The sequence below is a fragment of the Caballeronia sp. HLA56 genome (assembly GCF_054655155.1).
Genome location: NZ_BAAHOB010000001.1, coordinates 453,202 through 682,762, shown reverse-complemented (window position 1 = coordinate 682,762; position 229,561 = coordinate 453,202). Strand labels below are relative to the sequence as shown.

Below are 229,561 nucleotides of genomic sequence, written 5' to 3'. Positions count from 1 at the left end.
TTGGCGTCTAGCGTGCTGCCATCGGCGAGATGCGCGCGCACGCCGCCTGCATGATCGTCCAGCGATACGAGCGATGCATTCAAACGCACGTCGACACCGTTATCGCGATGCAGACGCAACAGAAACGCCGATACCGCTTCGGGCACCGAGCGCGCGCATAGACGCGACGCACCTTCGATCACCGTCACATCGACGCCGAGCTTGCGCGCGGTCGCCGCCACTTCGAGACCGATCCAGCCGCCGCCGATCACGAGCAGGCGCTTGCCATGCGACTCGCGCATACGCGTGCCGAGCGCGACGGCGTCGTCGAGTGTGCGCAAGTAGGCAAGATGCGAGGTCTTCACCAGCGCGTCCGGCAGACGGCGTGCCGCGCCGCCGGTCGCGATCACCAGGCGGTCGTAATGCACTTCGCGGCCGCTCGCCGTCCGCACGACGCGCGCTTCGCGATCGATCGATGCCGCGCATTCCGGCTGCCACGCTTCGACATCGAGCGAAGCGAAGGCATCGTGATCGACGAGACGCACGGTGCTTATGTCCGCATCGCCCGAGAGCACGGCCTTCGAAAGCGGCGGACGCTCGTACGGCAGATGGATTTCATCGGCGATCATCACGAGCCGGCCATCGAAGCCTTCCTTGCGCAAGGTCCTGACGATCCAGCCGGCCGCCTGTCCGCCACCGATGACGACCACGGTGCGTGGCGCGTCGAGCACGTTCGAATCAGCCATTTTTACGCTCCGTCATGAACTTGCCTTCCGGCGCCTTCGCGTCCTTCTGACGGCGCGTGTGGCCGTCCAGCCCGCCATCCACGGCCCATTCGGCGAAGACCGTCGGACCTGGCTCGAAATCGCGCGGCTGCCATTCGGGCGTGAGCATGTCTTCATCGGCGTAATACTCGATGAGACCGCCCGCCGGATTTTTGAAGTACCAAAAGTACGCCGATGAAACCGGATGCCGCCCCGGTCCAAGCTGCGTGGCCCAGCCGCAGCGGCTGATATGCAGGCCGCCGCCGAAGACTTCGTGGATGTCGCGAACGGTGAAGGCGACGTGATTCAGGCCGCGTTTGCCATCGGGCAATTGCAGAAGAAAGATGTCGTGGTGCCCGCCGTGCGGCGCGCAACGCATGAACGCGCCGCGACCCGGGTAACGATCGGAGGTCTCGAAGCCGAGCAGCTCGTGATAGAACTTCTCCTGCTCGGCCACGCAGTTCGTGAAGAACACGACGTGTCCCACTTCCACGGGTTCGGCGCGATCGTAGACGGGGCTCGGTGTATCGACACGCAGCGTCTGTCCCCACACGTTCGAAGGCGAACCCTTCACGTCGAGCGCGCGTTTGGTCGTGACGACCACGCGTATCGACATGCCGTTCGGGTCGATACAGCCGACCGCGTCATCGGTCTCGAAGTGACCCGGCTGACCCGCGAAGCGTGTGCGCAATGCGTCGAACTCCTCGCGCGTGGCGACGCCCCAGGTCACTTCGCGCAGCGTTGGACCGGCTTCGAAGGCGGGCGGCAACGCGGGGTCGTCGGCGAGCGCGAGTTGCACGGCGCAACCGTTGAGCGTTTCGAAGCGCGCGCGCGTCTCGTCGTGGGCGACTTCGCGCAGACCCCAATCCGCGAAAAAGCGCCGGCAGGTGTCGAGATCGTTCACGCCGTAAGTGATGCTTTCAATGCCAAGGATGGTCATAGCCGCCTCTTCAGTTCTCTTCAGTTCGCCCACGGCAGCGGGGCGTCGTTCAAGCCCCAGTAAAGGCTCTTTTGCTGCATGTATTCGCGCAGGCCCAAATGGCCTTTTTCGCGTCCCATGCCGCTGTCCTTCCAGCCGCCGAATGGCGTCGAAATCGAGAATTGCTTGTAGGTGTTGATCCACACGGTGCCGGTTGCAAGCGTGCGGGCCGTGCGCCACGCGCGCTTGTAGTCGCGCGTCCAGATGCCTGCGGCAAGACCGAATACGCTGTCATTCGCAGCGCAGATGAGCGCGTCTTCGTCGTCGAAGGGCAGGGCGGCGAGCACCGGGCCGAAGATCTCTTCCTGGCACATGCGCGCGTCGTTGCTCAAACCCTCGATGATCGTCGGTAGATAGAAGAAGCCTTTTTCGCGGCCTTCGCCCGTGGGACGTTCGCCGCCGCACAACACACGGCCGCCTTCGGACTGACCGAGCGCGACGAAGCGTTCCACGGTCTCGCGATGCTGCGCCGTGATGAGCGGACCCATCTGCGTGTTCTCGCGCGTCGGGTCGCCGACACGCAGCTTGCGCGCGCCTTCCACGAGCCGCGCCATGAATTCGCCATATACCTTGCGTTCGACGAACAAGCGCGAACCCGCGATGCACGATTCACCCGACGAACTGAAAATGCCGTATAGCACGCCGTTGACCGCGTGATCGAGGTCCGCATCGGCATAGACAATGGTCGGAGACTTGCCGCCGAGTTCGAGCGATACCGGCATCAACTTCTCCGCCGCGAGTCGCGCGATGCCACGGCCCACTTCGGTGCCGCCCGTGAACGCGACTTTTCTGACGAGCGGATGGCGCACCAGCGCGTCGCCGATCACCGATCCCTTGCCCGGCAACACGCTCACCACGCCTCGCGGCACGCCCGCCTCCTCGCAGATGCGCGCCAGCGCCAGCGAAGCAAGCGGCGTCACTTCGGCGGGTTTGAGCACGACCGCGTTGCCGGCGGCGAGCGCGGGTGCGAGCTTCTGCGCATCGGAGGCGATGGGCGAATTCCACGGCGTGATCGCGGCGATAACGCCGAGCGGTTCGTGCACGCTCATCGTCAGATAGTCGCCGCGTGGGGGCGTCAGCGCTTCTTCGAGTGTTTCGAGACACGATGCGAAATAGCGGAACGTGCTGGCGGCGCTCGCGACGAGCGCGCGCGTTTCGCTGATCGGCTTGCCGTTGTCGCGGCGCTGCAATTGCGCGAGCGCTTCGTGGCGCGCTTCGATCAGGGCAGCGATGCGATGCAGCACCGCCGCGCGCTGATGCGGCTTGAGGCCGGCCCAGTCGTCGCGGCGCCACGCGCGATCTGCAATCTCCACGGCTTCGAGCGCATCGTCGGCGCTCGCCGTGGTGATCTCCGCGTTGACGGATTGATCGGCCGGATAGATGCTCGCGTAACCGTTGCCGCGGCCTTTGCGCCACTCGCCGCCGAGAAAAATCTCGCCAGACGAAACGAGCGAAGTGTCGGGATGATTCATGGTTCTACATGCTCCTCAAATGACGCAGCGTGCAGCGCGATTGCGCAACGCACGAATCGCGCTGAACGCGGTGAGCGCGGACGTCTTGGGATTCGACGGCAGCGGTTTGCCGCACATTTCGAGCGACATCTCGCCGAACGCGCCGCGCGCCACGATGCGATGCACGTTGCGTTCGACTGTCGGATCGGCGATCAGCGTGACGCGCGTGCCATCCAGCCCGAGGCCCGCGAGCGCGATGGTTGCCGCGACGTTCGCGTTCTTCGGATAGAGCCGCGCCGCATCGCGCGCCGTGCCTTCGAAGATCACGGTCTCGACCGTCAGCGCGTGCAGGTCGCAGACGCCTTCGGCGGGCGTGCCGAGCCAGCCGAGCGGCGGCTTGCGGCCGGTGTATTGCACTTCGTCGAGGCCGCCTTCTTTCGCCGATGCCAGCGCGTCCACACCGCCTATCGCGCCGGAAAGCAGCGTGAGCGTGGCCGCGCCTTCGTCGGCGGCGTGCGAGAGCGCGGCGAGCAGGTTCACGTCGGACAGCGCACCGATGGACGCCACCGCGCAGTCCGTACCCGACCTGAGCAGCGGCACCACGTGATCGACGAGCGCCGCATGGCCCGCGCATTCGAGTGCGAACTCGGGATGATGCGAAAGCGCATCGACATGCGATACGACATCGACGCCGTCGCCGAGCAAGGCGCGCACATCGTGGCGATCGCGCTCCGGCACGATCACATGCGAGATGCGCACATGCGGATCGTGATCGAGCGCGCGATACACCGCGCGGCCGATCGCGCCGAAGCCGATCATCGCGACATCGATCGCTTGATGGACATGTCGGGGATCACGCATATTCCGGCTCCTTCGGCTCTTCCTTTTTCACGGGCGGCCCGGCAAACGCGGTCGCGAACGAGCCGACCGAAAGCATGTCCACTTCCACGAGCACGGGACCGTCGATGGCAAGCCCTTCGCGCACGATCTCATCGGCCTGATCGAGCGACGTGATGCGGCGATGCGCGAGGCCGAGACTCGCGCAAAACTGCGCGAAATCCGGTTGATGCAGATCGACGAACATGCGCCTACCGCCGTACTGCGCGTCCTGAATGTTGCGGATGACGCCGTAGCACTGGTCGTTCATCAGTACGATCATGACGTTGGCTTTTTCCTGCACGGCGGTGGCGAGTTCGCCTACGTTCACCATCAAACCGCCATCGCCGACGAGCGCGACGGTTTTCTTCGCCGCGCACGAAAGCGCCGCGCCGATGGCCATCTGCATGCCCTGACCGATGCCGCCGCCTAGCGCATGCACGCCCGCGCGCGGGTTGAAAATCTTCAGCAGCCGATTGCCCCACGTGCTGTTCGAGATGGTGACGTCGCGCACCCAGTTGTAGTCGCGGCCTACCGCGCGTTGCAGTGAATCGACCAGACGCTTGTACGGCCCGAGTCCCTTCGATACTTCCGCCACCGCGACTTCCCGCGCGGCGGCAAGATCGCCCGCGAACGTCTGATCGACGCGCAAGCGGCCCTCGAGCAACGTGGCGAGTTCGTCGAGCACGGTGGCGGCATCGCCATGCACGAAGAGTTCGTTGCGGTAACCCCGGTTGTCGGCGAGTGCGTCGGCATCAATACGATAGAGCGGCCATGGCAGCGCGAGCTTGTACTTGAGCGTTTCGTTGCCGCGCAGACGCGAGCCGACGACCACGAGCGCGTCGCACGTCTTGTAAAACGCTTCGACGGAAGGATGCACGTTGAACGCGCCGAGCGTGGCCGGATGATCCTCGGGCAACACGCCACGCCCCTGCACGCTCGTGACCACGCCGAAGCCCAGCTTCACCAGACGCTCGACCGCCGCGCGCGCGTGACGCGTGCCGCCGCCAAGCCACAGGAGCGGGCGTTTCGCTTGCGTCAACGCTTCGGCGAGTTGCTGCACGCGCAGAGTGTCGTGCGTGAGCATGCCGACGTGCGGTGCGGCGAGGTCCGCCGGCCATTCGATCTGCGCCGCCTGAATGTCGATGGGAATCTCGACGCTCACCGGACCCGCAGGCGCGGTCAGCGCGACGCGCACGGCTTCGCGGATGGTCGGCAGCGCGGTCTCAACGGTGCGTACACGAAACGCCGCCTTGGAGATGGAATGCAGCATCGCCAATTGGTCCGGCGCTTCGTGGATATACGCGAGGTCCTGGTCGAGATACTCGGTTTCGATCTGACCGGTGATATGCAGCAGCGCGGTGCCCGCCGTCAGCGCTTCGACCATCGCGCCTGCTGCATTGCCCGCCGCCGTGCCGGTCGAGGTGAACGCCACGCCCAGTTCGCCCGACACGCGCGCAAGACCGTCGGCCATGTTGAGCGCGCCGGCTTCCCCGCGTGCGCCGACGTAGCGGATGTTGCCGCGCCGGCCGATGGCGTCGAGGATCGGCATGTTGTGGATCGAGATGACGCCGAACGCCGTGCGCACGCCGCATTGTTCGAGAAACGCGGCGATCAGTTCGCCGACCGTGGTGGTTTTAGACATGTCGGGCAAAGCCTCCGGAAACATCGATATGACTGCCGGTCGTGTAGGACGACAACGGCGAAGCAAGATAAAAGAGCGCTTGCGCGGCTTCTTCGGGAAGACCGAAGCGGCCGAGCGGAATGTTTTTCTTCCGCGCGAGCTCGGCGGTCCATTGCTCCCAGCTCTGACGCGGTTCGGGCTGCGCATCGAGATAGTGTCGATAGCGGCGCTTCCACTGTCCCGATTCCACGATGCCGATGAGGATCGAATTCACGCGGATGCGCTCGGGCGCAAGCTCGGTCGCTAGCGACTTGACGAGACTCAACACGCCCGCACGCGCCGATGACGTCGCGACCATGTGCGCCTCGGGCTGCAGCGCGAGCAGCGAATTCACGCAGACGATCGCGGGCGAGGGCGCATCCTTCAACATCGGCAGGAAAGCGCGCGTCGGACGGATGATGCTGAAGTACTTGAGGTCGAGCTCGTCGCGCCAGGCGTCGTCGGTGGTATCGGCGAAGGTGGACACGCGGCCCTGTCCCGCGTTGTTCACCAGCATGTCGACGCGGCCGAAGCGCTCCATGACGCGCGCCGCGAAAGCGTTCACCTGTTCGGCATCAAGCACGTCGCAGCGGGCCGCGAGCAACGGCGTATCGGGGAACTGGCGCTCGAGTTCGGCCTGCGCGGCGTCGAGGCGTTCGCCGTTGCGGCCGCAGATGGCGACTGCCGCGCCCGCGCGCAGGAAGAGTTGCGCCGTCGCGAAGCCGATACCAGACGATCCGCCCGTGATTACCGCAACCTTATCCGTGAGATCGATCTGAATCATTGCAACCCCAGAGACTTCATATAGCGGCTCGACGCGGCGGTCCGCGCGGCCGGACGATAATTCAGACGCATGGAGAGCGCATCGGCGGCTTCGCGGACCCGGTCGATGAGACCGCTTTCGAGCAGCGCGGCATCGATCTCCGGACGCGGGATCGTCGTCGTGATGACGGCAACGATGCGCCCCGTGTCGTTACGCACCGGCGCGGTCACCACCGAAATGCCGCGCTCGAACGATGACTGGCTGGTGGCGAAACCGCGTTCGGCGTCTTCCTTCACGCGTTCGAAGAGTTCCTCGACCGTTTCTGGCGTCGCCTTCGTAAAGCGTTCCAGATGCGGCTCGGGATAAAGCGCGCGTAGCTCGTCGAGCGAAAGATCACCCATCAGCACATGACCGTGCGTGGTCGCATGAGCGGGCAGACGCGTGCCGACATTCACCTTCACCGAGCTGAAGATCGGCGCGTGACTTTGCGCTTTCGCCACGAACACGACATCGCGCCCATCGCGAATCAGGATGTGGCTCGTGAGGCCGGTTGCATCGCGCAAGGCTTCGATCACGGGCAAGCCGAGATCGGTCAATTCGAGCGAGCTGAGGTATTCGAAGCCGAGGCGTAATACGGCCACGCCCAGCCGGTAATTGCGATCCTTGTCCGCGCGCTCCAGAAAACCCAGCGATTCGAGCGTCTGCAAGAGGCGAAACACCGTCGTGCGCGGAATGCCTAGACGCCGCGACAGCTCGGGCGCGCCGAGCACCGGCTCGCGCGGCGAAAACTCCGCGAGAATCTTGAGGCCGCGTTCGAGTCCCGGCACGATGTAAGTCGGTTCGGCCTTGTCGGCGTCGTCTGCGCCGAACGTCTCCGGTTTCATTGTTTGTCCTTCCTCTTTCATGGTCGATCCGCGCTAGTGCAAAACGATTCGATCAGCGCCGTATAAGCGCCGGGCGTTTCGACATAACCTGCGTGGCCCGCGTGCGGCATCACCTGCAAGCTCACGCGTGCCGCTTGCGCGATGCGCTCGCACGCAACGGGCGGCGTGATCGCGTCATGCGCGCCGACGGCCACGGCCACGCGTCCTTCATAACGTGCAACGTCCGCTGCAAGATCCGCGTTGGCGAGCAGATGCGTCGCTTGCGCATAGCCGGCAGGAACGATGCGCGCCATGTTCCAGCGCACCCAGTCGCGCGCGGCATCGTCCGCATCGGGCGACAGCATGTTGGCGCTGCGTTCGCGTGCAAGGCCTTGCGCACCCAGTTCGGCGAGCATCGCCAGACGCGCGTCGCGTTTCTTTTCACGCTCTTCCTTCGATGCCGCGCCATATCCCGCCGCCGGCGATATCAGCAGCAAGCCCGCGACGCGCCCTTGCATGCGCGCTGCAAACGAACCCGCGATGATCGCGCCGAGCGAATGACCGACAAGCACGCAACGCGGGATATCGAGCGCATCGAGCCATGCCGCAAGCGCTTGCGCATAATCCGCCGCATGCGGCTGCGCGCTTGCCACGGGCGTCGATACGCCATAACCCGGCGTGTCCCATGCGAACACACGGCGATGCGCGCCGAGTGCGTCGAGTTGCCTGAGCCACGACGCCGCGCCCGAACCGATACCATGCAGAAGCACCACGGGCAGGGTGCGCAGGTGCGCGGCACCTGCCTTGCGATAACCCGTGACACCATGTGCGGTATGGATACGCGCTTCGGGAAACTGCGCGAGCGCGTCGAGGTGGGTGAGCGTGCGAGCGGTCATGGCGGGTCTCAACGCTTGAGCTTGGCGAGCGGCGAGTCCGGCGGATACGTCGGCGTAATGGGCTTGGCCGCGCCGAGCATCACGCACATGAGCGCGTCTTCCTCGCCGATATTGATCTCCGTGCGATAAACGCCCGGCGGCACCGAAATGAGATCGCGCTCGCCGATCACCGTTTCCCAGGTTTCGCCGTCCTTCTCGCAAACCACTTTCATCTTGCCGCGCAATACGAAGAAGATTTCCTCGACGTCCATGTGGATATGGCTCGGTCCGATGTTGCCGGCGGGAATGACCATCGTCGAGAAGGTGAAGCCGCCTGCGGGAACCGTGTTCATGTCCTTGGCGACACCGGTGCCGCCCGTGCCGACATAGCGCATCTGCGCACGGCGATACTTCGGGTCGTAGTCAGCCTGAAACTTAAGCGCGTCCCAGTCGTAGCGCCGCGTGTCGAGGCGCGCGACGCGCGTGGTCATCCATTGATCGAAGCTCGCGCCAGCGGGCTGCTCCCACGATTTGCGTTCGATATCTGCATCGGCCATCGTCAATCTCCAGGTGTTCGAATGAGGTAGAAGTCAATTCATCGCGAAGCCGCCGTTGACCGGCAGCAACTGGCCCGTCACGAAACGCGCGGCGTCCGAGAGCAGGAACAGCACAGGGCCGTTCACGTCGTCGGGTACTTGCGCACGCATGAGCGCGCGGCCCTTCAGGTAATACTCGTGACGCTCGGCGGGAACGTAGGCGGTCGCCTCGACTTCGGTGAGGCCGGGCGCAATGGCGTTGACCGTCACGTTGCGGCCGCCGAATTCGCGGGCGAGGGAACGCGTCATCGCAATCACCGCGCCCTTGCTCGCAACGTAGGCAAGAAGCTTCGGTGCGCCCCACAACGCTGTATCCGAAGCGATATTGACGATGCTTCCGCGCCCCGACTTCGCGAGATGCGGCAGGCATGCCACGCTCATCAGCCATGCGCCGCGCACGTTGACGTTCATGACGGCATCCCAGGTCGCGGGCGTCAGCTCTTCCGCGGACTTGCCGCCCGAGTTGGTGATCGCGGCGTTGTTGATGAGGCCGTCGATACCGCCGAGCGTCTGCACGCTCGCCGCCACGCACGCTTCGATGCTTGACGGGTCTGCCAGATCGAGCGCGATGAAATGCGCGTCGTGGCCCGCTTCTCTGAGCGATCGCGCGAGCGCTTCGCCTTCGGCATGCAGGACATCGCCGAAAGCGACCCGCGCGCCTTGTTTGGCGAGCGCCGTGACGAACGCTGCGCCGAGTCCGCGAGCGCCGCCGGTCACGAGTACGCGGCGGCCTTTGAGCGCGTCACGCATGAACGTGCTCCGCGTCCTTTGCACTTGTTTCCAGCGCGGCCAAATGCTGCTGCGCGCGTTGCTTCAGAAGACGCCGAACGCGCGTCATGCCGACATCGTGCTGATAGAGAAATTCGTGATCGCGCGCGTTGGGCGCAAGGCTTTCGAGCACGTAGCGGTCTTGTTCCAGCACGGCCCAGTGCAGCCCTTCCAGACGATTGCGATACAGGAAACGCCATGCGTCGCGCTGCCAGCCGGACACCTTGCGTGTGCGCCAGAAGTAGACCTGGCAGTTGTCTTCGTCCACGGGCGTCGCAAAACCGATGATGCCGAAGTTGCCGCCCGGGCCGAACTTCTTCTTGTAGGGAATAGCCAGGCGCATCCACAGACAGCCGGTTTCGCCGAGTTCCACCCAGTCGAAATTCACGTCGCGCTGATTCACCTTTTCGAACATGAGACCGGTGTCGGTCTTGCGCACGCGCATGTCGGCCTGCTTGTCGCCTTCGGCCATCGAATGCGAGGTCGCGTGAAGATATGCGCCGTGCATCGGGTCCATGACGTTATCGATGGCGTACTGGTAATTGCACTTCCAGTGCGACATGCAAAGAAAGCTCGCGTATTCCTCGCCGACGAGTTCTTCCGGCAGCGCGAGCGGCGCGGGTTCCTGATTGGCGTCGTCGCCGAACCAGAGGAAGATCGCGCCGGCGCGCTCTTCCACCGGATACGACTTCACGCACTTCTGTCCTTCGAGCGGGCACGCGGAAACGGCCGGCACTTTCTGCACGGTGCCGCTGCCATCCACTTCGATACCGTGATACCAGCACGCCACGCTGCCGCCGAGATTCCACCCGAGCGACAGCCGCGCGCCGCGATGCGGGCAGCGATCTTCGAGCGCATGTACATGGCCTTCGTTATCGCGCCACAGGACGATCTGATCGCCGAGACGCGTGAGCCCGATAGGCGCATTCGCCACTTGCCAGCTCGGCGCCACGGGATACCAGTAATTACGCAGACCGCGATCCAGATAGCGCTGGACGGGATCGGCGGTCGAGATTTGCTTGAGGGACGTCATGGGGATCTGCTCCGGATTCGATGTCGTTTTGTCAGTGCCGCCGCGTCATTCCGCGAGCGTGCGCAACTCGGCGGCGAGACGCTCGGTGGTCCAGGCCACGCCTTCCGGCGTGCGAAAGCCATCCTTGTTCAAGCCTGCGGCCACCTGATCGAGTTCCAGCGCACCGGCTTCGAACACGCGTTCGAGGGCATCGCCGAAATCGTTCTCGTACTGGGTCGGTTCCGCCTTGCGCGTCTGCCAGACGAAGTTTTCGGTTTGTCCGGGCTGCTCGATCACGCCCTTGCCCGCGACGTTATTCGGTTGCGGCGCGAGCCACGGCTTGAGATGCGGATTGAAGCTCACGATTTTTTCCATGTCACGCCACCTTGATCTGGATTTCTTCACCGGCCAGACGCACCGAATACATCTTCAGGTCGCGTCCGCCGGGCTCTTTCATGCATTTGCCCGTGGGGATGTGAAACACCGCTTCGTGCAGCGGACATTCGACGGTGTCGCCATCGATAAAACCCTGCGTCAGCAGCGCATACGCGTGCGGGCAGACGTTTTCGAGCGCATACACCTCATCGCCGACTTTGTAGATGCCGATTTCCGCGCCGTCGTCGAGCTTGAACTCGATCGGCGCGTCTTCCGACAGGTCGCCGGCATGACCGGCGCAACGCCACTGTTCTGCCATCTCTCACCTTCCTTGGGATCGTATTGCGTTCCACATAAGGAACATCAGTTTATGTATGGGCATTATAGGAGTGCTTTTGCCGTGACAAAATAAAAATCCGCCGCTCTAGGTGAAAACACTGAAGCTGCGTCTTAAAAATGTGCATCCCCTCTCACTAGCAACGCGCCTAGAGTGCGCTTTGACCTTGATTCAGAAGCATTTTTCCTGCCGGAGTTACGGTTCTTCAGTCCCGTTTGACGTTGCCGACCGCGTCGCAAAATTATTATTTCCGCGCTAAAAACCTCACTATACTTTCCATAGGCAGGACGTTGATCCATATATGGAACATAACCATTGATCAGCGCGATGCCTTCCGAAGCACGGTCATCGAAGGCCGTCCGGGTTGCGGTCAAGCGCTATGAAACGGCAAAGGAAAGAAGCGGAACGGGTCCGCTCTTGAACCACACGGTTAGGAGGACGAAGGGTGAAGCACATCATCGCAGCGGGGCTGCTCGGAGCCGGGATCGCAACCGGCGCGGCGGCGCAAAGTACAGTGACGCTTTACGGCAGCCTCGATGCCGGCATCGCGTACGTGAACAACGTGGGCGGACATCCAAAGTGGATGGAAGAGCAGGGCAACATGCAGCCGGATCGTTGGGGCTTTCGGATCGTCGAGGATCTGGGCGGCGGGCTTAAGGCGGTGGCGCAACTCGAAAACGGCTTTTATACGAATACCGGAACCTTCGCGAAGGCCAACACGCTGTGGAATCGGCAAGCCTACCTCGGTCTCGATCAGAACAACGTGGGCACGCTGACGTTCGGGCATCAGACGCCATTCAGCTTCGACATGCTCGGACCGCTTTCGACGGCCTATCTCGCGGCAAGCTGGTACGCGTTCCATCCGGGCAATCTCGACGAACTCGCCGATACGGGCGTGGTGCCGTACGACAACTCGGTCAAATTCCGCTCGGCGAACTTCTATGGCTTTTCCGCCGGCGCGATGATGGGCCTAGGCAACACGACGAACTTTTCCACGGGCAGGAACCTCGGTTTTGGCGTCTCGTATGCAAACGGTCCGTTCAAGGCGGCCGCGACTTACGCGAACGAGCATAACCGCACCCCGTCCATCGTCACGACGGGCATCAACACCTTCCAGGGCGTTGCATCCGCGAGTTACGTGGCGGACAAGCAGGAAGTGATGGGCGCGGGCGCGTCATACGAGATCGGCAAGTTTCTCGTGCATGGGCTTTATACGCGTGTGAAGCTGGAATCGAATGGCTTCTCGAACACCTTCCAGTCCTACGATGCCGGTCTCACCTACAAGATCATGCCCGACAACTGGATCGCGGGCGGCGCGGCCACCACGACTTTCGCGGGCGGACGCTGGACGCAACTCGAAATCGGCGAGATATATTTGCTGTCGAAGTCCACGCAGCTATACGTCAATGCGCTCTACGAGCACGCCACGTCGGGCGCCAAGGCGGCGTTCTTCACGGCGGGCGTGTCGAGCACGGCCAATCAGGTGATCGTGCTCGCGGGCATTCATCACTCGTTCTAGCGGGAGAGGAGCCGCGCGGTCGGATCGTCGGGCGATGGGCGGTAGTTCAGCCGCGCGGACAGATCGATGGCCGCGCCGCACACCGCTTCGATAAGCGGGCGCTTCTCCTCGTCCCGCCCGATGTCTGAGCGCGGCACGGTCGCCGTGACGGCCGCAACGATGGCGCCCGCGCGGTCGCGCACCGGCGCCGTGACCACCGAAATGCCGCGCTCGAACGACGCCTCGCTCAGACCATAGCCAAGCGTCGCGCACTCGCGGACGCGCTCGTACAGTTCATCGACGGTAACGGGCGTGCGGTCCGTGTACTGCTCGAGCCGCTCTTCCGGATAAAGCGTGCGAAGCGCCTCGCGCGTCAGGTCGCCCATGAGTACGTGACCGTGCACGGTCGCATGGGCGGGCAGGCGCGTGCCGACCTGCACCTTCACCGAACTGAACATGCGCTCGTGACTCTGTGCCTTGGCGATAAAGACCACGTCACGCTGATCGCGGATCAGCAGATGCGTGGAAAGGCCGGTGGCATCGCGCAGGCGTTCAAGCAACGGTGTGCCAAAGTCGGTCAGTTCGAGCGAGTTCACATATTCGAAGCCGAGTCGCAAGACCGCGACGCCCAGCCGGAAATTGCGGTCGCCATTCACGCGTTCGAGAAAGCCGAGCGATTCGAGCGTCTGCAAGAGGCGAAACGTGGTCGTGCGTGGAATGCCGATGCGGCGCGACAATTCCGGCGCGCCGAGCACCGGCTCACGCGCCGAAAATTCAGCAAGAATGCGCAGGCCTCGTTCGAGCCCTGGCACGAGATAGTTGGCGCCTGCCGTGGACGCGTCCGCTTCTCCGTCGGGGCGGAAGTCCGCGTCGGTTTCATCTTGTCTGCCTGAAGCCATGATCGGCGGTCGTCTTCATTGTTATTCGAGAGATGGCAATGATAACGCGCGGGCCGACTAGGCAGGCCGATCGTCGAAAGTGCGCGTTTGCGATTCGACCTGCGCGCCCCCCCCCCGATATCGAGAGCACCGAAAAGGTGCTTTCCACGCTTTTCACAAGCGAATGTCGGTACTTCTTTCATAGAAAAATCATTTTCAAACCGAAACCGCTCTTTCCCAGGAAACGTTTGCTCAGGATTTCTTGCGACCTGCCGTTAAGTGAATCAGGCGCCTTGTTCTCCTTGGTTCTTCTCCGTGTGGGCGGAACGCGCCGATGCCAATGGGGCAACGCACGGTCTTAAGGACCCGTGCCTTGAATCGAATCAACGCGGGCGAGATTAATGAGTGTAACGACCAGGTTGAATTTCACGCCGCGTGCATTGCGGCCGCCCGCGCGCGAGATGCCGAGCGTCGGTGTCGAACACGCGCCGCCGCCTCGACGGCCCGGCGGCTTGCCGACCTGGGTCATCGTCGTGGCATGCGTCGCGGCGTTCGCGGTCGTCGCCGTGCTGGCGATGGTTCGCATCGACCTCGAAGCGCAGTTTTGCCTGGCGTTCGCCACGCTCGCCGTGATGGTCGTGCTGCGCCGCTCGCGTTTCATCGAACATACGCGGCTCTTCTTCCTCTTGTGTTCCGCTTTCCTTTCGATGCGCTACGTCTGCTGGCGCACCACCTCGACACTTGGCTATAACGGTTTCGCCGACTTCATCCTGATGATGATGATGTACGGCGCGGAGCTCTACGGCATCGTGCTGACGTTGGGCGGTCTGTTCGTCAATAGCCGGGCGCTGGAGCGCCCGGGCGTGCCGTTGAACCGCTCAGCCGGCCCGCTGCCGACCGTCGACGTCTACGTGCCTTCGTACAACGAGCCGCCGGAGATGCTCGAGATAACACTGCGCGCCGCACTCGACATGCGCTATGACCGCGAGCGCGTGAACGTCTACTTACTCGACGATGGGGGCACCGAACAAAAGCGCACGCAGACCGATCCGGTCAAGGCTGCAGCCGCGCAGGAACGCGCCTTGACGCTCTCCCTGCTCGCCGCGCGGCATGGCGCACAGTACTTGAGCCGCGAGCGCAACGAGCACGCTAAGGCGGGCAACATCAACGCGGCGCTCGCCAAAACCAGCGGCGAACTCATCGTGATCTTCGACGCCGATCACGTGCCGACCGCCGATTTCCTCGAAAAGACCGTCGGTCATTTTCAGCGCGACAGTGAGCTGTTCCTGTTGCAGACGCCGCACTTTTTCAGCAATCCCGATCCGCTCGAAAAGAACCTCGGCATGTTCGGCAAGATGCCGCCCGAGAACGAGATGTTCTACTCGGTGATTCAACGCGGTCTCGACTTCTGGAACGCATCGTTCTTCTGCGGTTCGGCGGCGGTGCTGCGCCGCAAGTGTCTGATGGAGATTGGCGGCATTACGGGCACGTCGATTACCGAGGATGCGGAAACGGCGCTGGTGCTGCACGCGCGCGGCTATCGGAGCGCCTATCTGAACGAACCGCTGATCGCCGGATTGCAGCCGGAAACCTTCGCGAGCTTCGTCGTGCAGCGCGTGCGCTGGGCGCAGGGCATGATCCAGCTTCTTCTCTTTCGCAATCCGTTGCGCATGAAAGGGCTCAAGCTCGCGCAGCGCATCTGCTACTTTTCGAACGCGTTCTTCTGGTTCTTCTGCTATGCGCGCGTCGTGTTTCTGCTCGCGCCCGCACTGTATCTGCTGTTCGGTTTGCAGTTCTACAACGCGACGCTGCCCGAGTTCTTTGCATACGGTCTGCCACAGATGGCAGGCGTGATCCTCACGACGGATTATCTCTTCGGCAAGTATCGCTGGACGCTCATCTCCGAAGTCTACGAGATGCTGCTGTCGTTGTTCTCGCTGCGCGGCGTGATCGCCGTGCTGCTCAATCCGCGCGCGCCCACCTTCAACGTGACGCCCAAGGGCGAGCAAAGCGACGCGGATCAGATCTCCGAACTCGCCGGGCCGTTCTACGCGATGTATCTCGGCGTGCTGATCTCCGCCATCGTCGGCGTATGGCGTCTGATCGACGGCGACACGCAGCGCGGCGTGATCGCTTCGTCGGTTGCGTGGAGCGTGCTGAATCTCGTGCTGCTCAATGCGTGTATCGGCGTGCTGTACGAACGCCGTCAGCGCCGCGTCGCGCCGCGCGTCCCTGCCGACATTGCCGGCACGCTTCTGCTGCCGAAGTCCGCCAACGCGGATGCGGCAACACCCGTCCGCTCGTTTTCTCCGGCGTTCGGCTGCCATATCGTCGATCTGTCGGCAGGCGGCGCGAAGCTCATCGTGCCATTCGACGCCGAGTCTTCCATTCCGCGCGGTTCGCCCGCGACGCTCGATGCCTTCGATGCCGCGCGTGGTTGCCACAGCCAGTTGCCGGTAATCGTGCGCGGCGTGTTCGAGCGCGGCGACGGCACGTGCGCGGTCGGCGTCGAGTTCGCCGATCGCAGCGTCGAAGGCTTGAGCGACCGCGTGTCGCTCGTCTATGGCGACAGCGGCCGCTGGCGCAGCTTCCGCGACGGCCGCAACAAACGCATCGGCATCCGGCGAGGTCTCGGCCTCGTCGTGCGGCTCGGCACCGTGCACGCGCTCGCGCACTACCGGACCTTTTTCACCGCGCTCCTGCGCTATGTCGCGAAACGGTTGTCGCAGCGACGGCGTGATCTGCGTGGCGTCGTCACGCAAGCGAAGTCTTGACTGGATCTTCACCATGTTTGCCATTCGAAAAACCATGATTGCCGGCTGGGCGGCGTGCGCGATTTTCGGCGCGACGGCAGAGGCGGCATCGCATGCGCCGAAAGCCGCATCCGCGCCGCTCGCGGCCAATGCCGACGCCACCGCCAACGCAAACGCGACGGCGGCATCGTCGCCCGTGTCGCTTGCGACCTACGCGAATCTGTCGGGCCCGATGCGTATCGTTGGCGCGTCCGCTTCACGTTCGGTCAGCGTGCCCGTGTCTGCGCGTGAAGCGGTGCGCGGCGCGACGCTGCATCTGGTCGCGTCCAACTCGGTGTCCTTGCTCGGGGAACGCTCGCAGCTCGTCGTGCGCGTCAACGATCGCGCAATCGCACAGTTTCCTCTTTCGCCGCGTCAGCCGGAACTGACTGCCGACATCCGCGTGCCCGCCGAACTGCTCCGCGCCGGTTATAACAATTTGACCTTCCAGGTCGCGCAGCATTCGACCGAGAACTGCGAAGAACCGAATGCGCCGGAACTATGGACCGAAGTCGATACCAGCGCGTCGACCTTTGCCGTCGATACGGAATTGCGCCCGCTCACAAGCACGCCGCCGCAGCTTGCCACGCTCGACGATCTGATCGATCCGAAGCAGAACGCGCAGCGCTCCATCGCGATCGTCAACGCGGCCCATCCGGTGACGGACTCGCAGCTTTCGAGCGGCGGTCTGCTTGCTCAGGGCGTCGCGTTGCGGCTGCGTTACAGGAATGCCGATCTGCGCGTGCTCGATGCGCAAGCGGGCGAGGGCGCGGGCATGTTGCGTGGCCTCGATCTCGCGTCGCTCGCCAACGCCGACGTACTCCTGATCGGCAAGCGCGACACGCTTGCGCCGTATCTCGATGCAGCCATGCTGGAGCGTATCGGCGGCGCGTTTCTCGGCGTCTATCCGAAGCCCGACGATCCGCGACATTTCGTGCTGCTCGTCGCGGGACGTACCGATGAAGAAGTGAATCTGGCCGCGCTCGTGTTCTCGCACGCGGAACTGCCGCTGCCGCGCCGCGCCGAAATGACGGCCGACGGTTTGACGGAAGCGCGCATGGACGGCGCGAAGGGTGGTGACGCGCTGTCCGGCACGAAGCCGTACTCGCTGCGCGATCTGGGCTTCCGCAGCACGACGCTCGGTGTGGGCTCGAGCGCCGATGTGACACTGACCTTACCCGCCGATGCCTACGCGCCGGAGAACGCGCAGGCCGTGCTGACGCTCAACTTTGCCGAAGGCGCGCGCATGCGTTCGGACTCGGTGCTGAACCTGTACCTGAACGACCGCTTCGTGCAGGCCGTCGCGCTGGATCAGCAGCAGGGCGCGGTGGTCAACCGCTATCGCGTGTCCGTGCCGTTGCAGCGCTTCCAGCCGGGTGCCAACGTGCTCTCGCTGCGCCCGGTGCTCGTGCCGCTCGTAACCGATCGCTGCACGCTGCGTCAGTCGGCCAATCTGCAACTGTCCTTGTTCGACGATTCCACCATCGAGCTGCCGCCCATGCTGCACTTCACGAATCTGCCGGACCTTCGGCGTTTCGCGGAAAGCGGCTTTCCATACACGCGCCGCGCCAATGGCGCCGATCTCGCGATTCAGCTCAACGCGCGCGACGACGACACGCTGAACGCCGCGTGGTCGCTCCTCGGCAAGCTCGCGCAGAAACAGGGCAGGCCGCTGACCGCCGCGCAGATCACGGCGGGCGTGCCGGGCGTGGGCCGGCAGACCATCGTCGTCGGCGCGGGCGCCGAGTTGCCGCGCGCGGCGCTCAACGGCGCGCCGTGGGCGCCGGGCAAGTCCATGCGCTTTGCGAGCAACGAGCCCGCACCGGCCGAGCCCACGCTCGCCGACAGCATCTGGGCACGCGTGGCGGGCGTGTTCGGCAAGCCGGCCTACGCGGCGGACGTCGCGCCCGACATGGTGCTCGACGGCGATATGAAGTTGTCGCGTCAATTGCTCGTGATGCAGTATCGCAGCGCCGCGAGCAAAACCACCGCGACGACCACGCTTTTAACGGCCGCGACGCCTGCCGAGTTGCTGCATGGCGTGCAGCAGCTGATCGCGCCGCAGCACTGGGGATCGCTCGATGGCGACGTGAGCGTCGTCAGCTTCGACAGCGACGCGCTCTGGACGACGCGCGTGAGCCGTCGCTACGAAGTCGGCGAGATCGGCGCGTTCGATCATATCGGCTACGAAGTGTCGGCGCATCCGTGGATGGCTTACGGCGTGCTGGCCGGGGCGCTTGCGATGCTCGCGGCGCTCACGGCGTTGCTGTTGCGTCGTTATCACCGCAAGCATCATGTCGATTCGAGAAGCTGATCGGCGCAATGCGCTCGCCGAATTGCTCGTGCGGGAAACGGCCATGTCGATGAGCGTCATCGGTCCGCGCAATCCATACAGGATGGGTCGCGACATGCCGCGCCACCGTGCGCGCTTTACACCGGCCGTAGGTGCGCGACTCGCGACGGCATTGCTTTGCGTTGCCGCGTTGCCGTCCGCCGCGGTCGCGGCAGGCGGGCAGGGGAACGTGGTTTCGGCGGAGCGTGGCGTCATGCCGGGAGTGGCCGCGAGTGCGGCTAACGCGGCCAGTTCAACGCGTGCGCCAGGCGTGAAGGGCGCAGCGAGTGCGGCAAACGCGAGGAACAGCGCGAACTCGACGAGCACCATCGAGGAAGTCCAGCAACAAGCTCAAACGAACGTTCTCGTGCACGCAATGCCGCGCACGCCGTCCGGCGATCCGACGGCGGCTCACGCTTCAAGCATGCGCACGCCCGCCACCAAAGCGCCCGGCGCGCCCGACGAGCGTCCGCTCTGGAACCTCTTGCACGCAAGGCGCCTCGCCGATTTCGACGCGATGCTCACACGCGTCGAGCGGCGTTTTCCTGCGTGGTCACCGCCCGCGAGCCTCGTCGCAGAACGCACCCGTCAGCAGCGTGACGCGCAAATCCAGCGCTCGCTCGCGGGCGATGTCGCCTTGCTGCGCGCGCAGATTGCCAGCGACCCCGATGCGTTCGGCTGCGCGCACATCGACCGTGCATGGCGAGCGGGCGAACTGCTTGCCGCCGCGGGCGATGACGGAGCGGTCTACGCTCTCTATCGGCCGATAGTCGCCGCTTGCACGTCCGATGTGAATCGCGTGGTCACGCTGCAGCGCGCGACGCAGCAGTTGCCCGCCGCACAGGCCGACGCATTGATCGACATCGAATGGAAGCAAGGGACTCGCGGCGAGCCCGCCGCACGCGATTTCGCGCGCCTGCGCAATGCGCGCGTGCTCGATGCATCATCGACATGGGCGACGGACGCGGCAAGCACGAAGCGCACGCTCGCCGAACTCGCGCCGTCGATCCGCGACTCGCGCGATGGGCCGTCCGCCATGCGCGCGGGTTGGCTCGAACTCGCACAGAACGACTACGTCGCAGCCGCGCAATGGTTCGAATTCGCGAGCGACTGCGACAAAGCGACCTTGAACGACGCGATGCTGGGCCTCGTGCAAGTACGCATGGCGCAAGGCGATCTCGATGATGCCGAGCGCCTGATCGAGTCACCCTCGCTCGCAACCGATTCGCGTACGCGTGCGCTGCGCGCGGAAGTTGCCATGGCGCGTGCGAGCGATGCGTACCGGCAAGCGCGCTATCGCGATAGTCTGACGGCGCTCGACGCCGCGCAAGACGCGGGCGCGGCCGATGAACGCGTCGAGCCGTTGCGCGGCTGGAATTTCTTTGCGCTGGGCGACTATGCGCAAGCGGAGCGCGTGTTCGAGGCGAACTATCAGCAACATCATGACGACGACAGCGCCGAGGGCATTGCGCTGAGTGCGAAAGCGCAAGGGCGTGGTCATCGCGCGACGCGTACCGAAAGCGCCGATACGGGGCCGTTGCCCGCTTACACCGCGGCGCTCGACGCGCAGCATCTCTATTACCAGAAGCAGTTCGTCGAAGCAGAGCGCATGTGGCGCAATGCGATTGCGGGCAACGCCGACGCGCAGCGCATCGCGCACTATCTGCCCGCCGATCTCACCGGCATCGACGCGCCGTCGATCACCGCCGGTTTGGGCTGGGCGAATCACGCGGGCACGCGCGGCGAGAACCGCTTGACGGTGTTTTCGCCGACGCTCGATGCCGAATGGTCCGACGCATCGCGCTCATACGAACTGCGCTATCGCCAGTTGTTCCTGAACAGCGGCACGGGCAACGTCAACGCCGAAGAATTGCAGGGTAAGCTCACACAGACCGTGCGTCTGGGCGATGATCGCCTCGACGTCCATGCGATGGCGGGCGCCACGCAGGGCGGACCGTTCGGCGCATCGTTGCAGGGCGAGGCGGGCGTCGGCCAGACGACGTCGTGGGGCGCGTGGTCGGCCTATGCCGCGGCGCTGCCGGTGCGCGATTCGCTGCTTTCCTGGCGCGGCGAGACCGTGCGTCTTGATGGCACGAATCCCAACGCGAACGTCTTCGAATGGGGCCGCGTCACGCGTGCGACGACGGGCGGCAGCGCTCGCTGGCAGATCGGCGAGCGCTGGAACGTCAGCGCGGGCGGTCATCTGGACTGGCTGACGGGCCATGAGGTCCAAGGTAACGAAGGCTTAGGCGTCGATGTCGCGGCGAGCTACGATTTGCGTGCGCCGGGCTTCGACTATTTGAGCATCGGGCCTGCGCTGCATTACCTGGGCTATCGGCGTAACGAGAACTTCTTCGTGCCGACGCAGGGCGGCTATTACAGTCCGCAGAGATCGACCAGCGTGGGCGCGGCGCTTCAGTTTCTATCGAAGGAAGGCCGGTCTTGGCAGGTCTCGGGAAACATCGAAAGCGGCTGGAATTATTCGAAGCAATCGATGGGGTCGTGCTCGACGACCGAGGCCGCGAAACTGGGCGTGGTGATCGATTGCAGCGGCAGCAACGATCGCGGGCCTTACGCGCACGTTCAACTTGCGGGCGCGCTGCAGGTGACTTCGCGCTGGCAAGTGGGTGCGCTTGCCGATGTCAACGTAACGCCTGGACGGGACCGGCAAATTGCCGCCATTGCATACGTGCGGTACTTTTTGTCGCCGCGCAGTGCGGTGTTCAGTCGTGATTTGCCGCAAAGTGCGCGGGATTTGAGGCTGGCGTTTGATGAATCGCGGTGATGCGGTTGGGGCTTCGGCACGTCGGTCACGGTTTGTGGGCGATCGGCGTGTCGATGACGTTTCGCGCGATCGCTTTGATGATGGATTTGTCCGCTTCGGCGCGACGAGGTTGATTTGCGCTGGCGGTTGTCGTGGTGCTTTGGCTGAAGACAGACGAGCTGGATACGGCGGGCAACTCGTTACTTTACATAACACAAATTAGCAAACTTTTTGTTTGTAGCGGCAATATCCTGATGTCGTGCTCCGGGGCTGCGGCGATCATTTGAATCTGGTCTCGACATTGGTTGCTGGCCACACGCTCAGATGTCGCGCCGCGGCCAGGCTAGCATCAAGTCCACGCCACATGCACCCGGTCCAGATCCCGATCCAACTGATAAGCCGCGCTGATCAAAGCCAGATGCGTCAGCGCTTGTGGAAAATTACCCAGCGCCTCGCCATTGGTCGCTACTTCCTCAGAAAATAACCCCACATGGTTTGCATATGCGAGCATCTTCTCGAACACGAGCCGGCCTTCATCCACACGGCCGGAGCGCGCCAACGCTTCCGCATACCAGAACGAACATGCGCTGAAGCCGCCTTCCAGGCCCGGTAATCCATCGAGCGTCGAGCCGCGTGTATAGCGAAAAATCAGCGGATCGACACGTAATTCGCGGCCGATTGCATCGAGCGTACCGACCCAGCGCGGATCTTTCGGACCGATGAAACGCACGAGCGGCATCATCAACGTGGAGGCATCGAGCGTCGCTGAACCCGGCGTCTGCACGAACGATTTCAACTCCTCGTTCCAGAACTCCTCGTGAATGTCGCGATGAATCTCATCGCGCGTCTTGAACCACTTTGCAAGCGGCGCAGGCAGCGAACGCTTCTCCGCGAGCCGCAACGCGCGATCCACCGCGACCCAGCACATGAGCCGCGAATGCAGCAACGGACGCGTGCCGTTGCGAAACTCCCAGATACCGTGATCGGCTTCGCGCCAGTGCTCGACCACATAGTCGACGGTACGCGTCACATGCTTCCAGCCTTCATACGAGATAGCCGCACCGTACTTGTTGTAGAGATATAACGAATCGAGCAACGCACCGTAGACATCGAGCTGCATCTGCTCGCGCGCCTCGTTGCCGACCACGACCTTCGCCTGCGTGGCCTCGGCGAAGTTCCTGAGCTCCGCCTCTTCGAGCGCGGTTTCACCATCGACGGCATACATCACGCGCAAGGAGCCGTCCGAACTGCAATCGCGATTGCGCTCGCCAATCCATTTCATGAAGCGTTCCGCTTCGCCCGTGTAGCCGAGTCTGAGCAGCGCATAGACCGAGAACGCGGCATCGCGAATCCATGTAAAACGATAGTCCCAGCGACGCGATCCATCTTGCGACTCCGGCAAGCCGAAGGTCGGTGCGGCAACGATAGCGCCGAACTCGTCCGAGCTGAGCAGCTTCAACGTGAGGGCCGAACGCAACACGACTTCACGGTAACGTCCGCGATACGTCGATCGCGACGACCACTCCTTCCAATAATCGATGGTCTCGGCAAGGATGCTCTCGAAGTTCGATTCGAGCTTTTGCAAGTCGTCGCCTGCGCCGAGCGCGAAGCATGCGGAGTCGCCAGCCTTCAATTCGAGCGTGGCGTAAGCGTCGTTATTCTGGATGTCCAGCGGGACACTTGCCAGCAACTGGACGGACGCGGTCTTGTCGTCCGGAATGAATTCGATGCCCTTCTTCACTGCGCGCGCGCCATGGCGAATGCGCGCGTAATCGAAGCGCGGCGCGCAACGCACATCGAGCGTCATGGTTCCATGAATGAGCCGCACGATACGCATGACGCAGTTGGGCACGGCATCGACCCTCGCCTCGCCCGATGGCACCGGCATGAGATCGAGCAATTCGCATACGCCATCGTGCGTCATGAAACGCGTGAGCAGCACGTTCGTTTCGGGCAGATACATCTGCTTGACGTTCGCCTGCTCCTCTCTTGGCGTGATCGCGAATGCGCCGCCGTGCTCGCCATCGAGAAGCTCGGCAAAGAGCGTCGGCGAATCGATGCGCGGAAAGCACATGAAGTCGATGGCGCCGCGCAACGACACGAGAGCGGACGTCTTCATGTTGCCGATCATGCCGCGTGCATCGATGGGAATCTTTTTAGGCGGAACTTCTTGGGATGGATGGCCCATGAGAATGCCTTTGGCCTGACTTCAGCCTGTGTGTAATGCGAGTCGGTCGGTCTGCCTGATCACGCCGAACACGCAAGACACGTTCCCGTTTTTGTCGTCCTTCTGTCGTATGTCGGTCGACATCTAACGCGCCGCAGTGCGCGCGTCGGCCTCCGACGCACCGCTGGCCATCGGCGCGGACGCTTCGATGGCGAGAGCTTGCGCCGGCTCGGCATTTAGTTCGGCATGCCGCGACGACTTGCCGAAGCTCGCGATATAAACCGTTGCCGCCACGACGACGGCCACGAGCACCGCCACCACTGCCACTCCAGACGTGTTTCGCTTCATCCAGGCTCCCAATCGGATACGATGTTGCCGGCACGCGAAAACGCCCGGTCGCCAAGACTCGAAGATAGCCGATTAACGGATTTCCGTCCGTGCAAGGCACAACATAGCCACCATCCGCCAGGAATCTACTCATGCATGCTGTGTCGGCATTCAATCTGGTGCTTGTCTCGCTCATCGCCATCATCGCGCTGGAAGTGCTGGCGCGGCGCCTGAATCTGCCGCCCGCAGCCGCGCTGTTGGTGGGCGGCGCGGCCATGGCATTCATTCCCGGCACGCCGCATTTCGAGCTCGACCCGGAACTCGTGCTCGTCGTGTTTCTGCCGCCGCTCTTGATGTATGGCGCGTATTTCTTCGTATGGGACGACTTCAAGCGTAATCTCAGCGGCATCATGCTGCTCGCCATAGGCGCGGTCGCCTTTACGACCTTCGCGGTCGGCTATGCCGTGCATCTGGTCGTGCCCGCCCTGCCCTGGGCCGCGTGCTTCGCGCTCGGTGCCGTGGTATCCCCGCCGGATGCCGTCGCCGCGAAGGCCGTGCTGGAACGCGTCGCGTTGCCTCGACGGCTCATGGTGCTGCTCGAAGGCGAAAGTCTGCTCAACGACGCCGCGGGTCTCGTGCTGTTTCGCTTTGCGGTGGCCGCCGCATTGAGCGGCATGTTCAGCGCGCCGCGTGCGCTCGGCAGCTTTGCCGTGCTCGCGGTCGGCGGCGTGATCGTGGGCGTGGTGGCGGGATTCATCGCGGTGCGGCTGTTGCGCGCGCTCGAGGACGATTACCTCGTCATCACGACATCGATGCTCACCGCGTGGGTCAGCTACATCGCGGCGGAAGAGCTGGGCGTTTCGAGCGTGATCGCGACCGTCACGTGCGGGATGGTGGTCGGCTGGCATCAGCATGACGTCTTCTCGGCGGCGCAGCGCATGCGCGGCACGGCGTTCTGGCAAGTGGTCGTGTTCGTGCTGGAATCGCTCGTGTTCGTGCTGATCGGACTGTCGCTGCGCGGTATCGTGACGCGTCTGGGCGGCGCAGGCAACGCCTTCGAATTGCTCGCGCCAGCGACGGGCGCGGTGATCGCCGTCGTGGTCCTGTCGCGTTTCGTGTGGGTCTATGCCGTGGAAGCTGTCAAAAGCGCGATATGGCACGCCACCGGGCGAAAGGACCGCAACGAGGACGGTGAGCCGAACGCTATCGTTCCGAACTGGCGCGCGGCCACGGTCATCGGCTGGGCAGGCATGCGCGGGGTGGTAACGCTGGCTGTCTCGTTGTCCTTGCCCGATTCGATGCCCGGACGCGACCTCATTCTCTTCGCGGGCTTTGCCGTCATTCTGGTCACGGTGCTGCTGCAGGGCACGACTATCGGCCCGTTGATCGCCCTCCTCGCCATTCAAGGCGGCCCCGAGCGCTCGAAGCGTCATCTGAGCGAGCCGCAAGCGTGGTCGCGCCTGGAAGCGGCGCAACTCGAAGCAATCCGCCCGCTTGTTCACGATGCGCAGGGCAACGTCATCCATCCGCGTCTCTTCGAGCAATACTCGTATCGGGCGAGCCTCTCGCAACGCTTCCAGTCGCTGGATGATTTTCCGGTCGATGCCCGCCGTGCTCATTACGATGTCGTGCTCGCGGGCCTGGCGGCCGGTCGCGCGGAGCTACTCAAGATGCATCGCAGCGGCCTGATCCACGATTCGCTGCTGCATTCGCTCGAACGCGAATTCGATCTGCAGGAAGTCTCGGCGTTGCTCGCAAGAGGATAAACCGCCGCGAAGCCTCGTACCGTGTTGCTTAGCCCGACACGCCATCGAGCCGCGCCGCGTCTTCGCGCGGCTTCTTCTTGCCGCGCCTCGACAGCAGATTCAAGCCTTCGACGAAGCCCGCAAAACCCATCGCCGCATAGATATAACCCTTCGGTACGTGCGTGCCGAAGCCTTCGGCGATCAACGTCATCGCAATCACGAGCAGGAAGCTCAAGGCCAGCGTGACCACGGTCGGATTGCGCTCGATGAAGCGTGACAGCGGTTGTGCGGCAAACAGCATGGTGGCGACCGCGAAAATCACTGCGATAAACATGATCGGCAGATGCTCCGTCATGCCGACCGCCGTGATGATGCTGTCGACTGAGAACACGAGATCGAGCAACAGAATCTGACCGATGGCCGCCCATGCCGTCAGGCTTGCTACGCCCGATACCGCGCCCGGCGCATGCGCGTCCTTGTTCACGTGATGACGCATCTCGGTGGTGGCCTTCCATACCAGGAACAGACCGCCCGCGAGTAAGATCAGATCGCGCCATGAAAACGCGTGCTCGAACACGGTGAACACCGGTTGAGTCAGTTGCGCAATCCACGCCACCGTGCCGAGCAAGACGAGCCGCATGACGAGCGCAAGCATGATGCCGAGACGCTGCGTGCGTGCGCGTTGCGCTTCGGGCAGCTTGTTGCTGAGTATCGAAATGAAGACCAGATTGTCGATGCCGAGCACCACTTCCATCACGATGAGCGTGACGAGTGCAGCCCAGACGGCGGGGTCGGTAGCGAGCGCGAGAAGGTATTCCATGAGCAGTGGGATATTGTTGTCGATAGGTGACCGAGCCCTGATGATGGCGAAATTACGTGATCGGAAAAATCAGTGATAATCGAATCCATACTTCGGTTTTTTCGAATACATGGATGGAGGCATCAATCGCATGCTCAACTATCGACATCTGCATTACTTCTGGGTCGTGGTCAAGGAAGGCGGTTTTGCACGCGCGGCGGAACGGCTCGACATGGCCGTGCAGACCATCAGCGCACAGGTGCGCGAACTCGAGAAATCGCTCGGTCATCAATTACTGAAGCCATCGGGACGCGGCGTGACGATGACCGAAGCCGGCAACGCGGCCTATGCCCGCGCCGAGGAAATTTTTCAGATTGGTCAGCATATTGCGGACGAAGTGCGCGAGGCCGCAAGCGGAAAGCTTGCGCGGCTTGCCGTGGGTTTGTCGGATGGCATATCCAAGCTGGCGGCGCATGCGCTACTCGAACCCGTACTCGGCAATCCGGCGCTGCGTCTCTTGTGTCACGAAGGCGAGACCGACGAACTGCTCGGCGAGCTTGCGCTGCATCGGCTGGATCTCGTGCTTGCAAGCCAGCCTGCACCGCACAATCACAATCTGCGTTTGACGAGCGAGCGGTTGATCGCCTCGCCCGTTGACTGGTATGGGCCGGCGTCTGTCGTGCGCAAGAGCGCGGTCGATCAATTTCCCGACAGCCTCGCCGCATTGCCCATGCTTTTGCCAACCGGACACTCGTCGTTGCGCGCGCGTCTGGACAGATGGCTGGAGACGGAGCGTATCGTGCCGCGCATTGTCGGCGAATTCGAGGATAGCGCCTTGATGGCCGTGTTCGGTGCGCGTGGGCTCGGCGTGTTTCCGCTGGCCGAATTCGGTGCGGGCGAGACGCCGTTGTTACGCGGTCTTCGCTGGCTAGGCCGTTCCGAGGAAGTGAAAGAAGAGATTTACGCGATCGTGTCGCGACGTGGAAGGCATCATCCTTTGACTCAGGAAGTGCTGGCTCGGGCAGCTTCCTAGACTAATGCAACTTCGGTTTTTCCGAAGTTCGAGTTCTGCTCACCCTGCTTTTTCTTACGCTTGCCAAACCTTACGCTGGTTCACATCCAACGAGGAGGCATACATGAAGGTCCTTTTCAAATCGCGTGAACCTGAAGCTATCGCCATGCACGAACTCGCCAAGACGCGCAGTGAGTTCGTGTTTCGCCGGCTTGCATGGCTGATTTCGAAGGCCACCGTCAGTCTCTCCGATATCAACGGCCCGCGTGGCGGCGTCGACAAGCGCTGTCAGGTGGAAGTGCAGATAGACCGGAGCAATACGGTGGTGGCAACATCGATAGCGCGTGACTGGCGAGGCGCAATCGATCTTGCCTTGGCACGCGCGGCGCGCACGCTGGTGCGTAAGCGCCAAAGCGCGAAGCTCGCGCGGCGGGTGCGTGCGCGAAGTGTTGCCTACAAGCTTGCGCCGGACGAAACAGCGGATCAAGCACTCACGCCTGCTGGCGCATGATCAGCGCGTCGAGTCGGGCGGCACAGGATTTTTGTCCTGTGACGAGGGCAGTGCGTTCTCGCTGTCCTCGTGCTTTTGCTTCTCTGCTGTGTCGACGTCCGTCTGTGTGGTGTTGGGAGTCGCGGGCTTACCCTGCGGTTCGTCCATGTCGTCGGCAGTTGCGCGGGGAACGGATGTCATGTCGAGCTCCTTTGAAAAAGGTCGGCACGAAAATGCAGCAAACGCCAGGCCCGCGATACCAGTAGGCGCTTGGGCGGCCGTCTTCAGCACGACCTCCGTCATTGGCCGTTCCCGTGAGATCGAATGGCTTCTTGAGGTACTTCAGTTCACGAAGGGCAGCTTTCGGTCACGCGCCTCGGATAGCATCGACACAGTGATCTTGCGCACTTCGAGCTTGCTCTGCGTGATGTGCGCGCGCAGCAGCATAGCGGCTTCGCCATGTCTGCCGCGATCGATGTAATTCAGCATGGTCGAGTGTTCTTCGTAAGTCGCGCTGGTGCGGTGTGCCTTCAGAAAGTCCAGCCGCCGCATGATCCTGATCCGCTCCGTCACTTCGTCGTGCACGCGCAGGATTTCCGCGTTGCCCGTCGCGCTTACAATGCCGCGATGAAAATTCTCGTCCATGTTGAACATGGCGACGGGATCGCTTTCGCGCGCTTCGGGCGAGACGCACCACACTTCCTTCAGTGCATCGATATGAGGATAAGGCGGCGGCGTATTACCGAGCTTGTCGAGCGAGGCGACTTCGAGAACGATACGCAAGTCATACAACTGGTCTAGCTGGTCGAAGTTGATGTCCGACACTTTCCAGCCGCGCCGGAAACCAACTTCGAGATAACCTTCGCGCAGCAGGCGGAACAGCGCGTCGCGCATGGGTGTGCGCGACACGCCGTAATGTTGCGCGATGTCGGTCTCCGAAAAGCGATCGCCCGGGAATAGCCGGAAATTGAAGATGTCCTGCTTGAGAAGCTGGTACACCTGTTCCGCTAGCGGGTTGGCGCTCTGGACAGTCCGCGTGAGCGTCGCGTCCGGTGCCTCGAATGCGAGCGCTGCGGTTCCGCGAGATTTAAGCGAGCCGATGCCGTGTCTCCATCATGATGCAACGATTATCGCCCTTTTACGGCGCGTCGATGAGGCTGACATGCGCCGCCACGATGATCCATCCGTTGAACGCGGACGATGCGTCGCCCAGCCGCGCCCACGTTTGCATCTGGCGACCGAGCAAGGGCGTGACGTCGCTCGTGAATTCGGTGCTCACGGTCGCGAGATCGTCCCCGAAAGCCGTCACCACCGTGCCATGCAGCCGTCGCGATGGCGGCACCGGCGCGGCCGCTTCACGCCACGCGCGAATCGCTTCGCCGCCGTGCTGAACTTCGGCTATACCGTAACGCACCGTCTCGGGCGCATTCCAGAAGAGCATGTTCATGGTCTCGACATCGTTATCGACGAGCGCACGTTCGTATGCGACGAACGCGGCGCTTACTTCCGCAACCACCTCGGCGCGATTCACCGCAAGCGTCATGCTCGGTTCTCCGTTAAGTCGGCGAGCGTCGCGGTCCAGCCCACGATGCCGCCTTGCGAACGAATCATGTCGATGGTCGCGTCCTTGAACGCGGGAATGTAGCTCGCGGTCGCGTCTTCGATAAGAAGACATTCATAGCCGCGGTCATTGGCCTCGCGCATGCTGGTCTGTACGCAGACTTCGGTCGTCACGCCCGCGAACACGAGATGCGTGACCGAACGCTCTGCGAGTTCTTCGGCGAGGCGCGTCGCGTAGAAGGCGCCCTTGCCCGGCTTGTCGATGACGAGCTCGCCTTCGACGGGCGCGAGTGCATCGATGATCGCGTTGCCCGGCTCGCCGCGCACGAGGATGCGTCCCATCGGTCCTTCATCGCCGATACGTGCCTGCGGCGCTCCGCGCAAGCGCTTCGCGGGCGGGCAATCCGACAGATCGGCGGCATGCGATTCGCGCGTATGCACCACAGACCAGCCTTGTTCGCGCGCATGTTCAATAAGACGCTGCACCGTCGGCACGATGGACGACAGCAGCGACACGTCGTTGCCCAACGCTTCCCCGAAGCCACCGGGCTCGATGAAATCGCGTTGCATGTCGATGACGACGAGCGCGGTCGTGTTCGCTTCGAACGTGTAAGGGGACGGCTTTGCGCCGTTCAAGGTCGGCATGTGGTCAGCCCTTGTAATGGCGTGCGGGTGCGGGAAAACCGCACGATTGACCGTCCGTGATCTTCACTTCGTCTTCCCACGGCAGATGATATTCGCCGCGCACCATGTCCTGCATGAACGTGTAGGGACAATCGCGCGCACCGCCTTTCACGGCGACATAACCGCGATGCCCGAACTGGTAGATGTTGTTTTCCACGCCCCAATGCACGCGCGCTTCGCGAACGAGGTCCGGGCGCATTTCGCAAGTGATGATCTCATCCGGCCGATGACTGCCCTCGACCATGATGGTGCCGTCGAAGTCGCAGAACATGCCTTCGCCCATGGAATCGAACGAACCATCCGTACCGCAGAGACAAACGCTTGCCGTTTGCGCGAGGTTCTGAAATGCGTTCGATTGATTCGTGATGCGCCATGCGTGGCGAATGGGCGCGGTGTAGCCCGCCGTGCGCAGAATGATTTCAGCGCCCTTATACGCGGCCTCGCGCGCCATCTCTGGAAACATGCCGTCATGGCAGATGATCAGGGAAAGTTTCGCACCGTTCGGTCCGATGCAAACCGGCACGCCTACATTGCCCGGTTCCCACGGTTCGACCGGAACCCACGGATGCAGCTTGCGGTAATAGAGCTTGATCTCGCCTTGTTCGTCGATAACGATACCGCTGTTATAAGGATTGCCTCCGCGATTGCGCTCCATGATCGAAAAGCAGCCCCAAATTCGATGTTCGATGCACGCGTCCTTGAAAGCCCGCACTTCTGGACCATCGAGATCGCACATGATGTCGTCGTCGATACGCATCGAGAGGCCGTGCAGCGCGTATTCGGGGAACACGACGAGGTCCATCGCCGGATTGTTGCGCCGCGCCTTGCCAACCATCTCGACGATACGCCGCGTCTGCGCCGCGAGATCCGCGGGCGTCGCAACGTCGGGATTCTGCAATTGCACGAGACCTATCACCATTCCTTGAGGCGATTTGTTGAGACCGCCCAGTCCGCTCGAACTCATTCGTTACGCTCCTTGTTGTTCACGCATGCGCGGTGACGGGTTCGGCCGCACCGCTATCCATGCTGTCACCGTGACCGGCCATGTGCCGCCCCAGCGTGACGCGATCCGCGGTACTCGCGGCGCTTTCATGCACGAGCCGCCCTTCGGCGATCACCGCGATGCGATCCGCGAGTTCCAGCAGTTCATCGAGGTCTTCGCTCACGAGCAGCACGGCGGCGCCCGTGTCGCGTGCGGCGAGAATGCGCGCATGGATATCCGCGACCGATGCGAAGTCCAGCCCGAACACAGGATTCGCGACGATCAGCACATCCACCGCTTGCCCCAGTTCACGCGCCAGCACCGCGCGTTGCACATTGCCGCCCGACAACGTGCCGATGGCGCGCGCAGGCACGGGCGGGCGCACGTTGAAGTCGGCAATCAAGCGTTCCGCGCGTTCACGCATAGCACGGCGGTCCAGACGCCAGCCGCCTTGCTTCATCGGCGCGCGATCGAAATCGCGCAGCGCAAGATTCTCCGCGATACTCATGCCCGCCACGCATGCATTGCGCAGCGGCTCTTCGGGTAACGCAAAAACCCGCAGACGGGTCATCTCGTCGCGTGTCGCCGTGTAGGGTTCGCCATGCATGCGCATCTCGCCTGCATGCACACGGCGCTGGCCGACGAGCGCTTCGATCAGTTCCTTCTGTCCATTGCCCGACACGCCTGCAATGCCGAGTATCTCGCCCGACTTCACCGCAAGCGACACTTCACGCACGGCCATATGTCCGCGATCATCCACGACGCATAGGCCGGACAACGCGAGACGCACGGGTGCATCGACAGCGAGCGGCTTGCGCGGCGGACGCTCGACATCCGTTGCGGCATGAGGCGCGTCGCCGCCCATCATCATCGCGGCAAGGCTGTCGCGATTCGTGTCCGCCACTCGGCTCGTTCCGACGAGTTTGCCTTTGCGCAGCACGGTGACGTCATCGGCATAAGACATCACCTCGCGGAACTTGTGCGTGATCATGAGGACCGTCAACGCGCCACTCGAAGCAAGATCGCGCATCAACCCCAGCACTTCGTCGGCTTCTTGCGGCGTGAGCACTGAAGTGGGTTCGTCGAGAATCAGGAAGCGTTGCTGCAAATAGAGTTGCTTGAGTATCTCCAGCTTCTGCTTTTCACCAGCGGCAAGACTCGCGACGGGCGTATCGAGCGCAAGACGAAACGGCATGCCGCGCATGAAGGCATCGAGCGCGGCGCGTTCCTTCGGCCAGTCGATCTTCCACGACAACCGGCCCCGCGCGAGCAGTAGATTCTCTTCAACGGAAAGCCCCGCTGCCAGCGTGAAATGCTGATACACCATGCCGATGCCAAGCGCCTGTGCATCGCGGGGCGAAGCGATCTTCACTTGACGGCTATCCGCGACGATCTCGCCTCGATCGAGCACGCCGTATCCCACGAGTCCCTTCACGAGCGTGCTCTTGCCTGCGCCGTTCTCGCCGAGCAGCGCATGTACGGTGCCGGGGCGCACTTTTAGCGTGACATCGTCGAGCGCGGTAAACGCGCCGAAAAGCTTGGTCGCGCCGACCACTTCGACTCCCAGAGCTTGGCGAGCGGGCGTCATGGCGTTAGCGTCCGAGCGTGGCGAGCATCGACGCCGAGTCCGATACCGTGCCGAACACGCCGCCCTGCATGAGCACCATGCTCAGCGCCGCGTCGTGATTGCTTTTGTCGGTGGCGCCGCAGCAATCGGCGAGCAGCGTGCATTCGAAGCCGCGGTCGTTGGCCTCGCGCATCGTCGTATGAACGCATACATCGGTGGTGATGCCCGTGAGCACGAGATTCACGATGCCGCGCGTGCGCAGGATGAGTTCGAGATCGGTGGCGCAGAACGAGCCCTTGCCCGGCTTGTCGATAACGATTTCGCCCGCCACTGGCGCGAGTTCATCGATGATCTCCCAGCCCGGTTCGCCGCGCACGAGGATCTTGCCGCAAGGACCGTCGTCGCCGATACCCACGCCACCCGTGCCTACTTGCCGGCTGCGCCAGCGCTTGTTGGCAGGCAGATCCGACAAATCCGGCCGATGCCCCTCTCGCGTATGAATGATCGTGAAGCCCTGTTCGCGCATGAGCTTGAGCACGTTCCTGATCGGCTCGATAGGCGCGCGCGTGAGCGACAGGTCGTAGCCCATCTTGTCGACATAGCCGCCGATGCCGCAGAAGTCCGTCTGCATGTCGATGATGATGAGCGCGGTGTTATCGGCGCGCAGGTTGCCGTCGTAGGGCCACGGATAGGGACGAGCCTCGATGAAGCGGGTCATGAGCGTTTCTCCGGAAGATGACATCAGCGTGTGAGGCTCAGTTCACCGGGCGCGCCGGCAAGGGTTCGGTCGGGACGGCAGTTGATGACCATGATTGCGAGCGTGAGGACATAGGGCGCTGCGTTGTAGAGGTAATAGCCGCTCGTCACGCCTATGGCCTGCAACGCGGGACCGAGCGCGCCTGCCGCGCCGAAGATGAGCGCGGCCCACAGGCAGCGCAGCGGCTGCCAGCGCGCGAAGATCACGAGCGCGACGGCCATGAGACCCTGGCCGCTCGACAGGCCTTCGTTCCAGCTGCCGGGATAGACGAGCGACAGATACGCGCCGCCCACGCCCGCCAGCAAGCCGCCAACGGCCGTGGCAACGATACGCACACGCGTGATCGGATAGCCCATGGCGCGCGCACTTTCCGCGTTCTCGCCGACGAGCCGCAGGGCCATGCCCCAGCGCGTATGACGCAAGCCCCATTGCAACGCGAACGCGAGCACCACACCGATCACGAAGAGCGGATTGATATGCAGCGCGTTATGCAATTGCGCGGATGCGCTCCAGCCGCCGAGATCGATGGAAGGCAGCATCGGCGCTTGCGGTTCGATGAAGGGCTTGCCGAGATAGAACGCGAGGCCGGTGCCCGCAAGCATCAACGCAATGCCGAACGCGATATCCGACACGCGCGGCAACGAGCAGACGAGACCATGCAGGCAACCGAGCACGAAGCCCGTGGCCGCTGCCGCAAGCACGCCGATCCACGGTGAGCCCGACAGATAAGCCGCCGCGTAGCCCGTCATCGCGCCGGAGACGAGAATGCCTTCGAGCCCGAGATTGACGCGCCCGCCCTTCTCGGTCAGGCATTCACCGATACTCACGAAAAGATAAGGCGTGCTCACGCGAATGGCGCCCGCGAACAGCGAGAGCAACAGCACGACAGCGGGCGATTGAGCATCAGGCATGAGTCCCCTCCAGTCGAACCGTGGAACGCGCGAGCGCCGCTGCCTGCAACTTCACGCGCCACGCGGTAATCCTGCCGCCGAGCGCTTCCCACGCGAGCAGGTTGGCGAACAACAGACCTTGTAGAACGAGCGTGGTGGCATCGGGCAGGCCGAGGCGCCGTTGCAGCAAACTACCGCTTGCTTCGATCCCGCCGACGAGCACCGCGCACAGGATGATCGCGAGCGGATTCTGACGCGCGGCGAAGGCCACGAGAATGCCCGCATAGCCATAACCCGCGAGCAGCGACGCATTCGCGCTGCCCTGCACGGCCGCGACTTCGAACATGCCCGCGAGTCCCGCCGCCGCGCCGCCGAGCATGCAAGCCGTGAGCGCGAGCCTCGTCACCGGCAAGCCGACCAGACGCGCCGCGTGATGATTGCCGCCTGCCACACGCATCGCGAAGCCCTTGGTGCTCTGGCGCACGAAGACCCACGCGGCCACACATGCCAGCGCGCCCCATAGCAAGCCCCAGTGGACGTCGAGGCCGGGCAGCGAGCCGATCATCAAGGCATCGGGAACGGGAGGCGTGGAGGGCTTGTTGAGGCTTGCCGGATCGCGCAACGGGCCTTCGACGAGATGCTTGAAGAGCGCGATGGCGATATACGACATCAAAAGGCTGCTGATGGTCTCGTTGACGCCGCGCCATTGCCGCATCGCGCCGATGGCACCGATCCAAAGCGCGCCCGCGAGCATTCCGGCGACCGCCATCAGCGGCGTGGCGACGAACCACGGCAACGATGCAGGAACGATGGACGGCACGATGGCCGCGCCGAGGCCGCCGAGCGCCAGCGCGCCTTCGCCACCAATCACGATCAAACCGACTTGAGCCGGCAACGCGACACACAACGCGGTCAGCATGAGCGGCGCCGCGCGCAGCAATGTGCTCTGCCATGCAAACGACGAACCGAATGCGCCTTGCACGATGAGCCCGAGCGCATCCAGCGCAGGCTGTCCCTGCACCAGCAGAAAGAGCGAGAACAGCACCAGCGTGCCGACGAGCGCGCACAACGTGGGCAGCGCGGGCAAGACGCCGAGCAGGAGCCGTGGACCGAGCGCGCCTGAATTCGAACCGATCACAGTGGACATCCGCGGCTCCTATCGATTGCAGATAATCAGATTTGCCCCACCACACCCGCCACGAGATAGTTCATGCTCTCGAGCGCGATGTCCGTCTGCGGATGACTCGTGCCCGCCGCGATTGCCGTGCCGCCCTTGTTGTCCTTCATCGGCCCCTTGAAGATGGCGTAGTCGCCCGCGACCATCTTCGTCTTGATGGCGTCTGCGTTGGTCTTCGCATCGGCCGTGACCTTCGCGCCGTATGGCGACATCTTCACGAAGCCTTCCTTGAGGCCGCCGCGCAGAATGTTGGGCTGCGGCTTGCCGCTTTGCGCATCCGTGACGAGTTCCTTGTAGGGCGTCGCCCAGTCCCATTCCGCGCCCGTGAGATAACCCTTCGGCGCGAGCGCGGCCTGGCTCGCGTGATAACCGCAACTCATCGCACCGCGCTTCTCCGCTGTTTCGATGACGACCTTGGGACCATCGACGTGACACGTAAGCACATCGCAGCCTTGATCGATGAGACTGTTGGTCGCTTCGGCTTCCTTGACGGGCATCGACCAGTCGCCGGTGAAGATCACGTTCGTCGTGATGGCCGGATCGACCGATTGCGCGCCCAGCGTGAACGCGTTGATGTTGCGCAGCACCTGCGGAATGGGCTTGGCCGCGACGAAGCCGAGCTTCTTGCTCTTGCTCATATGACCCGCGACGACGCCGTTCAGATACTGACATTCGTCGATATAACCGAAGTAGCTCGCGATATTCGAAGGGTTGCCTTGCTTCCACAATCCGCCGCAATGCGCGAAGCGCACCTTCGGATACTTCGCGGCCATCTTCAGGACGTGAGGATCGAAATAACCGAACGAGGTCGCGAAGATGAGCGTGGCGCCGTCCTGCTCGATCATCGCTTCCATGGTCTTTTGCACGGCCACGGTTTCGGGCACGTTCTCTTCCTCGACCACTTTCACGTTGGGTAGCTTCTTGATGACTGCAGCGGCTTGCGCCTGCGCCTGGTTGTAGCCGTAGTCGCCGCGCGCGCCGACGTAGATCACGCCGACCGTGAGATTGCTCGCGCCGAACGCCAGATCGAACGGCAATGCACTGCCGAGCGCGAGCGCGCCCGCGCCCTTGATGAACTCACGGCGGTTGGTCATGGTCTCAATTCCTGTGTGGTTGGGTCGTTGGAGGTTTGACTGTCGAGCCAGGCGCGCCAGCCGCAAAAACGCGTGATGTCGCGCGCGCCGCTTTCGGCAGTGACGGCAAGCGGTTCGCAGATGAAGCCTTTGACGATGCGGCCATCCGCCGTCTCGATGCTGCCAATGCCAAGCGGCGCCGGAATCGCTTCGACGAACGCGCCAAAGGTGCGCACGGGCATGTCCCATATTTCGATGGCAATGGCTTGCCCGGCTTGCCCCGCAGAATTCGCGCGCACGAGGCCCGGCTTCGGCGGCTGCGTGTTCGCAAGCGCGAATAGCTGATAGTTAGCCGAGGTCGTCGTCGCTTCGACGAAGCGCGCGCCGGCCTTGCGCATCTGCCATTCGAGCGGCATGCCGCGTAGATGCGCGCCAACCACCGCAAGCTGCACGGTCGGCTCGTTGAACGGCAATGGCTTCGCTGCAACGGCATCTTGCTTCTGCATGCCTTCGAACTGCGCACCGAGCATGGCGAGCCGCTGATCGGCGCCAGCGGGCGCGATCAACGTGATGCCGGCGGGCAAGCCATCGGCGCGCGGGATGCCCGGCACCGCGAGCGCGCACAGATCGAGCAGGTTGACGAAGTTCGTGTAAAGCCCGAGACGGCTATTCACTTCGATAGGGTTCGCGCGCACTTCATCGATGGTCGGATGCGTCGGCGTCGTCGGCACGATCAACACGTCCACGCTTTCGAAGAGCGCGTCGGCGTGGCGCTTCAAGCGTGCGAGTTCATACTGGCCGTTGAAGGCATCGGCGGCGCTGAAGTTGTCGGCCTTGCCGATCACCTTTGCAACCACCGGGTCGATATCGTCGTGATTCGTCTTGAAGAAGTCGCCTAACGCGGCGCGCCGTTCGGCGACCCACGGACCGTCGTAAAGCAGCGCAGCGACTTGCTGCATTGGCGCAAAGGCGAACGTCGACGGCTTGAGCGCGAGCTTTTCGAGTGTCGCGGCGAAGGCATCGGCGGCGGCGGCATCGCCGAAGAATTCCAGCGTGTCGGGAATGGCGACGCGCAAGGCTTGCGGCGCAAGCGGCAAAACCGGCAAGGAAGGAATGCGGCGCGAATAGCCATCGGCTGCGTCGAACGCGGCCATCGTCGAGAGGACGTGCCAGGCGTCGGCTACGTCATGCGCGAAGATCGAGATCGTATCGAGGCTCTTGCATGCGGGCACCACGCCGCGCTTGCTGACGAGACCCAGCGTCGGCTTAAGTCCAACGAGACCGTTAAAGCCTGCTGGCACACGGCCGGAGCCCGCTGTATCGGTTCCAAGCGAGAACGCGACGATGCCCGCCGCGACCGCTATCGCCGAACCCGAGCTCGATCCGCCCGAGATGTATGCGTCGTGATCGACCTGACGTACCGCGCCGAAAGGCGAGCGCGTACCGACGAGGCCCGTTGCAAACTGATCGAGATTGGTCTTGCCGATAAGCACCGCGCCCGCATCGAGCAAACGCTGCACGGCGAACGCCGTCTCTTGCGGCGTATAGGCAAATGCGGGGCACGCGGCGGTGGTGGTCAAGCCTGCCACGTCGATGTTGTCCTTCACCGCGAAGGGCACGCCGAGAAGCGGCTTGCGCGCGAAGATCGCGCCGCCCTCTTCGGCGAGTTCATGCGCAAGGCTCGCGGCACGCGCACGAAGGTCGGCATGAGGCACGCGCAGCAGCCAGGCTTCGGGCCGATTGCTTGCATCGAGCCTGCGCAGCACTTCTTCGATCATGCCGATCGGATCAGTGCTGCCTTGCCTATACGATTCGATAAGCTCGTGTACGCCTGAAAGCGGGTCGTGGGACATGAGTTCAATCTTGAATACAAGTTGAACGTCACTTTGCAGCATCTGTGCCAGTCAAGGCCAACACGCTGAAAAGCCTTTATCCGTGGGGCTTCGTGCGTGGTCTGGTGTCTCATGCAAGAGGACTGATCACGTCCCAACATGGTTCGCGCAGCGTTCAAGTTGGTGCGCGGCTCCCGCTTGAAGTGCGCGAAAGACTTCAGTCGAACCCGCCTTCGGGCACGCCCTTCATGGACATGAACAGCATCCGCAACTCGCTGCCGATGCCATGAAAATGGCAGAGAAACGTGTTCTGGTCTGCGTAATACCAAGGCGTATTCAGTTCACGGAAACTGACCAATTCGGTCGATTCCCGCGCTGGCAAGACACCATTCGCTTCAAATTCGAACATGAAGTGCGCCTGATCGCCATGATTGGAAAAGGTCCAGCTTAGATCGTCCAGCCCGCGAATACGGTCGAGCGTGCCCTGCAGCACGCGCGCGTTGACGTCGGTATTGCGAAAGCCCATGACGCCGGAGTTGAAAGGCCAGCCGGCGATATCCGCGCTCAGCACGCGCTCGCGTCCCTCCATGAAGTCTTCGAGCTTGACGGTGCGATTGGTCGCGAGAATATCGGCATCGATCCAGAAGACCCAGTCGTGATGCGGCAAGTACTTGCTGAGCAGAAATGGCTTGGCCCAGTTGCCACACGCTTCGCGAGCAAAGTCGGCCGGCACCTCGCGATGCATGTACAAGGTGTAGCCGTGCTTTTCGCAGTAATCACGCAGGCTCGCTTCGCCAAAACATGCGTAATTCGCTATGTTCGGTGTGTACAGCATGACCACGGCGATACGCTGGCCTGGCTGATAGATCGACAGCGCTTCAGACGACACGCCTTCGGGCGGCGCTATTTCGAAGAACCGCTGTGCGCTAGCGTGACACGCGTTCACATGCCGAGCGAGCGTCGTTCCCCAGCGCGGCCCGTACTTGCTATAAAGGCGCGGGGTGAAGACAAGCGACAACGCCACGATCGGGGAAGCGTTCAGTTCGGGAAACTGAGTCGAACACGCCGAGACGATCGGGAATCTTTCGTTGACGCTATCGGCTTCGCTTTGCACGGGCAGCGCTTCGAGCAATTGATCTTCCGTGACGAACTGGCCATAGTCGTAATACGCCCGAGCCTTCGCGGCCATGCTCCTTGCAATGACGCGATTGCCTTCGGTATTTCTCAGCACCACTATCTCGCTGTTGATGCCGAAATGGCCTGTCGTCACGAGGGCATCGCGTCCGGCCATCATTGATTCGAAATCGTCGAAGCGCAGGAAGAGCGCGTTCTCGGTAGCGAAGATCAAGAGCTCGTTATCGGCTGTGCGGACCATGAGATCGCACAGCAACTGATATTTATAAACGATCCTCAGTTCAAGCGATGCAGCTCCCGCCGCGACCGGCTCGAAGCGGTGACGAGCACCCGCGCGACGGCAATATTCCGCGTGATTGACGAGCGATTCGTGAGCGTTGCGATCGAAGAAACAACTGACCAGCGTGACCATGATTGCTAAACCAGCGTAAATGGAAATGAAGGCATGAGCATAGCCAACCGTCGGGTCGAAATTGCAAATTATTGAGCGAGCCGCGTGCTTCAAATAAAGTGTAGGACGCGTGCGAATACATGCCCTTCTTTCATGCGCCATAAATCCACTAGCCGCGGCGACGCATGCACGGTTATCCTCGCAAAACGACCTCGGCTGAACGCTCAGGAGAACGCTCGCCATGCCCGATACCATCGACGTTCTTATCGCCGGCGCGGGACCTGTCGGTCTCCTCCTTGCAACCGAACTGCGCCGCGACGGCATCGACGCACGAGTGATAGACGCGCGCGCCAACCGCGCGTTTTTCGTGAAGGCGTTGGGCGTGACTGCGCGCACGCTCGAAGTCTTCGACGATCTGGGCATCGCGCGTGAAGCCATCGATGCGGGTGTCTGGCTCACTGGCGCCGATACTTATAAAGACGGCACGCTGGCTTTCAGCGTCGAAGTACCGCGCGAGGGCCTGCCTTATGGCGCACTCTCACTCGCGCAATATGAAACCGAGCGCATTCTGGAAGCGGCATTCGCGCGTATGGGCGAGCACGTCCACTACGGGACAACCCTCATCGATTTCGACGATACCGGCGACAGCGTCCTCGCTCGCATGCAAGACGCCGACGGCACCATGCGTGAAATCCGCTGCCGGTGGCTGGTCGGTTGCGACGGCGCACGCAGCACCGTGCGGCATCATCTGAACGTACCGTTCGAAGGCGGGCAGTATCCGCAGACGTTCATGCTCGCCGATCTCGATGTCGACTGGCACGTTCAGCGCGGACCGATGCTGCGTTTCAACCTGTCCGCAGTGGAAGGCGTTCGTGGTGCGACGACGATTGCCGCGCTGCCGGTGCGCGGTTCGGCCCGCCGTTATCGCCTCTCCATGATCCTTGGCGACGACGATGCCGCGCGCCTCGTCAATGAAACCGCGCCCGCGTTCGCCGACGTAGAACGCATCATGCTGCCGTTACTTCCGCCGGGAACGAGGCTTTCGTCGATGCGGTGGTCGTCCGTGTACCGCGTGAGTCATCGCATTGTGCAAAAGTACACGAGCGGACGCGTGTTCCTTGCGGGCGATGCCGCGCACATTCATCCGCCCGTCGGTGGCCAGGGCATGAATACAGGCTTGCAGGATGCGCACAATCTCGCGTGGAAACTCGCGCTCGTGGCGCGCGGTATCGCGAGCGAAGCACTGTTGTCGAGCTACGAAGCCGAACGTCGGCCGGTCGGACTGGATGTGGTCGAAGCAACGAGCCGCGCCTTGAACACCGTGCTCGTGCATGGCGAAGTGCGGCCCGTGATGCGCGAAACACAGTTGCTCGTCGGATATCGCGGCAGTGCAATCGTGGCGGATGCAAACGACGAGATCAACACGCAGATTGCGCCCGGGCTACCCGCGCCTGGGGATCGCGTACCGGAATGCGGCGGGCTCGCTGAAGCGTTCGTCGGGCATGCCGTGCGACTGCGCGACCATATCGGTCGCGGGCGGCATACGCTCATCGGGTATCTGGATCGCGACATGAACGGCGACTCACGCGAATCGTTCGACGCAGCGTTTCAAGCGTGGCGCGATATGCTGGGTGACGCAGGCAATGCGGTGCTGATTACGGCGGGAAAATCGCCTGAATGCAGCGAGACGTACGCCGTTCTCGCAGATGCGGCGGGTGAATTTGCGGCTTTTTTCGGCGCGCGCAGCGGCATGATCTGGGCCCTGCGTCCGGATGGTCATATCGGTTTCAGAGGCGCTAGCGCGACGACGCTTGAATCATGGCTCATCACAACGCTCGGAAGCCCGCAGCGCGCGTGAATTCGCCTCCGCAAACGTTTTACAGTGCCGAGGACAGCTCCCAAAGGCACCGCGTCGAGCCATCGACTCCATGCATGAACATTCGATAAAGCGTCATCTGGGCAAAAGCCGCTTATAGCCGCTATGCTGCCAATGCAAACAATGCGCATTCAACTCCACCTGATGACTACTACTTCGATCAAAAGACGATCTCGCAAGTTAGCTGCCTGGACGATTGCTGGCGCTGCCCTTGCGGGCACGGTCACAAGCGCACAAGCTCAGGAATTCTCGGTGCTCGCTGGGCCGCTCAAGAGCAGCAGCCAGAACAGCTATTCATGGGAAGCGAACTATCGGGAAGGCCTTGGACGCTATGCGGCCTGGAGTTTTTCGTGGCTCAACGAAGGCCACATTCCCGATCATCATCGCGATGGTCAGGCCGTGCAATTGTGGGGCCGCTTGCCGCTTTGGAATAACCGGCTCGAACTTTCCGCGGGCGCCGGTCCCTACCGTTACTTCGATACGAGCCAAGCGGAAGCCGGCAGCGGCTATTCGAATTCGCACGGTTGGGGCGGCATGTTCACGTTGCGCGCCGCGTACTACTTCGATAACCGGTGGATCGCGGAGATGAAGCTCAACCGCGTGCAGGCGTTCGGCGGTCCGGACACGACCGCGCTTCTGTTCGGTATCGGCTACCAGCTCGACGCACCAGATGGTCGCGGTCCGCGCGCCTACGCGCCGTCGCGCAGCACGAACGTCACCAGCAACGAAGTTACGGTCATGCTCGGGCGCACGATCCTCAACAGTCTAGACTCAGAATCGAATCTCTCGGAGAGCGTCGAGTACAGGCGCGGACTGTGGCATTACGTCGACTTCACCGCGTCGTATCTGCACGAAGGCGGTCACGTGCAGTCGCGTCGCGATGGCATTGCGGCACAGCTTTGGGCCACGCGCGCATTCTTCAACGACAGGCTCACGCTCGGCGTGGGCGCGGGTCCTTATTTGTCGATCACGCAGAACGACGATTTGCCGCAAAACCGCACGGGCGACGGTCGTTTCGCGGGAGTGGTATCGGCATCGGCGAGTTATCGGTTTACCGACCGATGGCTTGCGCGTCTGACATGGAATCGCATGGTCACGCGTTATGACCGCGATTCGGACATCATCGAAGCGGGTATCGGCGTGCGCTTCTGACATGGCGCAAACGCAAGGCGGGCGGGTCCGGCGATTGCGACGCAGCTGCCGTCATTCGCAAGTGGACCTGTCCCCATGCCTGAAATGCGCTCCCGTGTTCTCCTGGTCTCGCCACATCTCGACGACGCCGTCTTCGGTTGCGGCGCCCTGCTCGCTGCATCCGACGAGACTATCGTCTGCAATGTCTTCACCGGTAGCCCGGAAGAAGATTTGACAACGGAATGGGACAAGCATTGCGGTTTCAGTAGCGCTCACGAAGCGATGCGCTCACGCATCGACGAGGACGAGCGGGCGCTCGGATTGCTAAGCGCGCGTTCAGTCAATCTCGGCTTTCTCGATTCGCAATATGTGCCGCATGCGCCGGAGTCGGCAAAACCGACGCGCGCGGCGATTCGCGATGCACTGCTGCATGTGGTGCGCGAATATCGCCCTGATCTTCTGCTGATTCCACTCGGCCTGTTTCATTCGGACCATGCGCTCACGCACTTTGCCGCTTGCGATGCATGGCTCGAATATCCCGCGCTCGCCTGCATCGGCTATGAGGAAGGGTTATATCGGCGAATGCGCGGTCTGGTGCAGCGGCGTCTCGTCGATCTGCACGGCATCGGCATCGATGCAACGCCTTATGAAGCCGCCGCGACGAATCCCGCGGATGCCGAACGCGCGCATGCAGCCAAGAGAAACGCCGTGCAGGCTTATACGAGCCAACTGAAGGCCTTCGGCCCCGGCGGCTATGACGACGTTTTTCTTCCTGAGCGCTACTGGACGCTCGAACGTAGCGAGGATGGCCGATGAGCGCGCACGACGTCTCGTCCGTACGCCTTAGCGTTGTCGTCCTTACCTATAATCGTGCCGATGTCGTACTGCGCACGATCGCAAAACTTGCCGCCCTGCCCGATCCCGTTCGTATCGTGGTGGTCGACAATGCCTCCTCCGATAATACGGCCCGCCGTATTGCAGAAAAATTTCCCTCGGTCGATCTCGTGATTGCGTCCAAAAACATGGGCGCGGCTGGACGCAATCTCGGCGTGGCGCGTGTACAGACCGAATACGTTGCCTTTTGCGATGACGACACCTGGTGGCAAGCTGGCTCGCTCTCACGCGCAGTACAGTTACTAGACGCGTCGCCTCGCGTGGCTGTTTTAAGCGCTCGCGTGGTCGTCGGGGATGCCGAATCGACGGACGAAACCTGCGAGCGCATGCGCGTGAGTCCGCTCGGGTCGCATGGGCTGCCGGGGCCCGCGCTGATCGGCTTCATGGCGGGTGCGAGCGTATTCCGCACAAGCGTCTACCGCGAAATGGGCGGATATGAGCCGAAGCTTTTCATTGGCGGCGAAGAGTCGCTTCTAGCACTCGATATTCTGAGCAGCGGCCATGCGCTCGTCTATGCCGATGAGCTCGTGCTACATCACCATCCATCGGAAATACGCGATAGTGCGCTGCGTAGGCGTCTCCTTGCGCGGAATGAGGCATGGGTCGCATGGTTGCGCCTGCCGCTTGCCGAAGCGCTGCGTTCAAGTCTGAATGCCTTCTTCATCATGCGGCGTGAACGCACGCTCTTACGCGACTCGCTCGCAATGTTGCGCGGTTTGCCGTGGGCGTTGTCGAAACGGCGCGTGGTTGCACGCAGCGTCCTACTGATGCGCGCCGTCGTCCGCGATGACGACCGGCGCCGCTCATCCACTGCCAGCGCGATATAGAAGCGCACCAGCACGGATTCGGCCGTGTGCGAACCCAAAACGAAATTGCTTTCGTCCGACAACGAACAAACGATTCTGCGTATTTCCATTTCAGTGGCACAACGAATGCTCTAACTCCAAGACTCCGAAGGACTCGCACGATCAAGCGCGACGAGCCTACTTTGGACCTTCGTGATGGGGACGGGCACAGTGAAGATCGCACTAATCAGTGAACACGCTTCTCCACTCGCAGTGGCGGGCGGCGTCGATAGCGGCGGACAAAACATCTATGTCGCGCACGTAGCGCGGCAACTTGCACGCAGCGGTCATGAAGTCGATGTGTTCACGCGTCGCGATCGTTCTTTACTTCCGCTTGTCTCGCGCTTCGAAGGAATTCGCGTAATCAATGTTCCGGCAGGGCCGCCCGTGCAATTGCCCAAGGAGCAATTACTTCCGTTCATGAACGAATTCGCGCGCTTCATGATCGGGTTCTTCGAGAAAGAGGAAACGCCCTATCACGTGGTCCATGCAAACTTCTTCATGTCGGGACTCGTCGGCATGCGAATCAAGGCTGCGCTCGGCACGCCGCTCGTCACCACGTTCCACGCGCTCGGTCGCGTGCGACGCATTCATCAAGGCGCAGGCGATGGCTTTCCCGACGAGCGCTTCGACATAGAAGATGCGCTCGTTCGCGAGTCGGATTCCGTTATCGCCGAATGTCCGCAAGATGCTGCCGATCTCATCGCGCTATATCAGGCGGAGCGTCAGCGGATCGACCTCGTGCCATGCGGCTTCGACAGCGCGGAGTTTCATCCGATCAACAAGCATGAAGCGCGCGAGCGGCTCGGCTGGCCGCAGGACAAGTTCATTGCATTGCAACTCGGGCGCATGGTGCCGCGCAAGGGGATCGATAATGTCGTGCGCGGGATTGGCGTGTGCAATCGCGAGTTGAACGAAGACGCGCATCTCTACGTGATCGGCGGCAACTCGGATGAGGCCAACGAAATCGCGACACCGGAAATCGGCAGACTGCGCGGAATAGCCCGCGAATGCGGCGTGGAAGACCGCGTCAATTTTCTCGGACGTCATGGACGCCAGCGTTTGAAGGAGTTTTATAACGCGGCGGATGTCTTCGTCACGACGCCTTGGTACGAGCCCTTCGGCATTACCCCGCTCGAGGCCATGGCCTGTGGCACGCCTGTAATCGGCGCGGATGTGGGCGGCATTCGCTACTCGGTCGCTCATCAAGAGACTGGCCTGCTCGTTCCGCCGAAAGACCCGCATGCACTGGCGGTCGCGCTTGCCATGCTCAAGCGCGATCCCGCGCTCGCCGAAAGCATGGGCGCGGCGGGGTTGGAACGTGCGCGCTCGATGTTCACATGGACCGGCGTCGCGCAAGCGCTCGAACGCGTCTATGCGCGCGTGGCGGAAGTGGAATTTTCGAACACCGTGCTCGATGAGCGCAGTGCTTACGGTGGCGCTTCCGCATGAAGCCGACACTCCTTCGCCCTGCCGTGTTTCTGGATAAGGACGGCACCTTGCTCGACGACGTGCCTTACAACGTCGACCCGCTGAAGATGCGTCTTGCACCTGGCGCCGTTGATGCGCTCGCGCTCTTCGCACGCATGGACATACCGGTCGTCGTTATCAGCAATCAAAGCGGCGTGGCGCTTGGCAAGTTCGATGAAGCGGCGCTCGTCGATGTCGAACGCACGCTGCATGAATTTGCGGCGCGCGCAGGCGCGCGACTCGCTGGCGTGTACTTCTGCCCGCATCATCCACGAGGAACGGTGGCGAAATACCGGAAAATATGTGAATGCCGCAAGCCAGCGCCCGGCATGATCGAACGCGCGGCGCGTGACCTCGGTCTTGATCTTGCACGAAGCTGGTTCGTCGGAGACATACTCGACGATGTCGAAGCGGGTCATCGTGCAGGTTGCCGCGCCGTGCTTATAGACAATGGCAACGAAACGTTATGGCAGCGTGGCCCACTGCGCGAGCCCGACGCCATTGCGAAAGACATGCACGAAGCAGCGCGCATGATCGAAGCGGCATGGCATGGGGAGCTTGCAGCGTGAAGCGCGAGCGAATCCCTGTCGTCGCCATCGCGCCTCACGCGCGCGCACCGGAGTCGCGTCCGCAAGGCGTCTGGGGCGAAAACGTCAAGCGCATCCTCTGCGTACGTACCGACAATCTTGGCGACGTGCTGATGACGACGCCTGCTCTGCACGCTCTCAAACATGCGTATCCCGGACGGCATCTGAGCTTGCTTGCTTCGCGTTCGGGTGCGATGGCCGCGCGCTTCGTCGAAGATATCGATGACGTGATCGAGTATGACGCGCCGTGGGTCAAGCATGACACGCCCATCGACGCGAGTCGCGATCTTGCAATGCTCGAACGCATTCGAACGCTCGGCTTCGATGCCGCCGTGATCTTCACGGTCTATAGCCAGAATCCTTTGCCTGCTGCAATGTTTTGTCATCTTGCGGGTATCCCTCGAAGGTTGGCGCATTGCCGCGAGAATCCCTACGGTTTGCTCACCGACTGGGTCGCCGAAACTGAACCGCAGAACGGCACACGTCACGAGGTCGAGCGTCAGCTTGCGTTGGTCGCTCAGGTAGGCGCACGCGCCGATGACAGACGCATGCGCTTCACGGTTCGCGACGGCGATGAGGCATCGCTTGCGCAGAAGCTCGATGCGCGCGGTATCGATCTTCATGGGCCTTTTTTCATGATGCATCCAGGTGCAACGGCAGCATCGCGTCGTTATCCGCCGGACCGCTTCGCGGAGGTCGCGCAAGCGCTCAACGCGCGCACGGGCTGGCCAGTCGTCGTCACGGGCTCGGCAAGCGAAGCGGAATTGTGTCGCGAGGTAAGCGGCGGTCACGGCGGCATCAGCGACCTGTCGGGCGCACTCGACCTCGGCGAACTGGCCGCTCTCGTGAAGCACGCACGCGTCCTTGTTTCAAACAATAGCGGTCCCGTTCATATTGCCTCTGCGCTCGGCACGCCTGTAGTGGATCTCTATGCACTCACCAATCCGCAACATACGCCATGGCAGACGCCGCATAACGTGCTCAATCACGATGTGCCGTGCCGGTGGTGCTATCGCAGCATCTGTCCCGAAGGACATCATTTGTGCCTCCTCGGCGTGAGCGTCGATGAAGTAATCGACGCTGTCATGTCGCTTTGCGATGCCCGCGCAGACGCTGCCGCCCCTCTCTCGATCCATCCATAAGGTTCGCTTTCCATGTACACCCTCGGAATCAATGCGGTCTATCACGACAGCGCGGCTGCGCTGATCAAGGACGGTGTCGTCGTTGCGGCAGCGGAAGACGAACGCTTCACGCACGTCAAGCATGCGAAGCGTCCGGTGCCGTTTTCGACATGGCAATTGCCCTTCGACGCTATCGACTATTGCCTCAAAGAGGCTGGTATCGAACTGGCGGATGTCGATCATGTCGCCTATTCATACGACCCGCATTTGCTTTCCGCCATGCCACGGCAGCCTAAAGCGAGCATTGCGTTGCCGTTCATGCCGTCCGAGCATTCGAGCGGCAACCCATCCGAATCGCCTTGGGACCCGCTTTTTTTAAGCTATATCGTCAATGCGCGCGGTCAATTGGTGGATGGAGCGCCGCATCATCTGAAGAAGCATTTCACAAGCGGCGGCCGCGCGCCGCGGTTCGACTGGCATTACGTCGATCATCATCTGTCGCATGAAGCGAGCGCGTTTCTCGCTGCGCCCTTCGAAGATACCGCCGTGCTTACCATGGACGGACGCGGTGAAGGCGTAACAACGAGTCTCGGGCAATTCGTCAACGGACAGTACGAGCGCGTCAAACAGGTGGAACTGCCGCATTCGCTCGGGCTGCTGTATGAGACCGTCACCGACTATCTGGGCTTTCTGCATTCCTCGGACGAGTACAAGGTCATGGCGCTGGCTTCGTTCGGCAAGCCGGCTTACGTGGACCAGTTTCGCGAGATCGTGAAATATCGCCATGACGGCACTTATACCGTCGATGCCCCGCGCCTGGAAGAACGCTTCGGTCGGCGTCGTGAGCGCGGCGGTCCGCTCGATCAGCATCATTACGATATCGCGCACTCGTTGCAAATCGTGCTCGAAGACACGGCGCTCGAATTGGCAAAGTGGTTGCGCGAGCGAACTGGTTTATCGAAGCTCGCGATGGCAGGCGGCGTGGCACTCAATTGCGTGATGAACGCGCGTCTGCGCGACCGTGGCCCGTTCGAAGAGATCTGGGTGCAACCTGCGGCCGGCGATGCCGGTACCGCGCTGGGCGCGGCGCTTTGGACGGACTATCGCGAACGAGAGAAGCAAGGCGACCGCAGCCGCAAATGGCGCATGGATCACGCATATCTCGGCCCGCGTTATGACGACAATGAAGTCGAACAGTTTCTCAAGTGGGCCAAGGCGCCGTATCGGAAGCTCGATAACGTCGCGGGCGAAACAGCCGATCTGCTCGCGCGGAATCGCGTGATCGGTTGGTATCAGGGCCGCACGGAATTCGGACCGCGCGCACTCGGCGCACGTTCGATACTTGCATCGCCGATCGATCCGTCCATGCAAGCGAAGCTCAACGAGATCAAGGATCGTGAAGACTTCCGTCCTGTTGCGCCGGTGGTCATGGAAGAACATGCGGTCGACTGGTTCGTCGATGCATGCGTGGCGCCTTTCATGCTCTTCGTCTTCGACGTGCGCGAAGAGATGAAGCCGAAGATTCCGGCCGTGACGCATATCGATGGCACTGCGCGCGTACAGACCGTGAACCGCTCGCAACATCCGCTCTATTACGACCTGCTCGCCGCATTCAAGGCACGCACGGGCGTACCGGTGCTCGTCAACACGTCGTTCAACACGCGTGGCGAACCGATGGTCAACTCGCCGCGCGATGCGCTCGAATCTTTCTGGACGTCGCCGCTGGATGCGCTCGTCATCGGTTCTTTCTTGATCGAAAAACCCGGAGCACATGCATGAGCACGGTTTCCGGCGGCTTTACCTTCGATGGCGCCGACGCTTTCGAGAGGAGCGAGAGCGCGGTAACGCCATCATCATTTGCGTACGACGTGAGCGTGGTCGTGCCGACTTATCGTCGTCCCGACATGCTCGAACGATGCTTGCGCGCGGTGATGGCGCAGGACATGCGCGCATCGCGTTACGAGATCATCGTCTGCGACGACGGTCCCGATGATGCCACGCGCGCCAAGGTCATGGCGCTTGCGCGCGAATGCGAGACAACCGAGCCGCGCGGTCCGCGTATTCGCTATGTTCCCGTCACCGCGACGCAAGGGCCTGCGGGTGCTCGCAACGCGGGATGGCATGCGGCGCAGTCACGTTTCATCGCATTCACCGATGACGACACTATCCCCGATGCGCAGTGGCTAAGTGCGGGCGTCGCCGCGCTCGATGCCGGCGCGGATGCGGTGTCGGGACGCATCGTCGTGCCGCTTCCCGCGCGGCCGACCGACTACGAGCAGGACGCGGCAGGTCTTTCAAGCGCGGAGTTCGCAACGGCCAATACCTTCGTCAAGCGCTCCGCGATGGACCGTATAGGCGGATTCGATGCGCGTTTTACATATGCGTGGCGCGAAGATTCGGATCTGCAATTCCAGCTCCTGCGCAGCGGCGCGCATATCGTCCGTTCGCACGATGCGATGGTGTTGCACCCCGTGCGCCCCGCACGTTGGGGCGTGAGCTTGTCGCAACAGAAGAAGAGTCAGTTCGATGCGTTGCTTTACAAGAAGCATCCTGCGTTGTTCAGATCGCGCATACGCAGCACGCCGCCCGTGTTGTATTACATGATGCTCGCGGTGGTCGTGGCGGCCATCGTCGCTTACGCACTGCGTTTCAACTCGCTCGCCATTGCCTGCGTGATTGCGTGGCTCGCCATGAGCGGTTGGTTCTGTGTAAAGCGCCTGATGAAGACAGCGCTTACGCCATCGCACGTGCTCGAAATGGCGTGGACGTCGCTGTGGATTCCGTTTCTCTCGATCTACTGGCGGCTATACGGCGCCTTCAAATTTCGCGTGGTGTTCGTATGATCGAACGCATCGCTATTTTCAGGGCTTTGCAGCTTGGCGACATGCTCTGCTGCGTCCCCGCGTTGCGCGCGTTACGAGCTGCTCATCCGCGTGCGCATATCGTGCTGATAGGGCTACCGTGGGCAAGCAGTTTCGTGACGCGCTATCGTTCGCTGATCGATGAACTCGTTCCCTTTCCCGGCGCTGTCGGTTTTCCCGAGCAGGAAGAAACCGATGCGGGTTTGCCGTCATTCTGGAGCGCGATGCAGGAGCGCCGCTTCGATCTTGCGATTCAGCTGCATGGCAGCGGCGGTGTGGCGAACGATATCGTCGAACAAATGGGCGCGCGTTTGAACGCCGGCTATCTGAAGCCTGATGAAGCGATGCGCGAAGGCGTCTTCATTCCCTGGCCCGATACGCTACCCGAGATAGCACGCTATAACGCGCTGATGGATGCGCTCGGTATCGATGCAAGCCATACCGATCTCGACATCCCGTTGAGCGACGAAGACATCCAAGAGTGCGCCGGGTTGCTCGATGCTTATGAACTCGATTCCACGCGACTCGTGCTCGTGCATGCGGGTTCGCAACTGCCTTCACGCCGCTGGCCCGCCGAACGCTTTGCGCAAGTGGCTTTATCGCTTGCCCATGCGGGTTGGCAGATCGCATTGACTGGCAGCGCGGGAGAAGCGCCGATCACGTCGCATATAGCGCAGGCATTGGAAGGCTGCGATGCAATCGACCTGACCGGAAAGACATCGCTAGGCGGCCTCGCCGCGCTCGTAGCGAAGGCGCAACTCGTTGTCTGCAACGACACCGGCATATCGCATATCGCGGCGGCAATGCGCACGAAAAGCGCGGTCATCGCGTCAGGTAGCGACACGCGCCGCTGGGCGCCGCTCGACCATGAACGTCATCGCGTGCTGGCGGATTATCCGTCCTGTCGTCCCTGCTCGTTTCGCGACTGCCCGTATGGGCATCCATGCGCGCTGAATATCAGTGTTGCACAGGTACTGGATGTCGCACATGCGCAGCTGCTCGAACCTCGATTCCATATGGCCCCGATCCATGCTCACTGCTGACAACCGACGCCTGCGTGTTCTGACATGGCACGTGCACGGCAACTACATGTACTACTTGAGTCAAGCGAAGCACGACTTCTATCTCGTCACGAAGCCCGGCCATCCTCCGGGCTACGCGGGCAAGGTCGGCGTCTTGCCGTGGGGCGACAATGTCCACGAAGTGCCTTATGACGAAGTGGCTTCGCAAGATTTCGATGTCGTGCTCTTTCAGCATCGCACGCATTGGGACGACGACCGCTTGAACCTCTTGAGCAATGCACAACGCCGCTTGCCGCGCGTCTATATCGAGCATGATCCGCCGCAGGAAAATGCCTTCGAACAACGGCATTGGGTGCAAGATCGCGACACGCTGCTCGTGCATGTGACCCACTTCAACCGCCTCATGTGGGACAGCGGCGAGACGCCGACGCAGGTGATCGAACATGGTGTCGTGGTGCCCGACAGCGTGCGCTATAGCGGCGAGAAAGAACGCGGCATTGTCATCATCAATCATCTGAAGCAGCGTGGACGCAGGCTCGGTCACGATGTATTCACCGAAGCCGCGCGGCGTGTGCCGCTCGACCTAGTCGGCATGGATGCTCACGCAGCGGGAGGACTCGGCGAGATCGGCAATCTCGATCTCGCGTCTTTCAGCGCGCAATACCGCTTCTTTTTCAATCCGATTCGCTGGACGAGCCTCGGTCTCGCAATCGTCGAGGCGATGACGATAGGCATGCCTATTGTCGGCCTCGCGACGACCGAGCTTGCAACCGTCATTCGCAACGGCGAGAGCGGCTTCATCCATACCGATACGGACCAGTTGATCGATGCCATGCAACATCTTCTACGCGATCCCGCCGAGGCGCGCCGGCTCGGTGAAGGTGCACGCAAGGTGGCGTTGGAACGCTTTCATATCGATCGCTTCGCAGCCGAGTGGGAAGCCACGCTGCGTCACGTCTGCAGCTAAACATCATTTTAGAGAACAGCCATGAAGGAAGCCTTTCGCAAGCGCATTCTGGTCACGGGAGGTGCGGGCTTTCTCGGCTCGCATCTATGTGAACGCCTGCTCGCTCAAGGACACGATGTCTTGTGCGTCGACAATTTTTATACCGGCACGAAGGACAACATCGCGCATCTGCTGGACAGCGCGAATTTCGAACTGATGCGCCACGACGTGACGTTTCCGCTCTATGTGGAAGTGGACCAGATCTATAACCTCGCATGCCCCGCTTCACCCATTCATTACCAGTACGATCCCGTTCAAACCACGAAGACGAGCGTGCATGGCGCGATCAACATGTTGGGTCTCGCCAAACGTGTGAAGGCGCGCATCTTTCAAGCATCGACGAGTGAAGTGTACGGTGACGCACGCGTGCATCCGCAACAAGAAGCTTATTGGGGCAATGTAAATCCTATCGGTCCGCGTTCTTGCTATGACGAAGGCAAGCGTTGCGCCGAAACACTCTTCATGGATTATCGGCGGCAGCATGGCCTCAACATCAAGATCGCGAGAATCTTCAATACGTATGGGCCGCGCATGCATCCCGCCGATGGCCGCGTGGTATCCAACTTCATGATGCAGGCGCTCGCCAACGAGCCTATCACCGTTTATGGCGAAGGCACGCAGACGCGCTCCTTCTGTTATGTCGACGATATGGTTGACGCCTTCATCCGCCTCATGAACACGCCCGATGACGTCACGGGTCCAGTCAATCTGGGCAACCCGCACGAACTTTCGATGCTGGACATTGCCAAACGCATCATCGCGTTGACGGGTTCGAGTTCCGAGATCGTGTTTCATCCATTGCCGATGGATGATCCGTGGCATCGTCAACCGGATATCACGCAGGCGCGCACGCTGCTCGACTGGCAACCCGTGACGGAACTCGATGAAGGCTTGCAGCGTACGGCGCGGTACTTCCGCCAAATCACCGAGGCGCAACGCACGATGGCGACGTTGGCCAGTTGAATGCGAGGTAGGACGAAGGCCGCTTTCAGAGAATTGAAGGCGGCCTTCGCTTTGAAGACAAGCGAAACGCAGGTCTTGCCTGCTTTACGGATGGGCTAATGCATCATCCCTTCTGGTTGCCATGTGGAACCGGTGCACTGATTACGATGCTCACGTTCGTCGACGCAGACGAACTACTCGACGCCTTCGCGCTGCCACCGGCCACCGACGCGTAAGCCAAGGCATCACGCTTGATAGATTCCATTTTGAAACTCCTTCGATTAAACGAGTAAATAAACGTGGCCCGCAAGTGAGCCGATCTACCCCTTCCGCGAGGTCGGGGAGCGCACATCTTCACGTCGATCGCATTACTACTGGTAGTACATGGTCATTGTCATTGTCGTGTTGGCCGGACCGGGGGATAACGGACCTGTCCGGTAATAACGTGCGGTCATTGCGACGGTGTAACTCGAAGCGACTGCTCCGTTGAAACCATTCAAGGTAAGGTTCGTTCCAAACGGAATTGCCGCGCCCGCACTGTCGAATAGCTGAATGCCGACGCCTCCTGCCGAAGGCGTGCCGCTTAGTGCCGCAACATTGCTGAAGCCCGACACCGTCCCATTCGCCGGATCGATCCGGTATTGAACACTATGGATCATGCCCGCCGTAGTGCCCTCCACGGGCGTGCCTGCGGGACAGTTGTCAAAGCTCAGATTGAAAGATGCCGACTTGCGCGGTGCGGGTCCCAATGCCGGCAGGTCCGTCAGCGCTAGTGTGCCCATTGGCACCGTTACATCGGGTGTGCGGCATGTCAGAACGGTGATGATCACCGGCGTCATGTTGAAGTCGATCGAACCCGAAGCCGCGTTGTACCCAGGAGGACTTTTCCCGGCGGTCTCCCACGAGAACGCCCTCGCGATCAATCCGGAAACTGTACCCGGGGTAACGTCACCGATCTTCACGAGGGCCGCTATGAGCTGTCCGCCATTGTCCATCGGGCTACCGACATTGTTTCTCTCGTATCCTAGAACCGGAAAGTCCCACGGGCCGTATTGCGTTTTAGCGGCATAGACTGTTCCTCCAAGTGCGATCCCGATGCCAGGCACATTAGTCGCATAGACCGAAAATTCGACGCCATTGTAGGAGGCTTTGTAGCGGGTTGGCGCACCGGCGACGATACCTGCCAGCTCGAAATCGGTTCCGGTGTACCAGCCATCGGACACAGTGCAGGTCCAATAGTTTGGAGTGGCGGCAGACACGGACCATGCACTCAGAAGCGATCCGTCGGGCAGGTCGCGCGCCACGGCTATCGTAGACGGAAAAGAAAGCGTGAACGCGCTGTAGTTGGAATGGCAAGACGCACTGGCCCATGCGGCGGAAGGAATCATTCCGGCCAGCATAAGCCAGGCCGCTGCATGCCGTGCAACGGCACGGACGATTGTGTTGAAGCGGTTCATCGAAGTTATGATCTCACGTGATTTGTCGAGGATCATCGGCAGACTCCATCAGCTATGCTAAGTGAATTAGGCGTGCTGGCCAGCGGCATTTTTGGCAACGCGTAGCGAACCACGCAACGCTGCTCTGGAGCGTCTCCCCATTTGACATTGAGCGTTCCCTCATCGCTCTTGAGTCCGGTGGCAATGATGCGGCTGCCCTGCGCCACGGTGCCCACGGTGTCGTCCTTGCCATCCGAAACTTGCGCGCCGAACGGAAGCGGCTTGCCGCTTGCCTGAAGAACATGCATCAGGGCGGGCTTGCCCATGTTCTCAGTGTCGAACTCGAGTTTCACCACGGCGCCCGCAGTCGGCGTAGCGCGTTGTACGGTCGACTTGAGTTGCACGTTGAGCGGTAGCCCTTTAGGATCGATCTCGACCTCGTTGTCGGAATAAGGCTGCACGCCGGAGACGATGGCGTGTCCCCATGGATCGACACGAAGACCTGCGCCATTCGCGAGCCGTGCACCCGCCGCGTCTTTCGCTTCGATGACGGCGACGGTGTCGCTCATGTTTGGCGCGAATGCCGCGCCGCCTTGCCAGGCCACCACGCCACCGGAAATGCCCGCGCCGTATTGCGAGTAGTCGCGTCCCTTGCTTGCATTGACCGACAGCGAGGAAAATGGCGATACATAGCCTAGATTTCCACCCACGCTGGCTGTATTGCCGCTCGTTCGATCGCCATTGCTGAACGACGCATTCATGCCATATGAAAGCGCGCTGTCCGAGCCAAGCGTGCCCGTCACCGATTCCTGAAGGCTGGAGTTGCCGTTGCCGGTGTCGTGCTGAAAGCTGGTCGACGACTGAGGAGCGTGCGAGCCCCAACCGAGCGGCACCATCGCCGTCAACATGAAGCGGTTATCCCATCGCTTGTTGTCCACCTGGTATTGACGGATGACCGACGCGCCGTAGTTCAGGCGCTTCCAGCTATTGTTGTAGCCGAGCTGAAACTGCGTATCGCGCGATGTCCGGTTCCAGTATGTCGTGAGCGAGCCCACCGCGTAGATGGCGCCAAAGCGTCCGCTATCGCCTAGTCCTTGATTCAGCGTGAATTGCAAGCGCGACTTTTGAGGAGCGGACATCGAACCGAGCTGATGATCGCTGATCAGTTGACGCGTCGTGGCCGCATCTGGCAGGCTCAGAAAACCGCCAGTCGAATATCGATAGGCCGCGATTGCAATGTTGGTGTTGGTCGGCTCGAACATTCGGGCATAGCTTAGGCGAGCGCTCGTCCCATTCCGTGTTCCAAAGCCCTTGAAGCTCGCGCTCGATTCCGTCACGTCGAACCCGAATGCGCCGAATTTTGTATTGAGCGCCACGCCGGCGAGCGCGGAGAAATACATGTCCGCACCGGTGATGCCGCCATACAGCGTCACACGGTTACTCATGCCGCGCTGAACCGTGAACTGAGATACGAACGGATGAATTCTGACGGCCGGGTCGCGATACTCGCCAACTGCCGCGCTATAGCGTGTTACCCCTGGGCGCAGCGCGTTGACAGCAGCGGCATATGGAATCGAGGAAACGTGGGTCGTACCGTCCGCCTCCGTAACGAGTACCTCCAGATTTCCACCATAGCCCGTGGGGTAGAGATCGTCGATTTCGAACGCACCGGGCGCGACCGTCGTCTCGTAGATCACGTTGCCGTTCTGGCGAATCTGCACTTTCGCATTGCTGCTTGCAATGCCCCGAACGACCGGCGCATAGCCGCGCTGAGACTCGGGAACCATCCGGTCATCCGTGCCTAGCGTCACGCCTCGCACGCCGTAGCTGTCGAACAGCGCGCCGTCGGTGAAGGTGTCGCCTGCAATGAATTGGCTCTTGATGTCCTTGAACGCGCGCTGCACGTAAGTCTGCACGCTTTGATAATGCTGCCCGCCGAGATTCCCGCGCGTAAGGTTTCCCTGATAGCGAAAGCGCCACGGTCCGGCGTTGAGACCGGCGTTGACGCCGAGGTATTGCGTGTCGGTTCGGGCGCTTCCCGACTCGCTGTGATAAGCGTTTGCGGAATATTGAAACAACGCGGCTGGCACGCCATCATCCCAATACTTCGGATCGACATAGCCACGCGCACGTTTGAGCATGACGATCTGCGGCACGCTTACATCGAGCCGCTGTTCGCCGCTGTCGAACGTTGCAGTCGCGTTCTGTATCAAGTCGGGAAGTTCAAGGCATTCCCCGCTGTCGTTCTCTAGCCTTGCGGATGCCTCGGACGAGAGCTTCCTCAAGTCCACGCCGGACTTTTCGAGCCATCCGGTCGTGACGCACGGATGCACTGTCCCGGTCCCGGGCGTGGATTCGCGTAGCTCGATATCGAGCTTGCCTTTCCAGACATCGTTCACGTAGAGGTCGGAGCGATAGGTGCCAGGCAATACGCGCTGTCCCTGGTTGAAGCGAGAAATGTCGACTTTCCCGCCGTCGCCCGTGTCGAGAAATTGCTCGTTGAATTCGACCGCTGCAACTTGCGCGGATGCACCCCACGCATGAGCGCTTACACCAATCGCCGCCAATGCCTGTATCGTACAGACACTTATTGGCTTGAGCCTGGGTTGAGGCTCAATGCTTTTATGTTTTCTTGCTTTCATTACGGATCCCGAAATTCCATCTCAAAGGCAAGCCTTACGCATGAGACCTGGCCTGCATCAACGCGTCCTGTCTGTATGATTGGCGTTTGGTTCGCTTCAAAACCGCATTGTCGTTTGTGTGTCAGCAGCTTCAATATCTCCTGCTCACGGCTGCAAGTCGGCCTCACCCTCTTGTGGTCCGCCGTAATCGTTGATTGCTGTGTAGTGCAACTTCGCGCCTGGACCCAAAATGTCGCCGGTTAGCGCGAAGACTCGGGTCTCACCTGGACCAACCATCCCGCCCTCATCGAACACGGCGGTGCGCGCGCCGTCGGTTAGCGTGATTCGATCGAAAGAGACGAAGTACTGGCTGGGATTGAATGCCGCGATCTTGTTGGCGGCGTCGCTAGGATTAATGCTCCACACGATCTGTCCGGACGCGCTTTCAGGTTGCCCCTTCAGTGCGCCTGGCCGATAAAAGAACTTGATACGTGATCGGAACGCGAGCTGTAGCTGATTCGCGTCCGCCTCATCGCCCGTTGGTTTCGGCGGAACCTCCAGCACGTTCAAGTAAAGGATCGATTCCCTATCCGCGGGCAAAGGCTCGCGTGATGACATGATCCGCAAAGTCTGGGACTTGTCCGGATCGATCCGCATGATGGACGGCGTGATGGCGAACGGAACCTCGATGGTGTCAGGCGCGGTGTCCGGATTGCCCTTGTCGATCCACACCTTCACCAGGCCAGGGAGCTTGCCGTTGTTGGTCAACTTGACCGTGACCTCGGAGTCGCTTTGGTTATAGATGACGCGAGTTCCTGCAATAACCACCGATGCTTCGGCATCGTGCGTGCGCGCGAGCATCACCGTGCTCAGGGTTGCAATCGTGAGGATCTTTATCGCGAGTTTCATTGGCGTTGTGTCTCGTCGTCAAGACGTTGCAGTGAACGGCGGGCCGCGATGACATGACGATCTCCGTGGCCCGCACGTCGCTTTACTGATAGTCGATGCTATAAACGACAGAAGAGTTGGCCGCACCGGCGGTGGTTACGCCAGTTGCGTAGTACTGAACGTTGTAGCTAAGCGTTGCCGAACCGGACGAGATGTCGGCAGCCTTCGAGTTTTGCAGATCGGTCGAGTAGCCCGCCTTGATTCGACTGCCATCCAGGTTCAACAACTGCATCTTGACGTTGCTGGCACCGCCAGCCGTGACGGTCAGTCGGCCGTCGGCGGGATCGACCGAGGTGCCGGCTTCGTAGAAGACCGCTGCCTTGCTGGAGCTCGTCACCGGGGTGCATCCCGTCAAAGCGATCTGATAGGACGTCGTTCCGGCCGTCTCGCCTGCGGCTTTCAGCGTACTGGTCGAGATCGTCGGCAGCTTGACCGTGAAGTCCTTGGCCGAAGTCCCATTGCCGTTGATGGCGCAGGTGGAGGCAGTCAGCGCGCCGTTGAACGTGATGGTTCCGTCAGATGCGAAAGCACTGCCGGAAAACACGGCAAAGACACCCGCGAAAAGCGTTGCGACAACAGATTTCTTCATTTGATAAATTCTCCACGTAACCTGAATTTCTTGCGATATTGGTAGTACTACATAAACTGCCAGTTCGATTCCGAATGGATCGTTGGGTCATCTGGCCAACCCCGGCTCCTCCTCGATGTTGTAAAGATTCGCAGTTCCTCTTCGCTCACGCGCCTAGTACGATGCCCATACCGACGCGCACGATGGTGCTATTGCCGCCTGCTGTAGAAACGCCAAGGTTATAGTTCACCGTTCCTTTACGATTCCAGCTTGAAACGCCTATACCGAGCGCCGCCTGACCGCGATAGCTCGCCATGCCTGCATTGAACGTGGTCCGCCCCGGCAAATACGGCGTGGCAATGTTGAGTGCTGAAGCCGCTGCAATACCTCGTCGCGCGGCGCGGTCGACATCGTCGATACGACCGTTCACGCCGCCGATAACGTCGTTGAGTTGTCCAAGGTTGATTGCGTCGGTGCGCGTCGTCGCAGCCCCGACGTTCGTGATCTGGCGCTCGTGGCCCGTGCTGCCGACCGACACCGCGTTATCCCGGTCGGCTAGCGAATTCGCACCTATTGCCACGGCATTTTCGCCGCTTGCCATCGCGGAATCGCCGAAAGCGCTCGCATGTGCGCCAAGGGCGATTGCATCGCTGCCCACCGCTACGGTTGCCGTCTTTTTGGTCGAAGGAGAGCCAATCGATGCCCGCATTGCAACGTGTGGCCCTTCTGGCAGTTCGGGTCGTTGCGCGGCATGGCTTACGTCTACGGCATTCGGAGGCGTTGAGTCGGGCAGCGCGGCCAGACTCGTTGTGAGGCTTGTGGCCTCCTCCAAACGCATTGTTGGCTTTCGATCCGGAAAACGACTCACCACATCACCGACAACGATTTCCGGTTCATCCGCTCTCAACATGGTAGCGACGAGTCGACTCGTGGGATGGGTTGCGGCCGTGGTGACATTGCCGACGTCGGCCATCAAGGCTGGCGTCATCTGTGGCATTTGCGCAGCGCGCTGCTGTCCCAGTGCGTAAAGCGACGTTTCCGGCGCGTCGTGCCGCGTATGGTCCAAGTGCGCGGCGATGTCATCAACCCGCGCGGTGACCATGTCGCTGCCCGAAACCACTGGGTGGTGATGATGCTTCCATGCGCCCGCAGCGTGATGCGCGACTCGCGGTGCAACCCGCCGCGTTCGCTTGGAATGCATCGGTGTCCCAACGCCTTGATGAACTCGCGCGTGGGCGGCGTGCCGTTTAGTGAATCTTTGCACATGGCCCGCAAGCTTGGCCGGTGGCGCGCGGCGTTTTGATGCGTCGTGCGATAAAGGCGTGGACGAACGCACGGTCATGCGTGTGTCGAATACCTTGCCGTAATCAGGGGTTTTATCAAGCCCATTGCTCACGAATGGGGCGGCGAAGAACACGGCATGTTGAGGCCGCGTATGCATCGTATTAGCCAGCAGCTCGTTGCTCGCCGTTGCATCGGATCTAATAGAGAAGCGTTGCGCGAACGATGAATTGTGCGGCCAGCCTCGCAAATGAAGCTTGGGGGAATCGAACGATCGAAGCGGCTCGGATGACTCGACTTGCAACACGCCTGAGCCGATGGCGCCTGCCTTCAACGATTTCGAATCGTCCATGCCCACCGACGAATAATCACCGCGCGTCCTGGCCGCTCTTGCGTTTTCGTGACCTGCGTCTCCACTGGCTTGCGCCGAAGCGTACGAAACCGTGCCGCCAAATCCCACGACGAGCAAAGCCTTCGCGGCACCGGTTAGCGCGCGCGGTTTGAAGAGCTTGACATTGCGCACTCTGCCCGTCTTGACGACACCCGCGGCATGCGCTGGTTCAACGTGGATCGATTCGCGGGATGACGTCACTCGTTTTCCTCATTAGATTTTGGTCGACTTCTCGAATGCACGCGGCATCCAACATGAAGGTGATTCGCATGACTGAAGCGTACGAAGCCCGGACGCGTAGAAGGTAATACTCCTTCATTACTTGTGCGTCTTTTTGGGCAAGACATGCGAGCGATGTCGTTCGACGGGAACCCCCGATGTCGGTTTATTTCGCGCGCGTTGAATATTTAGTGCATGGGCAGATCTGCGAAACCTACACTGCCTCTGCAGGGCAATTTCAAGCCATCACGAAATTGGTCGCCGATGCTCTGTGATAGTCAGTCATGTACATCCGCCTATTTACAAGGATATCTAACCATGCAAGCAAATTTCGACAGCCGTGCCTCGTTCTCGATGAACCTGCCGAGGTTTCCGTCCTCGACTACTGGTTTCGAACAGAACTCGTCTTTTTCGAGCAATCGGCCACTTCAGATGATGTCCATGCCCTACGGTGGCATGTCGCTCAATCAGCCGTTCAACCAGTCTTTCAGTCAGCCCTTCAATCAGCCGGCCATGCCGCGTGCATTCGGTGGCAGCAGCATGTCCAGTTCGAACTTCAGTTATTCGACGCAGCAGATGTCGCGCGGCCCGGACGGATTCAGCCAGTCGGCGACTTCGGCCAGCTACTCGTCGTTCGAGCGTCAGGGTTCTGGCCGGGACATGCAGTACAACAGCATGCAACCGAGCGGCTTTTCGAACCAGATGCGCGGCGACTTTCGTGATTCTTCGCAGCAGATGTCACGCGGCCCGGACGGATTCAGCCAGTCGGCGACTTCGGCCGATTACTCGTACTTTGAGCGTGAGAGTCCGAGACAGGACATGCAATACAGCAGCATGCAATCGAGCAGCTATCTGAACCGGATGCGTGGGGACGCCTGTGACGGCGCGGCGGGTCAACGAAGCCAATGGTCGGACACGGGCGTACACGACGGCAAATCGTCCATTGACCTTGGTGATTACAAGCTGGACTTCGACAAATCCAAGTCCTCGATCAACCTTACCGATGAGAAGACGGGTAATCAAACCAAGGTCTGGGGCGACCCGCATATCGATCTCAATTCGGGTACGCCGAACCAGACGAGCGGGATGTTCAATGGCTCGATCGACTTCAACCTGCCGGATCACACCCGCGTGAGCATCGGCACGACACCGGCGAACGGCAATTCGAACGTATCCTTCGCCGATAACGTGACGGTTACGCAGGGTAATCGGGCATATGTCGTCAATGGGTTGAGCGAGCAAGACAGCGCCCCGCTCAGCGTGCAGCGCAGTCAGGACGGCTTCGCGCTGGCACAGCAGACTCCGCGCGATGGGATGAACCTCTTCGCGAGTTCGAGCGGCACGGGGTGGATCAATGCGCAGACGCATCAGGCGGTGACCGCATCGGACTTCAAGGCTTAAGTAGCCTTCCCGGCGCGCTTGCGCGTCGGCTGCCGGCGTCAGCGGAAGCTGCCGCCGGCGGCGGCGCTGGCATCATGCCAATTGATCGCGCACGGCGCGGCAGTCGCGTCTCACCTTCGCTAACTGGACGGTTCTTTCGATACGGCTCGTCTGCTCGAAAGCCGCCACCTCACCGCTGACAACGCTGTGAGGTGGCGGCACATTAACGCTCGGCTAACTCAGGCATCATCGCCCGAGGAAGTGTCTTCAGCTGCGTCATTGGGAGACGCGGCCGTCGACTGGTCAACGGAAGCTCCCGCATTCGAGCCACTTTCCGGCTGTGCTTGCGGTTGTATTCGCTGCCCGCGCCCATGTCACTCGGAACGCCTGCGAAAGTACCCATGACGCTCGTCGTGAGCCGATGCTGAAGTTGCGAATCCGTGAGCCCAGTGTTGCGATACTTTGCATACAACGCATCGAACTCCGGGCCAGTCCAAGCCGATGCGCTGCCACTGAGCTTGGTCCCAGGATTGCCGGGCGTCGCTGTGTTCTGCTCGACTTCCCGGGCGATTTTCCATTGATTGGCCTCCGCCACCGTTTGGGCTCTTATGAAGAGCGTCGCCGCCTGATTGTGTGCGTCCGGATCACGCGGATTGACTCCATAGTCCTTCGCAAATGCCCTCTCGGCGGGATCGTCGAGGAAATGGCCCAGTTCGTGAGACAAGGTTCCCATCTGCTCAGTGTCTTCCCAATTAAGAAAGTCAGGCGTGAGAACGACGCGCTTATCGACCAGGTCGAATTGCACTCTTGAGTCGCTTTTGATCGCAATGGGCTTATAGGCTCCGCTATCGATCCGATCACTCGCTGTATGTATGTCCGAGATGAAAGTCGGACTCGCGTTGACCAGCTTGAGCTGACTCTGCGAAGGCTGATAGTCGCCCCAAAGCGATTCCTTACCGGTGATGGGTTGTGTGTTCGTATCCATGATGACCTCCATTTTTCGTTGACCAAGGATATGCCGCCTCGCGTTGCAACGCCCTACTTCGCGGCGGTGAATTCGTGGCATGACCGCGTTGGCGCACGGTGACTCCAATATGAATCGCCGGCATCGCCGTGGGAAATGATTGGGTATTGAAAGCGATGGACACGCGCCGAGCACGAAGCGTCTCTTGCTCTAATTGTTAGGATAGCGGAATTTATCCGTGAGAGGGTTGAGCTCTATAGGCTATCAAGGCAATAAATGGAGTTTGGCGCCGCTCGAAATGATCAAGGTCGCGTTTGCATGAAGCAAATGCGATTAACGCGTCGATCTTCGTACAACAGGAGCCTTGCGTACGAGTCGAGCTGTCGGCGAAAGTCGCAACGGTAGGGCTGTGGCAATGTGGTGCTTAAGGCGCACTGCATCGCGATGCAGTGCGCCTACGTCGATTAGTGTTACCAGCCCTTACCTTTAACTGTCGCCTGATGCCGCATCGCCAGCCGCGGCATCGCCACCCGTGTCAGCCGTTGCCAGGGATGCATTCGCGCCGCTGTCGGGGGACGCGGTGAGCGCCCTGCTGCGCAACCTCGATCTCGATGATCCGCATCTTCCTCTGCATTTTTCGGGCGACAGCGTGAAAGTCACCGGCCCGTCCCGATACGTCGATGCCGTGGCCAATGCGATCGTCAAAGCCCAAGAGCAATTGCCGCCGCCGCAGCAGACGCTCGAACAGACACAGATACGCGTGTTTCCGCTGCGTTATACCCAGGCACAGGACATCACCTATACCTCGGGGAATCGTCAGCAGACCATCGCGGGCGTGGCTTCATTGCTCCGGACGCTGATGGGAAACACGAGCGTGGCGAGACCGGCGGCGACGAACACTCGCGGACGCCCGGGTAGCTTGCACGGCATGGCCAAGGGGATTCCGCCTCTACCGAGCGTGCCCGGGTTCACGGAAACCGCACAAGATGCCTCGGTGGATGACAGTCCGGCGGAACTTCCCCAATCCGCCGTGACGCCGGCAAGGCGCAACATCGTCGCGGACCCGCGCACGAACTCGGTCGTGGTGTACGACGTACCGGCGATGATGCCCGCCTACGAGAAGGCCATCTCCATGCTCGACCGGCCGCAGGATCTCGTGGAAATCTCGGCTCTCGTGATGGATGTGTCGAGCGATGCCGCCAGGGAACTCGGCGTCCGCTGGGGCGCTGGGGCTTCGTCCAGCCGCCAGTCAAACACGCGTGGTTCCGTAGCGCCTGCCCTGCCGGGAGCGTCGTCCGTCGCCCTCGGCGTGGATGCGGGACTCACGCTGACGACGTTGATCGGCAATTCCGCGCACTTCCTCTACGAGCAGATCCACGCGCTTGAGAAAACCGGTCGCGCGCGCATCCTGTCTCGTCCTCGCGTGCTGACGCTCAATAACGCCGAGGCAGTCCTGTCGTCGCACAATTCCATCTATTTTCGCGTGGCAGGTAATCAGGATGCCAATCTATTCAATGTCGACACGGGACTCACGCTCAAGGTTACGCCCACTGTCGAGCAAGGCGGCGGCGAGCACAGCAGGATTCTTCTCAGCGTGCAGATCGAGGATGGCTCCTTCGACGGCGACGCGTCGGTTGACGGCATACCGCGCGTCAACAGTAACTCGATCATCACTCAGGCCATAGTGGGCGATGGCGAGAGCCTGCTGATCGGCGGCTACGAATACGAGCATACGCAAACGAGCGGATCGAAAGTCCCTATCCTGGGCGACATTCCGATCATCGGGACGCTTTTCGGCGATGAGCAGACATCTTTCGATCGCACCGAGCGACTCGTCCTCATCACACCGCGATTGAAGCGGCTGAAAGCGGACGCCGCGGCGCCGGCCGAACTCTCCGTCGACGATGTGCCCGCTCTCTCGGCGATCACCGGAAAGGACTATCCGCGCCCGCCCTTGCCCGATGCGGAGTTTCCTCCGTTGCCGCCACTGCCGGCCAGTCAGCTTGCCGCTCCACGCAATGCCGCGCATGCATCGCAAGGGAGCAAGCAATGACCGACGCACGGCTCTTCGTCGCCTCCGGGCTGCATGCGGGCGCGAGCATCGCCCTGACGGCGGATCGCGACTTGCAAATCGGCAGCGCGGCCGACGCCGACCTGATCCTTTTGGATACCGGCATCGCGCCACATCACGCGAGCGTTCGACTGCGCGGCAACAGGCTCGAACTGCGTGCCGCTCACGCCGACATCGCGGTATTCGGGCAAGCCCTCAAAGTGGGCGCCCGAACGCAGTTGCGCCACGGTGCCACATTCCGGCTGGGAGAGACGGCCTTGCAGTTCAGCAACGGCGCCCCGCCGACAGAGCAGGCCATGAAAAGCGCGGAATCTGCATGGCTCCTTGCTCACGCGCCATTTACGTGGCTGCGAAGGAAGTGTGCGCGCATACCTCGCTATCAATGGCTTGCGATAGCGGTCGTGCCGCTCGGATTCGCGTTGCTGTACAGCCTGAATAACCTTGTTCCGAGACCTTCAGAAAAACGGTCGTCGCCTCTGGACGAGCCCGCCTTTCGCAACGTTCGCCAGCGCACGGATCAGACAACGGGCGCACGTGTTTACGAGGGTTACGTACAGACCGCCGCCGACCCTGGCGCCGTTTCCCTCGTCGCGCGCGCACGCGGCGGCGCGGTGCGTGTGCGCGTCGCCGTGATCGACAGCATGCGGGAGCAACTGAGCGATTTTCTCGACAAGTACTACCGCGGCGTCCGTTTGCGTGCAGGCGAACGGCCCGGCGTGTTCGTCGCGACACTTCCCGCAGCGGACGCCTATCTGCAACCCGAGTCATGGGACTACGCGCGGGTCGACCGGCTCGCGCAAGGACAGGTGGATGGATTAGAGGCGTTGCGCTTCGACGGTCACGAGAACAACAGCGGCCCCGTGCGTGTTCCGCTCGAAGCGCTCGGATTGAATCTGCTGAATTCTCCGCACGCCGCGTGGCTCGCCGACCAGCAAGGAGCCCGATATTTCGCGGGAGCGCATCTGTCGATAGGACGGATCGAGCGAATCGACCCATGCGGCGCATCGGTGATTCGCGATGACGGAAGCATCTATGTCCTGATTGCACAACGCACGAGTTTCGGCAAGTCCTGCTAGCGGCTCACGCCGCCGGACCCGCACCCGACAGCCCCTTACCGGTGCGCTGCCCTTCGCGCGTCGGCGCGCCGCACGAAGGTTCATGGAGTCTGCACGATCCTTTTAGCGCGCCATCACTTATATAGGAAAGCAGAATATGTCGATGCAAGCGGCAAATATCGGTTACACCCCTGCCATGTTCGGTTATGGCATGGGCGGCGCCCAAGGCGGCAGCATGATCGCACCCGACGGCACGCTGTCGCTCGGAAGCGTGGCGGACGCCGTCAAGCGAAACCTGCAACAGCAGGCCCAGTCGATCAATCAATCGGAGCAAGACGCTAGCGCGCAGAGCGCGCAAGGCGGCCAAAACGGACAAGGAGGGCAAGGCGGAGCCGGGGGCGTGGGCAGCGCCAGCATGCTCGACATGCAGAAGAAGGTCGGCGAGTACACGTCTTCATTGCAACAAGGGACGTCCATCTTGAGCAGCCTGGCGGAAACACACAAATCCGTCGCGCAGAACACGAAGTAAGCCAACGCACACACCGGCGGGGCCTCCAATGCGGGGGCTCCCGCGCGCCGGATTTTCCTGTCCAACCAAGAATATTCACGATGATGCTTTCGCAAGCAGTAGCCATCCAATCTTTTCAGGTCGACGCGACGCCGCCAGCGATCGCCGCCACACCGGCGCAACTGGATGCCGGCACGGGAGGCGAAGGGATCACGCGCCTTGCCGAGCAAGCTCAGTTCGCCTTGCAAGGAGCGGCCGCGCCCCTCGGCGCGTTGCTCGATCCCACCCGCCGACGGCCGCTTACGACAGGCGAGATGCTCACGCTGCAAGCCGCCGTCAGCGATTACTCGGTCACGCTGATTACGCTGTCGCATCTTGCCCAGAGCGTAGGCAGCGCCATCCAATCCATCACTCAGAGAACGTAATGCGTCGCGCGCTCATTCTTCTGCCGCTCGTCCTGCTCGGCGCATGCAAGACCTCGTTATACGAGGGGCTGGACGAGGACCAGGCCAACCGAATCGTCGCGGTCCTCAGTCAACACGGTGTCGAAGGCTCGAAGGAGCGCAACGCCGACAAGACGTGGACCGTATCCGTCGATGAAGACGAAGCCGTCACCGCGACCGAGCTGACCGGCGCGTATGCCTTGCCCCACGCCAGTCATGCCAATCTCGGCGAACTCTTCAGCCGCCAGGGATTGATCTCGAGCCCCGAAGAAGACCACGTGCGCTACGTCTATGGTCTCACCGAAGAATTGGCCGCCACGCTCGAAACGATCGACGGCGTGCTGGTGGCGCGGGTGCATATCGTCGATCCGCAGCGAGATCCGCTACTCGGCCCCCCGATGCTGCCGAGCGCGTCTGTCATGGTGCGATATCGCAGCGACGCGAATCTCGAGCCCATGCGCGAGAAGATCCGCGCGCTCGTCGCCGGCGCGGTGCAGGGGCTCACGCAAGACAAGGTCTACGTGACGCTCGTTCCCGTCATGCCGGTCGTCACGCAAATCGATCTGTGCGCGCAGACGGGCCACTGTCCGCCACCGCTTGTCGATCAGCGCAAGGTCGAGCGTGTCCTCATCGTTCTGACCGTCATGGCGCTGCTGTTGATCCTGGCCGTCTGGGTGTGGGATTCGGGCATTCGCGCATTGCCGCGGATACGCATACCCGGTGTGACGTTTTTCAGGCGGCGAACCCGCCAGGCCGTGCCGGCGAAGCCGAAGCCGGGCGCAGCCGCCAACGACTCCTCCCATTCTCGCGAAGACCGCACATGAAATCCCTACCCATTCTCGACGTCGCAGGCTGGGCGCATCACAGCTGGTGCGGACGAGCCACGCCTGCACGCAGCGAGCGCGCCCGCGCCGCAGCCGCCTTGCATCTTTTCGCGCGCTTTCCGACGCTCGCCGAGGCCGGCGCCAAGCAATTGCCGTGGTTCGCCGCGCCGCTCGCGCGCCCGGCATGCGGACGACTCTTGCGCCTGTGCGCCGCGCTGGCGTGCGCGCGCTCGCTGCGCCTTCTCGTGAGCGCCGCCGCGCACACGCAATTCTCGGGCGCGGTGGGCTTGCCGCCGCTCGCGCGGCTCCAGTGCCATCGGCGCGGAGAGCAGCCCGACCTGAGGCTCGACTCCCCTGTCGACTTCTTCAACCGGCGCAGCCTGTGCATAGCCGGGATCGCGCTCGCACTGCGCGCGACGAGCGGCCACGCACAACGGCTGTGGATGAAAGTGCGTCTGCCCTGCGAGTACGCCACGGCCGCGGCGCAATGGCGCCTGCCTTTCGTGTCGGCGCGAGCGGCGCTCGAATTGATCGGCGATGCACTGCAACTCCTCGACACAGAGAGGCGGCCATGCTGATCTGGCGAGTTTCCGACTGGCGGGTCGAATCGGACGGCTATATTTGCGCCAACGATCTCGCCTTGCTGCAAGACCTGCCCGCGCTGCAGCGCGTGAATGCCCAACGCGCGAGGCAAGAGGCAGCCGACCTCGCGCAACGCGCCCGGCGTGTCAGACGGCAGGCGCTCGCACGCGGTTTCATCGCGGGCCGCGCAGCGGCGGTGCATGACCTCGCCATGCCGGCCGCCGCGGCCGCCTTTGCGCTTCGTGGCTTGAACGATCGCCTCGTGAAGATCGTCGTCGAGGCCGTACGCGACGTCGTCGGCGACATGCCTGCCGGCGCGATCTTTCCGAATCAACTTCGCCGCAGTCTGCAAGCGGCGCCTGGGCAACGGCCGCTCTCCGTGCGCGTCTCGGCATGTGATTACGAGGAAGCCAGGCAAGCAGTCAGCGCGATGGAAGACGAGCTGGGCCTGACGCTCATCACCGTTCTTGGCGACGCCGATCTGCCGCCGCGTTCGTGCGTGGTCGAAACCGATATCGGCGTAATCGATGGCAGCTTGCGGCAGCAGCTCGCCGCACTCGAACGCGGCATCCGCGATGCGATCGCCACCGTGCTCGACGAATACACGCGCCTGGACGACCGTCTTCTCAGGCAATTCGATGTCATCGAGCAAGGACTGCGCGACACGCTCGACGTCCTCTCCCGCGATGCCACGCCGGCCGGCTGGATCGCGTGCAATGCCACGAACGGGGGCGCCGCGATATGAATCCGTTCGCCGGCCTCGAACGGCTCACACGTGAACAGGCGGAGCGGCAGAACATCGCTGCCTTGCATTTCGGCGCCGACGTGCCAGTGAGCGTCGGCCATCGGCGCTACACGCTCGCGTTCGAGCCATGTCGCTCGCACTATCCGCTGCGTCTTCACGGCATGGCCTGCGGTCAGCCGCTGGTACTCGATCTGGATGCGCGGGCGCTTATCCCCGAACTTTCGCGCCAGAGTCTGGAAAAGACCGGGAAGCTCGCACACAAGCTGATTGCCGACGCGTGCGAGGACTGGCTTTGCGCGCTGGAAGGCGCATTCGGCTTCGCGCTCGATGTAACCGGCGTTTCCTATGACGCGTCGCCCGCGCCGGGCGCCTATGGCCTCGCGCTTACGCACGTCCAAAGCGGACGCACGGCGAGCCTGTCATTTCACTGCGAGGCAGTGGATCGCTGGCTGCGGCGCCAGCCTGATCCGCGGTGCAATTCGAGCGCGCTTGCGCGCCAGATCGTCGTCAGCATTCCGGTCTGCGTCGCCGGGCCAACGCTCACGCTCTTGCGTTTGCGGCGCATTCGCGCCGGTGATGCGCTGGTGCTCGACAAATCGGTTCAATACCTGCGCTTGCCCCTTCGCAACGGCACGCAGCGCATTCTCTTGAAAACTCTTGGAGATCAGATCGTGCTAGATCGCCCCATTCTCAACGAAGACAATCAGCCATCCGAACTGACCAGCGAATTCATTCCGGTCGAAGCCCTCACTTTTCCGTTCGACGCCGTGATCGGCTCGATGCGCCTGTCCTTATACGAACTCAGCCGCTTGCGACAGGGTTCGCTGGTGTCGCTGCAGCTTTCGGTGCGCGAGCGCTCGGTCACGCTGTTGTGCCAGGGATTGCCCTTCGCCAAGGGAGAACTGGTGAACATAGACGATGTGCTGGCCGTGCGGATCACGAGCGTGCTGCAATCCGCCCATCCGGATGTCGCGTCATGATCGGAGCGCAAACCGGGCAACTGCAGCTCGTCGGCGTCTTCTTTCTACTGAGCGTGGCGCCGCTCGTCGTCATCATGTGCACCTCGTTCACGAAGTTCAGCATCGTCCTCACGCTGTTGCGCTCAGCGCTCGGAGTGCAGCAAGCGCCCGGCAATCTGGCGATATCGGGGCTCGCGCTCGCGGCAACGCTGGTCGTGATGGCGCCTACCCTGCACGCTATCGGCGACGCGCTCTCCCTCGACGAGCGCGTCGAAAGCGGGCAATTGCCGCCCCTCCCGCAGATGATCGACGCCGTTCGTGGACCGCTCGGGGAATTCATGCTGGCGCACTCGCGCCCGGCAGAACGTGCGTTCCTGCTCGACGCGGCAAAGCGCACCGATCCCGCTCGCGACGCGCAAGAAAGCGACTTCACGCTGCTCGTTCCGGCGTTTCTGATCAGCGAGATTTCGAGCGGCTTCGAAGCGGGCTTCCTGCTCTATATCGCCTTTCTCGTCATCGATCTGGTGGTCGCGAACGTGCTGACCGCCATGGGCATGATGATGCTCTCGCCGAGCACCGTCTCCATTCCACTCAAGCTCTTCGTGCTGGTGGCCGCCTCCGGCATTCCCAGACTCATGCATGCACTCATTCTCGGTTACGCCAAGTGAATTCGCTTCCTTCCCTTACCTCGCTCGCAACCGACGCGCTGTTGCTCGTGTTCTGGCTTTCGTTGCCAATGCTCGCCGTCGCGACCGCGGTCGGCCTTTTGCTCGGTCTGTTGCAATCGGTCACGCAGATCCAAGATCAGAGTCTGCCGTACGGTGCAAAGATCGTGTGCGTCGGACTCGTGCTGATCGTGACGGCGCCGTGGGCAAACCGGGAAGTCGCGCGTCTTTTGAGCCATATCTTCACGATGATCGCCTCGGGCCGCACGCATTGACCATGAACATCCTCGATCAATTGAGCGGCTTCGCCTTCTGCATGATTCGTCCAGCCGTGGCGCTCGCCTTGATTCCGTTTGGTAACGACGGAGCGCTCGGTGTGACACTGCGTGCTCCGCTCGTGCTGATCTTCGCGGTGCTGCCCGCGCAAGCGGGATTGCCGCACGAACCGCTTGCGGCAAGCGTCATGGAAGCTGGCATCGGTCTTTTGCTAGGACTCGGTTTCGGCGTCGTCTTTCATGCGGCCTCCACGGCGGGCGCCATCCTCGATCAACAAGGCGGCTATAGCGTGGGCGCGGTCTATGACCCGAACTTTCAGCAGGAATCCGCCGCGTTTCAAACGCTTTTTACTCAATTCGCGGCGTTCACGCTCTTTACGGGCCACGGTCTTGTCGCACTGTGCGGAGTCTTCGCCGACGCGTGGTCGATCTGGCCACCGGGCGGTCCGTATCCCGGTGGATTCGCGCGCCTTCTCGCCATGTTCTCGGAAACGCGTCTGCCGCAGTCGTTAGCGCAGGGCTTGCAGCTTTCGGCCCCGTTACTCGCCTTGATGCTGCTCACCGACGTTTCGCTCGGACTCGCGTCGCGGCATGCAAAGCGTCTCAATCCGTTTTCCACTGCGCGTACGTTCAAGGCAATGGTGCTCTCCTTCGCGCTGATGGCGTGCGTTCCAGCGATCCTCGATCGACTCGCGCGCATCTTCGCCGTCTCGCTGAATCTCGAATAGGAGGCACCGGTCGACATGAGCGACAAAACCGAGAAGCCCACGCCTCGCCGGCTGCTGCGCGCCCGAACCGACGGCGACATTGCGAAGAGCGCCCATTTGAGCACCGCGATGAGCGCCGCGCTGTGGTGGCTGCTGCTGGCGTTCGAAGCGCCACACACGTTCTCCGGTTTCGTCCACATGATCGACGCCGTGTCGGGACTGGACGCCAGCCGGTCGTTCGCGTGGCAGTTCAAGGCCGTATTGAATGCGCTGCTCGAACCGGGCAAGGGAGCGCTGATCATGCTCGGTGCCGGCATGCTTGCCAACGTCATACCTGAACTCGTTCAAACGCGTGGACTCGTGTCGTTCAGGCGGATCGCGCTCGATCTCAAGCGTCTGAACCCGGTGGAAGGGCTGAAGAATCTGTTCGGCTTGAAGGTCGCGTTCGAGACCGTACTGATGCTGTTCCAGTTCGCCGTGCTCATCTTCGTGGCCTGGCGTGTGACGGCAGAATGGCTCGTGCAGATCGAGCCGGCGTATTCGCTCGATCCGCTATCCCAGCTTGCGCTCGCGTCTCTCAGCCATTCCCGTCTGCTCGCGCTGGTTGCGCTTTCGCAGGCCGCGCCCGCGGTAGCCGACTATGCCATGCAGCACGTGCTGAGAAAGCGCCGTTTGCGCATGGACAAGGAAGAACTCAAACGCGAATACCGCGACGAACACGGCGACCCCTACGTCAAAGGCCGGCGACGCGCGCTTCATCGCGATCTGAACCGTTAAACCCCGAATCCGGAATCATGAACCGCCCATCCGTTCCTCTCTTTGCCAGCTTGCCCCGACAGATCGCGCGCCACGCACACATCGCGGCAGCCGCGGGTTTCATCAGCGTGCTGGCGTTGCTGATTCTGCCCATCCCGCCGTTCCTGCTCGATCTGTTCATCGGCATGAGCTTTTGCGCGGGTTTCGTTATGCTGTTCTCCACGATCTACGTGTCGCGCGCGGCGGATCTTCCGGGCTTTCCCGCGCTTCTGCTCATGACCACGCTGCTGCGTCTCGCGCTGGCCATCGCATCCACCAAGATGATCCTGCTCCAGGCGCACGCCGGGCGAATCATCCAGGCTTTCGGCGAGCTGGTCGCGGGCGGCAACGTCGCAGTCGGCATCGTCGTCTTCCTGGTGCTCTGTGCGATTCAGTTCATCGTGGTCGCGAAGGGTGCGGACCGCATCGCGGAAGTCGCGGCGCGCTTCACGCTGGATGGCATTCCAGGACGCCAGATGAGTATCGACGCCGATTCGCGAAGTGGGCTCATCACCGCCGAGCAGGCAGCGCTGCTGCGTGCCGGACTCGAACGCGAGACCTATTTCTACGGATCGCTCGACGGCGCCATGAAGTTCGTCAAGGGCGACACCATTGCAAGTTTCGTGATCGCGCTCGTGAATATCGTGGGCGGACTCGCGGTTGGCATCGGGCAGCGCGGCATGCCGTTTGGCGACGCCTTGCAGGTCTATACGATCCTGACTGTCGGGGATGGCCTCGTTTCGCAGATACCATCGCTCGTCGTGTCGATCGCGGCAGGCCTGCTCGTCACGAGAGTATCGCCCGCGAGCGGCGCCACCAATCTCGGCACGGACCTTTACGAGCAGTTGACGCTTCGGCCTCACGCACTCGTCATGGCGGGCGCGTGCTGCGCGGCACTGGCGCTCATTCCCGGCTTTCCGCATGCGCAGTTTGCGCTGCTGGCCGCGCTGCTCGGAGGACTTGGCTTCGTGCTCATGCGCGCGGCGCAACGGGCGCGCGACGAGGCACGCGCTCCCATGCCCGCGCTTGCGCGCGACGGCAGCCGGTACATGCCCCATTTGCTCGACGAGGCCGAGGTTGGAACGAGCACCGTGCTGCGCCTTCGACTTGGCAACGATGCCTTCAAAGCCGTGCCGCGCGATGCGTTCAACCGCGTGCTCGGCACGCTGCGCCATCATCTCAACACGCGCTTCGGCCTGCCCTTTCCCGGCCTTGCCGTCGTGATCGACGAGCGGCTCGCCGCCGAGCGCTACATCATCGATGTCGACGATGTACCGTTCGCGAGCGGCACGCTCATGCCCCAGCACGTCCTGGCGAGCGGACGCCCGGCGGATGTGCCGGCCGAAGGCCCGTCGGGGTATCGACCGGGATTCGAGAAGTCAGTGTGGATCGCGGCCGGCGCCGCCGCGTCGCTCAATGCCTCCGTTCTGAATACCGCCACGCCCGACGACGTCCTTGCTCAACACCTCATCGAAATATTCGAGCGGTGCGCACCGCGCCTGATCGGCACGCAAGAGGTGCGCTTTCTGCTCAATCGTCTGAGCCCCGAGTTTCGCGAACTCGTCGCGCAGATCGAACAACGGATCACGACAGCCCGGCTCGCGGCCGTGCTGCGGCAGTTGCTGCAGCAACGCGTGTCGATCCGCAATCTGCGTGGCATCCTCGAAGCCATTCTGCGCGTGTCCGCAAACGAACAAACCCTCGAACGCATGGTGCGCGAAAGCCGTATCGAACTCGGCCATCAAATCGCGCGTACCCATGCGAACCTCGATACCTGGGAGATTCGCGGCGGCGTGCTCGAAGCCGAGTGGGAGAACGAGCTCGAAGCCAGCATTCGCCACGGCTCGGACGGCGAGCCATATTGCCCGCTCGATTTCATGCAGTTGGATACGTTGCGCCGCGTTTTGAGCGGTGCGGCCACGCCCGTGAGGCTGCTACTCACCTCGGCGATTCTACGGCCGCATTTATCGCAGGTGCTGGGAGCGATCGGCATCCGCATGGATGTGCTCGCCATAGACGAGATTCCACGCGACGTCTACCGCATCAACGCTTCGGTTACCTTCACGAGGCCATAATGCGCAAGACGACTGATGAAGACGCAAAGCCGGTCGGCAGCTTGATGGCCGGACCGACGCTTCACGGCCGCGTGGTGGAGGCGCGTGGCGTGATCGTCCGCGTGGTCGGCGCGTCGCTGCGAATCGGCGAACGTGTGCGACTCGTGCGGCCCGACACACTCGAGGAGCAAACAGGCGAAGTAGTCGGTTTTGCTCCGGACGGCGCACTCGTCATGCCGCTATCCGGACTCGCGGGACTCTCCGACATCACGCGCGTGGAGGGATGCGGGCTCGACTGGAATCGGCTAGATGCAACGCGCTTGCAAGGGCGCATTCTCGATGGCCTCGGCAAGCCGCTCGATGGCGGGCCGCCCGCGCCGCTTGCCCATTCGAGCGCGCGCTTCGACGCAACGACCGCGATCAATCCGCTCGACCGCCCGTTGATCGCGCAACCCTTCGTTACCGGTGTCAGGGCGATAGACGGATTGCTCACTTGCGGGGTTGGACAGCGTGTCGGCATTTTCGCAACCGCGGGCGGCGGAAAGAGCACGCTGCTCGGCATGATCGCGAACGGCGCACAAGCCGATGCCATCGTGATCGCGCTCGTCGGGGAGCGTGGGCGTGAGGTCAATGAGTTCGTGCATGACCATCTGCATGAACGCGAGCGGATTGTCGTCGTCGCGTCGACATCGGATCGTCCAGCGGCCGAACGTATCCGCGCGTCGCGTCTAGCCTGCGAGATCGCGGCCGCGCTGCGTTCCCAAGGTCGCCACGTCCTGCTGCTCTTCGACTCGCTGACGCGCTACGCGCGCGCCCTGCGCGAAGTCGGCCTCGCCGTGGGCGAACCGCCCGTGCGGCGGGGCTATCCGCCACGCGTGTTCGCGGAACTGCCGAGAATCGTCGAAATGGGCGGCCTGCTCGGTCGTGGCAGCGTCACTGCGTTTTTTACCGTGCTTGCCGAGGACGAAGATCTCGCCGATCCCATCGTGGAAGAAGCGCGATCGCTGCTCGACGGTCATATCCAGCTCTCGTCGCGTTTAGGCGCCGCGGGACACTATCCCGCCATCGATATCTTGCAGAGCAAGAGCCGGCTCATGACGCGGGTCGCCGGGGAGTCGCATCGCGCATGCGCCCAGCGCGTGCGTAAGTGGCTCGCGCGGTATCGGGACGTCGAGCTGCTGCTCCAGATAGGCGAATACCGGCGCGGCAGCGATGCCGCGAGCGACCGGGCCATCGACCGTCATCCGGCCATTACGGCCTTCCTTCGGCAGCGTCATGACAGCCACGTCGCTTTCGATAAGACAATCGCGGCATTGCAGGCGCTCGGCGAAGGCGCCGATACATCCACGTGACGGGCCGCGCCGGAGATCTGCGTCGCTGGGCGGTGCTTGCGCGCGTACGCGGGCTGCGGGTGCGGCGCGGCGAGGCAACGCTCGCGCAGGCGCGACAGGCCGCACGCGAGGCACGAGACGAAGTAGCCCGTCGCACGGAACTGCTGCGCAACCATGCCGCACAACTGCCGCGCCTACTCGCCTTGTGCTCGCACGAGCATGGCGGTGCTGCGACATGGCGAGGCGCTTTACACGCGCATCGGCTTCAGGCAGCGGCGCTGAACGCGTCGGTCTTGCAGGCGCAAGCCTTGTTGCTGCGCGCCGAGGCGAACGTCCGTTCCGCCATGTCCGCCTTGCAGCGTGACATAAAGAAGCACGACGACGCACGCGCCCATGAAAGAGCGGCGCTAGCCTGCTTTAAGGACGACGACGACGATCCATGAACCGATCGGCGCGGCCAGCATGGCCGACGACCCTCGTGCAATCGCGTCTCATCGCCCGGGCACCGCGGGCTCAGTCAGAGCGCTCGGGCTCACGACGCGATCGAAGCGTGCCTGACGCGCGCCAACGCGCTCAACGCCCCGCGCGCTCCAGCCGCGCGGCGACTTGCAGAATCGCTTCAATAAGCCTTTCCGCAGGCACGGGCTTCGTCATGTGCAACTGGAAGCCCGCAAGCTGCGCGCGCAAGCGGTCATCCGTCTGCGTATGTCCCGTCAATGCGATTGCCGGCATGCGCCGATCCAGCGACACGCGCCGCGACGCTTCGAGTTCGCGCACCTGACGCAGCACTTGATAACCGTCTTCCTCGCCAAGCACGATGTCGCATAGAAACGCATTCGGCCACGCCTCGGCAGGCGTCGCTTCAAGCCAGTCGAGCGCTTCCGTTCCCGACGCGGCCAACCGCACCTGTGCACCAGCCGTTTCCAGAACGGCTTCGAGCGCTTCGCGCGCATCTTCCTGATCGTCGAGCACCATGACCGAAAGGCCGTTGAGCGCGTCGGCAACGTTCACTTTCGGCTCGGCCAATGTCGATGCCTCGTCGGCCTCGACGACAGGCCGCAACGGCATGACGGCGACATACGCGAGATGGCCATCGACGTAATTCACCGTGAAACTGCCGCCCGTGCTGGTAAGCGCCTCTTCGAGCCGCGCCGCCTGTTCCTCGGTCAGCGGCGCGGGCTTATTGCCCGGGCCGAGCACGCACAAGCGCACCTGATTGTCTTCGCGCTCCACTCGCAGTTCGACACGCGCGCCGCGCGTTGCCGCGCGAACTTCCGTGCGGCACAGATCGGCGATCACGAACTGCAGCACGCCGGGATCGCCCGTCACGCGAAGATCCGGCTCTGTCATCACCGTGAAGAGATGCACGCCGTGCTCGACGATCTCTTCGTGCAGTCCATCCACCACGCCCGCGATCAACGAGCCGAGTCCCACCGGTTGCGACGATACCTTGCGTTGCGCGTGCGCGAGTTCGCCTTGCTGCGATTGCAGCGACCACATGCGTGCATAGACGCCCGCGCGTTCGATCAATTCAGCATGCTGCCCCTGCTCAACGATGCGCCCGTGCTCCATCACGAGAATCCAGTCTGCATTGACCACGGTCGAGAGCCGATGCGCGATCACAATCGAGGTGCGCCCTTGCGCGAGCCGGTCGAGTTCGCTTTGAATCGCGCGTTCCGAACGGGTATCGAGCGCGGAAGTGGCTTCATCGAATACGATGATGCGCGGGTCCTTCAGAATGGCGCGCGCAATTGCAATACGCTGCCGCTCGCCGCCCGACAGCCGTACACCGCGTTCGCCGACACGCGTCTCGTAGTGATCGGGCAAGCGTTCGATGAAGCCGTCGAGTTGCGCCGCGCGCGCCGCACGCACGACATCGGCACGCGTCGCCGAAGGGCGGCCATACGCGATGTTGTAGGCGATCGTATCGTTGAAAAGCACCGTATCCTGCGGCACGATACCAATGGCTTCACGCAGACTCTTCTGCGTGATCTCGCCGAGATTCTGTCCGTCGATGGTGATCACACCGGCCGTCGGTTGATAAAGCCTGAAGAGCAGTTTCATCAACGTGGACTTACCCGACCCGCTGCCGCCCACCACCGCGAGTTTCTTGCCCGGGTGCGCGCGAAAGTCGATATCGCGCAGGATCTGCCGCGCCGGATCGTAGCCGAAATCCACGTGCTGGAACTCGATCTCGCCCGCGCTCACCACGAGCGGCTTCGCGTCCTGTTCGTCGATATCCTCGCCACGCCGTCCGCGCGCAAGCAGAATCTCGAACATGCGTTCGACGTTCACGATTGCATCGTTGGTCTCGCGAAACACGAAACCGAGCGTGTTCAGCGGCGAGCACACCTGCACGATGTACGCGTTCACCAGCACGAGATCGCCGACGCTCATCGTTCCCGAAACCACGTGTTGCGCGGCAAGCAGCATGACCGCCGCAATGCCCACCGCGATGATCGTGCTTTGCCCGACATGCAGAATGGTCAACGCGCGTTGATTCGCGGTGCGTGCATGCACCCATTGTTCGAGCACGCTCGAAAGCCGGCCGCGTTCGACCTCTTCGCTTGCGAAGAGCTTGACCGTTTCGTAGTTGAGCAGGCTATCGACGAGACGGCTGTCGGACTTTGCTTCGAGCCGATTGACCGCGCGCTGAAAGCGCATGCGATAGCGCGTGAAGATGAACGTATAGACCGCATAGCACACGAAGGTCACGCCAATCGCCAGCAAAAAAGTCGATGCATACTGGCTTACCATGATCGCCACGACGGTGCCGATTTCGATCAATGTCGGCACGATCGTGAAGATCGCCACGCCCAGCAAAAAGCCGATACCGTCCGCGCCCTTCTGCACGTCGCGCACCACGCCACCGGTTTCGCGTTGCGCATGAAAACGCGCACCCATGTTATGCAGATGCGCGAATGTACGCTCCGTGAATGACGCCACCGTGCGTTGCGTGACGATACTGAACACCACGTCGCGTGCTTCGTTCAGCACGTCGCCGAGATAACGCATCAGCACGTAAGTGAGGATCACGAACACCGGAAACACGAGGTTCGCCGTGGGCTGGCTGAACTCGTCGATGACGTGCTTCAGCATCAGCGGCACGGACACCACAGCGAGGCGCGACGCGATCATCAACGTCACCGCGACGAGCGTCTGTACGCGAAATTTCCAGATTGCCTGCCAGAGATCGCCAGTAATGCGGTTACGCAATTGCGAGCGGCTGATTTCGCTTGATGCAGTCGACATATGCAACCATCCCGGAAGTTGAGGGAGGAAGGCGCCTTGGGAGCGGTTAAAAGCGGCGCGGTCCGTCGTTCTCTTGCCGGACTTCGGGGAGATGCGGCAGCAAGGAACGCGCCCGCATGAACCGGCTAAAACAGCGCGCCTTGCCCCGACATCAGCGTATCGAAGTCTTCGCGCAGGAAGGGCAGGATGCCGTCGGCAATCGGCTGTAGCTGCTTCGTCACGTAGTGTTCATAGTCGATGGCCGCATGGCGCGCTTCCACCGGCTCGGGACCGGCGAGCGTCATCACATAGCTGATCCAGCCGCCGTTCTGATATTGAAGCGGACGTCCGAGGCGCGTGTTGTGTTCGTCGGCACTGCGCGCGGCGCGTACATGCGGCGGAACGTTACGCTGATAATCGTCGAGGCTGCGGCGCAGGCGCTTGCGATAGACGAGCAGTTCGTCCTGCTCGCCGCGTCGCGTGCGTTCGACGTAATCGCGCACATAGTCCGCATAAGATTCGCCCTTGAAGATACGCATGTAAAGCTCTTGCTGGAAACGTTGCGCGAGCGGCGTCCAGTCCGTGCGCACCGTTTCGAGACCTTTGAACACGATCTCCTCGCTGCCGTCCGCGCGCGTCGTGAGACCAGCGTAACGCTTCTTGCTGCCTTCTTCCGTGCCGCGAATGGTCGGCATCAAAAATCGACGGTAATGCGTTTCGTACTGAAGCTCCAGCGCGCTTTCGAGTCCGAACGTCTCGCGCAAATGACCTTGCCAGTATTCGTTGACATGCTCGACGAGCGCGCGGCCGATACGCGCAGCATCTGCTTCGTCGCGTGCACGGCGCAGCCACACGAAGGTGGAATCGGTGTCGCCGTAAATCACGCCATAGCCGCGCGCTTCGATCAGTTCGCGTGTACGGTGCATGATTTCGTGTCCGCGCATGGTGATGGATGACGCAAGGCGCGGATCGAAGAAGCGGCAACCGCTCGAACCCAGCACGCCGTAGAACGAATTCATGATGATCTTGAGCGCTTGCGAAAGCGGCTTGTTACGTTGACGCTTCGCCGCCTCGCGACCTTCCCACACTTGCTCGACGATAGCGGGCAGACAATGCTTCTCGCGCGCGAAACGCGCACCGCGAAAACCGGGCACGGTAGCGGCTTCATCGGTCTCGTGCATGCCTTCCGCGAGCCCGACCGGATCGATCAGAAACGTGCGGATGATCGACGGATACAGGCTCTTGTAGTCGAGCACAAGAACGGAATCGTAAAGACCGGGCCGCGAGTCCATGACGAATCCGCCGGGACTCGCTTCCTCGGGGACATCGCCGAGATTGGGTGCGACAAAGCCCAGCCGATGCATGCGCGGCATGTATAGATGCGTGAACGCCGCCACCGATCCACCACTGCGATCCGCCGCCAAACCCGTAACGGTTGCGCGTTCGAGCAGAAACGGCAGCAGGTCGGTCTTGTCGAAGACCTTGGTCACGAGTTCGCAATCGACGAGGTTGTAACGCGCGAGCGCCGGCTTGTCTTCCTGAAAGCGCCGCTCGATTTCGTCCATGCGTGCATAGGGAGTGTCGATCGCCTTGCCTTCGCCGAGCAGCGACTGCGCGACATATTCGAGACTGAACGACTGAAAATTCCACGTCGCCGAACGCAAGGACTCGATGCCGTCGATCACGAGCCGCCCCGCAATCGAAACGAAGAAATGATTGCGCTTGATGCCGTGTTCGCGCCATTCCACCGTGCTGCCATCGCGGCCGAGACGTAACGGCACGCCGTAGTCGTCCGCGTGTTTCTGCAGCACACGCAGATCGAACTGCACCACGTTCCAGCCGATGATCGCATCCGGATCGTGCCGCTCCATCCACTCGTTGAAGCGGCGCAGCATGTCGGCGCGGCTTGCGCAGTAGTCGAGGTCGAAGTCGACGGATGCATCGGCGCCATTCGCCGGGCCGAGCATATAGACCTGTCGCTCGCCGCAGCCATCGAGCGCGATCGAATAGAGTTCGCCGCGAACGCTCGTTTCAATATCGAGCGAAACCAGCTTGAAGTTTGGCCGATACGAAGTTGCAGGCTTGAGTTCGCTGAAGATGTAACCGTCGCGCGCTTCGCCTTCGAAGGTCACGGGCGCGGTGATGAAGCGCTCCATGAGATAGCGCTCGGTTGGCCGAATATCCGCCTCATAGACAACGATGCCCGCGTTTTTAAAGGTTTTTTCGAGCGCCAGCAGTTGCCGATACTGTGTGCAGTACAGCCCGATTACCGGTTTTTGGCGAAAGTCCTTGAGCTGCAAGTCGCGCAGTTCGGCATTGCGCACGCTCGCGACGAGCGGCTCCGCTTTCGCGCGATCTTCGGCGCGGATGAATGCAACAGGCGTCTGCGCGCCGATTCGGATTTTGCGTGGGCCGTCATCGGTGGCGAGCCAGAACTCGACCTCCGTGCCGGCCGGCGTATCGCGCCAGTGGCGCGTCAGCAAAAATCCCTGTTGTGCGGATGACAAAGCCCGTCCCTTCGAAAAGCGCATGCGGCAAGGCATGCAATCGAAGTATTTTAATGGCGAGCTAAAAAAACGAACGGCGCGATAACCATGGAGTCAGCGCGCCGGCATCGAGATAAGAATGAATTACGAGACCGGAAAAGTAAAAAGCGGTAGCGGCATGCTGATTGTCCACCGTCCTTCCGGACGGCCCCCGGAGGATCAGTTCAGCGCCGCTACCGCCTAAGCGGCCTGTGCGACCAGGCCAGCCCGTTGCGGCTGCAAAGCCGCTACGTTGTCGAGTACCAGTTCTTCAAGCTCGGCTGGCACTTCGTTCTTGACAGACACAGCCTCCAGCGCGGCTTCTTGAATGGCCTGTTTAGCGGCCGCCGCTTTCTTGGTCTTCCCCGCGCGTGACGGCGGCTGGCAGGCCCCGCACACCACGTTGTTCTGCAAATCATGCTTGTGTGCGACGAACTTCCCGGTGCAGCGGCAGCATTTGGTCATCTGCAGCATGCCCGCGTCGAAGAAGCGCACAAGGGTCCAGGCCCGGGTGAGATCGAGTACCGCTTCGGCGCCGCTATGGTTGCAGTGCTCGAGATACAGGCGATACCCCTTGGTCAGCGCGTCGAGATGCGAGCAGCCGGCCTCGTTCTTGAGGAACGTGTAGGTGTTGTAGAACAGCGATGCGTGGATGTTCGCGAGCCACGTCATATACCAATCGGCCGAGAACGGCAGCATGCCCTTGGGCGGCGACGCGCCCTTCACTTCGCGATACAAACGAATCATGCGATCCCGCGAGAGCGTCAGCTCGCTCTCGAGCACTTGCATGCGTGCACCGAGCTCGATCAGCGCGATGGCGCGGAACACTTCCTGGGCATCTTCAGTGAGGCTCTTCTTCAGCATGGCTCGCTCCGTCTTTACTTAAGCGAACTGTTCAGCCGGCTGGCCAGCCAGCAGGATTGCCGCGTGCGTCGGCGCAATTTCCGCGTTCTTGGCGGGCTGCGTCAAAGCCGACAGCATCGAGTGATCGTTGAAGCGAAATGCGCACAGCAGGTTGTCCGACTGGGCGAGCTTGACGACCTGAGCGAGCGTGAGGCCCGACAACAGATCGGCGAGTTCCGCCGAAAGACCGAGCCGGAACATGCCGATGGCGCGGTCCTCGCGCAACAGACGCTGCGCGAGCATGATGTACGACAAGTTGATTTCCCGGATCGATTCCAACGTTTCGCGACCGTTCATGGTTGCAACTTCCAGTAAATCCCCGATTTCCCGCCGGCTTTGTGCCGATATATTTTTTTGCCTCACCGGACTCAACTCTGCCCGGCTACGTCCATCTGATTTTGTTTCAGTGCGTTACATCTTGTAACAGACACTGTGAAACGGATTCTAAGAAGACTCTGAAGCGAACGCAAGAGCATCTCAATAATATTTTGTTGCAAACAACACTTTGCATCGGTAATTTTTTCGCGCCTAAAAAAGCGGCAATATTGACCGCGCCGTTTTTGTCATTTTTTTGGATTGAGCGCTTAATACGAACGGCTGATTTTTTGTAGGATTAATCGCCGATGCCCGCAAGAACGGGGCTTCCGACGGTTCGGTTGACACCGGTCACGAGTATTTTTGAGACGATGAGAAAGCGGTAAAAATCAGTAAAAATGCCGCGAACCCGGTTTTTACCGAGTTGCGGCATAAGTGGCAATATTTACTTTTATGCAGTTACAGGTTTGCAACGCCGTTTGAGCAGCGCTCGCGACTAGTGTTGCGGCACGCCTTTACGCCAAGCGCCCCAATGTGTAACGACTTCTTGCACGAATGGGTTACCGGTCAGATACAAATTCTGAATTGCAGGTACGAAACCGCCTTGCGCGGAATAGTTCAACAGGTTGTCGGAGGCGGTTTGTCCTTCGTACGGCCGGTCGAAGTCCGAACCGGCGCGCAAAACCGCAATGCGTGACAGATCGACCCGCTTGATGCTGGCCGCGCGCTTGAGCGCCTCGTATGTCGCGTTGTCTTCCTGCTGCGTCGTGCAGTAGATGCCTTTGCCATCGGTCAGCAGGCGCGTCCAGTAGCGTGCCCTTTCGCCGATGTATTTACCCGACCACCAGGTATCGCCCGCGAGCGTGTCGCACTGGATCACGTGCGGCGGACGGTTGGCCGGCGCGTAGTTGAACTTGGCGCGCGCGACCTTGGCGTCGTCGCTGTCGGAGAGCGTGACGTTGCGCGAGATGGCATAGGCGGCATCCGTCAGCGATGCATTGAGGGCAAACACTTCGGTGCGGTAATCGAGCGGCGGCTTTTCGGTGGGCCCCTTCGTGTTGATACCGAGAAAACCGCTCGGCCAGTCGGCGGGTTTCTCGCGCGCGTCGAGTTCCCATTGAATGCCGAAATCGACCAGATATTTCGCCCACGCGGTCGAGCCGAGCGTGCCGCGCGCCGGATCGATCCCGGCAATGCCCGCGACCAGAAAGTACGTGCGGCGCAAATCGAAGCGCTCCGAGAACGCGAGCGCCATCATCGATGCGGCCGCGTTCGTGTGTCCCATGCCGGTTGTCATCACACAGACATCGTCGCGGTTGCAATGGACTTCAGGATAATCCGGCGAGAGTCCCGGCACCTTGATGGCCTGCCATGGCCCGAGCTTGTCGAGCCACACTTGGCCTTCCGGACCGAACATGCTGACGATCATCACCTTGACCTGACGGCCACCGCCGCCACCGCCGCCGTAGCGGTCATCGCTGTCGTGATCGTCGGATTGTTGGGCGAAGGCGCATCCCGTTGCGGCCGTGAGGCTTGCGAGTCCTAAGGCAAACAGGCCCTTGCGGACAGTCTTGCTTAACGCGCGTGAAGAAGAACGTGAGGGGAAGCGTGAAGCGGATTTTGAACGTGACCGGGCGGCAATGTTCATGGGGGGCGTGCTCCTCGATAAGGTTCGAACTTCGAAGAAAGCCGCGCCCTGTTGCCATTCGTTTGAGGGGCGCGGCGGCCCGACCGATTATAAAAGCGTCAATAACAAAACAAGCCCCGCGCCAACCCTTAAAACGCTCAAGCCTGCGATGTCCGCGGCGGCGGCGCACTGGACGCCGTGCCCTGTCCGGCAGCCGCCTCGCCCGTCGGATGCTGCGCCGCCTTCGACGGTTCGCCGCGCTGATCGGCGGGGGCGTCACCATCGACGTCGGCTGGATGCGCCGGATCGTGCGCCGCGTCCTGCGTGCCGTTGACGATTACGAAGTTACGCTGCGGATTGGCGATCTCGATCCCACGCGCCGTGAACTCGTTGAGAATGCGCCGGTTGAACTCGCGTTGCACCGGCCAGCGCGTGCTGTCGCGGCACTGAATCTGACCGGCGAGCGTGACGGTGGAACCATCGACGGCATCGACGCCCCAGAAGCTGAAGTCGGAGAGAATGCCGTCCCTGAAGGCGTCGTCTTCACGTAGCGCGGTGCCGATTTCCTTGAGCGTCGAAATGGCCAGATCCACGTCCTGACCGAGCGCGACCGACACGCGCACCGCCGCGTTGCCAATGCCGCGATTCGTATTGTTGACCGTGGATACCGAACTGAACGGCACCGTGAACAGCGAGCCGTCGCCGCCTCGCAAACGCACCGTGCGAATCGACAGATATTCGACCGTGCCCGAGACGCCCGCGACCGTCACCCAGTCGCCCACTTGCATGGCGTTTTCCATCAAAAGGAAGATGCCGGTGATGAAATCCTGCACGAGCTTTTGCGAGCCGAAGCCGAGCGCCACGCCGAAAATGCTCGCGCTCGCCAGAAGCGGCGCGGTGTTGACGCCGATTTCCGAGAGACCGGTGAGCACGACGACCATGGCGATGACGATGAAAAGCGCGGAGCGCATCATCGGTAAAAGCGTGCGCAGGCGTGCCGCGCGCACGCGGTCGCCACTCGCGTTCCATTGATCGAGACGCTGCTCGACCATTACGTTGGCCGTCTCCCACACGATGACCGCGAACACCGCCGCGACCGCGATGGTCACGAGCGCGGATGCCAGCCGGTTGCCAATGCCGCCCGATGTGAAGAACTGCACGATATGCACGCCCCACACTTCGAGCAGCGCCACGACCGTCACCACGGCGATGATCGTCTGCACGGCGCGGCGCAAGAGCGGGTAATAGCGATAAGCATGACGATGCGCGATGGACTTCGCCGCGAAGTCGTCGTCATCGTTTTCGTGGAACACGCGGCCGAGCGCACCGAACGCGACGATTGCCGCGACGCGCGCACCGACCAGCACGAGAATGGACACGCCGCCGAGATGGAACAGCGTGCGATAGCCGTTCTGCACGTCCAGCGCCCAGACGAACCACAGCGCGAGCACAAAGAAGATGGCGACGGCGGCCCAGATATCGGCGATCCAGCCACCGAACAGCGCGGTCGATTTATGACTGCGCATGCGTTCGCGGATACGCTCCGCCACGGGCTTGCGGCAGTCGAAAATGGTGTAGGCGAGCATCAGATGGATGTCGAGCGTGACGATCTTCAGAATGGCGATGCGCGCCGCTTCCGACAGTCCGAGCGGCTCCGCGCCGTTGGCCAGCGCGATGCCGATACCCGCGATGATCACCATGCTGCGTAGCTTGCGATACGTGTAGAGCGCGTACTGATCGCGCATCTGCAAAAGCCGCAAGCCGGTGGCATGCGGCGCCAGCAGAAAGCCGCTCACGATCATGATGATGCGGCAGACGAGGTAGGCATCGATAAACTCGCTCGCGACGTGCGATTCGATCGAGTTGTCGTCGATAAAGATGGACACCAGAAGCGTCGCCACGCCGATGAACACGCCAAGCGGAATGAACTTGAAGAGCAGATACAAAAGCGCATTGGGCAGACGCTGCAACAGGGTCCAGTGACGTGCCGCGTGCCGCTGGCCGCGCGCCGTTTCCACCTTGCGCTCGGCTGCGTGCTGCGCGGCTTCGTTGCCGGTGCGCTCGGCGAAGTGCTCGGCGCGTTCCGCCGCATGCTCGTTCTGCACGAGTTCGGGATCGGTGACCTCGGCATCGGCGACACCGCGCGCGGCGATCTTCGCACGCGATTTACGCAGCAGACGGCCGCCGACGATTTCAAGCAAAAACGCGGGCACGAGACACACGAGCACGATCCAGAGCACGTGACCGAACTGCGCGCGCGATTCCGGCGTCGCCATGCGTTGGCTCCACCAATGCACCACGGAACGAATGTTCAGCAACTCGGCCAGCGTATGCCGCATCTCGGTTGCGAACTGAACGACCCAGTTGCCCGCCTGATGCGATAGCTGCGAGGCAAGCCCGTTCGCCGTCAGCGATTTCGCAAGCACGCCCGACGCGCCCGAGGCAGGCGCAGCCGTTTCCGCGCCGCTCGCCGCCGTGGCGCTCGCGGCCGTCGGTGCGGCAAGCGCGCCGGCCGCCGCCACTGCGCGCAAGGTATCGGCGACCTGTGCGCGGCGTTGCGGATCGTTGAGCACCGCAAGGGCATCGCGGGCCTGTTGCGGCGTGAGCGCAACCGCGGGTTGCGACGCGCCTTGCGCGGAACCGGCGGCAATGGCGGACGCCGAAAGAAGCGAGCCGAGACTCGTGAAGGCGAGCAGACAGACTAAGAGTATGAGTTTGCGCATGGGTCGAATGAAAATCACGAAATTGCTGGGACTCGATGCGGACGACGCGCACGCCCTATCCTAACGCGATGCCCCGGTCCAACGCAGTAACGGCATGGCCGGGTCTCGACGCGGGGCCGGAATGAAGTCTGCTTATATGCAGACATTGAAACGACGCGAATTGAAATGAACGCGAGACTCAATGATTCTGGAGACAGGCTCCCGCAAGCTCGCCGCGACGATAATCCGGACCGTCGCTCCAACTGGCTCACGCGTCCTGCAATGAAATTGACCGTGCTCTGGGTAGCACTTGCCGCGCCTGCCCTGCCGTTTGCAGCGCAAAGTCCGCTCATGCGGGGTGGACGAGCGGCGTCGGCGGCTTCAGCGGAATTGCCGGACGATGCATCGTCCTTGCCGGAAATGGGCGTGACGCAAGTGCCCGCGCGCGGCAATACGCAAGTTCCGGACACGCCTGTCACACCGAGGCCGCACAACGCGCGACCGCCGGCTCACTTGCCGTGAGCCGGACGACGACGACAGGTTTCAAGCCGCGGCGGCGGGCTTGCTGGCTTCGCGCGGCACGTCCGGTTCGAAGAACACCCAGCGCACCTGCGGAAAGGCTTGCTGCAAATCTTCCTCGACGATGTTGATTGCATCGATCATCGCGCGGCCGCTGGCATAGTCGATCATCTCGGCTTGCACGGCGACAACGACATCCTTGCCCCACTGCAGTGTGATCAAGCTGATGATGCGCGTGATCTCGGGCCGCGCGCGCAAATGCGCGTCGATGGCCTTGCGCACTTCGGGACTGGCCGATTCACCGACGATCATCGACTTCACTTCGCGCGCAACGAGAAACGCAATCAGCATCAGCAACACGCCCACGCCGACCGAGCCCGCCGCGTCCCATGCGGGGTTGCCGGTGATCATCGTCATGAGCACGGCAGCGAACGCGATCGCGAGACCCGCGAGCGCGGCCACATCCTCGCCTGCGACAACCAGCAACTCCGACTCGCGCGTCTCGCGGAACCAGCGCCACATGGTCTTGTTGCCCGCCGTCTTGCGAATCTCGCGCACCGCGCCCGCCAGTGAAAACGCTTCGAGCACGACCGAGATGCCGAGAATGACAAGCGCGACGATCGGGTTCGTTAGCGGCTCATGATGCATCAAACGATGCGTGCCTTCGTACACCGAAAACGCGCCGCCGACGAAGAAGAGCAACAGCGCCACGATCAGCGCATAGAAGTAAATCTCGCGCCCCGAGCCGAGCGGATGTAGCGCGTTGGCGGGCGCCTGCGCGCGCTTGAGTCCGAGGAGCAGCAGCAACTGATTGCCGCAATCGGCCGTGGAGTGGATGGCTTCGGCGAACATGGAGCCTGAGCCAGTGAAAGCAGCCGCGCCGAACTTGCATACGGCGATGCCGAAGTTGGCGGCGAGCGCATAGAGAATCGCTTTCGGAGATTCTTCCTTCATGTGCGAGTGATGTCCCGGTGGATGCTAAGAGCTGGGTTACGCGGATGCGTCTCAGGCCACTTCGATACGGCCCGCGCCGTCCACCATCTCGCCGATCACGGCGGCGTCGGAGAAGCCATCCGCGCGGAAGATCGCGAGCACGTCGTTCACGGCTTCAGGCGCGCACGAAACGAGCAGGCCGCCCGAAGTCTGCGGATCGGTAAGCAAGTTGCGAGCCTCGTCCTGAGGCGCGTCGAGGGATGCGGCAAGCGATACATCGGCGCCATACGCGTTCCAGTTGCGTCCCGACGCGCCGGTGTAAATGCCCGCGCGCACGAACTCGCGCACCTGTGGCAACCACGGCAGCCTTGCATAGTCGATACGTGCGGTAAGTTGCGCGCCGCGTGCGAGTTCGAGCGCGTGGCCGAGCAGGCCGAAGCCCGTTACGTCCGTGAGTGCGTGCACGCCATCAAGCAGAGCGAGTTCCGCGCCGGGGCGATTGAGCTTGGTCGTCGCGGCGATCATCGCGGCGTAGCCCGTGGCATCGAGTTGATCCTTCTTCAATGCGGCCGACAGAATGCCGACGCCGAGCGGCTTGCCGAGCACGAGCACGTCGCCCGCGCGCGCTGCCGCGTTGCGCTTCACGCGCGACGGATGCACGATACCGAGCGCGGCGAGCCCGTAGATAGGCTCGACCGAATCGATAGAATGCCCGCCCGCGACGGGAATGCCCGCCTCGGCGCACACCGACTCGCCGCCCTTGAGCACTTGCGCGATCACGTCATGCGGCAATACGTTGATCGGCATGCCGACGAGTGCGAGCGCAAGAATTGGCTTGCCGCCCATGGCATAGACATCCGAGAGCGCATTGGTCGCGGCGATGCGGCCGAAGTCGAACGGATCGTCGACGATCGGCATGAAGAAGTCGGTCGTCGCAACGATAGCCTGTTCGTCGTTGAGCTTGTAGACGGCGGCATCGTCGGCGGTATCGTTGCCGACGAGGAGATTGGGGAACGCGGGCAGTGGCGTGCTGCGCTTGAGCAGGTCGGCGAGCACGCCGGGCGCGATTTTGCAGCCGCAGCCGCCGCCGTGCGAGAGGCTGGTCAGGCGGGGTGATGCGCTGGAATGGGCGGTCATCTTGGGTTCATCCGGTAAGTGCGATCGATGCGGCATTATCGCCGCTCGGGAACAAACGCGCGCTCAGGCAGTACGTTTGAATAGCCCCGGATACGCTGTGACGAGCCCGTTCTCATCGACATCGATCTCGGCCGTAAAGCCCGTATCGAGCCCTTCGTAGCGATAGCGGCGCCCATCTTCCAGGCACGTATAAGCCTGCTCGACCGCGCTGACAGTCAACGTCGGCACGTTCACATAAGCGACGCGAATCACGCGCCGCTCACCGCGTTGCAGCTTCAACCGGCGAATGGGCAGCGTGTTCGTGAAAGGCGTCGCGCTCAGGTCGACGTCGATACAACCGCGGAGTTCATCGCGTGCGGAGCCGTTGGCGTTGGTCCATGCGTGTTCGTCTCCGTCGTCTCCATCTAACCGATGCAGATCGAGCGTCGCACCGCCCGCCAGCTTCGCGGCAAGCCGCGTGACCTGCCAGCGCGCATCGCACTCTATGCGATAGACGAGGCCGAACGCGCCCGCCTCGCTTTCGCCAGCGACCACGCTCTCGATCACGATCGGCGACGCTTCATCGTCCAGTACGAGATGTTCCAGTCCTGTGCCGTCCACTTGCGACCATCTCACTGTTTTCATCGCGCGCCTCGTTGTGAGTTCGAAAGCGCAGCATACACGCAGCCCAAACGCCATCGATCCACCTTCGACACGCGCCGCACGCTCGACGCGCCGAAACATCACACGGTATACTTCGCGAAATCTCAAAAAGACGCGCCCGATCCGTGCCGACGTTGGCGATGTCGCCCGAGCCCACGTGACAGGCGCCAGCGTATTGCCGTTCATCGCGCAGGCTCGTCTTTGTCCGCCTCTTCGCTCTCGCCGCTCATGACTCATCGCATGAAAACTGCCTTCGTTCCCGCCTTGTTCGCATTGCTCTTGTCCGCTTCGATGTTTCAGATCGCGCAGGCCCAAGAGGCGCCCGATAACGTGACGGAAGACTATTCGTATCTGTCGCGGCTGCATGTGCCGGAGAGCGTCGCGCAATGCGTCGCGGCCTTCGACCGCTGGGTTGCGGACGCGCCGAAGTACGACGCGCTCATCGTGCCCGACCGCCGCGTGTTGTCAGCCAGAATCGACAGCGAAACGCCCGTGTTTAGCGTGGGCAATCCGATTCCAGTGGATCAGGTCATCGTGATGCGCGCGTTCGCCAAGGCGCGCGGCAAGACGAAATGGACGCGCGTGGACAGCCGATGCGGCGTGCGCGACGGGCACGTCGTGGGCGTATCGCTTACGCCGAACATAAAGCCGACCATCGTGCGTTGATTGGCGACGGCGCAGACTAGCCTCGCGCGGCGCGTTTGCCCACGTTCTTTCCGCCCAGCCATTTGACGACCTGCGGCCCGAAACTGCGCGGCGCCTTCGCATTCACCCGGCCTGCGAGATCGGACAGCTTGTCCGCGGCCAGCGCTTCGCGCATGCGCTTCTCCGCGTTCTTCATGACGGCGTGAACGGCGCACACGCCGCTCGTCGACCACGGCGGCGCTTCTTCGCCAAACACCGCGCAACGCGCGCGAATCTCGCGACATTCGAAGAGCGGCTTGTCGCCATCGATGGCATGCACGACATCCAGTACGCTGATCTCTCGCGATGGCCGCGCCAGCGAGAAACCACCGCGCGCGCCTTCGGTCGCGGTGACGAGCCCCGCCTTGTGCAGCTTCGTGAACAGCTTCGCCACGAACTCCGCCGGCACGCCTTGCAGTTCCGCCAAATCGCGCACGCTGGCGCCGCTCACACCGTGCGGCGGCTCCGCGAGATAGAGCATGCAGTGCAGCGCGTACTCCACGCCCGTGCTGATATGCGCCATGTGTCACTCCGATAAGCCTGATCGTAGTTCAGGATAATGCCACGCCCGCGGGCCGACAGCGGCAATCTCAAATTAATAAGCATGCTTCCAAATATTTCAAGCTTCACCTTTGCTTACAAACGAACACGGCTTGTCATTTTACGAACCGCTAAATTGCTCTTCATGGACTCACCAAGGAGAAATCCATGAAGAAGCTGGCGATACTTGTAGCACTGGGCGTGGCGCTCGCGGGCTCACTCTCGGGCTGCATCATCCTGCCGGACGGTGGCGGTTACCATCATCATCACGATTACTACCGCTAGAACACTGGCATGACAAAAATCCATAACTACTACCACCGCGCTCGTAGTTACGAAGCGAGCCAACGGAAGACCACGAATACCGAAGGAGCAAATCATGTTGAACAAGACTAAGAAGAGCCTCTTGATCGCGTCCCTTGCAGCGTCGCTTGGCATGGGCATGATGAACGTTGCATCGGCGGACGATCATCGTCCGCATCATGTGGTGAAGGTCGGCTGGCATGGCGAGCGCTACTGGGACGGTCATCGCTACTGGGCGCGTAACGAGTGGGAACGTCACCATCGTCCGCACCACGAAGAGCCGCATCGTTATTGATCTGCTTTAAAGAAAAAGCCGCAGCGACTCGAAGCGCTGCGGCTTTTTTTGCCTGGCGAGCCTGAGCCTCACCAGTCCTTGGGGTTGCCGCCCAGTTCCTTGCAGGTGTCGTAGGCAATCGCTTGCAGCTTGGCCTCCCCGATCTGCCCCGAGAGCGCATAACCCACGCTGTCCGCGGCCCAGTAATACGTCCTGCGCGGGCCGTCGCGCAGCATCCGGATCTGAGCGTCGTTGCGTCGTACCGTCGCCATGTAAAGCGTGAGACGTTCGCCCGCTGCGTTCTGATACATGAACTGCGCGGCCGGCCCGTCTTCACCGGGCAAGAGCCTGCCCCCCACGAGCTGAAAGCCATACTCGACGAGCGATGGAATCGTCAACGTTCGATTCAACCGCTTCGACAGCCAATTGACGAGATGGTCCTGCTGCGACGCCGCCACTTCCACCGCGTGACGTTGCTCCGGCGCATACACCGCGTAGGCAATGTCCGCGCGTTCCGCGAAGCGCGCACGCGGCTCGCCGAACGCAGGCAGCAGCATGTGAATCATGAATCCACACGCGACGCCCACCACGAGAAAGCACGCGGCCAGTAGAAAGCGCTCGCGCTTTCGCGCACGCATGACGACGATCTGCGGCTCGGCCTGCTCCGCCGCGAAGAGCGCGCGCAACGCATTGTCCTGCGCGCGATAGTCGGTCGCAGTCGCCTGCAGCGCGGGGTCATCGGCCAGGCGCGCTTCGACGGCCTTGCGCTCATCGCCGTGAAGCTCGTCGTCGAGCCAGGCAGAGAGCGCCTGAAGGTCGCGATCCGGCGGTCGTTCGTCGTGGGTCATGTCCGGCTCACCACTTTCAGCGACGACGCACGGCGCCCCGGTTCCTCGCCAAGCAGAACGCGCATGTGTTCGCGCGCCCGCGAGAGGCGCGACATCACGGTTCCGGCTGGCACGTTCAAGACCACGGAGGCCTCCTGATAACTCATTTCCTCGACACACACGAGCAACACGACTTCGCGCTGTTCGACCGGCAGGCAGTAAAGCGCGCGTTGCACGTCGCGCAGCACGAGTCCGTCCACTTCGCCACGCGGCGCGGCCATCTGCCGCCACGGCGCGGTTTCATCGTCGACGGCAATGTCGCGCCGTCCGCGCAACTGGTCGATATACAGGTTGCGCATGATCGTGAACAGCCACGCGCGCAGATTGGTCCCCGCGCGAAACGACCGCATGCGATTCAACGCACGCTCGGTCGCGTCCTGCACGAGATCGTCGGCCCAGGCGCGGTCGCCCGTCAACGCGCGCGCATAGCGGCGCAGTTGCGGAAGATGCGCGAGGAGATCGCTCTCGAAACTCACGGCCGTAGATCCGGACGATTCGGCATCAGTAGCTGCCCTTCATGACCGGATCGGCGGCGCCCGCTCCCGCATTACCCGAAGCACCCGCCGTGCCGCTCGCGCAGCCGCTCGACGCCAGCGCGCAGACGAGCGCAGCCAGGAGCAACGCTGCTCCGGACAGTCGTTTCATGTTCGTGTCCCGTCAGAAAGAAGACTCGCAGGCTCGCCGGTTTATTCCCGCGAGCCCGCTCGCAGAAACGCTTACGGCTTCACGACGTGCCAGACATCCTTGAAGTTGTCGCCGTTTTTATCGCCGGGCTTGGTGTCCTTGGCAAAGCGGTATACGCGCTTGCCGTCGTACGCCCATTGCTTGCCGCCGTCGGCGGTTTCGGTGGTCCACTTGCCGCTCGGCTGATCCGAGGCGCCCGCCATCGCGGCGGGCCACGCCTGCGCGCAGCCGCCGGAGCAGGCGCTCGCGCCGCCCTTGGTGTCTTTGTCGAAGGTGTAGAGCGTCATGCCGTTGTCATCGACGAACATGCCGTTCGATTCTTTCGGCGCCGCGGCGAACGCGGGCGATGCCAGACACGCCGCCGCAACCGCGGCCGTGACGATCGTGAGGATGCGCTTCTTCATTTCATCTTCCTTATTGGAGAAGTATCCGTAGAACGTTCGGCAGCGCTGCGCTATTCCGCGGACGATGAAATAAACCGATGCGGCAGCGCCGTCGCATCGCCATGCGGCAAGCTTTGTTCGACCGTGCGGCGCGCTTGGCTTCGTTCAGGCGCCGGTTGCGGCGGCATCGCGCCAGCGCCGCGTGTCGCGCAGCGGCGGCGCGCCGAAAAGGCGGCTGTACTCGCGGCTGAACTGCGACGCGCTTTCGTAACCGACGCGATGCGCGGCCGTCGCGGCATCGGCGATATCGAGCAGCATCAGACGCCGCGCTTCCTGCAGGCGCAACTGCTTCTGATACTGCAGCGGACTCATCGCCGTCACGGCCTTGAAATGATGATGCAGCGAGGACACGCTCATATGCACGTCCCGCGCGATATCTTCGACGCGCAAAGGTTGATCGAAGTTCTGACGCAGCAGAAGAATGGCCTTCGCGATGCGCTGCGTCTGACTGTCCTGCAAGGCGATCTGGCGCAGCCGCGCGCCGGAACCGTTTATCAGCAGCCGATACAGAATCTCGCGCTTCACCAGCGGCGCGAGAATGGGCACGTCGTCCGGCGTGTCGATGAGGCGCAAGAGGCGCAGCACCGCGTCGAGCATGGAATTGCCGAGTCGATTCACATACACGCCGCGCGTGGCGTCCGACTGCGTGACGGGCGGCAGATGCTGGTCCTGAATCAGCGACGTGATCTCTTCGACATCGAGATCGAGCCGCATGCCGAGATAGGGCTCCGTTTCGCTTGCCACCGTCACTTGCCCGATCACCGGCAGATCCACCGACGAAACGAGGTAATGCATGGGGTCGTAGACGTAGACGTCGTCGCCAACCATGATGCGCTTCGTGCCTTGCGCGATCAGCGCGAGCGCGGGCGTTTGAATACCCGGCTTCGGCCCGCCCGGATTCATAATGCGGTGCACGAAGACGCCTGGCACGCAGGTTTCGATGGAACCCTCGCAGCCCGCCGTCAAGCGGTCGAGTAGCGAGACGAGTTCGAGACGCGCCTGATCCAGCGCGGGATCGAGCATCTGATTGTCATTGCGCATCTCTCTGGGATGCTCGTGCGGATCTTTGTCGGCGAGGCCGGGTGTGTCGTTCAGCGCCATGATTTTCCGAGGAATTTAGCGTTCGAAGGAGTCTCGTTAGCTTACTCGCGCGGGCGCGGTTGTGCTTAGGGTCGCGCGCCCGCTTTGCAGGAATTGGCAAGGATTCGACAGGATCAGGCTATGACACGCAAGAGGCGCGGGAAGATACTGCATTGCCGGCGCGACGCGTCGACCGGTCGAAACATCGACACTTCGCGCCTTCCGATCACCGCATCGTTACTCTGGAGCCTTCCATGCGCTACAGGAAATTCGGCAATACCGGCCTATTCGTCTCCGAGCTGTGCCTCGGCACCATGACCTTCGGCGGAGGCGGCGGCGGCATCTGGGACAACATCGGTCAGCTTCAGCAGGCGGACGCCGACAAGCTCGTCGGCCGCTCGCTCGACGCGGGCATCAATTTCATCGATACCGCCGATGTCTATGCCGACGGCCAGTCCGAGATCATCACGGGCCAGGCGTTGAAGAACCTCAAGGTGCCGCGCGAGAACGTGGTCGTCGCGACCAAGATTCTGGGCGAGGCGGGAACCAAGAGCGTGAATTCGCGCGGCGCGTCGCGCTTTCATATCATCGATGGCGTGAAGGCGAGTCTCAAGCGCCTGCAACTCGATCACGTCGATCTGTATCAGATTCACGGATTCGATCCCGCCACGCCAATCGAGGAAACACTGCGCGCGCTCGACAATCTGGTGCAGCACGGCCACGTGCGCTACATCGGCGTGTCGAACTGGGCCGCGTGGCAGATCGCCAAGGCGCTTGGCATTTCGGAGCGTCTGGGCCTGGCGCGTTTCGAGTCGTTGCAGGCGTATTACACGATCGCCGGGCGCGACCTGGAGCGCGAACTCGTCCCGTTGCTACAAAGCGAGAACGTCGGCTTGATGGTGTGGAGTCCGCTCGCGGGTGGCCTCTTGTCGGGCAAGTACACGCGCGAAGGCGGCAAGGAAGAAGGCGGCCGCCGCACGAAGTTCGATTTTCCGCCCGTGAACGTGGACCGCGCGTATGACTGTATCGACGTAATGCGTCGTGTCGCCGAAGCCAAGGGCGTTTCGGTGGCGCAGATCGCGCTTGCCTGGTTGTTGCACCAGAAGGTGGTGACGAGCGTGATCGTCGGGGCGAAACGTATCGAGCAACTCGATGACAACATCGCGGCGACCAAGGTAACGCTCAACGCCGACGAGCTCGCCGCGCTCGACGAAGTGAGCCAGCTTCCCGCCGAATATCCCGGCTGGATGCTGACGCGGCAGGGCGAGTATCGTCGCAAGCAGTTGAGCGAGTGACGCGCGGCTTCAAATGATCGGCTTGCCGCCCGTCACCGCGACAGTGGCGCCCGAGATGTAGCTCGCCTCGTCCGAGGCGAGCAGCACGTAAGCGGCGGCCAGTTCGGCAGGCTGGCCGGCGCGTTTCAAGGGCACTTGCGAGCCGAAATTCTTGACCTTCTCGACGGGCATCGTCGAAGGGATCAATGGCGTCCAGATCGGTCCCGGCGCCACGCAATTTGCACGAATACCGCGCTCGGCCAGCAATTGCGCGAGGCCGCCCGTGAAGTTCTGAATCGCCCCTTTCGTACTCGCATACGCGATCAAACCGGGATTCGGCGCGTCCGCATTCACCGACGTCGTGTTGATGATCGCCGCGCCCTCCTTCAGATGCGGTAGCGCCGCCTTGGTGATGCGAAACATCGCGCCGATGTTGGTCGAGTAGGTCTTGTCCCACTCGTCGTCGCTAATGTCTTCGAGGCCGTCGTAGGTCATCTGGTAAGCGGCGTTGTTGACCAGCACTTCGAGATGGCCGAACGCCTCCACCGTCTTCGCGACGAGTTCGCGGCAATGCGCGCGGTCGGTGATGTCGCCGGGCAATAGCAGCGCCTTTTGTCCCGCTTCTTCCACCCAGCGGGCCGTCTCCTTGGCGTCGTCGTGTTCGTCGAGATAAGAGATCGCCACGTCCGCGCCTTCGCGCGCGAATGCAATCGCCACCGCCCGCCCGATGCCGCTATCGCCGCCTGTGATGAGCGCAGTCTTGCCGGCAAGTTTGCCGCTACCTTTGTAACTCTCCTCGCCGTGGTCGGGCTGCGGATCGAGCGGCTTGGTCAATCCGGGACGGCGTTCTTGCTGCTGTTCAGGAAACGGCGGCTTGGGGTAATTCTTCGCGCTCATTTGTTCTCTCCATTCGATTGCGTGCTCGGGATTTACCCTGAGTCAGCAAGGGATGGACCCGTGATCGCGGCATTTTCGGGCCTTTATCTCGAAATGGGATAGGCGCTATGTTCCGTATCGCGTTGCGACATACCGAGGCTGCAACGAGACTGTACGCACAACATTTCGACGCAATCAAGGAGACATCATGCGTACTCAAGTCGGCATCGTCGGTGCGGGCCCGGCCGGGCTTCTGCTTTCCCATCTTCTGCATTTGCGCGGCATCGAGTCGGTCGTACTCGAAGCGCGCGGTCAGCAGGACATCGAATCGACCATTCGTGCGGGCGTCCTCGAACAAGGCACGATGGATTTGCTCAATCAGGCGGGAGTCGGCGCGCGCATGCAGGCCGAAGGCGCATTGCATCACGGTTTCGAACTGGCTTTCGAGGGACAACGGCGCCGTATCGCCCTGACAGAACTGACGGGCCATTCGATCACGGTCTACGCGCAGCATGAAGTCATCAAGGATTTGGTCGCGGCGCGCGTTGCGGCGAACGGCGCGCTCAAGTTCAACGTGTCGAACGTGAGCTTGCACGATTTCGCGGAGAACAGCGACGGCAAGCCGCGCATCGAGTACACGCATGAAGGGCGCGCCGAAACGCTGGAGTGCGATTTCATCGTCGGCTGCGATGGCTCGCAGGGCGTCTCGCGCCCGTGCATTCCAGAAGCGGTGCGGCAGGACTATCAGCGGGTGTATCCGTTCGGCTGGTTCGGCATTCTGGTCGAAGCGCCGCCCTCGTCCGACGAACTCATCTACGCGCGCCACGACCGCGGCTTCGCGCTCATCAGCACGCGCTCGCCCGGCGTGCAGCGCATGTATTTCCAGTGCGATCCGAAAGAGTCCGTCGATGCCTGGTCCGACGACCGCATCTGGGCCGAACTGCACGCACGCGTCGATACCCACGATGGCTGGCAGATCACGGAAGGGAAGATTTTTCAGAAGAACATTGTCGGTATGCGCAGCTTCGTATCCACGCCGATGCAGTCAGGCAAGCTCTTCCTCGCCGGCGACGCGGCGCATATCGTGCCGCCGACGGGCGCGAAGGGCTTGAATCTCGCGGTGTCGGACGTGCGGGTGCTCAATGCCGCCCTCGTCGATTTCTATAAGGAAGGCAAAAGCGACAAGCTCGCGCAATATACCGAGACCGCGCTCAAGCGCGTGTGGCGCGCGGAGCATTTCTCGTGGTGGATGACGCGCATGCTGCACAAGCTCGACGATACGTCGCCCTTCGAGCAACGCCTGCAGGTCGCGGAACTGGAGCATGTGACGACTTCGCATGCGGCGGCGACGGCGCTGGCCGAGAACTACGTGGGCAGCGTGGCGGTTTGATTTCCGCGCGTTAAGTTCGAGCGGATGGACGGCGCAGCTTGCGAGGTCATTTCCCGAAACCTCGCAAGCAACGCTTCCCACGCGTTGCGCGTTTCTTCACTCAAAGCACCGCGACGACCCGCGCATCCCCTTCCACCGACGGCACCACTTGGCCGCCCACGCGCCGGAACGTGATCGTCACGTTCTTGTCGCCGAGACGCAGATCGCCGATCTCCAGCCAGTCGATGCCCTCCGGCAACTGCGGCCGGTCGATGCGTATCTCGTCGTTGACCGCGTCCATCGTCACGCCGAGACACGCTTCGAGGACCATGAACGGCGCGCCCGCTGCCCACGCCTGCGGCAGACACGCCACCGGATAAGCGATCGGCCGTTCGCCGCGCTGACGCGTGAAGCCGCAAAACAGCTCGGGCAAACGCATGTCGAACGTGACGGCCGCCTCGAACAAAGCCTGCAGCAGACCAACCGCCGCGCCACGCTCGCCGTAACGCGCAAGGCCACGCGCGCATAACGCCGTATCGTGCGGCCAGACCGAGCCGTTGTGGTACGACATCGGATTGAAACGCGGCTGCCCGGCGGCGAGCGTACGCACGCCCCAGCCGGTGTGGAACAAGGTGGATTCGAGCTGACGCGCGACCTTCTCGCCGCGCTCGCGCTCGACCAGATCGAACGCGAGCAGATGCCCCGCATTCGATGACAACACCCTGCACAAGTCGCCACGCCCGTCGAGCGCTATGCCGTAGAAGTCCATCTCCGGCATCCAGTACATTGCTTCCACGCGCTCGCGGATATGGCGCGCGCGCCGCTCGAACTCGTCCGCACGTTCGTGTTCGCCGCGTTCGCGACCAAGCCGCGCCATCGTCGAGAATGCCGTCGATGCGTATGCCTGCACTTCCACCAGCGCAATCGGTCCGATGGGAAATTTACCGTCCGCATGGAACACGGAGTCCTGACTATCTTTCCAGCCCTGGTTGGCGAGTCCATGCTCGGACGCGCGCTGATAGTCGAGCAAGCCGTGCGGGTTCTTGTCGCAATGACGCGCGACCCAGTCCGCCGCGAGTTGCAACGCGGGCCAGATTTCGTCGATGAGCGCCTGATCGCCGGTGCGCTCCGCATACGCGCCCGCGAGCACGATGAAAAGCGGCGTGCTGTCGACGCCACCGTAATAAAGCGCGAATGGCACCTCGCCGGTCGCGGCCATCTCGCTCTTGCGCGTCTCGTGCATGATCTTGCCGATTTCCGCGTCGCGGAACGCCGAGTCCTCGCGCGCCTGATGAGCCGCGAGAAAGCGCAGCACGCCGCGCGCGAGCGTGGGATGCAGCCACAGCATTTGCAACGACGTGATGATCGCGTCACGCCCGAACGCGGTGGAGAACCACGGGATGCCCGCATACGGATACGGGCCGGTTTCGAGATCGGTGGTGAGAAGCCCGAGGTCGGCCAGCGACCGGTCGATCCATTCGCTGAAGAGTGGATTGCTCGAACGCACGCGCGCACTGGCGCGACGCCGGTCCCGCATACGCCGATGCGCCTCGACGAGCGCCTCGCGGATAGCCGGACGGCCCGATTCGGGCGCACACTCGGCGGCTTCGGCGGCGTTGCGCTTGCTCTCTTCGCTGGCGTCGCTGAGCGCGTGTGTCACGGCCGTGACGGAGAGATAGACCGAAATCGCCGTCTCCGATTCGATACGCAGCGCGTAATCGGCGCGCGTTGGCGAGAGCACGTCCGGCGCGGGCGTGAACTGGATGCGCGCGGTGCGTTCTACTTCGTCCAGGCCGATATAGCGCAACACCACCTCGCCATTTTCGACAATGGGCGGCCGCAAAGTGCCGCGCTTCTGGCGCTTCGAGCCACGCACCTCGAACATATCGAGAAAGTCCGCGGCGAACGAAATGGAGATCGGCACCGTGGATGGCTCGGTGCCGTAGTTCGTCAGCACGATGCTTTCGTGCAATACGTGCCCGGAAAGCACACGTTTGCGCTCGACGTGGATAACGCCTTCCGGTGTCTGGGCTCCGCCGATGGGCGGCAGCGGCCGGTTGGTCAAGTGCGCGGTGAAGACAGCGTTATCGCTCGATACACTGCCTGAAAGCAGTGACGGCGCGCGTCCACCGAACGTGAGCACCAATTGCGAGAGCACACGCGTATCGTTGACGAACAGGCCGTCGTCGCCGCCGCGGATATCGCCGTTGGCGTCGTAGACGGCGAACGTGTTGCCCGATTTCAGGACGAACTGGCGCTCGCTCGGAATGTTGACGTTCTCGGTCGGAATGAAGGCATCGTCCGCGCCGGGCATAGTCGCTTGCGCCTGTTGCTGCTGCTGTTGCGTCTGGTCCTGCGTCTGATCCTTTGTGTCCATTGCGCCTTCCTGAACTGAAAGTAGTGTGTAATCACGACGGCCGGCCAGCTTGACCAGACCGATGTTTTTGCAGGGTGCCCGCCGCTCAAGCGCAGCAATCGGGCCGCTCACCGGATATCATCGACGGTTTTTCGACCGGACCGGGCCTGACGGGTCTCCGCATCCATGGCATTTCCGCATATCGACTTACTTTATTCTGCTTCGGGCCTCGGCGTCGGCTTTCTGGTCGGCCTCACGGGCGTGGGCGGCGGTTCACTATTGACGCCGCTGCTCGTGCTGCTCTTCGGGATTCATCCGGCAACGGCAGTCGGCACCGACCTGCTGTACGCCGCCGCGACCAAGACCGCCGGCACGCTCGTACACGGCCTCAAGGGCTCGGTGGACTGGCGCATCACTGGTCGCCTCGCCGCAGGCAGCGTGCCGGCCGCCGCTATCACGCTGAATTTCCTGCACCGGCACGGTGTGACGTCACCCGACACGGGCCGCCTGATCCAGTTGATTCTCGGCGTCGCGCTGCTCATCACGGCCGTGTCGCTCGTGTTTCGGCCGCAGCTCGCGCGACTGGCCTACCGCAAAGGCCAGGGACGAGCGGAACGCCCTGCCCGCACAACCGCTCTGACCGTGCTGACGGGCGCCATCCTCGGCGTGCTCGTTTCGATCACGTCGGTCGGCGCGGGCGCGATCGGCGTGACGGTTCTGCTGCTGCTTTATCCGCGTCTCGCGACGGTACGCATCGTCGGTTCCGATGTGGCGCATGCGGTGCCGCTCACGCTCATTGCCGGCGCCGGGCACTGGATGCTCGGCTCGGTGGACTGGGCGCTTCTGCTCTCGCTCCTGGTCGGCTCGATTCCCGGCATTGCCATTGGCAGCATGCTTTCCTCGAAAGCGCCCGAAACCGTGCTGCGTTACCTGCTTGCCGCGACGCTGATTCTGGTCGGAGCCAAACTCGTGTTCAGTTGATGTTAGTCACGCGGCCCGGCGGTTTCCAGTCGGCCAAGTGACATAGGCGGATACGCAGCCGTTCGCAATCCGCCTTATGCCGTTTGGCCGGGTTTCGCCAAGCGCGCCGATACGGCATCATGCGCTCTCAGTTGGGCCCGCGTCACCGCATTCTTCAGCGGAGAGCGGAAAAGCGTGCGCGCCCTTGGTGCGTGCGGCGTGAAAAGGCGTCGATGCACGGCGCGCGGTGCGTGCGACAAGACCACGAGGAGTCAGGCGATGAACGAGAACGACCATCCGCATCACGAGTTGTCTTCCCTTCCTGAAGCATCGGCGAACGACGCGCCTGTCGATCCGGCGCGGCGCCGCTTGCTCGCGGCCGGCGTCGGACTCGCCGGTTTATCGCTGGGCGGCTGCAATCTTTTCGAACAGAAGCCTGCCACACCAAAAACAGCGGCTGATGTCGCGCTCGACCGCACGCTCACGGCGAACGTGCGGCAGATCGTCGTGATCTACGCGGAAAACCGCAGTTTCACGAATCTGTACGGGAATTTTCCGGGCGTGCAGTATCCGCTGTCGGCGGTGTCGGCGTCGCGCTTCACGCAGCTCGACCGTGATGGCGTCACGCCCATGCCCACACTGCCGAAAATCTGGGGCGGGCTCGTGCCGCAGGCGCAGGAAGTGGATGGCACGCGCTACGCCATCACCGAGCAGCAGATTGCTGGCCTCAAGAACTCGCCTTTCCGGATCATGGACGCGAACGGCGCGCCGCTTCCCAATTCGGTCATTACACGCGACCTCGTGCATCGTTTCTATCAGAACCAGATGCAGATCAACGCGGGCCGCAATAACCAGTTCGCCGCGTGGGGCGACTCGGGTGGCCTCGTCATGGGCCATTACCAGAATTCGCCCGATACGCTCAGGCTCTGGGGCCTCGCGCAGCAATACACGCTATGCGACAACTTCTTCATGTCGGCATTCGGCGGCTCGTGGCTGAACCACATTTTCCTGATCTCGGCGCAAGCACCCTTTTATCCCGATGTGCGCAACACCCCGGCGGCGCGATTGCTCGCCGTCGTGGATGGCGACGATCCGACCACGCCGCGCCTGAAACTGGCGCCGGATTCGCCGAAATCCGCGCTCGAAGGGCCGCCCAAATTCGTTCGCGATGGCGCCCTCACCGCGGACGGCTACGCGGTCAACACGATGTTCCCGCCGTACCAGCCGAGCAACGTGCGTCCCGCGCCCGGCGGCGATAGCTTCACCGCCGATCCTTCGAATCCGCTCGTGCTGCCGCCGCAGACTTACGCGACCATCGGCGACCGGCTTTCGGCCAAGGGCGTCAACTGGGCGTGGTACAGCGGCGCGTGGCAGTACGCGCTCGATCATCGGGACACGGGTTCGGTGCCGGACTTCCAGTATCACCATCAGCCGTTCAACTACTTTCGCAATTTCGCGCCGGGCACGGTTGCACGCGCCCGGCATTTGCGCGATGCGGGTCTCGGCGACGATCCATCCACGAACAAGCTGCTCGCGGACATCGATGCCGGACGCCTGCCTTCCGTCACGTTCTACAAGCCGCAGGGCAATCTCAACATGCACGCGGGCTATGCGGATGTCGCTTCGGGCGACCGGCATATCGCCAATGTCATCGAGCATATTCAGCGCGGACCGCAATGGGCGAACACGGTGATCGTCGTCACGGTCGATGAAAACGGCGGGTGGTGGGATCACGTCTCGCCGCCCAAGGGCGATCGCTGGGGGCCGGGTTCGCGCATTCCGGCACTGGTGATTTCGCCGTACGCGAAAAAGGGATATGTCGATCACACGGTCTACGACACCAACTCGATTCTTCGCTTCATCTCGCGCGTGCACGATCTCGAACCGCTCGATGGCGTGGCGTCGCGGGATCGGGCGTTTGCGGCGAACGGGGAGAAGCCGCTCGGCGATTTAACGGGGGCGCTGGATTTGGCCTGACAACACTCGCGTGCCGACGGCCGGACGGAACTTCGCATCACGCGAGGGATTACGCGTCCGGTCGAAGTCCTCCGGTATCCGACAAAATATCGGACTCGGCGTAAAGCGCGCGAGGCAGCGAGCCGCCGGGAACTGCGTTGCGCGACGCAAGCCGTCACGCCCGGAGCCGTTCCGGATTCAACAAATGCCGTAACTCGCGCGGCGACGGCCGACTCGCATTTCAAAGATCACGCGCGAAACTCAACACCCGTGGAAAGCCGCGATGATCCCAAGCCAAAATCATCGTCCGTCTTCCACCCACGCCCGCGCCGATATCTCGACCAGATATCCATAATGCAACGCGCCAACCGGCACGACGGCGCGCGCCGGCTTCCAGTCGCCGAAGAAGCGCGTGTAAATTTCGTTGAACGTTTTCCAGTGATCGACGCCAACGAGATACACCGTCACCTCGATGCAATCCTCGATGCGCGCGCCCGCCGCTTCCAGCACGGTCCGCAGATTGGCAAGCGTCTGCTCTGCCTGCTCCTCGAACGGCCGGTCCCCGGTATGCGTGCCGTCGGGGCGCATTGGCAACTGGCCCGAAACGCAGACGAGATTGCCCACGCGCGTTGCGTGGCTGTAGTGGCCGGCGGGAACCGGAAGTTCGGGTGCGTTGATGGTCTTGATCGTAGGCATGGTCATGGTCGAGTGATTATCAAAGCTTGATTTCAAAGCGTGAGCCTCGTCGCCAGGAAGTCGAGGAACGCACGCGAGCGCGCGGCCATCGATTCGGTCTGATAGAACACCGCGCTGATCGGTTGACGCACGTCTTCGAGCGCGTCGTCAAGTATCGGACGCAAACGGCCCGCGCGGATATCGGCGGCGGTCATGAATTCGGCGAGGCACGCAATGCCGCCGCCATCGAGCGCCAATTGCCGGATAGTCTCGCCGCTGGACGCCGATACCGCAGGCCGGATCGTCACGAACGGCGCGCCCGGAATATTGCCCGATGCACGCAACGGCCAGTCATTGAGGCTTTCGGGCGCGGTGAAGCCGATCAGCCGCGCGCGCATGAGTTCATCGACATCACGCGGCTCGCCGTGTTCGGCAAGATAATCCGGACTCGCCAGTACGCGCAGCCGGCTGCTGCCGAGCGAGCGCGCGTGCAAGGTCGAATCCTGCAGGACGCCAATGCGAATCGCGATATCGACGCGCTGCTCCATCAGATCGACGATGCGCTCGTTGCTCGTCAGTTCCAGCGTGATGTCCGGATAAAGCGCGGCGAACGCCTTCACATTCGGCACGATGCAGTGAAGCACGAACGGCGACGCCGCATCCACACGCAGCCGCCCGGCCGGACGCTCGTGCCGGCGCGAGATCGCTTCCTCGGCGTCATCCATCGCGGCGAGGATGGCGCGAGCGCGCGTCAGAAACAGCTCGCCTTCCTCGGTGAGTTGAAGACGGCGCGTCGTGCGGCGCACGAGGGTCGTGTCGAGCTTCTTTTCGAGGCGCGTCAGCGTGCGGCTCACGCCGGATACGGTTTGCTGAAGCGTTTCGGCGGCGGCGGTCATCGAACCACTATCAATGACGGTCACGAAAACCTGCAGTTCGTCGGTATTGGTCTTCATGCGGGCGCGATGCGGATCGATTGTTGATTTCAAGTCAAGTTTGATTTGAGACTAGCATCGTTTTTGCGAAAGTCGAAACGGGACATACTCTCTGCATCGGTTCAAACGAATTCCCGCAAATCGCATTGCATGGGACCACAGGAGCAAAACATGAAGATTTTCATCACAGGCGCAGGCGGCTTTATCGGCGGTTCGATCGCGGCGGGACTCGCGCGCGACGGTCACACGGTGCGCGGCCTGATCCGCAGAGCCGAGCAGAGCGACGCCTTGAAGCAGGCGGGTATCGAGCCCGTCGTCGGCAGTCTCGACGACGCCGCGCTTCTCACCGCCGAAGCCCGTTCTGCCGATGCAGTCATCAACGCGGCCAGCAGCGATCATCGCGGCGCGGTCGAAACCTTGATCGCCGCGCTCGAAGGCTCCGACAAACCGTTCCTGCACACGAGCGGATCGAGCATTGTCGGCGATGCGTCGGGCGGCGAAGCATCGGACAACATCTACACCGAAGAGAATCTGCCGGAACCGACCGCCGACAAGGCGCCGCGCGTGGCCATCGACAAGCTCGTGCTGGGCGCCGCCAAGCGTGGCGTGCGCTCTGCCGTGCTGTGCAACACGCTGATCTACGGTCACGGCGCCATTCCGAACACCGCAAGCGTGCAACTGCCGCGACTCGAACGTCAGGCGCAGAAGAGCGGCATCGTGCGTCATGTCGGACGCGGGCTGAACATCTGGTCGAACGTGCATATCGACGATGTCGTCGACGCTTATCGACGCGCACTCGACAAGACGCCGGCCGGCACGTTCTATTTCATCGAAAGCGGCGAGGCGCAATATCGCGACATGACCACCGCCATGGCGCGCGCGATGCAATTGCGCGGCCCCGAAGACTGGCCGCTTGAAGATGCCGTCAAGGAATGGGGTTATGAGATGGCCAACTACGGGCTTGGCTCCAACAGCCGCGTCAGAGGCAAGCGCGTGCGCTTCCTGCTGGGCTGGGAGCCGAAGCGGACCTCGGTCATTGACTGGATCGAGAAAGAAATGGTGCGGTGAATGGTGTCGCTTCGGCTCTGAAAGTCGCGCCGTTATTCCGCGACTGAGGCCAGAGGCAATCTGCCATCAAGCAAAACAAAGCGCGAAGGGCAAACTGGCTTGACCAATTTGCCCTTCGGTTTCACGTTACTTCAACGCGCCCGCGAACTTCTCGATTTCCGTCTCCGCCATCCCCGACTTTACAGCCGATTCGCGAATCTGCCGCCACGTAGTCGGGTCGACCGGCACGCCGTTCGAATTGCGCTCGGCGCGGCGCGCTTCCTCCGGTTCGCCGGGCGCGTGAATCGCATCGGTGCCAGCGGCTTTCGGCGAAGCCTTCATCCATTCGAGGAACGCTTCCGCTTCGGCCTCTGCGGCCGGGGCATCGAACGCGTTCGGGTCGAGAATCACCGAAGTCATGCAATTGATGATCGCGCTCGACTTCTCCAGCGTGCTCTCATGCGTGGTATATCCGCCCGAAAGCGCGCCGCCGAAAATCTCGCAGAGCGCGGCAAGCCCCGAGCCCTTGTGCAGACCGAATGCGGTCAGCGAGCCGAACGGCTCTTCATGCATCACTTTCGGTTCGAGCGTCGGCACGCCTGCGTGGTCGAGCAACATGCCCGGCGCGACCTGCACGCCCTTGTTGTAGGCCACGCGCGTCTTGCCGTAAGCAATGCCCGCTGTCGCGAAATCCAGCACCAGCGGCTTCTTGCCTTTACGCGGATACGCCGCGCAAAAAGGGTTCGTGCCGAAGCGCCGGTCGATACCGCCGAACGGCGCCACCAGCGGATCGCCCGCTACATTTACGAAGTGAAACGACACGAGCCCTGCCTTCGCGCATTGCTCCGCCCAGTGTCCGATCCGGCCGATGTGATGCGCGTTGCGCAAGCCGACCGCGCACACGCCGAACTTCTTCGCGCGCTCGATGCCGAATTCCATCGCCTCGTAGGCAACCACTTGACCGAAGCCCTTGCGACCATCGACGGTGATGACGGCGCCCGCATCGCGAACGATTTCAGCATGCGTGTTGAGCTTGAGTTGGCCATCCGCGAGCGAGGACGTATAGCGCGGAATCATGCCGACACCATGCGAATCATGCCCCGAGAGATTCGACATCACGAGATGGTCCGCCACCAGTTCGGCCTCGCGCGGCGCGCTGCCGGCGCTTTCCCAGATGGCGCGCACATAGGCGTGAAGGGTATCGGCGGCGATGCGCAGTTCGGGGGATTTTTGGGTATCGTTCATCGCGATGTCTGTCTCCTGTATGTGAAGTGCATGGCCCGGCCGCAATGCCGCACGGCGGGCGAGGGCCTATTACTTTACCCATGATCAACTGGCCTTACCAGTTCGTTTTGAAGAATTCGCTGAAAAGGCCCGAAAAAAAGCCCGCGCGAAGCGGGCGATTTCTGATTCCGGAAGACGCGTTGAATCAGGGCGCAGCAGCAATTACTTCCGCCACCGCCGCCGTCAGTTTCCTTGCGTAGGGCACGTGCAGGAATTCGTTCGGCCCGTGCGCGTTGGACTTCGGGCCGAGCACGCCGCACACCATGAACTGCGAGCGCGGAAAGCCTTCCTTCAACGTGTTCATGAGCGGAATGGTGCCGCCCTGCCCCATGTATGCGACATCCGCGCCAAAGTAGCGACGCGATGCATCGTTCAACGACGTCCCCAGCCAGGGCGCAAGCTCGGGCGCGCTCCAGCCAGTGGCCGCGCCGGCTTCAGCCTTGAACGTGACCTTGGCGTTGTAAGGCGGATCGAGTTCCAGCAGCGACTTCAACTGACCGACCGCTTCGGCGGCTTCGACAAGCGGCGGCAGACGCAGCGACAGCTTGAACGCGGTGCGCGGTGCGAGCACGTTGCCGGCGTCGGCGAGTGACGGCAGGCCGGCCGCTCCCGTGACCGTCAGCGACGGACGCCACGTCGAATTGATGAGCGCTTCTTGCGGGTCGGTAGTGGTCGGCAACACACTGCCGCCGTCCTGGCCACAACTCCACGGCAGTTTCTTCCAGACATCGTCGCCGAGAATGCGGGCGGTCGCTTCAGCCTCGCGCAGACGTTGCGCGGGAATCGAGCAATGAAAGTCCTTCGGGAGCAGGTTGCCGGTGGCCGCGTCTTCGAGCCGCTCGAACAGTTGCCGCATGATGCGAAAGGTCGATGGCGCGATGCCGCCGTAGCCGCCCGAATGCAGGCCTTCTTCGAGCACCTGGATTTCGAGGTCGCCCGAGACCAGACCGCGCAGCGAAGTCGTGAGCCACAACTGGTCGTAGTTGCCCGCGCCGGAGTCCAGGCAGATCACGAGGCCGACATCGCCCAGGCGTTCGCGGAGCGCGTCGATATACGGCAGCAAGTCGTAGCTGCCCGATTCCTCGCACGTCTCGATGATGCCGACGCAGCGCGGCCGCTCCACGCCTTGGGCGTCGAGCGCGGCGAGCGCCGTGATGCTGGCGTAGGTCGCGTAGCCGTCGTCCGCACCGCCCCGGCCGTAGAGCCGGCCGTCCTCGAACTTCGGCGTCCACGGGCCGAGATCATTGCGCCAGCCTTCGAATTCAGGCTGCTTGTCCAGGTGGCCATACAGCACGACGGTTTCGGTGCTGCCCGAACGCGTTGCGGGCGCTTCGAAGAAGATCACGGGCGTGCGTTCAGGCAGACGCACGATCTCGACTTTCAGGCCCGTGACGCGCTGCGCCTTCACCCAGTCCACCGCGTCCGTCACTACCCGTTCGATGAAACCGTTCCGCGCCCAGTCCGCGTCGAACATCGGGCTTTTCGCGGGCACCGCGATGTAGTCGGTCAGCGCGGGCACGATCTCATCGTTCCATTTCTGGTCGACGAAACGCTGCAGTTCCGTCGAATCGAGCCGTACCGCTTCTTCGTGTTGCGTATTGTCGCCGTTAGTCATGAGCGTGTGTCCAGGCGGGCAAAACCTTCATCATAGACGGGTTTCGCGGCCCTTTTGCGCCCATGCCTTTGATCGTGCGGCAAACATGCAATTTTTTTCAATATGTATGATCAATAGCGCGTTCCCGTGATCACGGTGCGCGAAACGGCTGGATCGGCTTCGATCGCCTGATCGGTGAACGGAAAGCGCGCCCACTGTTTTGCCGAGAAAAGACGCGTGGCATCGGCCGAGTGCGGCGAAGCGGGATCGTCGGACTCGGAATGCGACAGCAGCGTGTCTGCCTCCACGCCGCCCGGGCCATCGGCCGCGAACGAGACGACTTGTACGTAGCTGTCGCCCTGACCGTTCGCGTCCATCGGATACCCCTTCGCGTCCAGCGGACGCCGCGCGCATACCACCGTAAAGTAGCCCGCTTCGTCGCAACCGCCGTAGAGCGGCACGCGTTCGCCCGCGCGCGTGGTATACAAAATGTCGCCGCGCCGCGAATCGAGCGCGAAACCGTTCAGCCGGAGCGCGAGCGCCGCGCCGCCGAGCGCCTGTCGCAGATCCTGTACGACGGCTGGATTGTCGATGTTGAAGCCGCTCGGCGTATCGAGCGGCTTGTCGGGGCTGAAGGGCGTCGCGTAGAGGCGCTCGGGCGCGAGGCGCGTCACGCGTTGCCAGAACTCGTCCCAGAGGTTCGCGCCGCGTGCATCGATATCCGATGAACCGTTCCAGCTGCGCAGCACTTCGCATGCATCATGCAAAGCGTATTGCGCGTCGTTGCCGTTGCACACGGCATCGAGCAGCGGTTGGCGATACAGTCTCTCCGACATCGAGCCGGTAGCCAGCACCGCGGTTTCCAGCGCGTCTCGCGTGATGCCGCCCGGCTCGCGCTGCAGCCGCGCCGCGAGCAGATGGCCGTAACGCGTGCGCAGCGACTGCTCGTAACGCGTCGCTCCGGCCACGCGCGCAAGGCCCGTGAGCGGCGCGTTCGCGTTGGTGAGCCAGTAGCTGTCGTTGAAGTTGCCGACGTAATCGCCGCGCACGACGCTCGCCATTTGCGCGACCGGCAGCGCGCCCTGCTGCACGCTCGATCCATCCGCGCGCCACGCGCAGGCGCTCTTCGAACCGTCGAGGAACGGCACGCCCGGCATACGGCTCGCGAGCGCGCGGCCGGCGGGCGGCGTGCATGCATCGGCGAGCGCGTCGGGCACGTCGGGGATCGCGCCGATGTCGGCGAACCAGACGCGCGCGTCGTTGCGGCCGATCGCGAGTGTGTTGGCCCACGGCATCGCCGCATAGCGCTTCTGGATCGCCATGAAATCCTCGAGCGAGCGCGCCTGGTTCCACGCGAAAAAGTTCTGGAAGGCGCGTGCGTTGTCGGCGTTGACATCGGCGAGCGCATAGGCCCGCTGTATGTTCCATCCAAGTGCCGGCGAGAGCGCGGACAGGTCCATCACCGGACCGAAGCGCGTTCGATACAGCGTGCGCGTGACGGATTCGATCGTGCCATCGGCGCGAAGCGCGCGGACGGTGAGCGGCACGGGCGTCATCGGCTGGCTTCGACCATCGAACATGTAATGCGTGGAATCGGCGGGATCGAGCGTCAACTGGAAGATGCCGAAGCGGCGCGCGCTCGATACGGTATGCGTCCACGCGATGTTCTCGTTGAAGCCGAGCACGATGAGCGGCACGCCGAGAAACGACACGCCGGCCACATTCACGCGTCCGGGGATGGTCAGTTGCGCCTGATAGAAGCGGTCCGGGCCGCGCCAGAACCAGTGCGGATTGCCGAAGAGGATGCTGCGTTGGTCGCGCGTTACCGGCGCGCCGAATGCGAGTGCGTTGCTGCCGATGCCGGGGTTTTCGCCGATGGGATAGCGCAGGGCATCGAGCGGGTTGTTGGCGTGGAGCGGAGTGCCGAATGCGGGTGCTTGATTGCTGAGGCCAGGATTGTCACCGGCGGAATAGCCCGAAAAATCGTGCGATTTCATGGCATGAAGCGGAGCGCCGGATGCTGCGTCATTGCTCATGCCTGGACCTTCGCCGCTGAGATAGCGCGGCAACATTCGCGAACTGGCGGCAGCAAGCAGAGCGCCCTTGTTCACCGGAGATGGCGTTGGCGCGATTCGCCCGCCGCTTTCATCCAGCGGACCAGCCGATGTACTGCTTGTCGCCGGCGCCGCGTCCGGCGTTGTCTCCCCGCGCGGCGTCGCTCCCGCTTTCGGGGGTTGCGCCGCCGCAATCGCCTGCACGAAGCGCGTCGATCCGCCCGCGAGATTCGCCGCGATCAGCCGACGGTAAATATCGTCCGATGTGATTTTGTCGACCCACGGCTTGCCTTTGCATGCAGCATGCAACTTCGGAAAATTGCCCGCGTTTAAATCTGCGAGATAGCGGTTGTAACCGGAGGCGAAGCCATCGATCAGATCGCGCAGGTCGACGGCTTGCGCCGCGCGATAGCGTTCGACGGCGGCCTGATCGATAACCATGCGGAAGAAGAAGTCGGCATCGAGGTTGCGCGGCTGACCGAACGTCGACATCGCTGGCGGACGCGCCTCCGCGCCGAACGAGGCCGAGCGCTCGCCGCGATAGGTGACGAAGGCATCGGCGAGCGTGCACAGGTTGTCTTCGGCTTGCGCGTAGCCGAAACCGAAGCCGAGACTGCCCCAATCCGCCGCGCGTACGTGCGGGATGCCCGACTCCGTGCGGCGGATCTCCGCGCTATACGCTGTGTTTCCGGCTTGCGTCGATTGCGCGGTTTGCGCTCGCCCCGCATCGGACTGAGGCGCGCTGCACGCGGCCAGCAACACGCTTAGGAGCGCACCAGAAATCGCATGCCTGACGGTCTGGTTCATCGGGAGAATCCTGTGTCCGATCGACGCGGTTTGTAGAATGCCTCGCGCGAAAGTATCGCATTCGGCGTTCGCAGGCCGCCGCCAAAATTTAGACGACCGTGCGCTCCTGGGTGACGAAGCATTTTGCATGCGGCATGTTGCATGCAACATGCAATGCACAATGACCCGATGAGATTCCCCACAGCGAGAGATGCCCCCTACCGACGACCCGCGCCCTGCGCCCCCCGAACGTCCATTGCCGGAAGACTGCTGCCAAAGCGGCTGCCATCCTTGCGTGTTCGATCTTTATGAAGAAGCGCTGGAGCGTTACGAAGAACGACTTCGGGAGTGGAACGCGAGACATGGTGAGGCGTCTGGGTGAGAATGCGGTTCTCGCGGCGTGGCACGCCGAATCGCCGTTCATGGAAAGCGTCGCAGCCAGCCGTTCGAGCTTTCATGTCCGCAACGCGACGCACCAAGCCGGCTCGCCGATTCACTTCAGCAGCCCGCACCTCACAGCGCTATGCTTATGCCCCGCCGACATACTCGGCGCGGCGGCCATGATTGAGGCAACTCAAAAACGCCTACCCTAGCCCTACCCGCATCACAAACCAAAAAAGGAGCGCTCTCCCATGTCACTCTCGATGTATCGCGCGTCGATTCCCGTGTTCATTCGCGGACTCGAAGTCTGCGCCAGCCTGCTGGAAAAAGGCGCCGCCTTCGCCGATGAAAAAGGCCTCACCCACGCCGATGTAATCAACGCGCGTCTCGCCCCCGACATGCTGCCGCTCGCCGCGCAGATTCAGCGTGCAAGCGATACGGCCAAGCTTTCCGCCGCGCGTCTTTCAGGCGCGGAAGCTCCGCGTTTCGAAGACAACGAAGACAGCTTTGCCGCTTTACAAGAGCGCATCGCGAAGACCATCGTGTTTCTGAAGAGCATCCAGCAAGAGACACTGGCCGACAGCGAAACGCGCACCGTCACGATGAAGTTTCCCAACTTCGAACCATCGTTTTCGGGCGTCGATTATCTCTTCGGCTTCGGCCTGCCGAATTTCTACTTCCATGTCGTGACGACGCACGACATCCTGCGTCACCTCGGCGCGCCTATCGGCAAGCTGGACTATCTCGGTCCGCTCAAATGAGTTCGGATATCTCGATCAGGTTGTAGTCCGGATCGCGCACATAGACCGAGCGCAATTTTTGCGTCGCGCCGGTTCGTTCGACCGGACCTTCGATGATCGGCACGTTCATCTGCGCGAGCCGTTCGATCACCCGGTCGAGCGGCACGGCGGCGATGAAGCACAGATCGAGCGCGCCCGGCACCGGCAGATGCGCCTTCGGTTCGAATTCGGAACCGCGCACGTGCAGATTGATTTTCTGATTGCCGAAGTGAAACGCGAGACGGTCCGCGCCGAAGCTTTCGAACTTCATCTGCAGCACATCGACGTAAAAGCGTTTGGTCGCCTCCACGTCGACGCAGGTGAGGACGAGATGGTCGAGATGATCGATGAGAGACATGCCGGACTCCGCGTGTAGGGTCCGGTCATGGTAGACGATGACGCTGAATCGTGAACGACGACGCTCGGGAAACTGGCGCTCGCCTTGCGCCCTGACTCTCGAACCGCACCAACGAGCGAACTCGAACGAAGCGCCCGCATTAATCAAGAGCGCAGTCCGCAAACGCAAAAAAGCCGAAACGCGACCCATCGCGCTTCGGCTTTTCAAACCAAACTCGAACGACCCGCCTACCGCGAAGCCGTCTGCGCCTGTTCTCCTCGCGCCGCGATCTGCTTACGCCATCCCGCGAGAATGCGCCGCGCCAAGGCATCGTAGTCGCCACCGAAATGATGATCGCCTGGCAGCTTCACCACCTCGATCCCCGTCTTCGTCAGCGACGGACACAGCGTATCTTCCTCCTTCTCGCCGTAGATACACTGCACGAGCGCCGGCGGCAGCTTGTTGAGTTCGGGCCGTACTTTGAGCGCCTTGTCGCTTGCCGGCATGCCGAGCCAACCCGTCACGCGAATCTGAAAATCCGCCGACGGCGAAAAACCCATCAGCGAGACATACGAAACCTGATCGCGTACGTCGTCCGGCAAACGGTTGTAGGCAAACGGCATGACGTCCGCGCCGAACGAATAGCCAACCAGCGCCACATGGCTCGTATGCCAGCGCGCGTTGTAAGTGCGAACCACGCGCGCGATATCCGCCGCCGTTTGCTGCGGCGACTTCTCGCTCCAGAAATAGCGCAGCGAATCGATGCCGATCACCGACACGCCATCGCGCTGTAGCGCAAGCGCCATCGTCTTGTCGAGATCGCGCCAGCCGCCATCGCCGGAAATGACGATGGCAAGCAAATCCGTCGGCTGCGCGGCGCGCAACTCGATGAGCGGCAGATCGGACACGTCATGCTCGCCCGCGACTTCCGCCTTCTTCAGATGCGGCGCCGCCATCGCGACGATCGCATCGGATTTGCCGCGGCCCGGCTGCACCGCATCGCGCGCCATGAAGCCCGGCAAACCCTTCGCGTGGATGATGGTCGGGTCGGGCGGACACGGATTAAAGCGCGCGTCGAGTTGAGTATCCGGCGCAAGCGATATCGCGCCCGCAACCGTATTGTCCGGCGCCTGCTTGAGCGCCTGCTCGGCGAGAATCGCGCCTTGGCCCGTGCCCGCGAAAATAGGCGAGTAATAGTGGCTCGCCTGCACCGTGCGTTCGAGCTGATGGCTCATGCTCTCGGCGTCGCCGACGAGGTTGTGGCACTTCTCTTTTTCCGCGGTCAGGCGGGCGGCGTAGCGCGGCGTATCGACGCCGACGACCATCGCGCCTTTCGCGGCGAGCGCATCGGCGGCTTGCTGATCGCTCGCATTCCAGCCGCTTTTCTCGGAGAACAAGACGACGAAGCCGGTCATGTCGCCCGAAGGCTTGGTGAGCGTGACCTGGCCATAAGTGCCACCCGAAATCGTGGATGCCGCGTGAGCCGCGCCCAGCATCGACATGCCGGCAAGCGCCGCCGCAATCAGTTTCTTGCTATTCAAAATCATGAACGCCAGCCTCCCGCCAGAAGCGATAGGTCCGCCAAAGTGAAAAATACGCCAACCGAACCGGACGCCGCGAGGTAACGCGGTTCCCAGCGCGGCTGGAACTTGCTTTTGAATCCGCGCAGACCGCGGAAGTTGTAGAAGCGCCCGCCGAAACGCCACACGAGGCCCGCCAGCCGATGCCAGTGCGATGCCAGCGGCGTCGGCTCCATCCCCGACAGCGGCGCGATACCGAGCGACAGCGACTTGAAGCCCGCTTCCTTCAGATGCAGCGCGAGCTTGGTAAAGAGATATTCCATCGCGTACGGCGAAGCCTCGGCGACATGGCGCATCACGCCGACGGTCGCTTCGGTGTTCATGTCCGTCGTCATGAAGGTGACGAAGGCGACCGGCGCGCCCTGCTGACGCACGAGCAACACGGACTGCGCCGCCAGATAATCCTCGTTGAACGCCGCCACCGAGAAGCTTTTTTCGCGCGCGGAACGGCTGTCGAGCCAGTCGTCGGAGATGGTGCGCAGCATCGGCATGCATTCGGCGACACGCGACGGATCGATCACTTCGGTATCGAAGCCATCACGTTCGCCGCGCTTCAACGCATAGCGCAGATGCGACCGATGCGAGCCCTTCAGATCGAATTCCGACAACGCGACGTGCGCTTCCTCGCCGAGCTTCATCAGCGTGAGGCCGGCGTCGAGATAGAGCGGCAAGGCATCGGCGCGCACCTGGTAGAACGCCGCGCGGCCGTTGTGCGAATGCGCGAGCGCGACGAATTGACGGATCAACGCGGCCCACTCGTGGCGCGGCCCGACCGGATCGTGCAGCGCGGCCCACGTGCGGCCGTGTTTCGCGTACATCAGGAAAGCCTGGCGCGACTCGGAGAAGAGAAAGCTCTTGTCGCCCATCATCGCGAGACCGGCGTCGCTGCGCTCCTGCGCGCGGAAGATGCGCGCGGCATCGGCGAGATCTTGCGGCGCGGGTTTCTCGAAACGGCCTGCCGCCGGACGCAGCAGTTGCCACACCGCGAACGCCGACGCGAACACACCCGCCGCGAGCGTTGCACGCAAGGCGCGAGGCGCGCGGTCGTCGAAAGCGAACTGCCACCAGAGATCGGTGTTGTAGGCGACGTCGCGGAAAGCGAAGAACATGATCCACACGGCAACCGCGATCACCATGCCGATAGAAAACAGCCACGTCGCCGTAAAGCGCTCGGCGAACAGCGACGAGCGGCGGTTGAACCGCTCGCGCGTCGCGACGAGCAGGAGGATCAGGACCGCAAGCACGCCTGCCTCGACGAACGCGAGACCCTTCGCGAGGGACAGCGCCAGATTCGCCACCGCGAGCATGAGCGCGAGCCACCACGCCGCATCGAGACGGCGCATCAGGCCGCGCGCGACGAACAACAGGAGCACGCCGAGCACGCTGCCGAGCAGCTGCGAGCTCTCCAGCACCCACAGCGGCAGCACGGTCTGCAAGAACGCAATGCGGATCTTGAAAGCGGGCGTGGCGCCGGAGATGACGAGCATGGAGCCAGCCGCGAAGGTCACGATCGACAGAAACAGCGGCGCGAGTTGCGAAACGCGGCTCGGACGCAGGAAGCCGAAGCTGCCCTTGAGCGCGCGGCCTTCGAACGCGGTCATCACACCGGCGGAGAGGATCAGCGGCAGGCCGAAGTAGATCGCACGATACGCGAGCAACGCGGCGAGCACGTCCGGCGTCCGGGCGCTGCTGCCGAGCGCGAAAACCATCGCGGCTTCGAATACGCCCACGCCGCCCGGCGTATGACCGATCATGCCGAGCAACATGGCCGCCGAAAACACCGTCATAAATTCGCCGAAGCCGACCTGCGCGCCCGGCAACAGCGCCCACAGTGCGAGACCGGCGCCGAACACATCGACGACGGCAAGCGCCGTTTGTGCCAAGAAATCGCGGCGCGACGGCACCGTGAACGCGAGCCACTTCCAGCGCGACTGCAAGGTGCGCGGCGCGCGGCCGCAAAAGACAAGCATCGCGACGAACACGGCGAGCAGCGCGGCGCCGATGATCTGCAAGATCGTCGGCGAAAGATGCATCATGCCGGCGAGCGTGCCCGCCGAGAACAGCATGCCGGCCGCAGCCATGAAGGCGAGCGACAAAGCGAGCGTGACGCCCGTGAAGACCGAAAGGCGGCCAACCTGAGCCGGCGTGACATCGGCCGCGCCATACACGCGGCAGCGCACGGCGCCACCCGTCAGCGCGCCGAAGCCGGTCACGTTGCCGAGCGCCGATCCCACCGTCGCGCCGACCCACAGAAGCGAACGCGGCACGCTCACGCCAATGTGCCGCAAACCGACGGCGTCGCGTCCCACGAGCGCGGCGAAACTGAGCGCGGTCGCGCAAAGCGCCGCGAGCCACGCCTGCGGCGTCGTCGCTCGCAGCGCGTGCATCACCGACTGATAATTGACCGCGCGCGAAAGATGCTCGAAGACCACGAGCAGCAACACGCCGACGATTACCGTGAGCGCAGGCGCGGCGAGCCGCTGAGGATCGGAAACGATGCCGCTGAAACGAGCGGGCATCGACGTGGCGCGAAGCCGGGAGAACAACTTTCTGCGAGACATGCGTTCTTTGGAACTTGCCCGCGCTCGCGTGGGCAGGGATACTGCCCGGCGCGAGCGCTGATCATCGTTATCGGGAACCGCGCAACCTTGCGCGGTCGCAGCGCTCGTTCGGCTCGTCTACACTTGCCGCCCGTGCTCGCGCCATACAAAAGGCTTCAGAGCGAGAAACGCCTGTATAACGGCGACGGTTGACCCAACTTGACTAATATTGGGACAACCACGGGTAAGAACGTGGAAATCGTGAGCTGGAGCGGTTTTGCAAGCGGCCGACCGTGCTCGAATAGCAAGAACTGGCGGGTTTACGGTTCGTCAGCCTTGCGGTTACGATCGACCGCCACCGCATCGGCACGCCAGTTTCGGCGCACGGGGCGCAGATTAAGCGGATACTGCAGAGAAAGTCATAGGAATTATGAGAAAAATTGTCACAACCTGTGCAGCAACGTGTTTTGCTCTCGTCCTCGCATCCTGCGCAAGCACGGACGACGCCCTCATCAAGACCGTGCCGATCGGTTCCGGCACCTCACAGCGCGCGCCCTACGACTTCGTGGAATGCGCCAAGGCCAGGTGGACGCCGATTGGCGGGCGCGTACGCGAATACTCGCTGAGCGCGGATACCGAAGCGGTTTCGGTGGCGGGAAAAGGCGGTGCATCGACGGTGCTGGCCGTCGCGCAACAATCCGCGGGCGGCACCGGCTACACGATTTACGGGGATATCGCGGTCGCGAGCCGCTATGTCACTGCGGCCCACCTTTGCGACTAAGCAACTAGAAGGCGTTCAAGACGGCTTGCCGTCGCGCAGATTCAAGCCTGCGAGGTGCGTGCCGACGATGCGTCCAATCAGATAGCCATCCGACGCGCACGCGTTAGTGCGCTCCCTGCCGTCCCACTGGATCTTGTACTGGTCGTCCTGCGAGTGCACGGCGGATGCATCGAATTTGCGCTTGTCGACGCGGCCACCGCTGCGCGCCGCCTCAGCGATGAGCCGATTCCAGGTGAGCGCGTAGCCGTAGCGCACGCCGTCGGCGAAAGCGTCGGTATCGCAGACTTGCGAGGGCGGCGTTGTCTTCACGGTCGTGTGGAACCCGCTAGTGCCGCCGATCACGATACGCTGCTCGCCCGGCGGGGACGGTGCCACGGGCTTGGCGGCAGCACGCGCCGCCTGTGCTGCCTGAGCCGCGGACGCGGCAGATGCCGCGGCGGCCGCATCGGCATCGGCCTGTTGCGGAAGGGGCGCGCAAGCGCCAAGTGCCAAGGCCAGCGCCATCGCTACCGCATAAGCTGCGCCGCCGCGCCGGAGTGTGCTGAATCTCGAACCGCTATTCACCTGCAGATTCCCGTCTTGAAATAAACGGGCTCTACCTTAACACCGTCGTCGGATTCGTCCGAATTTTTGAGAAATGGGGACGCGGCGCTTTTGCGACGGATTTCCTGAACCCAAACGACGACGCGGACGCCCTCTCGGTGCGCCCGCGCATTATTGGCAGAGAACCGTCTCAGGAAGCCGACGACGTATTGCTCATCGGCATCTCGATTCCTCGCCGCGCCATTTCCACGATGAGGAACGTGCGCCGCGTGACGTGAAAGCGCGCCAGCAAGTCGCTGGAATACTCCTTCGCCGTGTTTTCGCTGATATTCATCTTCCGCGCAATCGCCTTATTCGATAAGCCCTGCAGAAGATACCGCAAGGTTTCGGTAAGCCGTGGCGGCAAGTCCAGCGATTCGACGGTAATCCCAGCGTGAGGCGTGACCGGACGCGGACTATGACCGCCCTTGCCGAGTACCGTGTTCGGCAGATAGACGCGGCCGTTCAGGATAGTCTTGAGCGCCTCGCGGAACACGCCCGCGCCCTGTTCGCTACCCTTGGAAATGAATCCGCACGCGCCGTTCTTGATGCACTCGAGCACCGTATCGCGGTCGTCCTGGGCTGAAAGCATGACCGTCTGAATTTCGCGATCTTCCTCGCGGATCCAGTTGAGCAAATCCATACCCGTGGTCTGACCGCGCAAGTGGTAGTCGAGAAACATCAGGTCATACGAGTTGGCCGACAACTTGGCCTTAGCCTGCTCGAAACCGTCCGCTTCGTCGATTTCAAGCAAAGGCTCGTTCGCCAGGATGAGACTTTTCATCGCGCTCCTGGTCAGCCCTTCGTCCTCTACCAGCAATACATTTTTGAAATAACCGTTTTCCATTGCAAAGCTCCGAGAACGGTTCCGATATTACGCGTTCGCTGATTGACTTCCACCCTCCCTTCGCAGGGATACATTCGGCAGTCTCCCAAAATCCCCTGAACCCCCTACCCGTGCCGGGTGTTGGACAAAGCACGGCCGGTCAAAAATGCTCGGCATCGAATCAACCAAGAGATCAACCAAGACCGGGAGGATGAGATGTCAAGCAGTCAAGCCAACAACGAACGGGAGTTCGCGTTGTGGCGAATGAAGCGGGCTCACACGGGCGATGCGCCTCGGCGCGTGCTGGTGGCTCATAAGGATAAATCGATCGGTGAATCGCTCGCCGTACAGCTTCGCCTGAAGGGCCTGCAGGTCATTCTGTCGCAGGATCTCAAGTCGGTGCGCGCGCTCGTGAATAGCTGGAAGCCGCAGGCGCTTATCGTCGATACGAGTCTGGACAGTGAGTCCGGCTACGTCTTTATCCGCACGCTGCGCATGGATGTCGATGTCACCGGGCGGCTGCTCGTCGCCCTCAGCAACGTTTTACCCGCCGATCCGGTGCAGACGCTGAAGGAAGCCGGCTTCGACGCGCATTGCCGCAGACCATGTTCGACGTGGCGCATCGTCGAAATGGTCGAGGCATTTTTCTCCGCGCCGGCCACGCGCTGACGCTCGAAACGGGAGGTGCCGCATGAACAGGGATGCTTGCCTTTTAGCCGGGGGCGTGTTGCCGGCCAATGCATCGCGCATGCGGCACGCCCCGGCGGCGCGCGTCAGGCGCCGGCGCCGGCCGGGCGTTCGTCCCGGCTCACGCCGGCTGCCATCACGAGCGACACCGCTTTTTCACTACCTGGCGCAATGACGGCGACGCCCGTCCCGCGCAAGCCCCGTGCGTCGAGATTGAAACCATCGCTCACGTGCGACACGGGCTCGACGCACAGATAGCCCGCACCGGCCGGGCAGTGCACGACGACGTGATCGAGCGTGTCGCCGGCGTCGAGCGAAAGCGTGCGGCCGTCGGCGAAATTTAGCGTCGCGCGGCCGCTCCATCCGCTCAGATAGCGCGTGTACCCTTGCTCTTCTCGTCGATGCCGGCGCGCTGGCGCATCCCCCGATGGCTCGACCGCAATCTCGCCTTCATGCCGCCAGTCGATACTCGCATCCAGTTCGGCTTCCTGCGCCGCGAAATACGGATGAAAACCCATGCCGACCGGCATCGGCCGCGCGGAACGGTTCAACACGCGCATCGACAGCCGCGCACCCTCGGCGTTCGCCTGGATGACCTGCTCCGCTTCGAACGGCCACGGCCAGCCATGCTCGTCCTCGCGATGCACATAACGCATCACGATGCAATCCGCGTCATGGCGCTCGACCTGCCACGCCGCGTATTGCCCGAAGCCATGCAGCGCGTGCGCCATGCCCGGAAACGTCGACAACTCGACACGCTCGCCATCCGGTGCCGGAAAGCGCGCATCGCGCACGCGATTCGAAAACGGCACGAGCGGATAGCTGCCGCCTTTCGGCCAGGTATCGGCGGGCCAGCCTGAAAGCGTGATCGGCACGAGCCAGTCTTGCAGACCGCCGGCGAATCCGGTGGCGAAGCGCGTGATGCGCCCGCCCGCCGACGGCGCCACTTCGATGACATGCGGCCCACTCGCAATCGTCAGACGCGGCTCGGCCGCGAGCGCCACGACATCACGCGGTCCCATCACTGCCGCTGCTCCTTCACGCGCGAAACCAGTTGCGTCGGACTCACGAACTGCAGCGCGATTAGCACCCAGATCAGCGTGATCGCCATGTAGATCATCGCCATGGCGTCGATGGATTGCGGCGCTCGCACGCCTGTCGAAAACACCGCGTAATAGAGCGCGACGACGAGCGTCTGCGTGGTCGGTCCCGCCGTGAAGAACGTCAGCTCGAACATGCCGATGGTGCGCACGAGCACGAGCAAACCGGCCGCGAGCATGCCCGGCACCAGCAGCGGCAGCAAAACATAGCGAAAGTAACGCGTCGTGTTCGCCCCGAAGATGCGCGCCGCCGATTCCAGATTCGGATCGATCTGCTCGATGAACGGCGTCATCACCAGAATCACGAACGGCAGCGCGGGCACCAGATTCGCGAGGATCACGCCCGTGAGCGTGCCAGCGAGATGGAACTTGTACATCACGGTGGCCATCGGAATGCCGTAGGTGACGGGCGGGACCATCAGCGGCAGCAGAAACACGAGCATGGCAAAGCGCTTGCCGGGAAACTGCACGCGCGCAAGCGCATACGCAGCGGGCACACCCAGCACGATGGACAGCAGCACGACCGCGCCCACCACTTCCATCGTGACGAGCAGCACACTCGACAATTGAAAGTCGCTCCACGCCTGCGCGTACCAGTGCAGCGTGAAACCTTGCGGCAAGAGCGTGCCGAACCAGCGCGTCGCGACCGAATTCACCGCGACGGTCGCAATCAGCAGCAGCACGTTCAAGAGGAAGAAACCCATCGTCGCCCAGACGAGGGCTTTCCACAACCGGTCGGGCAAGCTAGCGCGTTGTTTCATGTTCTTGCCTGGCTTCGATCCTTCGCCGAGGGTGGCGGCCGGCCAGTTCTGGGCCGCGCGATTGTCGGTAGCCATTATCCCTTCCCTCCGGTGACAGGACCGGTATAGAAGAAGCGCCGCGCGCCGAGCATGCCGCCCACCACGAGCAACTGCACGAAGCCCATGACGAGGGCGATGGTCGATGCCAGCGAGTAATCGTAAGTCTCGAACGCAGCTTCGGATGCGGCGATCGAGATCACGCGCGTGGGACCCGCGGGCGCGCCGAGCAGCACCGCCGACGGAAACACCGAGAACGCCTGCACGAACGAGAGGCACGCGGTCATCGTGAGACCGGGAAGCAACAGCGGAAAGTAGATCTGCCGGAACTGTTGCCACGGACTTGCGCCGAGCGTGGCGGCCGCGCGCGCAAGCGTCGGGTCGATGCCCGTCACATACGAAAGCGTCAGCAAAAACGCAAACGGAAAGCCCGACACGATGAGCGAAATCAGCACGCCCCAGTAGTTATGCGTGAGCCGGACTTCATCGCCATAGAGATGCAACGCCTGCACGGCTTGCGGGAACCAGCCGTTCGGGCTGAAATACGTCAGCATGCCATCCGCGATCAGCACGGTGCCGAGCGTCACCGGAATGACGAGCAGCGTGGTCGCGAATTTCTGATACGGCGACGAGCGCCGCAACGCAAATGCGACCGGCACCGAGACGCCGACGTTGATGAGCGTCGCCGGCACCGCGAGCTTGAGCGTAACGATGATCGTCGGCCACATCGACGTATCGGTGAAAAACGTGATGTAGTTGGCCCACGCGCTGCCGCCGTTCATCGGATTGAACGACAGCATGAGACCGTAGGCGAACGGATAGATGAAGAGCGCGACGATGAAAATCAGCGCCGGCGCGACGAGCCAGCCCTTCGGATCGCGCTGAGCGGGAAGCGTGGCGATCATTTGTCTTCTCCGTACACGAGCGTCTTCGAAGGCGCAACGCGCAACGTGATGCGCTCGCCTTCGCTGTACTCGCCCGCAATGCGCGCCCACAGCTTGCCGAACGCCGTGTTCACGATGACGAGCGAATCGCGGCCGCCGTATTCGACGATCTCGACGAGCGCGTCGAACGCGTTCGGCTCGCCGGGTGCGGCGCGTTCCATGTCTTCGGGCCGCAGCGCGACGCTGACGTTCTTGCTGTCGAAGCCTTCCATCGGCATGCCGAGCAAACGCACGCCGTTCGCGGTGACCGCGACGGATTCGCCCTGCGTGCCTTCGAGCGTGAACGGCACGACATTGCGAAAGCCCATGAAGCGCGCGACATGCAGGTTCTTCGGCCGCGAATACACTTCCTTCGGCGCGGCCACTTGCTGCACCGACCCCTCTTTCATCACGACGATGCGGTCGGCCATCGACAGCGCTTCGTCCTGATCGTGCGTCACGTAGATGGTGGCACGTTCGAGCTTGCCGTGAATGCGGCGGATTTCCGCGCGCATCTCGATCCGCAACTTGGTGTCGAGATTGGACAAGGGCTCGTCCATCAGGACGAGCGGCGGCTCGATCACGATTGCGCGCGCAATCGCCACGCGCTGCTGCTGGCCGCCTGACAACTGGCCGGGCAACTTTGCGTCGTGCCCGATCAATTGCACGAGATTCAATGCGGCCTTGGCGCGCTTGGTGGCTTCCGCCTTCGCGACGCCGCGCATCTTCAGGCCGAAGCCGACGTTGTCCAGCACCGACATATGCGGAAACAGCGCGTAGTTCTGAAACACCATGCCGAAGCCGCGCTTCTCGGGCGGCAACACGTCGATACGCTTGTCGTCCAGCCAGATGCCGCCGCCCGTCAGAGGCTGCAAACCGGCGATGCAGTTCAGCGCCGTCGACTTGCCGCAACCCGAAGGCCCGAGCAGCGCGATGAACTCGCCGCGCTGGATGTTCAGGTCGAGTCCTTTCAGCGCGGCGAGCTGCTGCCCTTCCGCATTGGTGAAACTGCGCGAGACCGAGTCGAGACGCAACTGCTCAAAATCATGCTTCATGGCGAAACCCTTGTGCGAAGCGGCGGCGTCCGATGAGGAGCGCCGCCGCTTTATCAATGACGCGGTATCGATGCCTGGCGTCGATGCTTACTTCGTCTTCGCCGCGCCGATTTCACGATCCCATTTCTGGAACGCGGCGACCATCGCCTGCGCGTTGAGCGGCACGACATGCGGACGGTCGGCAAGCAACTTCGCGTATTCCGGCCGGCCAAACTTCTGAATCACTTCCTGACTCTTGGCGGGCGCGGCCGACAGCGGCACGTCCTTCACGGCGGGGCCGGGATAGAAATAGCCGTCGTCGTAAGTCAGCGCCTGCTGCGCGGGCTCGAGCATGAAGTTCATCAGCTTGTAGAGCACGTCGAGCTTTTCCTTCGGCACGCCCTTCGGGATCACCATGTAGTGGGCGTCGTTCACCCAGGTCATGTTGTCGAAGGCTTGCACCTTGAATTCCGCCGGCACGATGCCGAGCGCGCGCGGGTTGATGTCCCAGCCCGTCACGGTCACGGTCATGTCACGCGTGCCCTCGCCCAGTTCCTTCATCACCGCCGACGTGCCGCCCGGATAATAGGGAATGCAGTCGTTCAGTTGCTTGAGGAAGGCCCAGGTCTTGTCCCAGCCGTTGACCGGATCGGTCGGGTCCTTGTCGCCGAGCACATACGGCAGACCCATGAGGAAGGTGCGGCCGGGACCGGAATTGGCCGGGCGCGCGTAGATCAGCTTGTTCGGATGCGCCTTGCACCACGCGAGCAGTTGATCCGGCGTTTTCGGCACGTCCGTGACCTTTGCGGGGTTGTATTCGAGCAGCGGACCTGCAGGCATGTAGGTGACTTCCAGGCCGTAACCTTGCGCGATGTCCTGCATCTTGCGCGGACCCGGTGCGTACTTGTCGAGCACACCGGGGAACGCCTTGGCGTTATCGGGCAGCAGCTTTTCCCACAGACCTTGCTGGATGCCGGCCGCGAGCGCATCTGTGCCCGTCACGACGAGGTCGATGTCCGAGCGGCCCGCGCCCTGCATCGCCTTGATCTTGCCCGGCAACTGCGGCGCGGGCGCGTTCGTGAAGGTGATGCTGGAAACGAGATCGGGATACTTCGCCTTGAAGGCTTCGAACCCCTTTTGTGTCAGTTGAAGATTGCCCGCAACGTCGACGATGTTGATGGATACCGGATCGGCCGCATTCGCCCCGCCCGCCGCAAATGTCGCGCTGACGGCGACGCATACCGCCGCCAGTTTCACTGACAGTCTTGCCTTGAAAGCCATTTCGTCTCCTCACGTCTTTCGCAAGGCCGGTTGTTTTATTGGTGCCCGGCCTGGGTTTGCTTGCTCTGATTTTTCGATACTTCGCGATTTCGCACGCTGCAGCGCAGCCGCGCAATGCTTCCTTTTACTTCGGAAGTTGAAAAATAGCTAACGCGATCATCGTATGTCAAGCAAATCGACGGGAGCAGATCTTGTTTCCCAACCGGGTCAAACAGGCGTTGACGCTTTGTCTGCCGATGTTTGCTGCGCGCTCTCGGGATATACCCCGAGCGACTTGTTTAACCGCTTTTAACTGGCGTTTCCCGTGAAGGCGCCGCATTACGCACTCAAGCGATGGCGCGGTCCATTCCAACGAGGTCGCGCGCTTCCTTCGCGATGTCAGGCAACTCCGCTTCGGGCGAGCCGCTCAGGAGCGGCAGAAGCGGCCCCATATCCGCGATGCCCGAGAGCGTCACGGCGTCATGCAGGACGCGGATGAGCGAGATTTCGTCGCGTAGGGTTTCGAGCGGGAGGAAGCGGTTATAAAGCTGGCGAGCCTCGTCCATGCGACCGGTTTTCACGGCGTGCAGCAACGCCGTCACCGCGTTAGGCGCGATGCAGCCCGAGCCCGTTGTCCACGCAGCGAGTCCGAATTCACGCACGTGGGTGATCGCCGGGCGCTCGCCCATACCGGACACGACTTTCGCGGCCGGAACGCTTTGCAGCAGGCGGAGCAGATACGGATCGACGGCGGGATCGGCACGCACAATCGCGTACTTGACGGCCAGCAACGTACCGTCATCGATGAGTGCGGCGAGTGTATCGACATCGACATAATCTTCGCTCTTGATATAGAGCGTGAACGGCATGCCGGCTGCATCGACCAGACGCTTGAGGCCCGTCGCCACGCCCAGTGGCGTCGTGAAACCGGCAAGCGGGAGCACCATCGCGGTACGGAAGTCTGTCTGCGAAAGAATGTGCGCCTGGTCGAGCATTTTTCCGTAGTCCGGACCGATGGCGGGAATTACGCGCGTCTCTTGCCTCGCAATCTCGGCAAGCATGTCAAGCAACTCGCGGTACTCGCTCACGGCAACGTGATAAAGATTCGCATTGCCGCCGTATAGGAGCGTACGCACGCCGCCCGCTTCTATATGCTCGACCAGCTTGCGGTTTGCATGAGGATTCAACGAGTAATCGACATTTCGTGCGAGCGGCGGCACGGCCATGACGGACTCGGAAAACTCACTTACGGTAATCGGTTGGATGTTCACGGCGCCTCGCGGTTGTCGTCTGGAACGATCCAAAGTAGCAAGGCACCCCAAAGTTGTCAAACAACTTTTCTGTTAACTAGGGTTTCCCCTCGAATCTATCGATACGGTCGTATGACATCTACGCCTAACTGCCAAACATCCGATTCAGCGCATTTTCGAGATGAGACTTCATAGCTTCGCCGGCTCGTGACGAATCGCGAGCACGAATGGCATCGAGCACATCCAGATGCTCGCGCTGGACGAGACGCTGCCGCTCGACTGTTTTCACGAGCGACAGGTTTCGCGACAGGTTCATGCTGAAAACAATCTGCTCCTCGATAAACGAGAGCACCGTAATGAAGAACTGATTCTTCGATGCCTTTGCGACCGCAAAATGGAACGCGAAGTCGTCTTTCGCGCCAATGCCTTCTTGCGCTTCCACCACGCGTTCGAGTTGTTCCCAGGCGGCTTCGATGGCACGGATGTCGTCGTCATCCGCCTTAAGCGCGGCAAGCTCGGCTGCGCCTGCTTCCGTGACTACGCGAAATTCGTAGCATCGGCGAATGTCTGACAGCGTTTCTAACGGAGCGAAGCGCCGCACATCCGGGTCTGGACGACGACCGACAGTAGTGCCCGATCCGCGCCGCGTGACGATGATGCCGTCCGCGCGTAGTCGCGCCAACGCCTCGCGCACGGTCGGGCGCGAGGTCGCAAAGCGTTCGGCAAGGGCGTGTTCTGTCAGAAGACGATCGCCTTCCTTGAACTCGCCTTCCATGATGCTGTTGAGGATATCGCTGTAGATTCGGTCGGCGAGACCATGCGATTTACGCTCGTTCATGTGTACGCTGGACGTGCTTGTCAGAGTAGGGAACGATTGTAAGGCAAATTTTTGCGTTGTCGCGATAACGCGTGAAGGCCGACGCACGCCATGCTGCGTCGGCCTTCTTCATTTCACTTCACTTCACTTTACGCACTGGGCATTACCACTGATGCCCCGCTCCGATGGTGAAGCCGACATTTCCGGAACTGCTTGTATTGCCGGAAGCCTTGATTACCCAACTCTCGTCTTGCGTAACATGAGAGATGCCGAGTGCCGCGCCGGAGGCCCCGGCGTAACGTGCGCCGGCCAACGCGACCATGGTCTTGCCCGGAGCGGTAGGCTGCGGCAGTCCGGCGGAAGCCATCGCGGCCGCGATACCGCCATAAGCCGCTTTCGCCATGTTGTTGATCTGGCCTTGCACGCCCGCGATACGCGAGTCGGTATAGTTCTGCGCCTGCGTGGAAGCGAGATTCAACTGACTCACATTGACCGCATCGGTACTCTGCGTGCCCGCCGCGACGTTCGTGATCTGACGTTCGTTACCCGCAGACCCGACCGAAACCGTATTGACTCGATCCGCCACCGAGTTAGCCCCGAGCGCGACGGAATTGTCCGCAGTGGCGCTGGCGTTCGCACCCATGGCAACGGAATGCACGCCTGTTGCGCTAGCAACTTCAGTGTTGACATCGCCTTGCGCGGCGAACATTGGGTTGCCCCCGCTCATGGCGATGTTCGTCACGCGATCGATTGCGGCATTCATCTGGTCGACGTTGACCGCGTCGTCGCTCGCAACGCCCGCAGCAACGTTGTGGATTGTCGTGCCGCCTGCGACGTTATTGCCAAGCGTGATGCTCGAGTAGTTGGTCGACCCGTCCGCGTTGTGGTCATAGGTCACGGAAGTATTGGTCGTGCCATCTCCATTAATGAGACCGGCGCCCTTCAACTGCGAGACGTTGACGGCATCGGTATCCTGCGTACCGGCTGCCACGTTGGTGATCTGACGTTCCGCGCCCTTCGATCCGACCGACACGGTGTTTGCACGATCCGCCAGCGAGTTCGAGCCGAGCGCCACCGAGTTGTTCGCGATAGCCTGAGCATTGCCGCCGATCGCCACCGACTCCGCACCCGTGGCCTGGGAGTCCTCCAGCACCGAATTGGCGTGGAAGTACTTGATGCCGCCGCCCGTGTTGATGTTGTTGAGCGTCTCGTTGATCGTCGAGATGTCGGTCGTGTTCTGCGAGACGCGGCCGTCGAGATTGGTAAGGGCGTCGCCGACGTTGTTGAAGGTATTACCGTCCTGGAACGTGTACGTCGGCTTAGTGATGGTGCCGTCCTGATTTACGGTCGAACCGCCGCCGAGGGCGTCGGCCGTGCTCGATGCAGTTTTGTAGAGTTGGCTGCCATTCACCGCTTCAAGGCTGTCCGCGCTCACTTCACCTGCGTCCACGTTCTTGATTTTGACCGGCGTACCCACATTGCCCAGCGTGACCGTCTTGTGGTCGCCGTCGTCATATTGGACCGCGTTGGCAATGCCGGTCGAAAGCGACGTCATGCTCGTCGACACCGATGTCGAGAGCGTAAACAACTGCCCGCCGTTCACCGCTTCATTGCTGCCCGCAGCCACTTCGCCATCGGCAACGTTCGTCAGCTTGACCGGGGCGGCGCCGGTGTTGCCCAAGCGAACCGATGTGTGGTTAGCGTCGTCGTATTGAACCGAGTTGGCGACGCCGGTCGAGAGCGAGGTCATGCCCGTCGAGATTGAATCGACGCTCGTCGACAGCGACGTGACGCTGGTCGAAATGCCGTCGATGTTGGTCGAAAGCGAGGTCATGCCCGTCGACACGGATGACGACAAGTTGTACAGCTGACCACCGTTGACCGCGTCCTTGCTGTCTGCTGCTACAACGCCGTCCTCTACGTTGTGAAGCTTCACGGGCGTGCCGGCGTTGCCGAACGTGACCGAGTCGTGGGCCGCGTTGTCATACTGGACGGCGTTCGCGAGACCGGTGGAAAGCGACGCCACCGATGTCGACGTCGATCCCGACAGTGTGTCGATACCTGTTGAAAGCGACCCGACCGTCGTGGACATCGAAGTGGAAAGCGTATCGACGCCGGTCGAAAGCGAGGCGACTGCCGTAGAGGTGGAGGTCGAGAGCGTGTCCACGCCCGTCGAAAGCGAGGCAACGCTCGTCGATGTCGACGTCGAAAGCGAATCCACGGACGTGGACAGCGTGCTGACACTCGTCGACACTGAATCGACAGCTGTGGACAGTGTGCTTACGCTTGTCGAAATCGAATCCACCGAGGTCGAAAGCGAGCCGACGCTCGTGGACACTGAAGCAATGCTCGTCGAGGCCGACGTCGAAAGCGAATTGACGCTCGTGGACAGGGAACTAACGCTGGTCGCGGTTGCCGTTGAAAGCGAGTTGACTGCGGTCGAAGTGGATGTCGACAGCGTATCGACGCTGGTAGACAGCGAATTGACAGAGGTCGAAGTGGAAGCCGAAAGCGATTCGACGCTGGTCGAGATGGAGCCCGTGGTGGTCGATACCGAAGCCGACAGCGTGTCGAAGCTCGTGGAGAGCGAATTGACGCCAGTCGACACGGAATCGACAGTTGTGGACAATGATCCAACACTTGTCGACACGGAATCGATGCTCGTCGAAAGCGAAGCGACGCTCGTCGAAGCGGAGGTCGAAAGCGAGTTAAGGCCGGTCGAAGCCGACGTCGAAAGCGAATACAGTTGGCTGCCGTTGATGGCGTCCGTGCTCGAGTCTGTTACATCGCCCTTGGCTACGTTGGTCAGCTTCACTTCAGAGGCGCCGACACCACCCAGCGTGACCGAGTCATGGCTTGCGTTGTCGTACTGAACCGAGTTCGCGAGACCCGTCGACAGCGATCCGACAGCGGTCGAGGTCGAGATGGACAGCGTGTCCACACTCGTGGACAGTGAACCGACGTTAGTCGACAGCGAGTTGACCGTGCTCGACACTGAAGTCAACCCGGTTGACAGCGAGGTCACGCCCGTGGAAACCGAAGTCGAAAGAGAGTCGACGCCCGTAGACAGGGAGTTCACGCTCGTCGACACTGAATCGACAGTTGTAGACAGTGAGGTTACCGCGGTCGACGCCGAGGTGGACAGCGAGCCTACAGTGGTCGAAGCAGACGTCGACAAGGAATCGATACTTGTCGATAACGAGGTAGTCGTGGTCGAAACGGAGGTCGACAAGGAGGCTACGCTCGACGAAGCCGAGGTCGAGAGCGAGTCGAGGCCCGTTGAAGCAGACGTCGAAAGCGAATACAACTGACTACCGTTGATGGCGTCCGTGCTTGAGTTTGTTACATCGCCTTTGGCGACGTTGATCAGCTTTACTTCGGAAGGCGCGGCGACACCGCCCAGCGTGACGGAGTCATGGCTTGCGTTGTCGTACTGAACCGAGTTCGCGAGACCCGTCGACAGAGATCCTACGGCAGTCGATGTCGAACTTGACAACGTGTTGAGACCGGTGGACAGCGAACCGACGTTTGTCGACAGTGAGTCGACGGTAGTCGACACCGAGGTCAACCCGGTCGACAGCGAGTTCATCCCCGTGGAAACCGAGGTCGAGAGCGAGTCGACACCCGTGGATAGGGAAGTCACGCTCGTCGATACCGAATCGACGGTCGTGGACAGTGAAGTCACCGCCGTCGATGAAGAGGTAGACAGCGAGTTCAAAGTACTTGAAGTCGACGTCGATAACGAGTCCACGCTCGTCGACAAGGAAGTGGCCGTCGTTGAAACGGTTGTGGATAACGAATTGAGACCAGTGGAAACCGAATCTACCGTGGTGGACAGGGAAGCAACCGTTGTCGACACCGAACTAACTGTCGTCGATAAAGAGCTGGCCTGCGTGTCCAGTCCGTTGATCGCCCCGCCTACGTCATGATAGGTCGTTCCGGCTACTGAATAAGACGGGGGAGAGATACTTGCGCCGCTCACGGACGCGCCGCCGCCCAAACTAGACGCGGTCGTCGAAAGAGCCAGATATAACTGAGCACCGGTCACGCCATCATGACTTCCTGCTGTCAGTCCCCCCGGCGCCATGTTCTGAATTTTGTTGTTGCCCATGTCGAACGTGGTACCGGTACTGATCGAGAAGGTCGATGCAGTGACCGAGATATTGCCGGGAGTCATCGTCATGAGGGTCCCGCCCCCGGCTCCCATTACAAGGGTATTGGAATCGACAGCGACGGCGTAAGCGCCCATTCCCCCGCTTGCTGAATAGGCAACCAGACCCGCTCCAGGATGATTGGTGCCATCACAAGCCACAGAAGACGTTTGCACGACGTTCCCTGCGCCCTGGTCACTCAGGCAACTGGCCGGAGTATATCCGTCCGATAACACACCGACGGAATATCCACTTCCCGCCTGCGCGCTGCCCGCAGCGAGTGCGAACACCGCCAACACTGCTGCGTTTGTTCGGCCACGCTTGCATTTGGTCCGCGCATTTTCCGCTGCGGCAACCCAGCTTTCCGATGCCTGACTCCAAACCACGCGATACGTCTTATTCATCAAAACCTTCTTCGAGTTCAAGTTGAAATTCTTTTTCTTCGTGATTTCCGACACGGACTGATGTGCTCGTAATGAGCAACACGGCGCTTGACCAAACGCGACATAGACCGCTTGGCTCGGGGCCATCGGATAAACATGAAGAAGCAATAATCGTCAGAGCTTCGATTATTTAGGTTTCCGAAACCTAATCACGCATGTCAGAGTGTCACCAGGACATGGAGCCTCTGACATTCCTCAATCGCGCGGCAAGAAGTCTCTATCCACGCTTGGATTTTTGTCTTATCGAAGCGTTTTTTCCATTCAGAAAGTCTTAAAAATGCATCGAATATCTGAATGTATTGAACGATGTATTTGCCGAAAATCAGCAATGTATAAATACGAAGAACATGTAGCAGGCGATGTGACTATTCAATTGCCATAAGGCAATATAAAAACCGGCGGACAGGAAGATAAAACAGAACTTGTGTGTATTGGAAAGCGTTACCAGTACGCAGGCCTCGCGGTGAGCGACGCTACAAGCGGGGGACCGTGCAATCGTCAAACATATGCGACGACATCGCATATAAATTTGCGATGAGCGAGCGAGACAGCAAAAAAAGCGCGTCGCGATTTCTCGTCGACGCGCCTTTTAAAGCAATTGAAACTTCAAAGAGACAACAACTGCCGCGCCTCCTTTGCGCTCGCCACCGGCCGGCCATACTCCGCGCACAGCGACGCCACGCGGCTCACCAGTTGCGCATTGCTCTTGGCGAGCGTTTCTTTGTCCCAACGCACGTTGTCCTCCAGACCCGTGCGGCAGTGGCCGCCGAGTTCCAGCGTCCAGTGATTCACTTCGAGTTGATGCCGGCCGATTCCCGCAGCCGTCCATGTCGCCTCGGGCAAGAGTTTGCCCAACTGCTCCACTTCGAACTCGAGGATTTCGCGACGCGCCGGTAATGCATTCTTTACACCAAGTACGAACTGCACGTGAACCGGCGACTTGAGCAAACCTTGGTTGACGAGGTCATAAGTGCTGTAGAGCATCGCCAGATCGAAGATCTCGATCTCGGGCTTTACATCGTGGTCGAGCATGGTTTGCGCGAGCGAACGCACGAAGTCTGGCGGATTTTCGTACACGATGGTCGGGAAATTCACCGAACCCGTCGCCAACGAAGCCATGTCGGGTTTCAGATCGAGCATCGCCCCACGCTGCTCGAAAGATCGGCCGCGTCCACCTGTCGAAAACTGAATGATGATGTCCGGACAGTGTTTGCGGATGCCGTCCTGCAGTTCTTCGAAGCGGTGACGATCCGAGCTCGATTTCTCGTCTTCATCGCGTACGTGCAGATGAACCAGCGTTGCCCCGGCTTCATAGGCTTCGTGCGTGCTTTCGATCTGCTCGGGAATCGTGGTTGGCACAGCGGGATTATCTTTTTTCTTCGGTACCGAGCCCGTGATGGCGACCGAGATGATGCAAGGATCAGTTGTAGGCGATTGCGTCACGTTCGTGCTCCTGTGAGGCGCCGATCTAGTCGCCGGCGGTTCGGTTAATTTTAACTAACTAGTACGTTTAATATGTTGATGGATCGTACGAACCGTTGCAAGCCGCGCAAACCCTTATTCTTATGGACCCAATCGATCTCACGTTCGTGCTTTTTCTGACTCCGATAGTGGAGCGATTGTCGCTTCTGGGCCTGCGAGCGGCTTGCCGAAACACCAGTCGGTAATCGCCGGCCATCAATCGCGCGAAACAGGTGGGCCCGGTCTTGCTTTTTTTGCCTGATCGATTGGTAACTGTCGCATTCGCAGATGGCGACACCCCTTACCGAGCCAACTGCGTGCCAGCGCCCCGGCAATCGCACGCCTTGCGGCGGCGAACCGCGTGTTCATAGTAAGCGCTCCTTCGAGGTCATTTGTTTCCGGCAAAATGCCGTCAGTTCACGATAGCTCGCGTATTCGCCCCGACCTCGAGAACGCCAAGACAACGGCAAGCAAACCCCGCATAGCGGCGTCCGCCAGTAGACGCCCTGACGCTTACATACAGTATAGAAGGCGGCATTTGCTAGCTGTCGATGTGACGTTGCCTTTTGTATGCCGCGACGCCGCATATGGCATGCAAAATCGCATTTGGCGCTCTCGTTTGGAATTTGCGAATTGTGTGTCACACAGTGCGAGACTGCAAAAAAACGTCTAGTGCGGCTAATCGTGCCGGTGCATAACCGCGCGCAGTGAATTTGCCCGTGACCTTCAAACGGTCGGTTCAATGCGTATGCTGCATTCAATCGACCAAATGCAGAATGCAAATTGACGCGGCGCACGAGCGGCTCAAGGGAACCAAACGCCACCAAAGCACTTGGCACAGACGAAGTGCAACGGCCCATTGGCATTCAAAATCCAATGCGCCTATCGAACGATGACGACAGGCGGGCGATAAACCGGCGGCGCATAAATCACGCGCGCGGCCGGCGCCACGACATAGGTCGGCGCGGGCGCCGCCACTACGACCGTACGCGGCGGCGGCACCGCGACGGGCGTCACAACCACCGCATGCCCTGGCACGTAATAAGTCGGAGCAGGCGGAGGCGCGTAGTAATAAACCGGGCGCGGCGGTGGCGCGTAAATCACCGCGGGCGCAGCATACGAAACGACGACTGAAGTTCCTGCCCATGCGCTCCCTGCGCAAGTGAGGGCAAGGGCGGCAAGAGCGGAGATACTGAGCAGACGAACTTTCATGGCGATGTCCTTGAGTCTTGAGAGGAAGGCGGCGACCAGCAATGCCGGCCAGCAGAACGATATCGAACGACCGCGAAAAACGTGAGCGCAAACATGTTTCACTGGATGTCGAGAAAGACTTGCCGGGCGATGCATGACACATGGCGACATGATTCGTCGTTTCCCCGAGATTGCCTTCGCTACGCGGCTCAATAAAATGTCGTCACTGTCTGGCTGCATCGAATTTACGGAGAACCGACATGCAAAAGATTCCACGAGCGTGCGTGGCCGGCATTCTCGGCTTCACAATCGCCACGGCGGTCTTCGCACAAACCGCCACGCAGCCAATGGGCGCAAGTCCGCATATCGAGCAGGTCATGCACGGTCTGCAGACGCGCTTCGCAAGCGCCAACACCACGCACGACGGCAAGCTCACGCGCGCGCAAGCATCGTCCAGCATGCCGATGGTGGCTCGACATTTCGACGAAATCGACACGCAAAAAGCCGGCTACGTGACGCTTCCGCAGATCGAAGCCTTCATGCATCAGCATGCCGCGCAACGCTAACGGAGATCGCCGATGGAAGCACTTCCGAAAATCATCGTGCTCGACGACGAAGCCGAACTGCGCAACATGCTGCAGCGCTTCCTCACATCGCAAGGCTTCGAGGTGCGGGTCGTGGAAAATGGCAAGCGGCTCGACCGCTATCTGCAACGCGAACCATACGACCTGCTCGTGCTCGACTGGATGATGGAGCCGGAAGACGGCCTGTCGGTATGCCGGCGTCTGCGCACCGAAGGACACACGCTGCCCATTCTCATGCTGACGGCCAAGGGCGATCCGGTGGACAAGGTCGTCGGCCTGGAGACAGGCGCCGACGACTATCTCGCCAAGCCCTTCCTGCCGCAGGAACTGGTGGCGCGCGTGCGAGCGCTGCTGCGCCGTCAGAAGATTGCAGCGGGCGATCCCACGCTCACCTCGCAAGTGCTGCGTTTCGGCGAGTTTCGGCTCGATCTCGGCAAGCAGCAGATTACGCGCAGCGGTAATGCATTCGAAATGCATTCCGCGCAGATGCAGTTATTGCATGCACTTGGATCGTCACCGAACCGTGCCGTGAGTCGTGACAACCTCATCGCCCGCACGCGCGGACGCGATCACGATGCACTCGATCGCAGCATCGATGTCCAGGTGCTGCGTTTGCGCCAGCTCATCGAGGAAGATCCGGGCAAGCCGCGTTTCATCAAGACGGTATGGGGCGTCGGCTATATGTTGCTTGCGGACGTGGAAACGTGAGCCTCGCGCCGCGGTCCCTTTTTGCACGCAATATTCTTTTGCTCGTGGCGCTGGTGGCGGTGAGTCAGGTATGCGCGCTCGCCGTGCTGCTCCATTTCATTCAGACGCCGCGCATCGAACGGGCGGCGACCACATTCGCGGCCTACATCGAGACGCTCGATACCCTTCTGAAAGCAAGCCCGCCGCAAGCATCGAATTCCATCGCCGCTCATCTCGAAGTGCGCGCCGCCCTGCCCGAGGACGCGCGCGAGACGCCCGAAGAGTCGCGCTTGCGCTTCTATCGCACGTATCAGCGTCAGACTTTCATCGATAGTTTGCGAGCGCATCTGCCGCCAGACATGCTAGTGCGCTGGGAAAGCGGCGCGACGGCGGCGGATGGCCAGCAGCGCCTCTGGATACGTGTGCATCTGTCCGGTGAGCCACGCTGGATCGCCCTGCCCGTGCCGGAAGCCGCGCACGACGATGGCCTCGCCACGGCCCTGCTGCTTTCGCTCGGCCTAGGGGCGCTCGCAATCGCGACCGCGTATTTGATCCAGCGGCATTTGAACCGCCCGCTCGAACACCTCGCCGATGCCGCGCGGCGCCTCTCTGCCGGCGATGAACCCGGCGTCTTGCCGATAGACGGCCCCACCGAGATTGCCCAGGTTAGTCGCGCGTTCAACCAAATGAGCGCTGCCCTGAGCGAAGCGGACGCCACGCGAGCACTGATGCTCGCTGGTATTTCGCATGACATTCGCACCCCGATGACGAAGCTGCGCCTTGCGATGGCAATGTCCTCGGCGAGTGCGGGGGACGCTCACTTCACGGCATCGGCGGAAGGTTATCTGGATCGGATCGACAGCATCCTCCAGCAGTTCATGGACTATGCAGGGAGCGGTGCCAAGGAAGCGCCGGTCGTGGGAGACATAAACGCATTGATCTCGAATCTGGCAGCGGATTTTGCGGGCCTTGGCCACGAGTTCGCGCTTACGCTCGGGCCCATAGAGCCGTTCGCTTTCCGTCCCATCGGCATGATGCGCGTACTGATGAATCTGATGCAGAACGCCATACTCTATGGCGTCGTCGGACTCGAAGTGCGTAGCTGGACCGATACGCGATTGCATGCTGCATGCATTGTGATCGCGGATCGCGGCAAGGGGCTTGGCGGTCAGGACCCGGAAGCGCTTAAACAGCCGTTCAAGCGCGGCGGCGGCGAGGCGCAGCCAAAAGGCACGGGATTGGGTCTGGCGATCGTAGAGCGCATCGCTCGGCAGCACGGCGGAACGCTAGTTTTGCGGGCACGCGATGGTGGTGGCGCTGAGGCGTGCATTGTCTTGCCGCTTGGTATTTAAAATTCATGCGCGGCTTAATAGTATTTTGCATTCGTTCTCCGGTGAGCCCATACTGTTCTCGTAAGATGAAACGGTCGCGCAGCAGGACGAAATATCAAACTGCCTGCGGGTGCCTATGGCTCGCGCCTACATCCCTTGAATCAAAAATCGTCAGCCGGTTGCCATCGACGCTCCAACTTGAAGACGCTATCAATCTGAATGGATGGACCGCGCATATCGTCGACCGAATACCCATAGCGAATCTGAGTTGCTGCAGTGCAATGAGCGTGTTCGGCGTGTAGGTCCGGTGTGGGGCACGCAGGCATGCTGTTGGGGCGCGGGCTGACGAGGTAGTGCATTCATCGACAATGCAAAAGTACCGCCATGCCTCCGAAGCGTCAGATTGGCGTACTAAGCTTCACCATCGTGCAGGAGCTGAGGTCGGCATCGCACTTGCTTTAAGTTGATCGCGTTGTTGTGCGCCGCAGCACTCATGGCTTGGAGCCATCACAGCACCGACCGATTTGGATTTCTTTCGGCTTATCGAACCGATCGCCAGTATCGCGCTCGAACCAGACATTGCGCCTAAACCCGCGAGTGTTTAAGTGCATACCGAATACAAAAATAACTAAAGACACGTATTACAGCGTGGCGCGCGACGCCACCGTTCAAATCGAAGACGCTCATGGCCAGCGCGAATAAGCGCTCGAGCGTCCCGTCCGCCAAATCGATGTAATGGAGGAAGTCATGCGTATCACCGTCAAGCTGGATGGATTCGAAGGCGCGCAATCGGCCGCCTACGCCATTTTGTGGCTCGACAGAGAATCCAGCCGCTGGTCACGCGAAGGTCACCAATCGATGGACGTGCCTGATTGGGGCGGTCTGACCAAAGGCGCGGGCGACACCGTGATCTGCGGGCAGGATGCGCCGCAACCGATCTGCGTGCTCGAACAACTCGATTTCGACGTACCGGGCGGTCCGCCCGAAGGGCTCGCCGGACGCGCGCTCTGGTACACCGATCAATCCGGCGCACAGAGCGAGGGACGCTGGCATGTGCAATGTATCGACCGCGCGCAGATCAAGGCGGAGCACGGCGTATTCGCTGGCGAGGAGGTCAACTGGACCGCGCTCTGAAGCGGGCAGGCACGACATCTCGAAGATAATGGGTCGCCGTTCGATAGCGGCATGAGCGGCCTGACGAAGTTTGTCGTGCAAAAGCGCAATCGCAATCGCTATCGCGCGGTAATTGGAAACTGCGTGGCGGTCGAACACCATGCCCGTGCCGCGCTGGCCAACTAAACGAAGACCACGCGGACCGTCGTAACGACCCTTCCTCGCCTCCGATCCCGGCCGCCAGTCGCGCGGCCTGTCAACCGTTGCTCTATTGCGTGCTCGCTGCGGCGCGACGCGCCTTGATTTGCATTAAGCATCCCGACAGTTGGTCGTTTGAATGCAATCGCTCTGGTGTTTTCCCTTGCCCCATTTAGCACGGTTAAATTGGTAGTATCAGGGGCCGGTCCGCGCGTCGAGAAGACGTGGCACACGGCGCACGTTGCCGCGCGATCGAATGGCTCCATGCATGAGAACGCGCTCCACCGAACGACCTGGGAGGCAAGATGAATCAGAAATTCAGCGATCCGTTCAGCCAGTTTGCCGCCATGTTTCAGCAGTATCAGCTTCCCGGTTTCGATGTCACCGCGATCATGGAATCGCGACGCAAAGACGTCGAGGCGCTCGCGGCCACCAATCGCGTTGCGTTCGGCGGCATCGAGGCCTTGCGCGACAAGCAACTTGAAATCTTGCGGCGCACGCTGGGCGATCTGGAGGATATCGCCAAGCAAATGGCATCGTCGGCCGCGAAACCGCCGTTCAACGCCAACGAAGTCGTGCAACGGGCATTGCACAATGCGCTCGCCGATATGCAGGACATCGCCCGCACCACGCAGCAGACGCAGGCCGAAGCGTATGCGCTCGTCACGAAGCGCATGGAGGATGCGTTGCAGGAACTGAAGGCGTCGGTCAACAAACCACAAGCTTGATCGCGCGAGATCAGCCAACGGTCCGGTGAGCCGTCGCTTACGTGGCGACGCTCACTTCTTCGCCTGCGTCGTGATCTGGAACATGTCCACGACGACTTTATCGCGTCCGTATTTGCCGGTGAGCGCCGTAAGACGCTTGTCGAGTGCGCGCAGATATTCGCTCTTCGCTTCGCTGTCCGGGCGGATGTCATCGAAGAGCGGCGCGGGCGTCACGGTCAATACGATCATCTCCGAGCCGAACGGCTTGCCGACGACCCAATCGCCCATCGAGCCGAGTGTGGCCGCGTAGTTTGCAGGCGCCTGGTTGTCGCGGGATCTTTCGGTCGGCAGCAAATGCACCACGCTGCCGTCGAGCATGAAGTAATCGACTGTGACGTAGGACTCGAACGCGGGCGTCATCAGATCGACGATCAGCGGATCGCCTTCGGTCAGGCGCAACTGGTTCGACCGCGTATGGACCGATGCCGGATGTCCCAACTGCCGGTTCGCCGTCCAGTAAGGCGCGAAGACTTTGAGCAGATCGCATTTGTCGTCGACGACTTGCTGCACGCCGAAGTTGGTGGTCTTCACGCCGGGCACGCGTCCAAGCGTGTCCTTCAAACGCGCGAGCCCGTATTTCTCCGATATGAAACCCTGCACATCGACAGTCTGATCGTGAACCGATGCCACGAGCGCCGAACACGGCGCGCTCGCCAGCACCGGCGTGACCGCGGCCATCGTAAGCTGCGGCGCGGCGGCGACGGGAACGGCAGGCGTGATCGCGACCACCGACGCGCTCGCTTGGGGTTCGGCGCTCGACGGTCTTACTGGTTCGACCGGACTTGCGCTCGCGTTCGAGGGTGGCGCTTGTTCGCTGTTTTTTGACTGCTCGAAGAAGTAATAGCCCGCGCCGGCAGCAATCATCGCCGCAACTGCTACGGCTCCGATCGCAATCCTGGGGCCGCCTTCGCGCTTCGGTTTATTGCTTGCGGGCGCAGCGGCAGGCGGTTCGCTAAGCTCATCCAGGAACTGCGTGACGCTCGGCGTTCGCGCCTCGCGTTCGAACGCCAGCGCGCCCTTGAGCGCCTTCCACTGCTTGTTGCCCAGATTCTCGGGCCGCTGCGGCTTCATGTTGGCGCTCTTTGCCTGCAGCGCGGGAACGCGCTCGAACGGATGCTTCCCCGCCAGCAATTCGTACGCTATACAGCCAAGCGCGTAGATATCGTCACGCGGATCGGGCTCGCGATGCTCGAGCATCTCCGGACTTGCATAGGCAGGCGTGAGCGCGCCCAGGCTGCCGGGATCGAAGACCGTGGCCTCGCTTTCGTCCTCGGGGCGCGTGATTACACGCGAAATGCCAAAGTCGATCACCTTCACTTCCGCCGTATCGGTGAGAAAAACGTTCGGCGGCTTGAAATCGCAATGGACGAAGCCTCGCTCGTGCGCGTATGCGAGCGCGTTCGCCATGCCCTTGAAGATCGGAAACATTTCGGCAAACGGCAGACCCTTGAAGTTCGGGTTCCGAAGCATTCTTGAAAGCGGCTGGCCGGAAAGATATTCCATCGTCAGATAGACGATCGAGCCATCGCGATCGAAATCGTACACGGTCACGATGTTGCGATGCGCGAGTTGCTGCGCCTTGCGCGCCTCGCGCTGCAGTGCGATCAGCGATTTCGGGTTGCCGCGAAATTGAAGATTGAGAACCTTGATCGCCACGTACGGCCGTCGATCCGACGCTTCCAGCTTGCGCAGATCGAGCGCTTTGTAGACCGTTCCCATCCCGCCGATGCCGAGACATTCTTCCAGCACGAAGCGATTGTTCAGCGTGTCGCCGACACCCTTGACCTGAACGACTTCCGTGAGCACCTGCGTGGCGTGGCCGGACGTCGATGCGCTCGCGTCGCCCGATGCGCGCGGCGGCAAAGGCGCCGGGAAACCCGGCGTGGTCTGCATGCGCGTCTCGTCGCGGCCGGGCGCGAAGCCGGTGCCGAACTCTGTTTCGGGATGAGCGAGCGCCACATGTTCGATGCGGCGTCGAATGGCAACGTAGATATCGGGTGGCAGAGGCCGAGCCGCGTGCTCCTCGTCGAGGATCTCCATGAGCCGCTTGGCCGGAGTTCGTTCGATGGCGAGTGCGCCATCGACCCCGGCAAAGAACTCGTCGCGCGACCCGCCGTCGCCCCGATATGTACGAATCGCCTGCGCAAAGCTTGTCATCTGTGCGACGCGACGCGGCTCCAAATCGACCGACAATTCACTTGTCGTAACAAATACCCAGTAATCGCTTGATACTAGCCTTCGCATGCGCCTTACGCAAATGGCGTTTTCGATGATGCGCGGCATCGCGCACATGTCGTTCGGATACCGACATGTTTGGTTCGGGTGTTGGTTCGGTTAAGTCAGGTACGGGCTTTTGCGTCTTATTGCGCGCGGTTGGCCAAGCGCCTCGTCGCCGCGTAAAGCACGTCACACTTGGGTCCGTCGATTCGTTCATGCCAAGGCGTTCGACTGGCATACCTGATGCATGACGTGACCGGAAAGGCTACGACGTTGCACTCTCGATCAGGCATGGTGCATTCAGTGAATCACGCATGCATCATACAAACGGCCAAGGGTGACACCCCTCCGCCGTCTTGCCGCTTGGCACATCCGGTCAGAATGAAACGGTTGCGGCGGCACGAGTAGCCTTGCATGGCAGCGTCAGACGAAATGCATATACTTAATGCGTTCTGCGTTGGTCGAATGTGCATGCTGCATGCAAGGTAAGTTCGACGCGCCGCATCTGACCGGGATCGGCGCGGCTTCAGGCTTCTCACTTTTTTGGAGGACACAGTCATGGCCATCGTCAAAATCAAGGATCTCGCGGACAGCATCGAGTTGGACCGTCAGGCAATGACCGCGATCACGGGCGGTGCACGCAACGGTGCCCGTCCGCTCTTTCGTATCAGGCCGAAAGCGAAAGCGAATCGCGTGGTCGATTATCCAGGCGTGCCGGTGAACGATGTGCCCGCTGAAAAGCCTGGGCCATTCACCACCAAGATCGTGTCGAAGAAGTAGCGTTTGAGGACATAGCGCTTACGTCCGTCGATGTTCGCGGGGTGAACGATTAGCGTGCTGCTTATGCATTGAAGCAAGCAGCAACGCGAGGCACGGTGGTCGTAATACAAAATGCCACCGCGCTGCATCTTGCATGCAAAACGCCAACGAGCGGTGCGTCAACTACGCACCGTCATCCCGATCGTGCCCATTCCGCCCGTCAATGGCGTACCGATCGATCGCCCGCTCCGCTTCACAAGCGCAAGCCTGATACGTTCGCGTGTATCGCCATCGAAATCGCCGAGATATCGCGTCTTACCGGCCACGACCGCCCCAACCGGCAAGCCATCCAGAAACAACACGCGATTGCCCGCAATCGCCGGCACTTTCTCGCCTGGCAGCAACGTGCCCACGAGGTTCAGCGGATCGACCGCGCCAAGCGCGACGAGCGCGCCCTCTTTCGCCCGCCTGCGGACGTCACGCAACAGCGGCACCGCATCCGGCAATGCAAACTGCTCACCCGCGAGTCCCGCAACAAAGCGCCCGCCGCGAATCTCGCCACGCGCTTCGAGCCGATGATAGACACGCAGCAAATCGCGCCACGGCGGCAGCCACTGCGCTTCGCGTTCGAGCAGTCGCCAGAACACGACACCATACCGGCGCAACAGCGCAAGCGCGACGTGCTCGATGTCCGCATCATCGTTGGAATTGGCTCGACGCAAGAGCGCCCAGCGGCCCGCATCGTCCATCCCGCCGATGAAAAGCCCGCCGCGACGCTGCCGCCGCGCGAACACATTGCGCTTGGCGGCCGGCGCCAGAAGCGCGCGCAAGCCCGCGAAACTGTCCGCGTTGACGAGGCCCAGCGCGACTAGTTCGCCGAGCCCGTCTTCGAGTTCCGTGCGCAGGAGCCGTACATCGGCGAGAAGTTCGTCGAAGAACATCGCGCCGTGCGTGCTCAGGGCCTCGAACACGCGTTGCGCGCGCGACGACAGCTGCGGCGCTTCGTCGGGGCGCATCAGCGTATTCCATGCCCTCAGATGGCGACGCGGCAGCAGTACGATCGGCGTGCCGCGCACCGGGCCACCCGTCGCGCGCGCACGGCCGGCCGGACGCGTCCACACGATCTTGCCCGCACGGCAAGCCTCGTCGAGCCACATGCCCGAGTAATCGGCGATGCGCGCCGGCAGGATGTCATCCTCCCACGCCACGGCGGGCGCCTCGAAACCTTCGAGCTGTTCGAGCACGCCGAGAAGCGCATCGCGGCCTTCGCCGTGAGAATCCGGCGCGACGCGTTGCCATTCGAACAGGAAACGCATGAAATCCTGCCGCTCCACGGGTTCGATTTCGCGACGCAAACGCCGCACCGTGTAGCGATGAATCCGCGCCAGCAGATGCCGCTCGCACCATTCCTCGTCTTTAGCCGTGGGCGTGAAGCGGCCACGCATCACATAGCCTTCGGCTTCCAGACGCGTCAACGCCGAAGCCACGCTCGACGCAGGCAACGCAAGCGGACGCGCAATTTCCGGCACCGTCAGCGGACCGAATCCCGAAAGCCGCGCGCGGACGATCTCGACGAGCGCGTCGTCTTCAGTCCAGGCATGGTCGAAACCGGGCGGCGGCTGCAGTGCGGGATGCATCGGCGCATGCGTATAGACCGCGCGCAGGCAGGCAAGCCGCTCCACGGCGATCCACAGCGCGTCGTGCTCCGCAATCTGCAAGCGCGTCGCACGCCCGGCGCGTGCGAGCGCGTCGAGCCACGCTGGCCAGCCGTCGCAACGCGCCGCCTCGCCATGCGCGATGCACGCGAGACCGGTCAGCGCTTCGTGCATCTCATCGGCGCTCGTCACCGCGGGCCAGGCTTCCGCGCGCACGCTTTCGATAGCGTCGGCATCGAGCGCGCCGAGATCATCGGTCGATTGCGGATCGGTCCAGCGGCGCGCCAAGACAGCCTGCGTGCGGCGCTCTTCGAGCGGGGCGTCGTCGAGAAAAGCATACGGCCGCGCCGACAAGATCTCGGCGGCAAGCGGCGACGGCGCGGGCAACTCGCGTGTGACGAGCCGCACATCGCCCGTTTCGATACGACGCAAAAGTGCAAGCCAAGCCTCGCTGTCCATCGCTTCGTGCAGACAGTCGTCGAGAGTCTGCTCGACCAGCGGATGCCGCGGAACCTCACGCTCGCCCGCGATGTTTTCCGCGCACGCGACCTGATCCGGGAAAACGGCGGCGAGCAAGTCCTCGCTTCGCATGCGCTGCAACTGCGGTGCGACTTTGCGGCCGCCCGAATAGCGCGGCAAGGCGAGCGCGTTGGTCGCGTTCCAGCGCCAGCGCACGCCGAAAAGCGGTGCGTCCAGCAGCGCCTGGATCAGCACATGTTCCGCGCTTGCCGATTTCAGATAACGCCAGACTTCATCGAGCGCGAAGCTGTGGCTGCCCGTGAGCGACAGGACGATGGCATCCTCCGTCGCCGCCGCCTGCAGTTCGAAATTGAAGGTGCGGCAGAAACGCTTGCGCAACGCGAGACCCCACGCTCGATTGACGCGGCTGCCGAACGGCGCGTGAATCACGAGTTGCATGCCGCCGGATTCGTCGAAGAAACGCTCCATGACGAGCGTGTCCTGGGTCGGGAGCACGGTCAGCGCGGCGCGTGCGCGTGCGAGATATTCGACGATCTGACGCGCGGCATCGGCGCCGATGCCTTCGGTTTCATCGGCGAGCCATGCGATGGTGGGAGCTAGCGAGTCGCTAAGTGCGTCTTTCGCGCTGTCGGCGTTGCGCGCGTCCTTCGCCGCGTTCGCCGCGTACGCGTCATTGGCGCCATGCGCGAGGCTTATATCCTTCGCGCTCTTGGCCCCGACACTCGCCAACCGCGCATCCACCCCCGCCCGCAACCGCGCGATCGCGAAGGAAAGCTCACTGCTGCGCCCCGGCGCCTCTCCAAGCCAGAACGGAATGTTCGGCGGCTGACCATTCGCGTTCTCCACTCGCACCCGGCCACCTTCGATCCGCATGATCCTGTACGACGTATTACCTAACTGAAAGATGTCTCCAGCCAGACTCTCGACCGCGAAGTCCTCGTTCACCGTGCCGATCTGCAAGCCCTGCGGCTCCAGCAGCACGGCGAAGTCGGCGTTGTCGGGAATCGCGCCGCCGGAAGTCACGGCCGTCAGCTTGCCGCCGCGCCGTCCGCGCAACGTGCGGCTCACCGCATCGCGATGAACATACGACGCGCGCACGCCCTGCCGCCCCGTATAGCCTTCGGCGAGCGTGCGCACCACTTCGTCGAAGCGGGCGCGCTCGAGCGTCGCGTACGGATACGCACGCCCGATCAGCTCGAACAATTCATCCTCGCCCCATTCGCGACAGGCGACCTCCGCCGTGATTTGCTGTGCGAGCACGTCGAGCGGCGCGCGCGGAATGGAAAGCGCGTCGAGTTCGCCACGCCTCACGCAATCGAGCAAGGCCGCGCACTCGATCAGGTCGTCGCGCGAAGTCGGAAAGAGCCGCCCTTTCGGCACGCCGCCGACGTGATGCCCCGAGCGCCCGACGCGCTGCAAGAATGCGCCGATCGATCCTGGCGAGCCGAGTTGGCAGACGAGATCGACATCGCCGATATCGATACCCAATTCCAGCGATGCCGTCGCGATCAACACACGCAATTCGCCGCGCTTCAGGCGCTGTTCGGCGGAAAGCCGCTGCTCGCGCGCAAGGCTGCCGTGATGCGCCGCGACCGCGTCCCGGCCAAGGCGCTCGGTCAGATGCCGCGCCGCGCGCTCGGCCATGCGCCGCGTATTGACGAAGACGAGCGTCGTGCGATGCATGCCGGAAAGCTCGGCCAGCCGGTCATAGACGCGCTCCCACATGTCGTTCGACATGATCGCTTCGAGCGGCATCGGCGGCATTTCGAGGGCGAGATCGCGGGCGCGGACGTGACCGACGTCCACGATCTCGCACGGCTTTCCGACGCCCGCGAGAAACTTCGCGACGAGCTCGATCGGCTTTTGCGTCGCCGACAAACCGACGCGCACCGGCCGCGCCGCGCCGCGCGCCTCGCACAACGCATCCAGCCGTTCGAGGCTCAGACTCAGGTGCGAGCCGCGCTTGCTGCCCGCCACGGCATGGATTTCATCGACGATCACCGTGCGCGTGGTCGAAAGCATCGCCCGGCCGGAATCGGACGACAGCAGCACGTAAAGCGATTCAGGCGTCGTCACGAGAATATGCGGCGCGCGCTTTCGCATGGCGCTGCGTTCCTGCTGGGTCGTGTCGCCCGTGCGCACGGCGGCGCGTATCAGCGGCGCGTCGGGGCCAAGCTCGCGCGCAATGCCCGCAAGCGGCTCTTCCAGATTTACGCGAATGTCGTTGGACAAGGCCTTGAGCGGCGACATATACACCACGCGCGTCTCGTCGGGCAACACTTTGCCGCTTGCCGCGCTTTCCACGCCTTCGCGCACGAGTTCGTCGAGCGCGGCGAGAAAGGCCGTCAGCGTCTTGCCCGAGCCAGTTGGCGCAGCCACGAGCGTGGAACGGCGCGCGTGGATGAGCGGCCACGCGCGCGCCTGCGCGGCGGTCGGCGTTTCGAAATGCGCGCGAAACCAGTTGACGACGGCGGGATGAAAGCCCTTCAGGGCGTCGGTGCGGGTCATGCGGTCATTGTATGAGGGGTTTTGAAACTGCGTTTATCAGGCTTTTTCGGACGAATCCCATGCGAGAAAGGTAGGCTGTCACTGATCCTTAAGGCTCCGCGCTTCTGGCCATTTCTACGTCTTATGATCGTCATCAGTCTGCTTTTCGACCATGCGCCTGCCGCGCTTGCGAATCATCGGCGTTATGCGCGCGGGCATGGTTATCGGCACATCGAAATCGATATGTCCGAAATCAGCGGCTGCAGCGACGAAACACGCTGGATCATCAAATACGAAACGCTGCTGCATCAGCTCGGCTTGGCGAATGAGGACGAACTCGTCTTGCTGTTGAACGAGAATGCCGCGATTCTCAGGCCGCTCGCTCTGCCGGAACTCATGCAGGGCCGCGACTGGCTTCTAACCTGCATCGAGTCCGATCTGCCGCAACTCGACATGCAAATTTGGCGCAAGACCGAGCACGTCATGCGTGAGTTGTTCGAGATAGTCACGCGATGCCGCAATGGCGTCGTGCTTCCGAAGGAAGAAGCGCTCCTCTTGCAGGCATTTGCGTATTGTCCGTCGCGGTACCGCGTGGGTGATGTCATGGCTGTCGTGCCCGCCTCCACCAACGTCGAGAGCGTCTGGGCGCACTGGTCTGCTTTCTCGGTCAAGATTTGTGACCAGAAGCATCATCGGCGATTCCGCAATGCGCTCCTCGAACATATCAACGACTGCCAGACGCGCGGCCTGCCACTGCTTTCGCTAAACGACACCGGCATTACCGATACATCCGCCGTCAGTATTCGACAGCCGAATCGGTCGGTCGCGATAGTGACGCTATACACGCCGAACATCGCGATTTACGGCCGTATTGCCGAAGCCAATTTCACGCGATACTGCGAGCGCCACGGCTATACACTTTACGTGCACCGCGAAATTCCCGCGCATCTGAACGACGGTAAAACTTCGGGCAATTGGCTCAAGGCGGCCTTACTGCGCGAAACCCTCCCGAATCACGAATGGATTTTCTGGGTCGACGCCGACGTGCTCATCAAGGACATGAACCGGCCGCTCGAATCCATCATGCACGACAAGGAAGCGGTGTTTGCACGCGATATCGGCTATTGGCGCTTCAATTCCGGCATCATGGGACTCAAGCGCACGCAACGTAATTACGATTCGCTTCATCGCATACTCGAAGCGTGCAATTGCATCGACGACAAATCCACTGTCTACGCAAATAAAGGCGATCAATATTATTTCAACGCCGAATTTTCCACGCGCCCCGACTTCGACGCAACGCAGGTAGCTAGCCTTATCGACTTCAACACACCCTGGATTTATCAGCGGCCGACGAGCTTCATGGTGCATTACATCGGCATATGGGAAACCCATAAAGCGCTGCTGATGGACTACGATCTCAGGCAATCCGCCCGCGATTAACCTGCCTCTGCATGCTTGCGGACATCATCTGGCGAACCCAAGTATGATGTTCGCGGCATCGCGTCACACTCCCGCACGGCGCTGCAACTAAAGCGCAACAATAAAGCTCGAACATGGCAAGCACACGCGCCAGGCCGTATCCCGACGCTCGATTTCTCACTTCACCGCAAGGAGATGCAATTGAACGACGACGTCCAAGGCAGGACAGCAACCGAGACGCCTCTTTCCACCGACCTCCTGCGTAAGCTCGACGCATATTGGCGAGCCTGCAATTATCTTTCGGTCGGCATGATTTATTTGCGCGCGAATCCCTTGCTGCGCGAACCGCTCAAGCCCGAACACATCAAACGGCGTTTGCTCGGCCACTGGGGCTCGGACCCGGGGCAATCGTTCGTATGGGTGCATTTAAACCGTCTCATCAAGCGCGACGATCTCAACGTCATGTTCGTCTCGGGCCCTGGACACGGCGCGCCCGCCACGCTTTCCAACTCTTACCTCGAAGGCCATTACTCGGAAATCTATCCCGATCGCAGCGCCGATGAACACGGCATGCAGCGGCTTTTTCGCGCCTTCTCTTCGCCGGGTGGCATCGGCTCGCATTGCACGCCGGAAACACCGGGATCGATTCACGAAGGCGGCGAGCTCGGCTATAGCTTGTCGCATTCGTTCGGCGCAGCCTTCGACAATCCCGAACTGATCGTCGCCACGATGGTCGGCGACGGCGAAGCCGAAACCGGACCGCTCGCCACGTCCTGGCATTCGAACAAGTTCCTCAATCCGATAACCGACGGCGCCGTGCTGCCGGTCTTGCATCTGAACGGCTACAAGATCGCCAATCCGACCATCCTTGCGCGCATTCCCCACGAGGAGCTCGAAGCGCTCTTCAAGGGCTACGGCTACACGCCCTATTTCGTCGAGGGCGACGACCCCGACACCATGCATCAGAAGATGGCGGCGACGCTGGAACATTGCATCGGCGAGATTCGCGCAATTCAAGAGCGTGCGCGCGCGAGCAAGGAAAAGGTGGAGCGTCCGCGCTGGCCGATGATCGTGCTGCGTTCGCCGAAAGGCTGGACCGGTCCGAAAGAAGTGGATGGTCACAAGGTCGAAAATTTCTGGCGCTCGCATCAGGTGCCAGTGGCCGATCCGGCGACCAATCGCAAAAATCTGCAGGTACTCGAAACCTGGATGCGCAGTTACAAGCCCGAGGAGTTGTTCGACGAGAACGGCCGGCTGATCGAGCCGCTGCGCGAACTCGCGCCGGAAGGCGCGCGCCGCATCAGCGCGAATCCGCATGCAAACGGCGGCGTGTTGCGGCAATCGCTCGATCTACCCGACATTCGTGATTTTGCATTCGAATTCAAAAGCGCGGCCGGGACGTATCAGTCGCCAACGGCCGTGCTCGCCATTTATCTGCGCGAAGTGATCCGTCGCAACATGACGCGCTTCCGTCTATTCGGTCCGGACGAAACCGCGAGCAATAAACTCGACGGCGTATATGAAGTTTCGGGCAAGCGCTGGCTTGCGGAAACGCTGCCCGAAGATGCAGACGGCGGCTTCCTTTCCGTCGATGGCCGCGTAATGGAGATGCTCTCCGAACACACGCTCGAAGGCTGGTTCGAAGGCTATGTGTTGACCGGTCGCCACGGTCTTTTCGCGACCTACGAAGCCTTCGTGCACGTGATCGACTCCATGTTCAATCAGCACGCAAAGTGGCTCGAAAAAGCAAAGAATGAGATTGCGTGGCGCGCGCCGGTGCCATCGATCAATTTGTTGATCACGTCACTGGTATGGCGGCAGGACCATAACGGCTTCACGCATCAGGATCCTGGCTTTCTCGATGTCGTCACGAACAAAAGCCCGGGTGTCGTGCGAATTTATCTGCCGCCCGACGCGAATTGCCTGTTGAGCGTCGCGAATCATTGCTTGCGCTCGCACGATTACGTGAACGTGATCGTCGCGGACAAGCAGCCGCATCTGCAGTATCTGAACATGGAAGATGCCATCGTGCATTGCGCGAAGGGCATTGGCATCTGGGATTGGGCATCGACGGATAAGGGCCACGAGCCCGACGTGGTGATTGCCAGCGCGGGCGATATCGCGACCATGGAAGCGCTCGCCGCCGTCGAGATTTTGAAGGCGCAATGCCCCGATCTGAAGATACGCTTCGTCAATGTCGTCGATCTTTTCAGGCTGATGCCGGATACGGACCATCCGCATGGTCTTTCCGATCGCGACTTCGACTCCATTTTCACGCGTGATAAACCGGTCATCTTCAACTTCCATTCCTATGCGTCGCTCGTGCACAAACTCACGTACAACCGCACGAATCACGACAATCTGCACGTGCATGGTTACTGCGAGCGCGGCAACATCAACACGCCGTTCGAGCTTGCGATCATCAATGGCGTCGATCGCTTCTCGCTTGCCATCGACGTGATCGACCGCGTGGAACGTATCTCCGATACCGCCGCGCATACGAAGGAATGGCTCAAGAATCAGATCATCGAGAGCGTGCAGTATGCCCATACGGAAGGTATCGACCGCGACGAGATCCGCGAGTGGACATGGAAGGACTGACACCATGACACAGGGCATTCTCGTGTTGAACAGCGGCTCGTCTTCGCTCAAGTTCGGCGTGTTCATGGCGAACGACGGCGACGATGAGGCGTGGCTCACGGGCAGCGCGAAGGGCATCGGCCGCGACAACGGTTCCTTGACGATGCGTTCTTCCGACAAGCAGATCGATGTCGCGCAGGACCATCTGATGGAGTCGCAGCACGACGCGTTGCAACGTGTCGCCGATGCTCTGCGCGAACATATGCGCGAACCGCTTGCAGCGGTCGGGCATCGAGTGGTGCATGGTGGGCCGGATGTGCGAGAGCATCGCGAGATTACTTCCGCGCTCAAGGACACGTTGCGCGACGCCGTGCCGTTTGCGCCGCTGCATCTGCCGCAATCGCTTGCCCTCATCGACGAAGCGCAGGGCATCTTCACTGGCATACCGCATTTTGCATGCTTCGATACGGTATTCCATCGCACGATGCCGGAGCGCGCGACGCGTTATGCGTTACCGCGAGAGTTTGCCGAGCGTGGTGTCATGCGTTATGGATTCCACGGGCTGTCGTATGAATCTATCGTCAACGCGCTTGGCGCGAAGCTGAAGCCGCGCACGGTCATCGCGCATCTTGGCAGCGGCGCAAGCCTGTGCGCGCTGCAGAATGGCCATTCAATCGATACGTCGATGGGGATGACGCCCACCGGCGGCATTCCGATGGCGACGCGCAGCGGCGACCTCGATCCCGGTGTGCTGATTCATCTCTTGCGCCAGGAGTCGCTCGACGCGGATGCGCTGGAGACGCTCGTGAATCGGCAAAGCGGTCTCAAAGCGTTATCGGAATCGGACGACGATATGCAAACGCTAATCGAACGCCGCGATCACGGCGATGCGAACGCAACGCTTGCCATCGACGTATTTTGCACGGCGATACGAAAGACTATCGGCGGGTATGCGGCTTTGCTCGGCGGGCTGGATGAAATCGTGTTCAGCGGAGGAATTGGCGAGCATAGCGAGGCGGTTCGTGCGCAGGTTCTCGATGGGCTTTCGTTTCTTGGGGCTTCGCATCGGGTTGTGGAGACCGAGGAGGAACGGCAGATTGCACGGCATTGTCGGCGGTTGCTTGATGCGTGACTGGTTGCATTTTGCATGCAGTGTGCCGTCGGATGGTCGGCGGCATTTTGCATGCAGAGTGCAACGGACAAGACGTAGATCTTTACGTTGCGTGCACTCGTACAAGCAACGCAACGCGCTAACCACGATCCTATTGCACGCCGAGTTTCTTTGACTTTTGCATGCAAAAGGCTGCACAACGTGAAAGCACCAAGCGTGAAGAACGGCCACGTGTCGACAAATCCCATTCTGCATTCAACGTACCGAATGCAGCATGCAATAGGCAAAGCGCCCGGTGAACAACCATCGCCGGGCGCTTCTTCAACCTTCCTCGGACCACCTTGGTCCTATTTCTCCGAATGATCCCTTTGCCGCAACGACTGCGGCAGCCCATACAAGAGCAGCAGCGCGCAAATCAGGCTCATCGCACCGATGGCATACAGCGCAGGCGTCGTGCTGCCGGTGACATCACGAATACGTCCGACCATCACCGGACTCACGATGCCTCCAAGCTGTCCAAGCGTATTGATAAGCGCGATCCCGCCCGCCGCGCCTGCTCCCGTCAATAGCTTGGGCGGCAACGCCCAGAACGCCGGAATCGATGCAATCACGCCCGCACCCATCACACCGAGCGCGGCGATCAACAACGCCGTCTGCTTGTCGAACACGCCGGCCGCGAAGAAGCCTGCAGCCGCCATCAGAAGCAATACACAGACGAACTTGCGCCGCTCGCCGGAGCGATCCGACATGCGCCCTACCACGACCATGCAGATCGCCCCGCAGATATAAGGCACCGCCGTCAACAGACCGATGATCGTCGGATTCTCCGTCCCGGCGGCGCGAATCAAATGCGGCGCCCAGAAGTTGAGACCATACGATCCGACTTGAATCAGAAAGTAGATCAGTCCGAGCATCAGAAAACCGGGTGTCTTGATCGCGCCGAAGAGCGAGTGCCCGGAGTCCGTGTGCTGGCTCTGCGTCGCGATTTGGCTTTTCAGGTAAGTCTTCTCGGCGCCCGTGAGCCACGCGGCATCGTCGATACGATCTTTCAGCACCTTCAAAACGAGAATGCCAAGCAGCACGCAAGGCAGGCCGCCAAGCAGAAAGAGCCAATGCCATCCGGCGATACCGAACACGCCGTTCATATGCCCCAGCACGAGCCCGGACAACGGGGCGCCAAACAAACCCGAGAACGCCGATGCAAGAAACAGCAGCGACGTGATACGTCCGCGATAGCTCGCCGGAAACCACAGCGTCAGGTAGTAAAGCACGCCTGGCGCAAAGCCCGCTTCCATCGCGCCGATGATGAAGCGCAAGCCATAGAACTGCCACTCGGTCTGCACGAAAACCATCAGCGCCGTTGCGATACCCCATGAAATCATGATGCGCGCTATCCATCGACGCGCACCGACTTTGTAGAGCAGCAAGTTGCTCGGCACTTCGAAAAGCACATAGCCGATCACGAAGAGACTCGCGCCGAGACCGTAGGCGGTATCGGAGAAACCCAACGTGCTTTGCAGTTGAAACTTCGCGAAGCTGATATTGATGCGGTCGAAGAACGCGAACAGATAACACAGCATGATGAGTGGCATGAGCCGCCATGCCACCTTGCGGATGATGTCCGCGGTATTGCCTAGCGCCTGCTCACGCGGCGCACCTACGCTCAAGTCACTCATGTTTGTCTCCTTGCTCGAAGCAAAGTGGCCGGATTGTTTTGTGATATCCGGTCGTATGGTTTGTCGTCGATGATTTCAGATTGCGCGCACGTAATCGGGAACGGGATGCAGGTCGCAGTTGCGTCCTGCCTTCGCGACTTGTCCCGGCACGTCATGGCCGACGAGCGCAGGCAAAGTGCGTGACAACGTGATGAGCTTCTGCAAATCGACGCCTGTGGGTATGCCCATCTCGTAGCACATGTTCACAAGGTCCTCGCTACAGATGTTTCCCGATGCACCCGGCGCAAATGGACAGCCACCCAGGCCGCCGAGCGCGGCATCGAACCGGCGTGCGCCTGCGTTATATGCGGCGAGTACGTTTGCAAGACCTAGTCCTCGCGTATTATGAAAATGCAACGTCAACGCACTGGCCGGCACTTGCTCCAGCACGCGCGTAGCGAGCCGCGCGACCTGTCGCGGATTCGCCATGCCCGTCGTATCGGCAAGCGTGATGCCATCGATACCCAACTCGCGATATGCCCGCACGATCGACACCACGCGGTCTTCATCGATATGCCCTTCGAACGGACAGCCGAACGCGGTGGCAACCGTTGCATTGAGCATGGCCTTCGTACCTTGCGCGAGCGCGACGATATCCCCGAAGCCCTCGAGCGATGCCTCGCAACTCATGCGCATGTTGGCGCGATTGTGCGTCTGGCTTGCAGACATCACGAGGTTCAGTTCGTCGGCGTTCGCATCGAGCGCACGCTGCGCGCCCTTCACGTTCGGCACCAGCGCGACATAGATCACGCCTTCTTGACGCTCGATGCCCTTGAACACGGCCTCGCCATCACGCAACGCAGGAATGGCTTTCGGCGATACAAACGAGCCCGCTTCGACGCGCGTGAAGCCGCACGCCGAGAGACCATCGATCAATGCAATCTTGTCGGCAGTCTCGACCCATTTCGATTCGATCTGCAAGCCGTCGCGCGGCGCGACTTCCTGAACGAGCAAACGATCATCGTTCATTGAACCGCTCCTTCGGCACGAAGCCTTTGCACTTCGCTTGCATCGAAGCCGAGCGATTCCAGCACCGATTGCGTATGTTCGCCAAGCGTCGGGCCTTGCCAGCGCACTTCGCCTGGCGTATCCGACAGTTTCGGCACGATTCCCGGCATCTTCACCGATGCACCGCCCGGCAAGTCGGCCTGCAGCAACATATCGCGCGCCTGGTAATGCGCATCGTCGATGATGTCCGCAACGGAATAGATGCGTCCCGCAGGGACTTCCGCAACGGCGAGTGTGTCGAGCACATCCTCCATTGCATGATGCGTGGTCCACGCCGCGATGGCTTCGTCGAGCATCGCACTCTGCCGCACACGACCATCGTTGTGCGCGAGCGCGGGATCGTCGGCGAGATCGGGGCGGTCTATCACGTTCATCAGACGCTTGTAGATCGGGTCGCTGTTGCCTGCGATCACGACGAAGCCGCCGTCCTCGGTCCGATAGGTGTTCGATGGCGCGATTCCCGGCAGCGCGCCGCCGCTGCGCTCGCGTACATGCCCGAGCAAATCGTATTCGGGTACGAGGCTCTCCATCAGGTTGAAAACACTTTCCACGAGCGAGACATCGACCACCTGACCGTCGCCTTGTCCGGTCTTGACGCGCAACAGGGACATCAACGCGCCGATCACGCCATGCAGCGACGCCAGTGAGTCGCCAAGACTGACACCGACGCGCGCGGGCAGGCCATCGGCATCGCCGGTTGTATACCGAATGCCACCCATCGCTTCGCCGATTGCACCGAAGCCCGGCCGGTCACGATACGGGCCCGTCTGACCGTAGCCGGAAATGCGTACCATCGTGAGCTTCGGGTTGATTGCATGCAAAACGTCCCAGCCAAGGCCAAGCTTTTCGAGCGCGCCCGGCCGCATATTTTCGATGACGACGTCCGCATCCGCCGCAAGACGCTTGATGACGTCCGCGCCTTCCGGCGACTTGAGATTCACGCACACGGATTTCTTGTTGCGCGACTGTAGATACCACCAGAGTGACGTGCCTTCATGAAGCTTGCGCCATTTGCGCAACGGATCGCCGCCGTTGGGGGTTTCGATCTTGATGACTTCGGCGCCGAATTCGGCCAGCATGCGCGCCGCGAAAGGCGCCGCGATGAGGGTGCCGATCTCGATGACGCGAATGCCCTTGAGGGGTCCGCTCATGGTGCTTGTCTCCATTTATGATTTGCTTGAGACAAGCTTATTGGCGAACGCTCGAGCGCGTCCAACCGCATTTTGGCAAGCATCGTTCGCGGATGACGAACGCTCGCTTATGTGCCCGCTTCCACCGATCGCAAATGATCGAACAAAAGACGGCTCACTGGCGACAACGCGCCCGTATCGCGCACGACGATCACGAGGCTGCGCGCGGCCCACTCCTCGTCGAGCGCGACGGCAGCGAGTCCAAGCTGTCGCCCCATCGCCTCGAATACGCGATGCGGCAACACGCCCACGCCCATGCCCGCCTGAACCATGCGGCAAACGGCATCGAAGCCCGGCACATGAATGCGCAGCCGCAACGCCTTGCCAGCTTGCCGCGCGGCCAGATGCGTGCGCATATTGATGGAACTGGCCGAATGCAGGCCAATATGGTCGAAGTCGAGCGTATCGGCGAAAGTGACGTGCTCGCGTTGGCTCAGCGGATGATCGCCCGGCGTCACGATCACGAGACGGTCATGGCGGTAATGCGTGGATTGAAGTCCGCGCGTGTCGGCATCGCCCGAACAAATGCCGAGATCGACGAGACTATCCAGCACGCCTTCCACGATGCCGCCGCTCGGCCGCTCCTCCAGATCGATCTTGATCTGATCGTGCACGGTGATGAACGCGCGTAAATCTTCCGGAAGGAATTCGACGATGGCGGAAAGATTCGCCATCATCCGCACATAACCGCGCACGCCGCTCGCATGTTCCGCCAGTTCGATGCCGATATTCTCGACATCGCGCAACACGCGGCGCGCATGGTGCAGAAGCGTTTCGCCCGCAGGCGTGAGCTCCATTCCACGCGCCTTGCGCTCGAACAACACGGCGCCGACCGCTTGCTCGAGTTCCAGCAACCGCTTGCTCGCCGCCGATACCGCGATCGCTTCACGTTCTGCCGCGCGTGTGAGCGTGCCTTCCTCGAAAACCGCGAGAAAGAGTTGCAGCGTGGTGAGGTCAAGGCGCCGGAGCAGGTTGCGAGAGGTCATGGCATGGTGCTTCAGCGCGCGTACTTGAACGTGCCTTGCGCGCTCGCGATCATCACGCGCTCGTCTATCCACGCTTCGCCGCGCGCAAAGTAAACCGAGCGGCCTTGTCGCTCAAGGAATCCTTTGGCGACCACCTTGTCGCCAATACCTCGATCCAGATAGTTGACCGTGAGCGAAAGCGTGAACCCGTGGATGGGCGTGGAACCGCTCGTGAAAAGACCCGCGTAACCGCAGGCGGCGTCGAGCAAGGTAGCGATCGCGCCGCCCTGAAGAATACGTTGACGGTTCAAATGCCCCGCGTGAATTGGCATATTGAATTCTGCATACCCGGCGCGCCATGCCGTAAGGGTCGCGCCAAGCGCTTCGAGAAACGGATTGTCCAGATCCAGGTTCGCCACGTTTGCGGATCTCCTTGCATCGTCGATGCTTGCGGGTGCTGCGCGGGTTTGGAATATTGCATTCGATTGTGCCATCGAGGCGCGCAACGTGCCGCCACGTTGGGTTTCTCGCGCACATCAAAAAACCCGCGCGAGGCGGGTTTTGAAGAGGTCGTTCTAGTCTTAGGCCTTCATTTGGTCGGCGCAACTGCGCGCAAAGCGTCGATTCGGCTGACGAGCTTGAGATACCACGCGAGCATGGCAAAAGTCGCGAGCTTTGCCAATGACTCGACGCTCGATAAGAACGCCAGCCATGGCGCGTGAATGAATTCGGCAGGCAAGTCAGGCACGATGGCCAGCACGCTCGTCAAGCATACAAAGAGCAGCAGATAGCGCGCCGACTTGCGTCCGGCAAGCGCAAAGGCTGCGATAGCGCCGAGCATCGCCTTCGAAAAGATGACGCCGGCAATCTCCTCCGTGCTGCTGTTGGCGTCGATTTCCCAAGGCGCCTCGAATATCGACCATGCAACGACCACGCACGCCGACGCCGCAACCGCACGGCGCAGACGATCCGCGTCCGCCACGAGATCTTGAAGCGAGCGCTTGCCTGACGGCGGTTCGAACGGTGGCGTGACAGGCAGCTCGAACGCGACCGGCGGCAAGTCGGCTGGTCTGTCGCGCATGCGCGGGGCGGGCGGCGACATCAGTTCCAGTGGCCCGGGATCGTCACCGCCGCTCATGACACGCTCGCAAAACATGCGGTTGCCGAGCGGTCAAATCTTGCCGCTCCCCGATATCTTTCATTGGAATTCTCCATTCACAAGCGTCAGCGTAGGCGATCAAAAAAACTCGCTCCACGTTCTCACGCGACGCCACATTGCCAAAATGCGTCGACCGCGATTTTTTAGCTTGCAATGGAAATAATTTTCCAGCGCCGATTGATGCGCGTTAATCGTGGAAGCTTAATGACCTGAAGCGATCATAAGCAAAATCCTTTTCTCGCGTGAATGGCTTTTTCTATCGGGCAGAGTTGCGCTACGCGTGCCGTAAAGCGTGTCGCACGCGCAACGAATCGGAAAAGAAAATGATCAGTTATATCCGCGAATCACGCAGGATTTTTGTTCCTCTTCGGTTTTCTCGCCTGCAAAACGACCGCAGATTTCCGCAACATACTGTGGTGCGCCGCTGACCTGGCTGGACTTGTGACACACCGGGGCAGTTGTTGCCGACGCGGTGTCGGCTTCGTCTTCCAGCCATTGTGCGAGCCGGGCGCTCATATAGGCTTCCATGTCTTGTCTCCGTACTAAAAACGCAAGTTGCGTCTGACGGTTTAAGCATGCGCTTATCGGCGTCTATTGGCCCTAGTGGATTTCATTAATGGACGAACGGCATTTTTGTGACTTGCTCGAAAAAATTGCTATTTATCGCGTGCCCATGTCGTTGACAGCAATCTGCTAATTTCTCTTACGGCCATATTAGCGCCTGCTTTTGCAGACGGTAATGCAGCCATACTGGTTTATGCAACTGGACTGCATATAGCTTTTTCAAACCACGTTTTTTTCAATGATCGGCCGGCCGGTCAACACGCGCGCCCAATCGAGCGAAGATAAATCCAGCGTGATGTATTTTCCATGCAAGATAAGTTCGCTCAAGCCCCGTCCCGTTGCGGGTCCTTGTTGCAAGCCGTGTCCGCTAAACCCATTGGCAAAAAGGCAATTCTCGATGTGCGGGTGGGCCCCGATGATCGCATTACGGTCAAACACGTTGTATTCATAATACCCAGACCAGCATCGTTCCACGCGCAGCGCTTCGAATCCCGGAACGCGGTGCGCAAGCGTCGGCCAAATGACATCGTCGAAAAGCGCGTGATCGACTTCATCGAGCGGCAGGTCGTCCGGATCGTTGTCCGCCGAAGGCGATGTGCCGCAGATAAACGTGCGTCCCTCAGGGCGAAAGTAGACGCCACTTGGATCAATCAACAATGGACAGCCTTCGAGCACCGCAGGCGACGATACGTTGAAAATGCTGCGCCGCCGCGCGTGCACCGGAATATCGATGTCGAGCATTGCCGCAATCCGGCGCGACCAAGCGCCCGCCGCGTTGACGACGACATCGCATGCGAACGCTTCGCCGTTCGAGGCAAGCACGCGCTTCGCCTGGCCGCCTTGGCATTCAATATCCGTCACTTCGGCCGCCACGTAACGCGCGCCCAGGGCCTGAGCCTTGCGTCGTAGCGCCTGGACGAGACCATAGCCGTCGAACCAGCCTTCGCCGGTCTCGCCGAACGCACCCGCCGCAAGGTCTTTTGTATTCAACCAGGGGAAGCGCGCGCGCAGGGAAGCGGGATCGAGCAAGGTGATATCCGCGCCGAGTTCGCGTTGCAGCGCATGGTTCTCTTGCAGCGTGGACAGGCCCGGCGGCGTCGCTAGAAAGAGATAGCCGCCTTCGTGCAGATCGACCGAAGGCCGTTCGCCGTTCACTTCGAGCCGCTCGCCAATCGACCGTAAGAACTCGATACCGAACAACGACATACGCACGGAAAGCGGCGTCGAGAATTGCTGTCTGATCGACGCCGCCGACAACGCCGACGACGAGCGCGCGTAAGTCGGATCGCGCTCGATCACCGTGACTTGCACGTCTGGATCCATCAAGCGAAGAAAGTACGCGGTCGAACTGCCGATCACGCCGCCGCCAACGATCACAACCTTGGACACCACGCCGCCTCCGTTTAAGGACTAGCCGAGATTGAAGTCGATGCCCTGTGCAAGCGGCAATTCCGACGAATAGTTGATCGTGTTGGTCGCGCGCCGCATGTAGGCCTTCCAAGCGTCCGAGCCGGATTCGCGTCCGCCGCCGGTTTCCTTTTCGCCGCCGAACGCGCCGCCGATCTCCGCGCCACTCGGCCCGATGTTGATATTGGCGATGCCGCAATCGCTGCCCGATGCCGACAGAAAGCGCTCCGCCTCGCGCAGATCCGTCGTGAAGGCGCATGAGGACAAGCCGTGCGCGGCGGCGTTGTTCGCGGCGATGGCGTCATCGAAATCGGTGTAGCGCATCACATAGAGAATGGGCGCGAAGGTTTCCTTCAGCACGACTTCGCTTTGTGCGGGCATTTCGACGAGCGCGGGACGCACGTAATAGCCATTCTCGTTACCCGTCACGCTCACGCGTTCGCCGCCGAACACCTTGCCGCCCTCGCCCTTCGCCTGCTCCAGCGCGTCCTGCATGCGCGCGAAAGCCTGCACGTCGATGAGCGGTCCCATCAACACGCCGTCGTTCAACGGATTGCCGACCGGGACTTTTGCATACAAATCCTTGAGGCGAGCGACGGTTTCGTCATAGATGCTCTCATGGACGAAAAGACGCCGCAGCGACGTGCAGCGCTGCCCCGCCGTGCCGACCGCCGAAAACAGAATGCCGCGCAGCGCGAGGTCACGATTGGCCGTCTGCGAAACGATGCCCGCGTTGTTGCCGCCAAGTTCGAGGATGGAGCGCCCGAAACGGCGCGCCACTTCCACGCCCACCGCGCGGCCCATTTCCGTGCTGCCGGTCGCGCTGACGATATCGGAGCGTTTGTCCGCGACGAGCTTCGCGCCCACTTCACGGTCGCCGATCAGAACCGATGCCAGGCCGGCCGGCGCGGTGCCGAACTCGTCGAGTACATCGCGCATGATGCGATCGACGGCGAGCGCGGTAAGCGGCGTCTTTTCCGACGGCTTCCACACGACCGCATTGCCGCACACGAGCGCAAGCGCCGCGTTCCACGACCACACCGCGACCGGAAAATTGAATGCAGAAATGATCGTGCAGACGCCGAACGGATGCCACGTTTCCGCCATTCGATGACCGGGCCGCTCGGAGGCGATCGTCAGGCCATACAGTTGCCGCGAAAGGCCGACGGCGAAGTCGCAAATGTCGATCATTTCCTGCACTTCGCCCAGGCCCTCTTGCAGGATCTTGCCCGCTTCGAGCGCGACGAGCCGGCCGAGCGCAGCCTTCTTTTCGCGCAGGCGATTGCCGAGCAAACGCACCAGCTCGCCACGTCGCGGCGCCGGAACGTTGCGCCACACGGCAAATGCGCTGCGGGCTTGCGCAAGCGCGGTATCGACATCGGCGGAAGTATGGCGTTTCACGCGTCCGATGATTTCGCCGCTGATGGGCGAAGTGACAGTCATGTCGCCCTCGTTCGCGATGCCTGCGATACCGAGGTCGGAGAGAATGGTCTTGGCGTCCACAGTGAACTCCTTTTGCATACAAAATTAGCTTCGCCGTTTCCGATGCGAAACAACGGTCAAGTTCGGAAACTATACGCGCAGCCTCCGATGCTCACAACGCTGTCAATATTGGGGTTCTCACCAGTCTCGGTTTGCATACCGAATGCGAACGCCCGAAAAGTCGATGGTATTATCGGAAACAAACCACCTTTGACCCTCCATGTCCACTTTGCCCGCCAAAAATTCGACTGAGCAATCCGCAGCCGATCTCGGACGACGGGTAAAGCACGCTCGCACCGCTCAGAATCTCACGCTGGAAACCGCGAGCCGGCTATGCGGCGTGTCGCGCTCGGCGTTGTCGAAGATCGAGAACGGCTTGATGTCGCCGACTTTCGATGTCTTGCAGAAGATAGTACGCGGCCTGCAGATCGATCTCGCGGAACTGTTCGGCAGCGCGCCCGCTGCCAGCGCAAGCGGCCGGCGCGCACTCACGCGACGCGACGAAGGGCAAAGGCACGCGTATCGCGGTTATCAGATGGAATTGCTGGCGACTGAACTCGCGCACAAGGCGATGCTGCCGTTTCGCATCCGCATCTCGGCGCATACACTGGATGCCTTCGACGACTGGGGCCGTCACGAAGGCGAAGAGTTTTTGTACGTGATCAGCGGTAGCGTATGCCTCTACTCGGAACTCTATGCGCCGACGCATCTGAATGCGGGCGACAGCATCTATTTCGACAGCCGCACGGGCCACGCGGCGATATCGACCAGCGCGGAAGATGCCGAAGTTCTGTGGATGGCAACCGGTGCCGCCGACGTTCAATGAACGATGACGCGGTTCAGGCGGGCCGCAAAGCGAGCCGCATCGGCATGCGATTCGGCACCACCGTGAAGTTGCAGACCTCGTGAATATCGGCGGCATCCTGAGCCAGGCGCGCCGTGAAATTCGCCGTGAGCATCGAAATGACGAGCCGCATTTCGACCGCTGCCAGATGCCGTCCCGGACACACGCGCGGCCCCGCGCCGAATTGCAGATAAGCGCGTGGATCATGCGTCCCCTGATTTGCGTGCTCGCCCGCCTGCAGCCGATGCTCGCGCAGCCAGCGATCCGGATCGTAGCGCGCGGGATCGCTGAAGTGGGTTTCGTCAAGCATCGCGGGACGATTTAGAAAAAAGAGCTTGGTGCCCGCGGGTAGCCGCACGCCCTGCAACTCCACTTCCTCCAGCGGTTCCAGCGACAAATACGGCGCCACCGGATGCAGTCGGCTCGCCTCCGTGCAGACGGCCTCGCATAGATCGAGTTCGCGCATTGCCTGATAATTCGGACAAACGCGCGCGTCGCCGAACGTGCATTTTGCATGCGTCGCGATGCGCGTCTGCAAGGCTTCATCGCCGCCGAGGAACAGGAGTCCCCATGCGAGCGATGCCACCGTCGTGTCTTCGCCCGCGACGAGCATCGTCATGACGTTGGCGGCGACTTCGTCATCGGTGAGGCCGGACTCGGGCGCGTCACGCAGCGCGAGCATCGCTTCGAGCAAATTGCGCGGCTCGAGTGCAGATGCCTCGTCACGCATGCGCTCGCGCGATCTCGACATCAAGCCACGCACATAGCGATGCACTTCGGCCATCGCACGATCGAATCGGCGGTCGCTCGGCAGCCGCATATAGCGCCAGTAGGGAAACGGCGTGGAGAGGCGCGTCATGATCATCGGCAGAAGCTGCGAGAGATGTTCCTGGATGACGCCGCGTTCTTTTTCCAGCGTGTTCGGGTCTTCGCCGAATGCGAGCGCGCTCGTGACATCGACGGTATAGCGCTTCAAATCGTCGTTCATCTCGACGATACGTCCCTCGCGCGCGGCTGACTCCCAGCGCCGCCGCAAACGCTCGGTGATCGCGGCCAGCGTCGGATAAAACGCCTTGATATGCGGCACGGACAGCGCCTGCATCACGAGCCGACGCTGCGGCCCCCACGCTTCGCCTTCGATGGAAAAGAGACCGTTGCAGCCGACTTCATCGAACAAGGTTTCGAGCGGACCGTAACGCCGATAACGATGCGGACGTTCACGCAAAACCGCTTGCGACAGCTCGAAATCCGACCACACGACAATAGGCACGCGGCCGAGCTTGAAGCGATACGGCGTGCCCAGTTCCTTCGCCCATCGCTCGAGCGTCAAATGATGAGTCGACGGCGGCAATTGAAAGAGATTACCCGCGAGCGGCAAGCCGCGCGGCGAAGGCAAGTCGTCGATTTCGCGCAAAGAAGCTGTGACGGACGCGGCATTCATGATCGGCCTCGCAAGCGCTGATGTGCACAGCATAGTGCAAGCGCGACGCGCGCGACGGCCGTTGCGCTTATTGAACGAGAGCGCTTTTTGCCCGCTTCCTGCCAGCAGGCGCCGGCGCTTCGGTAACGACCGGAGCTTGAGTCAACGGCCGCTTGAAATAAGGCGAGCTCAAGGTTGCCGCGCTCATATCGGATGCCGCTTCGAGCAGCGCGGGCGCAAGCTCTTTCAGACGCGTTTCCGGCAAACGGCTCGTCGGACCCGCGAGACTGACGACACCCACGACCACGCCCGTCATCGGATGATGAATCGGCGCGGCCATCGACGTCATGCCGGCTTCGTAGGTTTCGCTCGCGATGCCGTAACCGCGTTCGCGCGCCGCGCGCAAGTCGGTCAGGAACTGCTGAATCGTCTTCGGCGCCTTCGGACCGCCTTGTCCGGGCTTGCCGAGTCCGCCTTGCTTCGACACGAGTTCGAGCGCTTCCTCATCGGTCAGCGACGACAACCACGCCTGTCCGCTTGCCGTGCAATGCAAGGGCGGCTGGCTGCCCATGTCCGGATCGTAGCGCAGCCCGGACTTCGCGCCCTGCGCCTTGCCGACGAAGGTGATGTGATCGTCCTCCACCACGCCAAGCCGCGCCAGTTCGCCCGACGCCGCCGCGAGGCGGTCGAGCACCGGTTGCGACACATCGAGCACGCCGCCCGTCGAAAGATAGATCAGCGCAAGCGACACGAGCTTCAGCGCGAGCATGTACTCGCCGTGATCCTCGTCCTGGCGCACGTAGCCTTCGTCGATCAACATCGCGAGCAGACGATGCGTGCCGCTGCGGGGAATGCTCAAGGTATCCGCGATGGCGGCAAGCGGCATGCGTCCGCCGTTCTTCGCCAGCAGTTCGATGATGGACAACGCGCGCTCAAGATTTCCTGCCATGTTTCGTTACCTCGAAGTTCCGATTCGGAATTTGAACATGATTCCACCTCGGAATTCAACCGCCATCGTTCAATGCCCGGCATAAACCTCGTCAAGCAAGGCAAGCGTCGCTTCGCGCATGCGCTTCGCGCGCTCGAGCGCGTTGGCGGTCTTGGCCCACTGTTGCGTCGGTATTTCGAGTGAAAGCGGCAAGTCTTCCGGCAGTGCATGCAAAATGCCAGCCAAGTCGATACCGCCTTCACCCGGAATCATCCGCTCGCAGCGCGCCTGGAAAAGTAGTGTTTCGAGGTCGGTCGGGCGCTCGGCGGGCGCGTCGCAGAACTGCACATGGCCGAAATACTCGCGCGGCAACTCACTCAGCGTCCGGGTCGACGACCCCGCGCGGTCGAAGTGAAGCGGATCGATGATCAGCCCAGTGTTGTTGCGTTCCGCCGCCTTCACGATGCGCGCGGCTTGCACGATGTCCTTCGCGTCGGTCCACGGCATCGGTTCAAGCGATGGCGAGAGGCCATAGGGACGCGCCAGATCGCACAACTGCGCGAGACGCTCGGCGGTGCGCGACTCGTCGGGATCGTTGCCCGCGACGAGCACATAGCGCGCGCCAAGTTCGGCGGCGGTCGCAAGCATCGGCTCGTATGCGGTTACATCGGTGTCGGGTTTGAGACGGAGAATTTCCGTGTCGAGCACGCCAATGCCGGTGTCCTTCAACGCCGCGAGCGTCTCGCGCACGAGCGGTGTATCGCCGATGATGTCGTGCCGCACTTCGGTATCGGTCGCCGGAAGAAGGCGCAGGCCGACATAGTCATAGCCGGCGTTCGCCGCGCATTCGACCATCTGCGGCGGCGTCAATTCGAGCACGGTCAAAGCTGAGAGCGAAAGTTTTCGTGTGGACATATGGTTTTCCTTAGCGCAGTGGCGAGAACGGTGCGGGCACATAGATGGTCGATTCCATCGTCGTCAGATGCGCGGGTCCGCCCTTCGGCGGCCATACGCCATCCTTCACCGATTCCGCGCGAATACGCGAGCGTTCATCCACGCTCTTGTACGGCCAGATGTTCAGAAAACGCGGCACGGTGCCATCGAGCGCGTACATTGCACCGATCAACGGCGAACGCTTCGTGCGTTCGGGCAAGGCGTTCTGCCACGCGTCGATGGTGTGCTGCAGGCTCGCGAGCTTCGTGCCGTAGACGCGCATTTCATAGATGCCATTGTGTTCGGCAGGCTCGATCGGCGGCAGGAATGGAAAGAGCGCATAGCTATTTATTTCGACATCCGTAATGAATTCGCCGCAACCGAACGGATTGCCTTCGAGCAGAAGGCGCCTGCGTTCATCGATCAGTGCCGCTTCGGAAGCGTAGCCGCGCAAGACCATCACCTTGCCCAAGGCACCGATATCGGAATACCAGCATCCGAGCAAGCGCGCGCCTGCTTGCTCGCCGCTCGACTTGATGTTTTCGAAGACCTGCGCATTCGTGCCGATCTTCACGGTGAGTGTGACTGTGTCGTACAGGGTCATTGAAATGTCCTTGCCTGATTGAACTGAGAGAGAGTGGTCATGGTTTCGATGCGATGCGCTTCGCGTTCACTGCTGTCATCGCTTTGATCTGCAAGTGCGTGGCCCGCGAGATAACCGAAGGTCATCGCCGGACCGAGCGTGATGCCGCCTGCGGGATAGTGGCCGCCCATCATGCTCGCGGCATCGTTGCCAACTGCGTAGAGGCCGGCAATCGGCATGTGCGCTTCGTCCAGCACGCGGGCGGTCGAATCGGTAGCGAGGCCGGCGAATGTACCGAGGCTGCCGGGCAGCACTTTCACTGCGTGATACGGGCCATCGGCAATAGGTGCAACGCATGGATTCGGCTTATGCGATGCATCGCCCTGCATGCGGTTGTAGGGTGTCGAGCCTCGATGAAATTGCGGATCTAAGCCGTCGCGAGCGTAGTGGTTATACGCCGCGATGGTTTCGATGAAGCCAGTTGGCTCGATGCCGCAAACTCGCGCGAGCGCTTCGAGCGTGGGAGCGCTTCTCAGATAGCCCGAGCGTTCGTGCGCGCGCAACGGGAACGGAAACGGCTTCGCGGCACCAAGGCCATAGCGTCGCAGAAAACGATGATCGCAGACGAGCCACGCGCACACTTCATCGCCTGCGGGTGTGATGTCCATCAACGCGGACATGAAGTCGTAGTACGACGACGCCTCGTTCACAAAGCGCTTTCCCGCACGCGTCACCGCGATCAGACCAGGCTTGCCGCGTTCGATCAGATGCGCGAACGCGACATGCGGACCATCGCGCTTCGGAACGAGCGAAACGGGCGCCCAAGCCGCGGGGTTTTCGAGCGCTGCGTTGAAGTGTGCGCCTGCGGCCTCGCCCATGCGAATGCCGTCGCCGGTGTTGGAACGCGGCGCCGCGGACCAATGTTCGCGGCCCGTCGGCGTATAAGCGAACGTAGCCGCGCGACGTGCTTCATCGTGCGGATAACCACCGCACGCGAGCACCACGCCGCGTCGCGCATGGACCTCATGCTTTACGCCTTCGATCTCGACATGAGCGCCGATCACACGATAGCCATCGCGCAAGAGACCGACCGCTTTAGCGCGCGTGCGCAGATCGACGCCACGATCCGCCGCCGACTTCAAGAGTCTTGCAATGAGCGCATTGCCGTTCAATAGATGCATCGATCTGCCATAGCGAAGCTTGTCGTGCGCGAACTTGGCGAAGCGTTTGGTGACATGCCACGCGGAGCGCATCGAGCGCGTGGCGTTCAGAAAGTGCGTGAGCTCTTGTCCTGGAGAGATCGCCATGCCGTTGATCGTCGTATCGAGAAGCGGTGGCCGCAGCTTGTCGATGAGCGCCCCGAGTTCGCGACCATCGAAAGGCATGGCGCACACGGAGCGGCCACCCGTTCCCGCGCCTTGCGAGGTATGAAAGTCCGGAATGCGGTTGCCATCGATGAAACGCATCGACGTATTTGTCTCGAAGAACTCGACCATGCGCGGACCGTGTTCGATGAGCGCGTCGACTTTAGCCGCGTCGTATTGCGCGCCAAGTTCGGCCTTCAGATATGTTCGCGGCGCGTCTGCTTCCTCGATCATTCCTGCGCGCGTCGCAAGCGGACTGCGCGGAACCCACATCCAGCCGCCCGACCACGCGGTCGTGCCGCCGAAGACGTCTTCCTTCTCGCAGACCAAAACGGAGAGTCCGCGCGTGGCCGCTGTCACGGCCGTCGATAGTCCGCCCGCACCGGAACCGAGCACGAGGACGTCGCATTCCAGTACCGGGTCAGGCTTCATCGCTAGGCCTGGGTTGATGCCTATTGCTTGCCGGCGCACGCGGCGACGAGTCCTCGTGCAGCAAACGCATGCTGTCTGGTGACGTTTGATGCCGCGTAGACAGCCGACAAACAAGCTCGCGCATGCGACCGCTTGTATTCGATCTAACCAGCGTCTCCATCATTTTTGTCTCGCTCCTTCCGATTCGGATCGCAGTTATACGCGACTCGAAGCTGCCTTTAGCTGTAGAACAGTCTTTGATATTGGAATCCTATTCCATTTTCCGATCGTGCGCAAAGACCTTTTTAGATTGCTCGGCGTGAGTGATCAAGCCGCTTGGCATTGCGGCCGTCATGGGGCACGATGCGCTCTTCCCGCGACCGGTATAACGCATGCAAGATTCAACTCCGCGACCTCCCGTGCCGCCGCGTTTCCTGAAAGGCATCTTGCCGATCGACCGGCTCGCTGCGGGACGCGACATCCTTGCGGGGCTCTCGCTCGCATCGATGGATATCCCGCAAGTCTTGGGCTATGCGCGCATTGCCGGCATGCCTGCGGTTACCGGTTTGTATACCGCATTCATTCCGCTCGCCGCGTTCGCGTTGTTTGGGGCATCGCGCCATCTCGTGGTGGCCGCGGATTCCGCCACCGCCACGATTTTCGCGAGCCGCGTATCGACCATCGCGCCGATGGCGAGCGCCGAATATGTCGAAATGGCAAGCATGGTCGCGCTGCTGACTGCCGCGTTGTTGCTGCTCGCACGGCTCTTCAGGCTCGGCTTTCTCGCCGATTTCCTTTCGCGCACGGTGCTGGCCGGTTTCCTGGCGGGCGTCGGCATACAGGTGTCGATCGCCATGCTCGGCGATATCCTCGGCATGACCGTGCCGGTGCCGTCGTCGCGCAGCCTTGCGCAGCTTTGGTATGTTGTCGACCATATCGTCGAAGCGAACTTGCCGACGCTCGCTCTCTCGTTACTCGTGATCGTCGCGATACTCGGCTTCAGACGTATCTGGCCGCGCGTGCCGATACCGCTCGTCGCGGTCATCGGCAGCATCCTCGCGAGCAAGACGTTCGGGTTCGCGGCCCACGGCATCGCGGTACTTGGCCCGGTCGCAGGCGGATTGCCGCCGCTGCGCGTGCCACACGTCACGTGGCAGCAGTTTCTCGATCTCGTGCCCGTGGCGGCGTCGTGCTTCGTGATGATCGTGGCGCAAAGCGCGGCCGCGGCGCGTGTCTTCGCACAGCAGCACCACGAATCCGCCGATACCAACGGCGACTTGTTCGGCCTCGCCGCTGCGAATGCGGCTGCCGCGTTCAGCGGCGCCTTCGTGGTCAACGGCAGCCCGACGCAGACAGCGATGGCTGATCGCGCCGGCGCACGCAGCCAGATCGCGCAACTCACCTTCGCGGCGGTGGTGGTCGTCGTCTTGATGTTTTTGAGCGGCTTTTTGCAGTACCTGCCGCATTGCGTGCTTGCCGCGATCGTCTTCACTATCGCCGTCGGGCTCGTCAATGTGCAAAGCCTGCAGGCCATTCGACGCGAGAGTCCGGGAGAGTTCACGCTGGCGCTGATCACGGCGGCGGCGGTCGTTCTGATCGGGGTCGAGCATGGCATCTTGCTTGCCGTGGCGTTGTCGCTGATGCGGCATGTGCGGCATAGCTATCGTCCGCATACGATGGTACTCGCGCCCGTCGCGCCGGACCGCCGATGGCAGTTCGTACCGGCGCGTCCCGGCGTCGTCACCGCGCCTGGCTTGATCGTGTATCGGTTCGGCGCCGATCTGTTTTATGCGAACGATCATCTCTTCGCGGCGGAAGTGAAGCTGTTGATCGATGCGGCGCCTCTTGAACTACGTCATTTTGTCGTCGATGCCGGCGCGATCACCGATCTGGACTACTCGGCCGCGCGCACGTTGAGCGATTTAGTCGCAAGCGTGCGGCATCACGATATCGCGATGATCTTTGGACGAGTGAATCCGTTTCTTCGGCTCGACATGGATCGGCATGGACTAACGGAAGTGATCGGCAAGTCCAATGTATTCGCGACGCTGCACGAGGCGCTTGCGGCTGCGGGGGTGAGTGCCGAGGCGCATGAAGCAGGGGCGCTTTGAGGTGCGGCGCGTTCGGCACATAGGACTCAGGGCTCGGAGTTCGGCTTCAGCATCTGGCTGCGACTGCGGCTGCGGCTGCGGCTGCGGCTGCGGCATTCGGCATTCGGCGTTCGGCGTTCGGCATTCGGCGCTCGGCGCTCGGCTTCGGCTTCGGCTTCGGCTTCGGCTTCGGCTTCGGCTTCGGCTTCGGCTTCGGCTTCGGCTCCGGCTCCGGCTCCGGCTCCGGCTCCGGCTCCGGCTTCGGCTTCGGCTTCGGCTTCGGCACGTTCACACTCGTTTTGCATTGGATTTGTATTTTAGATACCCGCAAGTTGCATACTGCATGCACTTTGCCCACGCTGGCGCAGAGAGCCGTGAGGCACTTCCTCCGACCACTCACTCTGCGTCTTTCAAGTAAGCCGAAATCAAAGACCGTTAGTTGCCAACGCAGACAGAAGATTGAATCCAATTCCAATTTAGACTACAGTTCATCAACGCTTTTGAGCTAAGACACCCATCCGCGCAACGTCCACCGACCGAAGCGCACAAAGGAGACATTCAAAGCATGGCGCAGGACACATCCTTCTCCGCATCGCTCGATGCGGGCTTAAGCGGCGCAACTCGCCTCTACTTCACCGTCGGCGATCCCATTGCGCAGGTACGTTCGCCCTCCGGCGTGACCGCCGCCTTGCGCAAGGCAGGACACGATGCAATCGTGATCCCGGCTCACGTCGCACCTGCCGACCTCGCCGCTTTCTTCGCCGGCGTCACGCCGATGCAAAACGTCGATGGCGTCATCATCACCGTGCCGCACAAGTTCAGCGCCGCTGGCTTTTGCGCGTCGCTCGCGGAAGAATCCGCGTTCCTCGGAGCGGCCAACATGCTAAGACGCAACGCGGACGGCTCCTGGCACGGCGGCATGTCCGATGGCGCCGCGATGGTCGCGGCCCTTGGCGATGCAGGCTGCGATCCGCAAGGAAAACGCGCGCTTCTAATCGGCGCGGGCGGCGCGGGATCGGCAATCGGTCATGCGTTGGTAAATGCGGGCGTCGCATCGCTCGCTGTCCGCGATTTCGATGCCGCGCGCACCAAAGCCCTCGCCTCGCGTCTGGCGAGTCTGGGTCGCGGCGCCGTGAGCGTCGATAGCGACTCGGGCGCGGAGAACTTCGACATCGTCGTGAATGCCTCGCCTGCCGGAATGCGCGAAGGCGATCCGCTGCCAATCGATGTATCGAAGCTCGATGCAAAGACTTTCGTCGGCGATGTCGTCACGAAGCCACCGCTTACGCCGTTCATCGAAGCGGCGCGCGCGCAAGGTTGCCGCACCGTCACCGGCACACAAATGTTCGGGCGCGTGTGCGACAAAATCGTGGACTATCTGTTGAAGCGCTGAGGCCGCGCCAACCGAATAAAGGCTTTCGGTTTCAATTCCATGGTCCTTGCTGCACTTTGATGGCCGCGCATTCGCTTCCTTCCGAAGCGCGTGCCAATCTCATCTGCCTCTTCGTAGCAGCCCGAAGCGCACCGCGAGAGTCGCTACAGCATGAAGATGCACGACGGCGTCAAGCGCGATATCGACAGCGCGCTTGAACCGCAAGACGGTCAGTGCGTGACCACCATCCATTCCGCCCAGCGCGGCTATGCGCGGCCCATGCCTGCCAACGAGTGCTCATGAGCGGCAACGGCGGGTCGACTCATTTGCCCGCCGTCCTTTGATGCATGCGGACGCGTTGCGCCAGTTCATCTGCAACGCGTTCCACAACGGGCCGCCAGTCGCCCGCCGCATGCTGACGCAGCAGTTGCACCGAGTCGTACCACGGCTGCGTCTCGCCGGTTCCCCAACACCAGTGCGATGCAAGATCGATCATCGCCAGCACCGGCCGCCCAAGCGCGCCACCGAGATGCAAGGGCGAACTATCGATAGTCACCAATACGTCCAGCGCCGTGAGCAATGCAGCGGAGTCGTGAAAATTGTCTCGATAGCGCTGCGCAACCTCGACGACACACGCACCTGCCGCGCGCATCTTTGCGATATCGTCATCGCGGCCGGGAGCAACCGGATAAAACGTCACGTTCGACAGACGCCAAAGCGGCGCAAGCGCATCGACGGGAATGCTGCGTTGACCATCGCGCCGATGCGTCGGACTGCCCGCCCCGACGATGCCGACACGCAAGTTATCGGCGCCTTCTTCTTCGAGCAAGCAGCGCCACGCCGCAACGCGTTCCGCATCGGCATGCAGATACGCGCGGCCCTCGATTTCCGCCGGCATCAAGCCTAGCCAGAACGGCATGCTCATCATGGGTATGGAGTAATCGCAGCCGCTGAATGCATGTTCCGCGACCAGCACGCAATCAGGCACGACACGCTCGATGAGCGAGTGAAGGACATGGCGCACAGCCAGCATCGGCTCGCCGCCGTGCGCGCGCACCAGCTCTGCGAATCGCGGATATAGACGCACGAACTGAATATCGTCGCCATGACCGATCTCGCTATACACCACCACGCGCCTTCCCGCGAGCGATTCACCGCGCCAGCGCGGCGCTTCACGTTCCACGCGGGTGACGACGCTCTTGTCGCCATGATGCGGGTTAGTCAAACGATGTTCGAAGCGCGTCCAGCCGTCACGCCACGCGCCGCGACGCAATTCGAGATCGGCTAGATCAATCGGGAGATGCGGCGCATTTGGACTCTGCACAATAGCCTGGCGGTAAAGCGCTTCCGCTTCCTCATAACGCGCCTCTTCGTTCAGATACATCGCGATCGCGCCCGTGACGAGACCGTTGTCCGGATGCAGCCTTGCGGCATCGCGCATGACCGCTTCGGCCTTTATGCAGTCATGCCGCATCCAGTGACTATGACTGAGTTGCCAGGACAGTTCGACATCGCCAGGAAAGCACTGCAGCGCGTTTGCACAAAAGTGCTCGAGCAACGCCCAATCGCCGGAATCACGTATTTCCAAAGCGTGCTTGAGTGCGTGGTTCGCGTCGGGATACTGCTTGAAATCGAATGAATCAACGAGCAGACAAGGCATGAATGAAGCGTGGAAACGAAGCGGATTATCAGTGTAGCCAACGCATGGCGTTGCGCGCGTTCAGAAACGCAAAGATATGTTTGAAAGCGCAACGATGATGCACATCGTTCCGAAGCGCTTACTCAAGCAATGAACCTTGCGACGACGAGGTTTCAGCCTGAACGGAATCACGACGACCATGAAATGGTGTGCTTCCGAATCGAGGTTGAGCGCCGCGCGGGCGTTTGCCATACTCCTCAATGTTGTCTCCTCACGCGTTCACCCTAACGGGATTTCAACTGGACGCGCTCTCGCCGCCTACCCCGGGCGGCATTTTTTTATCCGTCTGTCTTGCTAACTAATCGACGGATTTTCCTCAGACACTTCAAGCGTTTTTCTGTCAGCGCTTATTGACAAAATAACGCCAAAATTAAGCACTCTTCCGCGCTTCGTAGCAGTGCCAATTGACAGCCACTTGCCAAGCATGAAAGCATCGCCGTCGATCTTCCTCAAAGCCACCGGAGACCTTCGCGATGATCTACCACGCATCCATTCCCGCCCGCGATCCACAAAACGTCGCCAACGTGCTCGCCGAACTCTGGAACGGTTTCGCCGCGCCGTTTCCATCGTTTCCCGACTCGTGGATGGCCGTCGCCGGCGATGACCGCGGCAGCATCATCGAAGTCTATCCGGGCGATCGCGTCATCACGCCCGGCGGCGGCGCGGAAACCAGCGTGAGTTTTGGCGCGGGCAAGGTCGACCGTCCGCAATACAGCGCGTTTCATATGGCGATTGCCACGCAGATGGACGCGGCGCAAGTGATCGCCATCGGCGAACGCGAAGGCTGGCGCGCGGTGCGCTGCACGCGCGGCCGCAATTTCTTCGACGTGATCGAACTATGGATCGAAAACTCGACGATGCTCGAATTCCTCACGCCCGACATGCAGGCGCAGTACCTCGCATTCGCCACGCCGGAGAACTTCAAGGCAATGGCCGCAGCCGCCGCGACCGCGTGATTGACGACCAAACGCGAACGGCCGCGCGCATCATTCCTGCAACGCGGTCCACATTTCCTTGTCGCGCTCGGCGGTCCAGATACGCGGATGCGTGATGCCGCTCGCTTCGTCGAAGGCGCGCGAGACATCGAAAGGCAGGCAATGCTCGTAGATGAAGACGTGGCCGAACTTCGGGTCCATCGACTTGCGTGCGAGCGCCATCGCGCCCTTGAGGTCGAGTCGTTGCGCAACGGCTTCGCGCCCGGCGGCAAGCAGTGTCGTGACGAAGTCCTTTGTGTAGTCGAGACCCTTGTGCACATCTTGAGGCGTGAGCAACGCGGGGCCGCGGCCCGGCACGAGCTTCCGCGCATTCAGCGCGCGCAAGGCTTCGAGCGTCGTGGGCCATTGCGCGAGCTGGGCATCGCCGCAATAACACGCGGCGTCGTATTCGACCAGATCGCCCGAAAACAGCACGTCCTGCGATGGCAGCCATACGACCGTATCGCCCTTCGTGTGACCCGCGCCGAGATGCGCGATGCGCACTTCGAGCTTGCCTAGCCAGAGCGTGATCTCGCGATCGAACACGAGCGTGGGCCATGTCAGGCCCGGCACCGTCTCGACGCCTGCGAAGAGGCGCGGAAAGCGCTCGATCTCCGACTTCATGTCCGCCTCGCCGCGCTCGACGATCATCTCGTACGTGCCTCGGCTCGCGATGACCTGCTGCGCGCCTTCCGCAAAATACGCCGATGCGCCCAGCACGCGCACCGCGTGATAGTGCGACAGCACGACGTACTTGATCGGCTTGTCGGTGACGCTGCGAATCTTCGCGATGAGATCCTGCGCCATTGCAGGCGTCGCGGTCGTATCGACGATCAGCACGGCGTCGTCGCCGACGATCACGCCCGAGTTCGGATCGCCTTCTGCCGTATAGGCCCAGGCGTTCTCGGAGAGCTGCGTGAAGGTGATCTTCTTCTCTTCCAGGTCCGCCTGGGATGCGAAAGCCTTTGCCATGTCGCGCTTCCATGAGTGAGGGTCGGTGAATCATCGACGCCCATCTGGCGGCTTGTCAAAAGCAACCGCGCGTCCTGTCAGCCAACCAAGGGTAAATACGGGGCGCGTGGCCGGACTATCGCCGCGCCATCTCGGTGCCCGACACGCGAATGGCCGGAAACCAGTCGGTGGGCTTTGCGATCTCGTCCTGCGAGGCGACGATCTCCAGCTCGTAACGCCCTGCATCGTAAGTCGTCTTCACCACCGCGTTGACGGCCGCGAGCGTGTGTTCGAGCGCGTGGCGCAAGGAATCGCCCTGCAAGGTGCGCGCGACGAACACACCGCTCGTCAGATCGCCGACGCCCACTGGCTGACGCGCGAACGGATACAGCGGACGCTGCGCGAACCACGCTTCGTGCGCGTTCACGGCCAGCATGTTGAAGGTATCGGCGCGACTGTTGCGGTCGAGCAGATGCTTGACGAGCAGCGTGCGCGGCCCGCGCGCGATGACTTCGCGGCAGGCATCGACGGCTTCTTCCACCGTCTCGATCGGCCGGCCCGCGAGCTTTTCGAGTTCGAGGTGATTGGGCATCATGGCATCGGCGACTTCGGGCATGGTCGTCACGAGGAAGTCTTCGATGCCCGGCGCCACCGTGCAGCCGCCCGTCACGCCCATGACCGGATCGCAAAAGAAGAGCGCGCGCGGATTCACCGCCTTCACCATCTTCACGATCTCGACCACCGCGCGGCCTTGCTCGGTCGCGCCGAGAAAGCCCGACAGCACGGCGTTGCAGCGGCCGAGCACGCCGATCGCGCCGATACCTTCGATCACGCTCTGGAGCTCGTCGGCGTCGACCACGCTACCGGTCCAGCGGCCATATTGCGTGTGATTGGAGAACTGCACCGTGTTGAGCGGCCAGACGTTGACGCCGAGACGGCGCATTGGGAAAACCGCCGCGCTATTGCCGGCGTGGCCGAACACCACATGCGACTGGATACTCAGGACGTTGTTCATGTTTTTGATTCCCGGGTGCGGCTTGTTCGGTCAGGAGAATGCCGCATGGCATGCGGCTTCTCTTCGTGCTCGCAAGCGTTGCGTGTGGATCGCGAAGCTTGCATAGCCGTATTGTGCCGTGCCTTAACGCACCGCGGCATCGTCCACGCACGATAAATTGCGCAACTGCAACACCCAAGAAGGCCGCCGCACGGGCGTTCGGCACGCTGTTTGCTCGAAAATGCCGCCAGCATTTCCGTGCACTGCGCGCGGCAGCGCGGATCGGTGGAACAAAAAAAGAGCGACATCGGTACACGAATGCCGACGCGCACCGGATAATGCTTCCACCCTGTTCGTGCGCGCGAACTCATGGACCTACCCCAAGCCAGCGAGCTCGCGCGCCGCCAGCATACGAGGACGAACAAGAGAGCAGCATCAATTCACTAGTCGCAGGTCAAATCAGGAGCTGACATGGAGACGTCGTCAAAGAATCGCACCGATTTGCAAAAGTCGACCCTGGCAATCGTCCTCGCCGGAGGGCGCGGCACTCGTCTCGGACCGCTTACCGACAGGCGCGTCAAACCTGCCGTGCACTTCGGCGGCAAGTACCGCATCGTCGATTTCGCTTTATCGAACTGCCTCAACTCGGGCATCCGCCGTATCGCCGTCGTCACGCAATACAAGGCTCACTCGCTGTTGCGCCATCTTCAGCGCGGCTGGGGTTTCCTTCGCGGCGAGTTCAACGAGTTCATCGATATCTGGCCGGCGCAGCAGCGCGTCGATTCGAGCTGGTATCGCGGCACGGCCGACGCCGTGTTCCAGAACCTCGACATCATCCGGTCGATTGCGCCGGAGTTCATCATCGTGCTGGCGGGCGATCACATCTACAAGATGGATTACACGCGCATGGTGCTCGACCACGTGGAGAGCGGCGCGGATTGCACGGTCGGCTGCATCGAAGTGCCGCGCATGGACGCGACCGCCTTCGGCGTGATGCATGTCGATGAAAATCGCCGCGTGACGGACTTCCTGGAGAAACCCGCCGATCCGCCCGCCATGCCCGGCAAGCCCGACGTGGCGCTCGCGAGCATGGGCATCTACGTGTTCAGCGCGAAGTATCTCTACCACCTGCTCGAAGAGAACATCGCCGCGTCGAACACGGATCACGACTTCGGCAAGGACATCATTCCGCGCGTGGTGACGAGCGGCACGGCCATCGCGCATCCGTTCAGCATGTCGTGCGTGACCTCCAGCGCCGATCCCGAAGCGCCCGCTTACTGGCGCGATGTCGGCACCGTGGATGCCTACTGGGCCGCAAACCTCGACCTTGCATCGACCATCCCCGAACTGGATTTGTACGACCGCAAATGGCCGATCTGGACCAATCAGGAACAGTTGCCACCAGGCAAGTTCGTGCGCGATCTCAACGGCCAGCAAGGCGCGATCACCAATCTGCTCGTCTGCGGCGGCTGCGTGATCTCAGGTTCGCAAGTTTCGAAGTCGGTGTTCTCGTCGGCGGTGCGGGTGCACTCGTTCTGTAACATCAATGAGGCAGTCTTGTTGCCTCAGGTGACGATAGGACCGAGCTGCCGATTGCAGCGCGTGGTGATCGATCGCGGTTGCACGGTACCGGAAGGTCTCGTGATCGGCGAAGATCCGGACGACGATGCCGCGCGCTTTTTCCGCACGGAGTCCGGCGTCACGCTCGTCACGCGCGAAGCGTTGCAGCGGCTCGCGGATCGTTGAAGCCACAAAGTAGTCAACTCAACCTACGGGAGCGCCGATGACCGTGTGCGTGCTGCATGTTGCAGCAGAAATGTTTCCGCTGTTGAAAACCGGCGGCCTCGCCGACGTAGTCGGGGCGCTGCCGCCGGCGCAATCGCAACTGGGCACGAACGCGCGCGTGGTGCTGCCGGGCTTTCCCGCCGTGCTCGAAGGTCTCACCGGCATCGAGCCCGTCGCGGATCTGGGCGCTGCGTTCGGTGCCGGCAATGTGCGGCTCGAACGCGGTGTGTTGCAGCCGCATGGCGTAATCGTCTACGTCGTGCGGGCCGACCAGTTTTACGACCGTCCGGGCAATCCTTATCTCGATGCCGCGCATCGCCCGTATGCGGACAACGACCGGCGCTTCGCGCTGCTCGGCTGGAGCGCGGCACGTATCGCTGGCGGCGCCGATCCCGCTTGGCAGCCGCAGATCGTGCACGCGCACGACTGGCATGCGGGCCTCGCGCCCGCCTACATGCGCGCGTTCGAGCGTGAAGGCGCGCCGCGCGTCGCCACGGTGATGACGGTGCACAACCTTGCGTATCAGGGCGTCTTTCCCGCGTCCGAGTTCGGCGCGCTGCAATTGCCGGGCGACTTTTTCGCGGTCGATGGCGTCGAGTTCTACAGCCATGTCTCGTTTCTGAAGGCCGGGCTTTACTACGCGGACCGCATCACCACGGTGAGTCCGACTTACGCCCGCGAGATCCAGACGCAAGCCCACGGCGCGGGTCTGCATGGCCTGTTGCAGTCGCGTACCCACGACATCACCGGGATTCTGAACGGCGTCGATTATTCGATCTGGAGCCCTGCCGTCGATGACTCCATCGCGTCGCGCTACACGGCCGCGAAGCCATCGGCGAAAAGCAAATGCAAAGCCGCCTTGCAGGAGCGCATGGGCCTCACGCGCGATGACGACGCCCTGCTCTTCGGCGTCGTCAGCCGCCTGACCGAGCAGAAGGGTCTCGACCTGCTTCTTTCCGCCGTGCCGGATATCGTGCAGCGCGGCGGCCAGCTCGCCGTGCTCGGCACGGGCGACCCGGCGCTCGAAACCGGCATGAAGAACGCGGCGCTCGCGCATCCGGGCGCGGTGGCCGTCGAACTGGGTTTCGACGAAACGCTCTCGCATTCGATCATCGCGGGCAGCGATGTCGTCATGGTGCCGTCGCGCTTCGAGCCTTGCGGACTCACGCAGCTTTATGCGCTGTCGTATGGCGCGCCACCGCTCGTGCATCGCGTGGGTGGGCTTGCGGATACGGTCGTCGATTGCTCGCTGGAAAATCTCGCGGATGAACTCGCGACCGGCTTTACCTTCGATGTCTTCGACCGCGCGGGAATCGTCGGCGCAATCCGGCGCGCGTTCGCGTTGAAAGCGCGTCGCACGGAGTGGAAGACCGTCGTCAAACGCGGAATGACGCAGAACTTCGGCTGGGAGACGGCGGCATTGCGCTACGCGGAGGTCTATCAGGGCGTGCTCGGCGCGTGAACGTGCCGGGCGCGCACCTTGCTTGCCGCCACGTGACGCAAATCACACGGAAACGCTCATGCAACGATCCCTCGAAGGCCAGATCGCGCTCGTCACGGGCGCGAGTTCCGGCATCGGCGCGGGTGTCGCCCAGTCGCTCGCCGATGCTGGCGCGAAAGTCGCCATCAACTATCACTCGCACGCGGAACCCGCCGAAAAGCTCGCCGCCGAGATCACGGCGAATGGCGGCGATGCGTTCGCCGTCGCCGCCGACGTCTCCGACGAACACGAAACCGACGCCATGTTCGATGCCGTCGTCAAGCGCTATGGCACGGTGGATATCGTCGTGGCGAACTCCGGCCTGCAAAAGGACGCGAGGTTCACCGAACTCACGCTCGACGACTGGCGCCGGGTTATCGACACGAACCTGACCGGGCAATTTCTCACCGCGCAGCGCGCGGTACGCGAGTTTCAGCGGCGCGGGCCGCGGCCGGTGTCGAAGGCGCTCGGCAAGATCATTTGCATGAGTTCGGTTCACGAGATCATTCCGTGGGCAGGGCACGTGAACTACGCATCGTCGAAAGGCGGCATTCAGATGATGATGAAGTCGCTCGCGCAGGAAGTCGCGCCGCTGCGCATCCGCGTCAATTCCATCGCGCCCGGTGCCATCCGCACGCCGATCAACAAGGACGCGTGGGACACGCAGGAAGCGCTCGACCGGCTGCTCACGCTCGTGCCTTATGGGCGCGTCGGCGAAGTGGAAGACATCGGGCGCGCGGCGGTCTGGCTCGCCTCCGACGACAGCGATTACGTCATCGGCACGACGCTCTTCGTCGACGGCGGCATGACGCTTTACCCCGGTTTCGCCGACAACGGATGATCTGTTCGTCCCGACAACAAACGAAGGCCAGCGGGCCGCAACCACATAACCAACGGGACATACGATGAAGACAATCACAGTAGACGTCGCCGTGATCGGGGCGGGCACGGCCGGTCTCGCCGCGTTTCGCGCGGCAAGCGAGGCTGGCGCGAAGGCCGTCGTGATCGAAAGCGGCGAACTGGGAACGACGTGCGCGCGCATCGGCTGCATGCCGTCGAAGCTCTTGCTCGCCGCCGCGAATGGCCTGCACGACGCGCACGCGCTGGCTCCGCGCGGTATCGAAGGCACGCATGCGCTCGATGCCAATTTCGCGCACGTGCTCGACTATGTGCGGCACGAACGCGATCACTTCGTGAATAGCGTGATCGAGGAAACGGAGTCGTTTCCCGACGGGTCGATCCTGCGCGGCCACGCCCGCTTCGACGGGCCGACGACGCTCGTCGTCAGCGACGAGACGCGCATCGAGGCGAAACGTATCGTGATCGCGACGGGCGCGGCGCCCGTGATTCCCGACGAGTTGAAGGTTTTCGAGGACAAACTCATCACGAGCGACAATCTGTTCGAACTGCACACGTTCCCGAAGCGCATGGCCATCTTCGGCGCGGGACCGATCGCGCTGGAACTTGGACAGGCGCTGTCGCGGCTGGGCGTCGAAATATTCATGTTCGCGAAAGGCGGCGGCGTCGGCGCGATCAGCGACACGCCCGTGCGCGATGCGCTCGCCGCCGCGCTCGCCGACGAGTTCTATCTCGATGCGGATGCGAAGATCGACGAAATGTCGCTCATGGACGGGCAACCGACGCTGCGCTTCAAGACGCCCCTAGGCGACGAGCGCATCGAGCGCTTCGATCTCGTGCTCGCCGCGACCGGACGCGCGCCGAATCTAAAGCCGCTCGACCTCGGCAAAACGGGCATCGAGCTGAACGACAAGGGCGCTCCGCTCTTCGACGAAAACACCATGCAATGCGGCAAGAGCGCGATTTTCATTGCAGGCGATTGCGACGGCACCCGTCCCTGGCTACAGGATGCCGCCGACGAAGGCAAGCTCGCAGGCGACAATGCCGCGCGCTTCCCGGACGTGAAGCCGGTCAAGCGCAAGGTGCCCTTTTCCATCGTGTTCTGCGAGCCGCAGGTGGCGATCGTCGGCGCAGCCTACGACGATCTCGACAAGCAGATGACGGTGACGGGCGAAGTATCGTTCGAGACGCAAGGACGCAGTCGGGTAATGCGGCAGAATCGCGGCCTTCTCCATATTTACGCCGATGCCAAAACCGGCAAGCTGCGCGGCGCGCAAGGCTGCGGCCCGGCGATGGAACATCTCGGGCATTTACTCGCCTGGGCATTGCAACTCGACTTGACGCTGGACGAAACGCTGAAGCTGCCTTTCTATCACCCGGTTGTCGAAGAAGGATTGCGCACCGCGTTAAAAGATGCGAATAGAAAGTGCTATGAAGAACGCTCGGAGACGCCACCGGGATTGCCCAGCGCCGCAGGTTATTGAACGCCAGAAACGAGAAAGGCCGGCTGCAAAAGCAGCCGGCCCTTTTTGACTCAGAGCAAGAACGCGTGATTTAGCTTTGGCTCAAGCCATATTGCAGTGCAAGGTCAAAACCGAGCACGACGAGCGAACAGAACAGCCCCAGCGACAAATTCGCAAGGCGATGCCCCACGTCCTTATGCTTCGTCAAAACCGCGCCCGCCAGGAAAGCAATTTCAACGATGACCTGCATGGCGAACACGGCGATCATCAGCGCGAACTCATAACCCATCGCGTTGAAGTTCATGAAATTAAAGCCGTTGATCGCAACATAAGACCCTACTCGCCAGATTTCGTATGCCAATAACAGCAACGGGAAAAAGTAGCTGGCTACATAAGTCGGCAGCGTGGCGTGCCGCAATTCCATATTTAAGTGTCGTGTTACTTGCATCGCGTACTCCTCGTCTGAGCGCCCGACAGGCCGGGCTAATCGCCTGCATCCAGTAACGCCATTGCAGCCGTGTTTTAACAGTACAAGGGCGTCGTGCTTTCAGAATAGGACAATTTTCGAGAAAGCGAATCATCGTTATCCCGATGATTCCACCCAGTAAGGGGTTTAAAGCGACATGGTGCAGTGCAGCTTAATAAAGCGATTATTACGTTAAGACAAATTAGGCACGCACGTGCGTGCCTAATTAACCTATTGCTTAATCTGCGTTACCGCTCCTGGGTTTTTCCGTATAACTTGATAATGCCCGAAAAGTCGAGTCCGCCTAATCCCTGCTGGCTCATCGACTGATACAATTGTTGTGCCAGGGCGCCCATGAAGACGGGCTGTTTCGCGCCGCACGCGGCATCGACTGCAAGGCCGAGATCCTTGAGCATGAGATCCGCGCCGAAGCCCCCGCTATATCCGCGCGAAGCCGGCGCGGTTTCGACAATACCCGGATAGGGATTACACGTATCCGAACTCCAGCAACGCCCCGTCGATGTATTGACAATACTCGCCAGTTTCGAAGGATCGATACCGAGCGTTTCTCCGAGTTTCATTGCTTCGGCTACGCCGATCATCGAAATACCAAGCAGCAGGTTATTGCAGATCTTCGCAATCTGGCCCGTTCCGGTTTCGCCGCAACGCACCATGTTTTTACCCATGCCCGCCAACACGGGACGCAAGGTTTCGAAAAGCGCTTCTTCCGCGCCGACCATGAAGGTGAGCGTGCCAGCCTGCGCGCCGACCACGCCGCCGGACACCGGCGCGTCCGCGAACGGATTGCCGTGCTCCGCCGCCGCCGCGCCGATGAACTTCGCGGTCGCCGGGTCGATCGTGCTGCTGTCCACGAGCGGAACGCCTGCCTTGACGCCCGCGAGCACGCCGTCATCGCCGAGATAGACCGCCTTCACGTGCGCGGCGGCGGGCAGCATGGTGATGACCACTTCCGTGTCCCGCACCGCGTCGCTCGGGCGCGCGGCGAGCGTCGCGCCTGCCGCTTTCGCCGCATCGAGCGCGGGCGCGGAAAGATCGAACGCCGTCACCGCGTGACCGGCCTTGAGGAGATTCGCCGCCATCGGGCCACCCATGTGCCCGAGTCCGATAAAGCCGATATGCATCGCTGTCTCCTGTTTAACGCAACGCGATGGTCGTGTTGACGCCGTCGTTGACGGTGGCGTCGTCGAACCAGCGCGCGGTCACGGTTTTAGTCTGCGTATAGAACTGCACGACCTGCTTGCCGTACGGACCGAGATCGCCGAGCTTCGAGCCGCGCGATCCCGTGAAGCTGAACGCGGGCACCGGCACCGGAATCGGAATGTTGATGCCGACTTGACCGATATCGATCTCGCTCTGGAACTTGCGCGCCGCCGCGCCGCTTTGCGTGAAGAGGCCGACGCCGTTGCCCATCGGATTGCGGTTCACGAGTTCGATCGCGTCTTCGAGCGTCGCCGCTTCCAGCACGCATAGCACCGGCCCGAATATCTCCTGCTTATAGATGGTCATCTCGGTGGTGACGCCCGTGAAAATGGTCGGCGCGATGAAGTTACCGCTCTCGTAGCCTTCGATCGACACGTCGCGTCCGTCGAGCGCGAGCGTCGCGCCCTCTTCCACGCCTTGGCCGATCAGCCCGAGGATGCGTTCCTTCGCTGCCTTCGATACAACCGGCCCGACATCCGTATTCGGCTCCGTCCCGCCGTTGACTTTGAGCGAGCGCGCGCGTTCGACGAGTTCCGGCACCCAGTCCTTGGCCGCGCCCACGAACACCGCGACCGAGGTCGCCATGCAGCGTTGTCCCGCCGCGCCGAAGCCCGCGCCCGCGAGCGCGTTGAGCGTCTGCTCCTTGTTGGCGTCGGGCAGGACGACGGCGTGATTCTTGGCGCCCATCATCGACTGGACGCGCTTGCCGTGCTGGCTTGCGAGGTTGTACACGTGCGTGCCGACCGCCGTCGAGCCGACGAAGGAAATCGCGCGGATCAGCGGATGCGTGCAGATGGCATCCACCACTTCCTTGCCGCCGTGCACAACGTTGAGCACGCCCGGCGGAATGCCCGCTTCGACCGCGAGTTCGACCAGTTCCATGGTCGAAAGCGGATCTTGTTCCGATGGCTTCAGCACGAAAGTGTTGCCGCAGACGATCGCCATCGGGAACATCCAGAGCGGGATCATGGCCGGAAAGTTGAAAGGCGTGATGCCCGCGCAGACGCCAATCGGCTGGCGCAGCGTGTAGGTATCCACGCCGCCCGCGACGTTCTCCGAAAACTCGCCCTGTTGCAGCGTGCTGATGGAACACGCATGTTCGACGACTTCGAGGCCGCGGAAGATATCGCCTTCGGCATCGGCCAGCGTCTTGCCTTGCTCGGCGGTCAGCGTCTGCGCCACGCGTTTTAGGTTCTGCCGCACCAAATCCTGAAAGCGCAGCATGAGGCGCATGCGCACGCCGAGCGGTGTGGTGCGCCAGGTTTGAAACGCCTTGTGCGCGGCAGTGACGGCGGCATCGACTTCTTCCTTGGTCGCGAACGGCACGCGGCCGACGACTTCCTGCGTCGCCGGATTGACGATATCGCGCCAATCCGCAGTCTTCGAGTCGATGAATTTGCCGTCGATCAGCAATTTGGCCGTGCGAGTCGACGTGTCTGCGCGAGCCGCGCCTTGAGCCGGATGTTCAGCAGCAATATTCACGAATGTCTCCTTGTTGGAATGTCATGCAGAAAGGACGAACGGAAGCGACGGGACGCGCCAGAAGGCCAGCGGCAAGGGAATCAGCATGTCGTCTCCGAAATCGTTATCGGCGCGCCGTCATGCAGCGCACTCGTACCCTTGAGTATAGTTATGCAAAAGTCCATCGACGCGCCATAAAAACACCCGATCGATATGCAAAAACACACGAACTTCGATCTAAGCAAACTCAACTGGGACGACCTGCGCTATTTCCTCGAAGTTGCCCGCACGCAGCGCGCGAGCCACGCCGCCAAGCGGCTGGGCGTGGATTACACGACGGTCGCGCGGCGTATTCGCGTGCTGGAAGACGCACTCGGCGCGCTGCTCTTCGATAAATCGCGCAGTGGCGGCTTCGTCCTCACGGCGGAAGGACAACATCTGCTCGGTTTCGTCGATTCGATCGAGACCACGGTACAGTCCGCCACCGAGCAAATTGCCAACACGGGCCACGCGCTGTCCGGCCACGTGCGTGTCGGCTCGACGGAAGGTTTCGGCTGCTTCTTTCTCGCGCCGCAACTCGCGCGCTTTCAAGATGCGCATCCGAACATCTCCATCGATCTGCTGCCCGTGCCGCATTTCGTGAGTCTCTCGAAACGCGAAGCGGATATCGCCGTCACGCTCGAACGCCCGGAGCAAGGCCAGTACGTCTACACGAAGCTCTGCGACTACCGGCTCAAGCTCTACGCCACCGCCGAATATCTCGACGCGCATCCGCGCATCCAGACGAAGGACGATCTGCCGCGTCATCGCTTCGCGAGTTATATCGACGATCTCGCCTTCAGCTACGAGCTGCTCTATCTGGAGCGCGCGGTGCCGGGCGCGGTTTCGCGCTTTCGCAGCACGAGCGTGATCGGGCAGTACTTCGCCGCGTTGCAGGGCCGCGCGCTCGCCATCCTGCCGTGCTTCATGGCCGCGCCGGATGCGCGACTCGAGGCGGTGTTGCCGGAGCAAGTCGAAGTGACGCGGGCGTTCTATCTTTCTTGCCGCGAGGACTTGCGCAAGCTCAGACGCATCACGACAGTGTGGGATTACTTGCGCGAAGCAGCGGACGCCAACCGCGCGTTTCTCATGGGCAGCGACTCGAACATGACGTGGGTCGACGTCAAGGCATCCTGATTAATTCCGAGAGAAATAAGGCAAAAAACGGAATTCGTAGCATTTTGATTCGAGACCTCAAATACGCGCATTCGTGCGGCATAATCGCCGGCCGGTTTCCATGTTCGATCCGCGCCGCGATCCTCCTATCCTCATGCTTTCGCCTAGTTCCATCCTGCTTCCATCCGCACGGGCTCACGACGCCCGTTCTGCTCGCGCGTCTCGCTAATGGCTTTCGTCATCTGGTCACGGCGATCGGTATCGAGCAAGCGCATTCGCTTCGTCGAAGCGCGTACCGCGCGTGCAATCGCCGTCGTCGCGCTGATCGCGCTGCTCATCGCGGCGCTCGCGCTCGGCATTGCCATCGGCACGATCTTCGGGCGTAGTCATCTCGGCGAGGAACACGCGCTCGTCTCGCGCAATTCCTACGAGATCGAACAACTCGGCCGTCTCAATGCCTCGCTGATCGAACTCGCGCCGCGCGTGGAAAGTCTTGCCGCGCAAGTCGGCGAACTGCACGATTTCGACGCTCACCTCAAGGCCGCGAACGGCGGCAAGGGCGGAGCACCCGGTGTCCACGACGTCCCGCCGCTGCCCGATAGCGACGAAGGCGGCCCCGCACTCGATGGCGCGGGCGGCCCTGAATTGCCGCCGCATCTTTGCGATACGAACAGCAGCGCGACCGGCTCGCCCCGGCAGCGCATGAAGCGCGCCGAGCAGATCATCGACTGTATCGGCGACAAACTCTCGCTGCTCCAGGACAAGACCTTTGCACACTACGCCGCCTACATGGCCTACCCCGGCCGCGATCCCGCGCCGGGCTCGCACTTCGGCTCGCCTTACGGCAATCGCTTCGACCCGTTCACCGGCAGGCTCAGTTTCCATCCCGGCATGGATCTGGTCGCGCCCACGGGCACACCCATTCTCGCGAGTGCGGGCGGTCGCGTGGTCCAGGCCGGCGAGCATTCCGGCTATGGCAATGCGGTGGATATCCGTCACAGCAACGGCGTCGTCACGCGTTACGGCCATGCATCGAAACTGCTCGTGCATCAGGGCGAGTACGTGATGCCGGGACAAGAGATCGCCGAAGTCGGTTCCACGGGGCGTTCGACCGGACCGCATCTGCACTTCGAGGTGATCCTCGATGGCGCGCAGATCAATCCGAAGCCCTATCTCATGCTTTTCAGGGGCATCGCTCATGCGCAAGGCTGATTCCAAACGGGCGTCGATGCAACTCGCGCGCCACACCTACTCGCTCACGCCCAAGCGCAGTCTCGCGTTCGTACCGGGCGTCATCGCCGCGGTCTGCGCCATCGCCGCGCTCGGCGCTGCCGGCTATTCGCTCAAGACTTCGCACGAACAGGCGCGCAAGCTCGACGTGCTGTGCGCGCCGCCCGCCCCCGAACAGACGTTGCGCGATCAACTTCAGCATGCGCAATTCGCGCTCGAACAGGAAGCCGCAACGCGCACGGCGCTCGAACAACGCGCGGCGCAGGCCACCGCGCAGATCGAGAAATTACAGACCGATCTCGCCTTCCTCAAGAAACAGCGTTGATGCGCTTCTCGCCGCGCCGCCGGCGTCGCTCGTCACATCCAAACAGCATTGCAAGGACTCGATATGTTTTCATCGAAGAAAGACACTCAAGGCGTGAAGCAAGCCAAGCTTGCCACGCTCATCGCGCATAACGTTCATATCTCGGGCGACCTCGAATTCAGCGAGGGCCTGCGCATGGACGGTCAGGTCACTGGCAACGTGACGGGCCGCATGGGCGACGAGTCGCTGCTCGTCGTGAGCGATCAGGGCGCGATTCACGGCAACGTCGTCGCGCACGATGTGATCATCAACGGACGCGTGGTCGGCGACGTCACCGTCGCGAATTTCGTCGAGCTTCAGTCCAACGCTCACGTGCACGGCAACATCTACTATCAAAAGTTGCGCATGGATGTCGGCGCGACCGTAGAAGGCAAGCTGACTCGGCTCGATTCGATGCAAGGCGGCCTCGTCGCCACGCTGCCCGCGCCCGAACCCATTCCCGTACTCGATTACTCGGCGAAATAAGGCGTCGCGTTCTTGCAGCAAGGGAAACAGCGAGCATGCAAGGCGAGGCATTTCCGCTAAGATTCGGGAGATGAAGAGGCCACGCGCTCGCGCCCTCGCATGTCGCTCGTACATGACGCGGCCCGAGCGCCCATCGACGCGTGGCCCGTGACATCGACACAACAAGGGCGCCCCATGCTGGTCAATTGCGCGGCTTATCAAAACGGCCGGAAGCTCGCGGACGTGCATATCGACGATATCAACGCTTATCGCGATCTGCCCGATTCTTTCATCTGGGTTGCATTGAAGGAACCTGGTCCCGGCGAACTCGCCCACATGACGCATCAGTTCGGCTTGCACGAACTCGCGGTTGAAGACGCGCAAAACGGCCATCAACGTCCGAAGATCGAGGAATACGGCGATTCGCTATTCGCCGTGTTCCACACTGTCGAGTTCGATGAAGAAGGCGAAGTGCTCGTTGGCGAGATGAACGTATTCGTCGGCAAGAACTATGTGCTCTCGGTGCGTAACCGGACAACGCAAGGCTTTCAGGAAGTCAGAAAGCGCTGCGAGCGCGAGCCGCATTTGCTCAAGCACGGTCCGGCGTTCGTGATGTACGCGCTGCTCGACGCGGTGGTCGATCGTTACTTTCCCGTGCTGGAATCGCTCGGCTCGGAACTCGATGAAGTCGAGGAGCGCATCTTCGAACAGAACGGCTCGACGGCTTCGCGCGAGATCATCGAAGATCTCTATTCGCTCAAGCGCCGCATGACGATCCTGCAACATCACACGGCACCGTTGCTCGAAGCAGTCAGCAAACTGTATGGCGGACGCTCGCCGGGGGTGTGCGCGGGCATGCAGGAATATTTCCGCGATGTGTACGATCACTTGCTGCGAATCGTGAAGACCATCGAAGGACGTCGCGAAATGATCGTCACCGCGATACAGGTGAATCTCGGCCTGATCGCGCTCTCGGAAAGCGAAGTAACCAAGCGTCTCGGTTCGTTCGCCGCGCTCTTTGCCGTACCGACCATGATCGCCGGCATCTACGGGATGAACTTCCATCGCATACCCGAGCTGGACTGGGCTTACGGCTATCCTGCATGTCTTGCTGTCATGCTAGCGGTGGATTTAGTACTATATTGGCGCTTCAAGAAGGCAGGTTGGCTATAATGCTGTCTTGCGGAGCTCGCGCCTGGCGCCAAAACGGAACCAAAACGCGATTTCATTTGTCTAACAGAACATGTCGGCGCGAGGGGCTTCAGGGTCTGTCGGCAGGCTCACCGGTTCAGAGCTGGTAGCTTGAATTGACGCGAAACGGCCTCATATCTCCTCCAGACTGTTGCCAGCGCGCATTCGACACGTTCACTCTAAGCTTCACCTGTACCGCACCAACCGCACGTCGGCAAAATTCAAGGTCCTGCACGGCCTTGGCCACGCCGATGTCGCCGTCCCGGTCATGCCGGCCAGGCGCTCACTTCCGAGCCGCCATGTCGTTCCGGCCTCTGTCCGTCAAGCTCTCGGGCCTGAATTGAGACGCGGCGCGCTCATCGTCAGGGGCGCGTCGGGCACCGCTTTCGCGCTTTGTTTGCGATGCACGCCGCCCTGCAGCGACCACGCCCGTGCAGCGCCGCCCGCCTTTTTGGCGACTTCCGCGGCGAGGCACTGTGGCAACGGCGCGGCACCCATGATTACTACTTCAACAGGAGCTCCATATGGCGAAAGAAGAACTACTCGAACTCGACGGTATCGTTGATGAAGTGCTTCCCGACAGTCGCTACCGCGTGACGCTGGACAATGGCGTCGTCGTGGGCGCATACGCCTCGGGCCGCATGCGCAAGAACCACATTCGTATTCTCGCGGGCGACCGCGTGACGCTGGAATTGTCGGTGTACGACCTGACCAAGGGCCGCATTAACTTCCGGCACAAGGACGAACGCGCAGGCAGCGGCGGCCCGCGTGCGCCGATGCGCCGTCGTTAAGCAGCAACGTCGTACATGCGGTAACGGTTTGATCAGGAACGCGCCCGCCCGATCCGCGGCAAACGCGTGCATTACCTTGAGCGGATCTTCACAACTTCGACGCGGCCGCTAGCCAGCCCGGTCGGGCAAACCGCCAAGGCTGCGCCACGCGTCGATGTCTGTACGTTTCGCTTAATCGAGCTATCGAGCGGCCCGCATCGCCAATATGGCGTCGAGGCCGATAGCGAAACCGTCTTCGTCATTGCTCGCCGAAACCAGGCTCGCGCGTCGTTGCACGGCCTCCGACGCTTGTCCCATGGCAATCGACACACCTGCAATTTCGAACATGGCGACATCGTTGCCCATGTCGCCGAGCACGGCCACACGATCCAGCGGCACATTCGCGCGCTTCGCCAGCTCGCGCACGGCGTCGCCCTTATTAGCTTCGAGGCTCGTGACATCGAGGTAATAGGTTTGCGAACGCGCCGCGTGTGCGCGATCCTTCAGCCGCTCCTCCAACCGTTTCTCGACCTGTTCGATCAGCGTCGCATTCGAAGTCGAACCGACGATCTTGTCCACCGCCGACAGATCGAGTTCGTCGAAGCGCTGTACGCGCACGCCTTCGTAGCCCACGGTGCGCGTTTCGAGCGGCACGTATTCGCCATCGGGATTGGTCAAGTACCAGTTATCGTCGATGAACACCCAGGCATCCACGCCCGTTTCGGCAAGCGTGTCCAGCGCGGTCTGCACGGCATCGCGCGGCAGTTTGTGCGCGGCGAACGTTTCCCACGTTCCCGGCTGAACCAGACTGCCGCCATTGTAGGACCCAAACGGCAAATCCACGCCGAGCGTCTTCACGATATGACGCATGCCCTTGCCCGGCCGGCTGCTCGCCACCGTGAACTGCACGCCCGCTTCGCGCAGGCGCCGCACGGCGTCGACGGCTTTGTCGCCGAGCGTCTTGTCGGTGTAGAGCAGCGTGCCGTCGCAATCGGTGACGACGAGTTCGACCTTCGCGAGCGCCTCGAACGCGGCGGCGCCGTCGCCGGTTGCGCTATGGAGGCCGTAGCGGATATCGGCGGCGCTCATGCTTGCGCTCCCTTTTCCTTGTCCGCGTGCTGCGTATTGAAATGCGGCAACTGACGCGTTTCCCGCACGGAACGCGGATGCCAGAGCTTCGCACCGCCTTCGATGCCCGCCGCGTTCGACACCACCGCCACGTTCGGCGGTAACTCGAACTTCAGATTCGCGGCATTGCCGCCGCCGATCCACAGCTTGTCGTAATTCACGAGCGACGACAGAATGCCGATGACCTTCTGAACGCGCTTGTTCCAGCGTTTATTGCCCGCCTTCTCGCGCGCCGCCGCGCCGATGTATTGGTCATACGCGTCGCCCTTCTTCGACACTGGATGATGCGCGAGTTCCAGATGCGGCATGAGTTCGCCGTCGCGAAAGAGCGCGGTGCCGGCGCCGGTGCCAAGCGTCAGCACGAACTCCAGGCCGCGCCCTTCGATAGCCGCGAGCCCCTGCATTTCGGCATCGTTGATCATGCGCACGGGCACGCCGCCGACGCGCTGCGAGATCAAATCCGCGAGCGGGATGCCGTTCCAGTATTCGTTGCCGAGATTGGGCGCGGTCAGGACGACGTTGTTGCGCACCACGCCCGGAAAGCCGATGGAAATATGCGTCGGCGGTTCGGCAACGAGCGGCTCGACCAGCTTGATGAGCGTATCGACGAGCACTTCGGGCGTCGCCGGATGCGGCGTTGCCACGCGCAGGCGATCGCTCTTCATCTCGCCTTCTTCCGAGATGATTGCGGCTTTCAAGCCCGTGCCGCCCACGTCGATGGCGAGAATGCGCTCGGCGCGCGCGGCGCCTTTGTCGATGGTCGTGCGGCTCTTGGTTTTTTTCGCTACGGATGTCGTGCTCACGCTTTTCGTCCCCTTGATCAGTCGGTTTTCTTGATGGTGTCGGTAAGCGAGCGCCACGCGCGGCCATCGGCTGCGAGCAGCTTGTCGGATTCCTCGGGCCCCGCGCTACCGGCCGGATAGCCGTGCACCTCGACCTCGCCGTCATGCGGATGCAGTACGTCGTCCACCGCGGCCCATGCCGTCTCGATGCTGTCCGCGCGCTGAAACAGCGTCTCGTCGCCGAGCATGCAGTCGTAGAGCAGCGTCTCGTAACCGACGTTGGCGCGCTCCGCGAAGAAATCGCCGTAATTGAACGCCGAGCGCACCGCGCCGATCTGCATGATCGGTCCCGGCACCTTCACGTTGAAGTCGAAACTCGTGCCGTGCGCCGGATCGATACGCAGCGTGAAGACGTTGGGCGTGAGTTCATCGACGGGCGTGTCGCGGAACAGGCGAAACGGCACGGCCTTGAGATAGATCGAAATCTCCGTGCGGCGCTCGGTCAAGCGCTTGCCGGTGCGCAAGTAAAACGGCACGCCCGCCCAGCGCCAGTTGTCCACATAGACGCGCGCCGCGGCATAAGTTTCGGTGCGGCTGTCTTTCGCGACGCCGTCTTCTTCCTTGTAACCCTTGCCCGCTGGACCGGCCTCGTACTGGCCGAATACGACGTCTTTAGGATGCAGCGGCACGATTGCATCGAACACCTCGGCTTTCTTGTCGCGCACGGTTTCGGCGTCGAAGGAATTGGGCGGCTCCATCGCCACCATGCCGAGCAACTGGAACAGATGGTTCGGCAGCATGTCGCGAAATGCGCCGGTCTGTTCGTAGAAGCTGCCGCGCCCTTCCACGCCGATGGTTTCCGCCGCCGTGATCTGCACGTGATCGATGTACTCGCGCCGCCACATCGGCTCGAACATGGCGTTGGCAAAGCGCACGGCGAGAATGCTCTGCACCGTGTCCTTGCCGAGAAAATGGTCGATGCGATAAACCTGCGACTCCGACGCATACGAAAGAATGCAGCGATTGAGCTCCTGCGCCGTGGCCAGGTCGGTACCGAACGGCTTCTCGATGACGAGGCGGCGGAAGCTGCCGTCCTTCTCTTCCAGCAGGCCCGCGCTGCCGAGATGCTCGACGATAGGCCCGAAGAACCGCGAGCTCACCGCCAGATAGAACACGACGTTGCCGCCCTTGGCTTTTGCGAGCCGGCTTTTGAGGCGCTCGAAGGTTTCGTCTTCGGTGAATTCGCCCGCGAAGTATTCGAGCCGCTCGGTGACCCAGCTCCACGCTTTTTCGTTGAGTTGCGACGTGTGGAACGTGCTCGCTTTGTCGGCGGCGAACTTGCGTAGCGACTGCGTCAGCTCATCGCGCCAGTCGGCGGTTTCGCGCTCGCCATGATTGACGCCGATGATCTGCATGCCGTCGTCGAGCAGGCCATCCGATGCGAGGTTGTAGAGCGCGGGCATCAGGAGCCGCTTGGTGAGATCGCCGCCCGCGCCGAAGATGACCAGCGTGCAAGGCGGCGCGGGATGCTTGCCGGCAAGCGGCGTGGCCTGTTCCGGCTTTTGCCCGCTCAATTGCGTTGGATTCGATTGCTGTGCTTCGTTGTTCTCGTTCGGCATGACTCGTTCGCCCCTTGATCGTTTTGTGCAGTGCTCAGGACAGACCCCGAGCGACGCGGCACAGTTCAAAAGCTTGCAGTGCTTTGCGGTAGAAGCAATAAAGACGTATGGTTTTTGTAATTAGCAACCTTACGTGTCGTAAAATATGCGCGCCAGCGGCGTGGGTACGGGCGGTGCGGGGCATGCGTCATCATCAACCATCAACGCGACACGGACCTCACATGAATGCCGACGATACCAAGATCGACCTGCCCGCCTATTACAAACGCATCGGCTACGAACAAACGCAGCATACGGCGGCCACGCTCGAAACACTGCGCGCCTTGCATGCGCTGCACCCGCAAGCCATCCCGTTCGAAAATCTCGATGTCCTGCTCGGCCGTCCCGTTCGCCTAGATCTTGCCTCGGTTCAGCGCAAGCTCGTGACCAATGCGCGCGGCGGCTATTGCTACGAACACAATCTGCTGTTCCGCAGGGTACTAGAAGCGCTCGGTTTTCGCGCGCGAGGTTACGCGGGACGTGTACTGTGGGGCCGCGACGATCCCGCCATGCCGCCGCGTGCCCACATGCTGCTGATCGTCGATCTCGACGAAGGTCCCTTCCTCACGGATGTCGGTTTTGGCGGCATGACGCTCTCCGCGCCGCTCGCGCTCAAGTCCGGGCTAGAACAGATCACGCCGCATGGCGCGTTCCGGCTCGACGGCATCGAAACCGGAACCATGCTGCCGGGCTACATCCTGAACGCCTATATCGACGGCGACTGGAAGCCGGTCTATCGCTTCGACCTCGATCCGCAATACGACGTCGACTACGAGATGTCGAACCATTTCGTGTCGACTTACCCGAGTTCCGTCTTCGTGAACAACCTGCTCGCGGCACGTCTTGCGCCCGGCAAGCGTTACGGGCTTTTCAACCGGCGCCTGAGCGTGCACGACGACCGCGAAGGCACGAGTCATCGCGAACTGAAGACGATAGAAGAACTAAGGCGTGTGCTGTCGGAAGAGTTCGCCATTCGTCTGCCGGATGCCGCCGATCTCGATGGCGCGCTCGCGCGGCTCCCGTAACGTATCGAGCGCAACGCCGATCCCACTCCCAGCACACGCACGAGACCACGATGCTCAAGAAAAAGACGCGCGGCGGCAGCGATTTTCAGACTCATCATCGCAGTACGATGCTCGCGCGGCAGTTGCCCGCGTGGCGTTCGCAACTCGTGGTGATCGGCCTTGCCGCGGCTTTTTTCGCGCTCGCCGGACGAGCGGCGTGGGTGCAGGTGGTCGACCGCGAGTTCTATATCGGCGAAGGTCAGAAGCGCTATCAGCGCACGCTCACCTTGCAGGCGACGCGCGGCAAGATAGTGGACCGTCACGGCGCCATGCTCGCCGTCAGCCTGTCGACGTATGAAGTCTGGGCAAGCCCGAAACTCTTCGACGGCACGCGCGGCGACGACATCGCCCAACTGCTCGGCATGCCCGCGCGCGATTTGCAAAGACGCGTCGAAACCGGCCGCAGCTTCGTGTTGCTCCGGCGGCAAGTGGAGGCCGAGACAGCGGAGAAGATCGCGCAGATTGGGCGCGCGGGCATCACGCTTGTGCCGGACACCAAGCGCTTTTATCCGGAAGGCGAATCGGCGGCGCATATCGTCGGCTTCACCGACAACGAGGACAACGGTCAGGAAGGCGTCGAACTCGCGGCGAACGCGCGTCTGACAGGCGAAGCGGGTCAGCGCGAAGTAATTCGCGACCGGCTCGGGCGCGTGATCTCGCAGATCGGCGAGCCCGACTTGCCGCAAAACGGCGAGACCATTGCGCTCACCATCGACCGGCGCATTCAGCAGCTCGCGCATACGCATCTGAAGGCGGCAATTGCGAAGCATCGGGCGCGCGCGGGCAGTGTCGTCGTGCTCGATGCCAAGACCGGCGAAGTGCTCGCGCTCGCCAACTATCCGACCTTCGATCCGAACGACCGCAGCCATTTGACCGGAGAGCAACTGCGCAATCGCGCGCTCACCGATACCTTCGAGCCCGGCTCCACCATCAAGCCGCTGGTCGCCGCGTTGTCCATCGACCTCGGCAAGACGCGGCCGGAGACGCGCATCGATACGTCGCCCGGCACGCTCAAGATCGGCCCGAACGTGATCCACGATACGTCGAATCACGGCGTCATCACCGTGTCGGAGGCGGTGCAGATGTCGAGCAACGTCGCGCTCACGAAGCTCGCGCTGCAGATTCCCGCGCAGACCATCTGGGACAAGTACCGCGATTACGGCATCGGCCGCGCGCCGGAGCTGACTTTTCCGGGTGCGGCGGTCGGCAGGTTGCGCGCGCCCGAGCGCTGGAAGCCGATCGAGCAGGCGACCATGGCTTATGGCTACGGCATGTCGCTATCGCTCGTGCAGATTGCGCAAATCTATACGGCCTATGCCGGCGACGGGCGCTTTCACGCGGCCACGCTGATTCAGGGCGAAACGCGCCGCGACCCGTTGCAGGTCACGAAGCCCGCCACCGCGAAGGCCGTGCGCAACATGCTGGAAATGGCGATGGGCCCGAACGGCACCGGCCGCGCCGCCGCGGTCGAAGGCTATCGCGTGGGCGGCAAGACCGGCACGGCGAGGAAGCAGATCGGGCGGTCGTATGCGGCGAACAAGTATCGCGCGTCGTTCGTTGGCATCGCGCCGATGAGCGATCCACGCGTGATCGTCGCGGTAATGATCGATGAGCCGTCGGGCACGACGTATTACGGCGGGACAGTGGCGGGGCCGGTGTTCTCTGGCATCGTCGGCGCGACGTTGCCATTGCTGGGCGTGCCGCCGGATGCTTGAGCGGGCGCGCACTTTGCTGCCCAATCATCGAGCGCGAACCTTGCCGCATGGCCGCCTTATCGAACTGTAAAGGCCCTGTGCTCTAATGCGGGTTTGCAGAGAACAACGGTCATTCGGGAGACTCATGAAGAAATTTGTCGCGGCGCTAGCGCTGCCTTTGCTCATTACCGCGTGCGGCCGTTTTCATAACGCCGATGCCGGGCAACCCGAAGTCGAAGCCGCATCCACGGATAACCGGGTCGGCGAAATCGTCCAGTGCATCACCGACGAAGCAAAGAAGCACGACACCAAATACAAGTCGACGCCAATCCCGCAAGGCACCATGCTCGAATTCGGCGATTCGAACGTCGTCAAGGTCCGCTACGACAACGGCGAAACCACGTACCGCTTTTATCCCGGCGAGCGCCACGCATCGAATCTTTGGATCGAAGGCGCTGGCAAGAAGTGCGCGCCCTGAATTCAAATGCGCTCGACCAAAGCCATCAACGCCGTCGAACGGCTTAAAACGCGTAGCGGCAACGCGCACTATGCGGCCGTCTCCATGCCCGGCGGCTACTTCTATCTAATCGAACGATCGGCGGAAGGCTCGCGCAAGATCTCCGAGCCAATGCCAATGGACGATTTCGTCACCTTCGTCAACGCGCGCGAGCCCGGCAAGCCGCGCAAGGTCAGCAAGCTCGACGAGGCGCTCGAAGCGCAGATCAGCCGCAGCGGCAAGCGCGCGTCCGAGTAGCAGTTTCGTCTTCGCGGGTAGTCCCGCATCCTTCCGAATCTCATCAGCCCTTTGCGGGGCGCAGCGCACATAGCGCCGCACCGCGCCTGCTTGAATGTGCGATGCCAGACGGAGCGCCGCCTCGCCGTTTGCGACTATTTTTTCAACGATTCGCAAGGCGTTGACATGGGGATGTCGTCGCCGCACGAGTCGTGAAAACAAAGACGAGTAAGGGGCGCTCACGCCGGTTCGACCAGAACCGGCGTGGGTGATCGGGGTACGGGGTGAAGCGGCTACGGCGTAGCGCAACGATGAGCGATTTCATCGGGCGCTTGCCTGCCGAGAGGAAGACCACAAATGAAAAAAAAGAAAAGTGAGACCAAGGGCAGTCTCTTGCCCTCGGCCATGGCGGATCTCGAACTTCAGCATATCGAGCGCGCAGTCGCGCAGCTTCGCACGATGAACAACCAGTCTTCCGGCACGCTCAACGTCGACTATTGGCGCGAGCGGCTTGCGGCGGTATCGGCGGGATTCGCGCTCGTGCCGGCGCAGAAGCAGCGCATCGAAGCGCTTTCGACGGCGCTCGATTCCGTGAGCAGCAAAGGGCCGAGCGGCCCGGGAAGCCGCAAGAAATCCACGAACAGGCTGTGGGCGAAAGCGGCCTAAAAACCGCTTTCGCCACTCGCGCCGGGCGGCGCGAAATTCCGCGCTTCGGCGCGCGCTATTGTCATATCCGTTCGCGCGAAAGCTGCGCGAGGGGTTGCCGGTGCTCACTGCCGGGCATCGTTCCTGCTCGATGAAAGGTCATCGATTCATACAGGGAACGCCATGTCCAACACATCACACCGCACCTCGAAGATGGTCGCTGCTATCGTTGCCATCGGCACGACGGTGTTCAGCACTTACGGCTTTGCGCAGATCGTCCAGGGCTCCGGCTCCGACTCGCAAGACAGTCGCGCCTCTGATTCGACTTCGCGTGCGAATCCGGCGGGCGTGACGGTGCATGAGTCGCAAAAGCCGCAATCGAAGGATGCGGCGGGCGCGGAGCGAGGCCCCAGCGCCGGCAAGGATCACAAGACCGATGGCGCGGGCGGGTTCAACAACGGTCTCTACGGCACGGGAGCTGGCAACAATAAATAAGGCGTGTGGTCGGATAGCGATCAGGGCGTTGCCGGTTACTCGACGCCCTGTGCCGCCTATCCGTTACTTCTCGCCTTGCGGCGTTCCCTCGATTTCCGGCGCAATGGCCGCGTGATTCACGATCGCCACGAGCGATATCCCGCCGAGCATATTGCCGATCACGGTCGGAATCATAAAGACCAGAAAGTAATCGCCGATACTCGCCGCACCGATCATCACCGCATAGGCCGCTTCCACCGATCCCGCGATCACGTGCGTCAGCTTGCTCACGGCAACCGTATAAGTCACGATCAGAATAGTCAGCAGCCGCGCCGAGCGCGCGCTCGGCAGCAGCCAGACCATCAACGCGATCAGCCAACCTGAAAACACACCACGCACGAGCGTAACGCCGAAGTCGGCGGAAAACGGCATCTCGGCGACGTGGGCAAGCGCTTCGGTGACTTCCGGCGAGAAGACGCCCTTGATCTGCAGAATGCCCGCGAAAATTGCCGTGCCGACAAGGTTGAAGACGAGCACGATCGCCCAAAGCCGCAGTGTCTTGAACAGCGTCTTCATATCGCGGCGCGTGAGCACCGGCAACACAGCGGTCAGCGTGCTCTCGGTGAACAACTGCTGGCGTCCGAGCACGACGAACACGAAACCGATCGTATAGCCGAAGCTCGATACGAGCGAACGCCAACTCGTCTCCGGTAAAGAGCTTTCGAGAATCGCCTGGACGAGAAACGAGAAACCCATCGAAAGACCGGCGGCAAGCGCCGACCACATCAGCGCGCCGAAGGTCCGCTCCATCGCCGCCTCGCCTTCTTCGCGGACGATTTCATGAACGACGAGCGCATGCGGCGTCGAATGCTCGGCCGCCTGTTCACGCTCGGCGTTATCGAGGTTGGGCGACTGTGCGCCAGCGGAACTTTCCTTGGGAGAAGCTTCGGTGGACGTTTCTTCTTGCTGCGCGCCGGGTTGCGGCTGTGACATGTTTTTCTCCCTGAAAGCCGCTCGATGCAGGGATCGGATGAGCGGCGGCGAAGCTTTCAAGCAGAAAGAATGCCCGACGAGTCAGTTTGAAGACATTTCTAGCGGACGATGCCGCCATCGAGCGAATCGTAGCCGCGCCACTTGTAAATCAGCGCTGAGATAAGCCAGCACGCGGCGAAGAGACCGACGATTGCATAACCGAGCGCGCCGAAGTGCTCGGAGAGCACGGCGACCGCGTCCCACAGTCCGCCCTTCAGTTGCAACCGGTCCGCGATCAACCCGAGCGCTTCGATGCCGCCTATCAGCACCGCGATCAGCACCGACACCAGCGTGACCGTGAGGTTGTAGTAGAGCTTGCGGATCGGCTTCATGAAAGCCCAGCCATAGGCGCCGACCATGAGCATGCTGTCGGCGGTATCGATGAGCGACATGCCCGCGGTGAAAAGCACCGGAAACACGAGGATCGACCACACCGGCATGCCGCGCGCGGCTTCCGCGGCGGCGATACCCATGAGGCCGATCTCGGTCGCCGTGTCGAAACCGAGTCCGAAGAGAAAGCCGAGCGGATACATATGCCAGCTTCGGCTGATGAGGCGGAAAAGCGGCCGGGCGATGCGCGCGATCGGTCCGCCGCCCGCCATCAGCAGATCGGCGTCGTCGTCGCGCCATGCTTCGCCGCGACGCACGCGCCTGAATGCGCGCCAGACGCCGCCCAGCACGAACAGATTCATCGCCGCGATGGCGAAGAGAAAAAGCGCGGAGACGGACGTCCCGATCACCGCGCCGATCTCACGATACTGCGCAAAGCGGCCCTGCAGGGCGAACGCGGTCGCGGCAATGAGCGCGCTCGCCACCACGACGACCGTCGAATGGCCGAGCGAGAAGAAGATGCCGACGCCAAGCGGACGCTTACCCTGCTGCATCATTTTGCGCGTGACGTTATCGATGGCGGCGATGTGATCGGCATCCACGGCATGGCGCAGTCCGAGCGAATACGCCAGCAGCGACGTGCCGAGCAGCACCGGATAGTGCCGGAACGCGACGAGCGCCCAGAGCCACGCGAGCACATTGAAGACGATGAGCCCGGCAAACATGCGCGTCGACTTGCGTCGCAGACTGAAAGCGCCCATTCGCCCGGCAGTCTCGATGCCCGCGCTGTGACTCGGGTTGGCGTCTCTGTCGTGAAATCGGGACATGTCGGTGGATTTGGGGCCACAAAGGGTCAAAGGATACCGCGCTTCGATGGGCGGCCAATAATCGGCGCGGCCACTCCCGCGCGTTCGGCGCTTTCACCGGCAATCACGTGACCTGCCGCATATATGACTTTTTGCCTATTCCTATTCGCTGAGCGGGGAAAACATAGGCGGATTCATTGGTTGGGCGCATCGAAGCGCGCAGCTAGGATGGCACTTCGCTTATCCCGACTTTCGCCATGCCCCGCTATCTCGACGACGCGCAACGCGAGCAACTCCAGGAACAACGCGCGACGTGGCGCTGGCGCAGCGCGTGGCCGACGTGGCTCGTGATCGTCGCGGTGTACAGCGGCTGGTTCGGCGTGGCGCTCCATGCGCGCACGCTCGGCTTGCCGCTCACGCTCACGCTGCTCGCGGTGCTCTCGTGCTGGTACATGTCGCTGCAGCACGAACTGCTGCATGGACATCCCACGCGCTGGCCGCTCGTCAACATGCTTTTCGGCCTGGCGCCGCTCGCCGTGTGGTTTCCGTATGCGGTGTATCGCGACTCGCATCTGCGTCATCACGACGACGCGCATCTGACCGAGCCCGGCCGCGACCCGGAAAGCTATTACGTCACGCCGGAGCAGTGGGCCAATGCGGGCGTCGTATTGCGCGCGGCCCTCGCTGCCCGCAATACGTTCTTGGGCCGCGTGCTGATCGGTCCATGGTTCTCGATCGCCGCCTCGTGGCGCGAAGCCGCGCAGGCGGTCGCGCTAGGTCAATGGCGGATCGTCGCGAGCTGGCTCGTGCACGCAGCGTCGCTTGCCGCGCTTGCATGGTGGCTCGATGCCCGTTGCGGCATTCCGTGGCGCGCGTTTCTGTTCGGCGTCGGCTATGCATCGCTGGCGCTGGCTTCGGTGCGATCGTTTCAGGAGCATCGCGCGGAAGGCGATGCCCGCGAACGCACCGTTCTGAACGAGGCCGCGTGGCCTTGGCGACTGCTGTTTCTGAACAACAATTATCATTCGGTGCATCACGACTTGCCCGGCGTGCCGTGGTTTGCGCTGGGCGCGGTGTATCGGCAGCGGCGCGAAGCGTACGGCGCGAGCAATGGCGGATTTGTCGTGCGCGGGTACGGCGAGTGGATCAAAAAGCATGCGTTCGCGCGCGCGGTTTCACCGGTGCATCCGTTCGCGGGCGGGACGCGCGCGCCGGTGGAATGGATCGCCGATACCTCCGTCACGACGCGCACGAACGCGATGCAACGCGGCGCGGCCAAGCGCTTCGGGCAGCCGGTGCTGGTCAGGGCTGCGGCGTCCACGCGTGATTCGCGCTCGGCGAAGGTTTCGTAGATCGGCCTGCGGTCGAGCCGCCCTGTACGATAGAGCGCTCTCGCTTCTCGCAAAGCTCGCCCATGCAATGGATCACCGCCCTTCCGATGTACAACGTCACGCCCGCGCTGGCTGCCGACTGGCGCGCGCTGCTAACGGACGTGAAAGCGCGGGTGACAGACTGGCTGGACGAACGCGCTGATACGCTCGACATCGTCGATCCGGGCGCGGATCTCACCACTTTCTGGCAACGCGACGATCTGCTCTTGTCGCAAACCTGCGGTTATCCGCTCGTTCACGCGCTCGAAGGCCGCGTGCAACTCGTCGCCACGCCCAATTTCGATGTCCCCGGCTGCGCGAACGGCAGCTATCGCAGCGTGATCGTCGCCGGAAAGCACACGCAAGCGACGACGCTCGCCGACTGTCGCGGCCTCAGAGCCATCTACAACAGCGACGACTCCAACAGCGGCATGAACTTACTGCGTCACGCGGTCGCGCCGCTGGCCCGCGAGGGCCGCTTCTTCGCTTCGGTCGAGCGAAGCGGCGGGCATCTGGCTTCGCTTCAAGCGCTCGCGACGGACCGAAGCGCGGATGTCGCCGCCATCGACTGCGTGACCTTTGCTTACGTGCGCGAACATGTGCCGGAACTAGCCGAAGGCGTCAGGGAAATCGGCGTGACGGCGAGTTCGCCCGCGCTGCCTTTCATCGCCTCGAAGCGGGTTCCGCGAGACGGCATCGAGCGGCTCGCCGCCGCGCTCGCGGATTCCGTACGCGACCATCCCGCGCTTGCGCAACGGCTGCGGCTCGACGGCTTCGTGCGCCCCACGCGCGCCGACTACGCGCCGATTCTCGACCTCGAACGCGATGCCATCGCGCAAGGCTATCCGCGGCTCGCCTGATCGCTTCGGCAAGAATCCCGCACATTCGGCACAATCGACTTTTAAACGCGAGGCATCGGCGCGGCTTGTCCGCCAGCCGGGCCTGAACGCTGACGGCCACGCTTCTCGCCGTCCCACGCATCCGGAACGTCGCAATGATCCCCTTCTCGCTTCTCGACCTCTCACCGATTCCGCTCGGCTCGACCGCCTCCGACGCCTTCGCGCATTCGCTCGACCTCGCCCGTCACGCGGAAAGCTGGGGCTATAACCGCTACTGGCTCGCCGAGCACCACAACATGACGGGCATCGCCAGCGCGGCGACGGCGGTCGTGATCGGCCATATCGCGGCGGGCACCAAGACCATTCGCGTCGGCTCGGGCGGCATCATGCTGCCGAATCACGCGCCGCTCGTCATCGCCGAACAGTTCGGCACGCTCGCGTCGCTGTTTCCGGGACGTATCGACTTGGGCCTCGGACGCGCGCCCGGCACCGACCAGACCACGGCTCGCGCGCTGCGTCGCGACTTGCAAGGCAGCGCCGATTCCTTCCCTGACGACGTCGTCGAACTGCAGCGTTTTTTCGCCGATCCCGTCGAGGGACAACGCGTGCGCGCAGTGCCCGGCGCCGGTCTTCATGTGCCCATCTGGCTGCTCGGCTCGTCGCTCTTCAGCGCGCAACTGGCGGCGGCGCTCGGGCTGCCGTTCGCGTTCGCGTCGCATTTCGCGCCGGATTATCTGCTGACCGCGCTGGAGGTGTATCGCACGCAGTTCCGGCCATCGGCGACGCTCAAGAAGCCTCACGCGATGGTCGGCGTGAACGTCTTCGCCGCTGATACCGTCGATGAAGCCCTCTTTCTATTTACCTCGCTGCAGCAGCAGTTCATCAATTTGCGGCGCGGCACGCCCGGCCAGTTGCCGCCGCCCGTCGACCAGATCGCGTGGAGCGAGGGCGAGCGCGCAGGCGTCGAGCGGTCGCTCGCGTGTTCGGTGGTCGGCGCGCGTGCGGATGTCGAAGCGGGTTTGCGCTCGGTGATCGAGCAGACTCAGGCCGACGAGTTGATCGTCACGGCGCAGATCTTCGATCATCGGGCGCGTCTGCGCTCGTTCGAGATCACGGCGGAAGTACGCGATTCGATTGCCGCCGGCGGTTGAATCGGCGCAACGACGAAGGCCGCACGACATTCGGGAAAGCCCCTACGCTTTACGCGCGCGCTTTTGACAGGCAATAATGAGACAGGCGGGGCGCGTGCGCGCTTCGCATCTGCTTATCCGCCGTGTCTGCCTTCGTCGTGCGCCCGAAATTCGTGCATGAGAGAGGAGGCGCGGCAAGACAACAACAAATACGTCGCAAGACGGGAGGAAGAATGTCGATGCCGAAAAGCGCCGCCACGGGCGCCATGACGCTCCTGACGGAATACGATGAATCGAGCGGCCAGGAAGTGCGTTCGCTTCGGCTCGAACCCGCTTCCGACGGCAAGGCTGTTCTGCTGATCGAGATCGACGAGCGCAAGCCGGGTATTCATCGTGAAGTTCGTTATGAAATTACGCCCGCCGAACTGATTGCGGCAATTCGCGCGCACGGTGCGGAATTGCCGGGTGAACAACATAGTCGTTAAAACAATTTAATAGTTGGCGCAAGCAGCATACAATAGCGTTCAGGCGACGCATCAGCCGTTCGGGAAACCGGGCGGTTCGAGTGTCGCTTTCCCGCAGTTCGTAGCCTCCCGACGTGACCTCCCGCGCGCACTATAGTCGTGCGTCCGTCATGGCGATTCCCGCACGAGCCAATGTCCGAAGCCGGTATTACTGTTATATAGCCGACACAGCGGGGACATTAATCGGTGTGGGCGGCGCGTGTGATGGGATAAGCGCGGTCTGCGGTAAATACACTAATTGACGCACGTTTCACTGTGCGTCACGCTGGATAAAACATATCAAACCTAGTCATCGAGCCGCCCCGGTCCGCGCGGGGCATCGGTTCGTCTTTCGCAAATCAAAAAGCTGAATCAGGAAAGCCGTGGACGAAAGAAAGCGAGACAGCATCATCGCGTATTTACGCAGCCGGATGGTCGAGTTCGGCATTACGGAAGGCGCGCTGGCCGAAGCATTGGCCGACGCACCAGCGGCCGAACCGCCGCCTACCTTTACCAAGACCAACGGCGCCAACGGTACGGCGAAGCCAGCTCGGGCCATGCCGCAATTGCCGTCACTGCCGCAATCCGGAGACGGCGCAGCGCCGATTTTCCGTAACGCCAGCGGCGACACGTGGGACGGCCTGGGCGACATGCCCGAATGGCTGAAGCGCGCCGTGCATGCCGGTCAGGATATCGAGTTTTATCGCGTGTAACGCCCTTCCTCGTTTCCCCGCCTTTCGGATACGCATGCACGGTGGCCAATAAACGCCATCATTATGCGTAGTCATTAAGCGCGATTCGTAAGGCATGGGCGTTTCGCCTTCGTCATTCTCACCTCAGGCCATGCAAGCGGAATGCTCCGCGTGCTTCTGCGCGCGCCGTTTTTTCGCAAAGACGGCGTGGTTAATCGCGCCCGCATTTGCCGACCGGCCGTGCACATTCGAAACGCACACGCATGCAATTGCGCGGCTCGGTGCGTGCGAAGCCTCGCGCATAGGCAATTCATCGCGAATAATCAAGCCTAAAAAATTTCGACGATGGTTCCCTTTCGCGGCGGAAAACGTTTATTGGTGGTGACCAGTACCCGGCTTTCCTGAAAGTGCCGCCGTTTCGCGAACACTTCATCGTTACATCCAGCACACCGTTAGTACACCGCAAGTACGCCGAACAGGTCCCGCAGTCTTTGCTCGACAGGGGGAACGCATGAACGCTTACCGACGCCTCGCGCGCCACGATACCGAAACCGAAACTGATTGGCAGCTGCATCGACAGACGAGGAAGCGGAGCACGCGCTCAGGCCTCGCCTTGCATCGCGGCTGACTTATAGCGTCCGCGAAACGCGTATCGAACGAGGAGCGCCATGTTGCCCCGGCCCACTACCCTGCCGAGCGTCGAGCGGCGCATGACAGCCGGGCGCATGTTGCTCGAAGGGGCATCGGTGCAGGCCGTGGCGGAGCATCTGCATCTGTCCTTGCAGACGGTGAAGCGTTACAAGGCAATCGTGTCCGATGGCGGGCTCGACGAGCTCGCGAAAATGGGCGTGGGCGGACGGGTATCGGTGCTGGACCGCGAGGCGCTCGAATGGATCGCGGCCGCCTTGCAGGGCCCGGCGCGCGTGCATGGTTTTGCGAGCGACGCGTGGACCAACTCGCGTCTGCGCGAACTGATCGAGCGGCGCTTCGGCGTGCGTTATTCGCGCGTCTATGTGTGGCAGATCGCGACCAATCTCGGGCTTGGGCATCTGCTGTCGAAGTCGCGACGCTGATGCCGGTGATGTTCACATATCAAAGGAGATGACCATGCTTCGAACTTCGCGTCGTGCAGGCAGTTCATGGATCGGATGCGCACTCGTCGCGCTTGCTTGTGGCTCGGCTTTGCCGGCTGCGGCGCAGGATGCCGCGTCGGAACCGCAAGCGCGAGCCGGGGCGGCGGTGGCGCAAGTGCAGGCGCATGTGGTTGGCATCGACCCGGTGACGAACAGCGTCGCGCTAAAGGGGCCGGCGGGGCGCGTCGTGGAAGTCGCCGTCAATCCGCAGGTCGCCGATGTCAAGAAGCTCAAGATAGGCGACACGGTGAACATCGAGTATCGCAACGCCGTGCTGATGCGCGCGGTCAAGGCGAAGCCGGGTGCGATTCGTGAGCGCGTCGACACGCAAGCGACCGTTCCGGCGACGAACGGCGTGACGGCGCAGGCGCGCACGGTGGAGATACTGGCGACGATTCAGCACATCGACAAGAAAAAGCGCGAGATCACGCTACGCGGCCCGACCCACACGGTGACGCTTGCGGTCGCGCCGGACTTATCGCTTGACGGCTTGAAGTCCGGAGATATGGTGCATGCGCAATTCGAATCGGCGACGGCCATTCAAGTGCTCAGGGACGGGCAGCCCTTACGCTGATCTTGACGCGCAATCGCCACGCTCCGGAAAGTCTTTGCGGAACAATGCGTTGGAAGGGTCACGCAGCGGCTATCCACAGAGCTTTCAACAGAAACTGTGGATAGTTTCGTGGATGACCCATTTGCATACGCGAATAAAAAAGCCCCGCGACCGCGGGGCCAACCTCTCAGATTCCCACTACCCTTTCGACCTCAGAAATTGAAGTTATCGATATTCGCCGAATCGAACGTCGTAGGCGGCCCGAGAATCACTTCCCCGCTCTTTCCCACGGTCCGCTTGCCAAGCTTGCCGGCTTCGAACGAATCGCCTTCCTTGCCCGTGATCGTGCCCGACGCAAGACTGGCCGCCGCGTACGCCGCGAGATAACCCAACTGACCCGGGTCCCACAATTGGAACGCCTTGACCGTGCCGTTCTTCACGAAGGCGCGCATCTGGTTCGGCGTGCCGAGACCCGTCACCGTGACCTTGCCCTTGGCTGGCGAACTCGAGATATAACGCGCCGCCGCCGCGATGCCCACCGATGTCGGCGCCACGATTCCCTTCAGGTTCGGATAAGCCTGCAGCAGGCCCTGCGTCTCCACGAATGATTTTTGATCGTCATCGTTGCCGTAGGCGATCTTCACGAGTTTGATCTTCGAATACTCCGGCTTCTTCAGTTCGTCCTGCATCCATTTGATCCAGGTGTTTTGATTGGTCGCGTTGGGCGTCGCGGAGAGAATCGCGAATTCGCCTTCACCGCCAATCAGCTTCGACAGCAACTGGATCTGTCCACGTCCGATCGCTTCCGATTCGGCCTGATTCACGAAAATTTGCCGTCCGTCGGGCGCGGTGTCCGAGTCGAAAGTCACGACCTTGATGCCCTGCGACATCGCTTTTTTCAGATACGGCACGACCGCGTTGGCGTCGTTGGCGGCGATCACGATGGCGTTCTGCCGCTGCGTGATCAACGTGTTGATATAGCTCACCTGTGACGACGCGCCCGCATCCGACGGGCCGACGACCTTGCCATCGCCCTTGAACTCCTTGATCGCGGCCATGCCGCCGTCATCGGCAATGACTTCGTACGGGTTGTTGATCTGCTTGGGCAGGAAAGCGATCTTCAACCCGCTCTTCAGCTCGGCGGCGCTTGCAGCAAGTGCCACGGTGGCGGCCAGCAAAGCCGCCGCGAGCACCGGCCCGCGTGAGAATCGATACGGTTTTTTCATGTATGTCTCCTGTCATTGCGCGCAAGTTTTGCCCTTGGACAAACCGTTGCGCTGGTTATCAACGTTCTTCAATTCACCCTCGACCAGCCTTCAACACCTACGACGTCTGCGCCATGAAGCGTCTTTCACGCGCGGCCCGCCAGCGCGCGACCAGATTGGGAATCAGCACCGAGGACAGCAGCAGCGCCCCGGTCACGATGGTCAGTGTTTCGCTCGATACATCCGCGAGCGTCAGCGCATTGCGCAGCACGCCGATGATGACGAGCGACAGCAGCACGCCGATCATCGACCCGCGTCCGCCGAAGATGCTCACGCCGCCGAACAGCACCGCCGCGATCACGGACAACTCGAAGCCTTCGCCGTTGTCGCCGCGCGCACTGGTGAAACGCAGCGTATAGACGATGCCCGCGAGCGCCGCCATCGCGCCGGACAGCATGAAGAGCCTGATCTTGGTCTTCGCCACGTCGATACCCGAAAACTGCGCGGCTGTGGGGTTCGCGCCGATGGCAAAGAGGCTGCGACCGAACGGCGTCGCCTGCAACAGCACCGTGAAGACGAGCGCGCCCGCGATCACGAGAACGAAGGGCATCGGCAGGAAGGTATCCGCGATGGTATCGATGCCAAACGACGTGTACGACGCCGGAAAGTCCGCGATGGCCTGATCGCCGAGCAACACGTAAGCGAGACCCCGAAACAGCGCAAGCGTGCCGATGGTGACAGCAAGCGATGGCAGATTGAAGCGCACGATCACGAGCCCGTTGAGCAGCCCGGCCATTGTGCCCGCGACGAGCACGATGGCGATGACGAGCGGCATCGGCAAGCCCATGTGCCAAAGCACGCCCATCAACGCGCTCGACACGCCCAGCACCGACGCCACCGACAAATCGATTTCCGCCGCGACGATGATGAGCGTCATCGGCAAGGCGATCAGCGCGATCTCGGTGAAATCGGCGAGCATGTTCGAGAGGTTCGCGCCGGAAAGAAACATCGGCGAAAGCACGCGTCCGCCGATCAGCGAAACGACCAGCACGATGGCGAGCATCGCCTCCCATTGCAGATGACGGCGTTTTGCCGTGGAAAGAGCCGAGTCGGGTTTAGCCATGATCGCGTTTCCTCATCATGCGGCGCGCGACCGAGCGCGCGAGCAACGTATCCAGCGCGATCGCCGCGACGATCAGCGCGCCTTGAATGGCCTGCTGCCAGAACGGCGACACGCGCAACACCACGAGCGCGATGTTGATGACGCCCAGCACCAGCGCGCCAAGCGTCGCGCCCGCCACCGTGCCGACGCCGCCCGTGATCGCAACGCTGCCGACCACCGCCGCCGCGACCACCTGCAGCTCGATGCCCTTCGCCGTGCTGGCATCGACGGTGCCGAAACGCGCAAGCCACAGCACGCCCGCAAGGCCGGCGATCGCGCCGGACAGCAGGAAGCCGATCATCACGCGGCGGTCCACGCGAATGCCCGCGAGACGCGCGGCTTCGGGGTTCGAGCCGATGGCGTAATGCTCGCGGCCGCCGCGATACTGCTTCAGATACACCGACAACGCGATCAGCACGACGAGCGCGATCAACACGAGATTCGGCACGCCGAGCAGCGATCCGGTTGCGATCGTGGCGAAGCTATCCGGCAGACTCGTCGCGTTGATCTGGCCGCCGTGGACCCACGCGTAGTCCGCGCCGCGCACGATATACAGCGTCGAGAGCGTGGCGACGAGCGACGGCACGCGCCCGAAGGTGACGAGCGCGCCGTTCACCGCGCCGATCACGAGCCCGACGCCCATGCCCGCGCACATCGCGACGATCACCGGCATGTGCGGGTTCATCACGAAGAGGCTGCCGACCGCATAGGCGCTCACGCCGACGATCGACGCCACCGACAGATCGATATGCCGCATCAGCATGACGATCGTCATGCCGGCCGTCAGCAAGCCGATGATCGACACATTCAGCAGCACGTCACGCAGGTTCTGCAGATTCAGGAAGTCCGGCTTCACCGCAGCCGTCGCGCCAATCAGCACGAGCAGCACGATGAAGAGCGTGAGCTCGCGACTCTTCGCGATCGAACCCGCGAGACTCTCGCGTTTCGTTTCGACGGCAGGCAGCGCGGGCATGGTGGGAGAGTGTCGTGTCATCATGCGGCGCGTCCCAAGGTTTGCGGCGATGCGCCCAACGCGGCGCTCATCACTCGTTCTTCGTTTGCATCGGCGCGAGCAATGTCGGCGCTGATACGGCCTTCGTGCATGACGAGCACGCGGTCCGCCATGCCGAGCACTTCGGGCAGCTCGCTTGAAATCATCAGCACGGCCATGCCCTCTTTCACGAGTTCGGCGAGCGTGCGATACACCTCGGCTTTCGCGCCCACGTCGATGCCGCGCGTCGGTTCATCGATGATGAGCACCTTCGGATTCGTCGCGAGCCACTTGCCGAGCACGACCTTCTGCTGATTGCCGCCCGACAGCGTGCCGACGGGCGCATCGAGATCGCCGGCCTTGAGGCGCAGGCGCTTGCCCCAGTCGGCGGCGAGCGTCGATTCGCTTTTCGCGGAGATGAGCCCGTGCCGCATCAAGCGGCCGAGCACGGTGAGCGATGCATTGCGCGCGATGCTCAGTTCCAGCGCGAGCCCTTGCGCGCGGCGATCCTCCGGCACGAGCGCGAGGCCCGCGCGCACGGCTGCCGCCGGATGGCCGAGGGCGAGCGCCTTCCCCGCGATCTTCACTTCGCCGCCATCGACCGGATCGATACCGAAGATGGCGCGCGCGACTTCGCTGCGTCCAGCGCCAACGAGGCCCGCGAGCGCGACGATCTCGCCTGCGCGGACATCGAAGGAAATGTTCTTGAATACGCCTTCGCGCGTCAGGTTGCGGACCGAGAGACGCGCGTCGCCGGGCTGCACGTCCGCCTTCGGATAGAACGTGTCGAGATCGCGGCCGACCATCTTGCTCACGATGGCATCGATGGTCATGTCGCTGGTGAGCGCGTCGTAGACCTTCATGCCGTCGCGCATGATGGTCATGCGCTGCGTCAGTGCGAAGACTTCGTCGAGCCTGTGCGTGATGAAGAGGATCGCGACATCCCGCTCACGCAGCGCACGCACGATGGCAAAGAGCCGCTCCACTTCCGTCAGCGAGAGCGCGGCGGTGGGCTCGTCCATGATGAGCACGTTGGCGTCGAGCGAAAGCGCCTTGGCGATCTCGACCACTTGCTGGTCCGCGATCGACAAGCCTCGCACGAGCCGTTGCGCGCGCAGGTTCACGCCGAGCGACGCGAGCAACGCATCGACTTCGCGATGCATTTCGTCGTAGCGTATGCGTCCGAGCCGGTCGCGCGGCTGCCGGCCCATGTAGATGTTCTCCGCGATGGAAAGGTCCGCGAACAGCGTCGGCTCCTGATAGATGACGGCGAGACCGGCATCGCGTGCCTCGGCGGGATTGGCGAAGCGGCGCGGTTCGCCATCGACCAGAATCTCGCCTGCATCCGGCTGATACACGCCGGCGAGCAGTTTGACGAGCGTGGATTTACCCGCGCCGTTTTCGCCGAGCAACGCGTGGACTTCGCCCGCGAAGAGTTGCAGGCTGCCGTCGCCCAATGCGCGCACGCGGCCGAACGCCTTGCTCGCGTGCCGCAATTCGAGTCTTGGCGGCTTGTTGGTTGTCATGCGCTGTCTCCTGTTTGTCGGCCGAAGCTGGCGCTTGCTCCGGCCTGTGCAACGCCGTGGACCTTGGCGTTGCGCCTGAGCGCTTACGCAGGTTTCACGCGACGCCTTCGATCAAGTCCGACGCCAGTTCCGGTCTTCGAACGTTGCTATTAAATGCGGTAAATCCGCTCCGCATTACGCACGAATAGTGCTTGCTTTTCGCTGTCGCTCGCGTCGCTCACGATTTGCGCGTAGGCGTTCCACAGCTGTTTGTAAGTACCGAAAAGCCTGTCGACCGGGAAGTTCGATGCGAACATCGCGCGGCCGACGCCGAAGGTATCGATGGTTTCGAGCACATACGGCCGGAAGCTCTCCACTGTCCATTCGTGATCGAGCATGGCGAAGCCGCTCAGCTTCACCGCGACGTTCGGACAAGCCGCGAGCGCACGCATGCCGTCGCGCCACGCGCGATATCCTTCGACCGAAGACCGGTCCACGAACATCCCCGCATGATTGACGATGAACTGCGTGTTTGCATGTTCGCGCGCGAGTTGCGCGGCATCGTTCATCTGCGACGGATAAAGCTGCAAGTCGAACGACATGCCGAAGCGCTCGAGCAACGCGAAGTTCCGGCGCCACCGAGGCTCGTGCATGAAGTGCCGCCCGACGTAGTCATACAACGGATTTTCATGCACGTTGAGAATCTGCCGGATGCCGCGCGTGTTGGCGAAGGCCGCGTGCGCTTCGAGCACGGCGGGCGCATCGTCGGCCGTTAAATCCGCGCCCGCCACGATGCCGTTCGGCATGCCGCGGCCGGTGTCGTCGGCGAGTCCTTGCAGCCAGCGCGTTTCCTCGACAGGATCGGCGGGATCGTGGTTCGCATCGACGTGCACGATCTTCAGCACTTCGATGTCGCCGGCATCGCGCAACAGATCGGCGAGCAGATAGTCATGCTTCAAATCGCGCGCGTCGCCGACAAACGATGTCTGCGGATTCGCCAGCCACGGATAGTGATGCGTGGACAAATCCCACAAGTGGATATGCGGATCGACGACCTGCATGATGGTGTTCCTCACGAGCTTGGAAATGCGCGATTACGGAAGATGAAAGACGGGCGCAAGCGGCACGGCAACAGGCGCGTTGTCCGCATGCGTTTCCATCAGCTCGGCCATGTAGTCCCACCATTTGCGCATGATGGGCAAGTGCGGCAACGCGTCGGTCGAATGCGTGCCGGTGCGCTTGTAGGTGGCGAACAGATGTCCGGTCGCTTCGTCGAAAAAGATCCAGTAGTCGCGGATGCCCGCTGCAACGAGCGCATCGGCCAGTTCGGGCCATATCTCGCGATGGCGCTTCTCGTATTCCTCGCGCATGCCCGGCTTCAGGGTCATGCGAAATGCCATTGTCTCCATGGCGGACCGCCTGATTTTGTTTAGTGAGCCCGAATGTTCGCGGCTCGTTGTGCTGCGACTATAATTCGCCGACCGATAACACGACAATCCGAAAGAAGGATTGGCCGATCGCAAATGCGTATCGGTTTGAAGCTACTGCGTTGCATCACCGCGGACCCACAATGAATCAGAACGTCTCACAGGTGGCGCTCGTCAATCGCCTGAAATTCAAGCATCTGGCGCTGCTCGTCGCGCTCGACGACGCGCGCAATCTGCACCAGGCCGCCGACGCCATCAACGTCGCGCAGCCGAGCGCGAGCCGCATGCTGGCCGATATCGAGGAAGCGTTCGGCTTCCTGCTCTTCGAGCGCAACGCGCGCGGCATGCAGCCAACGCCGCTCGGCATGTCCGCGCTCGCCTACGCGCGCCGCTCGCTCGCCGACCTCACCCGCTTCGCCGACGACCTCGACAACAAACGCCGTGGCGGACATGGCCAACTCACGGTCGGCGCGATCATGGGCGCCGCGCCCGACGTGCTCGCCATGGCCGTAACCGAACTCAAGTCGGAGCGGCCGCTGCTCAACGTGCGCATCCTCGGCGAAACCAGCGACCAGGTCGTGCAACTGCTGCATCGCCGCGAAGTCGATCTCGCGCTCGGCCGTCTCACCACGCCTTTGCAGCACAACGACTTCGATTTCGAACCGCTTGCGCGCGAAGCCATGCGGCTCGTCGTGCGCGCCAGACATCCACTCGTTTCGAAGACGACGCTCGCGCTCGATACACTCGTCGGCTGGCCGTGGATCCTCCAGCCGATCACGAGTCCCGCGCGTCATCTCTTCGAGGATGAACTCGCGCGTGCCGGGCTCACCACGCCTGCCGATATCGTGGAATGCGCGTCCATCTTCGCGACGCTGCAACTGCTGCAAAACAGCGACGCCGTCGCAATGCTGCCAGAATCCGTCGTGCGCGATTATCTGCGCGCGCAATTGCTGGTGGAACTGCCCATTGAAATCGGCAAGAGCCTGTCGGGCTTCGGCTTGCTGCGCCGCAAGTTCGAGACGCTTTCCGAACCCGCCGAATACTTCATCGCGCTGTTGCGCAAGTATTCGGCGTCGTCGCTCGCGGTCACTGCAGGTTGACGAAGAGACCGCCATCCACGAGCAGCGACGCGCCCGTCACGTAACGCGCGCGATCCGATGCCAGAAACACGACGCACTGCGCCACATCGTCCGGTTCACCGAGTCTTCCGAGCGGAATGCGCTTTTCCATATAGGCGCGCTTTTCCGTATCGGACAAGTCTTCGGCGTTGAGGTCGGTGGCGATGGTGCCCGGCATCACCGAATTGCAGCGGATGCCGTAAGGGCCGAGCGCGATGGCGCACGACTGCATCAGCGAATGCACACCCGCCTTGGTCGGCGTGTAATGCGTCTGCATGCCGCCGCCGACGAGCGCGCTGATCGAGCTCGTCGCGATGATCGCGCCGCCCGTGCCTTGATCCTTCATCTGATTCGCCGCGGCCTGCGTCACGTAGAACGCGCCGTTCAGGTTCACCGCGACCGTGGTTTCATAGACCGATGGCGGCATGTCGAGAAACGCATGGAACGGACAGATGCCCGCGTTGCTCGACAGCACGTCGACGCGCCCGAAGGCGTCCACCGTGCGGCGCACGAGTTCGCGGCCGGTCTCGTGTTCGGCGACATTGCCTTCGACCGCAATCGCGCGACGGCCAAGCGCCTCGATCTCGCGCAGGATCGACTCGACGGCGTAGCCCTTGCCGTACGACTTGTCGTTGTCGCCCCAATAGTTGATCGCGACGTTCGCGCCTTCGCGCGCGCTCGCCAGCGCGATCGCCCGGCCGATGCCGCGCGAGCCGCCCGTCACGATCACCACTTTGTCTTTCAACAGCATGAACGTTTCCTTCAATGAGTGTACGGACGCGTCAACGCGCATTCGGGATTCAGCCGCACGCCGAAGCCCGGCGTCTCCGGCACCTTCATGCGGCCGTTCACCGGAACGGGTTCGTCGAGCAGCAAGGGCGTGAACATCGGCACGACCTGATCGGCTTTCTCGGCCATCATGAGGAACTCGGCGAACGGCGAGTTGTGACGCGTCACCACGAAGTGATAGCTATACACCGACGAACCGTGCGGCACCACGAGCACGTTATGCGCATCCGCGAGCGCCGATATCTTGATGAGCTCCGTGATGCCGCCGCACCAGCCGACATCCGGCTGCACGAGGTCCGCGCAGCCCATCTCGAAGAGCATGCGAAAACCCCAGCGCGTGGCTTCGTGTTCGCCCGTCGTCACCATCATGCCGCCTGGCACCGCGCGGCGCAGTTCGGCATAGCCCCAGTAATCGTCGGGCGGCAGCGCCTCTTCGATCCATTTCAGGCCATACTCGCGCGCCGCGTTCGCGAGGCGCTTCGCGTAGTTGAGGTCGAGGCTCATCCAGCAGTCGAACATGAGCCAGAAGTCGTCACCGACTTTCGAGCGCATGTCGGCCAATTTGGCGATGTTCTTCGCGAGCCCTTCCTCGCCTTCGGCCGGTCCATGCTGCAAAGGCATCTTGCCGCCGATAAATCCCATCTCCTTGGCGAGATCCGGCCGCGCGCCGGTTGCATAAAACTGGAGTTCATCCCGCACCGGTCCGCCGAGCAACTGGAAGACGGGTTCCTGGCGCACCTTCGCGAGCAGATCCCACAACGCCAGATCGACACCCGATATTGCGTTGAGCACGATACCCTTGCGCCCGTAGTACAGCGTCGCGAAATACATCTGATCCCACATCTTTTCGATATCCGTCACGCGCTGCCCTTCGAGGAAGCGCGCCAGATGCTTCTCGACGATGAATGCGCCGATCTCGCCGCCCGTCGTCACCGCGAAGCCGACCGTGCCGTCGCTTGCCTCGATCTCCACGACGAGCGAGCCGAGCACGTTTAGTCCGAACGACTGACGGCTCTGGCGATACTCGGGATAACGCGCCATCGGCGTCGAGATGTGATCGTCGATCCAGTGGTTCGCGCCCTGGTCGTGATAATCGGCGCCGCCGCCGCGAACGGTGAAAGCGCGCACTTGGCGAATGGTGGGCATGGACATGAGTGTCTGTCTCCGTTTGAAGGCGTTGTTGTTCAGGATGCGCTGGCGGGTTTGGCGCGGGCATCGCGCGAGGCGTCGCGCTGCGGCACGCGCACGAAGGCGACGATCACGAGCGCGGCCAGGACGCTCGCCGCGCCGAGCACCATGAGTCCGGCGCTGGTCGAATGGAATGCGGCTTCGGCGGCGGTGCGGGCCATCGGTGCAAAGAATCCGCCGAGGCCGCCCAACGAGTTGATGAGCGCGATGCCGGCCGCCGCGGCCGCGCCAGTGAGATAACGCGTCGGGAACGTCCAGAAGAGCGGCTGGGCGGCGATGAATCCGCTCGCGGCGCAACACAGCGCGAAAAGCGATACCACCGGCGTTCCCGCGATGCCCGACACGACGATCGCGACGCCCGACATAACGAGCAACGCGATAGCGCACACGCGATGCTTGCCGGTGCGATCCGCATAACGCGGCACGATCCACGTGACGATGACGGCCGCCACCCACGGCAACGCGGTCACGAGTCCGACACGAAAGCCGACCTTGGTTCCGAGCAGCGCGGACACTTGTTGCGGCAGATAAAACACCACGCCATAGACGGCGGCCTGGATCAGGAAATACGCGCAGCACAAGACCAGCACGCGCGGATCGATGAGCGCCGCCAGCACGCCACGCGGTCCGTGCGATGACGCGTTGCGGGCGTCGTCATCGAGACGCGCGACGAGCAGCGCGCGTTGATCCTGAGTGAGCCAGCGTGCGCGGGCGGGGTCGTCGTCGAGATACCAGAACGCCCAGACACCGAAGATCGACGCGAGCAAGCCTTCGACCAGAAAGAGCCATTGCCAGCCCGAAAAGCCGAGCGCGCCGTGCAAGTCCAGCAGCAATCCGGACAAAGGCGCACCGAAGATGAACGCGAGCGGCGCGCCGAAGTAAAACACGCCGAGCGCACGCGCCCGAGCGCTTTGCGGGAACCAGCGCGTCAAGTAATAGACGATGCCGGGAAAGAATCCGGCTTCCGCCACGCCGAGCAGAAAGCGCAACGTGTAGAAGGTCGTGGCGTTGTGCGCGAAGGACATCGCCGCCGAAACAAGACCCCACGTCACCATGATGCGGCACATCCACAGCTTCGCGCCCACGCGATGCAAGAGCAGATTGCTCGGCACCTCGAAGATTGCGTAGCCGACGAAGAACACGCCCGCGCCGAACGCGAACGCGGCATTGGTGAGGCCGGTGTCCTGCTGCAGCGCCTTCTGCGCGAAACCGATGTTCGCGCGGTCCAAAAACGCAAGCACATACATGAGCAGCAGAAACGGCAGCAGCCGGCGCATCACGCGGGACGTGACGGCGCCTTCCGCGCTAACGGAGTCATTCATGTCTCTCTCCAGGTCGCCTTGCTTTTTTATGATGGCGATCGAGCAATCACGGCGATATCAATAAGTCGCGCGTCCGCCCGACAGATCGAACACCGAGCCCGTGCTGAACGCGCAGTCTTCCGACGAGAGCCAGAGAATCAGCGACGCGGCTTCCTGCGGCTGAAGAAAGCGGTTCATCGGAATTTTGGACAGCATGTAGTCGATGTGCTGCTGCGACATCGAATCGAAGATTTCGGTTTTGGCGGCGGCCGGCGTGACCGCGTTGACGAGAATGCCCTTGCCCGCGAGTTCCTTGCCGAGCGACTTGGTGAGCCCGATCAGCCCGGCCTTCGACGCGCTGTAGTGCGAGGCGTTCGGGTTGCCTTCCTTGCCCGCGATGGACGACACGTTGACGATGCGCCCGTAACCCGCCTTCAGCATGTGCGGAACGACGGCGCGGCAAGTGAGATACGGCCCGATCAGATTGACATCGACGACGCGGCGCCAGACATCGGGAGCGAGTTCCCAGGTCGTGCCGTTGCCGCCGGTGATGCCTGCGTTGTTCACGAGGACATCGATATGGCCGTGCGCGGCGAGCGCTTTCTGGACGGCCGCCTCGATAGAGGCTTCATCGGTGAGTTCGACGACTGCGTCGCTCACCTTGCGGTCTTCATGCTTGGCGGAGAGTTCCGCAGTCGTGCGTTGCAGCCGTTCGCCGTCGACGTCCCACAGCACGACATCCGCGCCCGATTCGAGCGCCCGTTGCGCCACCGCGAGGCCAATGCCGCGCGCGCCGCCTGTTACGACCACCGTGCGGCCCGCCAGATCGATCCGGTTCATCCTTTCGTCTCCTTTTTGTTGCGTCATTCATGCAAGAAATGAATGCCGTGAGACGCACTATAGTCCCACGGCAATAGCGCAACAATTCGAAAGGGCAATCGTTCGATAGCGAAAGCGGATCGGCTGGCTTATCGACGAGCAGGTTTTGCGTCGCGTGAGCGAAGTTTGAACATGCGCCGAGGTGTCTCGGGGTGGACTGCAGTCCCAGACCTTTCCAAGTGCTGGTTGTGAAAGGCGCGGTCGGCGAACATGGCAAAGGCAAATAAAGCGGCGATACCGATTGGGCTAAAGAGAAGAATGGCGACGAACACGAGAAACTCCTTAAACTGGCTACGTCGCAGTATAAAGCGATAATCTCGGTCAAATTATCCCCAACTTCGCAAAACGCCGTTTAACTATCGAAGCGACTTTTTAAGATGGAGCCGATTCCGAATGTTCAAGTAGCGTTCGCAGCCATCGTCGGGAACGCGCGTTGCTATAGCTCTTCACGGTCGCATTGACCAGACGATAAATCGGGCCGCGCCCGAACATTACTCACATAAGAAAGCATGTTCACACCGAAAGCCTGCACTGCCACTTGCGTACTCGACGGAATGCCCGTCACGCTCACGTACTTCCCCGACACCACGCTACTGCGCATCACAGACGCAACCGGACATTGCGTCCGCGAGACGCGCTGGCCCGCACCGTGGCGCACGCTGCTTGCCACCTTGCGCGAATTCAGTGGACGCGACGCCGAAAGCCAGCTCTCCACGCTGCTCGATGAAATGCCCGTCGTGCAAAAATCCGCGCGCCAAACCGCGCCCGCATTTGCCTGAAACCGCCGCAACCGATGCCTGTTGCGCAATCGAGCGTCGCGGCTCGCGACGCCGATCCGACGCCCCTGGCGGGTCGATCGGCAACACTTACGCACGCCTCGTAAACCACGATCTTCAATGAGCGCCAACGAACGACGGCAGCAATCGCACGAAAGTAAAATGCAAGCTCATTGTCGATCGTCCGCCGGTCCGTTTTGAGTTCGCTCAGCCGCGCCCTTTACAATGTGGCACTCAGGCGTCTTGCCTCGCGCGAACCGCTTCCTTGTCGACACCCCTCTACGCATTTGGCTGTATGGTCACTGAAACGTCTTCATCGGAATCGCTCGCCGTCGCTGAGCGCGTGCGTGAGCTCATGGCCCGCCACGGTATTGGCAAGCGGCAGCAAACCGCGGAACTGTGCCGCATCCTCGACCTGAGTTTTTCGCAAGGGCACCGCAAACTGCGCGGTAACAGCCCGTGGACGCTCGCGCAAATTCGCAAGGTCGCGGACGCGTTCGACGAAGCCGCGCTCAAGCTCTTCGAACCCATCGACACGCGCGCCGACGAAAGTGAAGGCACGGCGCACGACGCGGTGCTCAAGATCGGCTCGCTGGAAATTCCCTGCATGACATGGGTCGGAAATGCGCTGGACGCGGGCAGCCGGCCCGACTTCATCGCGCAGAAGCTGAATAACCGCTGGATCGTCTCGCGTCACGAAGGCGTGCTGCTTCACGAAGCGTTCGACGTCCACAAGATCGAGATCCTGCCGCGCCGCGCGGATATCGAGAAGCCGATCATCGCCGTGGTCGACGACGATCACGCTTCCGCCGACAATCTGCACGACTATCTGGAATTCAGCGGCTTCACGGCGATGGCTTACTACGGGCTCGACGCGTTCCACGAAGCGCTGCAAGTGCAGGTGTTCGATGCCGTGGTGATCGACTGGCTGTTCGGCGTACACACGTCAGCCGGCGCCATCCGCGACGTGCGCGAGTCGGACAATCCGGATGCGCCCATCTTCGTGCTGACAGGCGAATTAACCACCGGCAAGGCGAGCGAGTCCGAAATCAGCCAGGTGATTCGCGACTATAACGTGACGTGTTTCGAAAAACCGGCGCGGCTCGGCATTCTCGTCGCGGATCTTTCCAAGCGGCTTTTGCGTAGTTGAGTCCGCTCACGCCGCGCGCCGCCGCACCGTCACGGCGCGGTGCACGGCGCCTTTCAGCACGTCATAGCGCACGGGCTTCAGCAAATAATCGAAGAAGAGAATCGCCGCGCGCGGGTCGACGAGTTCCGGCGCGTAGGCGCTCACCGCGATGATCGGCACGCTCGCGCCCGGCGAAAGGCGCGCGCGATATTCGTTGGCGAACGAGTAGCCGTCCTTGCCCGGCATGTGCAGGTCGGCGAGGATCACATCGGCGTCGTTGGCGCGCAGCCATGCGAGTGCGCTGTCCACATCGGGCATTGCGACTGTCCAATAACCCAGGTGCGTGAGCATTTCCGTCAATGAATCGCGGATCGCTTCGTGGTCGTCGATCACGAGGACGCGCGATCTGCCGCTGGCGGGCGTTTCTATCGCTTCATCGCGCGGCTCCGGCAAGTAGTCCACCGATACCGCCGGCAGACTTACGCGAAACGCCGCGCCCTGCCCGACTTCGCTCGATACCTCGATCGTCCCGCCCAGCAAATTCACCAGGCCGCGCACGACCGCGAGACCCATGCCCGCGCCGTCGAAGCGCCGCGTGCTGGACGAATCCAGTTGCGTGAACTCCTGAAAGATGAGCGGCAATTGTTCGCGAGAGATGCCGGGTCCGGTGTCCACCACGGAGATGTCGAGGCGCTTGTCGGCGCGCACGAAATGCACGTCGATGGAACCTGCCTCCGTGTATTTGACGGCGTTGGTCACGAGGTTGGTCACGATCTGCCGCACGCGATGCGGGTCCGATTCGAGCGGCCCGCGCGCGCCTTCGAATCCGCCGCGTAACGCAAGACCTTTCGCGTTGGCCGCGGGCGTGTTGGCATCGACGATTGAATCGAGCAGTTCCGCGGGATCGAACACGGCCATGCGCAGTTCGAGCTTGCCCGCGCCGAGACGCGCGTAGTCGGTGAGATCGCGCATCTGCGCTTCGAGATGGCGCGCGCCTGCTTCAAGCCGCTGAATGATCTTGCGATCCGCCTCGGCGCGCAGATTCAGCCCGAGAAGCTCGACCGACGAGACGATGGCGTGCAGCGGCGTGCGCAGTTCGTGGCTGATCATGCCGAGGAACGTGTCTTTCGCGACGCCCGCCTCGCGCGCGGCGCGGGTCGCCTGGTGCTCGGCGCTGAGCGCGGCGCGTTGCTGCTCGATGAGACGCGTGCGCCGGTAGCCGTTGAACAGCAATAGCGCCGTGGCCGCCGCCGATAAAAGCCCAAGCAGAATGCCACCGTAGATCAGATACGTGCGCTTCTTTTCGAAGTCGCGCACCACGGAATCGCGCCCGACGATTTCCATCAGACGCCGGCCGCTCGCGAGTTCCGCGACGGCGGGCGCGTTCTGCCGCAACACGCCGATGGTGCGCAGCGTGCGTTGATGGTCGGCGCGCAATGCCTCGACATCGGTTTCGACGGAGCCGAGCGCGGTGTCGATCTGCCGGAGAATTTCCTGCTGACGATTGCGCAGCGTGTCGTGTCCGGCGAGCAGATCGTTCGATTCCGCGACCTGCTTCAGCCGCGCGCGTAGCTGCCGGTAGCTTGCGCGCACGGCATCGGCGTCTTCATCGATTCCGCCACGGAACAGCAGCACCTGGCTCTCGAAACGTTCGTAGTCGATCTGAAATTGCGCCGCGTCCCAATAGAGGCCGTCGTAAGGCAGCGCGAAGCGATGCGAATCGCTCGCCAACAGCCCCGAATAAAGCATGTAGCCGACCGCGCCGATAGGCGGTGCCACCGCGAGCACGATCAGCGCCGCGTACCAGAAACGGCGAAACCACGGCCTTCCGGGCACGCCGGGCGCGGCAGGTTTGGCGGCTATGACGGACATTGCTTTATGGCAGCGCTTCGATGGCGGCTGCCGCCCGCTCCGACGCGACCACGATCAGCTTCATGGTCGCGCGCGTCGCGCCGACGAAGACTTTGCGCGCGGCTTGTTCATCGAGCACGTCGAAGTCGACTTCGGTGAGGATCACGCACGGCGCGGATTGTCCCTTGAAGCGATAGATCGATTCGAGCAGCACGTCGCCCTCGCGATACTCCGGATTGCCGAACAGATCGTACGTGCCGGTGAACGCGCGCAACCGATGCGGCCCGAGATGATCGACGGGCGTGAGCGCCGAACCCTCGCGCCCGCGAAACGACAGAACCGCGATGTCCTGCTTGCGAAAGCCGAGCGAGAGCGCCTGCGTGATGGCGCGCTTGGTCGCCTCGATCACTTCGTCGGAATGGCCGTTCTCGTAGGTGGCGATAGTCACGTCCGAGCCATCGAACGGACTGCCCGCATCCAGCCGCGCGCCCGGACCGACGATCTTGCGGATGAAGCCCAGAAGATCGCGCGGACTGCGGTAATTGGTCGTCTCGCGCAGAATGGTCCAGCCGGGCAGCGGCACGGGGTCGCGCAGATACAGGTTCTGCATCGGATCTTCGAGCCACCACCACGCGCCGTCCGGATTCAGCAACCGTTCCAGCGGTTCGACCCAGCCCGGCTGAAAATCCTGTCCCTCGTCAACGATCAACACATCCGTCTTCCAGTGCTCGGGCACGGGCACGGCGGCGAAGCGTTCTTCGAGCGTCGCGAAGACATCGGGCTGGGAGAAGTCGGGCGGACTGCCGGCATCGCGCGCCACCGAGGCGCTCAGCTGATGATAATTCGCGATCCTCGCCTCTTTCGGCGCAATCGCGCGGATATGATCCGCGAGCGGCCGGTTGAAGCATACGTACAGCACGCTCTTGCCCGCCGCGAGCGAGTCACGCATGACGCGCACGGCGAGTTGCGTCTTGCCCGCGCCGGCGGTCGCGATCACGCGCAAGCGAAACGGCGAAAACTCCAGCCGGCGCGCCCATGTCGCCAAACCGCCTGAAAGGCGCGTGACGAGCGTGTTGGCTGCGCCGACGAGCGCGTTGGTATCGGGCGTGAGCGAGAGTTCATCGGCGAGAAAGTGATGGATGCGCGCGGCCGACTCGAAGCGCGGCTCGTCGGGCGGCAGAATCTCCAGCACGACTTTCGGCAGTTGCGCCTTGCGGCTTGCATCGACGATACGTCCGGGCGGCACGCCGGCAATGGCCGCGTCCTTCACCGTGTAGTCGGGGCAATACAGCAGTTCCTCGATGCGATACGTTCCCGCGCCGAACGCCGCAGTAAAGCGCCGATGCAGATTTTCCAGCGTGCGCGCGAGTTGAATGGCGACGTTGCGTTCCTTCTGCAAGTAGACCTTCACGAGCCCCGCGCTGGTCTCGCGCAGGAAACCGGCTTTCTGCTCGATCATCAGCACGCGGCCCGATGGCGCGACCACCACGAAATCCGCTTCGCCGAAGACGGAGAAGCCTTCGTTGACGCGCGTCCAGTGCACGCCGTGATACACCGTGTAGTCCTCGGGCAGCTTTTCCAGCAGCGCGAGCGTTTCGAGCTCGCGGGCCGCTGCGCCGGTTGCTTCCAGGTTCTTCCAGTCGTCGGGAACGATTCGAGCCATGCTTGCCTTGGAGCTTGGTTGCATCTGCGATGAAGTCGCGCTTCATTGTACGCAACGGCGCGCGCCGAAGCGTCGGGCGCTATCCGACGCTATCCCGCGAGATCGTAACGGCCGCCGCGCTCGAGCGCACGCTGATAGGCAGGCCGCGCGTGAATGCGTTCGAGAAACGCGCGCACATGCGGCAAGCTCTTCGCGCCCGCGCGCTGACTGCCGGCTTCGAGTGGAAAGCTCATTTGCACGTCGGCGGCGCTGAAGGTGTCGCCCGCGAACCATTCGGACTTTGCGAGTTCGCTTTCGATATAACCGAAGTGCAGCTTCAATTGCGGATCGATGAAACTGGTCTGCATGGTCTGCGCGATCCGGCGGCCGATCGGCTTCACGAAGAACGGCATCTTCGCGCTGCCGATGCGCAAGGCCACGAGTTTGAGCAGCAACGGCGGCATGGCCGAGCCTTCGGCGTAATGCATCCAGTAGTTGAAGCGCACGCGTTCCGGCGATGCGCCATGCGGCGGCGAGAAACGCCCTTCGCCGTAGCGATCGACGAGATACTCGAGAATGGCGCCCGATTCCGCAATGGTCTGCGCGCCATCCGTGATGACCGGCGACTTGCCGAGCGGATGCACGGCGCGTAGTTCGGGCGGCGCGAGCATTGTGTTGCGATCGCGCTCGTAACGCTTCAGCCCGTACGGGACGCCGAGTTCTTCGAGCATCCAGAGGACGCGTTGCGAGCGGGAATTATTGAGGTGATGGACGGTGAGCACGCTGTTGCCTCGTATTGTTATCGTGAGCGTTGGTATGCGACTTGCAAGCTGACACCACGCGAGCATACGTCGAAGGATAATGTCCGCGCGCCCGAGGGCGCATCTCTTTCACACGCACACAGGGACAACAGGAGAAACCGTGACGCTGATCATTTATCTGGTGGGCTGGCTGATTTTCATCGGCGGCGTAGCGTGGGGGCTCGTTGCCATGCACGTGTCGCAACATACGATCGCCATCGTAGCCGTCATCCTGCTCGGCATCGCCGTCATTACCGGCGCAACGCGCGCCCGCAATCGCGACCGCTCGTAGCCGCTTATCGCCTGCCCTTTCCCGCTGCCTTGCGCTTGCAGCCGACGCCGCTCGCGCAAGACAAATGCGAAGTCAAGTCACCACACGTGCCGACAGCGCGTCTTGGATCAGCGCCACCAGTTCATCGGGATGCGCGGGCTTCGTCATGAAATGCTGGAATCCTTCGCCAATACTTCGTAATCGGTATTCGTCGCCGTCGTGTCCCGTCAGCGCGATGGCCACGGAAGGCGGGAGATTGCCCCGTATTTCGTGGTCGCGCAAACGTTGCACGAGGTAGAAACCGTCCATTCCGGGAAGGTCGAGATCGCATATCACCGCATCGGGAAGATTCCGGATCGCGGCTTCCGCGCCGTCTTCGGCGTCGGCTACGGCGATCACATCGGCGCCTTCTTCTTCCAGCAAAATTTGCAGTGATGCCCTGCTTTCGGGATCGTCTTCGACCAGCACGATCCGCGTGTGCCCCAGTCTTGCTACTTCGTTCATGATGTTCTTTTCGACTGCCTAAAACGGAATTCTCGCGCACGGTCTCCACGGCTCGCCGCTCCTGACTGCCTGGGCAACCTTGCGTCGACTGCGCGCACCAAGCATACGTTGACAAGAAAACGCGGCGGGAATTCCGAACGCACCGTGTTCTATGCTGCGCGTGCACCGGTGCGGAATGCCGCGCAGTATGTCTCGCGCCGGGACAACGGGGGTAATGCCGGTCTCGGCGCACCGAAATCGAGCAAGAACCGGACCGGTCTGCGGCGTCGCCCGCAGACCCTTGACTGGCGGCGCTTTCAGCGTTTTTTTAGTGGCGCACCGGCCGGTAAAGCCGCACGACCGTGTAATTAAAACCGCAGCCATGCCCCGATTTCTCGTCAGACATTTAGGTTCGCGGCGGAATCGGGGCGCGTGGACGACGGCTGCGGCGCCTGCGACGTCTGCAACAGCGCGCGATATTCCGTCGGCGTAATTCCGACCGTCGCCTTGAACTGCCGCGTAAAGGCGCTGTGATCGGTGTAGCCGCATAACGCTGCCACGTCCGTCACCTTGTTGTCGTTCGAGACGAGCAGTGCGGTGGCGGCATCGAGCCGGGTCTTCAGCAATACCTGGCGCGGTGTGAGGTGAAAGACCTTGTGGAAATATCGTTCGAGCTGCGCAATCGACATGTTCGCCATCTGCGCGAGTTGCCGCATGTTGAGCGGCTGCACGAAATTTTCCTGGATGTGCTGCACGACCGCCGCGAGCCTGCTGTAGGCCGGATGCGTGCCTTCGGCCGCTTGCAGATCGCGCGAAATACCCGCGAGACCCACGATTTTGCCCGTCGCATCGTGCAGCGGCTGTTTGCAGGTCATGCACCAGCCGGGCTCGCGGCCGGGATACAGATGCAACTCGAGTTGATCGATAAGCTGAGTGCCCTGCGCGATGATCGCCTGATCCTGCGCCGTATAGATGCGCCCGAAGCGGCTCGGAAAAACGTCCTCGGCGGTTCGGCCGAGCAGCGCGGACTTGTCGTCCTTGTGGCCGCAGCGGCGCGCGAGCGTGCGGTTGACCATCGCGTAGCGCGCGTGGCGATCTTTCACGAAGAACACGATGTCGGGCATCGCGTCGAACACCGGCGCGAGCAGCGCGAAGTGAGAGAGCATGGCGCCGAGCGTCGATGCAGGCGAGGCATCGGCTGCGGGTTCTTCGTCGGGAAGGCCGGGCGAGGTTGGCATGCGTTTTCGGTTGGGCTTTCTTTGAGCGCGATGCGGGTGATTATAGGAGCGCGTGCATCGGGACAAAATTGAGCGTGGCGTCTGCCTTGCATGGCGGCTCATGCGTGAGCGGGCGTCGGTTCTTGAAGTTGGCGTTGGCGTTGGCGTTGGCGTTGGCGTTGGCGTTGGCGTGAAGCGTATCGCGGCACGGCTTCATCACGCTAGTACGCGGTTCATCGGCCGCCAAGATCTCAATCCACCGCGCCTTCGTCGAGTTCCGCCATCAATGTATCGATGCGAACCGGCGCGAACGGTGGACGCGTCATCGGGCGTTCCCAGCCGAAATACACCGCCGCCGCCTCGCCGCAAATGCGTCCCTGGCACGCGCCCATGCCGCAGCGCGTCTGCAGCTTCGCATCGCGCCAATTGGCATGCGCCGCGACGTCGCCAAAGCGCACGTCCTCGCAGCGGCATATGAGCGTGTCGGCGGATGGCGGCGTGCGTGCGGCGGCACCCAGCTCGAAAGCGCGCTCGACGCGCCCGGCAAACGCACGCCAGCGCCTGCGTTCGCGCACGAGACGCATGTCGATGGCGAGCCCCAGCGCCGCGCGCGCCGCAATCAATCCTTCGACGCGCGCCAGCTCCATGCCGCCGATGCCCGTGCATTCTCCGGCGGCGAACACCGCATCGAGCGAAGTGCGCTGAGTGTCGTCGACGCAAAGGGCGGCGGTATCGGCGAATGCGCAGCCTAGCGCCTGTGCGAGCGTCGTATTCGGCACGAGCCCGTAACCGCACGCGATGCGATCGGCTTCGATGACTCGCTCCCGACTGCCAGTGCGGATCGTGACGGCTTCGACGCGCTCACGCCCGTGCGCCTTCACGACGACACCGCCCGTCCGATAGCCCGCCGTTCCAAGCGCCATGGCCTGCGCGAGCTTCGCGGGCGTCACTGCAAGTGACGCGACAAAACGCGCGATGCGCCCAAAACGCGCCTGCTCGATGACCGCGAGAACTTCGGCGCCATGACGGCGCGCGGTATCGGCGGCGGCGAGCAGTAGCGGACCGCTTCCCGCCACCACGACGCGCTGCCCGCGCACCGGCATCCCGCTCTTGATGAGCGCCTGCAAGCCGCCCGCGCCCGTGACGCCGGGCAACGTCCAGCCCTCGAACGGCAACAGACGCTCGCGCGCGCCGGTCGCGAGAATCAGCTTCGACCAGGCGATTTCGAGCGATGCCGTCTGCTGCTCCAGCAAGAGCCGCTTGTCGCCGGAGACGGCGGCCACTTTGGTTGCGCTGAAGCGTGTGAGATTCGGGCGCGTGGCGGTATCGGCGAGCCAGTGACAAAGTGGATCGGCGAGCGCTGCCTGCGGACCCTGCCGCCAGATCTGACCGCCGGGACGCGGGTTATCGTCGATGAGCGCGACCCGCGCGCCCGCGCGCGCGGCCTCCTGCGCCGCCGCGAGCCCCGCCGGCCCCGCGCCGACGATCGCGAGATCGAACATTTCGGGCGTCATCGCGGCGTCGCCATCGTCTGGATGACGAGGCCTTCGTCACACAGCGTCTGACAGCCGAGCACATGCGCGCGGCCCGCCACGATGACGCGGCACTCCTGACAGACGCCCATTCCGCAGAGCGCGGCGCGCGGCTCGCCCGAAGCGGAGCGGCGCGTGCCTGCGATCGAGCGCATC

General features: G+C 62.0%; 206 protein-coding genes and 3 pseudogenes (2 of these 209 running past the window's edge). 89 read left to right on the top strand and 120 right to left on the bottom strand.

Translation table 11 applies throughout. The features are described 5' to 3' along the window. The 13 genes in view from ACYQ47_RS03180 to ACYQ47_RS03120 are tightly spaced (at most 45 nt apart) and all read right to left on the bottom strand, a layout consistent with a single transcriptional unit that may run on beyond the window. Nucleotides 1-725, bottom strand: the 5' portion of a protein-coding gene (locus tag ACYQ47_RS03180) for an NAD(P)/FAD-dependent oxidoreductase (RefSeq protein ID WP_250467022.1). It extends 511 nt beyond the left edge of the window; only the first 725 of its 1,236 coding nucleotides appear in the window; the start codon lies at nucleotides 723-725; its stop codon lies off the left edge, out of view. Then, a complete protein-coding gene (locus ACYQ47_RS03175; RefSeq protein ID WP_459904436.1) occupies nucleotides 718-1,683 on the bottom strand; it encodes a VOC family protein in 966 nt (321 codons plus the stop codon). Before ACYQ47_RS03175 ends, ACYQ47_RS03180 begins: the two co-directional genes overlap by 8 nt. A gap of 20 nt (nucleotides 1,684-1,703) precedes the next feature. Beyond that, the gene (locus ACYQ47_RS03170; RefSeq protein WP_459904435.1) at nucleotides 1,704-3,194 is read right to left on the bottom strand and encodes an aldehyde dehydrogenase; all 1,491 of its coding nucleotides are present in this window, start codon (nucleotides 3,192-3,194) and stop codon (nucleotides 1,704-1,706) included. A 15-nt stretch (nucleotides 3,195-3,209) separates the two neighbouring features. Further along, nucleotides 3,210-4,034, bottom strand: a complete 825-nt coding sequence (locus ACYQ47_RS03165) for an aspartate dehydrogenase (RefSeq protein ID WP_250493399.1) — start codon at nucleotides 4,032-4,034, stop codon at nucleotides 3,210-3,212. Continuing rightward, nucleotides 4,027-5,694 carry a thiamine pyrophosphate-binding protein gene (locus tag ACYQ47_RS03160; RefSeq protein ID WP_250493398.1) on the bottom strand — a complete coding sequence of 556 codons (1,668 nt, stop codon included), beginning with the start codon at nucleotides 5,692-5,694 and terminating at the stop codon, nucleotides 4,027-4,029. Before ACYQ47_RS03160 ends, ACYQ47_RS03165 begins: the two co-directional genes overlap by 8 nt. Next, nucleotides 5,687-6,496 carry an SDR family oxidoreductase gene (locus tag ACYQ47_RS03155; protein ID WP_250526696.1) on the bottom strand — a complete coding sequence of 270 codons (810 nt, stop codon included), beginning with the start codon at nucleotides 6,494-6,496 and terminating at the stop codon, nucleotides 5,687-5,689. The genes ACYQ47_RS03160 and ACYQ47_RS03155 overlap by 8 nt, the downstream gene beginning before the upstream one ends. Further along, nucleotides 6,493-7,359 carry an IclR family transcriptional regulator gene (locus ACYQ47_RS03150; RefSeq protein ID WP_459904434.1) on the bottom strand — a complete coding sequence of 289 codons (867 nt, stop codon included), beginning with the start codon at nucleotides 7,357-7,359 and terminating at the stop codon, nucleotides 6,493-6,495. Before ACYQ47_RS03150 ends, ACYQ47_RS03155 begins: the two co-directional genes overlap by 4 nt. 17 nt (nucleotides 7,360-7,376) lie before the next feature. Continuing rightward, a complete protein-coding gene (locus ACYQ47_RS03145) occupies nucleotides 7,377-8,234 on the bottom strand; it encodes an alpha/beta fold hydrolase (protein ID WP_309849243.1) in 858 nt (285 codons plus the stop codon). Nucleotides 8,235-8,242: 8 nt separating this feature from the next. Further along, the gene (locus ACYQ47_RS03140; RefSeq protein ID WP_250467008.1) at nucleotides 8,243-8,770 is read right to left on the bottom strand and encodes a cupin domain-containing protein; all 528 of its coding nucleotides are present in this window, start codon (nucleotides 8,768-8,770) and stop codon (nucleotides 8,243-8,245) included. A gap of 33 nt (nucleotides 8,771-8,803) precedes the next feature. Next, nucleotides 8,804-9,559 (bottom strand): SDR family oxidoreductase, encoded by a 756-nt coding sequence (locus ACYQ47_RS03135; RefSeq protein WP_459904433.1) that lies wholly within the window; start codon nucleotides 9,557-9,559, stop codon nucleotides 8,804-8,806. Further along, nucleotides 9,552-10,610 carry an aromatic ring-hydroxylating dioxygenase subunit alpha gene (locus ACYQ47_RS03130; protein ID WP_459904432.1) on the bottom strand — a complete coding sequence of 353 codons (1,059 nt, stop codon included), beginning with the start codon at nucleotides 10,608-10,610 and terminating at the stop codon, nucleotides 9,552-9,554. Before ACYQ47_RS03130 ends, ACYQ47_RS03135 begins: the two co-directional genes overlap by 8 nt. A 45-nt stretch (nucleotides 10,611-10,655) precedes the next feature. Next, entirely contained in the window at nucleotides 10,656-10,964 is a 309-nt protein-coding gene (locus ACYQ47_RS03125) for a recombinase-like helix-turn-helix domain-containing protein (protein WP_459904431.1), read from the bottom strand. 1 nt (nucleotide 10,965) lies between these two features. Continuing rightward, the gene (locus ACYQ47_RS03120) at nucleotides 10,966-11,283 is read right to left on the bottom strand and encodes a non-heme iron oxygenase ferredoxin subunit (RefSeq protein WP_250467001.1); all 318 of its coding nucleotides are present in this window, start codon (nucleotides 11,281-11,283) and stop codon (nucleotides 10,966-10,968) included. Between the two features lie 463 nt (nucleotides 11,284-11,746). Between ACYQ47_RS03120 and ACYQ47_RS03115 the strand changes: the two genes are divergently transcribed. Further along, entirely contained in the window at nucleotides 11,747-12,820 is a 1,074-nt protein-coding gene (locus ACYQ47_RS03115; RefSeq protein ID WP_459904430.1) for a porin, read from the top strand. On the opposite strand, the gene ACYQ47_RS03110 is transcribed toward ACYQ47_RS03115, so the two are convergent. Then, on the bottom strand, nucleotides 12,817-13,698 hold the full coding sequence (locus ACYQ47_RS03110; RefSeq protein WP_250526692.1) for an IclR family transcriptional regulator: 882 nt from the start codon (nucleotides 13,696-13,698) through the stop codon (nucleotides 12,817-12,819). The two genes, ACYQ47_RS03115 and ACYQ47_RS03110, sit on opposite strands and share 4 nt — an antisense overlap. Before the next feature lie 380 nt (nucleotides 13,699-14,078). On the opposite strand from ACYQ47_RS03110, the gene bcsA reads away from it, so the two are divergent. From bcsA to ACYQ47_RS03095, 3 genes are read left to right on the top strand one after another with little or no spacing between them, the layout of a single operon-like run. Next, entirely contained in the window at nucleotides 14,079-16,451 is a 2,373-nt protein-coding gene (gene bcsA / locus ACYQ47_RS03105) for a UDP-forming cellulose synthase catalytic subunit (protein WP_459904429.1), read from the top strand. Nucleotides 16,452-16,464: 13 nt separating this feature from the next. Further along, nucleotides 16,465-18,783: a cellulose biosynthesis cyclic di-GMP-binding regulatory protein BcsB gene (locus ACYQ47_RS03100; RefSeq protein ID WP_459904428.1), complete on the top strand. Its 2,319-nt coding sequence runs from the start codon at nucleotides 16,465-16,467 to the stop codon at nucleotides 18,781-18,783. Then, the gene (locus tag ACYQ47_RS03095; RefSeq protein ID WP_459904427.1) at nucleotides 18,764-21,586 is read left to right on the top strand and encodes a cellulose synthase subunit BcsC-related outer membrane protein; all 2,823 of its coding nucleotides are present in this window, start codon (nucleotides 18,764-18,766) and stop codon (nucleotides 21,584-21,586) included. Before ACYQ47_RS03100 ends, ACYQ47_RS03095 begins: the two co-directional genes overlap by 20 nt. A 328-nt stretch (nucleotides 21,587-21,914) precedes the next feature. Here ACYQ47_RS03095 and ACYQ47_RS03090 read toward each other — a convergent pair whose 3' ends face one another. After that, nucleotides 21,915-23,753 carry a glycoside hydrolase family 15 protein gene (locus ACYQ47_RS03090; protein WP_459904426.1) on the bottom strand — a complete coding sequence of 613 codons (1,839 nt, stop codon included), beginning with the start codon at nucleotides 23,751-23,753 and terminating at the stop codon, nucleotides 21,915-21,917. A 123-nt stretch (nucleotides 23,754-23,876) separates the two neighbouring features. Then, on the bottom strand, nucleotides 23,877-24,080 hold the full coding sequence (locus tag ACYQ47_RS03085; RefSeq protein WP_250466987.1) for a hypothetical protein: 204 nt from the start codon (nucleotides 24,078-24,080) through the stop codon (nucleotides 23,877-23,879). 131 nt (nucleotides 24,081-24,211) lie between these two features. Between ACYQ47_RS03085 and ACYQ47_RS03080 the strand changes: the two genes are divergently transcribed. Continuing rightward, nucleotides 24,212-25,825 carry a Na+/H+ antiporter gene (locus ACYQ47_RS03080; protein WP_250493389.1) on the top strand — a complete coding sequence of 538 codons (1,614 nt, stop codon included), beginning with the start codon at nucleotides 24,212-24,214 and terminating at the stop codon, nucleotides 25,823-25,825. Between the two features lie 28 nt (nucleotides 25,826-25,853). On the opposite strand, the gene ACYQ47_RS03075 is transcribed toward ACYQ47_RS03080, so the two are convergent. Next, on the bottom strand, nucleotides 25,854-26,624 hold the full coding sequence (locus ACYQ47_RS03075; RefSeq protein WP_250493388.1) for a TerC family protein: 771 nt from the start codon (nucleotides 26,622-26,624) through the stop codon (nucleotides 25,854-25,856). Nucleotides 26,625-26,754: 130 nt separating this feature from the next. Here ACYQ47_RS03075 and ACYQ47_RS03070 point away from each other — a divergent pair, with 130 nt between their 5' ends. Together ACYQ47_RS03070 and ACYQ47_RS03065 are read left to right on the top strand one after the other, a co-directional pair. Beyond that, the gene (locus tag ACYQ47_RS03070; RefSeq protein WP_309849889.1) at nucleotides 26,755-27,636 is read left to right on the top strand and encodes a LysR family transcriptional regulator; all 882 of its coding nucleotides are present in this window, start codon (nucleotides 26,755-26,757) and stop codon (nucleotides 27,634-27,636) included. Between the two features lie 103 nt (nucleotides 27,637-27,739). Then, nucleotides 27,740-28,126 carry an HPF/RaiA family ribosome-associated protein gene (locus tag ACYQ47_RS03065; RefSeq protein ID WP_244828189.1) on the top strand — a complete coding sequence of 129 codons (387 nt, stop codon included), beginning with the start codon at nucleotides 27,740-27,742 and terminating at the stop codon, nucleotides 28,124-28,126. Here ACYQ47_RS03065 and ACYQ47_RS03060 read toward each other — a convergent pair whose 3' ends face one another. The 12 genes from ACYQ47_RS03060 to ACYQ47_RS03005 all read right to left on the bottom strand — a co-directional run bounded on the left by ACYQ47_RS03060 (nucleotide 28,127) and on the right by ACYQ47_RS03005 (nucleotide 40,173). Beyond that, nucleotides 28,127-28,306 carry a hypothetical protein gene (locus ACYQ47_RS03060; protein WP_250510035.1) on the bottom strand — a complete coding sequence of 60 codons (180 nt, stop codon included), beginning with the start codon at nucleotides 28,304-28,306 and terminating at the stop codon, nucleotides 28,127-28,129. It lies immediately after the preceding gene. Between the two features lie 141 nt (nucleotides 28,307-28,447). Next, nucleotides 28,448-29,104, bottom strand: a complete 657-nt coding sequence (locus ACYQ47_RS03055) for a GntR family transcriptional regulator (protein WP_250493385.1) — start codon at nucleotides 29,102-29,104, stop codon at nucleotides 28,448-28,450. A gap of 139 nt (nucleotides 29,105-29,243) precedes the next feature. Continuing rightward, nucleotides 29,244-29,648: an oxalurate catabolism protein HpxZ gene (gene hpxZ, locus ACYQ47_RS03050; protein WP_244828195.1), complete on the bottom strand. Its 405-nt coding sequence runs from the start codon at nucleotides 29,646-29,648 to the stop codon at nucleotides 29,244-29,246. Continuing rightward, nucleotides 29,645-30,310 (bottom strand): cysteine hydrolase family protein, encoded by a 666-nt coding sequence (locus tag ACYQ47_RS03045; protein ID WP_244828197.1) that lies wholly within the window; start codon nucleotides 30,308-30,310, stop codon nucleotides 29,645-29,647. Before ACYQ47_RS03045 ends, hpxZ begins: the two co-directional genes overlap by 4 nt. Before the next feature lie 4 nt (nucleotides 30,311-30,314). After that, nucleotides 30,315-31,313 carry a formamidase gene (locus ACYQ47_RS03040; protein ID WP_250493384.1) on the bottom strand — a complete coding sequence of 333 codons (999 nt, stop codon included), beginning with the start codon at nucleotides 31,311-31,313 and terminating at the stop codon, nucleotides 30,315-30,317. A gap of 19 nt (nucleotides 31,314-31,332) precedes the next feature. Next, entirely contained in the window at nucleotides 31,333-32,919 is a 1,587-nt protein-coding gene (locus tag ACYQ47_RS03035; protein ID WP_459904424.1) for an ABC transporter ATP-binding protein, read from the bottom strand. 4 nt (nucleotides 32,920-32,923) lie between these two features. Continuing rightward, the gene (gene biuH / locus ACYQ47_RS03030; protein ID WP_459904423.1) at nucleotides 32,924-33,616 is read right to left on the bottom strand and encodes a biuret amidohydrolase; all 693 of its coding nucleotides are present in this window, start codon (nucleotides 33,614-33,616) and stop codon (nucleotides 32,924-32,926) included. Between the two features lie 23 nt (nucleotides 33,617-33,639). Next, nucleotides 33,640-34,566, bottom strand: coding sequence for an ABC transporter permease (locus ACYQ47_RS03025; RefSeq protein WP_309849878.1), 927 nt, complete (start codon nucleotides 34,564-34,566; stop codon nucleotides 33,640-33,642). Further along, entirely contained in the window at nucleotides 34,559-35,692 is a 1,134-nt protein-coding gene (locus ACYQ47_RS03020) for an ABC transporter permease (protein ID WP_244828204.1), read from the bottom strand. The genes ACYQ47_RS03025 and ACYQ47_RS03020 overlap by 8 nt, the downstream gene beginning before the upstream one ends. 26 nt (nucleotides 35,693-35,718) lie before the next feature. Then, nucleotides 35,719-36,816 (bottom strand): BMP family ABC transporter substrate-binding protein, encoded by a 1,098-nt coding sequence (locus ACYQ47_RS03015; protein WP_250466967.1) that lies wholly within the window; start codon nucleotides 36,814-36,816, stop codon nucleotides 35,719-35,721. Continuing rightward, on the bottom strand, nucleotides 36,813-38,648 hold the full coding sequence (gene atzF / locus ACYQ47_RS03010) for an allophanate hydrolase (protein ID WP_459904422.1): 1,836 nt from the start codon (nucleotides 38,646-38,648) through the stop codon (nucleotides 36,813-36,815). Before atzF ends, ACYQ47_RS03015 begins: the two co-directional genes overlap by 4 nt. Nucleotides 38,649-38,844: 196 nt before the next feature. Further along, nucleotides 38,845-40,173 (bottom strand): hypothetical protein, encoded by a 1,329-nt coding sequence (locus tag ACYQ47_RS03005; protein WP_459904421.1) that lies wholly within the window; start codon nucleotides 40,171-40,173, stop codon nucleotides 38,845-38,847. 220 nt (nucleotides 40,174-40,393) lie between these two features. On the opposite strand from ACYQ47_RS03005, the gene ACYQ47_RS03000 reads away from it, so the two are divergent. The 12 genes from ACYQ47_RS03000 (at nucleotide 40,394) to ACYQ47_RS02945 (ending at nucleotide 53,928) form a co-directional block, all read left to right on the top strand. Then, nucleotides 40,394-42,010 (top strand): FAD-dependent monooxygenase, encoded by a 1,617-nt coding sequence (locus ACYQ47_RS03000; protein WP_459904420.1) that lies wholly within the window; start codon nucleotides 40,394-40,396, stop codon nucleotides 42,008-42,010. A 162-nt stretch (nucleotides 42,011-42,172) separates the two neighbouring features. Next, a complete protein-coding gene (locus ACYQ47_RS02995) occupies nucleotides 42,173-43,180 on the top strand; it encodes a hypothetical protein (RefSeq protein ID WP_250493378.1) in 1,008 nt (335 codons plus the stop codon). Nucleotides 43,181-43,255: 75 nt separating this feature from the next. After that, nucleotides 43,256-43,975 carry a PIG-L deacetylase family protein gene (locus tag ACYQ47_RS02990; RefSeq protein ID WP_459904418.1) on the top strand — a complete coding sequence of 240 codons (720 nt, stop codon included), beginning with the start codon at nucleotides 43,256-43,258 and terminating at the stop codon, nucleotides 43,973-43,975. Continuing rightward, nucleotides 43,972-44,880 carry a glycosyltransferase family 2 protein gene (locus ACYQ47_RS02985; RefSeq protein WP_459904417.1) on the top strand — a complete coding sequence of 303 codons (909 nt, stop codon included), beginning with the start codon at nucleotides 43,972-43,974 and terminating at the stop codon, nucleotides 44,878-44,880. The genes ACYQ47_RS02990 and ACYQ47_RS02985 overlap by 4 nt, the downstream gene beginning before the upstream one ends. Before the next feature lie 189 nt (nucleotides 44,881-45,069). Further along, a complete protein-coding gene (locus tag ACYQ47_RS02980) occupies nucleotides 45,070-46,350 on the top strand; it encodes a glycosyltransferase family 4 protein (RefSeq protein WP_459904416.1) in 1,281 nt (426 codons plus the stop codon). Further along, on the top strand, nucleotides 46,347-46,937 hold the full coding sequence (locus tag ACYQ47_RS02975; protein WP_459904414.1) for a D-glycero-alpha-D-manno-heptose-1,7-bisphosphate 7-phosphatase: 591 nt from the start codon (nucleotides 46,347-46,349) through the stop codon (nucleotides 46,935-46,937). The genes ACYQ47_RS02980 and ACYQ47_RS02975 overlap by 4 nt, the downstream gene beginning before the upstream one ends. Further along, a complete protein-coding gene (gene waaF / locus ACYQ47_RS02970) occupies nucleotides 46,913-48,097 on the top strand; it encodes a lipopolysaccharide heptosyltransferase II (RefSeq protein ID WP_459904413.1) in 1,185 nt (394 codons plus the stop codon). The genes ACYQ47_RS02975 and waaF overlap by 25 nt, the downstream gene beginning before the upstream one ends. Before the next feature lie 12 nt (nucleotides 48,098-48,109). Then, a complete protein-coding gene (locus ACYQ47_RS02965; RefSeq protein ID WP_459904412.1) occupies nucleotides 48,110-49,855 on the top strand; it encodes a carbamoyltransferase family protein in 1,746 nt (581 codons plus the stop codon). Beyond that, nucleotides 49,852-50,919, top strand: coding sequence for a glycosyltransferase family 2 protein (locus ACYQ47_RS02960; RefSeq protein WP_459904411.1), 1,068 nt, complete (start codon nucleotides 49,852-49,854; stop codon nucleotides 50,917-50,919). Before ACYQ47_RS02965 ends, ACYQ47_RS02960 begins: the two co-directional genes overlap by 4 nt. After that, entirely contained in the window at nucleotides 50,916-51,980 is a 1,065-nt protein-coding gene (locus ACYQ47_RS02955) for a glycosyltransferase family 9 protein (protein ID WP_459904410.1), read from the top strand. Before ACYQ47_RS02960 ends, ACYQ47_RS02955 begins: the two co-directional genes overlap by 4 nt. Beyond that, nucleotides 51,967-52,926, top strand: a complete 960-nt coding sequence (locus ACYQ47_RS02950; protein WP_250510021.1) for a glycosyltransferase family 4 protein — start codon at nucleotides 51,967-51,969, stop codon at nucleotides 52,924-52,926. The genes ACYQ47_RS02955 and ACYQ47_RS02950 overlap by 14 nt, the downstream gene beginning before the upstream one ends. Before the next feature lie 21 nt (nucleotides 52,927-52,947). After that, on the top strand, nucleotides 52,948-53,928 hold the full coding sequence (locus tag ACYQ47_RS02945) for a UDP-glucuronic acid decarboxylase family protein (RefSeq protein ID WP_309849839.1): 981 nt from the start codon (nucleotides 52,948-52,950) through the stop codon (nucleotides 53,926-53,928). Between the two features lie 350 nt (nucleotides 53,929-54,278). Here the strand turns inward: ACYQ47_RS02945 and ACYQ47_RS02940 are convergent, their stop codons facing one another. The 5 genes from ACYQ47_RS02940 to ACYQ47_RS02920 form a co-directional block, all read right to left on the bottom strand. Further along, nucleotides 54,279-55,400 (bottom strand): fimbrial protein, encoded by a 1,122-nt coding sequence (locus ACYQ47_RS02940; RefSeq protein ID WP_459904409.1) that lies wholly within the window; start codon nucleotides 55,398-55,400, stop codon nucleotides 54,279-54,281. Next, nucleotides 55,397-57,910 carry a fimbria/pilus outer membrane usher protein gene (locus ACYQ47_RS02935; RefSeq protein ID WP_459904408.1) on the bottom strand — a complete coding sequence of 838 codons (2,514 nt, stop codon included), beginning with the start codon at nucleotides 57,908-57,910 and terminating at the stop codon, nucleotides 55,397-55,399. The genes ACYQ47_RS02940 and ACYQ47_RS02935 overlap by 4 nt, the downstream gene beginning before the upstream one ends. 219 nt (nucleotides 57,911-58,129) lie before the next feature. Continuing rightward, nucleotides 58,130-58,873 (bottom strand): fimbrial biogenesis chaperone, encoded by a 744-nt coding sequence (locus tag ACYQ47_RS02930; RefSeq protein WP_459904407.1) that lies wholly within the window; start codon nucleotides 58,871-58,873, stop codon nucleotides 58,130-58,132. Between the two features lie 82 nt (nucleotides 58,874-58,955). Then, a complete protein-coding gene (locus ACYQ47_RS02925; protein WP_459904406.1) occupies nucleotides 58,956-59,501 on the bottom strand; it encodes a fimbrial protein in 546 nt (181 codons plus the stop codon). A 145-nt stretch (nucleotides 59,502-59,646) separates the two neighbouring features. Continuing rightward, nucleotides 59,647-61,113, bottom strand: a complete 1,467-nt coding sequence (locus tag ACYQ47_RS02920) for a YadA family autotransporter adhesin (protein WP_459904405.1) — start codon at nucleotides 61,111-61,113, stop codon at nucleotides 59,647-59,649. 576 nt (nucleotides 61,114-61,689) lie between these two features. Here ACYQ47_RS02920 and ACYQ47_RS02915 point away from each other — a divergent pair. Then, nucleotides 61,690-62,772: a DUF1521 domain-containing protein gene (locus ACYQ47_RS02915; RefSeq protein ID WP_459904404.1), complete on the top strand. Its 1,083-nt coding sequence runs from the start codon at nucleotides 61,690-61,692 to the stop codon at nucleotides 62,770-62,772. 202 nt (nucleotides 62,773-62,974) lie between these two features. Here the strand turns inward: ACYQ47_RS02915 and ACYQ47_RS02910 are convergent, their stop codons facing one another. After that, nucleotides 62,975-63,736, bottom strand: a complete 762-nt coding sequence (locus ACYQ47_RS02910; RefSeq protein WP_459904403.1) for a hypothetical protein — start codon at nucleotides 63,734-63,736, stop codon at nucleotides 62,975-62,977. 511 nt (nucleotides 63,737-64,247) lie between these two features. On the opposite strand from ACYQ47_RS02910, the gene sctC reads away from it, so the two are divergent. The 15 genes from sctC to ACYQ47_RS02835 all read left to right on the top strand — a co-directional run bounded on the left by sctC (nucleotide 64,248) and on the right by ACYQ47_RS02835 (nucleotide 77,172). Then, entirely contained in the window at nucleotides 64,248-65,768 is a 1,521-nt protein-coding gene (gene sctC, locus ACYQ47_RS02905) for a type III secretion system outer membrane ring subunit SctC (RefSeq protein WP_459904402.1), read from the top strand. Next, a complete protein-coding gene (locus tag ACYQ47_RS02900) occupies nucleotides 65,765-66,862 on the top strand; it encodes an FHA domain-containing protein (RefSeq protein ID WP_459904401.1) in 1,098 nt (365 codons plus the stop codon). Before sctC ends, ACYQ47_RS02900 begins: the two co-directional genes overlap by 4 nt. Nucleotides 66,863-66,998: 136 nt before the next feature. Next, on the top strand, nucleotides 66,999-67,370 hold the full coding sequence (locus tag ACYQ47_RS02895; RefSeq protein WP_244828241.1) for a hypothetical protein: 372 nt from the start codon (nucleotides 66,999-67,001) through the stop codon (nucleotides 67,368-67,370). An 80-nt stretch (nucleotides 67,371-67,450) separates the two neighbouring features. Further along, entirely contained in the window at nucleotides 67,451-67,774 is a 324-nt protein-coding gene (locus ACYQ47_RS02890; RefSeq protein ID WP_250466923.1) for a hypothetical protein, read from the top strand. Further along, on the top strand, nucleotides 67,774-68,616 hold the full coding sequence (gene sctJ / locus ACYQ47_RS02885) for a type III secretion system inner membrane ring lipoprotein SctJ (protein ID WP_459904399.1): 843 nt from the start codon (nucleotides 67,774-67,776) through the stop codon (nucleotides 68,614-68,616). Before ACYQ47_RS02890 ends, sctJ begins: the two co-directional genes overlap by 1 nt. Then, nucleotides 68,613-69,194 (top strand): hypothetical protein, encoded by a 582-nt coding sequence (locus ACYQ47_RS02880; RefSeq protein ID WP_250466919.1) that lies wholly within the window; start codon nucleotides 68,613-68,615, stop codon nucleotides 69,192-69,194. Before sctJ ends, ACYQ47_RS02880 begins: the two co-directional genes overlap by 4 nt. Beyond that, nucleotides 69,188-69,943 (top strand): FliH/SctL family protein, encoded by a 756-nt coding sequence (locus ACYQ47_RS02875; protein WP_459904398.1) that lies wholly within the window; start codon nucleotides 69,188-69,190, stop codon nucleotides 69,941-69,943. Before ACYQ47_RS02880 ends, ACYQ47_RS02875 begins: the two co-directional genes overlap by 7 nt. Then, the gene (locus ACYQ47_RS02870) at nucleotides 69,940-70,923 is read left to right on the top strand and encodes a FliM/FliN family flagellar motor switch protein (RefSeq protein ID WP_459904397.1); all 984 of its coding nucleotides are present in this window, start codon (nucleotides 69,940-69,942) and stop codon (nucleotides 70,921-70,923) included. Before ACYQ47_RS02875 ends, ACYQ47_RS02870 begins: the two co-directional genes overlap by 4 nt. Further along, nucleotides 70,920-71,570 carry an EscR/YscR/HrcR family type III secretion system export apparatus protein gene (locus tag ACYQ47_RS02865; RefSeq protein WP_244828249.1) on the top strand — a complete coding sequence of 217 codons (651 nt, stop codon included), beginning with the start codon at nucleotides 70,920-70,922 and terminating at the stop codon, nucleotides 71,568-71,570. The genes ACYQ47_RS02870 and ACYQ47_RS02865 overlap by 4 nt, the downstream gene beginning before the upstream one ends. After that, on the top strand, nucleotides 71,567-71,842 hold the full coding sequence (gene sctS, locus ACYQ47_RS02860) for a type III secretion system export apparatus subunit SctS (RefSeq protein ID WP_244828251.1): 276 nt from the start codon (nucleotides 71,567-71,569) through the stop codon (nucleotides 71,840-71,842). The genes ACYQ47_RS02865 and sctS overlap by 4 nt, the downstream gene beginning before the upstream one ends. A gap of 2 nt (nucleotides 71,843-71,844) precedes the next feature. Next, on the top strand, nucleotides 71,845-72,570 hold the full coding sequence (locus ACYQ47_RS02855) for an EscT/YscT/HrcT family type III secretion system export apparatus protein (protein WP_310393184.1): 726 nt from the start codon (nucleotides 71,845-71,847) through the stop codon (nucleotides 72,568-72,570). 15 nt (nucleotides 72,571-72,585) lie between these two features. Next, nucleotides 72,586-73,326: an EscU/YscU/HrcU family type III secretion system export apparatus switch protein gene (locus tag ACYQ47_RS02850; RefSeq protein WP_459904395.1), complete on the top strand. Its 741-nt coding sequence runs from the start codon at nucleotides 72,586-72,588 to the stop codon at nucleotides 73,324-73,326. 17 nt (nucleotides 73,327-73,343) lie between these two features. Then, a complete protein-coding gene (locus ACYQ47_RS02845) occupies nucleotides 73,344-75,419 on the top strand; it encodes a flagellar biosynthesis protein FlhA (RefSeq protein ID WP_459904394.1) in 2,076 nt (691 codons plus the stop codon). Next, nucleotides 75,419-76,750 (top strand): FliI/YscN family ATPase, encoded by a 1,332-nt coding sequence (locus ACYQ47_RS02840; RefSeq protein ID WP_250510004.1) that lies wholly within the window; start codon nucleotides 75,419-75,421, stop codon nucleotides 76,748-76,750. Before ACYQ47_RS02845 ends, ACYQ47_RS02840 begins: the two co-directional genes overlap by 1 nt. After that, complete coding sequence (locus ACYQ47_RS02835; protein ID WP_459904393.1) at nucleotides 76,747-77,172, top strand: hypothetical protein; 426 nt, start codon at nucleotides 76,747-76,749, stop codon at nucleotides 77,170-77,172. Before ACYQ47_RS02840 ends, ACYQ47_RS02835 begins: the two co-directional genes overlap by 4 nt. 130 nt (nucleotides 77,173-77,302) lie before the next feature. On the opposite strand, the gene ACYQ47_RS02830 is transcribed toward ACYQ47_RS02835, so the two are convergent. From ACYQ47_RS02830 to ACYQ47_RS02805, 6 genes are all read right to left on the bottom strand, one after another. After that, the gene (locus ACYQ47_RS02830) at nucleotides 77,303-79,981 is read right to left on the bottom strand and encodes an ATP-binding cassette domain-containing protein (RefSeq protein WP_459904392.1); all 2,679 of its coding nucleotides are present in this window, start codon (nucleotides 79,979-79,981) and stop codon (nucleotides 77,303-77,305) included. 125 nt (nucleotides 79,982-80,106) lie between these two features. Continuing rightward, nucleotides 80,107-82,491, bottom strand: coding sequence for a DNA polymerase II (locus tag ACYQ47_RS02825; RefSeq protein ID WP_459904391.1), 2,385 nt, complete (start codon nucleotides 82,489-82,491; stop codon nucleotides 80,107-80,109). A gap of 195 nt (nucleotides 82,492-82,686) precedes the next feature. Next, a complete protein-coding gene (flhC, locus tag ACYQ47_RS02820; RefSeq protein WP_244828264.1) occupies nucleotides 82,687-83,349 on the bottom strand; it encodes a flagellar transcriptional regulator FlhC in 663 nt (220 codons plus the stop codon). Nucleotides 83,350-83,367: 18 nt separating this feature from the next. Continuing rightward, nucleotides 83,368-83,685, bottom strand: coding sequence for a flagellar transcriptional regulator FlhD (gene flhD / locus ACYQ47_RS02815; RefSeq protein ID WP_244828265.1), 318 nt, complete (start codon nucleotides 83,683-83,685; stop codon nucleotides 83,368-83,370). 514 nt (nucleotides 83,686-84,199) lie between these two features. Continuing rightward, nucleotides 84,200-85,351 carry a purine-nucleoside phosphorylase gene (locus tag ACYQ47_RS02810; protein WP_250493327.1) on the bottom strand — a complete coding sequence of 384 codons (1,152 nt, stop codon included), beginning with the start codon at nucleotides 85,349-85,351 and terminating at the stop codon, nucleotides 84,200-84,202. A 137-nt stretch (nucleotides 85,352-85,488) separates the two neighbouring features. Further along, nucleotides 85,489-88,053, bottom strand: a complete 2,565-nt coding sequence (locus tag ACYQ47_RS02805; RefSeq protein ID WP_459904390.1) for a mechanosensitive ion channel domain-containing protein — start codon at nucleotides 88,051-88,053, stop codon at nucleotides 85,489-85,491. A gap of 261 nt (nucleotides 88,054-88,314) precedes the next feature. Here ACYQ47_RS02805 and ACYQ47_RS02800 point away from each other — a divergent pair, with 261 nt between their 5' ends. Then, nucleotides 88,315-88,554 carry a hypothetical protein gene (locus ACYQ47_RS02800; protein ID WP_244828269.1) on the top strand — a complete coding sequence of 80 codons (240 nt, stop codon included), beginning with the start codon at nucleotides 88,315-88,317 and terminating at the stop codon, nucleotides 88,552-88,554. Nucleotides 88,555-88,575: 21 nt separating this feature from the next. Here ACYQ47_RS02800 and ACYQ47_RS02795 read toward each other — a convergent pair whose 3' ends face one another. The 3 genes from ACYQ47_RS02795 to ACYQ47_RS02785 form a co-directional block, all read right to left on the bottom strand. After that, complete coding sequence (locus ACYQ47_RS02795; protein WP_250466898.1) at nucleotides 88,576-89,505, bottom strand: cation diffusion facilitator family transporter; 930 nt, start codon at nucleotides 89,503-89,505, stop codon at nucleotides 88,576-88,578. A gap of 51 nt (nucleotides 89,506-89,556) precedes the next feature. Then, nucleotides 89,557-90,621 (bottom strand): selenide, water dikinase SelD, encoded by a 1,065-nt coding sequence (selD, locus tag ACYQ47_RS02790; RefSeq protein WP_250493325.1) that lies wholly within the window; start codon nucleotides 90,619-90,621, stop codon nucleotides 89,557-89,559. 63 nt (nucleotides 90,622-90,684) lie between these two features. Next, nucleotides 90,685-91,245: a putative glycolipid-binding domain-containing protein gene (locus ACYQ47_RS02785; protein ID WP_459904389.1), complete on the bottom strand. Its 561-nt coding sequence runs from the start codon at nucleotides 91,243-91,245 to the stop codon at nucleotides 90,685-90,687. A gap of 258 nt (nucleotides 91,246-91,503) precedes the next feature. Here ACYQ47_RS02785 and ACYQ47_RS02780 point away from each other — a divergent pair, with 258 nt between their 5' ends. After that, nucleotides 91,504-91,929, top strand: coding sequence for a BspC domain-containing protein (locus tag ACYQ47_RS02780; RefSeq protein WP_250493323.1), 426 nt, complete (start codon nucleotides 91,504-91,506; stop codon nucleotides 91,927-91,929). Nucleotides 91,930-91,945: 16 nt separating this feature from the next. On the opposite strand, the gene ACYQ47_RS02775 is transcribed toward ACYQ47_RS02780, so the two are convergent. Then, nucleotides 91,946-92,470, bottom strand: coding sequence for an RrF2 family transcriptional regulator (locus ACYQ47_RS02775; protein ID WP_244828276.1), 525 nt, complete (start codon nucleotides 92,468-92,470; stop codon nucleotides 91,946-91,948). A 399-nt stretch (nucleotides 92,471-92,869) separates the two neighbouring features. On the opposite strand from ACYQ47_RS02775, the gene ACYQ47_RS02770 reads away from it, so the two are divergent. Further along, nucleotides 92,870-93,085, top strand: coding sequence for a hypothetical protein (locus ACYQ47_RS02770; protein WP_404989445.1), 216 nt, complete (start codon nucleotides 92,870-92,872; stop codon nucleotides 93,083-93,085). Between the two features lie 68 nt (nucleotides 93,086-93,153). Here the strand turns inward: ACYQ47_RS02770 and ACYQ47_RS02765 are convergent, their stop codons facing one another. The 5 genes from ACYQ47_RS02765 to ACYQ47_RS02745 all read right to left on the bottom strand — a co-directional run bounded on the left by ACYQ47_RS02765 (nucleotide 93,154) and on the right by ACYQ47_RS02745 (nucleotide 96,179). Then, entirely contained in the window at nucleotides 93,154-93,912 is a 759-nt protein-coding gene (locus ACYQ47_RS02765; RefSeq protein ID WP_459904388.1) for an anti-sigma factor family protein, read from the bottom strand. Continuing rightward, the gene (locus ACYQ47_RS02760; protein ID WP_459904387.1) at nucleotides 93,909-94,427 is read right to left on the bottom strand and encodes a sigma-70 family RNA polymerase sigma factor; all 519 of its coding nucleotides are present in this window, start codon (nucleotides 94,425-94,427) and stop codon (nucleotides 93,909-93,911) included. The genes ACYQ47_RS02765 and ACYQ47_RS02760 overlap by 4 nt, the downstream gene beginning before the upstream one ends. 25 nt (nucleotides 94,428-94,452) lie before the next feature. Then, nucleotides 94,453-94,596 (bottom strand): hypothetical protein, encoded by a 144-nt coding sequence (locus tag ACYQ47_RS02755; protein ID WP_244828281.1) that lies wholly within the window; start codon nucleotides 94,594-94,596, stop codon nucleotides 94,453-94,455. 71 nt (nucleotides 94,597-94,667) lie between these two features. Next, entirely contained in the window at nucleotides 94,668-95,039 is a 372-nt protein-coding gene (locus tag ACYQ47_RS02750; RefSeq protein WP_244828283.1) for a COG4315 family predicted lipoprotein, read from the bottom strand. A 144-nt stretch (nucleotides 95,040-95,183) separates the two neighbouring features. After that, complete coding sequence (locus tag ACYQ47_RS02745) at nucleotides 95,184-96,179, bottom strand: AraC family transcriptional regulator (protein ID WP_459904386.1); 996 nt, start codon at nucleotides 96,177-96,179, stop codon at nucleotides 95,184-95,186. Between the two features lie 233 nt (nucleotides 96,180-96,412). On the opposite strand from ACYQ47_RS02745, the gene ACYQ47_RS02740 reads away from it, so the two are divergent. Beyond that, entirely contained in the window at nucleotides 96,413-97,453 is a 1,041-nt protein-coding gene (locus ACYQ47_RS02740) for an aldo/keto reductase (RefSeq protein ID WP_250466886.1), read from the top strand. Between the two features lie 9 nt (nucleotides 97,454-97,462). Here ACYQ47_RS02740 and ACYQ47_RS02735 read toward each other — a convergent pair whose 3' ends face one another. Then, nucleotides 97,463-98,329 (bottom strand): glucose 1-dehydrogenase, encoded by an 867-nt coding sequence (locus ACYQ47_RS02735; protein ID WP_250466884.1) that lies wholly within the window; start codon nucleotides 98,327-98,329, stop codon nucleotides 97,463-97,465. A gap of 187 nt (nucleotides 98,330-98,516) precedes the next feature. On the opposite strand from ACYQ47_RS02735, the gene ACYQ47_RS02730 reads away from it, so the two are divergent. Next, nucleotides 98,517-99,698, top strand: coding sequence for a 4-hydroxybenzoate 3-monooxygenase (locus ACYQ47_RS02730; RefSeq protein WP_459904385.1), 1,182 nt, complete (start codon nucleotides 98,517-98,519; stop codon nucleotides 99,696-99,698). A 100-nt stretch (nucleotides 99,699-99,798) separates the two neighbouring features. Here the strand turns inward: ACYQ47_RS02730 and ACYQ47_RS02725 are convergent, their stop codons facing one another. After that, nucleotides 99,799-101,991 carry an amylo-alpha-1,6-glucosidase gene (locus ACYQ47_RS02725; RefSeq protein WP_244829703.1) on the bottom strand — a complete coding sequence of 731 codons (2,193 nt, stop codon included), beginning with the start codon at nucleotides 101,989-101,991 and terminating at the stop codon, nucleotides 99,799-99,801. A gap of 228 nt (nucleotides 101,992-102,219) precedes the next feature. Here ACYQ47_RS02725 and ACYQ47_RS02720 point away from each other — a divergent pair, with 228 nt between their 5' ends. After that, nucleotides 102,220-103,014 carry a sulfite exporter TauE/SafE family protein gene (locus ACYQ47_RS02720; RefSeq protein ID WP_459904384.1) on the top strand — a complete coding sequence of 265 codons (795 nt, stop codon included), beginning with the start codon at nucleotides 102,220-102,222 and terminating at the stop codon, nucleotides 103,012-103,014. 258 nt (nucleotides 103,015-103,272) lie between these two features. Further along, entirely contained in the window at nucleotides 103,273-104,970 is a 1,698-nt protein-coding gene (locus ACYQ47_RS02715) for an acid phosphatase (protein ID WP_310393147.1), read from the top strand. A gap of 279 nt (nucleotides 104,971-105,249) precedes the next feature. On the opposite strand, the gene ACYQ47_RS02710 is transcribed toward ACYQ47_RS02715, so the two are convergent. Together ACYQ47_RS02710 and ACYQ47_RS02705 are read right to left on the bottom strand one after the other, a co-directional pair. Further along, nucleotides 105,250-105,645 (bottom strand): RidA family protein, encoded by a 396-nt coding sequence (locus ACYQ47_RS02710; protein WP_244828295.1) that lies wholly within the window; start codon nucleotides 105,643-105,645, stop codon nucleotides 105,250-105,252. Nucleotides 105,646-105,677: 32 nt separating this feature from the next. Next, the gene (locus ACYQ47_RS02705; RefSeq protein ID WP_250493313.1) at nucleotides 105,678-106,577 is read right to left on the bottom strand and encodes a LysR substrate-binding domain-containing protein; all 900 of its coding nucleotides are present in this window, start codon (nucleotides 106,575-106,577) and stop codon (nucleotides 105,678-105,680) included. A 150-nt stretch (nucleotides 106,578-106,727) separates the two neighbouring features. Between ACYQ47_RS02705 and ACYQ47_RS02700 the strand changes: the two genes are divergently transcribed. Further along, on the top strand, nucleotides 106,728-107,624 hold the full coding sequence (locus tag ACYQ47_RS02700; protein WP_250493312.1) for an NAD-dependent epimerase/dehydratase family protein: 897 nt from the start codon (nucleotides 106,728-106,730) through the stop codon (nucleotides 107,622-107,624). A 126-nt stretch (nucleotides 107,625-107,750) separates the two neighbouring features. Here the strand turns inward: ACYQ47_RS02700 and ACYQ47_RS02695 are convergent, their stop codons facing one another. The 3 genes from ACYQ47_RS02695 to ACYQ47_RS02685 form a co-directional block, all read right to left on the bottom strand. Continuing rightward, nucleotides 107,751-108,848, bottom strand: coding sequence for a malate/lactate/ureidoglycolate dehydrogenase (locus ACYQ47_RS02695; protein ID WP_244828300.1), 1,098 nt, complete (start codon nucleotides 108,846-108,848; stop codon nucleotides 107,751-107,753). Nucleotides 108,849-109,032: 184 nt separating this feature from the next. Then, entirely contained in the window at nucleotides 109,033-110,502 is a 1,470-nt protein-coding gene (locus ACYQ47_RS02690; protein WP_244828301.1) for a M20 family metallopeptidase, read from the bottom strand. Between the two features lie 110 nt (nucleotides 110,503-110,612). Further along, on the bottom strand, nucleotides 110,613-113,342 hold the full coding sequence (locus ACYQ47_RS02685; protein WP_459904382.1) for a penicillin acylase family protein: 2,730 nt from the start codon (nucleotides 113,340-113,342) through the stop codon (nucleotides 110,613-110,615). Between the two features lie 190 nt (nucleotides 113,343-113,532). On the opposite strand from ACYQ47_RS02685, the gene ACYQ47_RS02680 reads away from it, so the two are divergent. Both ACYQ47_RS02680 and ACYQ47_RS02675 read left to right on the top strand, forming a co-directional pair. Beyond that, nucleotides 113,533-113,703, top strand: a complete 171-nt coding sequence (locus ACYQ47_RS02680) for an oxidoreductase-like domain-containing protein (protein WP_250509987.1) — start codon at nucleotides 113,533-113,535, stop codon at nucleotides 113,701-113,703. Nucleotides 113,704-113,953: 250 nt separating this feature from the next. After that, complete coding sequence (locus ACYQ47_RS02675) at nucleotides 113,954-114,463, top strand: DUF1993 domain-containing protein (RefSeq protein ID WP_250466872.1); 510 nt, start codon at nucleotides 113,954-113,956, stop codon at nucleotides 114,461-114,463. On the opposite strand, the gene ACYQ47_RS02670 is transcribed toward ACYQ47_RS02675, so the two are convergent. The 3 genes from ACYQ47_RS02670 to mprF all read right to left on the bottom strand — a co-directional run bounded on the left by ACYQ47_RS02670 (nucleotide 114,456) and on the right by mprF (nucleotide 118,959). Next, the gene (locus ACYQ47_RS02670; RefSeq protein ID WP_459904381.1) at nucleotides 114,456-114,839 is read right to left on the bottom strand and encodes a VOC family protein; all 384 of its coding nucleotides are present in this window, start codon (nucleotides 114,837-114,839) and stop codon (nucleotides 114,456-114,458) included. The genes ACYQ47_RS02675 and ACYQ47_RS02670 overlap by 8 nt on opposite strands. A 227-nt stretch (nucleotides 114,840-115,066) precedes the next feature. Continuing rightward, nucleotides 115,067-116,365: a virulence factor family protein gene (locus tag ACYQ47_RS02665; RefSeq protein ID WP_250466868.1), complete on the bottom strand. Its 1,299-nt coding sequence runs from the start codon at nucleotides 116,363-116,365 to the stop codon at nucleotides 115,067-115,069. Further along, complete coding sequence (gene mprF / locus ACYQ47_RS02660) at nucleotides 116,362-118,959, bottom strand: bifunctional lysylphosphatidylglycerol flippase/synthetase MprF (protein ID WP_309849730.1); 2,598 nt, start codon at nucleotides 118,957-118,959, stop codon at nucleotides 116,362-116,364. Before mprF ends, ACYQ47_RS02665 begins: the two co-directional genes overlap by 4 nt. 499 nt (nucleotides 118,960-119,458) lie before the next feature. Between mprF and ACYQ47_RS02655 the strand changes: the two genes are divergently transcribed. Further along, complete coding sequence (locus ACYQ47_RS02655) at nucleotides 119,459-119,719, top strand: hypothetical protein (protein ID WP_459904379.1); 261 nt, start codon at nucleotides 119,459-119,461, stop codon at nucleotides 119,717-119,719. Nucleotides 119,720-119,734: 15 nt separating this feature from the next. Here the strand turns inward: ACYQ47_RS02655 and ACYQ47_RS02650 are convergent, their stop codons facing one another. Both ACYQ47_RS02650 and ACYQ47_RS02645 read right to left on the bottom strand, forming a co-directional pair. Then, nucleotides 119,735-120,211, bottom strand: a complete 477-nt coding sequence (locus ACYQ47_RS02650) for a hypothetical protein (protein WP_459904378.1) — start codon at nucleotides 120,209-120,211, stop codon at nucleotides 119,735-119,737. 241 nt (nucleotides 120,212-120,452) lie between these two features. Continuing rightward, nucleotides 120,453-121,148, bottom strand: coding sequence for a response regulator transcription factor (locus tag ACYQ47_RS02645; RefSeq protein ID WP_284503325.1), 696 nt, complete (start codon nucleotides 121,146-121,148; stop codon nucleotides 120,453-120,455). Between the two features lie 195 nt (nucleotides 121,149-121,343). Here ACYQ47_RS02645 and ACYQ47_RS02640 point away from each other — a divergent pair, with 195 nt between their 5' ends. Next, the gene (locus tag ACYQ47_RS02640; RefSeq protein ID WP_244828312.1) at nucleotides 121,344-121,796 is read left to right on the top strand and encodes a response regulator; all 453 of its coding nucleotides are present in this window, start codon (nucleotides 121,344-121,346) and stop codon (nucleotides 121,794-121,796) included. Between the two features lie 104 nt (nucleotides 121,797-121,900). On the opposite strand, the gene ACYQ47_RS02635 is transcribed toward ACYQ47_RS02640, so the two are convergent. The 9 genes and pseudogenes from ACYQ47_RS02635 to ACYQ47_RS02595 all read right to left on the bottom strand — a co-directional run. Next, nucleotides 121,901-122,836 carry an aldose epimerase family protein gene (locus tag ACYQ47_RS02635; RefSeq protein WP_459904377.1) on the bottom strand — a complete coding sequence of 312 codons (936 nt, stop codon included), beginning with the start codon at nucleotides 122,834-122,836 and terminating at the stop codon, nucleotides 121,901-121,903. Then, a complete protein-coding gene (locus ACYQ47_RS02630; RefSeq protein ID WP_250466862.1) occupies nucleotides 122,836-123,750 on the bottom strand; it encodes an ABC transporter permease in 915 nt (304 codons plus the stop codon). Before ACYQ47_RS02630 ends, ACYQ47_RS02635 begins: the two co-directional genes overlap by 1 nt. After that, a complete protein-coding gene (locus tag ACYQ47_RS02625) occupies nucleotides 123,750-124,616 on the bottom strand; it encodes an ABC transporter permease (protein ID WP_250466860.1) in 867 nt (288 codons plus the stop codon). The genes ACYQ47_RS02630 and ACYQ47_RS02625 overlap by 1 nt, the downstream gene beginning before the upstream one ends. Next, the gene (locus ACYQ47_RS02620) at nucleotides 124,613-125,689 is read right to left on the bottom strand and encodes an ABC transporter ATP-binding protein (protein ID WP_244828315.1); all 1,077 of its coding nucleotides are present in this window, start codon (nucleotides 125,687-125,689) and stop codon (nucleotides 124,613-124,615) included. The genes ACYQ47_RS02625 and ACYQ47_RS02620 overlap by 4 nt, the downstream gene beginning before the upstream one ends. 87 nt (nucleotides 125,690-125,776) lie before the next feature. After that, a complete protein-coding gene (locus tag ACYQ47_RS02615) occupies nucleotides 125,777-126,949 on the bottom strand; it encodes an ABC transporter substrate-binding protein (RefSeq protein WP_459904375.1) in 1,173 nt (390 codons plus the stop codon). 326 nt (nucleotides 126,950-127,275) lie between these two features. After that, nucleotides 127,276-128,199 (bottom strand): dihydrodipicolinate synthase family protein, encoded by a 924-nt coding sequence (locus ACYQ47_RS02610; protein WP_459904374.1) that lies wholly within the window; start codon nucleotides 128,197-128,199, stop codon nucleotides 127,276-127,278. Nucleotides 128,200-128,323: 124 nt separating this feature from the next. Beyond that, complete coding sequence (locus ACYQ47_RS02605; protein WP_459904373.1) at nucleotides 128,324-129,016, bottom strand: FadR/GntR family transcriptional regulator; 693 nt, start codon at nucleotides 129,014-129,016, stop codon at nucleotides 128,324-128,326. Between the two features lie 142 nt (nucleotides 129,017-129,158). Continuing rightward, nucleotides 129,159-131,021 carry a YadA family autotransporter adhesin gene (locus ACYQ47_RS02600; protein ID WP_459904821.1) on the bottom strand — a complete coding sequence of 621 codons (1,863 nt, stop codon included), beginning with the start codon at nucleotides 131,019-131,021 and terminating at the stop codon, nucleotides 129,159-129,161. Nucleotides 131,022-131,735: 714 nt separating this feature from the next. After that, nucleotides 131,736-132,584, bottom strand: a pseudogene (locus ACYQ47_RS02595) (hemagglutinin); the annotation flags it as partial. Between ACYQ47_RS02595 and ACYQ47_RS02590 the strand changes: the two are divergent. Next, entirely contained in the window at nucleotides 132,505-132,924 is a 420-nt protein-coding gene (locus ACYQ47_RS02590) for a hypothetical protein (RefSeq protein WP_459904844.1), read from the top strand. The pseudogene ACYQ47_RS02595 and the gene ACYQ47_RS02590 sit on opposite strands and share 80 nt — an antisense overlap. A 53-nt stretch (nucleotides 132,925-132,977) precedes the next feature. Here the strand turns inward: ACYQ47_RS02590 and ACYQ47_RS02585 are convergent. The 4 genes and pseudogenes from ACYQ47_RS02585 to ACYQ47_RS02570 form a co-directional block, all read right to left on the bottom strand. Further along, nucleotides 132,978-133,550, bottom strand: a pseudogene (locus tag ACYQ47_RS02585) (ESPR domain-containing protein); the annotation flags it as partial. A gap of 645 nt (nucleotides 133,551-134,195) precedes the next feature. Continuing rightward, a complete protein-coding gene (locus ACYQ47_RS02580) occupies nucleotides 134,196-135,032 on the bottom strand; it encodes a beta-keto acid cleavage family enzyme (protein ID WP_459904372.1) in 837 nt (278 codons plus the stop codon). Between the two features lie 50 nt (nucleotides 135,033-135,082). Continuing rightward, nucleotides 135,083-135,397 (bottom strand): annotated as a pseudogene (locus tag ACYQ47_RS02575) (DUF3303 domain-containing protein); the annotation flags it as partial. A 535-nt stretch (nucleotides 135,398-135,932) separates the two neighbouring features. Further along, a complete protein-coding gene (locus ACYQ47_RS02570) occupies nucleotides 135,933-136,262 on the bottom strand; it encodes a hypothetical protein (protein WP_244828327.1) in 330 nt (109 codons plus the stop codon). A 239-nt stretch (nucleotides 136,263-136,501) separates the two neighbouring features. Here ACYQ47_RS02570 and ACYQ47_RS02565 point away from each other — a divergent pair, with 239 nt between their 5' ends. The 5 genes from ACYQ47_RS02565 (at nucleotide 136,502) to phaP (ending at nucleotide 140,882) form a co-directional block, all read left to right on the top strand. Beyond that, the gene (locus tag ACYQ47_RS02565) at nucleotides 136,502-136,807 is read left to right on the top strand and encodes an EF-hand domain-containing protein (protein WP_244828329.1); all 306 of its coding nucleotides are present in this window, start codon (nucleotides 136,502-136,504) and stop codon (nucleotides 136,805-136,807) included. 12 nt (nucleotides 136,808-136,819) lie between these two features. Beyond that, nucleotides 136,820-137,533, top strand: coding sequence for a response regulator (locus ACYQ47_RS02560; RefSeq protein WP_244828331.1), 714 nt, complete (start codon nucleotides 136,820-136,822; stop codon nucleotides 137,531-137,533). After that, the gene (locus tag ACYQ47_RS02555; protein WP_459904371.1) at nucleotides 137,530-138,864 is read left to right on the top strand and encodes an ATP-binding protein; all 1,335 of its coding nucleotides are present in this window, start codon (nucleotides 137,530-137,532) and stop codon (nucleotides 138,862-138,864) included. The genes ACYQ47_RS02560 and ACYQ47_RS02555 overlap by 4 nt, the downstream gene beginning before the upstream one ends. A gap of 726 nt (nucleotides 138,865-139,590) precedes the next feature. Then, complete coding sequence (locus tag ACYQ47_RS02550) at nucleotides 139,591-139,977, top strand: DUF3564 family protein (RefSeq protein ID WP_244828335.1); 387 nt, start codon at nucleotides 139,591-139,593, stop codon at nucleotides 139,975-139,977. 482 nt (nucleotides 139,978-140,459) lie between these two features. Next, entirely contained in the window at nucleotides 140,460-140,882 is a 423-nt protein-coding gene (phaP, locus tag ACYQ47_RS02545) for a phasin family protein (protein WP_244828337.1), read from the top strand. 51 nt (nucleotides 140,883-140,933) lie between these two features. Here the strand turns inward: phaP and ACYQ47_RS02540 are convergent, their stop codons facing one another. After that, entirely contained in the window at nucleotides 140,934-143,078 is a 2,145-nt protein-coding gene (locus ACYQ47_RS02540) for a serine/threonine protein kinase (protein WP_459904370.1), read from the bottom strand. 618 nt (nucleotides 143,079-143,696) lie between these two features. On the opposite strand from ACYQ47_RS02540, the gene ACYQ47_RS02535 reads away from it, so the two are divergent. Continuing rightward, the gene (locus ACYQ47_RS02535; protein ID WP_250526648.1) at nucleotides 143,697-143,918 is read left to right on the top strand and encodes a hypothetical protein; all 222 of its coding nucleotides are present in this window, start codon (nucleotides 143,697-143,699) and stop codon (nucleotides 143,916-143,918) included. 158 nt (nucleotides 143,919-144,076) lie between these two features. Here the strand turns inward: ACYQ47_RS02535 and ACYQ47_RS02530 are convergent, their stop codons facing one another. Beyond that, nucleotides 144,077-148,540 carry an Lhr family helicase gene (locus tag ACYQ47_RS02530; protein WP_459904369.1) on the bottom strand — a complete coding sequence of 1,488 codons (4,464 nt, stop codon included), beginning with the start codon at nucleotides 148,538-148,540 and terminating at the stop codon, nucleotides 144,077-144,079. Between the two features lie 123 nt (nucleotides 148,541-148,663). Here ACYQ47_RS02530 and ACYQ47_RS02525 point away from each other — a divergent pair, with 123 nt between their 5' ends. From ACYQ47_RS02525 to ACYQ47_RS02515, 3 genes are all read left to right on the top strand, one after another. Continuing rightward, the gene (locus ACYQ47_RS02525) at nucleotides 148,664-149,962 is read left to right on the top strand and encodes a glycosyltransferase family protein (protein WP_459904368.1); all 1,299 of its coding nucleotides are present in this window, start codon (nucleotides 148,664-148,666) and stop codon (nucleotides 149,960-149,962) included. A gap of 180 nt (nucleotides 149,963-150,142) precedes the next feature. After that, nucleotides 150,143-152,542, top strand: coding sequence for a phosphoketolase family protein (locus ACYQ47_RS02520; protein WP_459904367.1), 2,400 nt, complete (start codon nucleotides 150,143-150,145; stop codon nucleotides 152,540-152,542). Between the two features lie 4 nt (nucleotides 152,543-152,546). Continuing rightward, nucleotides 152,547-153,653, top strand: a complete 1,107-nt coding sequence (locus tag ACYQ47_RS02515) for an acetate/propionate family kinase (RefSeq protein WP_250526644.1) — start codon at nucleotides 152,547-152,549, stop codon at nucleotides 153,651-153,653. A 326-nt stretch (nucleotides 153,654-153,979) separates the two neighbouring features. Here ACYQ47_RS02515 and ACYQ47_RS02510 read toward each other — a convergent pair whose 3' ends face one another. The 9 genes from ACYQ47_RS02510 to amaB all read right to left on the bottom strand — a co-directional run bounded on the left by ACYQ47_RS02510 (nucleotide 153,980) and on the right by amaB (nucleotide 163,143). Next, nucleotides 153,980-155,308 carry an MFS transporter gene (locus ACYQ47_RS02510; protein ID WP_244828349.1) on the bottom strand — a complete coding sequence of 443 codons (1,329 nt, stop codon included), beginning with the start codon at nucleotides 155,306-155,308 and terminating at the stop codon, nucleotides 153,980-153,982. A gap of 75 nt (nucleotides 155,309-155,383) precedes the next feature. Next, nucleotides 155,384-156,316: a hydroxymethylglutaryl-CoA lyase gene (locus tag ACYQ47_RS02505; protein ID WP_459904365.1), complete on the bottom strand. Its 933-nt coding sequence runs from the start codon at nucleotides 156,314-156,316 to the stop codon at nucleotides 155,384-155,386. After that, nucleotides 156,313-157,506 (bottom strand): CaiB/BaiF CoA transferase family protein, encoded by a 1,194-nt coding sequence (locus ACYQ47_RS02500; protein ID WP_244828353.1) that lies wholly within the window; start codon nucleotides 157,504-157,506, stop codon nucleotides 156,313-156,315. The genes ACYQ47_RS02505 and ACYQ47_RS02500 overlap by 4 nt, the downstream gene beginning before the upstream one ends. A gap of 107 nt (nucleotides 157,507-157,613) precedes the next feature. Further along, nucleotides 157,614-158,531 carry a LysR family transcriptional regulator gene (locus tag ACYQ47_RS02495; protein ID WP_244828354.1) on the bottom strand — a complete coding sequence of 306 codons (918 nt, stop codon included), beginning with the start codon at nucleotides 158,529-158,531 and terminating at the stop codon, nucleotides 157,614-157,616. 11 nt (nucleotides 158,532-158,542) lie between these two features. Next, nucleotides 158,543-158,929: a PaaI family thioesterase gene (locus tag ACYQ47_RS02490; protein ID WP_250466828.1), complete on the bottom strand. Its 387-nt coding sequence runs from the start codon at nucleotides 158,927-158,929 to the stop codon at nucleotides 158,543-158,545. A 170-nt stretch (nucleotides 158,930-159,099) separates the two neighbouring features. Next, nucleotides 159,100-159,648, bottom strand: a complete 549-nt coding sequence (locus ACYQ47_RS02485) for a hypothetical protein (RefSeq protein WP_250509971.1) — start codon at nucleotides 159,646-159,648, stop codon at nucleotides 159,100-159,102. Nucleotides 159,649-159,996: 348 nt separating this feature from the next. Then, nucleotides 159,997-160,197: a hypothetical protein gene (locus ACYQ47_RS02480; protein WP_244828357.1), complete on the bottom strand. Its 201-nt coding sequence runs from the start codon at nucleotides 160,195-160,197 to the stop codon at nucleotides 159,997-159,999. A gap of 255 nt (nucleotides 160,198-160,452) precedes the next feature. Beyond that, on the bottom strand, nucleotides 160,453-161,625 hold the full coding sequence (locus ACYQ47_RS02475; RefSeq protein WP_459904363.1) for an NAD(P)/FAD-dependent oxidoreductase: 1,173 nt from the start codon (nucleotides 161,623-161,625) through the stop codon (nucleotides 160,453-160,455). A gap of 18 nt (nucleotides 161,626-161,643) precedes the next feature. Then, nucleotides 161,644-163,143, bottom strand: a complete 1,500-nt coding sequence (amaB, locus tag ACYQ47_RS02470) for an L-piperidine-6-carboxylate dehydrogenase (protein WP_244828359.1) — start codon at nucleotides 163,141-163,143, stop codon at nucleotides 161,644-161,646. A 199-nt stretch (nucleotides 163,144-163,342) separates the two neighbouring features. On the opposite strand from amaB, the gene ACYQ47_RS02465 reads away from it, so the two are divergent. Next, on the top strand, nucleotides 163,343-163,948 hold the full coding sequence (locus ACYQ47_RS02465) for a helix-turn-helix domain-containing protein (protein ID WP_250493287.1): 606 nt from the start codon (nucleotides 163,343-163,345) through the stop codon (nucleotides 163,946-163,948). A gap of 13 nt (nucleotides 163,949-163,961) precedes the next feature. On the opposite strand, the gene ACYQ47_RS02460 is transcribed toward ACYQ47_RS02465, so the two are convergent. The 5 genes from ACYQ47_RS02460 to ACYQ47_RS02440 form a co-directional block, all read right to left on the bottom strand. Further along, nucleotides 163,962-165,407, bottom strand: a complete 1,446-nt coding sequence (locus ACYQ47_RS02460) for a cytochrome P450 (protein WP_459904362.1) — start codon at nucleotides 165,405-165,407, stop codon at nucleotides 163,962-163,964. Nucleotides 165,408-165,474: 67 nt separating this feature from the next. Then, a complete protein-coding gene (locus tag ACYQ47_RS02455) occupies nucleotides 165,475-166,335 on the bottom strand; it encodes an IclR family transcriptional regulator (protein WP_459904361.1) in 861 nt (286 codons plus the stop codon). Between the two features lie 69 nt (nucleotides 166,336-166,404). Beyond that, nucleotides 166,405-167,229 carry a sugar phosphate isomerase/epimerase family protein gene (locus ACYQ47_RS02450; RefSeq protein ID WP_459904360.1) on the bottom strand — a complete coding sequence of 275 codons (825 nt, stop codon included), beginning with the start codon at nucleotides 167,227-167,229 and terminating at the stop codon, nucleotides 166,405-166,407. A 10-nt stretch (nucleotides 167,230-167,239) separates the two neighbouring features. After that, nucleotides 167,240-167,851, bottom strand: a complete 612-nt coding sequence (locus ACYQ47_RS02445; protein ID WP_244828366.1) for an NIPSNAP family protein — start codon at nucleotides 167,849-167,851, stop codon at nucleotides 167,240-167,242. Beyond that, entirely contained in the window at nucleotides 167,848-169,626 is a 1,779-nt protein-coding gene (locus ACYQ47_RS02440) for an FAD-dependent oxidoreductase (protein WP_459904359.1), read from the bottom strand. Before ACYQ47_RS02440 ends, ACYQ47_RS02445 begins: the two co-directional genes overlap by 4 nt. A gap of 371 nt (nucleotides 169,627-169,997) precedes the next feature. On the opposite strand from ACYQ47_RS02440, the gene ACYQ47_RS02435 reads away from it, so the two are divergent. Then, nucleotides 169,998-171,716, top strand: a complete 1,719-nt coding sequence (locus ACYQ47_RS02435) for a SulP family inorganic anion transporter (protein ID WP_459904358.1) — start codon at nucleotides 169,998-170,000, stop codon at nucleotides 171,714-171,716. A 26-nt stretch (nucleotides 171,717-171,742) separates the two neighbouring features. Here the strand turns inward: ACYQ47_RS02435 and ACYQ47_RS02430 are convergent, their stop codons facing one another. After that, complete coding sequence (locus ACYQ47_RS02430; protein WP_459904357.1) at nucleotides 171,743-172,000, bottom strand: hypothetical protein; 258 nt, start codon at nucleotides 171,998-172,000, stop codon at nucleotides 171,743-171,745. Between the two features lie 260 nt (nucleotides 172,001-172,260). Here ACYQ47_RS02430 and ACYQ47_RS02425 point away from each other — a divergent pair, with 260 nt between their 5' ends. Both ACYQ47_RS02425 and ACYQ47_RS02420 read left to right on the top strand, forming a co-directional pair. Continuing rightward, entirely contained in the window at nucleotides 172,261-173,088 is an 828-nt protein-coding gene (locus ACYQ47_RS02425; RefSeq protein WP_459904356.1) for a shikimate dehydrogenase family protein, read from the top strand. A gap of 150 nt (nucleotides 173,089-173,238) precedes the next feature. Further along, nucleotides 173,239-173,370, top strand: a complete 132-nt coding sequence (locus ACYQ47_RS02420) for a hypothetical protein (RefSeq protein WP_255784607.1) — start codon at nucleotides 173,239-173,241, stop codon at nucleotides 173,368-173,370. A gap of 19 nt (nucleotides 173,371-173,389) precedes the next feature. Here ACYQ47_RS02420 and ACYQ47_RS02415 read toward each other — a convergent pair whose 3' ends face one another. Continuing rightward, complete coding sequence (locus ACYQ47_RS02415) at nucleotides 173,390-174,727, bottom strand: hypothetical protein (RefSeq protein ID WP_459904355.1); 1,338 nt, start codon at nucleotides 174,725-174,727, stop codon at nucleotides 173,390-173,392. Nucleotides 174,728-175,239: 512 nt separating this feature from the next. On the opposite strand from ACYQ47_RS02415, the gene ACYQ47_RS02410 reads away from it, so the two are divergent. Beyond that, nucleotides 175,240-175,722, top strand: coding sequence for a hypothetical protein (locus ACYQ47_RS02410; protein WP_250526631.1), 483 nt, complete (start codon nucleotides 175,240-175,242; stop codon nucleotides 175,720-175,722). Nucleotides 175,723-175,752: 30 nt separating this feature from the next. On the opposite strand, the gene ACYQ47_RS02405 is transcribed toward ACYQ47_RS02410, so the two are convergent. Together ACYQ47_RS02405 and pdxY are read right to left on the bottom strand one after the other, a co-directional pair. Beyond that, nucleotides 175,753-176,712 carry an MBL fold metallo-hydrolase gene (locus ACYQ47_RS02405; RefSeq protein WP_459904354.1) on the bottom strand — a complete coding sequence of 320 codons (960 nt, stop codon included), beginning with the start codon at nucleotides 176,710-176,712 and terminating at the stop codon, nucleotides 175,753-175,755. A 115-nt stretch (nucleotides 176,713-176,827) separates the two neighbouring features. Continuing rightward, complete coding sequence (pdxY, locus tag ACYQ47_RS02400; protein ID WP_244828375.1) at nucleotides 176,828-177,706, bottom strand: pyridoxal kinase PdxY; 879 nt, start codon at nucleotides 177,704-177,706, stop codon at nucleotides 176,828-176,830. 450 nt (nucleotides 177,707-178,156) lie between these two features. Here pdxY and glgC point away from each other — a divergent pair, with 450 nt between their 5' ends. The 4 genes from glgC to ACYQ47_RS02380 all read left to right on the top strand — a co-directional run bounded on the left by glgC (nucleotide 178,157) and on the right by ACYQ47_RS02380 (nucleotide 183,292). Further along, complete coding sequence (gene glgC / locus ACYQ47_RS02395) at nucleotides 178,157-179,431, top strand: glucose-1-phosphate adenylyltransferase (protein WP_244828377.1); 1,275 nt, start codon at nucleotides 178,157-178,159, stop codon at nucleotides 179,429-179,431. A 37-nt stretch (nucleotides 179,432-179,468) separates the two neighbouring features. After that, complete coding sequence (gene glgA, locus ACYQ47_RS02390; protein ID WP_459904353.1) at nucleotides 179,469-180,932, top strand: glycogen synthase GlgA; 1,464 nt, start codon at nucleotides 179,469-179,471, stop codon at nucleotides 180,930-180,932. A 58-nt stretch (nucleotides 180,933-180,990) separates the two neighbouring features. Beyond that, complete coding sequence (locus ACYQ47_RS02385; RefSeq protein WP_244828381.1) at nucleotides 180,991-181,791, top strand: SDR family oxidoreductase; 801 nt, start codon at nucleotides 180,991-180,993, stop codon at nucleotides 181,789-181,791. Nucleotides 181,792-181,855: 64 nt separating this feature from the next. Beyond that, nucleotides 181,856-183,292, top strand: a complete 1,437-nt coding sequence (locus tag ACYQ47_RS02380) for a dihydrolipoyl dehydrogenase (RefSeq protein ID WP_459904352.1) — start codon at nucleotides 181,856-181,858, stop codon at nucleotides 183,290-183,292. A gap of 70 nt (nucleotides 183,293-183,362) precedes the next feature. On the opposite strand, the gene ACYQ47_RS02375 is transcribed toward ACYQ47_RS02380, so the two are convergent. From ACYQ47_RS02375 to ACYQ47_RS02365, 3 genes are all read right to left on the bottom strand, one after another. Further along, on the bottom strand, nucleotides 183,363-183,719 hold the full coding sequence (locus tag ACYQ47_RS02375) for a hypothetical protein (RefSeq protein WP_459904350.1): 357 nt from the start codon (nucleotides 183,717-183,719) through the stop codon (nucleotides 183,363-183,365). Nucleotides 183,720-183,985: 266 nt separating this feature from the next. Continuing rightward, the gene (gene mmsB / locus ACYQ47_RS02370) at nucleotides 183,986-184,879 is read right to left on the bottom strand and encodes a 3-hydroxyisobutyrate dehydrogenase (RefSeq protein WP_459904349.1); all 894 of its coding nucleotides are present in this window, start codon (nucleotides 184,877-184,879) and stop codon (nucleotides 183,986-183,988) included. 13 nt (nucleotides 184,880-184,892) lie between these two features. Further along, nucleotides 184,893-186,440 (bottom strand): CoA-acylating methylmalonate-semialdehyde dehydrogenase, encoded by a 1,548-nt coding sequence (locus ACYQ47_RS02365; protein WP_459904347.1) that lies wholly within the window; start codon nucleotides 186,438-186,440, stop codon nucleotides 184,893-184,895. A gap of 192 nt (nucleotides 186,441-186,632) precedes the next feature. Between ACYQ47_RS02365 and ACYQ47_RS02360 the strand changes: the two genes are divergently transcribed. The 6 genes from ACYQ47_RS02360 (at nucleotide 186,633) to infA (ending at nucleotide 191,594) form a co-directional block, all read left to right on the top strand. Next, complete coding sequence (locus ACYQ47_RS02360; RefSeq protein ID WP_459904346.1) at nucleotides 186,633-187,595, top strand: LysR family transcriptional regulator; 963 nt, start codon at nucleotides 186,633-186,635, stop codon at nucleotides 187,593-187,595. A 207-nt stretch (nucleotides 187,596-187,802) separates the two neighbouring features. After that, nucleotides 187,803-188,786 carry a M23 family metallopeptidase gene (locus ACYQ47_RS02355; RefSeq protein ID WP_250493272.1) on the top strand — a complete coding sequence of 328 codons (984 nt, stop codon included), beginning with the start codon at nucleotides 187,803-187,805 and terminating at the stop codon, nucleotides 188,784-188,786. Next, entirely contained in the window at nucleotides 188,773-189,129 is a 357-nt protein-coding gene (locus tag ACYQ47_RS02350) for a hypothetical protein (protein ID WP_244828388.1), read from the top strand. Before ACYQ47_RS02355 ends, ACYQ47_RS02350 begins: the two co-directional genes overlap by 14 nt. Before the next feature lie 63 nt (nucleotides 189,130-189,192). Then, nucleotides 189,193-189,633: a bactofilin family protein gene (locus ACYQ47_RS02345; protein WP_244828389.1), complete on the top strand. Its 441-nt coding sequence runs from the start codon at nucleotides 189,193-189,195 to the stop codon at nucleotides 189,631-189,633. A gap of 174 nt (nucleotides 189,634-189,807) precedes the next feature. Beyond that, the gene (gene corA, locus ACYQ47_RS02340) at nucleotides 189,808-190,785 is read left to right on the top strand and encodes a magnesium/cobalt transporter CorA (RefSeq protein WP_244829707.1); all 978 of its coding nucleotides are present in this window, start codon (nucleotides 189,808-189,810) and stop codon (nucleotides 190,783-190,785) included. Between the two features lie 542 nt (nucleotides 190,786-191,327). Then, nucleotides 191,328-191,594: a translation initiation factor IF-1 gene (gene infA, locus ACYQ47_RS02335; protein ID WP_244828391.1), complete on the top strand. Its 267-nt coding sequence runs from the start codon at nucleotides 191,328-191,330 to the stop codon at nucleotides 191,592-191,594. 180 nt (nucleotides 191,595-191,774) lie between these two features. Here infA and ACYQ47_RS02330 read toward each other — a convergent pair whose 3' ends face one another. The 3 genes from ACYQ47_RS02330 to zwf are packed head-to-tail and all read right to left on the bottom strand — an operon-like array spanning nucleotide 191,775 to nucleotide 195,102. Further along, the gene (locus ACYQ47_RS02330) at nucleotides 191,775-192,662 is read right to left on the bottom strand and encodes an HAD family hydrolase (RefSeq protein WP_309849607.1); all 888 of its coding nucleotides are present in this window, start codon (nucleotides 192,660-192,662) and stop codon (nucleotides 191,775-191,777) included. Further along, nucleotides 192,659-193,504: an ROK family protein gene (locus ACYQ47_RS02325; RefSeq protein WP_459904345.1), complete on the bottom strand. Its 846-nt coding sequence runs from the start codon at nucleotides 193,502-193,504 to the stop codon at nucleotides 192,659-192,661. Before ACYQ47_RS02325 ends, ACYQ47_RS02330 begins: the two co-directional genes overlap by 4 nt. 17 nt (nucleotides 193,505-193,521) lie before the next feature. Further along, a complete protein-coding gene (zwf, locus tag ACYQ47_RS02320; RefSeq protein ID WP_459904344.1) occupies nucleotides 193,522-195,102 on the bottom strand; it encodes a glucose-6-phosphate dehydrogenase in 1,581 nt (526 codons plus the stop codon). A gap of 221 nt (nucleotides 195,103-195,323) precedes the next feature. Between zwf and ACYQ47_RS02315 the strand changes: the two genes are divergently transcribed. From ACYQ47_RS02315 to ACYQ47_RS02290, 6 genes are all read left to right on the top strand, one after another. Next, a complete protein-coding gene (locus ACYQ47_RS02315; RefSeq protein WP_250509952.1) occupies nucleotides 195,324-196,166 on the top strand; it encodes an arylamine N-acetyltransferase family protein in 843 nt (280 codons plus the stop codon). Nucleotides 196,167-196,216: 50 nt separating this feature from the next. Beyond that, entirely contained in the window at nucleotides 196,217-197,920 is a 1,704-nt protein-coding gene (locus ACYQ47_RS02310) for a peptidoglycan D,D-transpeptidase FtsI family protein (RefSeq protein ID WP_459904343.1), read from the top strand. 124 nt (nucleotides 197,921-198,044) lie between these two features. Further along, a complete protein-coding gene (locus tag ACYQ47_RS02305) occupies nucleotides 198,045-198,377 on the top strand; it encodes a hypothetical protein (RefSeq protein ID WP_250509951.1) in 333 nt (110 codons plus the stop codon). Between the two features lie 6 nt (nucleotides 198,378-198,383). Then, nucleotides 198,384-198,653 carry a hypothetical protein gene (locus ACYQ47_RS02300; protein ID WP_309960608.1) on the top strand — a complete coding sequence of 90 codons (270 nt, stop codon included), beginning with the start codon at nucleotides 198,384-198,386 and terminating at the stop codon, nucleotides 198,651-198,653. 336 nt (nucleotides 198,654-198,989) lie between these two features. Beyond that, nucleotides 198,990-199,298: a hypothetical protein gene (locus ACYQ47_RS02295; RefSeq protein ID WP_244828399.1), complete on the top strand. Its 309-nt coding sequence runs from the start codon at nucleotides 198,990-198,992 to the stop codon at nucleotides 199,296-199,298. 162 nt (nucleotides 199,299-199,460) lie between these two features. After that, entirely contained in the window at nucleotides 199,461-199,772 is a 312-nt protein-coding gene (locus ACYQ47_RS02290) for a beta-xylosidase (protein ID WP_459904342.1), read from the top strand. 63 nt (nucleotides 199,773-199,835) lie between these two features. Here the strand turns inward: ACYQ47_RS02290 and ACYQ47_RS02285 are convergent, their stop codons facing one another. Both ACYQ47_RS02285 and ACYQ47_RS02280 read right to left on the bottom strand, forming a co-directional pair. Continuing rightward, nucleotides 199,836-200,744, bottom strand: a complete 909-nt coding sequence (locus ACYQ47_RS02285; RefSeq protein ID WP_459904341.1) for a formate/nitrite transporter family protein — start codon at nucleotides 200,742-200,744, stop codon at nucleotides 199,836-199,838. 98 nt (nucleotides 200,745-200,842) lie between these two features. Next, nucleotides 200,843-201,874 carry a HoxN/HupN/NixA family nickel/cobalt transporter gene (locus tag ACYQ47_RS02280; RefSeq protein WP_309964081.1) on the bottom strand — a complete coding sequence of 344 codons (1,032 nt, stop codon included), beginning with the start codon at nucleotides 201,872-201,874 and terminating at the stop codon, nucleotides 200,843-200,845. Nucleotides 201,875-202,176: 302 nt separating this feature from the next. On the opposite strand from ACYQ47_RS02280, the gene ACYQ47_RS02275 reads away from it, so the two are divergent. From ACYQ47_RS02275 to ACYQ47_RS02245, 7 genes are all read left to right on the top strand, one after another. Further along, nucleotides 202,177-203,271: a fatty acid desaturase gene (locus tag ACYQ47_RS02275; RefSeq protein WP_459904340.1), complete on the top strand. Its 1,095-nt coding sequence runs from the start codon at nucleotides 202,177-202,179 to the stop codon at nucleotides 203,269-203,271. 62 nt (nucleotides 203,272-203,333) lie between these two features. Beyond that, on the top strand, nucleotides 203,334-204,149 hold the full coding sequence (locus ACYQ47_RS02270) for a phosphate/phosphite/phosphonate ABC transporter substrate-binding protein (RefSeq protein WP_459904339.1): 816 nt from the start codon (nucleotides 203,334-203,336) through the stop codon (nucleotides 204,147-204,149). Between the two features lie 134 nt (nucleotides 204,150-204,283). Then, complete coding sequence (locus ACYQ47_RS02265; RefSeq protein ID WP_250493262.1) at nucleotides 204,284-205,279, top strand: luciferase-like monooxygenase; 996 nt, start codon at nucleotides 204,284-204,286, stop codon at nucleotides 205,277-205,279. A gap of 212 nt (nucleotides 205,280-205,491) precedes the next feature. Continuing rightward, entirely contained in the window at nucleotides 205,492-205,743 is a 252-nt protein-coding gene (locus tag ACYQ47_RS02260) for a hypothetical protein (protein WP_370652151.1), read from the top strand. A gap of 401 nt (nucleotides 205,744-206,144) precedes the next feature. Next, on the top strand, nucleotides 206,145-206,474 hold the full coding sequence (locus tag ACYQ47_RS02255) for an H-NS family nucleoid-associated regulatory protein (RefSeq protein ID WP_244828406.1): 330 nt from the start codon (nucleotides 206,145-206,147) through the stop codon (nucleotides 206,472-206,474). A 647-nt stretch (nucleotides 206,475-207,121) separates the two neighbouring features. Then, nucleotides 207,122-207,526: a helix-turn-helix domain-containing protein gene (locus tag ACYQ47_RS02250; protein WP_244828407.1), complete on the top strand. Its 405-nt coding sequence runs from the start codon at nucleotides 207,122-207,124 to the stop codon at nucleotides 207,524-207,526. Nucleotides 207,527-207,560: 34 nt separating this feature from the next. Further along, a complete protein-coding gene (locus ACYQ47_RS02245) occupies nucleotides 207,561-208,160 on the top strand; it encodes a hypothetical protein (protein ID WP_244828408.1) in 600 nt (199 codons plus the stop codon). Nucleotides 208,161-208,351: 191 nt separating this feature from the next. Here ACYQ47_RS02245 and rhaS read toward each other — a convergent pair whose 3' ends face one another. The 6 genes from rhaS to ACYQ47_RS02215 form a co-directional block, all read right to left on the bottom strand. Beyond that, a complete protein-coding gene (gene rhaS / locus ACYQ47_RS02240; protein ID WP_244828410.1) occupies nucleotides 208,352-209,365 on the bottom strand; it encodes a rhamnose ABC transporter substrate-binding protein in 1,014 nt (337 codons plus the stop codon). A gap of 97 nt (nucleotides 209,366-209,462) precedes the next feature. Then, nucleotides 209,463-210,467: an ABC transporter permease gene (locus ACYQ47_RS02235; RefSeq protein WP_250509946.1), complete on the bottom strand. Its 1,005-nt coding sequence runs from the start codon at nucleotides 210,465-210,467 to the stop codon at nucleotides 209,463-209,465. After that, nucleotides 210,460-211,500 (bottom strand): ABC transporter permease, encoded by a 1,041-nt coding sequence (locus ACYQ47_RS02230; RefSeq protein ID WP_459904820.1) that lies wholly within the window; start codon nucleotides 211,498-211,500, stop codon nucleotides 210,460-210,462. Before ACYQ47_RS02230 ends, ACYQ47_RS02235 begins: the two co-directional genes overlap by 8 nt. Next, nucleotides 211,500-213,023, bottom strand: a complete 1,524-nt coding sequence (locus ACYQ47_RS02225; RefSeq protein WP_459904338.1) for a sugar ABC transporter ATP-binding protein — start codon at nucleotides 213,021-213,023, stop codon at nucleotides 211,500-211,502. Before ACYQ47_RS02225 ends, ACYQ47_RS02230 begins: the two co-directional genes overlap by 1 nt. A 149-nt stretch (nucleotides 213,024-213,172) precedes the next feature. Beyond that, nucleotides 213,173-214,063: an amidohydrolase family protein gene (locus ACYQ47_RS02220; protein WP_459904337.1), complete on the bottom strand. Its 891-nt coding sequence runs from the start codon at nucleotides 214,061-214,063 to the stop codon at nucleotides 213,173-213,175. Between the two features lie 33 nt (nucleotides 214,064-214,096). Beyond that, nucleotides 214,097-214,411 carry an L-rhamnose mutarotase gene (locus ACYQ47_RS02215; protein ID WP_459904336.1) on the bottom strand — a complete coding sequence of 105 codons (315 nt, stop codon included), beginning with the start codon at nucleotides 214,409-214,411 and terminating at the stop codon, nucleotides 214,097-214,099. A gap of 161 nt (nucleotides 214,412-214,572) precedes the next feature. Between ACYQ47_RS02215 and ACYQ47_RS02210 the strand changes: the two genes are divergently transcribed. After that, complete coding sequence (locus tag ACYQ47_RS02210; protein ID WP_250509943.1) at nucleotides 214,573-215,529, top strand: LysR family transcriptional regulator; 957 nt, start codon at nucleotides 214,573-214,575, stop codon at nucleotides 215,527-215,529. On the opposite strand, the gene ACYQ47_RS02205 is transcribed toward ACYQ47_RS02210, so the two are convergent. Genes ACYQ47_RS02205 through ACYQ47_RS02190 form a run of 4 tightly spaced genes read right to left on the bottom strand, consistent with a single transcriptional unit; the run spans nucleotide 215,516 to nucleotide 219,665 of the window. Continuing rightward, on the bottom strand, nucleotides 215,516-216,298 hold the full coding sequence (locus tag ACYQ47_RS02205) for an SDR family NAD(P)-dependent oxidoreductase (RefSeq protein WP_244828419.1): 783 nt from the start codon (nucleotides 216,296-216,298) through the stop codon (nucleotides 215,516-215,518). The two genes, ACYQ47_RS02210 and ACYQ47_RS02205, sit on opposite strands and share 14 nt — an antisense overlap. Nucleotides 216,299-216,309: 11 nt before the next feature. Continuing rightward, the gene (rhmD, locus tag ACYQ47_RS02200; RefSeq protein ID WP_244828420.1) at nucleotides 216,310-217,488 is read right to left on the bottom strand and encodes an L-rhamnonate dehydratase; all 1,179 of its coding nucleotides are present in this window, start codon (nucleotides 217,486-217,488) and stop codon (nucleotides 216,310-216,312) included. 32 nt (nucleotides 217,489-217,520) lie between these two features. Then, nucleotides 217,521-218,846, bottom strand: a complete 1,326-nt coding sequence (locus ACYQ47_RS02195; RefSeq protein ID WP_459904335.1) for an MFS transporter — start codon at nucleotides 218,844-218,846, stop codon at nucleotides 217,521-217,523. 57 nt (nucleotides 218,847-218,903) lie between these two features. Next, the gene (locus ACYQ47_RS02190; RefSeq protein WP_250466764.1) at nucleotides 218,904-219,665 is read right to left on the bottom strand and encodes an SDR family NAD(P)-dependent oxidoreductase; all 762 of its coding nucleotides are present in this window, start codon (nucleotides 219,663-219,665) and stop codon (nucleotides 218,904-218,906) included. A 548-nt stretch (nucleotides 219,666-220,213) separates the two neighbouring features. Between ACYQ47_RS02190 and ACYQ47_RS02185 the strand changes: the two genes are divergently transcribed. Both ACYQ47_RS02185 and ACYQ47_RS02180 read left to right on the top strand, forming a co-directional pair. Then, entirely contained in the window at nucleotides 220,214-220,483 is a 270-nt protein-coding gene (locus tag ACYQ47_RS02185) for a hypothetical protein (protein WP_250493258.1), read from the top strand. Between the two features lie 292 nt (nucleotides 220,484-220,775). Then, nucleotides 220,776-221,630, top strand: coding sequence for a helix-turn-helix domain-containing protein (locus ACYQ47_RS02180; RefSeq protein ID WP_244828425.1), 855 nt, complete (start codon nucleotides 220,776-220,778; stop codon nucleotides 221,628-221,630). Between the two features lie 6 nt (nucleotides 221,631-221,636). Here ACYQ47_RS02180 and ACYQ47_RS02175 read toward each other — a convergent pair whose 3' ends face one another. The 3 genes from ACYQ47_RS02175 to ACYQ47_RS02165 all read right to left on the bottom strand — a co-directional run bounded on the left by ACYQ47_RS02175 (nucleotide 221,637) and on the right by ACYQ47_RS02165 (nucleotide 225,884). After that, nucleotides 221,637-223,481, bottom strand: a complete 1,845-nt coding sequence (locus ACYQ47_RS02175) for an ATP-binding response regulator (protein WP_459904334.1) — start codon at nucleotides 223,479-223,481, stop codon at nucleotides 221,637-221,639. Between the two features lie 4 nt (nucleotides 223,482-223,485). Then, nucleotides 223,486-225,123 (bottom strand): ATP-binding domain-containing protein, encoded by a 1,638-nt coding sequence (locus tag ACYQ47_RS02170; RefSeq protein ID WP_459904333.1) that lies wholly within the window; start codon nucleotides 225,121-225,123, stop codon nucleotides 223,486-223,488. A gap of 89 nt (nucleotides 225,124-225,212) precedes the next feature. Next, a complete protein-coding gene (locus ACYQ47_RS02165) occupies nucleotides 225,213-225,884 on the bottom strand; it encodes a glutathione S-transferase family protein (protein WP_459904332.1) in 672 nt (223 codons plus the stop codon). 139 nt (nucleotides 225,885-226,023) lie between these two features. Here ACYQ47_RS02165 and ACYQ47_RS02160 point away from each other — a divergent pair, with 139 nt between their 5' ends. Next, nucleotides 226,024-226,194 (top strand): hypothetical protein, encoded by a 171-nt coding sequence (locus tag ACYQ47_RS02160; RefSeq protein ID WP_244828429.1) that lies wholly within the window; start codon nucleotides 226,024-226,026, stop codon nucleotides 226,192-226,194. Nucleotides 226,195-226,266: 72 nt separating this feature from the next. Here ACYQ47_RS02160 and ACYQ47_RS02155 read toward each other — a convergent pair whose 3' ends face one another. The 4 genes from ACYQ47_RS02155 to ACYQ47_RS02140 all read right to left on the bottom strand — a co-directional run. After that, nucleotides 226,267-226,677, bottom strand: coding sequence for a response regulator (locus tag ACYQ47_RS02155; RefSeq protein ID WP_244828431.1), 411 nt, complete (start codon nucleotides 226,675-226,677; stop codon nucleotides 226,267-226,269). 377 nt (nucleotides 226,678-227,054) lie between these two features. Next, a complete protein-coding gene (locus tag ACYQ47_RS02150; RefSeq protein ID WP_459904331.1) occupies nucleotides 227,055-227,894 on the bottom strand; it encodes a helix-turn-helix domain-containing protein in 840 nt (279 codons plus the stop codon). Between the two features lie 230 nt (nucleotides 227,895-228,124). Then, nucleotides 228,125-229,387: an FAD-dependent oxidoreductase gene (locus tag ACYQ47_RS02145; protein ID WP_459904330.1), complete on the bottom strand. Its 1,263-nt coding sequence runs from the start codon at nucleotides 229,385-229,387 to the stop codon at nucleotides 228,125-228,127. Beyond that, a protein-coding gene (locus ACYQ47_RS02140) for a (2Fe-2S)-binding protein (protein ID WP_459904819.1) crosses the window boundary here: on the bottom strand, nucleotides 229,384-229,561 show its 3' portion. The gene runs 80 nt beyond the window's last position; 178 of the gene's 258 nt are visible here — the last part of the coding sequence; the start codon falls outside the window, past its right edge; it ends in the stop codon at nucleotides 229,384-229,386. Before ACYQ47_RS02140 ends, ACYQ47_RS02145 begins: the two co-directional genes overlap by 4 nt.

Coding starts and splice junctions, on each gene's coding strand:
- ACYQ47_RS03175 (WP_459904436.1), bottom strand. CDS start 1,683: ATGACCATCCTTGGCATTGAAAGCATCACTTACGGCGTGAACGATCTC.
- ACYQ47_RS03170 (WP_459904435.1), bottom strand. CDS start 3,194: ATGAATCATCCCGACACTTCGCTCGTTTCGTCTGGCGAGATTTTTCTC.
- ACYQ47_RS03165 (WP_250493399.1), bottom strand. CDS start 4,034: ATGCGTGATCCCCGACATGTCCATCAAGCGATCGATGTCGCGATGATC.
- ACYQ47_RS03160 (WP_250493398.1), bottom strand. CDS start 5,694: ATGTCTAAAACCACCACGGTCGGCGAACTGATCGCCGCGTTTCTCGAA.
- ACYQ47_RS03155 (WP_250526696.1), bottom strand. CDS start 6,496: ATGATTCAGATCGATCTCACGGATAAGGTTGCGGTAATCACGGGCGGA.
- ACYQ47_RS03150 (WP_459904434.1), bottom strand. CDS start 7,359: ATGAAACCGGAGACGTTCGGCGCAGACGACGCCGACAAGGCCGAACCG.
- ACYQ47_RS03145 (WP_309849243.1), bottom strand. CDS start 8,234: ATGACCGCTCGCACGCTCACCCACCTCGACGCGCTCGCGCAGTTTCCC.
- ACYQ47_RS03140 (WP_250467008.1), bottom strand. CDS start 8,770: ATGGCCGATGCAGATATCGAACGCAAATCGTGGGAGCAGCCCGCTGGC.
- ACYQ47_RS03135 (WP_459904433.1), bottom strand. CDS start 9,559: ATGCGTGACGCGCTCAAAGGCCGCCGCGTACTCGTGACCGGCGGCGCT.
- ACYQ47_RS03130 (WP_459904432.1), bottom strand. CDS start 10,610: ATGACGTCCCTCAAGCAAATCTCGACCGCCGATCCCGTCCAGCGCTAT.
- ACYQ47_RS03125 (WP_459904431.1), bottom strand. CDS start 10,964: ATGGAAAAAATCGTGAGCTTCAATCCGCATCTCAAGCCGTGGCTCGCG.
- ACYQ47_RS03120 (WP_250467001.1), bottom strand. CDS start 11,283: ATGGCAGAACAGTGGCGTTGCGCCGGTCATGCCGGCGACCTGTCGGAA.
- ACYQ47_RS03110 (WP_250526692.1), bottom strand. CDS start 13,698: ATGGCTTCAGGCAGACAAGATGAAACCGACGCGGACTTCCGCCCCGAC.
- bcsA (WP_459904429.1), top strand. CDS start 14,079: ATGAGTGTAACGACCAGGTTGAATTTCACGCCGCGTGCATTGCGGCCG.
- ACYQ47_RS03100 (WP_459904428.1), top strand. CDS start 16,465: ATGTTTGCCATTCGAAAAACCATGATTGCCGGCTGGGCGGCGTGCGCG.
- ACYQ47_RS03095 (WP_459904427.1), top strand. CDS start 18,764: ATGTCGATTCGAGAAGCTGATCGGCGCAATGCGCTCGCCGAATTGCTC.
- ACYQ47_RS03090 (WP_459904426.1), bottom strand. CDS start 23,753: ATGGGCCATCCATCCCAAGAAGTTCCGCCTAAAAAGATTCCCATCGAT.
- ACYQ47_RS03085 (WP_250466987.1), bottom strand. CDS start 24,080: ATGAAGCGAAACACGTCTGGAGTGGCAGTGGTGGCGGTGCTCGTGGCC.
- ACYQ47_RS03080 (WP_250493389.1), top strand. CDS start 24,212: ATGCATGCTGTGTCGGCATTCAATCTGGTGCTTGTCTCGCTCATCGCC.
- ACYQ47_RS03075 (WP_250493388.1), bottom strand. CDS start 26,624: ATGGAATACCTTCTCGCGCTCGCTACCGACCCCGCCGTCTGGGCTGCA.
- ACYQ47_RS03070 (WP_309849889.1), top strand. CDS start 26,755: ATGCTCAACTATCGACATCTGCATTACTTCTGGGTCGTGGTCAAGGAA.
- ACYQ47_RS03065 (WP_244828189.1), top strand. CDS start 27,740: ATGAAGGTCCTTTTCAAATCGCGTGAACCTGAAGCTATCGCCATGCAC.
- ACYQ47_RS03060 (WP_250510035.1), bottom strand. CDS start 28,306: ATGACATCCGTTCCCCGCGCAACTGCCGACGACATGGACGAACCGCAG.
- hpxZ (WP_244828195.1), bottom strand. CDS start 29,648: ATGACGCTTGCGGTGAATCGCGCCGAGGTGGTTGCGGAAGTAAGCGCC.
- ACYQ47_RS03045 (WP_244828197.1), bottom strand. CDS start 30,310: ATGCCGACCTTGAACGGCGCAAAGCCGTCCCCTTACACGTTCGAAGCG.
- ACYQ47_RS03040 (WP_250493384.1), bottom strand. CDS start 31,313: ATGAGTTCGAGCGGACTGGGCGGTCTCAACAAATCGCCTCAAGGAATG.
- ACYQ47_RS03035 (WP_459904424.1), bottom strand. CDS start 32,919: ATGACGCCCGCTCGCCAAGCTCTGGGAGTCGAAGTGGTCGGCGCGACC.
- biuH (WP_459904423.1), bottom strand. CDS start 33,616: ATGACCCGCTTCATCGAGGCTCGTCCCTATCCGTGGCCCTACGACGGC.
- ACYQ47_RS03025 (WP_309849878.1), bottom strand. CDS start 34,566: ATGCCTGATGCTCAATCGCCCGCTGTCGTGCTGTTGCTCTCGCTGTTC.
- ACYQ47_RS03020 (WP_244828204.1), bottom strand. CDS start 35,692: ATGTCCACTGTGATCGGTTCGAATTCAGGCGCGCTCGGTCCACGGCTC.
- ACYQ47_RS03015 (WP_250466967.1), bottom strand. CDS start 36,816: ATGACCAACCGCCGTGAGTTCATCAAGGGCGCGGGCGCGCTCGCGCTC.
- atzF (WP_459904422.1), bottom strand. CDS start 38,648: ATGTCCCACGACCCGCTTTCAGGCGTACACGAGCTTATCGAATCGTAT.
- ACYQ47_RS03005 (WP_459904421.1), bottom strand. CDS start 40,173: ATGGTCACGCTGGTCAGTTGTTTCTTCGATCGCAACGCTCACGAATCG.
- ACYQ47_RS03000 (WP_459904420.1), top strand. CDS start 40,394: ATGCCCGATACCATCGACGTTCTTATCGCCGGCGCGGGACCTGTCGGT.
- ACYQ47_RS02995 (WP_250493378.1), top strand. CDS start 42,173: ATGACTACTACTTCGATCAAAAGACGATCTCGCAAGTTAGCTGCCTGG.
- ACYQ47_RS02990 (WP_459904418.1), top strand. CDS start 43,256: ATGCCTGAAATGCGCTCCCGTGTTCTCCTGGTCTCGCCACATCTCGAC.
- ACYQ47_RS02985 (WP_459904417.1), top strand. CDS start 43,972: ATGAGCGCGCACGACGTCTCGTCCGTACGCCTTAGCGTTGTCGTCCTT.
- ACYQ47_RS02975 (WP_459904414.1), top strand. CDS start 46,347: ATGAAGCCGACACTCCTTCGCCCTGCCGTGTTTCTGGATAAGGACGGC.
- waaF (WP_459904413.1), top strand. CDS start 46,913: ATGGCATGGGGAGCTTGCAGCGTGAAGCGCGAGCGAATCCCTGTCGTC.
- ACYQ47_RS02965 (WP_459904412.1), top strand. CDS start 48,110: ATGTACACCCTCGGAATCAATGCGGTCTATCACGACAGCGCGGCTGCG.
- ACYQ47_RS02960 (WP_459904411.1), top strand. CDS start 49,852: ATGAGCACGGTTTCCGGCGGCTTTACCTTCGATGGCGCCGACGCTTTC.
- ACYQ47_RS02955 (WP_459904410.1), top strand. CDS start 50,916: ATGATCGAACGCATCGCTATTTTCAGGGCTTTGCAGCTTGGCGACATG.
- ACYQ47_RS02950 (WP_250510021.1), top strand. CDS start 51,967: ATGCTCACTGCTGACAACCGACGCCTGCGTGTTCTGACATGGCACGTG.
- ACYQ47_RS02945 (WP_309849839.1), top strand. CDS start 52,948: ATGAAGGAAGCCTTTCGCAAGCGCATTCTGGTCACGGGAGGTGCGGGC.
- ACYQ47_RS02940 (WP_459904409.1), bottom strand. CDS start 55,400: ATGATCCTCGACAAATCACGTGAGATCATAACTTCGATGAACCGCTTC.
- ACYQ47_RS02930 (WP_459904407.1), bottom strand. CDS start 58,873: ATGAAACTCGCGATAAAGATCCTCACGATTGCAACCCTGAGCACGGTG.
- ACYQ47_RS02925 (WP_459904406.1), bottom strand. CDS start 59,501: ATGAAGAAATCTGTTGTCGCAACGCTTTTCGCGGGTGTCTTTGCCGTG.
- ACYQ47_RS02920 (WP_459904405.1), bottom strand. CDS start 61,113: ATGGACGATTCGAAATCGTTGAAGGCAGGCGCCATCGGCTCAGGCGTG.
- ACYQ47_RS02915 (WP_459904404.1), top strand. CDS start 61,690: ATGCAAGCAAATTTCGACAGCCGTGCCTCGTTCTCGATGAACCTGCCG.
- ACYQ47_RS02910 (WP_459904403.1), bottom strand. CDS start 63,736: ATGGATACGAACACACAACCCATCACCGGTAAGGAATCGCTTTGGGGC.
- ACYQ47_RS02900 (WP_459904401.1), top strand. CDS start 65,765: ATGACCGACGCACGGCTCTTCGTCGCCTCCGGGCTGCATGCGGGCGCG.
- ACYQ47_RS02895 (WP_244828241.1), top strand. CDS start 66,999: ATGTCGATGCAAGCGGCAAATATCGGTTACACCCCTGCCATGTTCGGT.
- ACYQ47_RS02890 (WP_250466923.1), top strand. CDS start 67,451: ATGATGCTTTCGCAAGCAGTAGCCATCCAATCTTTTCAGGTCGACGCG.
- sctJ (WP_459904399.1), top strand. CDS start 67,774: ATGCGTCGCGCGCTCATTCTTCTGCCGCTCGTCCTGCTCGGCGCATGC.
- ACYQ47_RS02880 (WP_250466919.1), top strand. CDS start 68,613: ATGAAATCCCTACCCATTCTCGACGTCGCAGGCTGGGCGCATCACAGC.
- ACYQ47_RS02875 (WP_459904398.1), top strand. CDS start 69,188: ATGCTGATCTGGCGAGTTTCCGACTGGCGGGTCGAATCGGACGGCTAT.
- ACYQ47_RS02870 (WP_459904397.1), top strand. CDS start 69,940: ATGAATCCGTTCGCCGGCCTCGAACGGCTCACACGTGAACAGGCGGAG.
- ACYQ47_RS02865 (WP_244828249.1), top strand. CDS start 70,920: ATGATCGGAGCGCAAACCGGGCAACTGCAGCTCGTCGGCGTCTTCTTT.
- ACYQ47_RS02855 (WP_310393184.1), top strand. CDS start 71,845: ATGAACATCCTCGATCAATTGAGCGGCTTCGCCTTCTGCATGATTCGT.
- ACYQ47_RS02850 (WP_459904395.1), top strand. CDS start 72,586: ATGAGCGACAAAACCGAGAAGCCCACGCCTCGCCGGCTGCTGCGCGCC.
- ACYQ47_RS02845 (WP_459904394.1), top strand. CDS start 73,344: ATGAACCGCCCATCCGTTCCTCTCTTTGCCAGCTTGCCCCGACAGATC.
- ACYQ47_RS02840 (WP_250510004.1), top strand. CDS start 75,419: ATGCGCAAGACGACTGATGAAGACGCAAAGCCGGTCGGCAGCTTGATG.
- ACYQ47_RS02830 (WP_459904392.1), bottom strand. CDS start 79,981: ATGTCGACTGCATCAAGCGAAATCAGCCGCTCGCAATTGCGTAACCGC.
- ACYQ47_RS02825 (WP_459904391.1), bottom strand. CDS start 82,491: ATGCGCTTTTCGAAGGGACGGGCTTTGTCATCCGCACAACAGGGATTT.
- flhC (WP_244828264.1), bottom strand. CDS start 83,349: ATGCTGAAGAAGAGCCTCACTGAAGATGCCCAGGAAGTGTTCCGCGCC.
- flhD (WP_244828265.1), bottom strand. CDS start 83,685: ATGAACGGTCGCGAAACGTTGGAATCGATCCGGGAAATCAACTTGTCG.
- ACYQ47_RS02810 (WP_250493327.1), bottom strand. CDS start 85,351: ATGAACATTGCCGCCCGGTCACGTTCAAAATCCGCTTCACGCTTCCCC.
- ACYQ47_RS02805 (WP_459904390.1), bottom strand. CDS start 88,053: ATGCGCAAACTCATACTCTTAGTCTGTCTGCTCGCCTTCACGAGTCTC.
- ACYQ47_RS02800 (WP_244828269.1), top strand. CDS start 88,315: ATGAAATTGACCGTGCTCTGGGTAGCACTTGCCGCGCCTGCCCTGCCG.
- ACYQ47_RS02795 (WP_250466898.1), bottom strand. CDS start 89,505: ATGAAGGAAGAATCTCCGAAAGCGATTCTCTATGCGCTCGCCGCCAAC.
- selD (WP_250493325.1), bottom strand. CDS start 90,621: ATGACCGCCCATTCCAGCGCATCACCCCGCCTGACCAGCCTCTCGCAC.
- ACYQ47_RS02785 (WP_459904389.1), bottom strand. CDS start 91,245: ATGAAAACAGTGAGATGGTCGCAAGTGGACGGCACAGGACTGGAACAT.
- ACYQ47_RS02780 (WP_250493323.1), top strand. CDS start 91,504: ATGAAAACTGCCTTCGTTCCCGCCTTGTTCGCATTGCTCTTGTCCGCT.
- ACYQ47_RS02775 (WP_244828276.1), bottom strand. CDS start 92,470: ATGGCGCATATCAGCACGGGCGTGGAGTACGCGCTGCACTGCATGCTC.
- ACYQ47_RS02765 (WP_459904388.1), bottom strand. CDS start 93,912: ATGACCCACGACGAACGACCGCCGGATCGCGACCTTCAGGCGCTCTCT.
- ACYQ47_RS02755 (WP_244828281.1), bottom strand. CDS start 94,596: ATGAAACGACTGTCCGGAGCAGCGTTGCTCCTGGCTGCGCTCGTCTGC.
- ACYQ47_RS02750 (WP_244828283.1), bottom strand. CDS start 95,039: ATGAAGAAGCGCATCCTCACGATCGTCACGGCCGCGGTTGCGGCGGCG.
- ACYQ47_RS02745 (WP_459904386.1), bottom strand. CDS start 96,179: ATGGCGCTGAACGACACACCCGGCCTCGCCGACAAAGATCCGCACGAG.
- ACYQ47_RS02740 (WP_250466886.1), top strand. CDS start 96,413: ATGCGCTACAGGAAATTCGGCAATACCGGCCTATTCGTCTCCGAGCTG.
- ACYQ47_RS02735 (WP_250466884.1), bottom strand. CDS start 98,329: ATGAGCGCGAAGAATTACCCCAAGCCGCCGTTTCCTGAACAGCAGCAA.
- ACYQ47_RS02730 (WP_459904385.1), top strand. CDS start 98,517: ATGCGTACTCAAGTCGGCATCGTCGGTGCGGGCCCGGCCGGGCTTCTG.
- ACYQ47_RS02725 (WP_244829703.1), bottom strand. CDS start 101,991: ATGCCCGGCGCGGACGATGCCTTCATTCCGACCGAGAACGTCAACATT.
- ACYQ47_RS02720 (WP_459904384.1), top strand. CDS start 102,220: ATGGCATTTCCGCATATCGACTTACTTTATTCTGCTTCGGGCCTCGGC.
- ACYQ47_RS02715 (WP_310393147.1), top strand. CDS start 103,273: ATGAACGAGAACGACCATCCGCATCACGAGTTGTCTTCCCTTCCTGAA.
- ACYQ47_RS02710 (WP_244828295.1), bottom strand. CDS start 105,645: ATGCCTACGATCAAGACCATCAACGCACCCGAACTTCCGGTTCCCGCC.
- ACYQ47_RS02705 (WP_250493313.1), bottom strand. CDS start 106,577: ATGAAGACCAATACCGACGAACTGCAGGTTTTCGTGACCGTCATTGAT.
- ACYQ47_RS02700 (WP_250493312.1), top strand. CDS start 106,728: ATGAAGATTTTCATCACAGGCGCAGGCGGCTTTATCGGCGGTTCGATC.
- ACYQ47_RS02695 (WP_244828300.1), bottom strand. CDS start 108,848: ATGAACGATACCCAAAAATCCCCCGAACTGCGCATCGCCGCCGATACC.
- ACYQ47_RS02690 (WP_244828301.1), bottom strand. CDS start 110,502: ATGACTAACGGCGACAATACGCAACACGAAGAAGCGGTACGGCTCGAT.
- ACYQ47_RS02685 (WP_459904382.1), bottom strand. CDS start 113,342: ATGAACCAGACCGTCAGGCATGCGATTTCTGGTGCGCTCCTAAGCGTG.
- ACYQ47_RS02680 (WP_250509987.1), top strand. CDS start 113,533: ATGCCCCCTACCGACGACCCGCGCCCTGCGCCCCCCGAACGTCCATTG.
- ACYQ47_RS02675 (WP_250466872.1), top strand. CDS start 113,954: ATGTCACTCTCGATGTATCGCGCGTCGATTCCCGTGTTCATTCGCGGA.
- ACYQ47_RS02670 (WP_459904381.1), bottom strand. CDS start 114,839: ATGTCTCTCATCGATCATCTCGACCATCTCGTCCTCACCTGCGTCGAC.
- ACYQ47_RS02665 (WP_250466868.1), bottom strand. CDS start 116,365: ATGATTTTGAATAGCAAGAAACTGATTGCGGCGGCGCTTGCCGGCATG.
- mprF (WP_309849730.1), bottom strand. CDS start 118,959: ATGTCTCGCAGAAAGTTGTTCTCCCGGCTTCGCGCCACGTCGATGCCC.
- ACYQ47_RS02645 (WP_284503325.1), bottom strand. CDS start 121,148: ATGGAAAACGGTTATTTCAAAAATGTATTGCTGGTAGAGGACGAAGGG.
- ACYQ47_RS02640 (WP_244828312.1), top strand. CDS start 121,344: ATGTCAAGCAGTCAAGCCAACAACGAACGGGAGTTCGCGTTGTGGCGA.
- ACYQ47_RS02635 (WP_459904377.1), bottom strand. CDS start 122,836: ATGGGACCGCGTGATGTCGTGGCGCTCGCGGCCGAGCCGCGTCTGACG.
- ACYQ47_RS02630 (WP_250466862.1), bottom strand. CDS start 123,750: ATGGCTACCGACAATCGCGCGGCCCAGAACTGGCCGGCCGCCACCCTC.
- ACYQ47_RS02625 (WP_250466860.1), bottom strand. CDS start 124,616: ATGATCGCCACGCTTCCCGCTCAGCGCGATCCGAAGGGCTGGCTCGTC.
- ACYQ47_RS02620 (WP_244828315.1), bottom strand. CDS start 125,689: ATGAAGCATGATTTTGAGCAGTTGCGTCTCGACTCGGTCTCGCGCAGT.
- ACYQ47_RS02615 (WP_459904375.1), bottom strand. CDS start 126,949: ATGGCTTTCAAGGCAAGACTGTCAGTGAAACTGGCGGCGGTATGCGTC.
- ACYQ47_RS02605 (WP_459904373.1), bottom strand. CDS start 129,016: ATGAACGAGCGTAAATCGCATGGTCTCGCCGACCGAATCTACAGCGAT.
- ACYQ47_RS02570 (WP_244828327.1), bottom strand. CDS start 136,262: ATGAAAGTTCGTCTGCTCAGTATCTCCGCTCTTGCCGCCCTTGCCCTC.
- ACYQ47_RS02565 (WP_244828329.1), top strand. CDS start 136,502: ATGCAAAAGATTCCACGAGCGTGCGTGGCCGGCATTCTCGGCTTCACA.
- ACYQ47_RS02560 (WP_244828331.1), top strand. CDS start 136,820: ATGGAAGCACTTCCGAAAATCATCGTGCTCGACGACGAAGCCGAACTG.
- ACYQ47_RS02550 (WP_244828335.1), top strand. CDS start 139,591: ATGCGTATCACCGTCAAGCTGGATGGATTCGAAGGCGCGCAATCGGCC.
- phaP (WP_244828337.1), top strand. CDS start 140,460: ATGAATCAGAAATTCAGCGATCCGTTCAGCCAGTTTGCCGCCATGTTT.
- ACYQ47_RS02540 (WP_459904370.1), bottom strand. CDS start 143,078: ATGACAAGCTTTGCGCAGGCGATTCGTACATATCGGGGCGACGGCGGG.
- ACYQ47_RS02535 (WP_250526648.1), top strand. CDS start 143,697: ATGGCCATCGTCAAAATCAAGGATCTCGCGGACAGCATCGAGTTGGAC.
- ACYQ47_RS02530 (WP_459904369.1), bottom strand. CDS start 148,540: ATGACCCGCACCGACGCCCTGAAGGGCTTTCATCCCGCCGTCGTCAAC.
- ACYQ47_RS02525 (WP_459904368.1), top strand. CDS start 148,664: ATGATCGTCATCAGTCTGCTTTTCGACCATGCGCCTGCCGCGCTTGCG.
- ACYQ47_RS02515 (WP_250526644.1), top strand. CDS start 152,547: ATGACACAGGGCATTCTCGTGTTGAACAGCGGCTCGTCTTCGCTCAAG.
- ACYQ47_RS02510 (WP_244828349.1), bottom strand. CDS start 155,308: ATGAGTGACTTGAGCGTAGGTGCGCCGCGTGAGCAGGCGCTAGGCAAT.
- ACYQ47_RS02505 (WP_459904365.1), bottom strand. CDS start 156,316: ATGAACGATGATCGTTTGCTCGTTCAGGAAGTCGCGCCGCGCGACGGC.
- ACYQ47_RS02500 (WP_244828353.1), bottom strand. CDS start 157,506: ATGAGCGGACCCCTCAAGGGCATTCGCGTCATCGAGATCGGCACCCTC.
- ACYQ47_RS02495 (WP_244828354.1), bottom strand. CDS start 158,531: ATGACCTCTCGCAACCTGCTCCGGCGCCTTGACCTCACCACGCTGCAA.
- ACYQ47_RS02485 (WP_250509971.1), bottom strand. CDS start 159,648: ATGAGCGGCGGTGACGATCCCGGGCCACTGGAACTGATGTCGCCGCCC.
- ACYQ47_RS02480 (WP_244828357.1), bottom strand. CDS start 160,197: ATGGAAGCCTATATGAGCGCCCGGCTCGCACAATGGCTGGAAGACGAA.
- ACYQ47_RS02465 (WP_250493287.1), top strand. CDS start 163,343: ATGTCCACTTTGCCCGCCAAAAATTCGACTGAGCAATCCGCAGCCGAT.
- ACYQ47_RS02460 (WP_459904362.1), bottom strand. CDS start 165,407: ATGAATGCCGCGTCCGTCACAGCTTCTTTGCGCGAAATCGACGACTTG.
- ACYQ47_RS02455 (WP_459904361.1), bottom strand. CDS start 166,335: ATGGCAGGAAATCTTGAGCGCGCGTTGTCCATCATCGAACTGCTGGCG.
- ACYQ47_RS02450 (WP_459904360.1), bottom strand. CDS start 167,229: ATGTCCACACGAAAACTTTCGCTCTCAGCTTTGACCGTGCTCGAATTG.
- ACYQ47_RS02445 (WP_244828366.1), bottom strand. CDS start 167,851: ATGACCCTGTACGACACAGTCACACTCACCGTGAAGATCGGCACGAAT.
- ACYQ47_RS02440 (WP_459904359.1), bottom strand. CDS start 169,626: ATGAAGCCTGACCCGGTACTGGAATGCGACGTCCTCGTGCTCGGTTCC.
- ACYQ47_RS02435 (WP_459904358.1), top strand. CDS start 169,998: ATGCAAGATTCAACTCCGCGACCTCCCGTGCCGCCGCGTTTCCTGAAA.
- ACYQ47_RS02430 (WP_459904357.1), bottom strand. CDS start 172,000: ATGCAAAACGAGTGTGAACGTGCCGAAGCCGAAGCCGAAGCCGAAGCC.
- ACYQ47_RS02425 (WP_459904356.1), top strand. CDS start 172,261: ATGGCGCAGGACACATCCTTCTCCGCATCGCTCGATGCGGGCTTAAGC.
- ACYQ47_RS02420 (WP_255784607.1), top strand. CDS start 173,239: ATGAAGATGCACGACGGCGTCAAGCGCGATATCGACAGCGCGCTTGAA.
- ACYQ47_RS02415 (WP_459904355.1), bottom strand. CDS start 174,727: ATGCCTTGTCTGCTCGTTGATTCATTCGATTTCAAGCAGTATCCCGAC.
- ACYQ47_RS02410 (WP_250526631.1), top strand. CDS start 175,240: ATGATCTACCACGCATCCATTCCCGCCCGCGATCCACAAAACGTCGCC.
- ACYQ47_RS02405 (WP_459904354.1), bottom strand. CDS start 176,712: ATGGCAAAGGCTTTCGCATCCCAGGCGGACCTGGAAGAGAAGAAGATC.
- pdxY (WP_244828375.1), bottom strand. CDS start 177,706: ATGAACAACGTCCTGAGTATCCAGTCGCATGTGGTGTTCGGCCACGCC.
- glgC (WP_244828377.1), top strand. CDS start 178,157: ATGGAGACGTCGTCAAAGAATCGCACCGATTTGCAAAAGTCGACCCTG.
- glgA (WP_459904353.1), top strand. CDS start 179,469: ATGACCGTGTGCGTGCTGCATGTTGCAGCAGAAATGTTTCCGCTGTTG.
- ACYQ47_RS02385 (WP_244828381.1), top strand. CDS start 180,991: ATGCAACGATCCCTCGAAGGCCAGATCGCGCTCGTCACGGGCGCGAGT.
- ACYQ47_RS02380 (WP_459904352.1), top strand. CDS start 181,856: ATGAAGACAATCACAGTAGACGTCGCCGTGATCGGGGCGGGCACGGCC.
- ACYQ47_RS02375 (WP_459904350.1), bottom strand. CDS start 183,719: ATGCAAGTAACACGACACTTAAATATGGAATTGCGGCACGCCACGCTG.
- mmsB (WP_459904349.1), bottom strand. CDS start 184,879: ATGCATATCGGCTTTATCGGACTCGGGCACATGGGTGGCCCGATGGCG.
- ACYQ47_RS02360 (WP_459904346.1), top strand. CDS start 186,633: ATGCAAAAACACACGAACTTCGATCTAAGCAAACTCAACTGGGACGAC.
- ACYQ47_RS02355 (WP_250493272.1), top strand. CDS start 187,803: ATGGCTTTCGTCATCTGGTCACGGCGATCGGTATCGAGCAAGCGCATT.
- ACYQ47_RS02350 (WP_244828388.1), top strand. CDS start 188,773: ATGCGCAAGGCTGATTCCAAACGGGCGTCGATGCAACTCGCGCGCCAC.
- ACYQ47_RS02345 (WP_244828389.1), top strand. CDS start 189,193: ATGTTTTCATCGAAGAAAGACACTCAAGGCGTGAAGCAAGCCAAGCTT.
- corA (WP_244829707.1), top strand. CDS start 189,808: ATGCTGGTCAATTGCGCGGCTTATCAAAACGGCCGGAAGCTCGCGGAC.
- infA (WP_244828391.1), top strand. CDS start 191,328: ATGGCGAAAGAAGAACTACTCGAACTCGACGGTATCGTTGATGAAGTG.
- ACYQ47_RS02330 (WP_309849607.1), bottom strand. CDS start 192,662: ATGAGCGCCGCCGATATCCGCTACGGCCTCCATAGCGCAACCGGCGAC.
- zwf (WP_459904344.1), bottom strand. CDS start 195,102: ATGCCGAACGAGAACAACGAAGCACAGCAATCGAATCCAACGCAATTG.
- ACYQ47_RS02315 (WP_250509952.1), top strand. CDS start 195,324: ATGAATGCCGACGATACCAAGATCGACCTGCCCGCCTATTACAAACGC.
- ACYQ47_RS02310 (WP_459904343.1), top strand. CDS start 196,217: ATGCTCAAGAAAAAGACGCGCGGCGGCAGCGATTTTCAGACTCATCAT.
- ACYQ47_RS02305 (WP_250509951.1), top strand. CDS start 198,045: ATGAAGAAATTTGTCGCGGCGCTAGCGCTGCCTTTGCTCATTACCGCG.
- ACYQ47_RS02300 (WP_309960608.1), top strand. CDS start 198,384: ATGCGCTCGACCAAAGCCATCAACGCCGTCGAACGGCTTAAAACGCGT.
- ACYQ47_RS02295 (WP_244828399.1), top strand. CDS start 198,990: ATGAAAAAAAAGAAAAGTGAGACCAAGGGCAGTCTCTTGCCCTCGGCC.
- ACYQ47_RS02290 (WP_459904342.1), top strand. CDS start 199,461: ATGTCCAACACATCACACCGCACCTCGAAGATGGTCGCTGCTATCGTT.
- ACYQ47_RS02285 (WP_459904341.1), bottom strand. CDS start 200,744: ATGTCACAGCCGCAACCCGGCGCGCAGCAAGAAGAAACGTCCACCGAA.
- ACYQ47_RS02280 (WP_309964081.1), bottom strand. CDS start 201,874: ATGGGCGCTTTCAGTCTGCGACGCAAGTCGACGCGCATGTTTGCCGGG.
- ACYQ47_RS02275 (WP_459904340.1), top strand. CDS start 202,177: ATGCCCCGCTATCTCGACGACGCGCAACGCGAGCAACTCCAGGAACAA.
- ACYQ47_RS02270 (WP_459904339.1), top strand. CDS start 203,334: ATGCAATGGATCACCGCCCTTCCGATGTACAACGTCACGCCCGCGCTG.
- ACYQ47_RS02265 (WP_250493262.1), top strand. CDS start 204,284: ATGATCCCCTTCTCGCTTCTCGACCTCTCACCGATTCCGCTCGGCTCG.
- ACYQ47_RS02260 (WP_370652151.1), top strand. CDS start 205,492: ATGTCGATGCCGAAAAGCGCCGCCACGGGCGCCATGACGCTCCTGACG.
- ACYQ47_RS02250 (WP_244828407.1), top strand. CDS start 207,122: ATGTTGCCCCGGCCCACTACCCTGCCGAGCGTCGAGCGGCGCATGACA.
- ACYQ47_RS02245 (WP_244828408.1), top strand. CDS start 207,561: ATGCTTCGAACTTCGCGTCGTGCAGGCAGTTCATGGATCGGATGCGCA.
- rhaS (WP_244828410.1), bottom strand. CDS start 209,365: ATGAAAAAACCGTATCGATTCTCACGCGGGCCGGTGCTCGCGGCGGCT.
- ACYQ47_RS02235 (WP_250509946.1), bottom strand. CDS start 210,467: ATGGCTAAACCCGACTCGGCTCTTTCCACGGCAAAACGCCGTCATCTG.
- ACYQ47_RS02230 (WP_459904820.1), bottom strand. CDS start 211,500: ATGACACGACACTCTCCCACCATGCCCGCGCTGCCTGCCGTCGAAACG.
- ACYQ47_RS02225 (WP_459904338.1), bottom strand. CDS start 213,023: ATGACAACCAACAAGCCGCCAAGACTCGAATTGCGGCACGCGAGCAAG.
- ACYQ47_RS02220 (WP_459904337.1), bottom strand. CDS start 214,063: ATGCAGGTCGTCGATCCGCATATCCACTTGTGGGATTTGTCCACGCAT.
- ACYQ47_RS02215 (WP_459904336.1), bottom strand. CDS start 214,411: ATGGAGACAATGGCATTTCGCATGACCCTGAAGCCGGGCATGCGCGAG.
- ACYQ47_RS02210 (WP_250509943.1), top strand. CDS start 214,573: ATGAATCAGAACGTCTCACAGGTGGCGCTCGTCAATCGCCTGAAATTC.
- ACYQ47_RS02205 (WP_244828419.1), bottom strand. CDS start 216,298: ATGCTGTTGAAAGACAAAGTGGTGATCGTGACGGGCGGCTCGCGCGGC.
- rhmD (WP_244828420.1), bottom strand. CDS start 217,488: ATGTCCATGCCCACCATTCGCCAAGTGCGCGCTTTCACCGTTCGCGGC.
- ACYQ47_RS02195 (WP_459904335.1), bottom strand. CDS start 218,846: ATGAATGACTCCGTTAGCGCGGAAGGCGCCGTCACGTCCCGCGTGATG.
- ACYQ47_RS02190 (WP_250466764.1), bottom strand. CDS start 219,665: ATGAACCGGATCGATCTGGCGGGCCGCACGGTGGTCGTAACAGGCGGC.
- ACYQ47_RS02185 (WP_250493258.1), top strand. CDS start 220,214: ATGTTCACACCGAAAGCCTGCACTGCCACTTGCGTACTCGACGGAATG.
- ACYQ47_RS02180 (WP_244828425.1), top strand. CDS start 220,776: ATGGTCACTGAAACGTCTTCATCGGAATCGCTCGCCGTCGCTGAGCGC.
- ACYQ47_RS02175 (WP_459904334.1), bottom strand. CDS start 223,481: ATGTCCGTCATAGCCGCCAAACCTGCCGCGCCCGGCGTGCCCGGAAGG.
- ACYQ47_RS02170 (WP_459904333.1), bottom strand. CDS start 225,123: ATGGCTCGAATCGTTCCCGACGACTGGAAGAACCTGGAAGCAACCGGC.
- ACYQ47_RS02155 (WP_244828431.1), bottom strand. CDS start 226,677: ATGAACGAAGTAGCAAGACTGGGGCACACGCGGATCGTGCTGGTCGAA.
- ACYQ47_RS02150 (WP_459904331.1), bottom strand. CDS start 227,894: ATGCCAACCTCGCCCGGCCTTCCCGACGAAGAACCCGCAGCCGATGCC.
- ACYQ47_RS02145 (WP_459904330.1), bottom strand. CDS start 229,387: ATGACGCCCGAAATGTTCGATCTCGCGATCGTCGGCGCGGGGCCGGCG.